This window comes from Desulfovibrio sp. JY (genome assembly GCA_021730285.1).
In the GTDB taxonomy this organism is placed as follows: domain Bacteria; phylum Desulfobacterota; class Desulfovibrionia; order Desulfovibrionales; family Desulfovibrionaceae; genus Solidesulfovibrio.
Map to the genome: position 1 here is coordinate 2,534,229 of CP082962.1, position 230,686 is coordinate 2,764,914.

Annotated in this window: 192 protein-coding genes (1 of these 192 running past the window's edge); 92 read left to right on the forward strand and 100 right to left on the reverse strand. The window is 65.5% G+C overall.

The window, feature by feature from the left end; all coding sequences use genetic code 11:
- Positions 1 to 528: the 5' portion of an alpha/beta hydrolase gene (locus tag K9F62_11360; protein UJX39326.1), read on the reverse strand. It extends 294 nt beyond the left edge of the window; only the first 528 of its 822 coding nucleotides appear in the window; it begins with the start codon at positions 526 to 528; its stop codon lies off the left edge, out of view.
- 165 nt (positions 529 to 693) lie between these two features.
- Here K9F62_11360 and K9F62_11365 point away from each other — a divergent pair, with 165 nt between their 5' ends.
- The 4 genes from K9F62_11365 (at position 694) to K9F62_11380 (ending at position 5,444) form a co-directional block, all read left to right on the forward strand.
- Entirely contained in the window at positions 694 to 993 is a 300-nt protein-coding gene (locus K9F62_11365) for a MerR family transcriptional regulator (GenBank protein UJX39327.1), read from the forward strand.
- Between the two features lie 388 nt (positions 994 to 1,381).
- Positions 1,382 to 3,562, forward strand: coding sequence for a glutamine synthetase III (locus K9F62_11370; protein ID UJX39328.1), 2,181 nt, complete (start codon positions 1,382 to 1,384; stop codon positions 3,560 to 3,562).
- 202 nt (positions 3,563 to 3,764) lie between these two features.
- The gene (locus tag K9F62_11375) at positions 3,765 to 4,262 is read left to right on the forward strand and encodes a DUF1269 domain-containing protein (GenBank protein ID UJX39329.1); all 498 of its coding nucleotides are present in this window, start codon (positions 3,765 to 3,767) and stop codon (positions 4,260 to 4,262) included.
- 171 nt (positions 4,263 to 4,433) lie between these two features.
- On the forward strand, positions 4,434 to 5,444 hold the full coding sequence (locus K9F62_11380; protein UJX39330.1) for an NADH:flavin oxidoreductase: 1,011 nt from the start codon (positions 4,434 to 4,436) through the stop codon (positions 5,442 to 5,444).
- A 68-nt stretch (positions 5,445 to 5,512) separates the two neighbouring features.
- Here the strand turns inward: K9F62_11380 and greA are convergent, their stop codons facing one another.
- A complete protein-coding gene (gene greA / locus K9F62_11385; protein UJX39331.1) occupies positions 5,513 to 6,001 on the reverse strand; it encodes a transcription elongation factor GreA in 489 nt (162 codons plus the stop codon).
- A gap of 248 nt (positions 6,002 to 6,249) precedes the next feature.
- On the opposite strand from greA, the gene K9F62_11390 reads away from it, so the two are divergent.
- The 6 genes from K9F62_11390 (at position 6,250) to K9F62_11415 (ending at position 11,366) form a co-directional block, all read left to right on the forward strand.
- A complete protein-coding gene (locus tag K9F62_11390; GenBank protein UJX39332.1) occupies positions 6,250 to 6,699 on the forward strand; it encodes a nucleoside 2-deoxyribosyltransferase in 450 nt (149 codons plus the stop codon).
- 156 nt (positions 6,700 to 6,855) lie between these two features.
- A complete protein-coding gene (locus K9F62_11395; GenBank protein ID UJX39333.1) occupies positions 6,856 to 7,143 on the forward strand; it encodes a hypothetical protein in 288 nt (95 codons plus the stop codon).
- 456 nt (positions 7,144 to 7,599) lie between these two features.
- Positions 7,600 to 7,830: a ferrous iron transport protein A gene (locus tag K9F62_11400; protein UJX39334.1), complete on the forward strand. Its 231-nt coding sequence runs from the start codon at positions 7,600 to 7,602 to the stop codon at positions 7,828 to 7,830.
- 1 nt (position 7,831) lies between these two features.
- The gene (gene feoB / locus K9F62_11405) at positions 7,832 to 10,021 is read left to right on the forward strand and encodes a ferrous iron transport protein B (GenBank protein UJX39335.1); all 2,190 of its coding nucleotides are present in this window, start codon (positions 7,832 to 7,834) and stop codon (positions 10,019 to 10,021) included.
- Between the two features lie 188 nt (positions 10,022 to 10,209).
- Positions 10,210 to 10,857: an NAD(P)-dependent oxidoreductase gene (locus K9F62_11410; protein ID UJX39336.1), complete on the forward strand. Its 648-nt coding sequence runs from the start codon at positions 10,210 to 10,212 to the stop codon at positions 10,855 to 10,857.
- Positions 10,858 to 10,979: 122 nt separating this feature from the next.
- Positions 10,980 to 11,366, forward strand: a complete 387-nt coding sequence (locus K9F62_11415) for an STAS/SEC14 domain-containing protein (GenBank protein ID UJX39337.1) — start codon at positions 10,980 to 10,982, stop codon at positions 11,364 to 11,366.
- 122 nt (positions 11,367 to 11,488) lie between these two features.
- Here the strand turns inward: K9F62_11415 and K9F62_11420 are convergent, their stop codons facing one another.
- Positions 11,489 to 14,707, reverse strand: a complete 3,219-nt coding sequence (locus K9F62_11420) for a DEAD/DEAH box helicase (GenBank protein UJX39338.1) — start codon at positions 14,705 to 14,707, stop codon at positions 11,489 to 11,491.
- A gap of 299 nt (positions 14,708 to 15,006) precedes the next feature.
- Here K9F62_11420 and K9F62_11425 point away from each other — a divergent pair, with 299 nt between their 5' ends.
- The 4 genes from K9F62_11425 to K9F62_11440 are packed head-to-tail and all read left to right on the forward strand — an operon-like array spanning position 15,007 to position 21,046.
- Positions 15,007 to 16,686, forward strand: coding sequence for a peptide-binding protein (locus K9F62_11425; GenBank protein ID UJX39339.1), 1,680 nt, complete (start codon positions 15,007 to 15,009; stop codon positions 16,684 to 16,686).
- Between the two features lie 36 nt (positions 16,687 to 16,722).
- On the forward strand, positions 16,723 to 18,948 hold the full coding sequence (locus tag K9F62_11430) for a bifunctional (p)ppGpp synthetase/guanosine-3',5'-bis(diphosphate) 3'-pyrophosphohydrolase (GenBank protein UJX39340.1): 2,226 nt from the start codon (positions 16,723 to 16,725) through the stop codon (positions 18,946 to 18,948).
- Positions 18,945 to 19,535, forward strand: coding sequence for a hypothetical protein (locus tag K9F62_11435; GenBank protein ID UJX39341.1), 591 nt, complete (start codon positions 18,945 to 18,947; stop codon positions 19,533 to 19,535). The genes K9F62_11430 and K9F62_11435 overlap by 4 nt, the downstream gene beginning before the upstream one ends.
- Positions 19,532 to 21,046, forward strand: a complete 1,515-nt coding sequence (locus K9F62_11440; GenBank protein ID UJX39342.1) for a glycosyltransferase family 39 protein — start codon at positions 19,532 to 19,534, stop codon at positions 21,044 to 21,046. Before K9F62_11435 ends, K9F62_11440 begins: the two co-directional genes overlap by 4 nt.
- A 121-nt stretch (positions 21,047 to 21,167) precedes the next feature.
- Here the strand turns inward: K9F62_11440 and K9F62_11445 are convergent, their stop codons facing one another.
- Positions 21,168 to 21,815 carry a hypothetical protein gene (locus K9F62_11445; GenBank protein ID UJX39343.1) on the reverse strand — a complete coding sequence of 216 codons (648 nt, stop codon included), beginning with the start codon at positions 21,813 to 21,815 and terminating at the stop codon, positions 21,168 to 21,170.
- A 310-nt stretch (positions 21,816 to 22,125) separates the two neighbouring features.
- Here K9F62_11445 and K9F62_11450 point away from each other — a divergent pair, with 310 nt between their 5' ends.
- A complete protein-coding gene (locus K9F62_11450; protein ID UJX39344.1) occupies positions 22,126 to 22,521 on the forward strand; it encodes a TraR/DksA family transcriptional regulator in 396 nt (131 codons plus the stop codon).
- Positions 22,522 to 22,783: 262 nt separating this feature from the next.
- Here the strand turns inward: K9F62_11450 and K9F62_11455 are convergent, their stop codons facing one another.
- A complete protein-coding gene (locus tag K9F62_11455; GenBank protein ID UJX39345.1) occupies positions 22,784 to 23,899 on the reverse strand; it encodes a PAS domain-containing sensor histidine kinase in 1,116 nt (371 codons plus the stop codon).
- A 241-nt stretch (positions 23,900 to 24,140) separates the two neighbouring features.
- Between K9F62_11455 and K9F62_11460 the strand changes: the two genes are divergently transcribed.
- From K9F62_11460 to K9F62_11470, 3 genes are all read left to right on the forward strand, one after another.
- Positions 24,141 to 25,094: a hypothetical protein gene (locus K9F62_11460; GenBank protein UJX39346.1), complete on the forward strand. Its 954-nt coding sequence runs from the start codon at positions 24,141 to 24,143 to the stop codon at positions 25,092 to 25,094.
- Between the two features lie 124 nt (positions 25,095 to 25,218).
- The gene (locus K9F62_11465; protein ID UJX39347.1) at positions 25,219 to 26,142 is read left to right on the forward strand and encodes a 39S ribosomal protein L45; all 924 of its coding nucleotides are present in this window, start codon (positions 25,219 to 25,221) and stop codon (positions 26,140 to 26,142) included.
- A 360-nt stretch (positions 26,143 to 26,502) separates the two neighbouring features.
- The gene (locus tag K9F62_11470; protein ID UJX39348.1) at positions 26,503 to 26,949 is read left to right on the forward strand and encodes a periplasmic heavy metal sensor; all 447 of its coding nucleotides are present in this window, start codon (positions 26,503 to 26,505) and stop codon (positions 26,947 to 26,949) included.
- Between the two features lie 154 nt (positions 26,950 to 27,103).
- Here K9F62_11470 and K9F62_11475 read toward each other — a convergent pair whose 3' ends face one another.
- The 11 genes from K9F62_11475 to K9F62_11525 form a co-directional block, all read right to left on the reverse strand.
- Positions 27,104 to 28,492 (reverse strand): MBL fold metallo-hydrolase, encoded by a 1,389-nt coding sequence (locus tag K9F62_11475; protein UJX39349.1) that lies wholly within the window; start codon positions 28,490 to 28,492, stop codon positions 27,104 to 27,106.
- Positions 28,493 to 28,692: 200 nt separating this feature from the next.
- Positions 28,693 to 29,520, reverse strand: coding sequence for an MBL fold metallo-hydrolase (locus tag K9F62_11480; GenBank protein UJX39350.1), 828 nt, complete (start codon positions 29,518 to 29,520; stop codon positions 28,693 to 28,695).
- Positions 29,521 to 29,531: 11 nt separating this feature from the next.
- Positions 29,532 to 29,891 carry a hypothetical protein gene (locus tag K9F62_11485; protein ID UJX39351.1) on the reverse strand — a complete coding sequence of 120 codons (360 nt, stop codon included), beginning with the start codon at positions 29,889 to 29,891 and terminating at the stop codon, positions 29,532 to 29,534.
- Between the two features lie 14 nt (positions 29,892 to 29,905).
- Positions 29,906 to 30,151 (reverse strand): zinc ribbon domain-containing protein, encoded by a 246-nt coding sequence (locus K9F62_11490; GenBank protein UJX39352.1) that lies wholly within the window; start codon positions 30,149 to 30,151, stop codon positions 29,906 to 29,908.
- 307 nt (positions 30,152 to 30,458) lie between these two features.
- A complete protein-coding gene (locus K9F62_11495) occupies positions 30,459 to 30,839 on the reverse strand; it encodes a NifB/NifX family molybdenum-iron cluster-binding protein (protein UJX39353.1) in 381 nt (126 codons plus the stop codon).
- 13 nt (positions 30,840 to 30,852) lie between these two features.
- Positions 30,853 to 31,740 (reverse strand): ATP-binding protein, encoded by an 888-nt coding sequence (locus tag K9F62_11500; protein ID UJX39354.1) that lies wholly within the window; start codon positions 31,738 to 31,740, stop codon positions 30,853 to 30,855.
- Complete coding sequence (locus tag K9F62_11505) at positions 31,733 to 32,623, reverse strand: ATP-binding protein (GenBank protein ID UJX39355.1); 891 nt, start codon at positions 32,621 to 32,623, stop codon at positions 31,733 to 31,735. Before K9F62_11505 ends, K9F62_11500 begins: the two co-directional genes overlap by 8 nt.
- Before the next feature lie 5 nt (positions 32,624 to 32,628).
- A complete protein-coding gene (locus tag K9F62_11510) occupies positions 32,629 to 32,961 on the reverse strand; it encodes a NifB/NifX family molybdenum-iron cluster-binding protein (GenBank protein ID UJX39356.1) in 333 nt (110 codons plus the stop codon).
- Positions 32,962 to 33,044: 83 nt separating this feature from the next.
- Positions 33,045 to 33,548, reverse strand: coding sequence for an iron-sulfur cluster assembly scaffold protein (locus K9F62_11515; GenBank protein UJX39357.1), 504 nt, complete (start codon positions 33,546 to 33,548; stop codon positions 33,045 to 33,047).
- A gap of 4 nt (positions 33,549 to 33,552) precedes the next feature.
- Entirely contained in the window at positions 33,553 to 34,407 is an 855-nt protein-coding gene (locus K9F62_11520) for an Mrp/NBP35 family ATP-binding protein (GenBank protein UJX39358.1), read from the reverse strand.
- Entirely contained in the window at positions 34,404 to 34,838 is a 435-nt protein-coding gene (locus K9F62_11525) for a hypothetical protein (protein UJX39359.1), read from the reverse strand. Before K9F62_11525 ends, K9F62_11520 begins: the two co-directional genes overlap by 4 nt.
- 479 nt (positions 34,839 to 35,317) lie before the next feature.
- Between K9F62_11525 and K9F62_11530 the strand changes: the two genes are divergently transcribed.
- Entirely contained in the window at positions 35,318 to 35,704 is a 387-nt protein-coding gene (locus K9F62_11530; GenBank protein ID UJX39360.1) for a VanZ family protein, read from the forward strand.
- Between the two features lie 4 nt (positions 35,705 to 35,708).
- Here the strand turns inward: K9F62_11530 and K9F62_11535 are convergent, their stop codons facing one another.
- From K9F62_11535 to K9F62_11565, 7 genes are all read right to left on the reverse strand, one after another.
- Positions 35,709 to 36,128: a universal stress protein gene (locus tag K9F62_11535; protein ID UJX39361.1), complete on the reverse strand. Its 420-nt coding sequence runs from the start codon at positions 36,126 to 36,128 to the stop codon at positions 35,709 to 35,711.
- A 47-nt stretch (positions 36,129 to 36,175) separates the two neighbouring features.
- Positions 36,176 to 37,255, reverse strand: coding sequence for a TOBE domain-containing protein (locus K9F62_11540; protein UJX39362.1), 1,080 nt, complete (start codon positions 37,253 to 37,255; stop codon positions 36,176 to 36,178).
- Positions 37,256 to 37,346: 91 nt separating this feature from the next.
- Positions 37,347 to 37,730: a RidA family protein gene (locus K9F62_11545; protein ID UJX39363.1), complete on the reverse strand. Its 384-nt coding sequence runs from the start codon at positions 37,728 to 37,730 to the stop codon at positions 37,347 to 37,349.
- 147 nt (positions 37,731 to 37,877) lie between these two features.
- On the reverse strand, positions 37,878 to 39,350 hold the full coding sequence (locus tag K9F62_11550) for an outer membrane homotrimeric porin (protein ID UJX39364.1): 1,473 nt from the start codon (positions 39,348 to 39,350) through the stop codon (positions 37,878 to 37,880).
- A gap of 345 nt (positions 39,351 to 39,695) precedes the next feature.
- Positions 39,696 to 41,165: an outer membrane homotrimeric porin gene (locus tag K9F62_11555; GenBank protein UJX39365.1), complete on the reverse strand. Its 1,470-nt coding sequence runs from the start codon at positions 41,163 to 41,165 to the stop codon at positions 39,696 to 39,698.
- A 321-nt stretch (positions 41,166 to 41,486) separates the two neighbouring features.
- A complete protein-coding gene (locus K9F62_11560) occupies positions 41,487 to 42,248 on the reverse strand; it encodes an acyl-CoA dehydratase activase (GenBank protein UJX39366.1) in 762 nt (253 codons plus the stop codon).
- On the reverse strand, positions 42,245 to 43,522 hold the full coding sequence (locus tag K9F62_11565; GenBank protein UJX39367.1) for a 2-hydroxyacyl-CoA dehydratase family protein: 1,278 nt from the start codon (positions 43,520 to 43,522) through the stop codon (positions 42,245 to 42,247). The genes K9F62_11560 and K9F62_11565 overlap by 4 nt, the downstream gene beginning before the upstream one ends.
- A 209-nt stretch (positions 43,523 to 43,731) precedes the next feature.
- Between K9F62_11565 and K9F62_11570 the strand changes: the two genes are divergently transcribed.
- Positions 43,732 to 44,142: a hypothetical protein gene (locus K9F62_11570; GenBank protein ID UJX39368.1), complete on the forward strand. Its 411-nt coding sequence runs from the start codon at positions 43,732 to 43,734 to the stop codon at positions 44,140 to 44,142.
- 285 nt (positions 44,143 to 44,427) lie between these two features.
- Here K9F62_11570 and K9F62_11575 read toward each other — a convergent pair whose 3' ends face one another.
- The 8 genes from K9F62_11575 to K9F62_11610 all read right to left on the reverse strand — a co-directional run bounded on the left by K9F62_11575 (position 44,428) and on the right by K9F62_11610 (position 54,957).
- A complete protein-coding gene (locus K9F62_11575) occupies positions 44,428 to 46,002 on the reverse strand; it encodes an amino acid permease (protein ID UJX39369.1) in 1,575 nt (524 codons plus the stop codon).
- Between the two features lie 436 nt (positions 46,003 to 46,438).
- On the reverse strand, positions 46,439 to 47,551 hold the full coding sequence (gene ald, locus K9F62_11580) for an alanine dehydrogenase (GenBank protein UJX39370.1): 1,113 nt from the start codon (positions 47,549 to 47,551) through the stop codon (positions 46,439 to 46,441).
- Between the two features lie 366 nt (positions 47,552 to 47,917).
- Complete coding sequence (locus tag K9F62_11585) at positions 47,918 to 49,495, reverse strand: sigma 54-interacting transcriptional regulator (protein UJX39371.1); 1,578 nt, start codon at positions 49,493 to 49,495, stop codon at positions 47,918 to 47,920.
- Positions 49,496 to 49,600: 105 nt separating this feature from the next.
- Positions 49,601 to 50,866, reverse strand: coding sequence for an ABC transporter permease (locus tag K9F62_11590; protein ID UJX39372.1), 1,266 nt, complete (start codon positions 50,864 to 50,866; stop codon positions 49,601 to 49,603).
- Positions 50,847 to 51,545 carry an ABC transporter ATP-binding protein gene (locus tag K9F62_11595; protein ID UJX39373.1) on the reverse strand — a complete coding sequence of 233 codons (699 nt, stop codon included), beginning with the start codon at positions 51,543 to 51,545 and terminating at the stop codon, positions 50,847 to 50,849. The genes K9F62_11590 and K9F62_11595 overlap by 20 nt, the downstream gene beginning before the upstream one ends.
- Positions 51,542 to 52,807, reverse strand: coding sequence for an HlyD family efflux transporter periplasmic adaptor subunit (locus K9F62_11600; GenBank protein UJX39374.1), 1,266 nt, complete (start codon positions 52,805 to 52,807; stop codon positions 51,542 to 51,544). The genes K9F62_11595 and K9F62_11600 overlap by 4 nt, the downstream gene beginning before the upstream one ends.
- Before the next feature lie 108 nt (positions 52,808 to 52,915).
- Positions 52,916 to 53,395: a hypothetical protein gene (locus tag K9F62_11605; protein ID UJX39375.1), complete on the reverse strand. Its 480-nt coding sequence runs from the start codon at positions 53,393 to 53,395 to the stop codon at positions 52,916 to 52,918.
- 194 nt (positions 53,396 to 53,589) lie between these two features.
- A complete protein-coding gene (locus K9F62_11610) occupies positions 53,590 to 54,957 on the reverse strand; it encodes a phosphomannomutase/phosphoglucomutase (protein UJX39376.1) in 1,368 nt (455 codons plus the stop codon).
- An 83-nt stretch (positions 54,958 to 55,040) separates the two neighbouring features.
- On the opposite strand from K9F62_11610, the gene hflK reads away from it, so the two are divergent.
- From hflK to secF, 3 genes are all read left to right on the forward strand, one after another.
- Positions 55,041 to 56,159 (forward strand): FtsH protease activity modulator HflK, encoded by a 1,119-nt coding sequence (gene hflK, locus K9F62_11615; protein ID UJX39377.1) that lies wholly within the window; start codon positions 55,041 to 55,043, stop codon positions 56,157 to 56,159.
- Positions 56,156 to 57,004, forward strand: a complete 849-nt coding sequence (locus tag K9F62_11620) for a protease modulator HflC (GenBank protein ID UJX39378.1) — start codon at positions 56,156 to 56,158, stop codon at positions 57,002 to 57,004. Before hflK ends, K9F62_11620 begins: the two co-directional genes overlap by 4 nt.
- 670 nt (positions 57,005 to 57,674) lie before the next feature.
- On the forward strand, positions 57,675 to 58,781 hold the full coding sequence (gene secF / locus K9F62_11625; protein UJX39379.1) for a protein translocase subunit SecF: 1,107 nt from the start codon (positions 57,675 to 57,677) through the stop codon (positions 58,779 to 58,781).
- A 93-nt stretch (positions 58,782 to 58,874) separates the two neighbouring features.
- Here secF and K9F62_11630 read toward each other — a convergent pair whose 3' ends face one another.
- The 6 genes from K9F62_11630 to K9F62_11655 form a co-directional block, all read right to left on the reverse strand.
- Entirely contained in the window at positions 58,875 to 59,201 is a 327-nt protein-coding gene (locus K9F62_11630; protein ID UJX39380.1) for a hypothetical protein, read from the reverse strand.
- A 53-nt stretch (positions 59,202 to 59,254) separates the two neighbouring features.
- Positions 59,255 to 59,497 carry a hypothetical protein gene (locus K9F62_11635; protein UJX39381.1) on the reverse strand — a complete coding sequence of 81 codons (243 nt, stop codon included), beginning with the start codon at positions 59,495 to 59,497 and terminating at the stop codon, positions 59,255 to 59,257.
- A 169-nt stretch (positions 59,498 to 59,666) separates the two neighbouring features.
- Positions 59,667 to 60,833: a response regulator gene (locus tag K9F62_11640; GenBank protein UJX39382.1), complete on the reverse strand. Its 1,167-nt coding sequence runs from the start codon at positions 60,831 to 60,833 to the stop codon at positions 59,667 to 59,669.
- Between the two features lie 249 nt (positions 60,834 to 61,082).
- Positions 61,083 to 62,066 (reverse strand): type I glyceraldehyde-3-phosphate dehydrogenase, encoded by a 984-nt coding sequence (gene gap, locus K9F62_11645; protein UJX39383.1) that lies wholly within the window; start codon positions 62,064 to 62,066, stop codon positions 61,083 to 61,085.
- Positions 62,067 to 62,204: 138 nt separating this feature from the next.
- The gene (locus K9F62_11650) at positions 62,205 to 62,684 is read right to left on the reverse strand and encodes a hypothetical protein (GenBank protein ID UJX39384.1); all 480 of its coding nucleotides are present in this window, start codon (positions 62,682 to 62,684) and stop codon (positions 62,205 to 62,207) included.
- A gap of 12 nt (positions 62,685 to 62,696) precedes the next feature.
- A complete protein-coding gene (locus K9F62_11655) occupies positions 62,697 to 63,311 on the reverse strand; it encodes a hypothetical protein (GenBank protein ID UJX39385.1) in 615 nt (204 codons plus the stop codon).
- A 163-nt stretch (positions 63,312 to 63,474) separates the two neighbouring features.
- Between K9F62_11655 and K9F62_11660 the strand changes: the two genes are divergently transcribed.
- On the forward strand, positions 63,475 to 63,945 hold the full coding sequence (locus tag K9F62_11660) for a hypothetical protein (GenBank protein ID UJX39386.1): 471 nt from the start codon (positions 63,475 to 63,477) through the stop codon (positions 63,943 to 63,945).
- 126 nt (positions 63,946 to 64,071) lie between these two features.
- Here K9F62_11660 and K9F62_11665 read toward each other — a convergent pair whose 3' ends face one another.
- Positions 64,072 to 68,526, reverse strand: coding sequence for a translocation/assembly module TamB domain-containing protein (locus K9F62_11665; protein ID UJX39387.1), 4,455 nt, complete (start codon positions 68,524 to 68,526; stop codon positions 64,072 to 64,074).
- On the reverse strand, positions 68,489 to 70,312 hold the full coding sequence (locus K9F62_11670) for an autotransporter assembly complex protein TamA (protein ID UJX39388.1): 1,824 nt from the start codon (positions 70,310 to 70,312) through the stop codon (positions 68,489 to 68,491). Before K9F62_11670 ends, K9F62_11665 begins: the two co-directional genes overlap by 38 nt.
- 270 nt (positions 70,313 to 70,582) lie before the next feature.
- Between K9F62_11670 and K9F62_11675 the strand changes: the two genes are divergently transcribed.
- Positions 70,583 to 71,686, forward strand: coding sequence for a response regulator (locus K9F62_11675; protein UJX39389.1), 1,104 nt, complete (start codon positions 70,583 to 70,585; stop codon positions 71,684 to 71,686).
- A 26-nt stretch (positions 71,687 to 71,712) separates the two neighbouring features.
- Entirely contained in the window at positions 71,713 to 72,846 is a 1,134-nt protein-coding gene (locus K9F62_11680) for a hybrid sensor histidine kinase/response regulator (protein UJX39390.1), read from the forward strand.
- Between the two features lie 121 nt (positions 72,847 to 72,967).
- On the opposite strand, the gene acs is transcribed toward K9F62_11680, so the two are convergent.
- Genes acs through K9F62_11705 form a run of 5 tightly spaced genes read right to left on the reverse strand, consistent with a single transcriptional unit; the run spans position 72,968 to position 78,711 of the window.
- Positions 72,968 to 74,878: an acetate--CoA ligase gene (gene acs / locus K9F62_11685; protein UJX39391.1), complete on the reverse strand. Its 1,911-nt coding sequence runs from the start codon at positions 74,876 to 74,878 to the stop codon at positions 72,968 to 72,970.
- Positions 74,879 to 74,912: 34 nt separating this feature from the next.
- A complete protein-coding gene (locus K9F62_11690) occupies positions 74,913 to 75,791 on the reverse strand; it encodes a LytTR family DNA-binding domain-containing protein (protein ID UJX39392.1) in 879 nt (292 codons plus the stop codon).
- Positions 75,792 to 75,800: 9 nt separating this feature from the next.
- The gene (locus K9F62_11695) at positions 75,801 to 76,448 is read right to left on the reverse strand and encodes a hypothetical protein (protein UJX39393.1); all 648 of its coding nucleotides are present in this window, start codon (positions 76,446 to 76,448) and stop codon (positions 75,801 to 75,803) included.
- The gene (tadA, locus tag K9F62_11700; GenBank protein ID UJX39394.1) at positions 76,445 to 77,629 is read right to left on the reverse strand and encodes a Flp pilus assembly complex ATPase component TadA; all 1,185 of its coding nucleotides are present in this window, start codon (positions 77,627 to 77,629) and stop codon (positions 76,445 to 76,447) included. The genes K9F62_11695 and tadA (K9F62_11700) overlap by 4 nt, the downstream gene beginning before the upstream one ends.
- A 5-nt stretch (positions 77,630 to 77,634) precedes the next feature.
- Complete coding sequence (locus K9F62_11705; protein ID UJX39395.1) at positions 77,635 to 78,711, reverse strand: type IV pilus twitching motility protein PilT; 1,077 nt, start codon at positions 78,709 to 78,711, stop codon at positions 77,635 to 77,637.
- A 336-nt stretch (positions 78,712 to 79,047) separates the two neighbouring features.
- Between K9F62_11705 and K9F62_11710 the strand changes: the two genes are divergently transcribed.
- From K9F62_11710 to K9F62_11850, 29 genes are all read left to right on the forward strand, one after another.
- A complete protein-coding gene (locus tag K9F62_11710) occupies positions 79,048 to 79,233 on the forward strand; it encodes a helix-turn-helix domain-containing protein (GenBank protein UJX39396.1) in 186 nt (61 codons plus the stop codon).
- A gap of 55 nt (positions 79,234 to 79,288) precedes the next feature.
- Positions 79,289 to 81,295 carry a hypothetical protein gene (locus tag K9F62_11715; GenBank protein ID UJX39397.1) on the forward strand — a complete coding sequence of 669 codons (2,007 nt, stop codon included), beginning with the start codon at positions 79,289 to 79,291 and terminating at the stop codon, positions 81,293 to 81,295.
- Complete coding sequence (locus K9F62_11720; GenBank protein ID UJX39398.1) at positions 81,292 to 81,825, forward strand: hypothetical protein; 534 nt, start codon at positions 81,292 to 81,294, stop codon at positions 81,823 to 81,825. The genes K9F62_11715 and K9F62_11720 overlap by 4 nt, the downstream gene beginning before the upstream one ends.
- 12 nt (positions 81,826 to 81,837) lie before the next feature.
- Positions 81,838 to 82,326: a hypothetical protein gene (locus K9F62_11725; GenBank protein ID UJX39399.1), complete on the forward strand. Its 489-nt coding sequence runs from the start codon at positions 81,838 to 81,840 to the stop codon at positions 82,324 to 82,326.
- Between the two features lie 54 nt (positions 82,327 to 82,380).
- The gene (locus tag K9F62_11730) at positions 82,381 to 84,276 is read left to right on the forward strand and encodes a secretin and TonB N-terminal domain-containing protein (protein ID UJX43192.1); all 1,896 of its coding nucleotides are present in this window, start codon (positions 82,381 to 82,383) and stop codon (positions 84,274 to 84,276) included.
- 11 nt (positions 84,277 to 84,287) lie between these two features.
- Complete coding sequence (locus K9F62_11735) at positions 84,288 to 86,318, forward strand: AAA family ATPase (protein ID UJX39400.1); 2,031 nt, start codon at positions 84,288 to 84,290, stop codon at positions 86,316 to 86,318.
- Positions 86,319 to 86,417: 99 nt separating this feature from the next.
- Positions 86,418 to 88,124 carry a Flp pilus assembly complex ATPase component TadA gene (tadA, locus tag K9F62_11740; protein UJX39401.1) on the forward strand — a complete coding sequence of 569 codons (1,707 nt, stop codon included), beginning with the start codon at positions 86,418 to 86,420 and terminating at the stop codon, positions 88,122 to 88,124.
- Positions 88,125 to 88,155: 31 nt separating this feature from the next.
- Positions 88,156 to 89,382, forward strand: a complete 1,227-nt coding sequence (locus tag K9F62_11745; GenBank protein UJX39402.1) for a type II secretion system F family protein — start codon at positions 88,156 to 88,158, stop codon at positions 89,380 to 89,382.
- An 88-nt stretch (positions 89,383 to 89,470) separates the two neighbouring features.
- Positions 89,471 to 90,793 (forward strand): sigma 54-interacting transcriptional regulator, encoded by a 1,323-nt coding sequence (locus K9F62_11750; protein ID UJX39403.1) that lies wholly within the window; start codon positions 89,471 to 89,473, stop codon positions 90,791 to 90,793.
- Between the two features lie 194 nt (positions 90,794 to 90,987).
- Positions 90,988 to 91,407 carry a type II secretion system GspH family protein gene (locus K9F62_11755; protein UJX39404.1) on the forward strand — a complete coding sequence of 140 codons (420 nt, stop codon included), beginning with the start codon at positions 90,988 to 90,990 and terminating at the stop codon, positions 91,405 to 91,407.
- Between the two features lie 134 nt (positions 91,408 to 91,541).
- Positions 91,542 to 91,925 carry a prepilin-type N-terminal cleavage/methylation domain-containing protein gene (locus K9F62_11760; GenBank protein ID UJX39405.1) on the forward strand — a complete coding sequence of 128 codons (384 nt, stop codon included), beginning with the start codon at positions 91,542 to 91,544 and terminating at the stop codon, positions 91,923 to 91,925.
- A gap of 113 nt (positions 91,926 to 92,038) precedes the next feature.
- Positions 92,039 to 94,159 carry a pilus assembly protein TadD gene (locus K9F62_11765; protein ID UJX39406.1) on the forward strand — a complete coding sequence of 707 codons (2,121 nt, stop codon included), beginning with the start codon at positions 92,039 to 92,041 and terminating at the stop codon, positions 94,157 to 94,159.
- 157 nt (positions 94,160 to 94,316) lie between these two features.
- Positions 94,317 to 94,775: a GspH/FimT family pseudopilin gene (locus K9F62_11770; GenBank protein ID UJX39407.1), complete on the forward strand. Its 459-nt coding sequence runs from the start codon at positions 94,317 to 94,319 to the stop codon at positions 94,773 to 94,775.
- The gene (locus tag K9F62_11775) at positions 94,772 to 95,239 is read left to right on the forward strand and encodes a type II secretion system GspH family protein (protein ID UJX39408.1); all 468 of its coding nucleotides are present in this window, start codon (positions 94,772 to 94,774) and stop codon (positions 95,237 to 95,239) included. Before K9F62_11770 ends, K9F62_11775 begins: the two co-directional genes overlap by 4 nt.
- A gap of 1 nt (position 95,240) precedes the next feature.
- A complete protein-coding gene (locus tag K9F62_11780; GenBank protein UJX39409.1) occupies positions 95,241 to 95,777 on the forward strand; it encodes a prepilin-type N-terminal cleavage/methylation domain-containing protein in 537 nt (178 codons plus the stop codon).
- A 184-nt stretch (positions 95,778 to 95,961) separates the two neighbouring features.
- Positions 95,962 to 97,464, forward strand: a complete 1,503-nt coding sequence (locus tag K9F62_11785; GenBank protein ID UJX39410.1) for a polymer-forming cytoskeletal protein — start codon at positions 95,962 to 95,964, stop codon at positions 97,462 to 97,464.
- A 171-nt stretch (positions 97,465 to 97,635) separates the two neighbouring features.
- A complete protein-coding gene (locus K9F62_11790; protein UJX39411.1) occupies positions 97,636 to 99,018 on the forward strand; it encodes a hypothetical protein in 1,383 nt (460 codons plus the stop codon).
- A gap of 215 nt (positions 99,019 to 99,233) precedes the next feature.
- On the forward strand, positions 99,234 to 99,794 hold the full coding sequence (locus K9F62_11795; GenBank protein ID UJX43193.1) for a lytic transglycosylase domain-containing protein: 561 nt from the start codon (positions 99,234 to 99,236) through the stop codon (positions 99,792 to 99,794).
- Positions 99,795 to 99,909: 115 nt separating this feature from the next.
- Complete coding sequence (locus K9F62_11800; protein ID UJX39412.1) at positions 99,910 to 100,254, forward strand: carboxymuconolactone decarboxylase family protein; 345 nt, start codon at positions 99,910 to 99,912, stop codon at positions 100,252 to 100,254.
- Between the two features lie 105 nt (positions 100,255 to 100,359).
- Entirely contained in the window at positions 100,360 to 100,842 is a 483-nt protein-coding gene (locus K9F62_11805; protein ID UJX39413.1) for a hypothetical protein, read from the forward strand.
- Between the two features lie 25 nt (positions 100,843 to 100,867).
- Positions 100,868 to 101,821, forward strand: coding sequence for a hypothetical protein (locus K9F62_11810; protein UJX39414.1), 954 nt, complete (start codon positions 100,868 to 100,870; stop codon positions 101,819 to 101,821).
- Between the two features lie 16 nt (positions 101,822 to 101,837).
- On the forward strand, positions 101,838 to 103,004 hold the full coding sequence (locus tag K9F62_11815; GenBank protein UJX39415.1) for a lytic murein transglycosylase: 1,167 nt from the start codon (positions 101,838 to 101,840) through the stop codon (positions 103,002 to 103,004).
- A gap of 27 nt (positions 103,005 to 103,031) precedes the next feature.
- On the forward strand, positions 103,032 to 103,859 hold the full coding sequence (locus K9F62_11820) for a polysaccharide deacetylase family protein (protein UJX39416.1): 828 nt from the start codon (positions 103,032 to 103,034) through the stop codon (positions 103,857 to 103,859).
- 252 nt (positions 103,860 to 104,111) lie between these two features.
- Positions 104,112 to 105,488: an MATE family efflux transporter gene (locus tag K9F62_11825; protein UJX39417.1), complete on the forward strand. Its 1,377-nt coding sequence runs from the start codon at positions 104,112 to 104,114 to the stop codon at positions 105,486 to 105,488.
- A gap of 230 nt (positions 105,489 to 105,718) precedes the next feature.
- Positions 105,719 to 106,408, forward strand: coding sequence for a ubiquinone/menaquinone biosynthesis methyltransferase (locus K9F62_11830; protein ID UJX39418.1), 690 nt, complete (start codon positions 105,719 to 105,721; stop codon positions 106,406 to 106,408).
- Between the two features lie 91 nt (positions 106,409 to 106,499).
- The gene (locus K9F62_11835; GenBank protein UJX39419.1) at positions 106,500 to 107,105 is read left to right on the forward strand and encodes a class I SAM-dependent methyltransferase; all 606 of its coding nucleotides are present in this window, start codon (positions 106,500 to 106,502) and stop codon (positions 107,103 to 107,105) included.
- Between the two features lie 21 nt (positions 107,106 to 107,126).
- Positions 107,127 to 108,500 carry a cytochrome ubiquinol oxidase subunit I gene (locus K9F62_11840; GenBank protein ID UJX39420.1) on the forward strand — a complete coding sequence of 458 codons (1,374 nt, stop codon included), beginning with the start codon at positions 107,127 to 107,129 and terminating at the stop codon, positions 108,498 to 108,500.
- 61 nt (positions 108,501 to 108,561) lie between these two features.
- Positions 108,562 to 109,578 (forward strand): cytochrome d ubiquinol oxidase subunit II, encoded by a 1,017-nt coding sequence (locus K9F62_11845; protein ID UJX39421.1) that lies wholly within the window; start codon positions 108,562 to 108,564, stop codon positions 109,576 to 109,578.
- Between the two features lies 1 nt (position 109,579).
- Positions 109,580 to 110,530 carry a UbiA family prenyltransferase gene (locus K9F62_11850; GenBank protein UJX39422.1) on the forward strand — a complete coding sequence of 317 codons (951 nt, stop codon included), beginning with the start codon at positions 109,580 to 109,582 and terminating at the stop codon, positions 110,528 to 110,530.
- A 166-nt stretch (positions 110,531 to 110,696) separates the two neighbouring features.
- Here the strand turns inward: K9F62_11850 and K9F62_11855 are convergent, their stop codons facing one another.
- From K9F62_11855 to K9F62_11865, 3 genes are read right to left on the reverse strand one after another with little or no spacing between them, the layout of a single operon-like run.
- Positions 110,697 to 113,798, reverse strand: a complete 3,102-nt coding sequence (locus K9F62_11855) for an efflux RND transporter permease subunit (protein ID UJX39423.1) — start codon at positions 113,796 to 113,798, stop codon at positions 110,697 to 110,699.
- Entirely contained in the window at positions 113,795 to 114,958 is a 1,164-nt protein-coding gene (locus K9F62_11860; GenBank protein ID UJX39424.1) for an efflux RND transporter periplasmic adaptor subunit, read from the reverse strand. Before K9F62_11860 ends, K9F62_11855 begins: the two co-directional genes overlap by 4 nt.
- On the reverse strand, positions 114,955 to 115,635 hold the full coding sequence (locus K9F62_11865) for a CerR family C-terminal domain-containing protein (GenBank protein UJX39425.1): 681 nt from the start codon (positions 115,633 to 115,635) through the stop codon (positions 114,955 to 114,957). Before K9F62_11865 ends, K9F62_11860 begins: the two co-directional genes overlap by 4 nt.
- A 189-nt stretch (positions 115,636 to 115,824) precedes the next feature.
- On the opposite strand from K9F62_11865, the gene K9F62_11870 reads away from it, so the two are divergent.
- Positions 115,825 to 116,130: an antibiotic biosynthesis monooxygenase gene (locus K9F62_11870; GenBank protein UJX39426.1), complete on the forward strand. Its 306-nt coding sequence runs from the start codon at positions 115,825 to 115,827 to the stop codon at positions 116,128 to 116,130.
- A 220-nt stretch (positions 116,131 to 116,350) separates the two neighbouring features.
- On the opposite strand, the gene K9F62_11875 is transcribed toward K9F62_11870, so the two are convergent.
- The 4 genes from K9F62_11875 to K9F62_11890 all read right to left on the reverse strand — a co-directional run bounded on the left by K9F62_11875 (position 116,351) and on the right by K9F62_11890 (position 121,282).
- A complete protein-coding gene (locus tag K9F62_11875; GenBank protein UJX39427.1) occupies positions 116,351 to 117,490 on the reverse strand; it encodes a HAMP domain-containing histidine kinase in 1,140 nt (379 codons plus the stop codon).
- Between the two features lie 67 nt (positions 117,491 to 117,557).
- Positions 117,558 to 117,869 carry a hypothetical protein gene (locus K9F62_11880; protein ID UJX39428.1) on the reverse strand — a complete coding sequence of 104 codons (312 nt, stop codon included), beginning with the start codon at positions 117,867 to 117,869 and terminating at the stop codon, positions 117,558 to 117,560.
- Positions 117,853 to 119,538 carry a biosynthetic-type acetolactate synthase large subunit gene (gene ilvB / locus K9F62_11885; GenBank protein UJX39429.1) on the reverse strand — a complete coding sequence of 562 codons (1,686 nt, stop codon included), beginning with the start codon at positions 119,536 to 119,538 and terminating at the stop codon, positions 117,853 to 117,855. Before ilvB ends, K9F62_11880 begins: the two co-directional genes overlap by 17 nt.
- Before the next feature lie 409 nt (positions 119,539 to 119,947).
- Complete coding sequence (locus K9F62_11890) at positions 119,948 to 121,282, reverse strand: NAD(P)/FAD-dependent oxidoreductase (protein UJX39430.1); 1,335 nt, start codon at positions 121,280 to 121,282, stop codon at positions 119,948 to 119,950.
- 121 nt (positions 121,283 to 121,403) lie between these two features.
- Here K9F62_11890 and K9F62_11895 point away from each other — a divergent pair, with 121 nt between their 5' ends.
- The 6 genes from K9F62_11895 (at position 121,404) to K9F62_11920 (ending at position 131,265) form a co-directional block, all read left to right on the forward strand.
- The gene (locus K9F62_11895; GenBank protein ID UJX39431.1) at positions 121,404 to 122,843 is read left to right on the forward strand and encodes an FAD-dependent oxidoreductase; all 1,440 of its coding nucleotides are present in this window, start codon (positions 121,404 to 121,406) and stop codon (positions 122,841 to 122,843) included.
- 73 nt (positions 122,844 to 122,916) lie between these two features.
- Positions 122,917 to 124,203: a glycosyltransferase family 4 protein gene (locus K9F62_11900; GenBank protein ID UJX39432.1), complete on the forward strand. Its 1,287-nt coding sequence runs from the start codon at positions 122,917 to 122,919 to the stop codon at positions 124,201 to 124,203.
- The gene (locus tag K9F62_11905; GenBank protein ID UJX39433.1) at positions 124,200 to 125,315 is read left to right on the forward strand and encodes a glycosyltransferase family 4 protein; all 1,116 of its coding nucleotides are present in this window, start codon (positions 124,200 to 124,202) and stop codon (positions 125,313 to 125,315) included. Before K9F62_11900 ends, K9F62_11905 begins: the two co-directional genes overlap by 4 nt.
- Before the next feature lie 130 nt (positions 125,316 to 125,445).
- Complete coding sequence (locus tag K9F62_11910; protein UJX39434.1) at positions 125,446 to 129,420, forward strand: PAS domain-containing protein; 3,975 nt, start codon at positions 125,446 to 125,448, stop codon at positions 129,418 to 129,420.
- Positions 129,421 to 129,487: 67 nt separating this feature from the next.
- The gene (locus tag K9F62_11915) at positions 129,488 to 130,111 is read left to right on the forward strand and encodes a histidine phosphatase family protein (GenBank protein ID UJX39435.1); all 624 of its coding nucleotides are present in this window, start codon (positions 129,488 to 129,490) and stop codon (positions 130,109 to 130,111) included.
- A complete protein-coding gene (locus K9F62_11920; protein UJX39436.1) occupies positions 130,108 to 131,265 on the forward strand; it encodes a glycosyltransferase in 1,158 nt (385 codons plus the stop codon). Before K9F62_11915 ends, K9F62_11920 begins: the two co-directional genes overlap by 4 nt.
- On the opposite strand, the gene K9F62_11925 is transcribed toward K9F62_11920, so the two are convergent.
- The 3 genes from K9F62_11925 to K9F62_11935 all read right to left on the reverse strand — a co-directional run bounded on the left by K9F62_11925 (position 131,210) and on the right by K9F62_11935 (position 134,589).
- A complete protein-coding gene (locus K9F62_11925; protein ID UJX39437.1) occupies positions 131,210 to 131,887 on the reverse strand; it encodes an FkbM family methyltransferase in 678 nt (225 codons plus the stop codon). The genes K9F62_11920 and K9F62_11925 overlap by 56 nt on opposite strands.
- A gap of 142 nt (positions 131,888 to 132,029) precedes the next feature.
- Positions 132,030 to 132,980, reverse strand: a complete 951-nt coding sequence (locus tag K9F62_11930) for an IS1595 family transposase (GenBank protein UJX39438.1) — start codon at positions 132,978 to 132,980, stop codon at positions 132,030 to 132,032.
- A 115-nt stretch (positions 132,981 to 133,095) separates the two neighbouring features.
- Entirely contained in the window at positions 133,096 to 134,589 is a 1,494-nt protein-coding gene (locus K9F62_11935) for a response regulator (GenBank protein ID UJX39439.1), read from the reverse strand.
- Positions 134,590 to 134,859: 270 nt separating this feature from the next.
- Between K9F62_11935 and K9F62_11940 the strand changes: the two genes are divergently transcribed.
- The 8 genes from K9F62_11940 to K9F62_11975 all read left to right on the forward strand — a co-directional run bounded on the left by K9F62_11940 (position 134,860) and on the right by K9F62_11975 (position 144,623).
- Entirely contained in the window at positions 134,860 to 136,074 is a 1,215-nt protein-coding gene (locus K9F62_11940; protein ID UJX39440.1) for an ammonium transporter, read from the forward strand.
- 20 nt (positions 136,075 to 136,094) lie between these two features.
- Positions 136,095 to 136,433: a P-II family nitrogen regulator gene (locus K9F62_11945; GenBank protein UJX39441.1), complete on the forward strand. Its 339-nt coding sequence runs from the start codon at positions 136,095 to 136,097 to the stop codon at positions 136,431 to 136,433.
- A 186-nt stretch (positions 136,434 to 136,619) separates the two neighbouring features.
- Positions 136,620 to 139,277 carry an HD domain-containing protein gene (locus tag K9F62_11950; GenBank protein ID UJX39442.1) on the forward strand — a complete coding sequence of 886 codons (2,658 nt, stop codon included), beginning with the start codon at positions 136,620 to 136,622 and terminating at the stop codon, positions 139,275 to 139,277.
- Between the two features lie 114 nt (positions 139,278 to 139,391).
- Positions 139,392 to 140,045, forward strand: coding sequence for a peroxiredoxin (locus K9F62_11955; protein UJX39443.1), 654 nt, complete (start codon positions 139,392 to 139,394; stop codon positions 140,043 to 140,045).
- Positions 140,042 to 140,311 (forward strand): hypothetical protein, encoded by a 270-nt coding sequence (locus K9F62_11960; GenBank protein ID UJX39444.1) that lies wholly within the window; start codon positions 140,042 to 140,044, stop codon positions 140,309 to 140,311. Before K9F62_11955 ends, K9F62_11960 begins: the two co-directional genes overlap by 4 nt.
- A gap of 213 nt (positions 140,312 to 140,524) precedes the next feature.
- Positions 140,525 to 141,139: a zinc/iron-chelating domain-containing protein gene (locus K9F62_11965; GenBank protein UJX43194.1), complete on the forward strand. Its 615-nt coding sequence runs from the start codon at positions 140,525 to 140,527 to the stop codon at positions 141,137 to 141,139.
- Positions 141,136 to 143,505: a PBP1A family penicillin-binding protein gene (locus K9F62_11970; GenBank protein ID UJX39445.1), complete on the forward strand. Its 2,370-nt coding sequence runs from the start codon at positions 141,136 to 141,138 to the stop codon at positions 143,503 to 143,505. Before K9F62_11965 ends, K9F62_11970 begins: the two co-directional genes overlap by 4 nt.
- A gap of 605 nt (positions 143,506 to 144,110) precedes the next feature.
- Entirely contained in the window at positions 144,111 to 144,623 is a 513-nt protein-coding gene (locus tag K9F62_11975; GenBank protein UJX39446.1) for a hypothetical protein, read from the forward strand.
- A gap of 166 nt (positions 144,624 to 144,789) precedes the next feature.
- Here the strand turns inward: K9F62_11975 and K9F62_11980 are convergent, their stop codons facing one another.
- Positions 144,790 to 147,939, reverse strand: a complete 3,150-nt coding sequence (locus tag K9F62_11980; protein UJX39447.1) for a hypothetical protein — start codon at positions 147,937 to 147,939, stop codon at positions 144,790 to 144,792.
- Positions 147,940 to 148,089: 150 nt separating this feature from the next.
- Between K9F62_11980 and K9F62_11985 the strand changes: the two genes are divergently transcribed.
- From K9F62_11985 to K9F62_11995, 3 genes are all read left to right on the forward strand, one after another.
- Positions 148,090 to 148,464, forward strand: a complete 375-nt coding sequence (locus K9F62_11985; GenBank protein ID UJX39448.1) for a hypothetical protein — start codon at positions 148,090 to 148,092, stop codon at positions 148,462 to 148,464.
- 3 nt (positions 148,465 to 148,467) lie between these two features.
- On the forward strand, positions 148,468 to 149,586 hold the full coding sequence (locus K9F62_11990) for an NADH:flavin oxidoreductase (GenBank protein UJX39449.1): 1,119 nt from the start codon (positions 148,468 to 148,470) through the stop codon (positions 149,584 to 149,586).
- Between the two features lie 137 nt (positions 149,587 to 149,723).
- Positions 149,724 to 150,806, forward strand: coding sequence for an IS110 family transposase (locus K9F62_11995; protein ID UJX39450.1), 1,083 nt, complete (start codon positions 149,724 to 149,726; stop codon positions 150,804 to 150,806).
- A gap of 421 nt (positions 150,807 to 151,227) precedes the next feature.
- On the opposite strand, the gene K9F62_12000 is transcribed toward K9F62_11995, so the two are convergent.
- Together K9F62_12000 and K9F62_12005 are read right to left on the reverse strand one after the other, a co-directional pair.
- On the reverse strand, positions 151,228 to 151,737 hold the full coding sequence (locus tag K9F62_12000; GenBank protein UJX39451.1) for a hypothetical protein: 510 nt from the start codon (positions 151,735 to 151,737) through the stop codon (positions 151,228 to 151,230).
- Between the two features lie 2 nt (positions 151,738 to 151,739).
- Positions 151,740 to 152,177, reverse strand: a complete 438-nt coding sequence (locus K9F62_12005; GenBank protein ID UJX39452.1) for a hypothetical protein — start codon at positions 152,175 to 152,177, stop codon at positions 151,740 to 151,742.
- Positions 152,178 to 152,661: 484 nt separating this feature from the next.
- Here K9F62_12005 and K9F62_12010 point away from each other — a divergent pair, with 484 nt between their 5' ends.
- On the forward strand, positions 152,662 to 154,494 hold the full coding sequence (locus K9F62_12010; protein UJX39453.1) for a radical SAM protein: 1,833 nt from the start codon (positions 152,662 to 152,664) through the stop codon (positions 154,492 to 154,494).
- 142 nt (positions 154,495 to 154,636) lie between these two features.
- Here the strand turns inward: K9F62_12010 and K9F62_12015 are convergent, their stop codons facing one another.
- The 4 genes from K9F62_12015 to K9F62_12030 form a co-directional block, all read right to left on the reverse strand.
- Positions 154,637 to 154,843, reverse strand: a complete 207-nt coding sequence (locus K9F62_12015) for a TOBE domain-containing protein (protein UJX39454.1) — start codon at positions 154,841 to 154,843, stop codon at positions 154,637 to 154,639.
- Positions 154,844 to 155,333: 490 nt separating this feature from the next.
- A complete protein-coding gene (locus K9F62_12020; GenBank protein ID UJX39455.1) occupies positions 155,334 to 156,533 on the reverse strand; it encodes an iron-containing alcohol dehydrogenase in 1,200 nt (399 codons plus the stop codon).
- Between the two features lie 326 nt (positions 156,534 to 156,859).
- Positions 156,860 to 158,077 carry a 6-phosphofructo-2-kinase/fructose-2,6-bisphosphatase gene (locus tag K9F62_12025; protein ID UJX39456.1) on the reverse strand — a complete coding sequence of 406 codons (1,218 nt, stop codon included), beginning with the start codon at positions 158,075 to 158,077 and terminating at the stop codon, positions 156,860 to 156,862.
- Positions 158,077 to 160,056, reverse strand: coding sequence for a U32 family peptidase (locus K9F62_12030; protein UJX39457.1), 1,980 nt, complete (start codon positions 160,054 to 160,056; stop codon positions 158,077 to 158,079). The genes K9F62_12025 and K9F62_12030 overlap by 1 nt, the downstream gene beginning before the upstream one ends.
- Positions 160,057 to 160,266: 210 nt before the next feature.
- On the opposite strand from K9F62_12030, the gene K9F62_12035 reads away from it, so the two are divergent.
- From K9F62_12035 to rimM, 6 genes are all read left to right on the forward strand, one after another.
- Positions 160,267 to 161,454, forward strand: a complete 1,188-nt coding sequence (locus tag K9F62_12035; GenBank protein UJX39458.1) for a pyridoxal phosphate-dependent aminotransferase — start codon at positions 160,267 to 160,269, stop codon at positions 161,452 to 161,454.
- A gap of 172 nt (positions 161,455 to 161,626) precedes the next feature.
- The gene (locus K9F62_12040; GenBank protein ID UJX39459.1) at positions 161,627 to 161,917 is read left to right on the forward strand and encodes an RNA-binding protein; all 291 of its coding nucleotides are present in this window, start codon (positions 161,627 to 161,629) and stop codon (positions 161,915 to 161,917) included.
- A 168-nt stretch (positions 161,918 to 162,085) separates the two neighbouring features.
- Positions 162,086 to 163,618 carry a signal recognition particle protein gene (gene ffh / locus K9F62_12045; protein UJX39460.1) on the forward strand — a complete coding sequence of 511 codons (1,533 nt, stop codon included), beginning with the start codon at positions 162,086 to 162,088 and terminating at the stop codon, positions 163,616 to 163,618.
- Between the two features lie 59 nt (positions 163,619 to 163,677).
- The gene (gene rpsP, locus K9F62_12050; protein UJX39461.1) at positions 163,678 to 163,917 is read left to right on the forward strand and encodes a 30S ribosomal protein S16; all 240 of its coding nucleotides are present in this window, start codon (positions 163,678 to 163,680) and stop codon (positions 163,915 to 163,917) included.
- A 148-nt stretch (positions 163,918 to 164,065) separates the two neighbouring features.
- Complete coding sequence (locus K9F62_12055; protein ID UJX39462.1) at positions 164,066 to 164,299, forward strand: KH domain-containing protein; 234 nt, start codon at positions 164,066 to 164,068, stop codon at positions 164,297 to 164,299.
- A gap of 29 nt (positions 164,300 to 164,328) precedes the next feature.
- Entirely contained in the window at positions 164,329 to 164,880 is a 552-nt protein-coding gene (gene rimM / locus K9F62_12060; protein UJX39463.1) for a ribosome maturation factor RimM, read from the forward strand.
- A 671-nt stretch (positions 164,881 to 165,551) separates the two neighbouring features.
- Here rimM and K9F62_12065 read toward each other — a convergent pair.
- The gene (locus K9F62_12065; GenBank protein ID UJX39464.1) at positions 165,552 to 166,712 is read right to left on the reverse strand and encodes an NAD(P)/FAD-dependent oxidoreductase; all 1,161 of its coding nucleotides are present in this window, start codon (positions 166,710 to 166,712) and stop codon (positions 165,552 to 165,554) included.
- A 216-nt stretch (positions 166,713 to 166,928) separates the two neighbouring features.
- A complete protein-coding gene (locus K9F62_12070; protein ID UJX39465.1) occupies positions 166,929 to 170,273 on the reverse strand; it encodes a PAS domain S-box protein in 3,345 nt (1,114 codons plus the stop codon).
- Positions 170,274 to 170,519: 246 nt separating this feature from the next.
- Here K9F62_12070 and K9F62_12075 point away from each other — a divergent pair, with 246 nt between their 5' ends.
- Positions 170,520 to 171,617 (forward strand): glycerol dehydrogenase, encoded by a 1,098-nt coding sequence (locus K9F62_12075; protein UJX39466.1) that lies wholly within the window; start codon positions 170,520 to 170,522, stop codon positions 171,615 to 171,617.
- A 6-nt stretch (positions 171,618 to 171,623) separates the two neighbouring features.
- Here the strand turns inward: K9F62_12075 and K9F62_12080 are convergent, their stop codons facing one another.
- Positions 171,624 to 172,097: a pyridoxamine 5'-phosphate oxidase family protein gene (locus tag K9F62_12080; GenBank protein ID UJX39467.1), complete on the reverse strand. Its 474-nt coding sequence runs from the start codon at positions 172,095 to 172,097 to the stop codon at positions 171,624 to 171,626.
- A 143-nt stretch (positions 172,098 to 172,240) separates the two neighbouring features.
- Positions 172,241 to 172,933, reverse strand: coding sequence for a type 1 glutamine amidotransferase (locus K9F62_12085; protein UJX39468.1), 693 nt, complete (start codon positions 172,931 to 172,933; stop codon positions 172,241 to 172,243).
- A 200-nt stretch (positions 172,934 to 173,133) separates the two neighbouring features.
- Between K9F62_12085 and K9F62_12090 the strand changes: the two genes are divergently transcribed.
- Positions 173,134 to 174,441, forward strand: coding sequence for an aminotransferase class V-fold PLP-dependent enzyme (locus K9F62_12090; GenBank protein UJX39469.1), 1,308 nt, complete (start codon positions 173,134 to 173,136; stop codon positions 174,439 to 174,441).
- 562 nt (positions 174,442 to 175,003) lie between these two features.
- A complete protein-coding gene (locus K9F62_12095) occupies positions 175,004 to 176,632 on the forward strand; it encodes an aminotransferase class V-fold PLP-dependent enzyme (protein UJX39470.1) in 1,629 nt (542 codons plus the stop codon).
- Between the two features lie 253 nt (positions 176,633 to 176,885).
- Here K9F62_12095 and K9F62_12100 read toward each other — a convergent pair whose 3' ends face one another.
- The 5 genes from K9F62_12100 to K9F62_12120 all read right to left on the reverse strand — a co-directional run bounded on the left by K9F62_12100 (position 176,886) and on the right by K9F62_12120 (position 184,433).
- Positions 176,886 to 178,340 carry an NAD-dependent succinate-semialdehyde dehydrogenase gene (locus K9F62_12100; protein UJX39471.1) on the reverse strand — a complete coding sequence of 485 codons (1,455 nt, stop codon included), beginning with the start codon at positions 178,338 to 178,340 and terminating at the stop codon, positions 176,886 to 176,888.
- An 81-nt stretch (positions 178,341 to 178,421) separates the two neighbouring features.
- Positions 178,422 to 179,201, reverse strand: a complete 780-nt coding sequence (locus tag K9F62_12105) for an N-acyl homoserine lactonase family protein (GenBank protein UJX39472.1) — start codon at positions 179,199 to 179,201, stop codon at positions 178,422 to 178,424.
- A 47-nt stretch (positions 179,202 to 179,248) separates the two neighbouring features.
- Positions 179,249 to 180,403 (reverse strand): iron-containing alcohol dehydrogenase, encoded by a 1,155-nt coding sequence (locus K9F62_12110; protein UJX39473.1) that lies wholly within the window; start codon positions 180,401 to 180,403, stop codon positions 179,249 to 179,251.
- Positions 180,404 to 180,567: 164 nt separating this feature from the next.
- Positions 180,568 to 181,998, reverse strand: a complete 1,431-nt coding sequence (locus K9F62_12115; protein ID UJX39474.1) for a hypothetical protein — start codon at positions 181,996 to 181,998, stop codon at positions 180,568 to 180,570.
- Between the two features lie 344 nt (positions 181,999 to 182,342).
- Entirely contained in the window at positions 182,343 to 184,433 is a 2,091-nt protein-coding gene (locus K9F62_12120; GenBank protein ID UJX39475.1) for a sigma 54-interacting transcriptional regulator, read from the reverse strand.
- 227 nt (positions 184,434 to 184,660) lie between these two features.
- Between K9F62_12120 and K9F62_12125 the strand changes: the two genes are divergently transcribed.
- Positions 184,661 to 185,542: an AraC family transcriptional regulator gene (locus K9F62_12125; protein UJX39476.1), complete on the forward strand. Its 882-nt coding sequence runs from the start codon at positions 184,661 to 184,663 to the stop codon at positions 185,540 to 185,542.
- Positions 185,543 to 185,903: 361 nt separating this feature from the next.
- On the opposite strand, the gene larB is transcribed toward K9F62_12125, so the two are convergent.
- The 6 genes from larB to K9F62_12155 all read right to left on the reverse strand — a co-directional run bounded on the left by larB (position 185,904) and on the right by K9F62_12155 (position 192,408).
- Positions 185,904 to 186,692 carry a nickel pincer cofactor biosynthesis protein LarB gene (gene larB, locus K9F62_12130; GenBank protein ID UJX39477.1) on the reverse strand — a complete coding sequence of 263 codons (789 nt, stop codon included), beginning with the start codon at positions 186,690 to 186,692 and terminating at the stop codon, positions 185,904 to 185,906.
- A 12-nt stretch (positions 186,693 to 186,704) separates the two neighbouring features.
- Positions 186,705 to 187,526, reverse strand: a complete 822-nt coding sequence (gene larE / locus K9F62_12135) for an ATP-dependent sacrificial sulfur transferase LarE (GenBank protein ID UJX39478.1) — start codon at positions 187,524 to 187,526, stop codon at positions 186,705 to 186,707.
- 1 nt (position 187,527) lies between these two features.
- On the reverse strand, positions 187,528 to 188,802 hold the full coding sequence (larC, locus tag K9F62_12140) for a nickel pincer cofactor biosynthesis protein LarC (GenBank protein ID UJX39479.1): 1,275 nt from the start codon (positions 188,800 to 188,802) through the stop codon (positions 187,528 to 187,530).
- A 193-nt stretch (positions 188,803 to 188,995) separates the two neighbouring features.
- Positions 188,996 to 189,775 carry an SDR family oxidoreductase gene (locus K9F62_12145; protein UJX39480.1) on the reverse strand — a complete coding sequence of 260 codons (780 nt, stop codon included), beginning with the start codon at positions 189,773 to 189,775 and terminating at the stop codon, positions 188,996 to 188,998.
- 36 nt (positions 189,776 to 189,811) lie between these two features.
- Complete coding sequence (locus tag K9F62_12150) at positions 189,812 to 191,032, reverse strand: aldo/keto reductase (GenBank protein ID UJX39481.1); 1,221 nt, start codon at positions 191,030 to 191,032, stop codon at positions 189,812 to 189,814.
- Positions 191,033 to 191,193: 161 nt separating this feature from the next.
- Entirely contained in the window at positions 191,194 to 192,408 is a 1,215-nt protein-coding gene (locus K9F62_12155; protein ID UJX39482.1) for an MFS transporter, read from the reverse strand.
- A 204-nt stretch (positions 192,409 to 192,612) separates the two neighbouring features.
- Here K9F62_12155 and K9F62_12160 point away from each other — a divergent pair, with 204 nt between their 5' ends.
- Entirely contained in the window at positions 192,613 to 193,302 is a 690-nt protein-coding gene (locus tag K9F62_12160; protein ID UJX39483.1) for a serine/threonine protein phosphatase, read from the forward strand.
- A gap of 261 nt (positions 193,303 to 193,563) precedes the next feature.
- On the opposite strand, the gene K9F62_12165 is transcribed toward K9F62_12160, so the two are convergent.
- Genes K9F62_12165 through K9F62_12215 form a run of 11 tightly spaced genes read right to left on the reverse strand, consistent with a single transcriptional unit; the run spans position 193,564 to position 207,942 of the window.
- Positions 193,564 to 193,944 carry a response regulator gene (locus tag K9F62_12165; protein UJX39484.1) on the reverse strand — a complete coding sequence of 127 codons (381 nt, stop codon included), beginning with the start codon at positions 193,942 to 193,944 and terminating at the stop codon, positions 193,564 to 193,566.
- Positions 193,925 to 195,343, reverse strand: coding sequence for a HAMP domain-containing protein (locus tag K9F62_12170; GenBank protein UJX39485.1), 1,419 nt, complete (start codon positions 195,341 to 195,343; stop codon positions 193,925 to 193,927). Before K9F62_12170 ends, K9F62_12165 begins: the two co-directional genes overlap by 20 nt.
- Entirely contained in the window at positions 195,340 to 196,389 is a 1,050-nt protein-coding gene (locus tag K9F62_12175) for a DUF202 domain-containing protein (protein UJX39486.1), read from the reverse strand. Before K9F62_12175 ends, K9F62_12170 begins: the two co-directional genes overlap by 4 nt.
- Positions 196,379 to 197,887: a hypothetical protein gene (locus K9F62_12180; GenBank protein ID UJX39487.1), complete on the reverse strand. Its 1,509-nt coding sequence runs from the start codon at positions 197,885 to 197,887 to the stop codon at positions 196,379 to 196,381. Before K9F62_12180 ends, K9F62_12175 begins: the two co-directional genes overlap by 11 nt.
- 10 nt (positions 197,888 to 197,897) lie before the next feature.
- On the reverse strand, positions 197,898 to 200,477 hold the full coding sequence (locus K9F62_12185; protein UJX43195.1) for a pyruvate, phosphate dikinase: 2,580 nt from the start codon (positions 200,475 to 200,477) through the stop codon (positions 197,898 to 197,900).
- Entirely contained in the window at positions 200,477 to 202,801 is a 2,325-nt protein-coding gene (locus tag K9F62_12190; GenBank protein UJX39488.1) for a pyruvate, phosphate dikinase, read from the reverse strand. Before K9F62_12190 ends, K9F62_12185 begins: the two co-directional genes overlap by 1 nt.
- Positions 202,791 to 203,207: a response regulator gene (locus tag K9F62_12195; protein ID UJX39489.1), complete on the reverse strand. Its 417-nt coding sequence runs from the start codon at positions 203,205 to 203,207 to the stop codon at positions 202,791 to 202,793. Before K9F62_12195 ends, K9F62_12190 begins: the two co-directional genes overlap by 11 nt.
- Positions 203,204 to 205,780, reverse strand: coding sequence for a pyruvate, water dikinase (locus tag K9F62_12200; GenBank protein UJX39490.1), 2,577 nt, complete (start codon positions 205,778 to 205,780; stop codon positions 203,204 to 203,206). Before K9F62_12200 ends, K9F62_12195 begins: the two co-directional genes overlap by 4 nt.
- A 32-nt stretch (positions 205,781 to 205,812) precedes the next feature.
- On the reverse strand, positions 205,813 to 206,565 hold the full coding sequence (locus tag K9F62_12205; protein ID UJX39491.1) for a TIGR02186 family protein: 753 nt from the start codon (positions 206,563 to 206,565) through the stop codon (positions 205,813 to 205,815).
- 1 nt (position 206,566) lies between these two features.
- Complete coding sequence (locus K9F62_12210; GenBank protein ID UJX39492.1) at positions 206,567 to 207,505, reverse strand: sulfite exporter TauE/SafE family protein; 939 nt, start codon at positions 207,503 to 207,505, stop codon at positions 206,567 to 206,569.
- Complete coding sequence (locus tag K9F62_12215) at positions 207,502 to 207,942, reverse strand: universal stress protein (protein ID UJX39493.1); 441 nt, start codon at positions 207,940 to 207,942, stop codon at positions 207,502 to 207,504. The genes K9F62_12210 and K9F62_12215 overlap by 4 nt, the downstream gene beginning before the upstream one ends.
- Before the next feature lie 329 nt (positions 207,943 to 208,271).
- Here K9F62_12215 and K9F62_12220 point away from each other — a divergent pair, with 329 nt between their 5' ends.
- Positions 208,272 to 209,714 carry a HAMP domain-containing histidine kinase gene (locus K9F62_12220; protein ID UJX39494.1) on the forward strand — a complete coding sequence of 481 codons (1,443 nt, stop codon included), beginning with the start codon at positions 208,272 to 208,274 and terminating at the stop codon, positions 209,712 to 209,714.
- The gene (locus tag K9F62_12225; GenBank protein ID UJX39495.1) at positions 209,711 to 211,054 is read left to right on the forward strand and encodes a sigma-54 dependent transcriptional regulator; all 1,344 of its coding nucleotides are present in this window, start codon (positions 209,711 to 209,713) and stop codon (positions 211,052 to 211,054) included. The genes K9F62_12220 and K9F62_12225 overlap by 4 nt, the downstream gene beginning before the upstream one ends.
- A gap of 64 nt (positions 211,055 to 211,118) precedes the next feature.
- On the opposite strand, the gene K9F62_12230 is transcribed toward K9F62_12225, so the two are convergent.
- The 7 genes from K9F62_12230 to K9F62_12260 all read right to left on the reverse strand — a co-directional run bounded on the left by K9F62_12230 (position 211,119) and on the right by K9F62_12260 (position 218,110).
- Positions 211,119 to 211,571 (reverse strand): YaiI/YqxD family protein, encoded by a 453-nt coding sequence (locus K9F62_12230; protein ID UJX39496.1) that lies wholly within the window; start codon positions 211,569 to 211,571, stop codon positions 211,119 to 211,121.
- 11 nt (positions 211,572 to 211,582) lie between these two features.
- Positions 211,583 to 213,259 (reverse strand): AarF/ABC1/UbiB kinase family protein, encoded by a 1,677-nt coding sequence (locus K9F62_12235; protein UJX43196.1) that lies wholly within the window; start codon positions 213,257 to 213,259, stop codon positions 211,583 to 211,585.
- An 8-nt stretch (positions 213,260 to 213,267) separates the two neighbouring features.
- Positions 213,268 to 214,149, reverse strand: a complete 882-nt coding sequence (gene folD / locus K9F62_12240; protein UJX39497.1) for a bifunctional methylenetetrahydrofolate dehydrogenase/methenyltetrahydrofolate cyclohydrolase FolD — start codon at positions 214,147 to 214,149, stop codon at positions 213,268 to 213,270.
- A 258-nt stretch (positions 214,150 to 214,407) separates the two neighbouring features.
- Positions 214,408 to 215,715, reverse strand: a complete 1,308-nt coding sequence (gene eno / locus K9F62_12245; protein UJX39498.1) for a phosphopyruvate hydratase — start codon at positions 215,713 to 215,715, stop codon at positions 214,408 to 214,410.
- A gap of 188 nt (positions 215,716 to 215,903) precedes the next feature.
- Positions 215,904 to 216,635: a tetratricopeptide repeat protein gene (locus K9F62_12250; GenBank protein ID UJX39499.1), complete on the reverse strand. Its 732-nt coding sequence runs from the start codon at positions 216,633 to 216,635 to the stop codon at positions 215,904 to 215,906.
- A 40-nt stretch (positions 216,636 to 216,675) separates the two neighbouring features.
- Positions 216,676 to 217,482: a type III pantothenate kinase gene (locus K9F62_12255; GenBank protein UJX39500.1), complete on the reverse strand. Its 807-nt coding sequence runs from the start codon at positions 217,480 to 217,482 to the stop codon at positions 216,676 to 216,678.
- A gap of 7 nt (positions 217,483 to 217,489) precedes the next feature.
- Positions 217,490 to 218,110, reverse strand: coding sequence for an arylesterase (locus K9F62_12260; GenBank protein UJX39501.1), 621 nt, complete (start codon positions 218,108 to 218,110; stop codon positions 217,490 to 217,492).
- 115 nt (positions 218,111 to 218,225) lie between these two features.
- Here K9F62_12260 and K9F62_12265 point away from each other — a divergent pair, with 115 nt between their 5' ends.
- The 3 genes from K9F62_12265 to rnhA are packed head-to-tail and all read left to right on the forward strand — an operon-like array spanning position 218,226 to position 219,915.
- Positions 218,226 to 218,912, forward strand: a complete 687-nt coding sequence (locus tag K9F62_12265) for an ABC transporter ATP-binding protein (GenBank protein ID UJX39502.1) — start codon at positions 218,226 to 218,228, stop codon at positions 218,910 to 218,912.
- Positions 218,913 to 219,434, forward strand: coding sequence for a TPM domain-containing protein (locus tag K9F62_12270; protein ID UJX39503.1), 522 nt, complete (start codon positions 218,913 to 218,915; stop codon positions 219,432 to 219,434). It begins immediately after the preceding gene.
- Positions 219,427 to 219,915, forward strand: a complete 489-nt coding sequence (rnhA, locus tag K9F62_12275; GenBank protein ID UJX39504.1) for a ribonuclease HI — start codon at positions 219,427 to 219,429, stop codon at positions 219,913 to 219,915. Before K9F62_12270 ends, rnhA begins: the two co-directional genes overlap by 8 nt.
- Before the next feature lie 381 nt (positions 219,916 to 220,296).
- On the opposite strand, the gene K9F62_12280 is transcribed toward rnhA, so the two are convergent.
- The 5 genes from K9F62_12280 to K9F62_12300 are packed head-to-tail and all read right to left on the reverse strand — an operon-like array spanning position 220,297 to position 227,130.
- Entirely contained in the window at positions 220,297 to 221,322 is a 1,026-nt protein-coding gene (locus K9F62_12280) for a glycosyltransferase (GenBank protein UJX39505.1), read from the reverse strand.
- Positions 221,319 to 222,110 carry a hypothetical protein gene (locus K9F62_12285; GenBank protein UJX39506.1) on the reverse strand — a complete coding sequence of 264 codons (792 nt, stop codon included), beginning with the start codon at positions 222,108 to 222,110 and terminating at the stop codon, positions 221,319 to 221,321. Before K9F62_12285 ends, K9F62_12280 begins: the two co-directional genes overlap by 4 nt.
- 19 nt (positions 222,111 to 222,129) lie before the next feature.
- On the reverse strand, positions 222,130 to 223,353 hold the full coding sequence (locus K9F62_12290) for a hypothetical protein (GenBank protein UJX39507.1): 1,224 nt from the start codon (positions 223,351 to 223,353) through the stop codon (positions 222,130 to 222,132).
- Positions 223,354 to 223,357: 4 nt separating this feature from the next.
- A complete protein-coding gene (locus K9F62_12295; protein UJX39508.1) occupies positions 223,358 to 224,434 on the reverse strand; it encodes an HD domain-containing protein in 1,077 nt (358 codons plus the stop codon).
- Positions 224,431 to 227,130, reverse strand: coding sequence for a bifunctional acetate--CoA ligase family protein/GNAT family N-acetyltransferase (locus tag K9F62_12300; GenBank protein ID UJX39509.1), 2,700 nt, complete (start codon positions 227,128 to 227,130; stop codon positions 224,431 to 224,433). Before K9F62_12300 ends, K9F62_12295 begins: the two co-directional genes overlap by 4 nt.
- Before the next feature lie 225 nt (positions 227,131 to 227,355).
- Here K9F62_12300 and K9F62_12305 point away from each other — a divergent pair, with 225 nt between their 5' ends.
- Complete coding sequence (locus K9F62_12305) at positions 227,356 to 228,162, forward strand: enoyl-CoA hydratase/isomerase family protein (protein UJX39510.1); 807 nt, start codon at positions 227,356 to 227,358, stop codon at positions 228,160 to 228,162.
- Positions 228,163 to 228,620: 458 nt separating this feature from the next.
- Here K9F62_12305 and K9F62_12310 read toward each other — a convergent pair whose 3' ends face one another.
- Complete coding sequence (locus K9F62_12310) at positions 228,621 to 229,109, reverse strand: Lrp/AsnC family transcriptional regulator (GenBank protein UJX39511.1); 489 nt, start codon at positions 229,107 to 229,109, stop codon at positions 228,621 to 228,623.
- Positions 229,110 to 229,308: 199 nt separating this feature from the next.
- Between K9F62_12310 and K9F62_12315 the strand changes: the two genes are divergently transcribed.
- Entirely contained in the window at positions 229,309 to 230,301 is a 993-nt protein-coding gene (locus K9F62_12315; GenBank protein ID UJX39512.1) for an NAD(P)-dependent glycerol-3-phosphate dehydrogenase, read from the forward strand.
- Positions 230,302 to 230,686 lie beyond the last annotated feature (385 nt).

Below are 230,686 nucleotides of genomic sequence, written 5' to 3' on the forward strand. Positions count from 1 at the left end.
GCCTTCCGAAACCTTGGCCCCGGGCCGGTTGTACCCGTAGAAGGGCAGGCTCAGATCCTTGAAGAACTGGGAGCGGTCCTTGGCCACCCCCTCCCGGATGCCGTCGAAGACGGCCATGGGCAGGCCGCCGGGATTGTCCCGGGTCTTGAGCATAAGCGGTGGGATCGCGCCGATGAGCACGATCTTGGCCACCCGGGCCGAACCGTGGCGGGCCAGATAGCGGACCACCTCGCCGCCGCCGGTGGAATGCCCCACGTGGACCGCGTCCTTGAGGTCAAGGGCCTCGGTCAGGGTGGCCAGGTCGTCGGCATAGGTGTCCAGGTCGTTGCCGTACCAGGTTTGGTCGGAGCGGCCATGGCCGCGCCGGTCGTGGGCGATGACCCGGTAGCCGTGGGAGGCCAGGAAGAACATCTGGTCCTCGAAGGCGTCGGCGGTAAGGGGCCAGCCGTGGCTGAAAACCACCGGTTGTCCCGAGCCCCAGTCATTATAATACAATGTCGCGCCGTCTTGGGTGGTAATGGTCGCCATTGTCGTATGCTCCTTCGGGTTGCGTTGCCGGCCCGGCCAGACGGACGCCCGGCCGGGCGCGGGTTAAAACCCATTTCCCCGCAGGGTAGTGCATCACGGGCGATTGTAAAGCCTGCCTGCGTCGGGGTTGACCCCACAAGGCGTCTTGGCGCATGAACACCGGATATGCCGCAACGGACCTACAAAATAGGTGAAGTCGCCGGTCTGACGGGACTCAAACCCTTTGTGCTGCGTTTTTGGGAAACCGAATTCCCGCAGCTTTCGCCCGTGCGCACCCAAAAAGGGCAGCGCCTCTACACCGACGAACACCTCGAACTCCTCCACCGCATCAAGACGCTGCTCTACGAGGAAAAGCTCACCATCGACGGCGCGCGACGCCGTCTAGCCGACGACGGTCGGGATGGCCCGATCTTGCGCCAGATCTATGACGAGTTGACGGCCATCCGGCGTCTGCTTGATTCCTGACGTCCTTTGAGGGCCTGTCCGGAAAAAAACAGGGGGGAAATCGGCTCCGGCTCCGTTTCGTGGGGATGGCCGCGTCGCGGCCGCGTGGCAGGCCGCCCCTGGCGTGGCGCATCGCGGGCATTGGCTATGGACGTACCCTGATTTTTACATTATTGAGACTTCGCCGGCGGTCGTGGAGAGAGACCGGCCGCGCGGCGAGAGACGGGAAATTTTTAATAACTGCCGGTCGTGCTGGAAGTTGTGTCCGGGTTCCGGACGGTCGGTATGGGGACGCCGCGTCGCGTGTCCGCCATGTTTGTCGCAATGCCACGCAACTGCGACATCCGGCCAGGGACGCGGATTGGGGTTCCATGGCGAGAAACCTGTTCAACACATGCAAGAGGATCCTATGAGCGGAATCAAGGCTCGGCTGGACGCAATTTCGGCCATCATCAATTACAAGCCGTCCCATGCACCGCTGAACTTCAGCGAAACCAAGCCCACCGATGTTTTCGGCAGCAACGTCTTCAGCGACAAGGTCATGCGCGAACGGCTGCCCAAGGACGTCTACAAGTCGCTGAAAAAGACCATCGAGCTGGGCCAGAAGCTCGACCCGTCCATTGCCGACGCCGTGGCCAACGCCATGAAGGACTGGGCCATCGAAAAGGGCGCCACCCATTTCACCCATGTGTTTTTTCCGCTCACCGGCCTGACCGCCGAGAAGCACGACGCCTTCCTGGTCCCCGACGGCAAGGGCGGGGCCGTGGCCGAATTTTCCGGCAAGATGCTGATCCAGGGCGAGCCCGACGCTTCCTCCTTCCCCTCCGGCGGCCTGCGCACCACCTTCGAGGCCCGCGGCTACACCGCCTGGGACGTGACCAATCCGGCCTACATCCTGGAAAATCCCAACGGCACCTTCCTGTGCATCCCCACGGCCTTCGTGTCCTGGACCGGTGAGGCCCTGGACAAGAAGACCCCGCTTTTGCGCTCCAACCAGGCGCTTAACAAGCAGGCCCAGCGCATCCTGAAGCTTTTCGGCGTCACCGCCAAGCATCCCGTGGTGTCCTTTGCCGGGCCCGAGCAGGAATACTTCCTCATCGACCGCCATTTCGTCTTCTCCCGCCCCGACCTGCTCATCGCCGGCCGCACGCTTTTCGGCGCCAAGTCGGCCAAGGGCCAGGAGTTCGAGGACCAGTACTTCGGCGTCATTCCCCGCCGCGTGCTGGCCTTCATGATGGAAGTCGAGCGTGAGCTCTACAAGCTCGGCGTTCCGGTCAAGACCCGCCACAACGAAGTGGCCCCCAGCCAGTTCGAGATCGCCCCGATCTTCGAGGCCGGCAACCTGGCCACCGACCACAACCAGATGGTCATGACCGTGCTGCGCACCGTGGCCAAGCGCTACGGCCTCATCTGCCTGCTGCACGAGAAGCCCTTCGCCGGCATCAACGGCTCGGGCAAGCATCTCAATTACTCCATCGGCAACGAGGACATGGGTAGCCTGTTCGATCCGGGCGACACCCCGCACGAGAACGCCCAGTTCCTGGTTTTCTGCGCCGCCGCCATCCGCGCCGTGCACAAGTTCGGTTCCCTGCTGCGCGCCACGGTCGCCAGCGCCTCCAACGACCATCGCCTGGGTGCCAACGAGGCTCCGCCGGCCATCATGTCCGTCTACCTCGGCGAGCAGCTCACCGACGTCTTCGAGCAGATCAAGAAGGGCAAGGTCGAGAGCTCCAAGCAGAAGGGCATCATGAACATCGGCGTCGACACCCTGCCGCCGCTGCCCATGGATCCGGGCGACCGCAACCGCACCAGCCCCTTCGCCTTCACCGGCAACCGCTTCGAATTCCGCGCCGTGGGCTCCTCCCAGTCCATCGCCGGTCCCCAGGTGGCGCTCAACGCCATGATGGCCGAGTCCCTGGACTACATCGCCACCAAGCTCGAGGCCGCCACCGGCGGGGATGCCGGCAAGCTCAACAGCGCCGTGCAGACCGTGATCCAGGAGATCATGAAGGAACACGATTCCGTGGTCTTCAACGGCGACGGCTACTCCGAGGAGTGGCATGTCGAGGCCGAGAAGCGCGGCCTGCCCAACCTCAAGACCACGCCCGACGCCCTGCCGGTGCTGACCACCCCCGAAGTGGTCAAGCTCTTCACCACCTACGGCATCTTCAGCGAGGCCGAGCTCGCCTCCCGCAAGGAGATCTACCTCGAGCAGTACGTCAAGACCATCCAGACCGAGGCCGCCCTGGTCGTGCGCATGGCCAAGACCATCATCTTCCCGGCCGCCGTGCGCTATCAGGGCGAGCTGGCCGCCACCTGCGCCAGCCTCAAGGCCATTGGCCACGACTACAAGATGACGACCCTGGAGTGCGTGACCGACAAGCTGCGCGACCTGCAGGCCAAGGTGGCCGAGTTCGAGAAGCTCCTGGAGCACAGCGCCGACGACACCCTGGCCGAGGCCAAGTACATGTGCTGCACGGTGCTGCCGGCCATGCTGGAAGTGCGCACCGTGGCCGACGCCCTGGAAACCGTGGTGGCCGACGACCTGTGGTCGCTGCCGAGCTACCAGGAAATGCTCTTTATCCGCTAGAAACGCGATTCCATGCCGGGCTTGCCCGGATTGGAAAAGGCCGCCCGCCGGGGCGGCCTTTTTCGTGACGGTCCGGTCGCGATGCGAACGCGACGGCGCGACGCCCGCCATGTGTTGCCAACCAGTCGGAAATACGGCATTCGATAATGGAATCTCCCGTGTCCTGGATCGGGCAACGCCAAACAGCCAACAAGGAGCCGATATGAGTGATTTGATTGTCGTGGGCTACGACGACATGTTCGAAGCCGAAACGGTGCGCCTCAAATTGTTGAAGATGCAGAAGGAATATCTGGTCGATCTGGAAGACGCGGTCGTGGCCGTCAAGGACCCGCAAGGCAAGATCAAGCTCAACCAGATGTACCACCTGGCCGCTTCCGGGGCCATCGGCGGCGGCTTCTGGGGAGCGTTGATCGGGCTCATCTTCATGATGCCGGTGCTCGGCGCTGTGGTCGGCGCGGCTTCGGGCGCGGCGGCCGGGGCGCTGTCCGACGTCGGCATCGACGACGACTTCATGAAAAAGCTGGCCAATACGCTCCAGCCCGGCACCTCGGTGCTGTTCGTGCTCCTCCGCAAGATGACGGCGGACAAGGTGCTCGACGAGCTCAAGGGCACGGGCGGCAAGGTGCTCCAGACCTCGCTTTCCCACGAGGACCAGGACAAGCTGCAAGCCGCGCTCAGCACCGCCCAGGCCACATCCTGACCGGAAAGGACGCAGAGACGTGAAAAGGCCCCGTCGCGCAAGCGGCGGGGCTTTCGTCGTCTATGGGTGGTATGGCGGGCGAAACCAACAAACGGAAAAGTGCCTTCTTGTTCCCGGCGCGACGCCGAGGGTAGCGTTGTCCCGGACCACTGCAAGTCCGAGGAGGCACACATGAAGACGTTGTTCGACCCCATGGCCGTCAAGGGGACGCGATTCAAAAACAGGTTGCTGCGATCGGCAACCTGGGAGCGGATGGCCGATGCCGACGGCCATGTCACGCCCCGGCTGGTGGCGCTCTATGCCGCCCTGGCCAAGGGCGGTGTCGGCGGCATCATCGCCAGCGCGACGTTTATGAGCCCACGCTCCAAGGCCCTGGACGGGCAGATGGGCCTGTACGACGCGGGCTGCCTGCCCGGGCATCGGCAGCTGACGGAAGCGGCCCATGAGGAAGGGGTGCCGATCCTCCTCCAACTGGCCTTTGCCGGTCAGGACGGCGCGCGCTGGACGCCGGCAGACGCCGACGCGGACACGCTGCGGCACCTGCCGGAACTTTTCGCCAAGGGCGCGGCACTGGCCCGTGAGGCGGGATACGACGGGGCGCAGATCCACAGTGCCCATGGCTACTTTCTCAGCCAGTTCCTGCACCCGACGGCCAATACGCGCACCGACGCCTACGGCGGCACTCCGGAAAGGCGGCGCGCCCTGCTCGAAGCGATCTACGCCGCCATGCGCCGGGAAGCCGGGGAGGATTTCCTGCTGTCGGTCAAGCTCGATTGCCGCGATATGGACCGGACGCCGGGCGTTTTCGACGCCTGCCAGGAAGTGGCCGGAACGCTCGACGAGGCCGGAATCGACCTGGTGGAAATAAGCGGCCTTGGCGGCAACAGGGGATTGTGTGACGGGCCGGAGCAGAAAGAGTCCGTCTTCCGCGAGGAAGCCGCCGCCGTGGCGGCAAGCATCCGCGCCCCGGTGATGCTGGTCGGGGCCAACCGTTCGCCGGCGACCATGACCGGGATTCTGGCGGAGACGGAAATCGCCTGCTTCGCCATGGCGCGGCCGTTTCTTTGCGAGCCCGACCTTGCCGTCCGCTGGCGCGACGGTTCCGAAGAGCCCAGCCGGTGCGTCTCGTGCGGCGGGTGCTACGACGAGGCCGGCAACCGCTGCGTATTCGCCGTTTCGTAGCGTCGTCCGTAGTGAAAAGGCCCCGTCGCTCGCGCGGCGGGGCCTTTTGTCGTTGGTGCTTGCCCCGGCTATTCTTTTTCGATGGAACCGTTGAAGACGATGGAGACGATTTCGTAGTTGATCTTGCCCCGGGGCGCGTCCACCACGATCTCATCGCCCTCGTACTTGCCGAGCAGCGCCTGGCCGACCGGCGACAGGATGGAGATGGAGCCCTTGCTCGGTTGGGCTTCGTCCGGGCCGAGCAGCGTGTATTTCTTGACGTCGCCGGTGTCCACGTCCTCGATCTCCACCGTGGCGCCGAAGATGGCCTGCTCGCCGTCCAGGGTGTCCAGGTCGATGACGTTGAAGCGCGGCATGCGCGATTCGATGAAGTTGATGCGGGCTTCGAGCATCCCCTGGCGTTCGCGGGCGGCGTCGTAACCGGCGTTTTCGCGCAGGTCGCCTTCTTCGCGCGCTTCTTTGATGGCCAGGATCACTTCCGGGCGTTCCTTCTTGAGACGCTCCAGTTCGCGTTCGAGTCGCTTGAAACCTTGGACGGTAATAGGAATGCTGTCCATTTCATACCTTGGATCGGTTGGATTGTCGGGGAAAAAAACCAAGGACAACGGCCCCATCCGGACGGACGTGGCCGTGAAAAAAAATCGTGGGGGAACTACATGTCCACGGACGGCTTTCTGGTTAGACGATCCTGCGGCGGCGGTCAAGGAGGCAGATGCCCAAGCGATGATGCGCAAGCGGTTGCCCGGCCGGCCTTCCCGGACTATGTTGCCCCGGCGGCTCGGGTGGGCCGCAAGGGAGCGAGTCTATGCGCGTTTATCTGGCCGGACCCCTTTTCAGCCTGGCCGAACGTCGGTTCATGGCCCGGTTGCGCGACCAGGCCGGCGCGTTGCCGGGTGTTGTCGCCCTGTGGCCCGGGGATTTTTTTGCGGGCGACGACTTGGCCGCCATGGGCGCGACGGCCAAGGAGCATATTTTCCGGGGCTGTCTGGCCGGCGTCGACAGTTGCGATCTGGTCGTGGCCGTGCTCGACGGGACCCAGGTCGACGACGGCACCGCCTTCGAGGCGGGCTACGCCCATGCCCGGGGCCTTCCGGTCTGGGGCTTGCGCACGGATTTCCGCGTGGCCGGGGATACGGTCCATTCCCTGGTCAACTGCATGATCGAATGCGCCTGTGCCCGGATATTCCGGGACGAAGCCGCTCTCTTGGAGGCCATGGCCGCCAAGGCCGCCCTTGCCGCCAAAACGGAGGCCTGACGCTCTGGGGAGTGGCCAGGGGCGCGCTTTGCACGGCGTGGCGGCTGACCAAATTTTCATTTGCCAACGCTGTTACGGTTGGCATAAGGTCCGTGACACTTCTTCAGGAAGCGTCGTCATGTCGCACAACCAATGAAACCGGGGATGGCGCCGGGCATGGCCGAAACATTCCAGGATCCGCTTCGTTATCTGGTTGAGTGCCTGTGCTGCCGTGTATATCTCGACGGCGGCGACAACGTGCGTCTGGCGTTTTCCAGGCGGCATGGTCTCAAAGACATGATGACGGCCCAGGGCATCGCCCGGTCCTACGCCGGGCTGCTGCGCGACCGCCTGCGCCAGCGGCGGGAGGCCGGGGAGCCGCCGGTAGAGCCCGTTATCACGGCGGCCGGGGAGTGCTCCTGGGCCGAACATGCCGCCACGGGCGCGTTCTGCCCGCTCAGCTGACGCCAGTCCCCTTTTTTTCGTGATCGCTCCAGCGCTGCCCGGGCCAACGGGCGGACCGGCGTGCGTCTCACCGTACGTCGGGCGAGCCTCGCAAGCTTTTTGCGAAGGCCGTTTTGCCTTTTGTGGCTGCCGGTTGATCGTGTCTTTCCTCGGGGCCGGACGCCTTTCGCCGGGGCCGGGGGGGATTTCACGGCGCATCGGGGGAAGACCGGACCTGTAAAATACATGTAAAATAGCAGGATATTGGCCGCATCGGCTCTGGAAATCCAGGGGCGGGCGGTACGGATGCTTTTTTTTCGAAGCGGGCTGCGATCCTTGTTGACAATGATATTGAATATCATTTACATCATCCTCGCACCACGCAAGATGCCCTGGTTGTTGCCAGGCCGGGGCGTGGGCGCGACGGGCCATTGCCCGACACCACCGCGCTTGCCGATGGAAAGGAGGGGAGAGATAATGACTGTTTCGATGCGAAAGCTTGGCGTCAATCAGAAAGGATGCGTCCGGGCGGTGACCGCCGGCGGCGAACTGGGACGGCGCATTCGGGATATGGGCCTTGTGCCCGGGGCCCGGATCATGGTCATCGGCCGGGCCCCGCTGGCCGATCCGGTCGAACTGCGCATGAAGGGGTTCACCCTGTCGCTGCGCAACAGCGAGGCCGACTATATTTCCGTGGAGGCGCTCTAGCATGGCGCAGCCCATCCGCGTGGCCGTCTCCGGCCAGCCCAACTGCGGCAAGAGCACCATGTTCAACGCCATCACCGGCGGCCAGGCCCGGGTCGGCAACTATCCCGGCATCACCGTGGACCGCCTGGAAGGAACCTACCGGGATAACGATCAGATAAGCCACCTGGTCGACCTGCCCGGCACCTATTCCCTGACCTCCTATTCCATGGAGGAGTTGGTCGCCCGAAACGTCATCGTGGACGAGCATCCCGACGTGGTCATCAACATGATGGACGCCACGGCCCTGGAGCGCAGCCTCTATCTGGCCGTGCAGCTCATGGAGATCGGCGCGCCGCTGGTGCTCGGGCTCAACATGATGGACGAGGTCAAGCGCAGCGGCGTGACCATCGACACCGAAAAGCTGTCCCAGCTGCTCGGCGTGCCGGTGGTGCCCTGCGTGGCCCGGGTCGGCCAGGGCCGCAAGGAGCTCATGCGGGCCGTGGCCGAGGTCGCGGCCAAGACCAAGGGGCAATGGACGCCGATCCGCCTCAACTACGGCCCGGACCTCGACCCCATTCTCGACCGCATGACCGCGCGCATTGCCGACGCGAAATTTCTGACCACCCGCCATGATCCGCGTTGGGTGGCCGTCAAGTACCTGGAAAGCGACGAGCAGGTCATGACCGAGGGCAAGGCCGCCGGCCCCACCCACGAGGCGCTTTTGGCCCTTTGCGCCGAGGCCGAGGAGACGACCCGCAAAAACAGCGCCACCACCCCGGACGCCATCATCGCCGACTGGCGCTACGGCTATATCAACGGCATCATCAAGCAGGGGGTCGTGCTCGGCGGCGACGAGCTGCGGCGCAACAACTCCGACGCCATCGACCGCATCGTCACGCACAAGATGCTCGGCCCGCTCATCATGCTGGCTGTGCTGTATCTGATGTTCCAGGTGACCTTCGCCATCGGGGCCTATCCCCAGGGCTGGATCGAGGCCGGTTTCGACGCCTTAAGCGGCTTGGCCACGACGTATCTGCCCGAGGGCTACCTGCAATCGCTTATCGTCAACGGCATCATCGGCGGCGTGGGCTCGGTCATCGGCTTCACCCCGCTTATCTGCATCATGTTCGCCATGCTGGTCTTCCTGGAGGACCTCGGCTACATGGCGCGCGTGGCTTACATGCTCGACCGGGTGTTGCGCATCTTCGGCCTGCACGGCATGTCGGTCATGCCGCTGATCATGTCCGGCGGCATCCCGGGCGGCTGCGCCGTGCCCGGCGTCATGTGCGCGAGGACGCTGCGCAGCCCGCGCGAGCGGCTGGCCACCATCCTGACCGCGCCTTTCATGGTCTGCGGGGCCAAGACCACGGCCTACCTCATGCTCGTGGCCGCCTTTTTCCCGGGCAACACCACCCGGGCCATGTTCTTCGTCGTGCTCGCGGCCTGGGCCTTTGTGCTGCTCGTTTCCAGGCTTTTGCGCTCGACCGTGATCAAGGGCGAGAGCACGCCGTTCGTCATGGAGATTCCGCCGTACCGCCTGCCCACGCTGAGGGGTGTGGTGCTCCATACCTGGGAGCGCGTCTGGCAGTACGTGAAAAAGGCCGGCACCGTGATCCTGGCCGTGTCCATCCTCATGTGGGCGGTCATGACCTTTCCGGAGCTGCCCGAAGGCACGGTGGCCAAGTACGACGCCCAAAAGGCGCAGATCGCCCAGACGGTCAAGGCCGAGAATCCCCAGGCAAACGAGGAAGAGCTGGCCGATCTGACCGAGGCGGCCCAGCAGTCCCTTGCCGACGAGCAAAACGAGGCCTCGCTCAAGTATTCCCTGGCCGGCCGCGTGAGCGAATCCCTCACGCCCCTGACCAACCTGGCCGGCTTCCCCTGGCAGGCCAACATCGCGCTCATCGGCGCCTTCGCGGCCAAGGAGGTCTTCGTCTCCACCATGGCCACGGCCTATTCCATGGGCGAGGTCGATCCGGAACAGGCCCAGCCGCTCAGCGAAAAGCTGGCCGCCGATCCGGCCTGGACCATGCCGGCGGTGCTCTCGGTTTTCGCCTTCATGCTGCTCTACACCCCCTGCATGGTGACGGTGGTGGTCATCGCCAGGGAATCGAATTGGAAATGGGCGACCTTCTCCGTGGTCGGCGGCCTTTGCTTCGCCTACGTGGTGGCGGTCGCCATCTACCAGATCGGCACGGCGCTCATGGCCTAGCGCCGCCTCCCCTCACCCCTGGCGCGGTGGTGTGCATCCCGCATCGCCGCGCCGCCGTTCCTTCCCGCGCGCCCGTCGGCTCCCTGCCCCGGGCGCGTCGGCGTTTGGTCGGCCGCATCTTCCCGCTTCACATCGCGGCGGCAAATGCTACCCTGTGTGCAAAGCACCATGCATCAAGGAGGCTTGCCATGCATATCGCCATCATCGGCGCCACGGGCTACGTCGGCGCCGCCATCCGCGACGAGGCCCTGTCCCGGGGCCATGACGTCACCGCCATCGTGCGCCACGTCGAAAAACTGCCGTCCCATCCGAAACTCACCCCCAAGGCCGTGGACGTCGCCGACGGCGCGGCCCTGGCCGAGGCCCTTTCCGGACAGCAGGCCGTCATCCATGCCTACGCGCCGCCGCGTGGTCTGCCGGCCGAGGCCATACTCGAGGCCCAGCGCCGGGGCACGCGGGCCATCCTCGACGCCATGCAGCGGGCCGGCGTGACGCGCATCCTGGCCGTGGGCGGGGCCGGCACCCTGATCGTGGCCGGTGGCGGGCGCAACATCGACAGGCCGGAATTCCCCGACGAATGGAAGGGCGGCGCCCGGGCCACGGCCGAGGTGTGGGAGATCCTCAAGGCCGAGCCCGGCATCACCTGGACCTTCCTTTCGCCGAGCCATCAACTTGAGCCGGGGATGCGCACCGGGAAATTCCGCCTGGGACTCGACGACATGCTCATCGGGGAAGACGGCAAAAGCCGCATCAGCGTGCCGGATTACGCCGTGGCCATGATCGACGAGCTGGAGCGGCCCGCGCATAGCGGCCGCCGGTTTACCGTCGGCTATTGAGACGTTTGGGCCTGGGCCGGGGAAGCGCGTGTATGGCTTGCCCCGGCCCCCTTTTCCAGGCTAACGCGGGAGTATTGCCGGAAGAGGCGTGCGCACAGGGCTCAACCCTGCAGCAGGAGGTCTTGGACGTGTTTCAAATTCTCGACGGCACATCCGGAGACGTTTTGGCGGTGGAAATCAGCGGCGGGTACACCAGGGACGATGTGGAACAGTTCAAGAAAGCCTTCGAGGACGCCCTTGCGGCCGGGGCCGACCGTATCAACGTGTTGTGCAAGATCGACAAGCTCAAGGTCTCGCAAAGCGAGTTTTCCGCTTTTGTGGCCGATGCCCGCTACGGCTTCGCCAACATGGACAGGATCCGGCATATCGCCGTGGTGGCGGACAGCGGCGTCATGAAACTTCTGTTCAAGCTGGACAACGCCGTGTTCGGCGACACGGAAAAGGGGCTTGTCGAAAAGTATTTCGACCTGGCCGCCCTGGACGACGCCTGGGCCTTCGTGCGCGGCTGACCGCCGCGCCTGGGCGCGGGCGCGCCATGCTTGTCATGGCGGCCCCGGGGCTTCGGGTAGCCGGACGGCCAATAAAAAAGGGGGCCGGCAGCCCCCTTTCCCTTGCGATGGCGGTTTTCCGCCTATACCTCGAACAGCGACTCCAGATCGGTCCTGGTCAGGGACTTGAACGCGTCCTGGCCGGGGATGATGGCCTCGGCCACGTCCTTTTTCTGCTCCTGGAGTTTGAGGATCTTTTCCTCCACCGTGTTCTGGCAGATCATCTTGTAGGAGAAAACCTGTCGTCGCTGACCGATGCGGTGGGTGCGGTCCGTGGCCTGGTTTTCCACGGCCGGGTTCCACCAGGGGTCGTAGTGGATGACGTAGTCGGCGCTGGTGAGGTTGAGCCCCGTGCCGCCGGCCTTGAGCGAAATGAGGAACACCTTGATGTTCTCGTCGTCGTTGAACCGGTCGACCTGATCGAAGCGGTCCTTGCTCGAACCGTCGAGGTAGGCAAAAGGAATCTGGCTGATGGTCATCCACGACCGGATAATGTGCAGCATCTGCACGAACTGCGAGAAGACGAGCACCTTGTGGCCTTCCTCGATGCAGTCCGTGATGAGGTCCTTGAAGGCGTCGAACTTGCCCGAGGGCAGGTTGGTGTTGACGCCCGGCAGGTCGAGCTTCAAAAGCCTCGGGTGGCAGCAGATCTGGCGCAGCTTGAGCAGGGCGTCGAGAATGGACATCTGCGACTTGGCAAGGCCTTTTTCGTCCACCGTGGCCAGCACCTGCTCCTTGAGCTTTTTCGCCAGGGCGGCATACAGCTCGAGCTGCTCGTCGAGCAGGTTGCAGTAGTAGACGTTTTCCACCTTGGGCGGCAGGTCCTTGGCCACCTCGGATTTGGTGCGCCGCAGGATGAACGGCCGCACCCGGCCGCGCAGGTAATCGAGGGTCTCCTCGTCGCCGTCCTTGATCGGCTTGACGATGCCGCGCTGGAAGGCGTTCTGGCCGCCGAGAAAACCCGGCATGAGGAATTCAAACAGCGACCACAGCTCGAAGAGGTTGTTCTCGATGGGCGTGCCGGACAGGCAGAGCCGGGTCTTGCCGGACAGGCGCCGCACGGAACGGGCCGTGATCGTGTTGGGGTTCTTGATGTTCTGGGCCTCGTCCAGGATGATGGTGGCAAACTCGTGCTTGAGCAGCTCGTCGAGGTCCCGGCGCAGCAGGGCATAGGTGGTGATGACCAGATCGGACTCGCCGATCTTCTTGAACATGCTTTCGCGCCGCGCGCCGTAGATGATGAGCCGCCGCAGGCTCGGCACGAACTTCTCGGCCTCGCGCTCCCAGTTGGGCAAAACCGAGGTCGGCACCACGATGAGGTTGGCCCCCGTGACCCCGCGCTCCACGTTGTGCTGAATGAACGACAGCGTCTGGATCGTCTTGCCGAGCCCCATCTCGTCGGCCAGGATGCCGCCGAAACCGTACTCCCGCAGGAAGTTGAGGTAGGACAGGCCCTGGGCCTGGTAGGGGCGCAGGCTGGCCGTGAGGCCCTTGGGCGGGCGCACCTGCACGATCTCGCGGAAGCTGTGGATTTTCTGGCGCAGGTTGTTCCAGAACGAGTCCGTGCGGGCCTCGGGCAGATCCTCGAGGATCTTGTCCAGGACCGGGGCCTCGAACTGCTTGAATTTCGTCTGGGGCGGCTTGTCCGTGTCGTAGCCAAGCGCCCGCAGCTTGTGAGCCAGCTTTTCCAGCCACGATTCGGGCAGGCTGGTGTAGGAGCCGTCTTTAAGCTGCACGTAGCGCTTGCCCTGGGTCCAGGCCTTCCAGATCTTCTCGATGGGCACGCGCTGGTCGTCGTAGGCCACCTGCAGATCCAGGTTGAACCACTTCTCGTCTTCCTTGGACTCCACCTCGGCCACGATGACCGGGGTGGACAGGCGCACCTTGTAGCGGGTCAGGTTCTTCTCGCCGTAGACCCGGTACTTCTCCACCAGCTTGGGATAGGCGTCGAGGAGGAAGACGATGGCCTCCTCGGTCTCCAGGAACCAGTTGGCATTGTTTCTGGCCTGGAAGCGCATGTCCGTCAGCATGTTGATGAGCGTCTGCTCGTGGTCGCAGTCCCGGGCGATGAGGTAGGAGCGGCCCTCGTAGAGGTAGGAGGCGGTCATGAGGTCGGGGTTGGGGCCCGACACCGTGATCTCGCCGTGCTCGGTCTGGTAGATGTTTTGGACCTGCAAGGTGAGCAGGCTGCCTTCCTCGTCCAGGAATATCTTGGGATCGTAGGTGGCCGGCACGAAAAACGGCTGCATTTTGACCAGGAATTCTTCCTGGCCGTAGAGGTCGGTCATGGGCAGGTGGGTCCAGACCCGGTCCAGGAATTCCGATACGTCGGATGTGGGAATAAACGGCGGCTGCTGCACCATGTCCGAGACGAGCTGGGGCGGCAGCCCCGTCTGCACCGGATAAAACGCGTTTTTCCAGCAGACCCAGATGGGCATCTGGCCGTAGAAATAGACCTCCTGCCCGAGGATCGAGAAGGGGGCCTTGGACGGGCTGCCGAGCAGGATGTCGAAGGACAGGCCGTCGTCGGCCAACCTCGGGGCGAGCTGCAGGCGCATGGTCTTGGACTCGATGCGCACGGGCTGCTCGGTGTCGCGCCAGTAGAGGTAGTATTCCTTGCCGATGGCCCAGAAAAACCAGGCGAGAAGTCCCGGCGGCAACTCCACCCGGTGGCCGGCGTAGTCCAGGTGGTGGTAGAGCATCTCGGCCACCACCGGCAGCTTGGGCGATAGCTCGGACCAGTCCGGGTTCTTGATGATCTGTTCCAGGGTGATCTCGGAGTGGACTTGCGAGATGCCGGACTTGTTTTGCCGGGCCCGGAAAAAGGCCACCTGGAGCCGGCCGGGCTCGGGATGGAAGCGGAAGATGAGATAGTGGCGGCCGGGTTCCGGTTCGGGTTCCGAGGAAAAATAGGTGCGGAAGGTCTGTCGCCATTCGCTGCGCGTCACGGCCGGGCTCTCGGCGTCGCCTCCCTCGGCGACGTCCAGGTTCCGGATGCACTGCAGGGCCGTGGCCCCGACGTGTCGGCACACGCCGGAGAACGAATCCGGGCAGTTGCAGAAGAAATTGATGGTGCCTTCCTTGAGGTTGACCGAGACTTCCGAGGCATATACCTGGAAATCGTCGCCCTGCACCTGTCCTTCCACGTCCCAGTAGTGGTCGTGCTTGTTGATGGAAAGCTTCTGGATGCCGTCCGCGGCCACGATGGCGTGGGAACCGTCCAGGATATATTCCGGTATCGTTTCCCGGACGAACTCCGAGAGCAGGGATTTGATTTTCGTTTCTTCGGTTCCAGGGGCCATGGGCCTACGACTCCTTAAGGTGCATGGCTTGTCCCGTCGGGCAGGGCCTTGAAAGGACGCGGCTGGGAACAGGCGGGCCCGGGACAAGGCGCGCCCTATAACAGATTCCAGACCGTTTGGGAACGAAATTGTTGCGGGGCCTACCCCTTGCCTGGGCGGTAAGTTGCCGCCACGGCAGCCATTCGGGAAAAAGGGCTTTTATTTTGAGCTGGCCCCGTATATGACATAACAGCACAAGGCCTTGCGCATCCGTTTTAATATGTCGATTTTAGCGGATGATGCAAGCGAAAAGGAGATCTATGCGGGTGGCGCGCGCCTTTTTTTTGGTTTTTCTCCTTGTGATAGCGCTTTGTTGCGGCTGTCAGGGGCCCTCCGACCAGCCAAAGGACGGCAAGACCCCGGCCAAGGCGGCGGCGACCCCGCCCGGACCGGCCGTCTCCCCGGGGAAACCGGTCGACGGCGGCCGCATCGTCATGGGCGTCATCGGGGAACCGAGCAACCTCATCCCCCCCCTGGCCTCCGATTCCGCTTCCCACGAGGTGGCCGACCTGCTCTACGTCGCGCCGCTGCGCTACGACAAGGACATCAAGCTCGAATGCTTCGCCGCCGAGCGCTATGAAGTGGATGACGACGGCAAGCTCCTCAAATTCTGGCTCAAGCCCGGCATCCGCTGGACCGACGGGGTGGAGCTCACGGCCGCGGACGTGGAATTCACCTACAGGCTCATGATCGACCCCAAGACGCCCACGGCCTATGCCGAGGACTACAAGGCGATTACGAGCTTCACGGTCACGGGCAAGTATTCCTTCGAGGTGCGCTACGCCGAGCCCTTCGCCCGTTCCCTGGTCACCTGGGCCGGGTCCATCCTGCCCAAGCACATCCTCAAGGGCCAGGACCTCATGAACACCAAGTACGCCCGGGAGCCCGTGGGCGCGGGGCCGTACAAGCTGGTTTCCTGGGAACCCGGACGCCGGCTGGTGCTTGACGCCAACCCGGACTATTTCGAGGGCCGGCCCCATATCGACCAGGTCGTCTACCGCATCATTCCGGACAGCGCGACCATGTTCCTGGAGCTCAAGGCCGGGGGCGTGGACATGATGGGGCTCACCCCCCAGCAGTACCTCTACCAGACCAAGGGGCCGCGCTGGGAAGCGGACTGGCGCAAGTTCAAGTACCTGGCCTTTGCCTACACCTATCTGGCCTACAATCTCAAAAGCCCGTTTTTCGCCGATGTCCGGGTCCGCCGGGCCATCGCCCATGCCGTGAACAAGGACGACGTCATCAAGGGCGCCGTGCTGGGCCTTGGCGTGCCCGTCATCGGTCCCTACAAGCCCGGCACCTGGGTCTACGACACGGCCATCAAGGACGATGCCTACGACCCGGGGCTGGCCAGGAAGATGCTGGCCGAGGCCGGCTGGGAGGACCGAAACGGCGACGGCGTGCTGGAAAACGCCGCCGGCCGGCCGTTTAGCTTCACCATCCTCACCAACCAGGGCAACGATCAACGGATCAAGAGCGCCACCATCATTCAAAGCGAGCTGGCGGCGGTGGGCATCAAGGTGTCCATCCGCACCGTGGAGTGGGCGTCCTTCATCAAGGAATTCGTGGACAAGGGCAACTTCGACGCCCTCATTCTCGGCTGGACCATCACCCAGGACCCGGACGTGTACGACGTGTGGCACAGCAGTCGCGCCGTGCCCGGCGGGCTCAATTTCGTGGGTTTTAAAAACGCCGAGGCCGATGCGCTCCTGGAGAAAGGCCGGCACACCGTGGATATGGCCAAACGCAAGAAGATCTACGACGCCTTCCAGGAGATCCTCCACCGCGAGCAGCCCTACCTTTTTCTGTACGCGCCTTATTCCCTGCCGATTTTGTCCTCGCGTTTTCAGGACGTGGCCGTGGCGCCGGCCGGCATCAGCTACAACTTCACCAAGTGGTGGGTGCCGCGGGACAGGCAGACCTTCCGCCTGGAAAAATAACGCCCCCAACGCCCGGATGACGAGGCCGGGCCGGCCATGATCCGCATAAACGAAATCCTGGACAAGACCGCCATCTATTTAAGCGAGGCGGAACAAGCGCTTATCACCAAAGCGTACGTGTTCTCCGCCGCGGCCCATGCCGGTCAGGTCCGCCTGTCCGGCGAACCCTATCTGTCCCATCCCCTGGAAGTGGCGGGGATCCTGGCCGACATGCGCCTGGACGCGGCCAGCATCGCGGCCGGGCTTTTGCACGACACCGTGGAGGACACCAAGGCCACGGTGGACGAGGTCGAGGAGCTTTTCGGCGACGACGTGGCCGATCTCGTCGACGGCGTGACCAAGATCAGCCTCATCCCCTTCGAGAGCAAGGAAGAGGCCCAGGCCGAGAATATCCGCAAGATGATCCTGGCCATGGCCAACGACATCCGGGTGATCCTGGTCAAGCTGGCCGACCGGATGCACAACATGCGCACCCTGGAGTTCCAGAAGCCCCATAAGCAGGCGCGCATCGCCCAGGAAACCATGGACATCTACGCCCCGCTGGCCAACCGGCTGGGCCTGCACCGCATCAAGACCGAGCTCGAGGACATAAGCTTCAAGTACCTGAAGCCCGACGTCTACAACCAGATAAAAACCGGGGTCGACCGCCACCACACCCTCGACGAGTCCTACATCGAGCGGGTCATCTCCCAGATCAAGGACCTGCTGCGGCCAAACAGCATCCGGGCCCGCATCTTCGGCCGCCGCAAGCATCTCTGGAGCGTGTTCAACAAGATGCGCGTCCAGGGGCTCACCCTCGACCAGGTCCACGACCTGGTGGCCTTTCGCGTCATCGTGGAAAATATCCGCGAATGCTACGCCGTGCTCGGCCTCGTGCACTCCATCTGGAAACCCGTGCCTGGGCGTTTCAAGGACTACATCTCCATGCCCAAGGCCAACATGTACCAGAGCCTGCACACCACGGTGGTGGGGCCTGACGGCGAGCGCATCGAGATCCAGATCCGCACGGTGGAGATGAACCGGCTGGCCGAGGAGGGCGTGGCCGCCCACTGGAAGTACAAGGAGCGCGAGAAGGGCAAGTTCAACCCGAAGGACGTGGAGCGCTTCGCCTGGCTGCGCCAGATCATGGACTGGCAGCGGGAGCTCAAGGATTCGCGCGAGTTCATGGCCAACCTGCGCTTCGACCTGTTCCAGGACGAAGTCTACGTTTTCACGCCCAAGGGCGACGTCAAGGAGCTGCCCGAGGGCGGCACGGCCGTCGACCTGGCCTTTCTCATCCATACGGCCGTGGGCGAGCACTGCGCCGGAGCCAAGGTCAACGGCAAGCTGGTGACCCTCGAGACGCCGCTCAAAAATGGCGACACGGTCGAGATCATCACCGACAAAAATCGCCATCCCAACCGGGACTGGCTCAAGTTCGTCAAGACCGCCAAGGCCAGGACCCGCATCAAGCACTTCATCCGCACCGAGGAGCGGGTGCGTTCCATCGCCCTTGGCCGCGAGATGCTGGAAAAGCAGGGCCGCAAGGACGGGGTCAACATCCAAAAGGCCATCAAGGACGGCTCCATGCTGGCCGTGGCCCGGGAGTTCTCCCTTGCCGGGGTCGAGGACGTGCTTTCGGCCGTGGGCTATTCGCGCATCACCCCAAAGAAGATCATCGGCCGGCTTGTACCCAAAAAGGAGGGCGAGGAGGCCGAGGCCCCGCACGCCAAGGCCGAAGCCCCGGCCGTTTCCCCGGCCGAGAGCGTGGCCGGGACCGGCAAGGGCAAACCCGGCGAGGGCGTGCGCATCCAGGGCGTGGACAACGTGCTCGTGCGTCTGGCCCAGTGCTGCAACCCCGTGCCCGGCGACGCCATCGTGGGCTACATTTCCCGGGGCCGGGGCGTGGTGGTCCATACCCACGACTGCCCCAACGTGCCCAACCTCGAATCCGAGCGCCTCATCCAGGTGAACTGGGAAGGCGAGAAGGAACAGCCCTACCATGCGGGGCTCTCCATCCTGGCCAAGAACAAGAAGGGCGTGCTCGGCAAGATTTCCCTGCTCCTGGCCGAGGAGGGCGTCAACATCGACTCCGGGGCCATCCATTCCAATGTGGACGGCACCACCCACCTCATTTTCCGGGTTGAGGTGCGCGATTCCAGCCACCTGTACCGGACCATCGACAAGTTGAGCCGCCTCGACGCCGTCATCGCCATCAAGCGGCAGGCGGTTACCGACGAACTTGGGGCCAGCCCCGAAGAGGAAGAAGCTCCGGGCGCATGATGGGGAGCCGCCGGCACAGACAAGGCATGGCCCGGACGGGGCGTCGGCTCCTTTTCGGGGCCGTGGCGCTTGCGGCCGTGGCGTTTCTCATCGCGAACGAACGCATGGCCGCGCCCTGGCGGGATCTGACCAGGGAGCTGGGGCCCGTGCCGCCGGCGTTCCACCTCCCCCTGGACATGCGTTCCAAGGGCGCGCAGACCGCCCTGGAAACCGGGCCGCACGGCGAAAGGATCCTGTGGGGCTACGGCCCGGAAACGCGGCTGCGCTTTGACACCCTGGCGCCCATGCGCCTTCGCCTGTGCTACGCCTTCACCTCGCCGGTGCGCGGCCAGGTCGTCACGGTGACGGTCAACGGACGCGCTCCGGCCACATATGACGCCCGGAAAGCCGGTCTCCCCGACGACGCCGGCCACCCCGTCTGCCGGGATTTCACCTCCCGGGCCGGGGACAACCGCATCACCTTCGCCTACCGGGCCTGGAACCATGGCGGCGACGATTTCGCCGGAAACGATCCCAGGTGGCTTGCCGTCACCTTCACCATGCTGCAACTGCTGCCCGTGCCCAGCGGGCCGGGGGCGTCCCGATGAGCGCCGACCGCCTGCCGCGTCTGGCGACCAAGGTCTGGATCGCCGGGCTCGTTGCCTACGTCGTCTGGCGGGCGTTTGGTCTGTCCATGACCTGCGACGAGGCCTGGACCGCCGAGCCCTTGCCCTATCCCGGGCTTTTTTCTTTCATCACCCCGGCCTTTATCGCCGGGCTCAACGTCCATCTGCTCAATTCCTGGCTGATCAACCTGTGCCTGACGGTTTTCGGCGAGCATGACTGGGCGGTGCGGCTGCCGGCCCTGGCCGGTGGCATTTGTTATCTTTGCCTGGCCTACCGCCTAAGCGCCCGTTTTTTTGCCGGCTGGGCCCTGCCGGCCGCAGTGGTGCTGCTTTCGGCCAATCCGTATATGCTCGACTTTTTCTCCATCGGCCGGGGCTACGCCCTGGGCCTGGGCCTGACTATGCTGGGCCTTTCCCGCCTGCTGGCGATCCGGGACGCGGACCGGCCGCCGTGGCATCTGGGCTTTTTCGCCCTGGCCGCCCTGGCCAACCTGTCCTTTCTCTACGCCTACCTTACCGCCCTGGCGCTGGTCGCGGTCCGGTTTCTCTGGCGGCTGCGGCAAGGCTCCCGTCCGCGCGGCCGGGAACTTGCCGCCGCCTGCCTGCCCGTCCTTACGACGCTGGCCGGTCTGGCCGCCATCTACGGCCCGGCCATGCGCCTGGCCGCGAAACACAACGAATATTGGTGGGGGAGCGACGCCGGCTTCGTCAGCGGCGGTCTGGCCAGCTTTTTTGCGGTCACGCTGTACCGCACCGGCATCGACCCGGCCCTGCCGCGCCTCCTGGCCTGGACGGCCATGGGGCTTTTGGCGGGGCTCGCGGCGGCGGCAACCGCGTCACGCGCCTGGGCCGGCCCCAGGCGGACGCTGGCTGCGGCCTTTTTCACGTTGCTGGCCTTTTGCGGCATCGTCTGGGCGGGCGTGACCCTGGAGCATGCCCTGTTCGGCACGCCGTACCTCATCGAGCGGGGATTGCTTTTTTACTGGCCGGCGCTGGTGCTGGCCATCCTTTGCGGTCTCGGCTGCCTGCCGCCCGGGAAGACGTGGCGGGCTGTCGGCGGGGGCGTCCTGGCCGTGCTGTGCCTGGCCGCGCTTGGCAATTTCGCCCGGGCCGCCAACCTCACCTACACGTTTACCTGGCGCAATGACGCCTGCTCGCGGCCCTTCATGCGGCGCATCGCGCGCGAGAACTACCCGCGCAATTTCACCCGCGAGAAGATCGGCATCGCCGTGACCCACATGGCCATCCACACCGTGGACTACTACGTGCGCCACCTGCACATGGCCTATGTGGAGACGGTGCGGGGCCTGGAATACCTGCCCGAGGCCGCCTACGGCATCATGCCGGCCGACCTCGCCGCCAGCCCGGAAGTGGCCGACCGCTTCGAGGTCATCATGACCTGCCCGGCAAGTGGCCTCGTCCTGACCCGCCGCCGGGGGGAAACCTTTCTGAAGAAAGGTTTCCCCCCGGACCCCCTTTCCAAAGACTTTTAATAGTTACAGGGCACTACCGTTACATTATCCGTAACCGTTGAACGTTTTAGGGAGGGGAGAGCGCGAGAGGGGAACCCCTTTTTCAAAAGGGGTTCCCCTCTCGCATCGCCTTTTCCTTATCCTACGAAGTATCATTGGCCAAAATATAGCCGACGAGCGCGGCGTTGAGGATGGCTCCCGGGGTGCCGCCGGTTGCGGCGGCGGCCGAAGCGGCGGCGAAGGTTGAGGCCGCTTGGGTGGAGATGGTCGGGCTGGTGATGCCCGAGGTGTCGAGGCCCGCGTTTGACAGCATGGTTTTCAGGGACTCGGTGTAGCTGGCGGCCTGGGTGTTTAAGATGTTCGCCCCGCTGGCCACGGCGGCGAGCCAGGCGGTCCCGGCGTTGGAGGCCATGGACGCGATGTTGGCCATGGCGTTGGAAATTTCGATCATGGCGTTGCTGACCGTGGCGGTCGGCAGGGTGATGCCGCTTAAGGTGTCGTACAGGCTGGTCATCGCGGCTTGTCTGCCGGCCTCCGAAGTGGTCGAGGCCATTGCCGTATTATAGCTCGTGTAGGCCTTCATGTACTGCACCTGGACGCTCGATTGGGCGTCCGTGGGCAGCAGGCTGATCATGGTATTGTTGAAATCGGCCTTGGCCGTGGCGATGCCGGCCCGGCGATTGGACGACGAGGATGCCGCGTTCTCGGCGGAGGTGAGCTTGGCGCAGGCAAGGCTGTATTGATACGCCCAATTGACGACGTCGCTTGTGCTCACGGATGTGGTGGCCATAGGTGCCTCCAGGCGGCAAGTTCGACCCGGTCCGGCGGGGACGGAATCGTGTGCCTGGGAGAGAGCAAGAAGGCTGCCAGCCTTCAAAATACGGGATAACCCGTTCGAATGGATTGAAGAATTTTGTAAGAGCCCAAGGAATATTTTGCCGCCCGGCCGAAACCTCCGGCCAAAGCTGCCGTCACCAACTCTCCACACGGCCGTCACCCACGCTCCAAATCCCTCAGGCAAACGGATAACGCTCGGTTCCCGAGGGGAGCCCCCGGGAGCTCCGGGCGTCCGCCAACCTTTCTCGCACTGGAGAAATGCCATGGGACATCTTGACGTGGATCGCTTCAAGCAGGTGCTCACCGAAATGCTCGACACCCTCATCGGCCAGTCGCGCGACTGCCTTGACGTCATGTCGCAGGAAGTGGCGGCTTTCGCCGATGTCACGGACCGGGCCACGGCCGAATCCGACCGCCACATGACCATCATCATGCGCGAGCGCGACCGTCAGCTCATCGATGAGATCCACGAAGCCCTGGAACGGGTCAAGGACGGCGAATACGGTATCTGTCAGGAGTGCGGCGAGGAGATCGGCATGGCTCGCTTGCGCGCTCAGCCCACCGCCACCCTGTGCGTGCACTGCAAGGCCATGTTCGAGGATATGGGCCGGCCCTACATGGTCCCGGCCGGAAGCGAGGCGGCCTTTCTCGAGGAATAGCCGCTGCTCGCACAATCGCCGGCCGTCCGGCTGTGCGGCGCGCCGGTCGCGTGCCGCGCTTCGAAGGACTGGCGTTTGCCGGGACGCGGCCCGGGCCGTGGCCCACGCCCGGAGTGCGTCTTTCCGGGCGGGCCGCGACTGCTGGGGAATGCCCGAAAAAAACGTCGGGCACGGAAGACGTAGCGTCCTTTTCGGGAAGGACGGGCCGCCGAAGCCCACGGTGCCGGTTCCTGAAAGCGCAGAGGCGTTCGGGAACGCGGCCTCAGGTCCGGGCCGGATCGGCCGGGACGTCCGGCAGGGTCAACTCGGCCAGACAGCCGCCGCCCGGGCGGTTGGCACAGGTCAGCGTGCCGCCGAGTTCCTCGGCGTTGCGTTTGGCGATGCAAAGCCCCATGCCGACGCCCACGGCCTTGGTGGTGAAAAATGGATCGAAGATGAAGGGGCGTATGTCCTCGGCCATCCCCGGTCCCCGGTCCTCCACGGCAAGCACCAGCCCTTGCCGGCCTTCCCGGCGCACGTGCACCGCAATCATGCCTGCCGCGTCGCCGCCGGCGGCGTTTCCCGCCTCCAGGGCGTTGGCCAAAAGCTCCGCCAGGGTCTCCACCGTCAGTTCGGCGTCGAGGCGCGCCAACCCCACGGCCGCGTCCACGGTAAAAGGCGCATTGCATCCCGTCCTGGACCGGGCCGTTTCCATGGCCCGCGTGGCCAGATCGACCGGGTCGGCCATGACCGGCACGGCCGATCGGCGTCTGGCATAGGACGACACGGCCCGTACCACGGATTCCAGCCGCCTGGCTCCGTCGAGGATTATGGCCAGCGCTTCGGCGTCGGGATCGCCTTCGGGATGGCGTCGTTGCAGCCGGCCGGCGAAACCGCCGATGATCATGAGCGGATTTCTGATCTGATGGGCCACGGCCAGGGAAAAGCGGCCGAGGCTTTCGATGCGCTCCTGCTGGACGGCGTGGATGCCGAGCAGCATGTCGCGTTCCCTGGCGTGGAGCGCGAAGATCTCGGTCATGTCGTCGATCTCGAACAGGATGCCGAAGATCTTTTCGTTTTCCAGGAGCAGCGAGCAGGACAGGCGGAAATGGCGCAGCGTGCCGTCGGGATGGCGGTAGGAGAAGGTGACGGGCGTGGGCTTGCGGCCGTGCTTGATGGGGGTGGCCAGGAAATGGGCTAGCCCGCGCGGGTTGTCCGACCGGGCGACGATGGATTTTGCCCTGGCCGGGTCGGCCAGGGATTGCGGCGTCTCGCCGAGTAGGGCGGCGGCGGCCGGGTTGGAGGCGTAGACCAGCCCCTTGCTGTTGGCGATGACCACCCCGGCCGAGAAGCCGCCGAGCAGGTCGTTAAAATAGGTGGAATGGGCGAAGGTCAGCATGGGGCGGCCTCGCTGGTGTGGCGTCCTGGCAAAAGCCGGCGCGTGTTGCGGGTGGGACGCGGCCACTATGGGGGGCGCGGGTTACGGCTCTATGACGGGTGCCGGCTGGCCCGGGGGGCACCATTTTGTCGTCTCCCGGGACGGATTTGTAGGGATCTGGTGTTTTTCCCCCTCGCTGCGAACATAATATCTTGAAATATTATAATAATTATTTGGAATGAATCTTGCTTTAGAAAAGAACATGGAAACGCTTGAAACCCGCTATGGCAACCTGCCCGTGGACGGTCCGGTGGACCGTTATCGGGACGGTTCCCTGCGCGCCGCCTATGTGGATGGCCCCGTGGCCCTGGAAACTTCGCTCGGGCGACTCACGCCCCAACACAGCATCGACGACACACGGCGCATGCAGTTGCCGCAGGTGACCTTTTTCCCCAACGGGCAAGTGCGCTCGTTGCCGCTCGAAACCCGCACCGTGGTGGCCACGCCGGTCGGCGAGCTCCCGGTGGAGCTGGTCACGTTTCATGAAAACGGCGCCGTGGCCCGGGTGTTTCCGCTCAACGGCAAGCTTTCCGGCTACTGGACCGAGGCCGACGAGGCGGGCATGGCCGAGACGTTGCGCCTGGACACCCCCGTTGGCCGCATCGCCTCCCGGTTCGTTTCCCTGGCCTTTTCCCCGGACGGGGCACTGCGCAGCCTCACCCTGTGGCCCGGAGAGGAAGTGACGGTGAAAACGCCGGTCGGCAACGCGCCGGTGCGCCTGGGTGTGAGCTTTTACCCCGGCGGCACCCTGCGCTCGGTGGAGCCGGCGCGGCCCATGGAAACCCCCACCCCGGCCGGTGTCATCTGGGCCTACGATCCCGATGCGGTGGGCATCTCCGGCGACGAGAACTCCCTGGCCTTCGAGCCGTCGGGCGCGGTCTCGCGCGTGGCCACCGTGCGTTCGCAGGTCGTGGCGCGGCTGCCGGGCGAGGCGCCCCGCGAACTGGCCCCGGCCGTGCGCGAAAGCATTTGCGGCGACGGCGACCGTGAAATAACGCCGCTGGTTCTGGAATTCACCGCCCAGAACCTCATCGCCCGCCACGGCAGCATCGGCAAGCCCTTCGCCATCCTGCCCCGGGCCGGAGCGAGCCTCGTGGCCAAGCCGTTCGTCTCGGCCTTTGCCGTTTCCTTCGCGCCGAAACACTGCGCCATGTAGACCGGTTTTCCTTGACGACCTCCCCTTGCGGCCTGATATGAAAGGATGGCGCGTCTCAACCGGGAAACGGCAGGACGCGCCATCGGACGCCACAGGCGTCCGCAACGTAGCAAGGAGGTCTCTCGTGATCAGAACAACCGGCATCTTGCTGGCTGTGCTTATTCTTGTCTTCGCATCCGTGGATTTCGCCGCGGCCAAACGGCTGGGCGGCGGCGGTTCCTTCGGCAACCGGCGGTCGTTTACCACCACCCGTCCGAACAATTCCGGCGCGCCTTCGGGCTTTTTCGGCAGCCAACAGCAGCAGTCCCGGCCCAATCCGGCGACCGCGACCAATCCCCGTGGCGGTTTCTCCCGGCCGGGTATGGGCGGCATGCTGGGCGGGCTGCTCGTGGGCGGGCTGCTCGGCTCCATGCTTTTTGGCGGCGGCCATGCCGGCGGTTACGGCGGTCCGGGACTGCTCGACCTGCTGCTCATAGGCGGCGGCCTCTTTTTATTGTTCCGGTTCCTGGCCCGTCGCCGGATGGCCGCCCAGTCCGGGCCGTCCATGGCGCGGACCTACGAGACCGAGCCCATGCGCGAGGCGGCCGGCAGCGGCTGGGCCAATCTCGGCGCGGCGTCGTCCGGGGCCCAGGCCCAGGATGGCTCCCAGGCCGCGTCCGGACCCAACGTGCCCCCGGGCTTTGACGCCGAGGATTTCCTTTCCGGCGCGAAAACGCTCTTCGGCCGGCTGCAACGCTCCTGGAGCGCCCGGGATATAAACGACATCGCCACCTTTGCCACGCCGGCCTTCATGGAGGACGTGCGTCGCCAGGCGGCCGAGGACCCGAACCCCGAACCGACCGACGTGCTGCTCGTGGACGCCAAGCTGCTGGAAGTGCGGCAGATGGGGGAAACGACCATCGCCTCGGCCTACTTCGATACCCTCATGCGCGAGGACCCCAAGGCCGGCCAGCCCGAGCAGGTGCGCGAGATCTGGCATTTCGTGCGCCGCGACAGCGTCCCCGGCGACAACTGGCGCCTCGACGCCATCCAGCAAATGGAAGGATAACAGGCATTTTTGCCTCGTCAGGTCCAGGCCCCCGCCATACGACGGGGGCTTTTTTTGTTTGGCGTTCCCGGAGCAAGGTCCGATTTCCGGTTGCGCATTCTTCAAGGCGTGCTACCGTAAGCTATCTCCATTGGCCGCTTCGTTGCCTGGAGTCGCAACGCGATGGTGATGCAAGGCCCTCGGCAAGGGGGCAGGGAGGTGGCACGGAAATGATGCCGGTCCGTTTTGCGGCGTGTGTTTCCGGATTTTCGTGATGGGGCGCTCGACGGCCCGCAACCGTGTGCTTTTTGGGGGTTGGACGCGTTTCGCCCCACAACATGTTTTTTGCTTGTGGATGCAGGCATCCCAAAGGAGAATGTTATGGTTTTACGGAAACTGTTGGCAACCACGGTCGCCCTGGCGGCGATCATCGTTTTCGGTTCCTGGGGCAGCGCCGGCGCGCAGATGGGGCCGGGCATGATGTCCGGCTACGGCTATCAGACCCTGACGCCGGAGAAACAGGCGGCCGCGCAAAAGATCTATGGCGCGTATTATTCCCAGACGAGCGCCCTGCGCCAGCAGCTCATCGCCAAGCAATATGAACTGAATGCGCTGATTTACGGCGGCAAGGCCGACGACAAGAAGGTGCAGGAGCTGACCGCGGAAGTCGGCCAATTGCGCTCGAAGCTCTACGAAGCGCAGGTCGGCCTCCAGCGCCAGCTGGCCAAGGAGGATATCCCGTTCATGGGCGGCATGCACGGCGGCGGCATGTACGGTGGCGGGATGTCCGGTGGCGGCATGATGGGCCCGGGCATGGGCATGTATTAGAGACAGGCTGCTTAAGCGACCAGGGGAAGCCCTGCCTCCCCTGGTCCCCCGCTTCTATAGTATCTAACTCTTTGTTTTCCGTGGAAAGTCTTTGGAAGGGGGGCTGGGGGAAACCTTTCGTAAGACAAGGTTTCCCCCAGCTCTTTTCTTCTTCTTACACCGTCACCACAGGCAGCCCGGCCCGGGTCCAGGCGATCATGCCGCCGGCCACCGAGCGCACGTCGTTGCAACCCTTGGCGGCCAGGGCGCTGCCGATGATGTTGGAACGGTAGCCCGAGCCGCAGATGACCACCACCGGACCGGAAAAGCACAGGTCCACCCCGCGTTCCAGGATATCGGCAAAGGGCTGGTGCGCGGCGGCGGCCACGTGGCCGGATTCCCATTCCGCGTCGGTGCGCACATCGAGCAGCGCCGGCGGATTGTCTCCCTCAAGAGCCCTGGCCAGGTCGCGCACCGACATCTGGGCCAGGGACGCCACTTCCCGGCCGCTCTGGGTCCAGGCCGGCATGCCGCCGCCCAGGTGCCCGAGGATGGCGTCGTAGCCGATGCGGAAGAGCTCCAGCCGCACGGCCGAGGCCCGCTCCCTGTCCGCCGCCACGATGAGGATCCTGGCGTCCGGGGCCACGGACATGCCCACCCAGTTGGCGAGCTGCTTGTCGAAGCCGATGTTGAGGCTGCCCGGGATGTGCGCGCCGCCGTAGGCGGCCGTGTCGCGGCAGTCGATGACCACCGTTTTCGGCGTGGCCATGAGTTCCTCGAACCGGTCCGGGGTGAGTTCCCGCTCCATGGGGCAGGCGTCACTCAGGGGCGCGCCCTTGCGGTTGGTCTTGATGATGTGGCTGAAGCTTTTCGGCCGGGCCGGCAGGTGGGACAGGATGGCGGCCTTGAAGCTGGCGAAATCCGCGTAGCCGAGCATGGTGTTGGCCCGGCGCTCGTAGCCGAGGGTGGACACGCCCTTGGCGCTCATGCCCCGGCCGCACAGCGAGCCCTGGCCGTGGGCGGGGTAGATTTCCAGGTCCGCCGGCAGCTTGGCCAGCTTCCCGTATAGGCTGTCGTAGAGGTTTTGCACCTGGGCATCGAGGATCGCCGCGCCCGGCAGGTCCGGCCGGCCGATGTCGCCGACGAAGAGCACGTCGCCGGTCAGAAGCATGCACGGCTCGGGCGAGCGCACCAGGTCGCTGACCAGCAGGGACACGGAATTGGGGGTGTGGCCGGGGGTGTAGAGCACTTCCAGGCGGGCCGCGCCGGCCTCGATCACCTGTCCCTCGGCCAGGGGCTTGTGGGGATAGGCCACGCCGGCGTCGGGGTGGATGTGAATATCGGCCCCTGTGGCGGCGCGCAGTTCCTGGCCGCCGCTTACGTGGTCGGCGTGCAGGTGGGTCTCGATGATGCCGATGATGCGCATGCCCTCGTCGCGGGCGATTTCCAGGTAGCAGTCGATGTCGCGTTTGGGGTCGACCACCACGCAGACATGGGCGGCGGGGCAGCCGAGAACGTAGGAAAAACAACCCAAACCCGGAGTCTGTATCTGCTTGAAATACATCCTTCTCCTCCTTGCGACTTTCGGTCGTGAGTGCCCTTAGCATGGCCGATTTATACGACCTGGGCAAGGCAGGCTTCACCAAAAATCCAGTGGAATACTTCCCCTATTAAAGTTTTTGGGGAGGGTGGGGGTCCGGGGGAGGGAACCCTTTTTTTCAAAAAAGGGTTCCCTCCCCCGGCGGCCTTCGCTTCCCCCAACTCCTAAGGAATTATCACCAATCCCGCGCCGGTGGGCGTGAAGTCGCCCTGAAAATGTTCGCGCAGATAGTCCAGCCCGGCCTGCCCCGTGCAGTGGCCGGCGTAGAGCCGCGTCACGCCGAATCGCTTCAGGGCGTCGACGGTCTCGGCCATGGCGGACTCGGGCGCGCCGATCAGATGCAGGCCGCCGACAACCGTTTGGAAGCGCTCGATGCCGCACGCATCCCTGGCCGCTTCCAGACTATTGGCCAGACCCGCATGGCAGCAGCCCAGAAGCGCCAGCTTGCCCCCCGGCGCGTCGATGACCAGGAAGGCGTCGTCGGGCACGAGGTCCGGCACATGGCCGGCGGTGTCGCAAAAGAGGTTGGCCGTGGCCGTGAAGTTGCCCGGCCGGCGGGGAATGTCGGTAACGCAGGTGAGCCCCGGAGCGAGGGTGCGGGTTTCCTGAACGGGAATGAATTCGGGCAGGCCGTTCGGCAGCCGGCCGTCGTCCATGCCGGCGGAGCGGTAGGTGGTGGCGTCGCGGCGGCTGTAGCGTTGTTGCCAGACGTCCGGATGGCCGTAGACCGGGCCGGTGTACCCGGCCTCGATGAGGGTCGCCAGCCCGCCGCTGTGGTCGTAGTGGCCGTGGCTCAGCGCGATGCTCCGGGCGGCGGTGGGGTCGATGCCCAGGGCGGCGGCGTTTTGCGCCACAAGCCCGGTCTGGCCGGTGTCCCACAGGAAACAGCCGGCCTCGCCCGCATCGATCCACACCGACCAGCCGTGTTCGGCCGCAAGGCGCGAATCGCTCGAGACGTTGTCCACCAGAACGCGCAGGGACCGAACAGCCATGACTGTGCTCCCTAGGCCACCGTCGCGAGCGTGGCCAGCAAGTCCTTGGCCGCCGCCGCATCCGGGCTCGGGGGAAGCCGCTTGAGAATGCCGAGCCCCTCGCCGGCTTCGTGGAAATCCGCTTCGGACAGGTCGGACACCACCGCCGTGAAAATCATGGCGTTTTGCTGCATGAGCCTCGCCACCAGCGTGAAGGGTTCCAGGTCGGGCAGGTTTTCGTCGACCACGCACAGAACGGGACGACCCGCTGCGGCGGATTCCAACGCGGTGGCCGCGTCCGGGGCAATGGTCACATGGGCGCCGCCGGCAGCCAGGGCGGCGGTAAAATCGGTGAGCACCCGGGGACGGGCGGTGACAAGCAGAATTTCCATAAACAAGGTCTCCCTTAGGCCTTGCCGCAACACGAGCCGGGGCCGGCGCAACCGGCATGGCCGGGATGCGAGCCGCAACAGCCATGATCCGAGGGACCCGGCAGGCCGGTCGTCGCCTTGCCCGTCAGCGAACTCGTGGCGGAAAGCAGTTTTTGCGCCGCGGCCCCGCACTGGGGACAAATCGGCGCATCCTCGGCCCGGGGCCGGATCACTTCGCCGCTATACCCGCAGGCCGGGCAGGTAATGTCATAAATCGGCATGTTATTCTCCTTTCCTGCGCCTCCGGCGGCCAGGAGGGACGCTGTCCCTCCTGGACCTCCCTGCCAGGGGCGCTGCCCCTGGACCCCGCCGGGAGGCCACGGGCCCCCCGGTCCCCCCTTCCCGCCGGTTGTCGCTTTTTGGGGCGGTGTGCCGCCCCCAAAAGCGACAACCGGGGAAAAGGGCGGCCATGCGGTGCTCGCGCACCAGACAAGGCCCGTTAAAGTTTTTGGGAAGGGGTCCCGGGGAAACCTTTTTTTCAAAAAAGGTTTCCCCGGGCCGCCGGAGGCATCTTTTCTCCTCTGCTCCCTACGCCATACCGCCACCGCAGGTGTGGTTGAGGGAGAACTCGGCCAGTTTGCCGGACAGGAAGGCCTGCACGGCCATGCCCACGGACGGGGCGTCGCCGCCGTGGTAGACCTTGATGCCGACCTGGTTGAATCCCATCAGCGGCCGCATGCCCATGCCGCCGGCGAGGAGCACGGTGACGCCGTTTTCGGACAGGTGATTGACCGGGGCCATGCAGCCGCCCTGGACGTGGGGGACGTTGGGCAGGGTGTCGACCTTGGTGATCTGGCCGTCGGCCACATCGATCACGGTGTAGCAGTCGCAGTGACCGAAGTGCGCGCCCACGGCGCTGTCCATGCCGCCGGGCTGGGCGGAGGGGATGGCGATACGACAGGTTTCCATAGTGTGTTCCTTCTTATTTGCCCTTGGCGCTGGTATCGGCCAGGGCGATTGTGGCGTCCCACAGGCGGCGGATGTCGTCGGCCAGGGGGCCTCCGTATTCGGGCAAAGTTTTTCTGGCCACCATGGCCCGGGTCACATCCGGGTGATGGGGCAGATGGCCGAGCAGGGCCAGCCCGTTTCGGGTGCAATAGTCCTCGATGCGGGCGGCCTCGTCGGGATTGAGGTCGGCCTTGTTGATGATGACCCCGGCCGGCAGTTTGAAGTGGGCGCACAGGTCGGCCACGCGCTTCAAGTCATGAGAGCCGGAGGGCGTGGGCTCGGTGACGAGCACGGCGAGACTCGCGCCGGACAGGGCGCTTATGACCGGGCAGGCGATGCCGGGCGCGCCGTCGCACAGGATCAGGTCGAGGCCTTCCATTTCCGCCAGCTTGCGGGCTTTTTGCTTGAGCAGCATGACCAGCCGGCCGGAATTTTCCGCGCCGGGGTCGAGCCTGGCGTGGACCAGCGGCCCGAAGCGGGTGGAGGCGACGGCGGAAAAGCCGCAGGTGCGCGGTGGAAAGGCGATGGCCTGCCGGGGGCACAGCACCACGCAAGCCTTGCAGCCTTCGCAGCGGCTTTCCTCGATGCGGCATTTCCCGTCCGGGCCGGCGATGACGGCGTCGAACCGGCAGGTTTCCTTGCAGATGCCGCAGCCGTCGCAGACGTCCTGGTCGATGACGGCCAGGTTGCCCGAGATGAACGGCTCCCGGGCCTCGTCGGACGGATCGAGCAGGATGTGCAGGTCCGGGGCGTCGACGTCCAGGTCGCAGACGACCTTCTTTTTGGCCAGGGCGGCGAAGGCCGCCGTAAACGACGTTTTGCCGGCTCCGCCCTTGCCGCTTAAGATGATGATTTCACGCATGGCGGACCTCCGGGACAAAGCTGGCCACGTCCTTTGCCAGCTTGAGCGTCAGTTCGCGGTAGGCGGGCGAGACTTCGGGCAGGAGCCTGCCCCGGGCATAGGCTTCGGCCACGGCCCGGTCGTCGGGGATACGGGCCAGGATGGGGAGGCTGGCCTCGCGGCAGATGCCCTCGAGTTCGTCGGCCGGCAGCCCGGACCGGTTGATCACCACGGCCATGGGCTTGCCGAGCGGGGAGAAGGCGTCCACCGCGAGGCGGAAGTCGTGGATGCCGAAGGGCGTTGGCTCGGTGACCAGCACGATGGCGTCGGAGCGGGACACGGCGGCGCCGGCCGGACAGCTCACCCCGGGCGGGGCGTCGCAGATGACGTCCGGCGCGGGCTCGGCCTCCCGCTCGACGAGCAGCGCTTCCAACCGGGCCAAAACGGCCCGGATGAGCGCTGGGCTCATGGCCTCGCCCACCCGCAGCCGGCCGTTTAGGAACGTGATGGCCCCGGCCGCGCCTTCCTCGATGCGGCCAAGTTCGCGGGCTCCGGCGCCGATGGCCCCAAAGGGGCATATTGCCGCGCAGGCGCCGCAGCCATGGCACATCTCGTCAAAGACCATGGGCGTGTCGCCAAGGATGGTGATGGCCGCGAACTGGCAGATTTCCCGGCACGATCCGCAGCGCGTGCACCGTTCCACGTCGATGACCGGGATTTCGATGTTGGCGATATGGGTGTCGGTGATAAGCGGGCGCAGAAACAGGTGGAGATTGGGTTCCTCCACGTCGCAGTCCACGGCCACGACCGGAGTCCCCACCGCCTCGGTCCAGATCGAGGCCAGGGCGGCGGACACGGTGGTCTTGCCGGTGCCGCCCTTGCCGCTGGCGATGCTCACGCGCATGGTGCCTAGGCCCCCGCTCCGGCGCGGTATTTTTCCACGGCCTGGCCCACGGTCAGGCCTTCCATGCCCTCGACCACGCGCACGCCGACGGCCTTGAGCGTACTGGCCGCCTTGGGGCCGACAACGCCCGTCAGGAGCACCTTGGCCCCGGCCTCGGCGATGCGCCGCGCCGTTTCGATGCCCGCGCCGTGGGCCATGGTCTGGGACGCGCCGTTGTCCAGCCATGTGCCCTGGCCGTCCGGGCCGACCAGCACGAAGCCGGCCGCGCGGCCGAAGCGCGCATCCACGGCGTCGTCCATGTTCGGGCCTTCGCTGCTGACTGCGATGATCTCACTCATGACAAGCTCCTTTCTCCGGGTTTGGCGTCGCTCCGGCCCCCTCCAAACGTTTTTGAAGGGGGCCGGTCCAGGGGGAACCTTTGTTAAAACGTTTCCCCCTGGCCGCCGGAGGCTGCCTTTCGCAATGCCTCGGCCAGCATCCCGCCCTGGATCATCCAGTGGTGCACGGCCTCGCGCACGGCGGCGGCGGCCAGGTAGGCGCAGTGGCGGTCGTCTTCGGGAAATCGGCCGACCGCGGCGACAATGGCCGCCTCGTCGATGTCCACGGCTTCGTCGAGGGAGAGCCCCTTGGCGAGCCCGGCGGCCGTTGACGCGGCGATCTGGCTCGAGGCGCAGCCGTCGGTGTCGAAATCCGTGGCCACGATGATTTCGCCCTCGATACCCAGGGCAATGACGATGGTGTCGCCGCAGGAGCCCTTGACCCGGCCGACGGCGGTGGGCTCGATCAGGCGCTCCCGGTTGGGGGCGTCGTGCCAGATCCGGAAGCCTTTTTCGCCGAAGCGTTCGACAAGCGCGGCCTGCTGCTCCTCCTCGAACACGTCAAGGACCATGGACAGCGGGTCGTTCGGATCGCGTTCCGTGGTCATGACGTTATTCCTTGGGGGCCGGGCGCGCCGGCGGATTGTCCAGGGCCTCGACGACCTTGGCGATGACCTTTTTGAAGGCCACGGCCGACGGGCTCTTGCCGGCCACGGCCAGGAAGACGTCGCCGTCGTCGCCGGAGCGGGTCACTTCCGGGTCGATGGGGATACGGCCCAAGAACGGCACGCCGGATTCGGAGGCCAGCTTTTCGCCGCCGCCGGCGCTGAAGATGTCGTGGACCGCGCCGCAGGACGGGCAGACGAAGCCGCTTAGGTTCTCCACAATGCCGATGATGGGGGTGCTCATCTGGTGGCAGAAGGTGATGGAGCGGCGCACGTCGTCCACGGCCACGTCCTGGGGCGAGGTGACGATGAGCGCCAGGGCCTTTTCCCCGAAAATCTGGAGCACGGACAGAGGTTCGTCGCCGGTGCCGGGGGGGCAGTCGACCACGAGCACGTCGCGCTCGCCCCATTCCACCTGTTCCGAAAGCTGCTGGATCACGCCGGCCTTGGCCGGACCGCGCCAGATGACGGCGTCGTCCTTGCCGGGGAGCAGGAAGCCGATGGACATGACGCCCAGGTTCCAGTGCCACTCCACGGGGAGCAGGCGGTTTTCCTGCATGCCGGGGCGGTTGCCGGTGAGTTTGAGCAGGCGGGGGATGCTCGGGCCGTGGACGTCCACGTCGAGGAGCCCCGTGCGCTTGCCTTCCATGGCCAGCCCGGCGGCCAGATTGGCCGACACCGTGGATTTGCCCACGCCGCCCTTGCCAGAGAGCACCACCACCACGGCCTTGACCTTGTCGAAGCCGGTGGGCGGTTTCTTTTTGATTTCCTCGTTCAAGTCGTGCAAACCTTGTTCGTTCATGATGATTCGCTCTCCAGACGTTGTATTTTGGTTCCCCCGCGCCGCGACGCCTCCAGGGCCTGGCGAGCGCCCGGTGCGAGCAGGGTTTCCAGACGGTTTTGACGCAGGGCATCGAGGACCACGGGCACCTCGCCCGCGATCCAGGGGGCCACGGCGATGCCGCGCCGGGAAAAATGTCTGAGGCAGCAGCACGTCGCCCCGCCACACACGAGCAAGGCCACGCCCGCCCTGGCCAAAAGTAGGGCCAGTCCGGGCAATCCCTCGTCCGGCATGGACCAGACGGCTTCCTCCACGATGCCTTTCGCCTCGAAGCGAAACAGACGCATGGTGGAAGCCGTTTCCAGGAGCGTGGCCAGGCGCTGCCCGTGGCAGGCCAGGCAGACGCGGGGGCAGCGACGGGGCGTGCTGCTGGTTGATGAAGCATCCGACATGGCGAAACCTCGCCCGAAAGTAAAGCAGGAAGCGTGCCTGAAAAATAAAGTATATTATATTAATATGTTGTATTAATAAACCGAGTCCTTGGCGCTGCGAATGGGCGCAAAACAATCCCTCGATCGATTCTGTGGGCGAAAAAATATCCCGGATGCGGGAGAACGGGCTGCTTCCGGATCGCGAAGGGCCAGGAACGTCGCGTCAGGGCCTATTTTCCGGAAAACGACCAGGGCGAATAATTCGCCCGGCAATTTCCAGAAACAGGGGGACTGGCGTTTTGGCGTGGGCGGGGCTAATGGAAAGACTATGCACGGGCAGGCCCTCAAAAAGGGGCCTCACCTGTTCCGTCTTTCCCTCTCTGGATGGTATCGCTTTGAAATTCTTGTGAGAGCATCAGGGTGTCATAAAGAGTCTTTGGAAAGGGGGCCCGGGGGAAGAACCTTTCTGCAAGAAAGGTTTTCCCCCGGTAGGAACCCGCATGATCGAAACACCGCTTTTCCGCCGGGCAATCCTGGCCGTGTGGCTCGTTTCCGTGGCGGCCACGATCTACGTGTCGCTTCTGCCGCGCCTGGAGTTGCCGATCGATTTCTGGAACGCCGACAAGCTCTACCACGCCGCGACCTATGCTTGGCTGGGGGGCCTGCCGCTGTGGGCCTTTGTCCACGGCGGGCGCGCCCGGGCGGCGGCCTACGCCATGATCGGCCTGGGGGGGGTTTTGGAGTGGGGGCAATCGTTCGTGCCGGGCCGTTCGGCCAGCCTGGGCGACGCCACGGCCAACGCCTTCGGCGTTTTCGTCGGCATCTGGCTGTCCGAGGCGCTCATGTGCCGCCTGCGCGGCTGTCGGGGGCTTCGGGACGGGGACTGACGCCTCAGCGCACCACGATGACGGTGCAGGGCGCGATCTGGACAAGCCTGGTGGACACGCTGCCGAGCAGAAGCTTTTCCACGTCATCCTTGCCCCGGCTGCCGAGGTAGATCTCGTCGGCCTTTTCCTCGCGGGCGATGCGGGCCACGGTTTCGGCCGGGCGTCCGGGCTCGGCCAGGGTGCGGATGGTCATGCCCCGCTCCCGGGCGATCTCCTCGGCGTCGGCCAGAATCTTCTTGGGCTCGCGCATGATGTGGCTGAAGGTCTTGTCGCAGTCCTCGGCCTTGCAATCGAAAAAGGACAGGGCTTCCACGGCCGTGACCGCCAGGATTTCGGCAGCCTCGCAACGGGCCGCGTCGAGCGCCCGTTCCAGGGCGCGTTGGGACAGCTCGGAGCCGTCCAGGCAAACGATGAATTTCTTCATGATCGTCCGCTCCCTTCCTTTGGTCGTGGTCCTCGTGGCGGCGGGGCTCAATCGACGTGGAGCACCACGGCGAAGGCATTGAACATGGCCCAGACCTTTTGTCCCTCGGTCAGATCGAGTTCGCGCACGCTTTTGGTGGTGACCAGGGCGCAAAGCCGCGTGCCGTCGGACAGGGTCACGATGACCTCGGCCGTAAGCTCGCCCAGGCGCACCAGCTCCACCTCGCCGAGAAAGCGGTTGGTGGCCGTGGCCCGCGGCATCTCGTCGCAGGTTTCGAGCACCACCCAGGGGGCCTTGATCTCGGCCGTGACGAACGAGCCTTCGGTCACGCCGAGGTTCTTGACGCTTTCGTTGGTGATCACCGAGGACACGGCATGGCCGCCCAGGCTCTCGACCACCACCCGGGACTGGATGTCGCCCTTTTGCACCTGGGCCACCCGGCCGAAAAAGGCGTTTCGGGCGCTGGTGCGGCGGGTTTCGCGGGTGAGCACCTGCCGCTCGACCTTGCGGCGTTGGTCTTCGGGCAGATGCAGGAAGGCGGCGGTCAGGTCGGCCGTGGAATGGCCCAGAATGCGCTGCACCACCGGCAGCGGCACGTCGTCGCGCAAAAGCTCCACGGCCCGGGACCGGCGGATGGTGCTCGGGTTGACCAGTTCCTTGGTGAAGCCGCATTCCTCGGCCCGCTCGTAAAATTTGCGCCGCACATGGCCCTGGTCCAGGTGAAAGAGGTTGCCCCGGAGCGAGGCGTAGGCCGGATCGTCGAACACGGCGGCCAGCGCGTCGCCGAGCTCGGCCGGAATCTGGACCTCGCGGCCCTCGCCGCCGTTGCCGCCGCTGAAATTGACCGACAGGGTGTCGAGGTTGACGTCGGTGCGGTCGTCCAGGGCCAGGACCTCGCCGAGGCGCGCCCCGGTGTGGCGCAGCATGAGGTAGATCAGGCGCACCCGGTTGCGGGAGACGGCCACGTCGGGCCGTCCGGACCGTTCGGTCCAGGCGGAAAACGCCTCGGACAACCGTGTCAGTTCCAGGGTGTCCAGGAACTTGACGTCATCAGGCACGGAAAAAATCCGGGCAGCCCGGAACCTTTTACCTCCGGAATCCCCTCCGGAATCTTTCCCATCGATCATGCGCGCTCCCATGTTATACCAAACCGGATATCATTTCCCGGCAAGGGCGGGAAAGTCAAGGCCGGCGGCAGCGGCGCGGACTCGCCGGGCGTCACGACCGGCTGGCCACCACTTCGATCTCCACCAGCACGTCCCTGGGCAGCCGCGCCACCTCGACGCAGGAGCGGGCCGGGTAGGGCTTGGCGAAGAGCCCGGCGTAGGCCTCGTTTATGGCCGCGAAATCGTCCATGTTCTTGATGAACAGGGTGGCTTTCACCACGTTGTCCAGGCCGAGGCCCGCGGCTTCGAGGATGGCCCGCACGTTGGCGATGGACTGGCGGGCCTGATCGGCCACGGTCCCGGCCACGATGTCGCCGGTCGCCGGGTCGATGGGGGTCTGCCCGGAGACGAAGAGCAGGTCCCCGGCCCACACCGCGGGCGAATAGGGGCCGATGGGCGCGGGCGCGCCTTCGGGGACGACGATCTGTTTGGCCATGGGGGCTCCTTGCGCGTCCGAGCGGACACGAATTTTACGACAGTGTGCAGCGCCTCCCGGGCGGCGTCAACCGGAGCGCGGGCTGTTGCCCATAAAAAAGGGGGCCCGAAGGCCCCCTCCCGCGCGTGCCGTATCCGACAGTCGCTTCTAGAACTTGTAGGTCAGGCCGAAAGCGACCTTCCAGGCGTTGTTGCCGTTGGCTTCGGACTGGCTGACCAGGCGATGGCCCCAGACGCTTTCCTGGAACTGACCGTGAGCCCAGCCGGTCTCCATGACGGCGGCCAGGTTCTCGTAGATCATGTACTTCGTGTCGAAGTTCAGCCCCATCACGGACTCGTTGTAGGTCAGGTCGTGACCCATGGTGAAATACGAGTTGTTGAGGTAGAGCTGCGCGTTGCGGATGGCGCGCGGCGAGTTGTTGCCGCGCACGTACACGAAGGTCAAACGGTTGGTCAACTTGTCGATGAACGAGATGTTGTTGAGCGATGCGCCGATGCCGTAGTTGCCCACGGGATCGGTGTACATGTTGGAACCCTTGCCGAGTTCCTGGCTGCTGTCGAACAGGAAGCTGTTGCCCGGGCCCCACTGGGAACGCATGTAAGGCATACGCTCGGAGCCGTTCATGGTGGACTTGTCCTCGCCGGTGGACCAGAAGCCGAACACCTGCGGGGTGACCACGTCGAGGCCGGTGTATTCAACGCCGGCATCGACCATCCAGCCCTGGCGCTGAGCGGCCTTGTGGTCGTTCATGGCGCCGGCGCCGTAGATCACGTCGGCATAGAACTTGACCGGATCCAGAGCGGAAACCTCAAACGCGCCACCGACCCAGAAATAGGGATTCTGGTCGTTCTTCCAATAGCCCACGGTCCCGGGCTTGGTCATGTTGGAAGAGCTGGCGGCGGACACCAGGGTGTTGGCGAAGTTGTTGCCGGATTCCGAGACGTCCGTGGTGTCCTTCCAGGAGTAGTCGGCGTTGCGGCCGGCCACGGCGACCATGCCCCACGGGGTGGCCTTGAAGCCGTCCACGGTGACGGGCAGAGCCAGGAAGTAGGCGTCGAGTTCGTCAGCCTTCTGGGTGGTCGTGGTGTCGTAGGTGCGGTTGGTGTCGATCAGACGACCGAAACCGGCCATGACCGACAGGGTCTTGTCGACGATGGGGGCGGTGACGACCAGGGCCGCCATCTTGTCGTTCCAGACCGGGCTGCCGTAGAACAGGCCGCTCTGGGGCAGGTTCACGTCCTGGAGGCCGGCCGTCACCTGCACGCCGTCACAACCGGGCAGCATGAACTGCAGGTAGGCCAGGTCGACCTGGACGGCGGTGTCCGGGTTGGCGGCGGTAAAGGTGCCGTGGCCCCAGACGTCTTCCACCTTGATGCCCAGGCGAAACTTCACGGCCTCGTTGGCGATGAAGTCGGACCGCAGGCGGAAGCGCTCCCAGATCTCGAAGGAATCCGAGGTCTTGGTGCCGGTCTTGTTCCAACCGGTATAGTTGCGGTTTTCAAAGAAGTTTCCATAGACACGCGCATCACCGGTCATTTTGACCTCGGTGGCGGCATGGGCGGCGGCGAATGTGCCGAAGACCATGGCGGCCACGAGGGCAACTGAGGCGATTCTCTTCATTTTCCTTCCTCCAATACAATTGAAGCGTTCCACGAAGGATACGCAGCCACGCGCCACAATCCCACGCTGGCGAGGGCGGGATTGCGTTGATCTCCGTCTACGCTGGCAAACTGGGAAAACAAGTTACAAAAATAAAAGCATCGGCGGGAGGTGGTGCAACAAGAGGCGCTCTGTCTGCAACAGGGAGGTCATCGCGGTATTGTATTGCCCAATCGTAATCAATTGCAAAAGAGTAACAGATGTTCCCTCGCCTGCTCCCGAAAAACCGGGAGGAACTTTTGGCGGACAACAAAAAAGGGGGGCCCGAAGGCCCCCCTTGCGCGTGTGCCGTATCCGACAGCCGCTTTAGAACTTGTAGGTCAGGCCGAAAGCGACCTTCCAGGCGTTGTTTCCGTTATCCTCGGACTGGCTGACCATACGGTGCCCCCAGACGCTCTGCTGGAAGTGGCCGTGAGCCCAACCGGTCTCCATGACAGCGGCCAAGTTCTCGTAGATCATGTACTTCGTGTCGAAGTTGAGACCCATCAAGTACTCATTGGTGGTCAGGTCGTGACCCATGGTGAAGTACGAGCTGTTGTAGAAGTAGCGGGACTCGCGGATGGCGCGCGGCGAGTTGTTGCCGTGCACGTACACGAAGGTCAGGCGGTGGGTCAGCTTCTCGATGAAGGACACGTTGTTAAGCGATGCGCCGATGCCGTAGTTGCCCACGGGGTCGGTGTACATGTTGGAACCCTTGCCGAAGTCCTGGCCGTCGTCGAACAGGAAGCTCTTGCCCGGGCCCCACTTGGAACGCATGTAGGGCATACGCTCGGAACCGTTGCGGGTGGACTTGTCTTCACCGGTGGACCAGAAGGCGAACACCTGCGGGGTGACCACGTCGAGACCGGTGTATTCGACACCGGCGTCGATCATCCAGCCTTCGCGCTTGGCGGCCTTGTGGTCGTTCATGGCGCCGGAACCGTAGATCACGTCGCCGTAGAACTTGACCGGATCCAGGGCGGAGACTTCAAACGCGCCGCCGACCCAGAAGTAGGGGTTCTGGTCGTTCTTCCAATAGCCCATGGTGCCGGGGTTGGCCATGTGCTGGGCACTGGCGGCGGACACCAGGGTGTTGGCGAAGCTGTTGCCCGAATCCACGGTGTCCGTGGTGTCCTTCCAGGAGTAGTCGGCGTTGCGGCCGGCCACGGCGACCATGCCCCACGGGGTGGCCTTGAAGCCGTCCACGGTGATGGGCAGGGCCAGGAAGTAGGCGTCGAGTTCGTCAGCCTTCTGGGTGGTCGTGGTGTCGTAGGTGCGGTTGGTGTCGATCAGGCGACCGAAACCGGCCATGACCGACAGGGTGTTCTCGATCAGAGGAGCCTTGATGACCAGAGCGGCCATGTTGTCGCTCCAGACCGGGCTGTTGTAGAACATACCGCTCTGCGGCAGGCTCACGTCCTGGAGGCCGGCGGTGACTTCAACGGCACAACCGGGCCACTTGAACTGCAGATAGGCCTGATAGACCTGGACGGCAGTGGACGGGTTGGCGGCCGTGAAGGTGCCATGGCCCCAGACGTCTTCCACCTTGATGCCCAGACGAAACTTCACGGCCTCGTTGGCGATGAAGTCGGAGCGCAGACGGAAGCGCTCCCAGATCTCGAAGGTATCCGAGGTCTTGGTGCCGGTCTTGTTCCAACCGGTATAGTTACGGTTTTGGAAAAAGTTCCCGTAGATACGCGCATCACCGGTCATTTTGACCTCGGTGGCGGCATGGGCAGCGGCGATAGCGCCGAGGACCATGACGGCCGCCAGGGCCAAGCTCGTAAGCTTTCTCATTCTTCCTTCCTCCACAACATGCGGCTTTCGTTGGATACGAAGCAACGCGCTCACTCCATTGCTCCGGTGGCTAATCCGGAGCCTGAAGTAGCCCTCTTCTACGCTCGGGGATGGAAGATGACAAGAAGTTAATTGCCGGTATGTAATTATTTATTTTCGTGATAGTTAATGTTGCTGGAAAAATATATATTACTGTTTTTATTATATAAAATACTGTCAACAAAAGGGGGCATGCGACACTTTAGTGATGACACAGGCGGGAAGGGCTTGCGCGGCTGGTTGCGGGCTTGGGAAAAAATGCACGGCCCCACGGGGCGGCGCCTAGGGACACCGGGCCTCGAGCCACAGGGCCGCGCCGAGGGCTCCGGTCATGTCCGGCGCGTCGGGGATCAGCGGCGCGGCGTCGAGGGTTTCGGCGAGGAGCCGGGCCACGCAGGGATTGCGGGCCACGCCGCCGACAAAGACCAGGGGGAGCTCGAGTCCCACCCGGGCCAGCATGGCCGTGGTGCGCGCGACGATGGCCCGGTGCAGGCCCAGGGCGATGTCGGCCGGGGGCGTGCCCCGGGCCATGAGCGTGGTGGCTTCGGTCTCGGCGAAGACCGTGCACATGGAGCCGATGACCGGAGCCTCCGGGTTGCCGGTCAGGGCCAGCCGGCCGAAGTCCTCCACCGGAACGCCGAAGACCGTGGCCGTCAGCTCCAGGAATTTGCCCGTGCCGGCGGCGCAGCGGTCGTTCATCTCGAACCGGCCGACCTTGCCCCCGGGCAGCAGCGCCACGGCCTTGGTGTCCTGGCCGCCGATGTCCAGGAGTGTGCGGGCCTGCGGGAACAGGTGGGCCGCGCCCAGGGCGTGGGCCTTGATCTCGGTGATGGTCAGGGCCTTGGGGAAAAGCTCCCGGGCCAGTTCCCGGCCGTAGCCGGTGACGGCAAGCCGGTCCGGCGCGCCGTCCGGAAACAGTTCCCGCAGCCGGGCGGCCGGGTCGTAGGTGGTGGCCAGGCGGCGGGACGCCACCGTCTCCCCGCCGCCGCGCACCACCAGTTCGATACTGCGCGAGCCGATGTCCAGGCCCGCGTACGTGTTCACGAAAGCGTCTCCACAAAGGCCTCGACCCGGGTCTTGAGCTGGCCCGCGTCCACCATGCCGTAATCCGTCTCGATGGCCAGGTAGGGCAGTCCGGCTGCGGCCATGGCCTTGCCGACCTTCAGCGCCTCGTGGGCGTAGGGCTGGCAGAATAAAAGCCCGTAGTGGATCACGCCGTCAGCCTTGAGTTCCTTGGCCAGGGCCGCGATGTGGTCCAGGCGTTCGGTGTTGGGCGTGAAGCAGGCGCAGTCGATTTTCATGTAGCGATCGGTGAGGGCGTCGAGCATGCCGTCCAGGTCCGTCGGCGTTTCGTCGGTGAAATCCCGGGTGTTGCGTTCGCCGATGCAGGACTCCTCGCCAACGATCACCGCGCCCGAGCTTTCGATCAGGTAGGGCAGCTTCCAGTTGGGCACGGCCATGGGACAGCCGGCCAGAAGGAGCCTTGGCGTGCCGGACGGCGCCACGCCCTGGCCGGCCTTGATGCGGGCTTCCATCTCGTCGCACAGCTCGTTAATTTTGGCGGTGAAGCGCACCGGGTCGTCATAGAAGCTGATCTGGTTGACGAGTAGGGCATCGCGCCCGGAGATGGGGGCCGGATCGGCGCTGCGCAGCCTGGCCAGGCGTTGGAGGGCCTGGCGCTTGGCGTTGACGACCTTGGTGGCCGCGGCCAGGGAGGCGGCGGTGATGGTGTTGCCGGTCAGTTTCTCCAGCGCGTCCTTGTAGCGCGTTAGCTCGGCCCGAAAGAGGTCGCGGTCGCAGGGGCCCTTGCACTGCGGCACTTCCATCACGTGCATGGGGACGTGTTCGCCAAAAGCCTCGTAGGCCTTTTTCTTGCCGTCGCAGGTGGTCTCCCCGACGATCAGGTCGCAGGACTCGGTATAGGGGCACAGCCTGGCCAGCTTAAAGCCGACAAAGGACTTGATGAGGTCGCAGGTATTGCGGGGCACCAGGGTTTCGGCCTTTTCGGTGCCGGCCTTGGCCCCGGCGCACAGCCCCACCTGGATGGCGTCGGCGGCCAGGGTGAGCTCCTCGGGCACGAACACGCAGAAGGTCCCCACCACTTTTTTCCCGGTCGCCTTGGTGTCCTGGATCTCCTTGATGCGCAGCCCGTGCACTTCGGACAGCACGAAATCGAGGTACTCCGCGCCCTTGAGTCGTCCCTGCTGGGACAGGTAGATGTCGCCGTAAAACTTGCCCAGCACCGCCAGCAAGGCGTCGTGGGCCGGGATGTCGAGGTCGAGACTTTCCCACAAGGCCATATGGGCCGCATCGGTCATGGCTTCCTCCAAGGGACGGATTTTGATTCTCCCTCTTTACGCGGTCAGACGCGTCGGGTGAAATCGTTAGTTCCAATGGTTCCCATATGATACTATTGTAATAAACTATTCTCGCGATGCTAAAGGAATCCGGAAAGCGGCCGAAAAGGGGGTAAGATTCGAGCATCCGGCGGGAAGCCGGACCGCAAAGCCGCCAGGGAGGGAGGCACATGGCCCAAATCGTGTATATCGACGACCATCGCCGGGCACGGGAGCCGGTACGAGGCATGGCGACGAATTTGTCGCACGGGCGGCCCCAGCTGAGCGATCGGGACTTGTGGACCAGGGATTACAGGGAATCCGACAACATCATGTATGCGATCCTCAAGATCAAGGAGATACTCGACTATCACCTGTATTATGACGACGTCTGGCCGTATCTGCTGCTTTCGTTCCTGGAAGCCGTGCACAACACCAATCAGGGGGACGACAAGGCGTTGCCGGGCACCGGCGCTTCGCTCAAGGACTACGTGCTTTCGGCCGTCACGCCGCAAAACAAGCGCGACCTGTCCATGGTGTTGCTTTTGACCGACCTGATCGAAAAGTCTCCGCACTACCGGGGCACCTCATCCACCTCGTAACCCGTTTTCATGACGCATGACGCATGACGCGGCCGGTCGCCCAGGCGGCCGGCCGGCGGTCCCCTCCGGGAGGGGGCGTCGCGTCTTCGGGGGCGTGGCCGTGCGCGCCGTATGAAAGCGCCTGTCGGCGCGGGCCGCGACATGGAAGCGGCAAGGGGGAACGCAAGCCCGGCTTGCGTTCCCCCTTGCGTTTGGTTCTGCCCGTATCCGTCGAGGCGGGGAGGGCGGCGTCCGCTGGCCGTTTGCCGGGACGTGGCGCCTTGTGTCCTGCCCCATGGCGCGGCCCTAGGCTTTTTCGATGACGATGGCCCCCGCCGCTTCGGGGTCGCGCAGTTTGCTGTGCTTCATTCCATACATGAAATAGACGAGCATGCCGATGGCCATCCAGACCACGAGCCGGATCCAGGTTTCGACCGGAAGCCCTCCGGCCAGGTACAGGCAACTGAGGCAGCCCAGAATGGGCGTCAGCGGCATGAGCGGCGTTTTGAACGGGCGGGGCAGGTCCGGTTGCCGGTAGCGCAACACCATCACGCCGGCGCACACGATGGCGAAGGCGAACAGGGTCCCGATGGAGACCAGTTCGCCAAGGATGCCGATGGAGAAGAAGCCCGCCGCCAGGGCCACGACCAGTCCCGTGACCAGGGTGGTCATGACCGGCGTCCCGTACTTGGGGTGTATTTTGGCAAAGGCGGGCGGCAGCAGGCCGTCCTTGGACATGCTGAAAAAGACCCTGGGCTGGCCGAGCAGGAAAACCAGGATCACGGACGTAAGCCCGGCCAGGGCGCCGAGTTTGACCAGGATGGACAGCCAGGGCATGCCGATGATGTCGATGGCCACGGCGATGGGATCGGACACGTTGAGCTTGGTGTAGGAGGCCACGCCCGTCAGGACCAGGGCCACGAGGATGTAAAGGATCGTGCAGATGACCAGGGAGCCGAGGATGCCGATGGGCATGTCCCGCTGCGGATTCTTGGCTTCCTGGGCGGTGGTGGAGACGGCGTCGAAGCCGATATAGGCGAAGAAGACCACGCCCGCCGCGCGCACGATGCCCGAAAGCCCGAAGTGGCCGAAGTCCCCGGTATTGGCCGGAACGAACGGCACCCAGTTGGCCGGATTGACGTAGAACGCCCCGACCACGATGACGAGCAGGACGATGAGGATCTTGAGCGCCACGATCACGGCATTGACCGTGGCCGATTCCTTGATGCCCCGGATCAGGACCGCCGTCAGCGCGAGCACGATCAGGCAGGCCGGCAGGTTGAACAGGGTGGTCGCGTGGGGCAGGGTGGTCAGGTCGATGCCCGCCACCCGGAGATCCTTGGCGTAGGCGGCGATCTGGTACCAGCCCTCGGGCGTGGGCAGATGCAGCTTTTCGAAAACGGCGCCGGAGAGGTAGACGAGCTGCGTGCCTGGCGCGTCCATGAACTGGGGCGGCAGATGGATGCCCAGGCTTTTGAGGAAACTGACCATGTAGCCCGACCAGCCCACGGCGACCGTGGCGGCGCAGACGGAATATTCGAGAATGAGGTCCCAGCCGATGAACCAGGCCAGCAATTCGCCAAGCGTCGCGTAGGCGTAGGTGTAGGCGCTGCCGGCGATGGGGATCATGGAGGCGAATTCCGCGTAGCACAGGCCCGCGAACCCGCAGGCCACGGCGGCGAGCATGAACGACAGCACCACGCCCGGTCCGGCGTAATCCGCGGCGGCCTTGCCGGTGAGGACGAAGATGCCGGCTCCGATGACCGCGCCGATGCCGATGGCGGTCAGGTTGACGGGGCCGAGAGACTTTTTGAAGCCGGTATTGGCCTTGGCCTCTGCCTGAAGATCAAGAATACTTTTTTTTCTCCACAGGTTGTCCATCGCATTTCCTTTCGGGCTTTTCATGTTACATGCCTGAAGTGGAGTTCGCATGGAGCGAGAAACTGCCGCTGTATCCTCTCCTTGGGCTGCGTCTTGCAGTCGGTTTGGCGTTGTGGTTCATGGTCCCCAGCCGGTCCCGTGCAGTCCCTCAGGGCTTTTGGATGTAAATGCCGAAATGGGACGTGCAGGGACGTGACGCGTCCACGCCCGAATTGACCCGGCGGGCGTCGTGCGTCCAAAGAAGGCCTCGTCGAAGCGGCCTTATGCGGGAAGGCCCCAGGCCTGGGGCGTTTCTCCGTGTTGCGGGCGCGCCCGGAGACGGCCGCCGGCGCATCGGGGTGTTCCCGAGTGCGGACGGCGACCGCATCCGTTGGTGAGGCGCGCGCGGATATCCCGTTGTGGTTCGAAAGCGCGGCGACGCTTTCGCGCGTGGGTCCTACAGCAGGCTTTCCACCGGGGTGTAGGGTAGGGCAAAGGCGTCGGAAACGCCCTTGAAGGTGATCTTGCCGCCCACCACGTTGGCCCCGTTCTTGATCTCCAGGCGGTCTTTCATGGCCTGTTTCCAACCCTTGGAGGCGATCTCCAGGGCGTAGGGGAGGGTGGCGTTGGTCAGCGCCATGGTGGAGGTCTTGGCCACCGCGCCGGGCATGTTGGCCACGCAGTAGTGGATCACGCCGTCCACGACGTAGATGGGGTTCCCGTGGGTGGTGGGTTTGGAGGTCTCGAAGCAGCCGCCCTGGTCGATGGCCACGTCGACGAGCACGGAGCCCTTCTTCATGGTCCCCAGCATGTCGCGGGTGACGAGCTTGGGGGCCTTGGCGCCGGGAATGAGCACCGCGCCGATGACCACGTCGGCCTGGGCGACGAGCTCGCGCAGGGTGGCGGGGCTGGACATCAGCGGGAAGCAGTTCTTCGGCATGATGTCGCTTAAGTAGCGCAGGCGGTCCAGGTCGAGGTCCAGGATGTAGACCTTGGCGCCCAGGCCGCAGGCCATCTTGGCCGCGTTGGCGCCGACTTCGCCGCCGCCGATGACCACCACCGTGGCCGGATCGACGCCGGTGACGCCGCCCAGCAGCACGCCCAGGCCGCCATGCTCCATCTCCAGGTACTTGGCGCCCTGCTGCACGGCCATGCGGCCGGCGACCTCACTCATGGGGGTGAGCAGCGGCAGCGAGCCGTCGGCCTTCTGCATGGTCTCGTAGGCGATGCCCACGCACTTGCTCTTGAGCAGCGCATGGGTCTGCTTCTCGTCGGCGGCGAGGTGCAGGTAAGTGAAAACGATCTGTCCCTCGCGGATCAGGTCGTACTCGGCGGGCATGGGCTCCTTGACGTGCATGACCATTTCGGCGCGGTCGTAAATCTCCTTGGGAGTGGCCACGATCTCGGCCCCGGCGGCGGCATAGGCGGCGTCCTCGAACCCGCTCCCCGCTCCGGCGTTTTTCTCGACCAGGACGGTGTGACCATGCTGGCACATGACCTCCACGCCGGGCGGGGTCATGCAGACGCGATTCTCTTCGGATTTGATTTCTTTGAGGATGCCGACGATCATTGTTCCATTCTCCGGATTGAGGTTGCGGGTTGCCGTCGCACGGGGTGGCGACTATTCTTAACCAAAGCAACTTTCTTGCCATTTTTGGAATTTTGTCGAGCGTGCCTCGAACGGGGCGATCTTTTTGCTGTTTTTCTTTTGTAATATAAAAATGGTAAATAATTCAAAGCGATTAAATCGCTCCACACTCAGGGGGGCGGGCGGCGTCGCGCGGTTGATGACATTTTTGGGGGCAGTGCGGCGGGAGAAAAACGGAACGATCACGGAAATATGGCACGCAATCGTGCCATTCCGCCATCAATGGAGATATAACAATAAGGAAAAATTGAAAGAAATGAAATGGAACGAAAACGTTCCAGTGTTTCGTTATGTTGCCAACCCATGCTTGCGCAGCTTGTTGAGCAGGGTGGTGTGGGAGATGCCGAGGTCCCGGGCCGCCTGGCGCAGGCTCTTGTCGCCTTTCAGAGCGCGGGCAACGAGGGTGCGCTCGTACTCGTCGACGGCGGCCCGAAGCGGCTGGGCATTACTCCGGGCCGGCGTCGCCCGCCGGGGGCCGGACAGGGAGCCGCTCGACAACTCGTGGGCCAGCAGCACGTACTGCACGCCGATGACGTCCTGGTCGCACAGGATCGCGGCGCGCTTCACCACGTTTTTGAGTTCCCGCACATTGCCCGGCCAGTGATGGGCCATGAGCTTGTCCCGGGCCGCCGCGTCGAAGGTCATCATGTCCTTGCCGAGATTGGTCAGGATCTGGAACAGGAAGTGCTCGGCCAGCACCAGGATGTCCTCGGGGCGCTCCCGCAGCGGCGGGATGTGCAGGGGCAGCACGTTTATCCTATAATAGAGATCCTCGCGGAACTGCCGTTTTTCCACGAGCTGTTCCAGGTTGCGGTTGGTGGCCGTGATGAGCCGCGCGTTGACCGTGATTTCCCGCTCGTCGCCGAGGCGGCGCAGGCGCTGGTTCTGGATCAGGCGCAGGATCTTGGCCTGGGCGCCAAGGGGCATCTCGGCAATCTCGTCGAGAAAGACGGTGCCGTCCAGGGCCACCTCGAAGAGTCCCGGCCGGCCTTCCTTTTTGGCCCCGGAAAACGCGCCGCCGACGTAGCCGAAGAGTTCGCTTTCGAGCAGCGCCTCGGGCACGGCCGCGCAGTTGATGGCCACGAACTGGCCCGTGCAGCCGCTGCCGGTATGGATGGCCTGGGCCAGCAGGTCCTTGCCCGTGCCGGATTCGCCCCGGATGGTGATGACCGCGTCCGTTGGCGCGATTTTTTCCGCCACGGCCACGACCTGGCGCAGGGCGGCGCTCGTGCCGATGATGTCGCCAAACCCGACCTGGTCGGGCTCGTAGATGGACTTGGCCAGGTTGCGCAGTTCCTGGGCGTCCCGGGCGATTTCCACCGCGCCCATGATCGCGCCGGAAGCGTCGGTGATGGGGCGGCCGGTCGCGAAATATTGCAGGCGGTTGCGACCGCGCAGGATGCTTTTCTTGATGTTGTTGTAGCGCTCGCCGTTTAAGCACCGCAGGATGGTGGCGTCGGGCAGGTGGAGGTTGCGCACGTGCCGGCCCACGGCGTCCGCGTCAGTGCAGTGGAAATACCGGCGGGCCACGCTGTTAAGGAGCGTGACGTGCCCGGCATCATCCACGGCCACGATGGACTCGTCCACGTTGTCGAGCACCGTGAGCAGGAGCTGGGCCTGCTTTTCGTGGGGTAGGGCGTCGATGAAGGTGATCTCCACGAGGTCGGTGAAGTCGGCCAGCATGGCCAGGATGTCCTCGCGGGGGCAGCCGCCGTCGCGGGGGGCGATCTCCAGGTAGATGTGGGCGAAACCGTCTTGCTGGACCACTTCCATGGCCACGATGTTGAGGCTGTGCCCGGCGATGACCGAGGAGATGTCGGCCACGATGCCGATGCGGTCCTTGAAGTTGAGGTGCAGTTTGCTCATAGGGGGGCCCGGTCGGGTGGTCCCTTTACAATATAAGGAAAAGGTTGACGGCGAAAGGGGGGGCAAGCGGGCGGGAACGGCTTTTTCGGCGATTTCGTCAGGGCCTCAGTCCCCGCCGCCGCGCAGGGCCTCGATGGGGTCCAGGCCGGCCGCCTTTCGCGCCGGGCTCAGGCCGAAGACAAGGGCGATCAGAAACGCCGCCAGCAGCGACAGGAAAAAAATCTTGGGCGACAGGCGCAGTTCCAGGAGCCCGAGCCGGGACAGCGATTCGCCAAGCGCCACCCCGAGCCCGATGCCGCAAAACGATCCGGCCAGGGTCAGGTAGAGGGCTTCGGACAAGAACTGGGCCGTGATCGCCGCCTTGGTCGCGCCCACGGCCTTGCGCAGGCCGATTTCCACCTTGCGCTCGCCGACGCTCAGAAACATCAGATTGGCCAGCACGAAGCCGCCGACGATGATGGCAACCGCCGCCGTCACCCCCAGAAAGGCCACCAGTCCGCCGGTGAAAGCGGTGAGGAATTTGAGGATTTCGTTGGCCGAGATGATGGTGAAATCGTCGTTTTCCGTGGGGCCGAGTTTGTGCAGATGGCGCAGCAGGGCGCGCAGGTTGTCCTTGGAGGCGTCGATATGCTCCGGGTCGTGGAATTTGACCCGCAGCCCGCGGAAATACTTGCGATTGAGGTTGAAGCGCTGGGTGAGCGTGGTGATGGGCATGACGATGCGGTCGTCGATGGTCACGTCGTGGCCGCCGCCGGTAAGCCCCCGGTAGGCCAGCCGGCCGACGATCTGCACGGGCAGGTTGCCGACCTGGATGGTGCGGCCGATGGGCGAGGCGTCGCCGAAAAGCTCCTTGGCCGGTTCGTCGCCGATGAGCGCCACCTTGGCCGCGTGGGCGATGTCGTCGGCCGAGAGGTCCCGGCCCTCGGCAAGGGGCCAGTTCCAGGTCTTGGCGTAGTTTTCCGTGGCTCCGACCACGATCGGGGATTCGTGGTTCCTGTTGCCGTACTTGAGGGTGATGGCCCGCACCGAGCGCATGGGCAGCACGGCGTAGGCCCCGGGCAGGGAGCGGGCGATGGTTCGGGCGTCGGTAAAGGACAGGGTGTAGACGCGCTGACCCACGGGTCTGTTCTCGATGTCCCCGCCGATGACCATGACCGCGTCCGGTCCGAAAAAATCCACGATTTCGAGGGCTTTTCGCCGTGCGCCGTCCACCGAGGCCACGATGACGGTGAGCGCCGCCACGCCCAGGGCCACGGCGGCCACCACGAAAAGGCTCCTGGCCTTATGGGCCCAAAGGGCCAGGCCGGCCATGCGCTGGATGCGCCACAGGGTGCGGGCGAGACGCCCGGCGCTACGCCACGCGGCCGTCATGGACGTGGATCTGCCGGCCGGCATAGGCGGCCGTTGACTGGTCGTGGGTGACGACGATGACGGTCTTGCCCGAGTCGCGGTTGATCGAGGCGAGAAGTTCCATGATCTCGGCGCTGGTGGCCGAATCGAGCTGGCCGGTGGGCTCGTCGGCCAGGATCAGGTCCGGGTCGTTGATGAGCGCCCGGGCCAGGGCCACGCGCTGCTGCTGGCCGCCGGAAAGCTGGGAGGGCTTGTGCCCGGCCTGATCGGCCAGGCCCACCTTGGCGAGCAGTTCCTCGGCCCGGCGGCGCAGGACCTGTCCCGGCGTCGGGCTGTAGAGGCCGGGGAGCAGTACGTTGTCCAGGGCCGTGGCGTAGGGGATGAGGTAGAAGCTTTGAAAGACGAAGCCGATGGCCTGGTTTCGCAGCTCGGAGAGCGCGTCGTCGTCCAGGGTGCCCGTGTCGCGGCCGGAAAAAAGGTAGTGGCCGGCGGTGGGACGGTCGAGGAGGCCCAGGATGTGGAGCAGGGTGGATTTGCCCGAGCCCGACGGCCCCATGATGGCGGCGAACTCGCCGGCCGCGATGGCAAGCGTCACCCCGTCGAGCACGGTGTGGGCGATGCCGGCCATGACGTAGGTCCGGGTCACGTCGGCAAGCTCGATGAGCGCGGGGCGTTCCCCCGGGGCGGCTGGGGGCGTCATCGCGCGGTCGGCCGGTTGGGTTTGGGGGCGTTTATGGCCGGCGCGGTCAGGCCCGGCAGCACGATGCGGGTGGCCACCTTCTGCCCTGGCGCGATGCCTTCGAGCACCTCGGTCACATTCAGGCCTTCGAGGCCGAGCTTGGGGTGCAGTTCCTGCACTGCGCCGTTGTCACCGACCGCGAAGACCACCTGCCGGTCGCCGAGCCACTTGAGCGCGGCGTTGGGGATGATGCAGACGTTCTTTTTCTGCTGGACCACGATCTGGCACTGGGTGGTCATTTCCGGGCGCAGCCGGATGGATTCCTTGGGGTCGAGGCGCACCAGGGCCTGGTAGTAGACGATGTTGTCGCGGATTTCCGGCTGGGGATAGATCTGGTTCACGCTGCCCTTGAAGGTGGTGGCCGGGTAGGCGTCGACGCGAAACTCCACGGGCAGGCCGGGGGTGACCTGGCCGACGTCGGTTTCGTCCACGTAGATCCACATTTCCAGGCGCTTGGGGTCGAGCACGGTGATGAGGTTGGCCACCTGCAGGCCGGCCACCACGGTTTCGCCGGCCTGGGAGGTGACGAAGGCCACCACGCCGTCGATGGGGCTGACGATGCGGGTGTAGGAAATCTTGGTCTTGATGGAATCGATGACGGCCTGGGCCTCTTCCATGGCCTTTTGGGCCTTGATGCGCTCCTTGACGAATTCGGTGCTCAGGCGGACTTGCGAGGCCTGTTTGGCCAGGACCTCGTTTTGGCCGACCAGGGCGTCGCGGCGGGCGGCCTCGAGCACGTCGCGAGCGATGAGTTCCTTGCGGAAGAGCTCATCCTGGCGCTTGAGGTTGCTGGCGGCGTAATTGCTTTTGGCCTCGGACAGGCGTTGCTCGGCCTGGGCCTCGGCGATGCGTTTGGGGTAGACGGCTTCGACCTGGGCCAGTTCGGCGCTGGCGCGTGCGAGCTTGGCCTCGGCTTCGTCGAGGCCGGCGCGCAGTTCCCGGTCATCGATGACGGCGATGAGCTGTCCTTTGTGCACCGCGTCGCCGACCTTGACGTTCATTTCCTTGATGGTGCCGGTGGCCCGGGCGCCGATTTTGACGATGGCCCCGACCTGGGCTTTTATAATGCCGGTCGCCTCGAGAACCTTGCGCACGTCGCCGATTTTGGCTTCGGCCGTGGCCAGCACGCGAGGCGGTTCGACTTTTTTGGTGTAGTGTTTCCAGGCGAAAAGCCCGGCCCCGGCGATGACGGCCAGGAGAAAGAGCCACTTGAATATGCGCATGCGGTGTATCCGGGGGGTCGATTTTGCCGTCATAGTGCCCGAAACGGGAGCAAGGGGCAAATCGGGACGACATTTCGGACGCCCGGCGGGCCGCGGACGCGCCGGGCATCAAAACGGCGAGAGCTGCTTCCAGAACGACTTCTTGTCTTTCGGCGGCCCGGGCTTGGCCCGGTTCCGCTCCACCTTGCACTCGACCATGGCGAAGAATTCAGCTTTGCCGCTGGCGCAGCCGAGGAAGATTTTCACGTGGTAGCTGTTGTTGTTATACAGGAGAAAGTACTCGAGCATGGTCTTGCCGCCCGGGGCCGGGGCGGTATTTGCCGGCTGGCCGTACTGGGACGTGAACTTGGCCACGGCGGCCGGGATGTTGCAAGTCTCGTCCAGGGGCTCGGAGGGCGAAAGGGCGAAGCTGTCCTTGAAGATGCAGCTGTTGTCCAGGATGTTCTTGCCGCCGGCATTGTTCGGCTGGGCGATGTAGGGCTTCTTGGAAAGCATGTCGCCCAGTGCCTGGTTGGGTCGAAAATCCTGGGCGGCGGCCGGCAGAACGGTCGCCAGGACGAAGAGAACGGTCAGCACGGCTTGGCGCATGGTTTCCTCCTTGCCGATGAGCCCCTGTGGCCTTTTTCCCTTTGCAGATGTTTCCCCATACACCAACGTAGTGAATGATATCCTGAAAAAAAGGTGAGACCTTACAAAAGGTAAAAGGTTTAGGAAGGGGAGAGCTCGAGAGGGGAGAACCCTTTGCAGAAGGGTTTCCCCTCTCGCACGTTCTTTTCCTCCCCCTAATCGCCAAGCTCGGCGATCCAGCCGGCCACGGGCTCCTCGATGATGCGGCGGATTTCCGCCAGCCGCTCCGGCGTTTCGGCCTCGAAGCGCAGCACCAGCACCGGCTGGGTATTGGAGGCGCGCAGGAGCCCCCAACCGTCGGGAAAGGTCAGCCGCACCCCGTCCACGTCGATGACGTCGTAGCGGCCCTTAAAAAAGTCACGCGCCTTTTCCACCACCTTGAACTTGATGGCGTCCGGGCAGTCCATGCGGATTTCCGGGGTGTTGACCGTCGCCGGCCAGTCGGCAAGCATTTGCCCGAGCGGCACGTTCGAGGCGGCCACGATCTCGGCCAGCCGGGCGGCGGCGTAAATGCCGTCGTCGAAGCCGTAGTAGCGGTCGGCGAAAAACATGTGGCCGCTCATCTCGCCAGCCAGGGTGGCGTCCGTCTCCTTCATGCGCGACTTGATCAGCGAATGGCCCGTGGCGGCCATGATGGGCTCCCCGCCGTGGGCGGCGATATCTTTATAGAGCAGATGGCTGCACTTGACCTCGCCGATGACCGTGGCTCCCGGATGCGCGGCCAGCACGCCCCGGGCGTAGATGGCCAGCACCTGGTCGCCGTAAAGCAGCCTGCCCGCCTCGTCCACCACGCCGATGCGGTCGGCGTCGCCGTCGAGCCCGACGCCGAAATCGGCGCCCTCGGCCACGACCCGCGCCGCCAGATCGGCCACGTTTTCCAGGATCACCGGGTCGGGATGGTGGTTGGGGAACCGGCCGTCCGGTTCGCAGTAGAGCGGAATGACCTTGGCCCCGCACTGGCGCAGCACCTCGGCGCAGATGAGCCCGCCGGCCCCGTTGCCGCCGTCGACGACCACCGTCACCGGCCGGGCCAGCACCATCTGTTCGGCCACATGCTCGATATACGACGGCTTGATGTCGTGCTCGCAGACCATGCCCGTGCCGCTTACGAACTCGCCGGCGGCCATGATGTCGTAAATCTCCCGGATGGCGTCGGTGTGGATGGTCGTCTCGCCGGACCATATTTTGAAGCCGTTGAATTCCGGAGGGTTGTGGCTGGCCGTGACCATGATGCCGGCCTTTCGGGCCAGGGCCTTGACTCCGTAGTAGAACCCCGGGGTCGGCACCATGCCGAGACAGGTCACGTCGATGCCGCAGGCGGCGAGCCCGGCGGCCAGACGCGCCTGGTACTCGGGCGAGGTCAGGCGGCAGTCGTGGCCGAGCACGGCCCGCATCTGCCCCCGGCGCGCGAAAAAGGTCCCCGCCGCCCGGCCGAGCCGTTCCACCCAGTCCGGGTCGAAATCCACATCCACGATACCCCGGATGTCGTAGGCCCGGAAAACCCCGGGCAACACTGGCTTCATGTTTCCTCCTGGCGCGTTCGGTGAAACAGGGGCGAGGCGGGCATCCCTTGACCTTCCCCCCCATCTCTCCTATGCCGCCTTAAATGAACTGGGATTGGGACAAGCTCACGGAGCAAAAACGCCGTTACGGGTCGCAGATGCCTGACCCGGGCCGCGTCGGCGAGGATCTGGGCAAGAAATTCTCCGCCCTGCGGGAACGGCTCCCCGGCGGGCCGAAAATCGTCATCATCGTCGTGGCGCTCTTATGGATCGCCAGCGGCATCTACATCGTCGAGCCCGACGAGGCCGGCGTGGTCCAGCGGTTCGGCGCCTATGCCTATACCACCGGTCCCGGACCGCACTACCATTTACCGTTTCCCGTCGAAACCGTAAAGACCCCGAAGGTTTCGCAGGTGCGCCGGGTGGAGATCGGCTTCCGCTCCGTCTACGGCCGCCAGGGCGAATCGTTGCAGAACCGGCGCGTGCCCGAGGAGTCGCTCATGCTCACGGGCGACGAGAACATCGTGGACGTGCAATTCAGCGTGCAATACCAAGTCGGCAACCCGGTGGATTACCTCTTCAAGATCGCCCAGCCCGACGAGACGCTCAAGAGCGCGGCCGAGGCGGCCATGCGCGAGGTCATGGGCAAGGCCAAGATCGACTCCGTGCTGACCTCGGGCAAGCTCAAGGTGCAAACCGACACCAAGGATTTGCTTCAGTATATGCTCGACCTTTACGATTCCGGCATCGAGGTGACGGCCGTGCAGCTCCAGGACGTGCACCCGCCCCACGAGGTGGTCGACGCCTTCAAGGACGTGGCCAGCGCCCGCGAGGACAAGAGCCGGCTCATCAACGAGGCCGACGCCTACGCCAACGACATCCTGCCCAAGGCCCGGGGCCGGGCCGCGGCCATCCTCAACGAGGCCGCCGCCTACAGGGAGCAGACGATCCGCGAGGCCAAGGGCGGGGCGGACCGCTTCGCGGCCCTGCTTGCCGCCTACGAAAAGGCCAGGGACGTCACCCGCGAGCGCCTGTATATCGAGACCATGGAAAGCGTTTTCGCCAATCCCGGTGTGGAAAAGATCATTCTCGGCAGTGATGCGGCCGGCAAGGCCGTGCCCTACCTGCCGCTCGGGGCGCTGCCCCAGGCCGCCGCGCCGGCTTCGACCGCTCCGACGCCCAAGGCCGCGGCAGCCGCGGCGGGCAAGGGAGGCCGGCCGTGAAAAATTCCATGATCGTCACCGCCGTGGTGGCCTTTGTCGTGCTCGTGGCCGCCTTTCAGACGGTCTACGAGGTGGACCAGACCGAAACTGCCATCGTGCTCCAGCTTGGCAAGCCCACCGGCGACACCAAGGAGCCGGGACTGCACGCCAAGATACCCTTTGTGCAAAACGTGATCTTTTTCGACGCCAGGCTCCTGCAATACGACGCCAAGGCGGCCGAAGTCCTCACCCTGGACAAGAAAAATCTGGTGGTGGACAACTACGCCCGCTGGCGCATCACCGACCCGCTGCTCTTCTACCGGACGCTGCGCACCGTGGGCCGGGCCCATGCCCGCCTCGACGATATCATCTATGCCGAAGTGCGCGTGGCGCTCGGGCAGTACACCCTGCAGGACGTTGTTTCGGAAAAGCGCGCCTCGATCATGAGCGAGGTGACGAAGAAATCCACGGATCTGCTCGCCCCCTACGGCATCCAGGTGGTGGACGTGCGCATCAAGCGCACCGACCTGCCGCCGGAAAACGCCCAGGCCATCTATGGCCGCATGAAGGCCGAGCGCGAACGGCAGGCCAAGCTCTACCGCTCCGAAGGCTACGAGGAGATGGAAAAGATCAAGTCCGCCGCGGCCAAGGACCGTACCGTGATTTTGGCCGAAGCCGAGCGGCAGGCCCAGGTGCTGCGCGGCGCGGGCGATGCCGAGTCGACGTCGGTCTGGGCCGCGGCCGTGGGCAAGGACCCGGATTTCTTTTCCTTCAGCCGCAGCCTGGAAGCCTACCGCAATGGGCTTTCCAAGGACACGCGCCTGATCCTGACGCCGCAAAGTCCTTTTCTCAAGTATTGGCGCTGATGTCGCGCCCTCGAAAAATACCACGGTATTTTCAGAAAAAATAAGTATTCAAGCAGGTTGTCGAAAACAGAAGATACGCATCCCGAGGACACGAACGCGAGGCGGGCCGTCACGGCCCGCCATGCTCCATGTTTCCGTTGCATGACGCCGGTTGCATTCTCTGCGGAGTATGCTACCGGAGAGCAAATTGCCTGTATCGTTTACGCCATGCGGACACCGCGCCAGCCTTGTAACCGGGAGGGGTTGCCGGGCAAAACAGCGAACAAGGAGTCCCTGGATGTCTGATGTCTTGCGTCTTGTGCTATTTGCAGTGCTTTTTGCGGTTTTGTGCGTTCAAGCCCATGAGTTGAGTTCTCCCGGAAGCCGCTCGCTGGTCAGAAGCCTTTTCGCCGATTCCACGGCGAAGACCTCGGCTGCGCGCCATCCCGAGCCGCTTCGATCCCGCGCCTTGGAGTTCCGGGGGCTCACCCCCGTGCCCATGGCTTCCGGCGAGTAGACCTCGCCACGCGCCTGCGGGCTCTTGGGGCCGCCCGACGTCCATCGGGCAGGCTTGACAAGGCGCGCGCATTTGGCGGAAGGTGCGACGCCTGTGCGCCCGAGATGGCGCGGGCGTCATGCCGCCGTGCGTCCAAATTGCCCGGCATTCCCGCAACACCCGAAGGGGGAGACGATGGTTCTGGAGCTGATCCGGCCCGGCACGAAAATCAATTTTCTCAAGTACCGCAAGCTGGCCTATCTGATCTCGGCCGCCGTGATCGTGGCCGGTTTCGTGTCCCTGGCCGTCAAGGGCGGACCGCGCTATGGCGTCGATTTCGCCGGCGGCCTGTCCATTCAGGTCCGCTTCGCCAAGGCCATGGACGTGGCCGAGCTGACCAAGGCCGCGGACGCGGCGGGGCTTTCCAACGTGGCCGTGCAGCGCTTCGGTCAGGCCGACGCCAACGAGTACCTCATTCGGGCCTCGGACCAGGACGTCAACCAGGAAAACGTGCGAACCGCCGTGGAAACGGCTCTGGGCAAGGCTTTTCCGGACGCGGGACTCGATGTCCAGCGCCTGGAGATGGTCGGCCCCAAGGTCGGCGCGGACCTGCGCGGCAAAGCCCTGGAAGCCATCTTTTATTCGGTGCTGCTGATCGCCATCTATATTTCCGGCCGGTTCGAGCATCGTTGGATGGCGGCGGGCATCATGGCGGCGGGACTTGCCGGCGGCATTTACGTGCTCAAGCTTTTCGGCGCGTCCACGGTGTGGCTCATCATCGCGGCCATGATCATCACCATGGCCCTGTGCTACGTGCTACGGCTCAAATACGCCCTGGGGGCGGTGGTGGCCGATTTGCACGATGTCCTGATCACCATCGGCGTCTTTTCGCTCCTGGACAAGGAGTTCGATCTGACCATCGTGGCCGCGCTTTTGACCATCCTCGGTTATTCGCTCAACGACACCATCATCGTCTACGACCGCATCCGGGAGAAGAACCGCACCGTGGGCAAGACCATGCCCTTCGAGCAGGTCATCAACCTCAGCATCAACGAGACGCTCTCGCGCACCATCCTGACCGCCGGCACCACGCTCCTCACGGTGGCCTGTCTGTATTTCTTCGGCGGCGCGGTCATCCACGACTTCGCCCTGGCCATGCTCATCGGCATTCTGGCCGGCACCTATTCCTCGATCTTCGTGGCCAGCCCGCTCCTGATGGATGTGGGCTCGGGACTGAAGCCGCGCACCGGCGCGCCGGCCCTGGCCGTTCCCGAGAACACGACCGAGACGGCCGGGGCCTGATCCCCACCGCCCGCAGCCGTCATTGCCTGAAAAGACAAAAGGGCCGCTTCCCCGGGAAGCGGCCCTTTTTGATGTCGTCTTGGGCGGCGGGAATCACTTCGCCGGCTTGGCGGCGCCTTGTGCGGCCTGATAGCTCGCCAGCTCCTGCTCGGTGCGGTTATAGTTCGTCAGTGCCTCTTCCTTGGCCTGCCGGTAGCGTTCGGCGTCTTGGGCGTTGCCGTCGCGTTTCGCCTCTTCCTCGGCCTCGGCGTAGCGGAGGTAGGCGTATTTGCTGTGCTTGAGCTTTTCAGCCAACAAGACTCTCTGGTCGGTGTCCTGCCAGTGATTGAGGCGCGCCGAACAACCGGCGGACAGCGAGGCCGCAAGGACCAGAAGCAGACAGGCGACAAGGTGGAAACGGAAACAACGGGTTGTATGCATAACGGTACGTGGGGGTTATCGGCCCTTGGCGTCCGCAACCGGGACGACTGGCGTTAGAGCCGGATGTTGACGATGCCTCCCTGGGCCACTTCGACGACCCCGCCGAGCGGCACCTGCACGGAACCGCCCAGGGGAATCTCGACGGTTCCCGTTGGAGGTGTGATCGAGACGGCCCCGGCCGGGGATATGCTGACGGCACCCGGGGGCCCGGCCTCGAAATGGCCGGGCGGCAACGCCTCGAAACGGCCGGGGGGATTGGCTTCGGTCTGACCGGCCGGTGTGATGGCGTCAGACATGGTCTTCCTCCCGAGGCGACGATTGCGCCTCTTGGGAGAATATGCCCGAATTCCGGCCGACAGGCAATGGCAGGGCCGCGACCCACGCCGCGAGCGCGCGGGAAGCGGTTGCCCGGCCTGGAAATGCGGCCGCATGAAATCGCGGTAATCTTTTCGGCGCGCGCGGGGATCAGGCGGCCCGGGCCTGACGCTTGGATCGCACCAGGCTGTCGGCGGCCTTGCCGGCCAGATAGAGCACGCCGCGCAGCAAAAGCGGGTAGCTGGAAACGTCGGGGGCTTCGATTTGCGGCAGCAGGGGAGAGGTGTCGCCGCCATGGCCGCCGGACAGGCGCTTGCGGATGGCCTGGGCCTCCTCGTTGCGGCTGTTTATGGCCAGGCTTTTGCCGATGGCCCGTTCGGCCAGATCGGGGCGGCGCAGGAAATGGTAGGCCTTGGACAGGCCGAGATAGGCGTCGGCGTTTTTTGGGGCCAGGTCCAGGGCATGGCGGAAAAGCGCCACCGCGGCGGTGTAGTGGCGCTCGCGCAGCAGTTCGTTGCCGAGAGCCAGAAACGGGTTGAACCCGACGTCGTCGTTTTTGAGCGCATCGATGAACTGGTCGCGCAGTTCGATAAACCGCCTGGTCCTGGCGCAGGCCGAGGCCGCCTGCTTCATGTACTGGCGAAAGCGCCTGGCGCTGCCCTTGGCCTGCCAGACGCGGGCCAGGCCCAGGTAGGCCTCGACGAAAAGTTCGTTTATGGCGAGCGCCCTGTGGAAGGCCATGATGGCCCGCTCGTAGTCGCGTCCGGCCAGGGCCAGCATGCCCTGCTCGAAATATTTCGGGGCGGCGTCCGGGGCTTCGGCCACGGCGGCAAACCCCTTTGCGGCGCGTTCCGTCTCGCCGGCGGCCTCCTTGCGGGCTGCCCGGGCCAGGGCGGCCTTTTCCGAAGCGGTGAACCGGGCCATGTGGGCGGCCATGAGCAGGTGCTTGTCGAAGGTGTCCTGGGAATAGGGGCGCAGGCAGATGCCGGCCACGCCGAGCCTGACCGCCGCCAGCACCTCGTCCCGCCGGCCGTCGAGCATGGTCAGGATGACCGGCAGCCCGGCCAGGGCCGCGTCGGCGCGCAGCGCGGCCACGAAGTCGCGGCCGTCCATGTCGGCCAGGGCGGCGTCGCAGATGACCAGATCGAACTCGCCCCGACGCAAGAGCGCCAATCCCTCGAGGCCGGTGGTCACGTGGCGCGCGGCCGGGATGCGGGCGCGCTTGAGGAATTCGCGGTCGATCCTGGCATGGCCTTCGTTGTCGGTCACGATGAGCGCGGTCTTAAATATCGTCAGGGGCGGATGGGGAACGGTCATGGCCAACGTCCTTTGTGCTGCCGGTTGTCGCCGTTTGCACAAACCGTATCGGCCGGTCTGGAAGATGCTTTAGGTAAAGATTATGGAAAGAAAGTGCGAGAGGGGAACCCTTTTTGAAAAAGGGTTCCCCTCTCGCGCTCTCCCTTCCCAAAAACTTTTTAACGATAACAGACCGTCACCATGAAAGTCTTTGGAAAGGGGGTCCGGGGGGAAACTTTTCTTCAGAAAAGTTTCCCCCCGGTTCTTTCTCTAAAGGCTTGCCACCTTTTTGATCAGGCGCACGAGCTGGTTGGTGAAGCCGGCCTCGTTGTCGTACCAGGCCAGGATTTTGGCCATGGTGCCGTCGAGGACCTGGCTGGCCTTGGCGTCGACCACGCCGCCGTGGGTGTCGCCGGTGAAGTCGATGGACACCAGCGGCTCGTCGGTAAAGCCCAGGTTCTCGCCGGAGGCGGCCTCGAGCACCTTGAGCAGCCCGGCGGTGTCGGTGGGCTTTTCCAGCTCGCAGGAAAAATCCACCAGGGAGACGTTGGGCGTGGGCACGCGGATGGACATGCCGTCCAGGCGTCCGGCCAGGGCCGGGATGACCTTGGTCACGGCCCGGGCCGCGCCGGTGGTGGTCGGGATCATGGACAGGCCGCAGGCCCGGCCGCGCCGCCAGTCCTTGTGGGAGCCGTCCAGGATGCGCTGGCTCATGGTGTAGGCGTGGATGGTGGTCATGAGGCCGTGCTTGATGCCGAAGGCGTCGTTTACGGCCTTGGCGATGGGGGCCAGACAGTTGGTGGTGCAGGAGGCGTTGGAGATGATGCGGTGCTCGGGCCGCAAGTCCTGGTCGTTGACGCCCATGACGACGGTGATGTCCTCGTCTTTTCCGGGGGCGCTGATGATGACCTTCCTGGCGCCGACGGCCATGTGCTTTTCGCAGGATTCCCGGTCCACGAACTTGCCGGTCGTCTCGACCACGTAGTTGCAGCCGCAATCCCCCCAGCGCCATTCGCCGCCGCCGTGGCGGGTGATGGTGACGGGCTTGTCGTTTATGATCAGGCCGTCTTCGCTCGGGACGACGGTGCCGGCGAAGCGGCCGTGCACGGAGTCGTATTTGAGCAGATGGGCAAGCTGGGCGTTGTCGGCCCGGGCGTTGATGGCCTTGATGGTGATGTCGGGATCGCCGGCAACAAGCCGCGTCAGGTATCGTCCGATCCGGCCGAATCCGTTGATGCCGATCGTAACCGCCATATCCGTGTCCTCCTGGGATGGTTCGTGAGGTATCGGTGGGAAGCGCGTGGGCACGGCCCGCAGGCGCGGAAAATTATAGGCCGGGTCACGGTTTTGTGTCAATGAAACGTCGTTCTTTCCCGATGGTTAGACGTCTTGTCAAGACGGGGCGGACGACCGCGGCCAGGAGGCGGCCTGGGCCAGCCTGGCCGAAACGGCCAGGGCGGTCAGGGTGATGTCGCACCAGGCCAGGGCGGAACGCGGCGAAACCGTGTAGAATCGCCAGGCCATCTCGGCCGTGGAGGCGTCGACGGTGGGAAAGGAGCCCAGAAACGGCCAGAAAAGAACCGGAGCCCGCACCACGTCGCACACGAGGTGCAGGCTCCAGAAGAGGGCCACGATAAGGGGCCAGGAAGCGGGCAAGCGCGCCCGGCGGCAGATCACGGCGAAAAGCCCGAGAAAAAGCGCTCCGCCGATCAGGCTGTGGGCGATGCCGTGTCCCGGCAGGCCGAAAAAGAGCTTGAGCGGCTTGTCGATCCAGTCCGGCCCGAAGGCGGCGATGACGCACAGCGCAAGCGGTGCGCGGCGAAGGGCGAACTGGTTGCCGAGCGAGCCCAGGGCGGCGTGACCGAAAACCATGGCTACGCCTCGTTATTGGGGCAAAAGCCAGTTCTGGTCGATGGTGAACAGGGGAAAAGCCGGCTGGGGTTCCGGCTCGCCCCGGACCATGGAGTCGTAGCAGGCCTTTTCGTCGGCCATGGCCCGGTTATCCGAGAGCCGGATGACGTTGCCCTTGGGGCCGTCATCGGTGGCGGCGCCGAAATGTTCGAGCAACACGTCGACGCCCTTGGTTTTGTTGGAGCCGAAGACCCAGCGATAGCCTTTGTATTTGCTGCCCTTTTTCGAAGGCAGCGGCGTGGGCACGCCGTAGCGGGTCGTCATGCCCTTGGTCAGCTTGTCAAAGGTGGCCAGGGAGCCGTCGGCGTAGAGCAGGCGCACCCGCATGACGCGGTTGGTGGTGGCGCAGCCGCCGAGGATCACGTAGCCGGCGCTAAAGCCCTTGGTCGGCTTGAGGTTGGCCCGGATCAGCCAGGGCCGGTTCCAGATGGGGGCCATGCGGGAGATGTCGAGGCGGTCGCGCAGGCTTTCGGCGTCCGCGCCGAGGGTGATGCCGGCGAGCTTTGTGGGGGCCTTCTGGGCGCAGGCGGGCGCGGCCAGGGCCAGGATCAGGGCCAGGGCGAGCAGGGCCGAAAGGCTTCGGGTCATGTGAGGCTCCTTTGGCGGTGTTGGCGGATTGCGGCCTTCACAATGCCCGGGGTTGCGCGATTGTCAAGGGCGCGGACTTGCCGGGCGTTGCGCCATGGCGTAGAAACGGCGCTATCTGTCCGGGCGCGTCGCCCGCTTGTTCCATTTTAAGGAGATTGTCGACATGACCAGAAAGGCCCTGCTTTTGGCGTTGTTTTTCGTTCTTGTGGCGTTTCGCGTTCCGGCGCTTGCGGCTTCCTCGGTGTCCCAGGCGGGGAGCGGAACCTTCGCCCATGCCTGGACCAGCTATAATGACCAGGAGAAGCGATCCTTCATGTTCGGTCTGGCCACGGCGGTGCGAATCATGTGCACCGACGTGAGCAGCATCAACAAGGGCGCCAAACCCCAGGAGATCGAGCAGCATTTCCGCAGCTGCTTCAATTCCTATGTCGGCGTGGACCCCGCCAGCGTCATCAGCGCCATGAACACCCTGTACGCCGATCCCAAAAACGCCATGATCCCCATCGATGGGGCCTACAAGATCTCGCTTATGCAGTTGCGCGGCGACAAGGTGGACGAAATCATCGTCCAGTCCCGCAAGTACGGCGAGCGCATCAAGCAGGAACTCGACCAGCAGCGCAAGGCCGGTAAATAAGAGCCAAAACGGCGCGAGAGGGAAGCCCGCTCACAGGCAGGGTTCCCTCTCGCGCTGTCCTCGTCCTCGAATTTCAGTCTTTCCGGACGTCCCCGCACTGCACGGAGACGTTCCCGCGTCTGTCGCTCAGTAATCCCACTTCCAGTTGACGCCCACGCCCTGCTTGTTGTCCGCGCCGACCCGGCTGTCCACGGTGATGTTGGGGGTGACCTGCACCTCCACGGACACGGCTCCGGTCTGCGCGCCCATGCCTTGTTCCACGCCCACGGTCACGCCCTTGGTGATTTCCTTGCCAGCCTTGAGCACGGTGGAGGCCATGCCGGTGCCCTTGCCCGAGACCAGGGACAGCTGGTCGAGACCGAGGATGCGCCGGGTGCGGGCCAGGACGCTGGTCGGCGTGCCGCCGGCGTAGAGCGAGGCGGCGGCCTGGGCCAGCTGGGCCGCCTGGATCGGGGACAGCGTCCGGGCGGACTGTCCGAACAGAATGCGCGAGAGGATCTCGTCGTGGGACAGTGTCGGGGTCGAAACCAGCTTGATGGACGGGTTGGTCGCGTCGCCGGTGATGGAGACCCCGGCCGTGACGTCCCCGGAGGTGTTTTCGGCCAGGATGTCGAGAATGGGGGCCGGGGGGCTGCCGCCGGTGAAGGTGACGTCGCCCTTGGTGATCTCCAGGTTGCTGCCGAAAAGCTCCACCCGGCCCTTGGCCACGTAATACTTGCCGACCACGACCGGCGCGGCGGCCGTGCCCGTGACCTTGACCTTGCCTTCCCAGCGTGATTCCAGCCCCAGTCCACGCACGTAGACCGCTTGGCCGAGGGCGGCCGTGATGTCCAGGTCGATGCGGCGGGCGGCGGCCGGCGGCGCGTGATGTTTGGCCTTTTTCTTCGGGGCGTTGGGGTCGTTGACGTAGGTGACGGGGATGACCACCACGTCCGGGGGAAGCGAGGTCGGCAGGTTGATGTCCGCCGGGCCGATTTCGATATTTCCGCTCGCCCGCATGCGGGACAGGGTGCCGGCGACGGCCAGGCTCCCGTTTGCCGTGACCCGGGCCAGATCGAGCCCGGCCACGCGCAGGTGGTTGAGCTTCAGGTTCAGGTCCACGGGGCCGTTTTGCGGGTCCGCGATGCCGACTCTGCCGGTCAGGGTGAAATTGCCGCCGTGGCCGTCCTGGCCGGAGGCCTGCTCGATGGCGATGGTCCCGCCCGAGGCGTTGGCCCGGAAGGTCAGATTGTGCAGCACCAGCCCCGCGTCGGCGTTTTCGAGCTTTTTCGCGGCCAGGGCTATCGAGCCCGTGACCGACGGCGCGGCCAGCGTGCCGCCGATGGCCATGTCGGCGGTCAGGCGGCCGACGATGCGGGTGTTGGCCTGGGCGAGAAGTCCCGCCATCTGCGACAGGTCGCTGTCGGCGGTGATGCGCCCCGAAAGCGCGCCGTGGGGCGGCACGTCAAAGGCGAAGGGCGAAAGGGCGAAGCGCACGGGCAGGCCGGCCACCACGGTGACGGCCTCTTTCTTGCCGGTCGGGCCGACGGTGGCGCGCGCCTCGGCCTTGCCGCCGGAAACGGACGCATTGGCGGTCACGGCGAGCGTCGGCAGCCCGGAGCCCTTTTCCGAGGCCATGGACAGGTCGTTGACCGTGACCTCGGCCGTGAGTTCCGGCTTTGCGGCGGAGCCGGCCAGGGAAATAGCCACCTGTCCCGTGCCGCCAAGTCCGGCCACGCCAAAGGAGGCCAGCATGGGCAGGGAAAGGTGGGTGATGGAAGCCTTGCCGGAAACGGACCGGGGCGACAGGCTGGCGGAGGCCTCGATTTTCGCCTTGTCGAAGGCCAGGGCCAAGGCGTCGAGGCGCGTGCTTGCGCCGTCGAGGGTCACCGTGGCCGGGGCGGTCAGGCGGAATTTTTTCGTGTCCAGGCTCCCGCCGAGGCTGGTCACGGTGATGCGGCGGCCCTTGCCCGCGGGCGCAAGGCCGATGGTGGTGGCCAGGGTAAGCGGCTTGCCGCCCGGGATGGTCCCCTTGGCGTCGAGGTTGGCGGAAAACGTCCGGCCGTCGCCATGGCCGGCCAGGGACAGCGTGGCCAGATCGAGTCCGCCGGCGGCCAGCCCCTTGGCGGCGATGTCGGCCTTGCCCCGGGGATTGCCGCTGACATCGTCGAGGTTGGCGGCCACGGTCAGGTTGGCGACGGCAAGGCCGGGCAGGCGCAGCCCGGCGGCGGTAAGGTCGCATACGACGCCTTGTCCGTTCTTGCCGGCTGTGGCCGTGGCGGCAAGCGTCAGGCTGCCGGCGAGTTGCTGTCCGGCGAAACGGCCGAGCCCGGCGAGGCTGCCCGCCTTGCCGGAGAGCTTGCCGCTGACGCGCCCGGTTGCCGTGTCGATGACGGCATCCCCGGAAAAGGCGGCGTCCGGGGCGGCCAGGCGCAGCTTGGAAACGGTCAGGCGCGTGTCGCGCAGGGCGTAGTCGGCCTCGAAACGGGCCGATTCGCCCTCGCGCCGGGCGGAAAGCGACACCGTGCCGGTCGGCGCGGCGGCCAGATCGTTGCCCGTGGCCGCAAGTTCCAGTCCGGCCAGGGCCAGATCGCCGAAAACGAGGCGTTCGCCCTTGGCCGAAACGGTCAGGCGCGGGGCGGCGGCGGTGCCGGCGGCGGTCAGGTCGAGGGTCAGGGCGCCGCCGCTTTTTTCGCCCAACGCCCGTTCGAGCACGGCCAAATCGGGGGCCTTAAGCGCGGCCTTGGCCGCGAGTCCCCCGGTTGCGGCGTCATAGTCGCCCGAAGCGGCGAGCGTGACCGCCTTGCCATTGAGCGTCAGGGATTCGATGCGCGCGCCGGAAGCCGCGAAACCGGCCTTGGCGGCGATGGTGGGCGAGGCGCCGAGCAGGGCGGCCAGGGCCTTGGCGGCATCGTCCGCGCCTTCGCGCGGGGCAAGCCCCGTCAGGTCCAGTTTCAGGGCGGCCTGCCCCTTGCCGGCGGCGTCGGCCGCGATGTCGGCCGCCAGCGCCAGTTTGCCGGTCAGGCGCAAGCCGGCCAGTCCGGCCGCGCCGGCGATGTCGGCCACGGAAATGGCGAGTTTTCCGGTGACCTTGTCCGCGGCGTAGCGCACGTCGCTTGCGCGCACCGCGCCGCCCGCGCCTTCCAGGGCGATGCCGCGGGCGGTGACGGCCCCGTCGGCGGCAAGGTCGGCCGTCGCGGTGAGGCGCAAGGCGTCGCCCAGCAGCGTAGTGCCCTCGGGCCCGGCCAGCCCGTCCAGGTTGCCGGTCACGGTGAGCCCCGCCCCGGGGAAGGGCCCGTCCAGGTCGCCGGCCGGATCGGCCGTGGCGTTGATCGTGGCCGCCTTGAGGGATGTCGGGCCGGCCGTGAAGCCGCTTAAGGTCAGGCGCGCGGTGAGCTTCGGCCGGTTGAGCGGCCCGCTGGCGTCGATGGTGACCGCCGCGTTGCCGGCCAGGGAGGGATCGAGGGCGCTCGCGTCCGGCAGGAGGACCGTGGCCGTTCCCGTCATCTTTTTGCCGGTCGCGTCCAGGCCGGCCTTGGCCGTGAGGCTGCCGGCGGCCACATGGGCGGTCAGTGCGTCGAGAAACAGATCGTCGCTGACGATGCCGACGCGGCCGGCGAGGGAGAGGTCCGGATGGTCGCCGACCAGTTTGGCGGCGGCCTCGGGAAGGAGTCCCGACGGCGGCGCGGCGATCAGGCGCACGGAAAAGGCGGCCAGGGCGTCCTTTCGCAGGGGCACGCCGAGGCCCAGGTCGGCGGTCAGAAATTCCTTGCCGCCAAGCGCGGCCGTCAGCGTGCCCTTCCAGGCGTCGAGCGGGCCGTCGCCGGTCAGGTTCACGGCCAGCCCTCCGCCATCCGGACCGGCCAGGGCGGCGGCGAGCAGCCCGCCGGGCGCGTCGGCCAGGGACGCCTTGGCCGCCAGCTTCCAGTCGGCGTAGTTGAGCGAACCGGCCAGCTTGACCGAAAGCGGCTTGTCCCCGTCCAGGCGCGTGGCCGCAAGCGCCAGCCCGACGGCCCCGGCCCCGGATTCGGCCAGCCGGCCGTCGATGCGGATGACGGCGTCCTGGCCGGCCAGCTCCTTGTCCAGGATGAGCCGGCCCACGGCGAGTCTGTCCACGAGGATGGGCGGCAGCCGGGGAAAGCGCGGCGGCCACTCCATGGCCGGCGCCTGGGGCGCTGGCGGCAGGTCCGGGGCGCGGCGCACCCGCACGGTGCCGGCCGCGATCTCGTTTATGACCACCCGGCCGCGCAGTAACGCCAGCGGCGACCAGGACAGGCGCGCGTCGGCCACCACAAGCCAGGTGCCTTTCTTGTCGGCCAGGGCGAACCGCCCCACGTTCAAGGAGAAGGGCAGCGTGCCCGAGACGTTTTCGATGCGGGCGTCGAGTCCCGATCCGGCGCGTATGCCCTGCTCGGCCACCCGGGCGGCAAGGTTGAGCCCGAGCGGGGTCAGAAGCAGCCCCCAGGCGAGAAGCAGCAGGGTGCAACAAGCGGCCAGACCAAGTCCCAGCCAGCGCCAGAAGCGGCGGCGGGGCCGGGGATAGCGCGGCGGGGCGGCGTTTCCTTTAGAAGGATTGTCCGATGCTGAAGTAGAATTGGGCAATGTCGTCGATATCCTTGCGCGGGGTCACCGGTGTGGCCACATCCAGGCGCACGGGGCCGACCGGGGTGTACACGCGAATCCCCAGCCCCGCCCCGAGCAGGATCGGCTGGTTGTAGGGGGCCAGGGCGTTTTTGAAGGCGGAACCGCCGTCGAGGAAGGGAACCACCCCGATCAGCTCGGTGACGCGCCAGCGAAGTTCCGCCGAAAAGGTGAAAAGCGATCCGCCGCCCACGGGGGTATTGCCCCGCAGCGGTCCCACGGTCTGGTAGGGATAGCCCCGGATGGAGCCGGAGCCGCCGGCGTAAAAGCGCAGGTCCGGGGAGACGTCGTTGCGCTCGGCCCCGATGTTGGCGCCGCCGATGACCCGGGTGGCCAGGACCAGTCCCGGTTTTTCGAGCAGTTTGAAATAGCTGGCCACGGAAAATTCCGGGCGGACGAAGTTCGGGCCGTGGTCGATGGTGCCCCAGTAGGGGGAACAGGCCAGGCTTGCCAGGACGCCCTGCTGCGGGTCGAGCAGGTCCTTGCGCGTGTCGTAGGTGGCCTCGGTCGGCAGGAAGATGAAACCGTAGCGAGTGCCGTCCTCCCAGGGGTGCGATTCGTCCTTCTCGATGTAGGAGGCGCGGTAGCCGAGTCCCGCCCCGGCGGTGAGGGTGTCGGTGAAATGGCGGCGCACCATGGCCGTGGTCTGGGCGGTTTGGCCCTTGTAGGCCTTCTTGTTTTCGTCGGCCACCTTGCCCTTGGCCGTAAACAGGTTCTTGGGGGCCAGGAAGTCGGGCTTTTCAAAAGTGATTTCGCCGAGTTGCTCGATGGCCGAGCCGGTGGCCGCCACGGAGAGCTTTTCGCCGCCGCCGAAGAGGTTGCGGTTTTCCCAGCTGAGGTTCGCTCCGGGGCCTTCGTCGGTTTTGTAATTGACGCCGCCTTTGACGGTGCGATGCTTGCGTTCGATCACCTTGACCTGGATGGGGGCCTGGCCCGAGGCGTCGAGCGCCTCCGCCGGCTCCACCTGGACCATGGCGAACAGGTCGAGGCCGACGAGTTTTTTGCGATAGCGGGCCACGAGGTCCGCGTCGTAGGGCTGGCCTTCCTTCCAGGGTATCTGGGCGGCGAGGTAGGCCGCCTTGATCGAGGTCAGTCCGGAAAAGCGCAGCGGGCCGAAGGTCGCCCGGGGCCCCGGATCGATGGTCCAGACCACGGTCACGTCATGGTTGGCGAAATTGGCCGTGACCTTGCGGTGGCCGATCTTGGCGTAGGGGCGGGCCTGCCGGTGCAGGATATCGGTGATCTTGCCCTCGGCGTCGACCACGGCCTTGGCCAGAAACGGTTCGGGCACGGGCAGGCCGATCTGCTCCGGCGTCGGCAGCGCGGCGTCCCGGCCCGGATGGTCGGGCGGCACGACAAGGGTCACCTTGGCGAGGGTGAAGCGCGGCCCGGCCTTGATGGCGTAGGTCAGGACCGCCGGCGAAACGGTCTGGTCGAGGCTGACGGTGATGGCGGCGGCGAAATAGCCTTCGGACTGAAAGACCTTGGCAAAGGCCGCCTTGTCCTCGCCGGCACGGCGTTCGAGGAGCAGGGCCGAATCGGGCGGGCTCTGGATCAGGCTTTCCGCCTTGGACACCTGCTTTAAAAGCTCGATGACGCGGGGATCGGCGTCGCCGGTGTAGCGCACCACGTAGACCAGACCGCTCTGGGCCGCGCGGGGCGCGGCATACGCGGTCTGCCGGACGCCGGCGCAGACGGCCATGAAGGCGAAAACGGCCCAAAGGGCGGCGAAGGTCCTTGAATGCATGCACTGTCCGATAGGGAGTGTCTCCTTCCTGTAAGCGGCCGACAAGAATAGCCGTAACACGAGCGCAAGCGGCCAAGCAACAGGACGAACGCCGGATCGGGTCGAAAAGGCTCTTTTTTTATTGCCGCGACAACGCCCGGGGACGTTTTTCGCGACGGCCTCCCACGCAGGGCCTTTTGCGGAAGAGGCAGGGCGACTTGACCCTTCGGGAAGCGATAGCATAATAGGGAAAACGGAAAATATCGCGGCACGATCCACGTTTCGAGAACCATGACGGGCAAAGGCTGGTGCAATTTGAACAGCCCCAAGCGTATTTTGGCTATTGACGATGAACGCATCAACCTTCGGGTGATAGGCGGGCTGTTGCGCAATCTCGGCCATGAACCGGTCCTCACGGAATCGTTCACCGAGGCGCTCCAGTACCTGGACTCGAGCATCGATCTGGTGCTGCTCGACGTCATGATGCCCGAAACCGACGGCTTCACCGTGGCCAAAAAGATTCGGGAAATCCCGGAAGTGGCTGATTTGCCCATCATCATGGTCACGGCGCTCACCAGCAAGCAGGATCGGCTCAAGGCCGTGGAGGCCGGCGCCAACGACTTCATCTCCAAGCCCATCGACCTGACCGAGCTGCGGGTGCGCGTGGGTTCGCTTTTAAAGATGAAGGAGTCCCAGGACGAGGTGAAGCGCTACCAGGCCGAACTCGAGGAAATGGTGGCCGTGCGCACCTCGGCCCTCAAGATGGCCCTGGAAAACGTCAAGGAATCCCAGCGCACCATCCTCTCGGCCCACCTGGAGACCATCCACCGCCTGGCCTCCGCCGCCGAATTCAAGGACGAGGAGACCGCCGACCACATCCAGCGCATGAGCCGCTACTGCGCCTTGCTCGCCGGCAAGCTGGACCTGCCCGACGCCGAGGTCGACCTGATTTGGCAGGCCAGCCCCATGCACGACATCGGCAAGATCGGCATCCCCGACAGCATCCTTTTGAAACCGGCCAAGCTCACGCCCGAGGAGTGGGTGGTGATGCAAAAGCACACCATCTTCGGTTCGCGCATCCTGGGCGAGTCCAATTTCGAGCTCTTGCGCGTGGGCGAGATCATCGCCCTGTCCCATCACGAGAAGTGGGACGGTTCGGGCTACCCCAAGGGCCTCGTCGGCGATGACATCCCCCTTTACGGCCGCATCTGCGCCGTGGCCGACGTCTTCGACGCCCTGACCAGCAAACGGCCCTACAAGGAAGCCTTCTCCAACGAGAAATCCCTGGAGATCATGCGGGCCGGCCGGGGCAGCCATTTCGATCCGCGCGTATTGGATGTTTTTCTGGGCGATTTCGCCAGCGTCGAGAAAATTCAGCGGGAATTCGAGATGTAAGGGCCTGTTCGAGGGACCCGAAACCTATGCCCGATAGCGACAAACGGCCGTTCGTGCTCATCGTGGACGACGTGCCGGCCAATATCCGCATCCTGGCCGAATTTCTGCGCGACGGGCACGACATCCGCGTGGCCACCCGGGGGGCGGACGCCCTGGACCTGGCCAGGCGCCTTCCTCCGGACATCATCCTGCTCGACGTCGTCATGCCCGACATGGACGGCTACGAGGTCTGCCGCCGCTTGAAGGCCGATCCGGCCACGGCCGAAATCCCGATCATCTTCGTCACCGCCAAGTTCGCCCCCGAGGACGAGGCCTACGGACTCTCGCTCGGCGCCGTGGACTACATCGTCAAGCCGGCCAGCCCGGCCGTGGTGCGGGCACGGGTCAAAAACCACCTGGAACTGCGCGCGGCCAGGGAGACGCTGGCCCGACAAAACGCGGCCCTGACCGAGGCGGCCAAGTTGCGCGAGGACGTGGACCGCATCATGCGCCACGACCTCAAGGCGCCGCTGACCGGCATCATCGGCCTGCCGCCGCTTATCCTGAACGAGGGGAATCTCAGCGACACCCAGGCCATGTTCGTGCATCTGATCGAGGAAAGCGGCCTCAAGATGCTGTCCATGATCAACCAGTCCCTGGACCTGTTCAAGATGGAGCGCGGGGCGTATGTGCTGCGGGCCGAATCCATGGACGCGGCGGCGGTGGTGCGGCGTCTTTTCGCGGAGATGGCGACCTTTGCCGGGTACAAGCGCAACGTGCTGGCCCTGACCGTCGTCGGGCGGCCGGACGACGGCAAAATGCCGGTCAGGCTCACGGCCGAGCGGCTCCTTTTCTACACCATGCTGGCCAATTGCCTGAAAAACGCGCTGGAAGCCTCGCCCGAGGAGGGTGTGGTCACGGTCGACCTGCGCCCCGGCGATCCGGCCGCTATAACCGTGACCAACCAGGGCGTGGTGCCGGCGGACATGCGGGGATGCTTTTTCACGAAGTACGCCACCTCGGGCAAACGGGACGGCACCGGACTCGGAACCTACTCCGCGCGGCTCATCGCCGAAGCCCACGGCGGAACCGTGCGCATGGAAACCTCCGACGCCACCGGCACAACTACGGTCACGATATTTTTACCTCAAGGGGAATGTGCGAGAGGGGAAACCCTTTAAAAAGGGTTGTCCCCTCTCGCGCTCTCCCTTTCCTAAATTTTATAACTTGATGCATTGCTATCGATAACACACCGTCACCATTAAAAGTCTTTTGAAAGGGGGTCCGGGGGGAAACTTTTCTTCAGAAAAGTTTCCCCCCGGCTTCCTCCTCCTCCCGCAGCATGCGCCGCAGGATCTTGCCGCTTTGCGTGCGGGGCAGGGATTCGCGTAGCGCGACCGCCCGCACGATGACGATGGGGCCGAGTTCGCGGCGCACGTGGGCGCGCAGATCCGAGGCGAAGGCGTCGGCGTCGGCGTAGGCCTCCTGCCACTGGGGGGAGGGCACCACGAAGGCCTTGGCCACCTCGCCCTTGATTTTGTCCGGCAGTCCGATCACCGCCGCCTCGATGACGAAGCGGTGGGACGTGAGCGCCGCCTCCACCTCGGCCGTGCCGATGCGGTGCCCGGCGATGTTGAGCACGTCGTCGGCCCGGCCCTGGATCCAGAAATAGCCGTCCTCGTCGCGCCGGGCCACGTCGCCGGCGAAATAGACGCCTGGGATCTTGTTCCAGTAGGCGTCGGCGTAACCGGCCTCGTCGCCGGCCAGGCCGGTGAGCATGCCGGGCCAGGGTTTTTTGAGGACCAGAAAACCGCCCTGGCCGGGAGGCACGGACCGGCCGTCCTGGTCCACCACGTCGGCCGCGACGCCGGGCAGGGCCTTGCCCACGGAACCGGGCTTGAGCAGGGAAATCGGCATGGGCGAGAGCATGGCCATGCCCGTTTCGGTCTGCCACCAGGTGTCGAGGACCGGGCAGTTGGAGCGGCCGATGTGCTTGTAAAGCCACATCCAGGCGTCGGGACCGAGGGGCTCGCCCACGCTGCCGAGCAGGCGCAGCGTCGAGAGGTCGCGTTTCTTGGGATACTGCGGCCCGTAGCGCATGAGCATGCGGACAAGGGTCGGCGTGGCGTAGAAGATGGTGGCCCCGTAGCGCTCGATGATGGCCGGCAGGCGGTCGGCCTGGGGGTAGAGGGGGTGGCCTTCGTAGAGGATGACCGTGGCCCCGGTCAGGAACGGTCCGTAGACGCCGTAGGTATGGCCGGTGATCCAGCCCGGGTCGGCGGTGCAGAAGTGGATGTCGGTCGGCTTGACGTCGAAGACGGTGCGGAAGGTGTGGTGCGCGCCGACCATGTAGCCGCCGTGGCTGTGCACCACGGACTTGGGCTTGCCCGTGGCCCCGGAGGTGGGCAGCCAGAAAAGCGGTTCCCCGGCTTCCATGATTTCGGTCGCCGCCTCGGGCGATTCCTGGCGCAGCAGGTCGTGGTAATAGAGGTCCCGGGGCTCCTGCATGTCGATGTCGTCGCCGGTGCGGCGCACGACCACCACCGTCTCGGCCACGTCCGGCCTGGCGTCGGCCAGGGCCTCGTCCACCACGGCCTTGAGGTTTATCAGCTTGCCGCCACGGTAGAAGCCGTCGGCCGTGACGAGCACTTTGGCCCCGGCGTCGCTCAGGCGTTCGCGCAGAAACTTGGCCGCGTAGCCGGCGAAGACGAAGACGTGGGCGGCCCCGATCTTGGCCGTGGCCAGCATGGCGATCACGGTTTCGGGGATGGGCGGCATGTACAGGCACACCCGGTCGCCGCGCCCGACGCCAAGCGCCCGAAGCGCCCCGGCCAGCCGGTTGACCTCGCGGTAAAGCTCGAAATAGGTGAATTTGCGGCAGTCCCCGGCCTCCCCCTCCCAGATGAGCGCCAGCTTGTTCTTGGTCCAGATATGGACGTGGCGGTCCAGGGCGTTGTGCACGATATTGGTGCGGGCCCCGGGGAACCAGCGGTAGGCCGGGGCCTGGGAATCGTCGAGCACGGCGTCCCATTTGCGGTGCCATTCGAGTTCGAGGGCCGCCTGCTCCCAGTAGCCCTGGTGGTCGGATGCCGCCAGCCGGTAGGCCTCGGCCAGCTCGGCCGGCTTGACGTTGGCTTCGATGACCGTGGACGGGGCCGGCCGGAACACGCGCTCTTCCGTAAGCAGTGCGTCGAGGTTCGCGGTCGTCGGCATCGGTATCCTCCTTGGCGGCAAAACGCGTTTCCCCTTACAAGCCGAGAATCTGCTTGAGCTCGCCGATGCGGCGGCGGCCGATGGGCAGTTCGATGCGCGTCTTGCCGGCGGTGCGCAGCATGAAGTTGCCGCCGGGCATGGTGGCGATCTCCGTCACCTGGTCCAGGTTGACGAGGTATTTGCGGTGCACCCGGAAAAAGCGGTGGGGTCGCAGCCGTTCCTCGAGGTTTTTGAGGCGATACGAGGTCAGAAGCTTCTTTGTGGCGGTGTGGACGAAGGAATAGTCCTCGTAGGCCTCGATGAAAAGAATCTGGGTATAGGGCATGAGGATGGTGCGGCCGTCGAAGGTGATGGGGAGTTTTTCGATGTCCACCGGCCGTTCGGAGCCCGTGTCCCAGGCCTGGCGCAGGGCCGAGAGGAAGCGGTCCTCCTCCTCGCCCTCCAGGGCGAGCTGCACGGTCTGTTCGCCTTCGGGGTCGTCGTCCAGGGCGGCCGGAGCGGCGGCGGGCCGCCATTGGGGCGGCGGGGCCTCGCGAAAGGCCGGCTTGTAGCGGGAAAGCCGCTCCAGGGTCCGGGCGATGCGCCCGGGGGAAAAGGGCCACAGCAGATAGTCGGCCGCGCCGAGTTCGAAGGCCGCGAAGGCCCGGGATTCGTCCGTGGCGATAAAGACCAGCCCGGGCTGGCGCTTGGCAGCTGTCAGCGCCTGGGCCAGCTCGAAGCCGCCCACCTCGCCCGGCAGGTCCACGCCGCAGAAAAGAAGCCCGTAGGGAATGGCCCGCAACAACTCGGACGCTTCGTAAGCGTCCACGGCCTCGCCGAGCACCCGGATGAAATCCGCTTCCGCCAGCCCCTGGCGCAGGGCCGTGCGGACTTCGGGGTCGGGGTGCACGAGCAGGGCCGCGATACGGTCCATAAGGCGTCCTTAAGGAGCGGTAAAAAGGGAGGGCAGGGCGCTGCGGCGCTCCCAGGCGGCGGCCAGCCTGCCCGCGATGTTTTCGGTGACGCGGCGGTCGAAGACGGCGTCCGCGCCGGCGGCAAAGGCGGTGGCCGCGTCGCCCTCGGCGAAGTCGCCGACCAGGAAGAGGGCGAGGCCTTCCCGCTGCCGGCCGGTGAGCGTGGCCACGGCCGGCAGCAGCTCCCGGGCGGCCGGCCCGTCCAGGGCCACGACCACGGCCGGAAGCAGGCCGGCCACATCGGCCCGGTTCTGGTCCGGCTCGGGCGCGGCATCGAGCACATGCCAGGCGGGGGCGGCAAAGGCCGCGTCCAGGGCCTGCCGCCAGGGCCCGTCACCCAGGGCGGCGATGACCACACGCGCGCCCGGGGGGACGCGCCGGGGATCGGGCAGGGGCGTCCCGGCTGCCGCCGGTTCGGGCGGCGTGGGCGCGGAGGCCCCGGGAGCCGGCCCGGCCGGTGCGTCGAAGACCGCGCCGGAAGTGGTGCGGGTGAAGCTGCGGCGCGTGCCGCAGGCCGGACAGGTAAAGGCCGCCCGGCCGCCGACCGGCGGTTTGTCCGGGGCAAGCGTCAGCGTGTGGTTGCCGCAGGGGCAGGTGATGACGGTCGCGCCGGTCATGACGGCTTCTCCGTTTCGGGGGGCTCCGGCGGCGGCGCGTCCAGGGAAAGGCCGGTGATGGAGGAGACGGGCAGGCCGCGTCCGGCCTTGACCGCATCCAGGGCGCGGGCCAGCGCGGCCCGATCCGAGGCGCGGGCCAGCGCCGTCTCCTCGGTGATGGTCCCGGCGGCATACAGGGCCGCCGTGGAGGCGTCGAAGGTGACCATGCCGTAAGGCTCGCCCTGTTCCAGGATGTCGGCAAATCCCATCCCCTGTTCCTTGGGCGAGCGGATGCGGTCCCGGGTGCGTAGCGTCGCGGCCAGCACTTCCACGGATACGGTCCGTCCGCCGCCGACGCGCGGCAGCAGCCGTTGGGCGGCCACGTAGCGCAGGCTCGCGGCCAGGCGTTGCCGGGCCAGCGTCTGTTCGCTGGGGCCGAAAAAGGCCAGCAGCCGCTCCACCGCGCCGGCGCAGTCGGCCGTGTGCAGGGTGGTGAGGACCAGATGCCCGGTTTCGGCCGCGCCAAGGGCCGCGTCCACGGTCTCCCGGTCGCGGGCCTCGCCGACGAGGATCACGTGGGGGGCCTGGCGCAGGGCCGAGCGGATGCCATCGGCGAAATCGGGGAAATCCGTGCCCAGCTCCCGCTGGCTGACCACGCCGCGCCCCGGGGAAAAGAGGTTTTCCACCGGGTCTTCCAGGCTGACCACGTGTACCGCCCGTGTGGCCAGGATGGCGGCGGTCAGGGCGGCCAGCGTGGTGGATTTGCCCGAGCCCGTGGCCCCGACCACCAGCACCAGCCCCTCGGCGAGGGAAGTCATGCGCGAAAAGACCGGCGGCAGCCCCAGGGCGGCCAGGGCCGGCGGCGCGTCCGGCAGTCGGCGCAGCACCAGGCCCAGGCTGTCCCCGGCCCGGTAGGCGTTGACCCGGAAGCGCACGCCGGTCGGGTGGCGGTAGGCCACGTCGCAGCCGCCCCGGGCGCGCAGGTCGGCTATGAGCCGGGCGTCCGTGCCCACAAGCCCCCGCACCAGGGCTTCGGTCTGGGCCGGGGCCAGGGGGCCGGCGAGCTGCGGCAGGGCAAGCGGGGTGAACACGCCGTCGAGGAGCGCTCCGGCCGGGGAGCGGGCGGTGAACATGTAGTCCGAGGCGGCCGGGGCTTGGCCCAGGGCCGCGCCGACAACGGCGTTGAGCAGGCGGCGGGGCATGGTGGTCAGGCCTCCCGGGCCGCTGTTTTGGGGGCCATGTCGGCGAACCGCGTCTTGTTGACCGCGTTTCTCCAGGCGTCGAGGCCGTCGATGCGCCCGGCGGCCAGCAGTTCGAGCATGGCCTCGTCCAGGGTGCGCATGCCCTGCTTCCTGCCCGTCTCCATGACCGAGTAGAGCTGGAACACCTTGTTTTCCCGGATGAGGTTGCGCACGGCCGTGTTGGCCAGAAGGATTTCCTGGGCCAGCACCCGGCCCGGGGCGTCGGCGCGCCTGAACAGCACCTGGGAGATCACGGCCACCAGGGATTCGGACAGGGCCGAGCGGATTTGCGCCTGCCGGTCGCCGGGAAAGACGTCGATGATGCGGTCGATGGTCTTGGCGGCGGACACGGTGTGCAGGGTCGAGAGCACCAGATGGCCGGTCTCGGCCGCCTCCAGGGCCAGCTCGATGGTTTCCATGTCGCGCATTTCGCCGACCAGGATGATGTCCGGGTCCTCGCGCAAGGCCCCGCGCAGGGCGGCGGCGAAGCTTTTGGTGTCGCGCCCCACTTCGCGCTGGTTGACGAGGGCCGCGGCCGGGGCGTGCACGAATTCGATGGGGTCCTCGATGGTGATGATGTGGTCGCGCCGGTTCTCGGCGGCGTGGCGCACCATGGCGGCAAGCGTGGTGGATTTGCCCGAACCCGTGGGGCCGGTGACCAGCACCAGTCCCTTGGGCCGCATGGCCAGCTCGGCCAGGATGTCGGGCAGCCCCAGGTCGGCAAGCGTGGGCACGGTCTCGGGGATGGCCCGAAACGAGGCCGCCACGCCGCGCTCCTGGCGGAAGTAGTTGGCCCGGAACCGTCCGATGCCGGGCGAGGCGTAGGCGAAGTCGAGGTCGCCCGTCTCCTCGTAGGCCTTGACCAGCCGTTCGGGGGCGATCTCGTAGAGCAGGGTCTTTAATTCCTCGTTTTCGAGCACCTTGTATTTGATGCGCTCGAGCCGGCCGTTTATGCGCAGCACCGGCTGGGCGCCGCTCGAGAGGTGCAGGTCCGAAGCGCCGGTTTCCTTGAGCATCTGAAAAAACGCGTCGATTTGGGCCATGGGTCCGCCATGTTGTTGGGGTATTGCGCTGACCCACCCTAGCATCAAGCCCGGTGGTTTTGGAATCGCCGCGTGGAGGCCGGTTGTGCTGGGCACGGGTTTTGTAGGGAAGAGGGTGCCCCGGGTGGTCCGTTTTCAGGAAGTCCCGGGGAATTGACCGGTTAGGATGCAAACGGCGGAGGGAAGGTCCGCCGGGGAGATTAACGGAATGAAACGGTTGCGTGTGGGAAATAAAAAAGTGGAACGGATGGATGGCGCGTTGCGCGCGCACCCGGGTTTTTTTTTGGCCCAAGCCGACCGTAAGTATCGTTAGATAGCGATAAGGAGCGATGCGCCATGCGGGAACACGTGGGAGAGATCAAGGAAACCTACACGGTGCAGGAAGTGGCCAGGCTGCTCAAATGCAGCGACCAGACGGTGCGCAAGTTCATCAAGGGCCACACCCTGCACGGCGTCAAGGTCGGACGCGGCTGGCGCATCAGCCATGACGAAGTGTCACGGCTGACGCGCTTGCAGGGATAGGCCACAGCGCCGCTTTTGGAAAACGAACACCGGATGATCTGAACGGAACACGACGATGGCCAAGGAAAAAGCAACCACGCCGAACCAGCGGCTGCTGGAGATGATCCGCCGACCGGCCGGAAAAACGGCGGCGAGCGCCCCCCCGGAGCAAAAAACGGGGAGGGGGGCGCGTCTTTTTTCCTTCGGCAAGGCCGTTTCCGTCGGCGTGGACATCGGGCAGACGCAACTGACCTGTATCAAGGTGCGTGGCCACGATGCCGGTTTCGAGGTGCTTGGGGCCGTCGTCGTCCCCGTGCCGGAGGGTGTCGCGCCGGGCAAGGAGGGCTTTGCGGCCTTGCTGCGCCGCACGCTGTCCGAGCTGTGCGGCCCCGGCCCGGCCCCGCGCATCTGGGCGGCGGACCAGAGTTCCCGGGCCAACATCCAGTTCGTGACCATCCCCAAGGTGTCCTCCGGCCAGGTGGACAACGCGATGTTCTGGACGGCCAAAAAGGAAATGAGCTTCGACGAGGCTTCGGTGGTGTTCGATTTCGAACGCCGGGGCGAGACGACCGAAAAAGGCATGGAGCGGCTCGGCGGGCTGGCCTACACCGCGCCGCGCGAAGCCGTCGAGGCGTTGCGGGCCGATTTCGCCAAGGCCGGTTTTCCCCTGGCCGGGCTCACCCTCGAATCCTTTGCCGACCAGAACTTCTACCGCCGCCGCATCCTGCACGAGGCCGCCGGGGCCACGGCCAACCTCCATGTGGGCCAGAACTGGTCGCGCCTGGAAATTTTCAACGACGGCAACCTGATGTTCGTGCGGGTCATCAAGACTTCCATGTCGGGCATGGAACAGGCCGTGATGGAGGCCCTGGAGGCGAACCTGTCCGCCACGCCGCCGCCCGTGCCGGAACAGGGCATGGCCCTGGCCCCGGGCGCGGCCGGGGAGGCGCTGCTGGACCTGGACGACGGCGGGGATGCCGCAACGGGCCTGGTGCTCGAACTCGAGCCCGAACCCGAGGTCACGCCCCCCCCGAAAAGCGCGGACAAGCCGGACCGGCCGCGCGTGACCAAGGCGCAGGCCCGGGAGCTTTTCTGGAGCATCATCTACGGCTGCGAGGATCTGGGCACCTGCCATCCCGGCCTGGGGCTCGAGCCCGAGGACGTCATGGGCATGCTCGAACCCGTGGCCTCGCGGCTGGTGCGGCAGGTGGAAATGACGCTCAAGCACTACCGCGAGTCGTTCGGCTATGACGCGGTGTCGCACCTGACCGTGTCGGGCCTTTTGGGCGGTAGCAAGACGTTCGTGTCCTATATCGGAGAACAGACGGGACTTCGCTGCACCCCCCTCGATCTGCTGGGGGAGCGCGTGCCCAAGGTGCCGCTCCTCGACGGCTGGATGCTGCCCGGCCCGGCCTGGAGCCAGGCCCTGGGACTGGCCCTGGCCGATGTGGACGTCACGCCGAGCGTGTTTTTCACCTACCGGGAAAAGGCTTCCGCCCGGGTCTCGCGCCTGCTCGAGCAGTGGACGCTGATCGTTTTGGCCCTGGTGCTCGCGACCATGGCGTTTTTTTCCTTCGACGCCGCTTCCACCCGGCGTGCGCTCACCCGGGAACGGGACGCGGTCAACAGGGAACTGGCGTCCCTGGGCGGCGGCATGGACGTGGCCTCCCTGTCGAAGATGACGGACGATCTTCGCGCCAAGCGGGCGATGCTGCGCGCCTTTGCCGGGCGCAACCAGGCGGTCGGCGTCTGGGAGAGGGCCCTGGCCCTGGCGCCGGACGGCGTCGGCGTCGGTACGCTGACCACCGAACTCGGCGCGCCGCGGGAGCCGCGGGAGCCGAGCGGTAAAAACGGCAAGAAAGGCAAGGACGCGGCGGGAACGGGGCGTCTGGTCATCGACGGCATGATCACCGGCGATGCCCGCCTGTTCGATTCGATGCTGGCCAGCTATGTGGTGGCCCTCGAAGGGGAGCCGCTTTTCGAGAATGTCACGGTCAAAAAAAGCGAACTGGAACCCCTTGCCGACGGCGCTTCGGGACTGCGCTACGTCATCGGCCTCGAGCTTTCGGAGACCAAGCCATGAAGCTTACCGAGATCAAGCGCCGCCTGCCGCCCCGTACCGTGGGATTTCTGGTCGCGGGCGCGGTCATCGCGGCAGGGTTCATGGCGCTTTTCATCGTGCCGGATTACCACGCCGCCCGGGAACTCAGACGGGAGGTCGGGCACTTGCAGGCGTCGCTGGCCATGCGTCGCCAGTTCGCCCCGGTCACCAAGTTGCTCACCCAGGCCCGGGAGCATTTGCAGCAGGTGGGCCCGGTCGGCGGCAAGACCACGCTGCCCTTGTCCGACGTGGGCCGGCTCAACACGATTTTCGGGGACATGGCCGCACCGCTCGGGCTGCGGGTGACGCGCGTTTCCCCGGACCCTTCCTCGGTAACGCGAAAGGGCCTGCTGGCGGTTCGGTTCGGATTTCTGGGACCGGCGGAGGCCTTTCGGGAATTCATGCTGGTCCTTGGCCGGTACGGGCCCCTGGTCAAAGTGGAGTCGGTGTCCACCATGGCCGGCGCGGATGGGCGCGAATACGCCATGAAATGCTGGCTGGCGATCAAGTAGGCGGGTTGGGCAATGAGCAAACGCGAGAAAATCCTTTTGGCGGCGGTCTGCGTCACGGCCGTGATCGGGCTTTGGATCACGCTGGACCGGCCTTCGTCTCCGCCCGCCCGCAAGCCCAATCCCGGCGACGCCTCCCAGGCCGCGAACCTGTTGCGCGCCATCAAGGATTCGGATCTGAGCCCGGCCGAGAGCTCGCTGGTTGCGGCCATCGGCGAGAAATGGCCGGTAACGTCCTTTTACGACAAGCCGTTGTCCGGGCGCGCTTCCGTGCAACAAGCGGTTTTGCCCCACTACTCGGGATACGTGGAGCTTGGCAGCGGCAAATTGGCCGTCGTTGATGGCATGGAATACCAGGTCGGCGACGCCCTGGATGGCGGCGGCTACAAGGTCGTGGCCATCGCCCCGGACCATGTGGTGTTGGAGAGTCTGGCCAACGGGCAGCAGGTGACGATTCCCTACGAGGGTCAGGAAGCCCGGGGGCAGGACGCCCATGGACGCTAAGCCATGGCGTGTCGCGCCGGACAGGATGGGAGAATGCATATGCGAGGTCGCGTCATGAAGGCGGGGAAGTGGGGCAGGGCCGCGTTGGCGGCGCTTTTGACGGTGTCCCTGACCGCGCCGGGTTGCGTGAAAAAGCCGCACAAGGATGCCTTTATCGAGCATTGGGATGCCCGGGCCGCCCAGTCGGATGGCTATTCCCCGACGAGTCATCCGCGTCGGATCGAATTCAAGAAGGCGGCCCTCGCCTCCAAGAAGGACAAGGTTGCGGAGAAGCCGGCGCGGCCCTTGCCCACCCAGAAAGTGACGCTGCGCATGTACGACACGGACCTGGTGGCCGTGGTGCGGGCCATGGCCCGGGCGGCCAACCAGAACGTGGTGCTTTCCTCGTCGATTCCCGGTTCGACCGGCTCCGGCGCGGGGCCGCAGCAGGGCAAGGGGCTTCGCATCAACGTCAACGTGACCGACGCCCCCTGGGACGAGACGTTCAAAAGCATCCTGGCTTCCAACGGCCTGACCTACTCGGTGGAGGGCGACATCATCCGCGTGATGACCGTGGCCGACATGGAGCAGCAGCAAAAGCTCAAGGAAACCAGCAACAAAGTGGCGGCCGAAATGGCCAAGGCCAGGGAGCTCGAGCCCGACGTCACGGCCCGGGTCGAGATCAACTACGCCGAACTTTCCAAAATGTACGCCACGCTTTCGGCCATGTGCGGCTCTTCCGGCGCGACCATGCCCGGGCAGCAGCAGGCCAAACAACCGACGCCGGCCGGCCAGACCGCCCGCAACATCACGCCGGACCGGTCCACCAACGATACGATCAAGATGCACGGCCCGGGCGGGCGTCGGCCCGGCCAGCTCAATTGTTCGATCGTGCCGGACCAGCACAGCAATTCCATCATCATCCAGGCCCCGGAGGAAGACGCGAAAAAACTGGTGGCGCTGATCGAAGAGCTCGACAAGCCGCGTCCCCAGGTCAAGCTCAAGGCGTTTATCGTGCAGACCGACCGGACCACGGCCCAGGCCCTCGGCGTGCAGTGGGGCGGGGTGCTGAAAAACTCCAACTTCCGGATGTCCCCGGCCCAGACCGCGACGAGCTCCACCACCACGACGTCGGGCAATAACGGTTCGACCTCGGCCGCCGGCGGTTCCTCCAACGCAACCCTCAGTGGCTCCGGCAGTTCCTCCAACGCCAATAGCGGCAGCACGAGCGCCAGCAACGTGTCGACGCCGATTTTCCCCGGCGGCACGTCCGGCAACGGTTTCGGCCTCAACTATCCGGCCCTGACCAATTCCCTGACCACGGCCTCGGGCCTTGGGGCCGCCGGCGCCGGGGTCGACTTCCTGTTCGGCAAGATCGGGGAAAACGTGCTGGAGGCCCAGCTCACCGCCCTGGCCGAGGAGAACAAGTTGAAAATCCTGGCCAGCCCCACCATCACCACCATGGAGAACCAGACGGCCTTCGTGGAAAACGGCATGGACGTGCCCTACACCTCCACTTCCCAGAACGGCACCAACGTCCAGTTCGCCAACGCCACCCTGCGCCTCGAGATCCTGCCCCATGTGGTCGACGGCACCAACCTGCGCATGAAGATCACGGTCAAGGACGACCAGGTGGACACCACGCGCACCGTGGACGGCAACCCCTACATCTACAAGCGCGAGACCCAGTCGAACCTGGTGGTCGAGGACCGCGAGACCATCGTCATCTCCGGGCTGGTCCGGGACACGGTGTCCGACGGCAACTCCGGCGTGCCCTTTTTGCGGGACATCCCGGGGCTTGGCTGGGCCTTTAAGTCCAAGAACTCGAGCGTCGAGCGCGAGCAGATGCTTATTTTCATAACGCCCATCATTCTCAAGGAAAAACCCATCGCGCCGGTGCCGCCCGTGGCCGATCGCGTCGACCCCAAAGCCCTCTCGCCCGTCGCGGCGGCCGAAGTCGTCAGACCCTAAAGGAGTGTGCCATGAGCTACTATAAGGCCCTGGGCCTCGTCCGCGAGCCCTTCTCCAACTCTCCGGACCCGGATTTGCTCTACCGGGCCCCGTCCCACCTGGAATGCCTGCAGCACATGGAAATCGCCGTGCGTCTGCGGCGCGGACTCAACGTGGTGCTCGGCGAGGTGGGCACGGGCAAGACCACGCTCGGCCGGGAACTGACCCGGCTCCTCGACGGCGACGACGATATCGAGGTGCATTTCATCGACGACCCCTACCACGCCACGCCCGAGGATTTCCTGTTGTCCCTGGCCCGGCTGTTCGGCCTGGACGCGGCGTCGCTCGGGCGCGACGCGGGGCTTTTGCGCGAGGCGCTCAAGGCCGAGCTGCTGCGGCGTGGCCAGGACGGCCGGCGCATCGTGGCCCTCATCGTGGACGAGGGGCAGAAGATCACGCCGCCGTGCCTGGAGCTTTTGCGCGAACTGCTCAATTTCGAGACCAACACCCACAAGCTGTTGCAGATCGTCATCTTCGCCCAAAACGAGTTCGAGGACGTGCTGGCCGCGCGGCCCAACCTCGAGGACCGGGTCAATTTTCGCTACCGGCTCTTGCCGCTCACCAGGCCCCAGACCCGGCGCATGATCGAGACCCGTCTGGCCCTGTGTTCCCCGGAAGGGCGCGTCCCGGCCGTGTTCACGTCCCTGGCCTGCCGGCGCATCCATCGCCTGACCGGCGGCTATCCGCGCAAGATCGTGCGGCTTTGCCACCTGTCCATGCTGCTGGCTGTCGGTTTCGGCCGCCAGCGCATCGGCTGGGGGCTGGTCGGCCGGGCGGCCAGGGAGCAGCGGGGGGGCACTTCCCTGTGGTTGCGTCGGGGAGGGCTTGCCGCCGGCTGCGCCCTGGCCGGGCTCATCACCGTCGGCATGGTAAGCGGCCAGCCGCCGTTCGTGCGCCACGGCGCGGAGATCCTGACCCGGGCGGTCGCTTCCCTGTCCCCCGCCCAGGCTCCCGCCCCGGCCCTTGCGCCGAGCGGCGACCGGGCGCCGGCCATGCCGGCAGCTCCCGTAGCCGAGGCCGCTTTGGCCAAACCGGCCGTGCCGCTTTTGGCCGCGCATGGTGGCGCGGTCGTGTCGCCGGCGGCCGAAGCTCCGAGCCCGGTCGCCTCCCGGACAGTGCAAGCCGAAGCCCCGGCCGCCTCGCCAGCGGCCGGGAAAACGCCCGAGACCGTCTCGCCAACGGCTAGGGCGGTCCCGTCCACGGCCGAAACCGTCGCGCCGGAGTCCGGGGCGCGCCAGGGGCGGGACATGGCCGCGGCGTTGGATCTGGCGGCCGCCGCCTTGCCGCCGAACGCGCCGGAGAACATCATTGTGGTCGCCCCGGACGACGGCTTGCCGGCAGCATCGGCCGTGGCCGCCGCCGCGATCTCTCCCGAACTGCCGCCGGCCATGCCCGTTGCCGGCGACGCGGTTTCCGGAAAGGCGGCCGCGCCGGACAGGATCGGCGCCTGCGTCATGCGCCCGGGCTGGAGCGTGAGCAGGCTTGCGGCGCGGCTCTACGGCAACGGCGGCAGGAAGGTGCTGGCCCAACTGTCGGTCGCCAATCCGGGCAAGCATTTCAACACGATACGGGTCGGCGAAACCCTGGTCTTTCCGCCCATCGAAGCCGCCGCTCCTCCGGCGGGATCGTACCTGGTCAAGGTGGCCGGCGTCGACGGGTTGCAGAAGGGATACGCCTTTATTTCCCGCCATATAGCCACGACGGAACTCTCGCTTTTCTGCACCCGGCTGCCCGATGCGAGCCTGCGTTTCGACGTGGTGCTGCCCGTTTTGTACCCCAATCAGGCAGCGGCGGAAGCGGCCCTGGCGGGCCTTCCCCGGGAACTTGCGGCCCGGGCGGTGCTTCTGGGCGGGTATCCGGCCGGCACGACCTATTTCACGGAACTCGGCTCGGCCTCCCGACCGGCCCCCGGCGTGACCCGGGCCGTGGCCGCCGTGGTTGCCAAGGCCCCCGTCCGGCAGGTGGCCGAACGGCAGCCGTCGCCGCTTCCCGGACAACCGTAGACCTGGACGAAATGCCCAAGCCGTGACAGGGAAGGGCCGACCGCGCGTATAACGTGATCACACGGGCGTTTCCGCGCCTGCCGGACCCGGGGAAGAGGAATGGAGCCCAGAAAACGTCTGCGTCTTGGCGAGATGCTTGTCTCCGCCGGACTTGTGACCGAAGACCAGTTGCGTCAGGCCCTTGCCGCCGGCAAGCGGGCCGGGCTGCGCCTTGGGCAGCAGCTCGTGCGCGAAGGCACGGTCAAGGAATCCGACATTGTCGACCTGATCAGCCGGCAAATGGGGCTTTCCAAATATACGCCCGAACGCTTTCCGGTGGACGGCAGCCTGGCCGCCATCATTCCGGCCGAAATGGCCCTGCGCGCCCGGCTCGTGCCGCTGCAAAAGACGGGCAACCTCATCCGGGTGGCCATGCCCGACCCCCTCGACGTCAGTTCCATCGAGGACATCGAGATCTACAAGAACTGCGAGGTGGAACCCGTCATTTGCACCGAGCGGGAGCTTGGCCACCTGACCAGCGCCATCTACGGCATGGGACTCGGGCTCGAGGGCGTGCTCGACAGCATCGAGAGCATGCGCGACGACGAGAAGCCGGCCGCGCGCACGACCGAGGACGTGCAGGTCAGCTCCCTGGAGGACATGGCCGGCGAGGCCCCGGTGGTGCGCTTCGTCAATTCGCTTTTGTCCCAGGCCGTGCGCGAGGGCGCAAGCGACGTGCACATAAGCCCCGAGCGCGACCAGGTGCAGATCCGCATGCGCGTCGACGGCAAGCTCAAGGCCGTGCCCTCGCCGCCCAAGCCCATGATCCTGCCCATCGTTTCGCGCATCAAGATTCTCGGCAACCTCGACATCGCCGTCAGCCGCGTGCCCCAGGACGGCCGCTTCACCGTGGCCATCGACAAGCGGGAGATCAACATCCGCGTCTCGACCCTGCCGACCATCCATGGCGAGAATCTGGTGTTGCGTCTTTTGGACATGAGCGCCGGCGGGTTGCTTTTGACCGACCTGGGCCTTGCCCCGGACGACCTGGCCAAGCTTCGGCTGGTGGTGGAAAAGCCCTACGGCATGTTCCTGGCCACCGGGCCGACGGGTTCGGGCAAGTCCACCACGCTTTTCGCGTTGCTTCGCGAGATCAACCGGCCGGACATCAACGTCGTCACCCTGGAGGACCCGGTCGAGTATCGCCTGGACGGCGTGCGCCAGGTGCAGCTCAACCGTCGGGCCGGCATGACCTTTGCCAGCGCCCTGCGCTCCACCTTGCGCCAGGACCCGGACGTGGTGCTGGTGGGCGAGATCCGCGACGCCGAGACTGCCGCCATCGCCACCCAGGCGGCGCTCACCGGCCACAAGGTGCTCTCCACCGTGCATACCAACGACGCGGCCGGCGCGGTCATGCGGCTTATGGACATGGGCATCGAGCCGTTTCTGGTGTCCTCGGTGCTGGTCGCCTCCATTGCCCAGCGCCTGGTGCGCCGGGTCTGCCCCAACTGCGCCGAGCCCTACACGCCAAAGCCCGAGGTGCTGCGGTTTTGGAACCTGGAAGACACGCAAGGTGCGGTTTTCATGCGGGGCCGGGGCTGTTACATGTGCGGCGATACGGGATTCAAGGGGCGCGTCGGGCTTTACGAAATCCTGGTCATCGACGAGGATATCCAGGAAATGGTGGCCAAGCGCGCCACGTCGCGGGAGATCTCCCGGTTCGCCGCCGATTCGGGGCGGCTGAAACTGCTTCAGGACGACGCGCGCCTGAAAATCCTGGAAGGCAAGACCACCTTCGAAGAGGCCTCCTCGGCGGTCATGCTCTGATGCCTCCGCCCGCTAACAAGGACGCCGCGTCGTGCCGCAATATTCCTACGAAGCCATAAACGAGGCCGGCAATACCATCCGGGGCGCCATCGAGGCCGAGAGCCCCGACGGCGCCAAAAACCGCCTGTCCGCCATGGGCTACATTCCGGTGTCGGTCCAGCGCGGACTTGGCGACTCGGGCGGCGGCACGTTCAGTGTCCTGGAGGCGGCGCTGTCCCGGGTCAAGCCCCAGGAACTGATCCTTTTCACCAAGCAGTTCAAGACGATGCTCGCGGCCGGGCTGTCCATGCTCGAGATCCTCAAGGTGCTGGAGCAGCAGACGGAAAACCCCCGCCTGCGGCGCCTCTGCGGCCGTATGGCCGACGACGTCAAAAAAGGCGCATCCATTTCCGAGGCCCTGGCCGTGCACAAGGGCGTTTTTTCGCCGCTCTACGTCAGCATGGTGCGGGCCGGCGAGACGGCGGGCGCTTTGCCGGAGGTGCTCGACCGGCTCATCTACATCATTTCCCACGAGCATCAGGTCCGCTCCGATATCCGCTCGGCGCTCCAGTATCCGATGACGGTGGTGATCGCGCTCGTCGGGGCCTTTTTTTTCCTGCTGACCTTCGTGGTGCCGGTTTTCGCCAGGATCTTCGCCAACGCCCACGTCCAACTGCCGTTGCCCACGCGCATCGCCTTGCAAGCCAACCTCTTTATCACCCATTACTGGTATGCCCTGGTGGCCGGGGTGGTCGCCGTTGTGGCGGCCTTGTATTTCTGGTTCAAGACCGAAGGCGGCCAGGTGGCCCGGGATGCTTTTTTTCTGCATGTGCCGATCATCGGCAAGCTGTTCCAGAAAGCGGCCATGTCGCGCTTCGCCTCCATCTTCGCCATCCTGCAATCGAGCGGCGTGCCGGTCCTGACCACCATCGACATCCTGGTCGAAACTATTGGCAATGCGGCTATTTCCAAGGAATTCAGGCGGATTCAAGGCATGATCCGCACCGGGCAGGGGCTTTCCGCGCCGCTTTCCCGGGCCAAGTATTTCACGCCCATGGTGGTGACCATGGTGTCGGTGGGCGAGGAGTCGGGCAATCTCGACGACATGCTTTCGGCCATAAGCGAGCACTACGACGCCGAGGTGGCCTATGCGGTCAAACGCCTGTCCGATGCCCTGGGGCCGATTCTGATCGTGGGACTGGCCGGCGTGGTGGGGTTTTTCGCGCTGGCCATTTTCCTGCCCATGTGGGACATGGCCCAGGTGTCGCTGCATCATTGAGCTGCCGGCGGCGCAAGTGAAAAGCGGGGCGCTACGGGCGCGGGACAACGGCAGGGAGCGTAAAAAGGCAATATTGGACGGCAAGGGCATGCGGCGACGATTCGATCCGGGACTGGCGGTGCTGGTCCCTGTCATCCTGGGTGGCGTTGCGGCCCTTTCCGTACTGTGCGCCTCCTGGCTGCCGGTCTTTTTTCCGCACCTCGTGCCGGCGGGGAGCCCCGCTGTCATGGCGCTGGTTTCGGGCGTCTGCGTGGCCGGGGTGTCCGCGGTGTTCGTCCTTGTGGCCCTGCGCCCCATACGGCGCCTTCTTTCCACCGCGCCGCCGGTCTTGCCCCCCTCACCCGTCGCTTCGGGCCTCGTCCTGGGGGAATTCGACCGGCTGGGGTTGGTGGCCGACCAGATGGCCGAGACACTCGGCAAGCTGGACGCCCGAGCGCTTTTTCCGGACATGGTGGGGGAAAGCCGGATCATGCGCGGGGTGTTCGCCCAGATTCTCAAGGTGGCTGCGACAGACGCCACAGTGCTGCTCCTCGGGGAATCGGGTTCGGGCAAGGAGCTGGCCGCCAGGGGCATCCACGACAAAAGCCCCAGGGCGGCCGGGCCATTCGTTGCGGTCAACTGCGCCGCCATCCCGCCGGGACTTTTGGAAAGCGAGCTGTTCGGCCATGAGAAGGGCGCTTTTACCGGGGCCGTTTCCCGCCAGATCGGCAAGTTCGAGCAGGCCGGCGGCGGTACGCTTTTTCTGGACGAGATCGGCGACATGCCGCTCGAGACCCAGTCCAAGATACTGCGGGCGCTGGAAACGCGCCGCATCGAGCGGTTGGGAGGCAACCGTGGCCTGCCCGTAAACGTGCGCATCGTGGCCGCCACCCACCGCGACCTGGCCGCCATGATCCGCCAGGGCACGTTTCGCGAGGACCTTTTCCACCGGCTCAACGTCTTTCCGCTGTCCCTGCCGCCGCTTCGGGAGCGCCGGGAGGACATCCCGATCCTGGCCGAACGGTTTCTCGAGGCGCTTCGCCCCGGAGCCACGCTTTCGGTCGAGGCCTTGCAGCGGCTTTTGGCCTATGACTGGCCGGGCAATGTGCGCGAGCTCAAAAATACCATGGAACGGGCGGCCGTGCTGTGCGGCGATACGATGGCGGTTTCCCCGGTCCATCTGCCGGGTCTGGCGGCCGGGGGGCCCGATGCCGCCGCTGCCGCCGGCGCCGCCGGCGTGGGGAACGATCTGGACGGGCGGCTTACGGCCTATGAGAAGTCGCTGATCGAGGCCGCGCTGTCGCGCACGGGCGGGGTGCAGGCCCGGGCGGCGGCGCTTCTTGGCATCAAGGAACGCAGCCTCTGGCACCGGGTGAAAAAGCTCGGCATCCATCCGGGTGCGTTCAAGGATTCCGGCGGGGACGCGGATTAATCTCCAAAATTTGATGTTCTTTTCATCAAAATTTGGAGTATTATGCGGCCTGACATTTAGGGGCTTGAACTGTTTGTCGGGCAAAACGTCCGGAAACCGGTTCGTTAAGGGAATGTGGCTTTGTTGGCATGATGCATGCTTATAAAAAATAACCCGCCTTGGGCGCAAACACTGCTTATCGGAGGAGAATGGAAATGCTGCAAGTCGCCGATCGTCGCAAAAAAGGACAGCAGGGCTTTACCCTGATCGAAATCATCGCCGTTCTGGTCATCCTGGGCATCCTGGCCGTGGTGGCCGTGCCCAAGTATATTGATCTGCAGAAAGATGCCCGCAAGAGCGCCGCGCAGGGGTTGGTCGCGGCCGCGCAGTCCCAACTTTCCATGGGGTATGCGGCCCAGCTGCTCAATACAACTGCAGCCGCAAGCAGCCCTGCGGATGAATGTAAGAAAGTGGTTGTGAGCAATGGTACCTCGGGTGGAAATGTCTCGTGCACGGGCGACAGCTGGAAAGCCAATGTAACCATTAAGGCGAATGTCCCTGGCGGAGATGACGTGACCGGTTATTGGAACAGCCCTGAAGCCACAGCCACCGCCACCGAACCCAAAGCCAATTAATTGCAGTTGGGAATGTCGTTTCATTGTGCTAATGGAAGAGACGCCGCAAGCATCGTCTGTGGCGTCTCTTCTTTAAATATATGATTTCCGGGGAAAGGAATATTCAAATATGCAGAACCGGCAAGAAGTCTTGCTTGTCGGATTATACTTTTTATACCTGCTCTGGATTTACACTTATAGAATTCGTCAGTGTCCTGGTCCTTCTCAGCATTCTTGCCGTCGCCGCCGTCTCCCATTATGATTCCTTGCTAGACGAGGCGAAACGGCGCGGTGCGCAAAATCTCGTTGCCGCCGCCCAGACCCAACTCAGCCTGGAATTCGCCCGGCGGGCCGTGGCCGGCCTTGCCCTGGACGCGGATGCCCAGAATATCTGCGGGTGGGTCATTGTTGATAGTCCGGAGGTCGCCGCTTCAATAAACTGTACCGGAAACATCAGTGGCGACGTCTCCATCACCGCCAACATCGAAGAGCAAAACGTGACCGGGAACTGGAACAGTCCCCTTGCGGGCGGAACGTGACCCCGCCGATGTTGCGAAACGACCATACTCGGGCGCGCGTCGCCAGCCTTGTCGTGGTTGCGGTTTGAGCCCGCGCCGGTCCGCACGCCACAACATCCGCTTTTCCTGAGAACATGATGCAGCACGTTTCTTCCTGGGGCCGGTCCTTCAAGCCTTGGCCCGTCCTGCTCCTTTTTTGCGGTCTGGCCGTTCTGTGGGGACGCTGGCCCATCGTAGCCCTGGATTTCGACCTCTGGTACCATCTGACCGGCGGGGCCTGGATCGTCCAACACATGCGGCTGCCCGACGCGCCCTTTTTCTCCTACGCCCCGGCGGGCAAGGGCTGGGTGGACTACTACTGGCTTTTCCAGGTGCTGGTGCACGGGCTGTATCAGGTGGGCGGCTATGTCGCCTTGTCGCTGCTGCGTGCGACGTTGTATCTGGCCGCGGTTTGGGGCATTTTCACCTACTTTCGGGCCGCCCGGGAAGACGACGGCACGGGCGCGGCCGTCCTGACGCTTTGTTTCACCTGCGCCTATGCGTTGGCCTTGCAGCCACGCGAGGTGTTGTTGCGGCCCCACGCCTTCACCTACCTTTTCATCATCTTTTTGCATTACGTGCTCAATTACCGCCAGCGCCTCGCCTGGGCTTTGCCGGTCCTGACCGTTGTCTGGGCCAACCTGCACGGGGTGGAGTATCCCGTGGTCATGCTCGTTTTGGGCGCCTATCTGGGCGAATATTTCCTGGCCAAGCTCATGCGCCGCGAGAGCGCCGCCGCCCGGTACAAGTCGGTGCGCTGGCCGGCCATCCTTTCGCTCTACGCCATCTGCGTCACCCCGGCCGGGTTGTCGCTCCTGGCCAAGGCCTTCGGCGGGCCGCCGTTTCACGAACGCGTGGTCATGGAGCTGGCCGCCCAGCCGCTGGACAGGTTTCTGGCGCTCTTTTTCTATCCCGACGAGCGGCTCATGGCCGGGGTGACCAACGCCCTTGTTCTCGCTGCCGCGCTTGGCGGCGTGTGGCTGGCCGTCAACCGGCGTCTGCGGGTCAGCCGGGTGGTGCTTTTTGCCGGCGGCATCGTGCTTTTACCGATGATGCGCCGGTTCACCTACGAATACATGCTGCTCACGCTGCCGATCCTGGGCGATGTGACGGCCCTGGCCGTCGCGCGCTTCGCCCGACCGCTCAAGGCGCGCGCGGCGGCCATCGTGTCGCTGGCGGCCGTGGCGCTCACGCTTTGGACTTCGGCCGCTTTTTTGGGCTATCGGCCGCATTATCCCGTGGATACGGCCCGTCTGCCGGTTGGGGTCTGCGATTTTCTCATGCAAAAGGGGCCCGGGGGACGGATTTTCAACGTGCCCAATCCCGGCGGCTATCTCCAGTGGCGTCTTTTCCCCAAGTACAAGATTTACATGGACATGCAGACCATGCTCTTTCCCGGGCTCGACCTTTTTACGAGCGTGAACGCCTTTGGCGACGTGCAGATCATGCGCGGCGTGCTGCGGGATTATGCGCCGGGATTTTTGCTGGGCGACGTACAGGACAAGGATTTTTCCAAGCGCCTCGAGAAGATCGGGGGCCATTTCGTGCCGGTCTTTTTCGACGACATGCTGACGCTCTATGCCGACGCGGACAAGTATCCCGATCTTGTCGCCCGCTATAAGCTTACGGCGCTGTCCCCGGCGACCTGCGTCACGGCCGATTACGAGGCCATGGACGCCAAGGAGCGGAAGGCGGCCATGGCCGAGTGCCAGCGGTTGCTGGCGGTCTATCCGGAGGGGCTTACGGTCAACACGGTGGCGGCCAAGATTCTGCTGGCCGAGGGGCGCACCCATGAGGCGTCGGAGATCGCCGCGCGCCTCATGGAGCGGTTTCCGGCCCGCTACATGGGCTATGCCCTGGACGGGCTGGCCGCGTTCAAGGAAGGGCGTTACGAGGATTCGCTTTCGCGCAACAAGGAGGCGCTTTCCCGGGCCTTGCCGTCCGAGCGCGAGATGGTGGTGCGAAACCTCTACGCCACCTATGCGCGGCTCAAGGAATTCGGCAAGGCGTATGAGACGCTGCTTTCCGTGGTCAATCCCATGGCGTTCAGCACGAAGTTCACGGACCTGTACGATCTGGCCATGTCGGCCATTGCCAGCGGCAAGTCCCGGGAGGGCGGGCTGCTTTTGGCCATGGCCAAGGCCAAGGCGGGGCCGGGCGATGCGGACAAGGTCAAGGAAATCGAGTCGCTCCAGGAGATGTTGCGGCGCGGCTGAAGGGAGCCGGGACGTTGCGCCCGGTGCTTCACGAATGTCGTGCTTTGGGGTAGATTTGGCGCAAGGCTGGGATTTACGCATGGACAAGGTGGCAGCAGGCGACAGAGGCAGGCGCGTCTTCGGGCGGGGCCTTACGGCCCGGCGGGGATTTTCCCTTATGGAAGTCGTCGTCGTCCTCATTGTATTGGGCATTCTCGCCATCATTGTCGTGACCCGTCTTGAGCCGCGAAATCCCCATGCCGTGGCCGAGGCCGACGCTTTGCGCTCGGTGTTGCGGTATGCCCAGTCGCGGGCCATGTCCGACGTCTACACCTGGGGCGTTTCCTTCACCTCCTCGGGCTACACTCTGGTCACCGACAACACGTCGCAAAATCCGGTGTTGCTTGGCCAGAGCACGCCGACGCATACCTTGCCGGACGGGGTCACCTGCACCTGGGCCCTGAGCAAGGATGCGAACGTCATCCTGTTCAATTGGCGCGGCGAACCGGTCGTGGGCCATATTGCCACCCTGGACGCCACCGCCGATCCGGCTGGCGCGGCGCAGACGGTCACGCTGACGGAATCGGGCCTGCCCGTCACGGTCACGGTCACGCCATTTACGGGGTTTGTGCCATGAGCAAGCCGTCTGTTGCCGCCTCGCCGGGGTTCACCCTGCTGGAAATCATCATGACGCTCGTGCTGTTCGGGATTGTGGCGGTGATTGCCGCGTCCTATTTTTCTTCGGGCATCACGCGCACGGACATCCCGGTCAAGCAGTTGCAGACCGACGCCAGCCTGCAACTTGTGTTGGAGAACATGATCTCGAATCAGCAGAGAAATTATGCGGGCGACTTGGTTGGGTTCAATACCGCACTAGGGGCTGTCGGGACGAGTCAGTCCACGTATGGCAACGGATCGAGCTACCTCATCACGGACAAGCGGTTCGTTTGCCCGGAGGACAAGGCCTTTGTCACCAATTCCAGCGCGTATCAGTTTCTGCTGGTGACCATCAAGCCGGACGCCACTTCCGGCGTCAGCCTGAGTTATCTTTTCAGCAGCAACAGTGCGAATGTGAATTGCAATATTCCGGGAAGCAATTGATATGGACGGTGCGCGAAGAAAGAACGATTCCCGCCGGGGTGGATTCACGTTGCTGGAAATGGTGTGCGTGCTGGTCCTGCTTGGCGTCGTGGCGCTTTTGACAACGCGCATGTTCACCAATCTCGTCGATGGCTACACCATGGCGCGCAATTCGGCCGCCGCCGTTCAAAAGGCTCAGAACGCCTTGCAGCGGATGACGATCGACTTTACCTACCTGAAGGTTGCGTCTTCTTCGGGGGGGGCAAATTCCATTTCCTACAACACGTCGCTTGATAATGATGCGATTGTGATATCGCAGTCTGACAATAAGATAATGTATTCATTGAATGGGACTGGGTATATATTGACGGATGGCGTCGCCGCCGATTCGCTGCGGTTCACCTATTATCCCAACTATGCCGCAACCGCTACCCCTACGTTCGACAGCAGCGGTACCGCGTTGATCGGCATCGCCTTTACCATGGTCGGGGATGATCCCAGCCAGGGGTTCTCGCAGGCGTATTCCACCCGGGTGGCACTGAACAAAGTCAAAGAGTAGCGAGTATGCCATGATGCGACATCACCACGCTTTTGTGGGGCTCTTGGGGCCAGTTTTCCGGGCGTCGTCCGGTTCCACGCTGTTGTGGATGATCGGGGCGCTTGTCGTGCTTGGCTCTGTCGCGGCCGGTGTGGCGCTCATGAGTCCGTCGGCGTCGCGGGGAAAGTTGGAGCAGGAAGCCGGCATGCGGGCCTATTACAATGCCAATGCCGGATTGCAGTTTCTCAATTCCGTCAGTGAATCCGCTGAAAACGCACAAATCAATTTCAGTAAGTTCACAAGCCAGATGGGTGGAACTGATGTTGTGACCTATACAATGCCCGACAACGGTACATTTTCCTATCAGTTGGGGAATTTGACTACGAATGGTGTGAATGGGACATATCAGATCACGAATTTGATCGGCACGGTGCAGGATGCAAACGATAAGAGCGCTTATTCCTATGTTATATATGGGGGAGGGAAGGGGGACAGTAATACAATCAGCTATACTCTTCCTCCTTCAGAGAGCCCCCTCACTCTACCAAGAAATACAGGTATTGCAGAGACTTTAAATTTTGTAGGCGACAAAATGACTGGCAATTATATGTTTTCAGCCTATAAATTTAATGGTGGCGTCGATATTAATGGCTCTTTAGATTATATTGGGGCAGGCGATTGTCTTGATTACAATGGCGGTGATTTGGGTTTATCTGATGGTACTTCACATGTGTGTTCTAATACGTGTATTATTTTAGATGGTGGGCATCCGGTATATGGCACTGTTAATGCACAGACATATGTAAAAATAAAGAATGTTACGATGAATGGAGATGTTCATGCAGGAACTTATGTTGAAAAATCATCCGGACAAACAATGACGGGTAATATATATGCCGTTACTGATGTGACTATAAGTAATGGCACGCTGGTGGGCGATATCTATGCAGGTGGTAATGTTACTATTTCAGGAGGTACTATTGATGGGTCAATATATGCCGTTGGAAATGTTGATATTGGAAACGCAACTGTTAAAAAAGAGGTGATATCTGGTGGAAATGTATCTGGACAGCAATGGAGAAGCTGGATTAATGGAAACGTTTATTATTATGGTGTGTTCGAACCTAGGCCAGATTCTTCACGCTTGGGGGGCAGTGCAATAAAAGTAAGCACAAAACCTGCAACTCCAACCGCACCGACTGAATGTAAAAGCTATGAATTGCCGGATTATAAAGATAGGACACCGACACAATTAGACCCAACGGATGACTGGGGAATCCCGTATGTGATTAAGGGTAAAAGTGATATTAAAGATGAAAGTTGGGTATTCGCAAGTGTTAACCTTACTAAGGGTGGTTTATGTTTAGATCTGTCAGATGAAAATTCTTATATTAATATTTTTGTTAATGGAAATTTTAAATTGACTGGGATATTGTCGCTAAAGACATCTTCTGGTGGTGGCTGTGTTAGTGCCGCATCTTATTCCGATTCTGATCTTATAGCCTATGCAAAACGAATTTATCTTGAAGTTGGAGGAAATGTTACATTTAATACTGATGCTCATAAATGGGTTGGAACAATTTTTGCTCAGGGCGATATAATGGGTAAGTCAACTACGAGTGTCGTTGGAACGTTGTATTCTAAAGGCACAATTGATCTCGGTGGGGGATCCGTTGCATATGCAGTTGATTCTGATTATACTAAATAGAAAATATAAATGTACGTTTGTATTGAATTTGTATGTTTATATTAGTTTATTGATTTGATAAAAAGATTGAATCCACCTGACGATCCTGTATCAATTGCCGTTAAGCTCACGGCACCTTTTCCATCATCCATTTCGCCGTAAGCAGTCTTTTTACTACGGCGAGTGGGTGCCATGGATTGCGACGGTGGGTCTGTACCGAATGCCGAAACGATCAATCCGGTTGTTTTCCAATCCGGCTCCACCCTCCTATTCACCATCGGCGCGCTCGTGGTCCTCTCCGGCCTGGCCGCAGGCTTGGTCCTCTCCTCTCCCCATGCCGTCATATCGACACTGGCCGGCGCCAATGAAATGCGCGCCTACTACCTCGCCCTGTCTGGCCTCAACCTCTGGACCGACGGCCGCACCGGCACCTTCGCCATAGGCGGCGGCACCATTACCCTGTCCCAATCCGCACAGGACGCGGGCGGCTCCGTGACCGTGACCAGCATCGGCACCGTGGGCTCCGGCTCGACACAGGAAACCAACGTGCGCGTCACGGCTCGCCGCCAAACCGCCGCCACCATCACCTTCGCCAACGATATCGACGCTTTCCAGGCCCCCCTCCTCGGCGCGGCCACCAATGTGGCCGAGGCCATACTCGTCTTCGGCACCGATGCCTCCAAGGCATCCAATAGCCTTACCTATGCGGACTGGGTCTCGCTGTGGGCCCGTAACGCCAGCCGCTACGCCGACGGCTGGGTGCGCCTTGGCGGCGAAACCCATGATTCGAACGCGGCGGCGTGGTACACCGGCAGCAAGGCTTCCTGCGACGCGGGAAAATGCGCCTTGGGAAACGGCCTGCGCGTCTGCTTCGGCTTCACTTTCGACGATTACGACAATTCGCGCGACTCCAAGGACAAGGGCGACGGCTTCACCTTCGCCGTGGTAACGGCCGAAAACGACCCGGCCACGGCAGCCGGCGGTCCCTCTGCGGGCATGATGGGCGAATACCTGGGCTATGCCGGCCCGGGGATCAGCGGGCAGGGCATAAAAGCTCCGAAGATAGCCGTCGAAGTGGACACCTACCCCAACCGGGGCGGCGGAAACCCCGCATCGTCCAATTCCCGGCGCGACAAGTCCAACGCCAACCACGTGGCCATCGTCTATTGGGGCGCGGGCGATACGAACGCCGACGACAACGTGCACGGCGCGGGGGATGCGCCCCAAAATCCGGCCAATACCAGCCTGGGCTACCGCGAACAGGCCGCCTCGGGCGGCGGGCCGAACTGGCTCGAAGACGGGGAGGAACACGCCATGCGCGTGGAAATCCACCGCGAATCACAAGGTGGGGAGGGCGTCTACACCGTGCTTGCCTGGGTCGATCCGACAGGCGCGGGAAGCGACGACGTGACCGCCGACTACACGGCCGAATCGCCTCTCGTATCGAGCTCCGTGCGCCTGGACGCCGCCGACCACGCCAGACTCGACGCCGTACGCTTCGGCTGGACCGAGTCCACGGGCGGCGAGACCCAGACCGTGGCCATACACGACTTCGCCCTGGCCTTTCGCCACTAAGCGCAGTCTGCCGGGGGGCCACCTCCCACCTGGTTCTTCCAGGCGCACTTTTTCCCCAACAACCTTGTTTCGTTGTCGATCGTACTCCCATAAAAAGTTACGGAAGGGGAGCGCGCGAGAGGGGCTACTGCCCTTTTTAAAGGGTTTCCCCTCTCGCACGTTCCCAACCCCGAAGCGGCTTGCAAAATTTACCCCGGCCACGCACACTGATCGCCATGTTCGCGCTTCGCCGCCTCATCCCGGCCCTCGTGCTGGCCGTCCTTGTCGCCGCGCCAAAGGCCGGGGCCGACACCATCTACGAATACCGCGACGCCAAAGGGTCCATCCATCTCAGCAACAAGAAGCTCAGCGACAACTACCGGCCCTTCGACTACATGCGCCTGCCCGCCGGCACGGACGAGCGCAAGGTGGTCCCCTTCATCCGCTACTACTGTCGCCGCCACGGCCTGGACCCGCGCCTCGTGACCGCCATGGTGGAAGTGGAATCCGGCTTCGAAACCCGTGCCGTCTCCCCGAAAGGCGCGGCCGGGCTCATGCAGATCATGCCCGGCACCGGCAAGGACCTGGGCCTCGACAATGCCTTCGACGGCGCAAACAACCTGGAGGCCGGCATCCGCTACATGCGCCGGCTGCTCGACGCCTACGGCGACGTGCGCCTGGCTCTGGCCGCCTACAACGCCGGCCCCGGCCGCGTCCCCAAAGGCGGTCCCATCCCCGATATCCCCGAAACCCGGGACTACGTGGCCAAGGTCATGGCCCGGGCCGGACGGCGCTGACGCCCACGCCCTTGACCCGCGCGCCGTTTTGCGCCAGCAGGGACCAATCCGGAAGCGGAGGGGTCCGCGTTTCCGGCAACCGCCGCCCCCCGGCGGCAAGCATAAGGAGGACGGCATGTCCACTGATTGGAAGGGATTGCTTGGCGACGCCATGCAGGATCTCGGCGCGTTGGCCAAAGGCAATCCCAAAATCATGAGCGCCATACGCACCTTTGACGAGGCGGCCGCCGCCCATGGCGCCCTTGACGCCAAGACCCGCGAACTCATCGCCCTGGCCGTGGCCGCGACCACGCGCTGCGAAACCTGCATCGCCGTGCACAGCAAGGCCGCCGTGGACGCCGGAGCCAGCCGCGAGGAACTCCTCGAAACCCTGGCCGTGGCCATAGGCCTCAACGCCGGAGCGGCCTTCGTCTACTCGTCCCACATCCTGAACGCCTTCGACACCCTGTCCAAGAAGTAAGGCCCAAACGCGGCGGGGCGGTCGGCAACCCTCCCGCCGCCATGGACAAAATGGCCGGAACATGCTTTCTTCGCGCCGCACGGATCGCATCTCCCGGAGGCTATAATGGCGCGTAGGGCGTTGACGGCATTTCTGGTCCTTTCGACCTTGCTGCTTGGCGGCTGCGGCCTTTTTTCCGGGACCGGACCGGCCAAGGAGCCGGCCGCTCCGGCAGCCATGCCCCTGACCGAAGACAACGTGGCCATGGTGCGCATCGAAGTGGCCAGGGCCAAGGCCACCGCGCCCAAGCCCAACGACTCGGACGCCTACCGGCGCTACGCCCGGCAGGTCTACGTGGCCTCCTGGGCCGGCAAATGGTCCGCCGCGGCCACCACCGACGCCGCCCTGGCGGCGGCCAGGGCCGGAAGCGACCCGGCCCGGGAATACCTCACCATCATGGTCTACGACATACAGCTCACCTCCGCCATGGAAGGCGTCACCCTCTCTCCCGAGGACTGGCGCGCCGTCTACGTGGGCGCGGGCGTGATGACCGATGCGGTCTTCACGGGCTACGCTGCCTTGAGCCGCAACAACAAGGTGATGCCTTAAACAACCGGCCCCGGCCGACCGCTCCATGCAATTTCGCCTCGCCCAACTGCCCGTCCAGGCTGCAAAAGTGGCCAAGGACGCCGCCCGGATCTGCATCGACCTGTTCAAGGTCATGGTGCCGATTCTGATCGGCGTGAAAATCCTCAAGGAACTCGGGCTCATCACGCTTTTGGCCAAACCCCTGGCCCCGGTCATGGGGCTGGTCGGCCTGCCCCCGGAATGCGGCCTGACCTGGGCCACGGCCATCGCCAACAACCTCTACGCCGCCCTGGCCGTGCACGCCGCCCTGGTCCCGACCATGGAACCGCTGACCGTGGCCCAGGCCACCGTCCTCGCCACCATGATGCTCGTGGCCCACAATATTTTCGTCGAAGGGGCCATCGCCAAAAAATGCGGCGTGGGCTTTACCGGACAGGCGGTCCTGCGCCTGACGGCGGGGTTCGCCCTGGGCGCGTTGCTCCACGGCCTGTTTGCCGGACTGGACCTTTTCACGGAGCCGGCGCCGCTGCTTTTCACCCCCTCGGCCGCGGACGCGGGGCTGGGGGCCTGGGCATGGGGCGAGGTGAAAAACCTGGGCATGATCTACTGCGTCATCGCAAGCCTGGTCGGGCTCATGCGCGTGCTGGGGGCCCTTGGCGTGACGCGTCTTTTCGAAACGGCGCTCATGCCCTTTTTGCGGCTGATGGGCATCGGCCGGGCGGCGGCCACCATCACCGTCATCGGGCTGGTCATGGGGCTGGCCTACGGTTCGGGACTGATCCTGCTCGACGTGCGGCAGGGCAAGGTGGAACAGCGGGACGTGTTTTCGGCCATAAGCCTCATGAGCCTGTCCCACGCGCTTATCGAGGATACGCTTTTAATGTGCTTGATCGGCGCGAGCCTGTGGGGCACATTTGTCGGGAGGCTCGTCTTTTCCCTGGTGGCGGTGGCGGTCCTGTCCCGGATCGCGCCGGCTCTGGCCAGGGCCAGGACGGCCTGAGGACGTCGGGGGAGTGATGGACAAGGCTTGGATGGCGCGGTTGCGATTGCGGTTGCGGTGGCGCTGGTACGGATACGCCCTGTCGGTGGCGCTGGTCGCGGCCTTTCTCGGGGCGGCCCTGGCCGCATTGGCCGCTTCCACGGTGGACCCGGCCTTCGAGCCGGTGGTGCGCCGGCTCGTTGCCGACGGGTTTTCCGAATCCAAGCTGCGCCGGCTGTACTCCCGCGCCGAGATGGCTTTTTCCCAAAACGCCATGGCCGATAAGCTGACGGCCCTTTACATGCGCAAATACGGGCTGCGGATCGTCGCCGACGCCCAGAACAGGCTTTCGGCCCTGGGCTGGTATCCCGGCCCGGTGGACGGGCGGCTGGACCGCATGACCAAATGGGCCATCAAGTCCTACCAGACGGCGGTGGGGCTGCCGCCGAACCCTGCGGCCAGCGAAGCGTTGCTGGCGGAGCTGGCCAAAAATCCGGTACGCGCCCCGGAGAACATCGCCTATCCGGACTTCAGCGCCCGGGAGGTGCACGAGGTGGTGCTCACCCCGGAGCGGCTGGGCGAGGCCCGGGAGTTTTACGCCCGCAACCGTGAGGCGCTTTCCCGGGTGCGGCAGCGTTACGGCGTACCCGAGGAATACCTGGTGGCCCTGCTCGCGGTGGAGACCCGCGTCGGGCGCTATCTGGGCGACCAGGTGGCCGTGGTCAACCTGTCGAGCCTGACCGCCGCCGAGGACCTGACCCGGGTGGAGTCGGTTTTCGCCTACGAGAAACCTTCGCCCGACCGGCGGGCTTGGCTGGAGAAGAAAGCCCTGGAAAAGGGCGAGTGGGCCTACGGCGAGCTCAAGGCGCTTTTGCGCTACGCCGACGCCCAGAACATGGACCCGCTGTCCATTCCCGGTTCCATTTACGGCGCCATCGGCATCTGCCAGTTCATGCCCTCCAATGCGCTCAAATACGCCGTGGACGGCAACGGCGACGGCAAGGCCGACCTCTTTGAGGTCGCCGACGCGCTGATGAGCCTGGGCAACATCCTGCGGGCCATGGGCTGGAAGCCGGGCATGTCCGAAGAGGCCATGCGCAAGGTTTTTTACGCCTACAACCACAGCCGGGTGTATGTGAACACCATCATGGACGCGGCCGCGCGGTTGCGTGAAGACGCCGCCTCCGGTAGGCTTGCGCCGTAAAGAGTTGCGATACCCGGGAGGGTGCCCATGCGCGCCGAAAGGCTTGTCGCCGCCGGTTCGGCGGTTTTGTGCCTGCTGCTGCTTCTCGCGGCGGTCCCGGTCCGGGCCGCGACCATTCTCGTCTACCACAGTTTCGGCGGGCGTTCGTCCATGTCCATTTCCATGGCGGCGTTCGCGGCCCAGCTCGACTACCTGGAACGCACCGGCCACAAGGTCATTTCCCTGGACGAACTGGTCCGCTGCATCGACGAAAAGCGCAATCCGCCCGAGGGGGCAGTGGTCATCGCCATCGACGACGGCTGGTCCTCGGTCATGGACGCCTATGTGGAGCTGAGGCGCCGCAACCTGCCCTTCACGCTCTTTTTGCCCATGGCCTACGTGGGCAGCGCCAACAGTCCCAAAACCCTGACCCAGGCCGACATCGACGAACTCAAGACCTATCCCAAGGTCACCTTCGCCAACCATTCCTACAGCCATTCCCCGCGCCTGACCCGGGATGCGGCCTTTGCCCGCGAGGACATCCGCAAAAGCGTGGAGCGTTTCCGGCAGGTGGTCGGCCACGACACCAAATACTTCGCCTACCCCTACGGCTCGACCAACGCGGCCTATACCCAGATGCTCGATGAAGCGGGGCTCAAGTACCGCTTCGTGACCGGCTTCCAGCCGGTCAGCGCCCAGACCCCGGCTGCGGCCATCCCCCGCATCGCCGCCCATCATCTGTCCCTGCCCATGCTGGCCTCGGTGCTGCGCGACCACGAGGCCATGATGGCCCGGGTGAAGCCCGCGCCGCCGACCGACGGCCCGATGCTCTCGGCCAGGCCGCCGGCGGAAAAAATTCCGCGAAACATCGAATAGCGCCGAGGTCCGGGAAGTTCCCGGCCACGAGTGGGGTGGGCGGTTGTCGTAACAGGGCCGCCGCGCCGGCGTTTTTTTCGGCGGCACGCGCGCTCCCGGTGCCTTGTCGCCGCGCCGGTTTCCGGCCGGGGGCGTCTTTTGCGTTGACGCACCATTACAACTTTGCCATTCTGATCGGCTTCGCGGACGGTTGCGTATCCTCCGCCGTCCAAACCGGGGCGCACCATCGCGTCGCCCCACGAGGTCGTCATCATGAAACGCTGGCATGGGCCTGGCGGCTATGCCCATGTGCTGCGGGTCGGGTTGCCTCTTTTGGCCGGCATGGCCTCGCTGACCGCCATGCATCTGACCGACAGGCTCTTTCTGAGCTGGTACAGCCAGGACGCCCTGGCCGCAGTCATGCCCTCTGGATCGGCTTTTTTCCTGTGCACATCCTTTTTCCTCGGCACGGTGGGCTACGCCGGCGTGCTCATCGCCCAGAACGTGGGCGCGGGCAGGCCCAAGGCCATCGGCGCGGTGCTGTGGCAGGGCGTGTATTTCGCCCTAGCCTCCTGCCTGACCCTGGCCGCCCTGTCCTTCGCCTCGGAGATCGTCTTTGACGCCATGGGCCATGCGCCCGAGGTGCGGCGGCTGGAAGTGATCTATTTCCGGGTGCTCATGCTCGGCGCCGGGCTCATGGTGCTCGAGGCCTCCCTGGCCGCCTTTTTCAGCGGCCGGGGGCTCACCCGGGCCGTGATGCTGGTCAATTTCGGCGGCGCGCTCCTCAATATCCCGCTCAACTACGTGCTCATTTTCGGCCGCCTGGGGTGTCCGGCCCTGGGCGTGACCGGTTCGGCCCTGGCCACGGTGGCCGCCTGGGGGGCCATGGCCGCCATCTACGTCGCCCTGGTTTTCACGCGGAAAAACGACCGCCTCTTCCACGTGCGCCGCGCCTTTCGCCCGAATCCGGCGATTTTCCGCAAGCTGGTGGTTCTCGGCACGCCGGGCGGCGCCCAGTTTTTCCTCGACATGTTCGCGGTGACGGTCTTCATCGCCCTGGCCGGCCGGCTCGGCACCACCGAGCTTGCCGCCACGAGCCTTGTCCTGTCCGCCAACACCCCGGCCTTCATGCCGCTGCTCGGTCTGTCCTCGGGGCTGGCCGTGGTGGTGGGGCAATCCATGGGCGCGGGGCGGCCGGATCTGGCCCGGCGCGCCGCCGGCAGCGCCTTGCGCCTGATGGCCGTCTATATGGCGGTCATGATCGCCCTCTTTCTGGGCCTGCCGGACCAGTTGGCGGCGTTTTTCCGGCCGCGTGGGGATGATGCCGATTTTTCCCGCGTCGTTGCCTTGTGCCGGCCGCTTTTCGCTTGGGGCGCGGCCATCGGCTGCTGCGACATCGTGATCCACATGGGATTCGGCGTGCTGCGCGGCGCGGGCGATACCCGCTTTCTCATGCTGTCCGCGGCCGGCCTTTCCCTTTTCGCCCTGATCCTGCCGGCTTGGCTGGTCGTGACCTACGTCCATGTCGGCATCGTGGCCCTGTGGAGCGTGCTTTTCCTGTACGTGCTCACGCTGGCCGTGGTGCTGACCTTGCGCTACAAAAGCGGGGCATGGCAGAAGATATGCCTTGTCGCCCCGGCTGATGCGTAGCGGAGGGCGGACGGGCGGACGGCGGACGGCGGACGGCGGAAAGAGAAAGCGAGAGGGGAAACCCTTTAAAAAGGGTTGTCCCCTCTCGCGCTCTCCCTTTCCTCAATTTTATAAAGGGGCTCTCCTTCCAGGGAAAGTCATCGAGGAAAGGGGAGTTGCCGGGAAGAAACTTTCGTAGGACAAGGTTTGCCCCGGCCTGTGCTGCCGGAGAGGCATTCGCGGAGGGATTCATGCGCGACACCAAGGTGCGGCGGATGTTCGAGGACATCGCCTTTTCCTACGACTTCCAGAATTCCGCCCTGTCGATGGGCGTGGACATCTACTGGCGCAAGCGTCTGGTGGACGCCATCGAGCCCGGCTACGGCCTGGTCCTCGACGCGGCCACGGGCACGGGCGAGGTGGCGCTGGCCATCCGTCGCCGCCGGCCGGGGCTGCGCGTCCTGGGGCTCGATTTCTCCCCGGCCATGCTGGCCGTGGCCCGGGAGAAGATCCGCAGGCGCCGTGTCGCGGGCTATTCGCTCGGCGTGGCCGACTGCCGGGAACTCCCCGTGCGCGAGGACTCCGTCGCCGCCGTGACCATGGCCTTCGGCATCCGCAACATCACCGAGCGCGTGGCGGTCATGCGCGAATTTAACCGCGTGCTGGTCCCGGGCGGGCGCATGCACATCATGGAATTCGGCATGCCGCGCCATGGCCTCGGCAAGGCGCTGTATCGCTTCTATTTCGACCGCATCCTGCCGCCCTTCGGCAACTTTCTCTCGCGTACGGACTATGCCTACAGCTATCTGGTCGAGTCCGTTGACGCCTTTCCCAAGGACAGGGACTTTCTGGCCCAAATGGCCGAGGCGGGCTTTGCCGAATGTTCGGTCACGGACCTGACGTTCGGCCTGGCCCGGATTTTCACCGGGCGCAAGCCGTAGCCGTAAAAGAATTTTTTCCTTGACATCGCCCCCGGCTGTCTGGTGCAACATGGCATGATGACGCCTGTCCGGCGCTAAGGAGATGGGGAGTATGGAGGTCAACTGGCCGGAGCGGTTTTACTGTCGCAGCTTCGTGCGCAAGATCGCCCAGTGGCGCGAAGTCAATTATTTCCGGGCCACGCGGGCCATTCCCGCCGGGGCGAAAGTGCTCGAGATCGGCTGCGGCGACGGCGGCGGGGCGGGAATCTTCGCCCGCCTGTTCAAACCGGGCCTCTACCACGGCCTCGACGTGGACCCGGCCATGGTCAAGGTGGCGGCCGGCCGGCGCGTACACAGCGACCTGGGCCGCTTTGCCCTGTTCGTCCAGGGCGACGCCGAGCGCCTGCCCTACCGCGACGGGGCCTTCGACGCGGTGGTCAACTTCGGCATCATCCACCACCTGCCCGATTGGCGGCGCGGCCTGGCCGAGGTCGGCCGGGTGCTGCGGCCGGGCGGGACGTTTTACTTCGAGGAAATCTATCCGCCGCTCTACGCCAATCCGCTTTTCCGCATTATGCTGGCCCACCCTCGTGTGGACCGTTTCCATGGCCCCGAATTCCGGGCGGTCATGGACGGGCAAGGCCTGTCCCTCCAGCCGGGGTACCACGAATCGTCGCTTTACATCCTCGGCGTCGCCGTCAAAAATCCGCGCCCCTGACGGCGGGGCACTGGAGTCGCCATGGAGTTTCTGACCGATCCCGTTTTCCTGTCCCGGCTGCAATTCGCCCTGACCACCGTTTTTCACATCACCTTCCCGACGCTCACCATCGGGCTTGGCGTCTACCTTGTCGTGGTCGAGTGGCTGTGGCTGCGCACGGGCGATCTGGTCTACTTTCGCCAGTTCCGCTTCTGGTCGCGGCTTTTCGCGGTCAATTTCGCCGTGGGCGTGGTCTCGGGCATTCCCCTGGAATTCCAGTTCGGCACCAACTGGGGGCCGTTTTCCGCCACCGTGGGCAACTTCTTTGGCCAGGTGCTCGGCTTCGAGGGCACCATGGCCTTCATGCTCGAGTCCGCCTTCCTCTACATCATGCTCTTCGGCTGGAAGCGGGTGGGCCCGAAAATGCACTTCACCGCCACCATCCTGGTGGCTTTCGCCGCGTCGCTCTCCGCCTTCTGGATTCTGGTCGCCAACTCCTGGATGCAGACGCCCTCCGGCGGGCATATCGCAAACGGCATCTTCGTGGTGGACAATTATCTGGCCGCCATCTTTTCGCCCGATCTGCCCCTGGCCTTCACCCACATGTACCTGGCCTGCCTGGAAGTGAGCCTTTTCGTCATCGGCGCGGTCTCGGGCATCAACATCATGCTCGGCAGGAATGCGGCCTTTTTCCTCAAGTCGTTTAAGATCGCGGCCATTGCCGCCCTGGTCGTGGCCCCGCTCCAGGCCTTTATCGGCGACGCCAACGGCCAGGAGATCGGCCGGCTCCAGCCGGCCAAGGTCGCGGCCATCGAAGCCCACTGGAACACCAACAAGCCGGGCACCGGCGCGCCCTGGAACATGTTCGCCTGGCCGGACCCGGAACATGAGCGCAATTATTTCCAACTCGAGATTCCCTACGCGCTGAGCCTGCTCATCACCCATTCGCCGACCGGCATCGTGCCCGGGCTCAAGGACTTCCCCAAGGAAGACCGCCCGCCCATCGTGCTGCCGTTTTATTCCTTCCGGCTCATGGTCGGCATCGGCTTCATCATGGTCGGCGTCATGCTCTGGACGTTTTGGGAATGGAAGAAGGGCCGGCTCACCGTTACGGCCGCGCCGGGGCGCAAATGGCTGTATCTGGCCTGGGCGGCCATGGCCGGCGGCGCCTACGTGGCCGTGGTCATGGGCTGGATCACCCGCGAGGTGGGACGCCAGCCCTGGCTGGCCTACGGGCTGATCCGCCGGGCCGAAGGCCATTCGGACCTGACCGCCGGCGAGGTCTGGGTGTCGCTGGTCGGCTTTCTCGTCGCCTACACGATCCTTTTCTCCCTGTTCGTGTTTTTCATGGGCAAGCTGCTCAAAAAGGGTCCGAACATGGAAGAGCTGCCCCCCGCCGCCCACGCCAGAGGGTAGGGCGGGCCGGATGGACGCAACGTCGGATCAACGGCGCGAAGGGAAGAAAAAGAGGCTGCTGATGGATGGACATATGGGCATCGCCGAAGCGTGGTACTGGATAATGGCCCTGCTGTTGTGGCTCTACGTCTTCACCGACGGCTTCGACCTCGGGGTGGGCTTTTTGTGCCTGCACACGGACGACGAGGCCTGGCGGGACGCCATGACCGAAACCATCGACGGCGTGTGGCACGCCAACCAGACCTGGCTGGTGATGCTCGGCGGGGTGCTCTTCGGCGCGTTCCCGCTGGTCTACGGCACGGTGCTGGCCGCGCTCTACCTGCCGGCCGGGCTGCTGCTCTTCGCGCTCATGGCCCGGGGCATCGGGCTCGAATACCGGGCCGAGTCCGGACGCAAGCGCGGTTGGTCCGTACTTTTCGGCATCGGCAGCGTGGCCGTGGCCCTGGCCCACGGCTTTTTGCTCGGCGGCATTTTGCAGGGCATGCGCTTCGACGGGCTTCGCTACACCGGCGGCGCGTTCGACTGGTTTTCGCCCTTTACCGTCCTGGTCGCCCTGACCCTGCTTTTCCTTTACGCCATGTTCGGCGCGGCCTGGCTGGTGCTCAAGACCGATGGCGCGCTCCAGGCGAAAGCGAGGCAGTGGGGGGCGCGTTACGGTGCGGCGGCCGTGGCCATGCTGGTCATCGTCATCGGCTACGTCGCCCTGCACGGGAACATGGGCTATCTGGTCGGCCGGCCGGGCGGGCAGGGGGGCCTTTCCCCCATGTTCATCGGCTTGGCCGTCGCGGCGGTCCTTTGCGCGGCGCTGTATTTCCAGGCCCTGGGCAAGGGGCGGGACGGCCAGCCCCTGGGCTGGTGCGCCGTCATGTTGGCGTTTGTCTTCGCCGCTTTTGGCGGCAGCCTCTTCCCGGTCATCGTGCCCCCGGGCCTGACGGCCGCCCAGGCCGCCTCGCCGGCGGAGATGTTGCGCGTCATGCTGGCCGTGATCGGCGGGCTCATGCCGGTGATCCTTTTCTACAACGCCTACCAGTACCGGGTTTTTCGCGGCAAGGCCGCACCGGAAAACGAGATCGAGTAGTTTGGCCACATCCCCAGCATCGAATTCCTGCGCCCCGACCGGGCGTTTCGCCCTGACCGTCTACCTGGCCCTTTCGCGCACGCCCCATGGACTGCTCGATCTGGCCGGGCCGTTTTGCGCCGCCTTGCTTTGCCGGGGCGGCTTTCCGCCGGCATCCGTCGTGGCCCTTGGCTGCGTCACCGTCTTTGCCGGCTATACCGCCGTCTACGCCCTAAACGACATCGTGGACTACCGCTCGGACAAGCGGCAGGTGGAGGGCAGCGGCGCGGACATGCGCGCCGGCTACCTGGACGCGGCCTTTATCCGCCATCCCCTGGCCCACGGCTGCCTGTCCCTGCCGGCGGCCATCGTCTGGTTTCTTTTCTGGGTCGTGGTCGCCTTTGCCGGAGCCTTTGCGCTCAGCCCCGTCTGCGCCTGGCTGCTCGTGGCCGGCTGCCTGCTCGAAACCGCCTACTGCCTGCTTTTGACCGTCACCCACCTGCGCGCGGTCATAAACGGCGTGGTCAAGTCGCTCGGGCCGCTGGCCGCCGCCTTCGCCGTCAACCCCGACCCGCCGGTCTGGTTCCTGGTCGGGCTTTTCGCCTGGGTCTTCACCTGGGAAATCGGCGGACAGAACATCCCGGCCGACTGGCATGACGCCACCCGCGATGCCGCCACCGGCGCGCGCACCATGCCGGTGGTGCTCGGCTACCGGCGCGCCAGCCGGCTGGCCGTGGCCACGCTTGCCGCCGGCGTCGTCATTGCCGCGCCGCTTTTCGCTTTCTCGCCCCTGGCCGTTTCCACGCCCTTAAGCCTTGTCGCACTCCTCGGCGGAGCCTGGCTCGTACTGCCGCCGGCCCTGCGCCTGGCCAAAAGCCTCGACGACGCCGACGCCTCGGCGCTCTTCAACCGCGCCAGCTTCTACCCGGCCCTGTCCCTGGCCGTTTTGCTCATCCATTTAATTTTGCGTTAGGAAGAGGGTGCGAGAGGGGAAACCCTTTTGAAAAAGGGTTATCCCCTCTCGCGCTCTCCCCTTCCTCAAACTTTTAACGGTGACAGGCTGTTACCGGTAAAAGTCTTTGGAAAGGGGGCCCGGGGGGAGAACCTTTCGTAAGACAAGGTTTCCCCCCGGCGCATTTCTAAGCTGTTCTCACGACGCGGCTGCGGCGGCGCAGGTGGCGGCCCAGCCAGTTTTGGAGGGCGTCGAGGTAGATGTAGTAGACGGGGGTGAAGTAGAGTGTGAGCAGCTGCGACACGATGAGTCCGCCGACCACGCAGAGCCCCAGCGGCCGTCTGGCCGCCGCGCCCGCGCCGAAGCCCAGGGCGATGGGCAGCGTGCCCATGAGCGCCGCCATGGTGGTCATCATGATGGGCCGGAAGCGGGTCAGCGCCCCCTCGTAGATGGCCTGTCGGGCGGGCATGCCTTTGCCGCGCTGGGCTTCCAGGGCGAAGTCGATCATCATGATGGCGTTTTTCTTCACGATGCCGATCAGCATGATGATGCCGACGAAGCCGTAGATGTTGAGATCCATGCCGAAGAGCATGAGCGTGGCCAGGGCGCCGACGCCGGCCGAGGGCAGCCCCGACAGGATGGTCAGGGGGTGGATGAAGCTTTCGTAGAGGATGCCGAGCACGATGTAGATGACCAGCACGGCCATGGCGAGCAGCACGGCCATGCCGGTGAGCGAGCTCTGGAAGGCCTGGGCCTCGCCCTGGAAGCTGGTGAAGATCGAGCCCGGCAGTTCCTTGCGGGCGAGCTCTTCCACCGCCGCGACCACGCCGCCAAGCGACGCGCCGGGCCGCAGGTTGAACGAGATGGTCACCGACGGCGTCTGGCCGGAATGGTTGACCGAAAGCGGCCCCACTGACACCTCGCGCTTAACCAGCGTGTCCAGCGGCACGAGCTGGCCGTCGGCGGAGCGCACGTAGAGCAGGGACAGCGCGTCGGGATTGGCCTGATAGGCCGGGGCCAGCTCCATGATGACCTGATAGGTGTCGTTGGGGGCGTAGATGGTCGATATCTGCCGGTTGCCGTAGGACGTGGCCAGGGCGTTTTCGATCTGGTAGGCCGAGATGCCGAGCGCCGAAGCCTTGTCGCGGTCGATGTCCACGCGCAGTTCCGGATTCTTGATCTGCAGGTCCGACGTCACGTCCTGGATGTCGGCGATGCCGTGCATTTTCTGCTCGAAGGCGGCAGCCGCGGCGAAAAGCTCTTCCGTGTTCGAGGCTTGCAGGGTGAACTGGTACTGGCCCTTGGAGGACCGGCCGCCGATGCGGATGGGCGGCGGGTTTTGCAGGTAGGCCCGAAGCCCCGGCACCTGGGCGAAGGTCCGGCGGATGCGCTGCATCACGGTATCGGCGCTGTCCTTGCGCTCATCGAGGGGCCTTAGCGACAGCATCATCCGGCCGTTGTTGTTGGTGTTGTTGGGGCCGCCCGAGCCGATGACGGACATGTACTCGGAAACGTCCGGGTCCTTGGCCGCGATGGCGTTGAGCAGCTTTTGGCGCTGCATCATCACGCCGAACGACACGCCTTCCTCGGCCTCGGTGGTGACCATGAGCCGTCCCGTGTCCTCGCTCGGCAAAAAGCCTTTGGGAATGGCCCGGAAAAGCCAGACCGTCACCCCGAGCAGCACCAGCGAGACGCACATGGTCAGGGCGTGGTGCCTGAGCACCAGACGCAGGCTGACGTCGTAGAAGTTGCGCAGGCCGTCGAAGGCCCGCTCAACGGCGTTGTAGACCCTGCCGTGGCGCACCGGGGCGTGGGGCTTCAAAATCAGGTTGCACAGCATCGGGGTCAGCGAAATGGACACGAAGCCGGAGATGAGGATGGACACCATGATGGTGACCGCGAATTCGTGAAAGAGCCGGCCCACCACGCCGCCCATGAAAAAGACCGGCAGAAAGACCGCGGCCAGGGAGATGGTCATGGACACGATGGTGAAACTGATCTCCTTGGAGCCCTCCATGGCGGCGGCCAGGGGCGTCTTGCCCATCTCCAGGTGGCGCACGATGTTTTCGAGCATGACGATGGCGTCGTCCACCACGAAGCCGACGGACAGGGTCAGGGCCATAAGCGAGATGTTGTCCAGGCTGAACCCCAGCACGTACATGGCCGCAAAGGTCCCGACGACCGACATGGGCAACGCCAGGCTCGGGATGATCGTGGCCGGGATGTTGCGCAGGAAAAGGAAGATGACCATGACCACGAGGCACACGGTCAAAACCAGGGTGAATTTGACGTCGGAGACGGACTCGCGGATGGATGCCGACCGGTCGTAGAGCACGCGCAGGTTGACGGCGGCGGGCAGCTGCGCCTGGAAGTGGGGCAAAAGCGCCTTGATGGAATCCACCACTTCCACGGTGTTGGTGCCGGGCTGGCGCTGGATGGCGAGCACCAGCCCCGGCGTGCCGGAAAACCAGTTGAAGCGCCGGGTTTCCTCCACCGAATCCGTTACCTTGGCGATTTCGGACAGGCGTACGGGCGAACCGTTTTTCCAGGCCACGATCAGCGGCTTGTAGCCGGCGGCGGTGAGCAACTTGCCGCTCGAGCGCACGGTGTATTCCTTGGACGGCCCGGACACCGTGCCGACCGGCAGGTTGACGTTGCCCTTTTTCACCGCGTCCGACACCTCGTCCACGCCGATGCCCTTGGCGGCCATGGCTTCCGGGTCGAGCTGGATGCGCACGGCGTATTTCTTCGAGCCGTAGACCGAAACCTGGGCCACGCCCGGCACCATGGAGATGCGCTGGGCCATCATGTTCTCGGCGTATTCGTCCACGTCGGACAGGCGCATGACGTCGGAGGAGATGGCCAGGTAGAGGATGGGCGCGTCGGCCGGGTTGACCTTGCGGAAATAGGGCGGCGAGGGCAGGTCGTCGGGCAGGTCCTTGCCGGCCGTGGTCATGGCCGACTGCACGTCCAGGGCGGCGGCGTCGATGTTGCGGTCGAGCGCGAACTGGAGCGTGATGCGCGTGGAGCCCACCGAGTTGATGGAGGTCATGGAGTCGAGCCCGGCGATGGTGGAGAACTGTTTCTCCAGCGGGTTGGCCACGGCGGCGGCCATGGTCTCGGGGCTGGCTCCGGGCAGCGACACCCGCACCTCGATGGTGGGAAAATCGACGTTGGGCAGGTCGGACACCGGCAGCTTCAGGTAGGCCATCACGCCGAAGATGAGGATGGCGGCCATGACCAGGGTGGTCATGACCGGCCGGGTGATGAAAATGGCGGCCGGGTTCATTGCGCGGCCTCGGCCTCGGCCTTGGCCTTGGGGGCGGCAGCGGCGTCGGGCGCGGCCTTGATGGCGGCCTTGAGGCCCGGGGCCAGTCGCACCTGGCCGTCGGTGACCACCATTTCCCCGGGCGAAAGCCCTTTTTCCACCACGGTGCGGGCGTCGATGATGGGCCCGGGCGTAATCTGCCGGGCGTCCACCGTGCCGTCCTTTTTGACCACGTACACGTAGGGACCCTTGAGCCCGTCCATGACGGCCTGGGTCGGGATGACCATCACGTCGGCAAGGGTGGACAGGGTGAGCCCCACGCGCACGAACTGGCCGGGCCAGAGCCTGTGGTCGGCGTTTTCGGCGATGGCCTTGAGCCGTATGGAGCCGGTCTTGGCATCCACGGCGTTGTCGATGGAGGCGAGCTTGGCCGTTACCGGGCGGGAATCGTCCTCGCCGGCCGGGGCGGCGGTGACGGTGAGCGCGCCCTGGCGGTTTTTGGCCTGGATGGCGGGGAGGTAGCGTTCGGGCAGGGAGAAGGCGATGAAGATGGGGCTTATTTGGTTGATGACGCACATGACGCGGTCGTCATTGGCCTTGAGCACGTTGCCGGCGGTGAGCATCACCGCGCCGACCCGGCCGGCGATGGGGGCGCGGATGTCGGCGTACTCGAGATCCAGGCGGGCCCGGTCCAGGCTGGCCTCGTCGAGGCGGATGGTGCCTTCCAGGGTCTTGGCCTGGGAAAAGGTCTGGTCGTACTGCTCCTGGGCCACCACGTCCTTGGATCTGAGCGTGGCGTAGCGCGTCAGGTCCGCCTCGGCCTTGACGAGCAAGGCCTTGTCGCGGGCCAGCTTGGCCTGCCCCTCGCGGATGGCCAGCTCGAAGGGGCGCGGGTCCAGGCGGAACAGCGGATCGCCCTTGGCCACCTCGGCCCCGTCCTTGACCAGCTGGGCGGTGATGGCCCCGTCGACCCGGGGTTTGACCGAAACCGTGGCCATGGGTTCGACGTTGCCCACGGCCTTGACCACGAGGGGCAGGGTGGCAACGACGGCGGGGACAGCCACCACCGGCACCGGCCGGGCGTCGCGTCCGGCTTTTTTCTCGCCGGAGCCCCCGCAGGACCAGACACAGCAGACGGAAAACACCAGCATCATGGCGCGCGAAACAAACATGCGGCTCACAAGGCGTCTCCACAAAGCGGTTCAAGGGTGGGCTGGGGGAAGTGCATGGCGTCCGGGAAGCCCATGGCGGCCAGGGAAAACCGGGTGATGTGCAGGGCCAGGGCGTCGACGCCGTCCTGGCTCGGATCGCAATCGGGATAGAGTCTTTCCAGGATGGGCTGGTCAAGCACGAAATGACGGCACTGGCCGACGATGCTCTGGGCAAAGCGGGCCACGGTCAGGGGGGTGGAATCCCCGCCGAGCAGCGCGGCCACGATGTCGCGCAGCACGGCATTGGCCGGGGCCAGACAGCGTTCGACCACCGTAGTCAGGTTGGGCGAGGGCTCGGCCATCTCCCGGGCCATCAGCCGCATGAGCCAGCTGTGGCGGCCCTTGTCCTCGAGGCGCAGGAGAAGTGCCCGGATGTAGGCGTAAAGCCGCACTTCCGGAGGGGCTTCGCCGACGAGCCCCAGGTCCGGCGGATAGCGCCGGCCGGCCTCGCGATGGGCGTGTTCGAGCACAGCCTGGTACAGGCGGTCCTTGCTGCCGAAATGATAGTGGATGGCGGCCAGATTGGCCTTGGCCAATTTGGTTATCTCGCGGACGGTGGCGGCTTGATACCCCTTGCAGGAGAAGATTTCGCCAGCAGCATCGAGGAGCCGCATCCTGGTTTCGTCTTCACGACCGTTGCCAGTCATCCGTCCGCCTTGCGTGAGCCTGCATTGCCCTGGGATGTACGGCGGAAAAGCCGGGCCGGTCAATACTTTCCCGGAACGACGCGACCGGGTTACGGCTTTGCCATCTTCGGCCGGTCCCGGCGTTGACCTGGACGCCGAAAAGACCTAGCCGGTAGACACCTTGCGGTAAATCGAAAAGGAGGATCACCAATGGCGGAAGGCGTCGTCAACGTCGTGGCCAAGTTCGTGGCCAAACCCGGCCTCGAAGCAAAGCTCAAAGCGGAACTCACCGGGCTTATCGCCCCGACCCAGAAAGATCCGGGCTATATCGCCTACGACCTCTACGAGTCCACGTCCCGCCCCGGCGAGTTCGTGCTGGTCGAGGCCTGGGAGAGCCGGGAACTCCTGGCCAGCCATCTGAAGACTCCCCACCTGACCGGCTTCGCGGCCAAGGCCCCCGAGCTTATGGTCGCGCCCATGAGCGTCAAGCTCTTCGCCGAGCTCCCCGGTTTTTAGGGAAAGGAATGAGACACCGGGGGAGGGAACCCCTTTTTGAAAAAAGGGGTTCCCTCCCCCGGACCCCCACCCTCCCGAAAAACTTTCAAGGGGCTGTAGGCGGTTCGATCCATGCGATCGCCGTATTTAAAGCTAATGGAAGTTTTTGAAGAGGGTCCAGGGGGAAACTTTTTTCAAAAAGTTTCCCCCTGGCCGCCGGAGGCATCCCCCCCATTCCCCTTCAGATCTCAAGCGGCAGACGCACGAAAAAGGTGGTGCCGGCGGTGGCGTCGCTGGCGAAGCCGACCTCGCCGCCGAGGTATTTTTCCGCGAAAAGCTTCATGCCGTAGGTGCCCAGCCCCCGGCCGGCTCCCTTGGTGGAAAAGGCGCGTCGGAAAATCTGCGCTCGGGCCTCCTCGGGCACGACACCGGGGTTGTGCACCCAGAAGCGCACATGCCCGTCGTCCAAGTCGCAGCCGACCGTGATGGTGTCGCCGGGGCCGGACGCCTCCAGGGCGTTTTTCTGCATATTGACCAGGATACGGGTGAGGAGTCTGCGGTCCGTGGCGAAAAAGGCGTCGGCGCTTTCCTTGGCCACGACGAGGGTCTTGCCCCGGGCCGAGCTTTCCCGCCGCATGAAGGCGACGATGTCGCCAAGCAGGGTCCGCGTCCCGAGCTTGCTTACCGTGATTTCATAGTCCCCATGCTCGGCCTGGGTGAATTCCCGCTGGGACACGATGAGGTCGTTTATGCGCTCGGTGGCGAAAAGCAGCAGATCCAGCTCGGCGTTGCGGGCACCTTCCTCCTCTTCGCGCATGATCTCGCAGATGCCCTGCATGCCGGAGACGATGTTCAGGATGTCGTGGTAGAAAATACGCTCGATGAGCGACAAGCGTTTTTCGGCCCGTGTATCGGTCAGGATGATGGCGTGGAACACTTCCCCTTCGTAGGGCAGTCCCCAGGCCCAGAGCCGGAAGTCCAGGGCCTCCAGGCGCTTGCCCCCATGCCGGGCCAGGGAGCATTCGCCCTGGACCTCCGTGGCCCCGGCCAGCAGCTTGGCCATCGACCGGGCCACGCCGCAGCCCCGGCAGGTTTCGCTCGTGCCGCAGCCGCCGATTTCGATGTTCGCGCCCAGGCAGGAGAGGGCTTCGCCCAGGCGCTGGCCCAGGACGTTCTTGTCGGGACAATCCAGGGAGGCCAGCTCCCGGAACTTCTCGTTGGAATAGATGATCTGGCGGGTGGCGTTGCACACGGCCACCCCCAGCGGCAGGCGATTGAGTACGCCGGCCGCCGGGCTCGAGGCGAAGAGCTGGGCCTGGCGGCCTATTTCGGCAACGGGCGTGCGCTGGGCCGGTAAAAACGGTACAACTCCGGCGTTCACAAAACTACCTCCGGGCGGATAATCCGCTCGAACCGCATACCGTATGGTGCGCCGCCCCCGCAAGCCCTCAGGCCATGGCCGCGTCCTCCGCCAGCGCGGACAGGATCGGCGCGCCGGGATCGCCCAGGCGGGCCGCGCAAATCTCCGGCAATCCGGCCAGTTCCGCCAGCAGACGGGACAGGCGGCCATCGTCGGTCACGGCTACCACCAGCCGCGTCGTTCCGTCGGGCCGGGGCAGGCAGGCCAGCGCCAGCAGAGGATAGGCCCGTCTGGCCAGACAGGCGGCCACATGGCGCAGGGCGGCCATGGGGTCGTGGGCGGCCAGCTCCAGCACGGCGCGGCCGTTTTCCGGGCTTTTCGCGTCAATTGGCGACGGCATGGCTTTCCTCCAGAATCATTTCGCTGTTGGCGGCGCCGGGCGGCACCATGGGATAGACGTGGGCGTCGGGATCGACCGGGACGCGGATGAGCGCCGGCCCCGGGGCGGCCAGGGCGGCGGCCAACGCGCCGCGACCGTCCCGGCAGTGCTCCATGTCCAGGCTCGCCATGCCGAATCCGGCGGCCAGGGCCGGGAAATTCGGCCGGGCGGCAAAGGTCGAGGCCGTGTAGCGCCCGCCCACGAAAAAGGCCTGCTGCTGGCGCACGAGCCCGAGCACGCCGTTGTCCATGAGCAGGATTTTGACCGGCAGCCCCAGCTCCACCAGCGTGGCCATCTCCTGGATGTTCATGAGCAGCCCGCCGTCGCCGGTGACGCAGACAACCGGCGTGCCCGGTTCGGCCAGGGCCGCGCCGATGGCCGACGGCAGCCCGAAGCCCATGGTGCCGAGTCCGCCCGAGGTGAGAAACCGTCCCGGCCGCGAACACGGCCAGACCTGGGCCGCGCGCATCTGGTTCTGGCCCACGTCGGTGGTCACGATGGCCTCGGGGCCAAGGATGTCGGCCACCGCCGCCAGCACGCCGTAGGGGCTTTTGGGATCGCCAAGGGCCGGCAGGGAGAAGGGATGCAGCTCGCGCAGCACCGCCCGGTGCGCCGACCAGCGCGGCCGCGTCCGGACCGGCACCAGGGGCAACAGCGCGTCGAGCACCCTGGCCGCGTCCCCGGCCAGGGCCACATGGGCGCGCCGGTTCTTGTGGTGCTCGGCCGGGTCGATGTCGATGTGCACCACGGCCGCGTCCGGGCAGAACCGCTTGGCGTCGCCCGTGGCCCGGTCGTCGAAACGCGCGCCAATGGCCACAAGCAGGTCGCAGTCGGTAAGCAGGTGATTGGAGGCCGGCCGGCCGTGCATGCCGATCATGCCGGCGTTTCGCGGATGCCCGCCCGGGAGCAGCCCAAGGGCCATCAGCGTGGTCACCACCGGCGCGTCCAGCGCCTCGGCCAGCGCGGTCACGGCCTCGCCCGCGCCGCACCGGGCCGCGCCGCCGCCGCAGTAGAGCACCGGCCGTTCGCTCGCCGCCATGAGCGCCGCCGCCTTGGCCAGATCGGCCGTGTGCGGCATGGCCTGGACATCGGCCTGACCGGGCTCGGGCCAGGCGTCGAAGCGGACCAGCTCGGTCTGCACGTCCCGGGGCACGTCGATCACCACCGGGCCGGGCCGGCCCGAGGCGGCGATGCGGAAGGCGTCGGCCATGAGCCGGGGCAGATCGGCCGCCCGGCGCACCAGCATGTTGTGCTTGGCGATGGGAATGGTCAGGCCGTACACGTCCACTTCCTGAAAGGCGTCCGTGCCGATAAGCCCGCGCGAAACCTGGCCCGTGAGGCACACCAGCGGCACGGAATCGGCCTTGGCGTCGGCAATGGCGGTCAGCACGTTCATCGCGCCCGGCCCCGACGTGGCCAGACACACCTGGGTCGTGCCCGAAACCCGGGCCATGCCCTGGGCAATGAACCCCGCGCCCTGTTCGTGGCGCGCCAGCACGATACGCACCGGCGTTTCGGCAATGGCGTCGAACATCGGCAGATTGGCCCCACCCGGGATGCCCGACACCACGGTGATGCCATGCCGCACGAGACTTTCCGCAATGATGCGTGCTCCGGTCATCTCAATCATCACTGGCCTCCGATTGGACCCCACGACGCGCGGCGGAAAACGCAAAAAGCCCCCGCCGGCGCGCCGGCGGGGGCTGGATAAGCTTCGAATTGCTGTAAAAGAATCCCCGCTAAGGCGCCGCTATAACGACGCCTACTACGACCGCGCTGGTCCAGAAGGACTCGGGTAGCATGTAGGAATTCATCGTAGTCATGGCAGGGGTTGCTCCATCAGTTTGGTTATCCCTACCCCAGCTCCCCACGGCCCGTCAAGGCCCGTCTCCATCTTCCACTCTCCGCTCTTCCGCCGCCTGCCAGGCCCTTCGTCCAACCAGAGCCGGGAAGGGGGGACCGGGGGGCATCAAGCCCCCCGGCGGAGTGCAGAGGCGGAGCCTCTGCCGGGGCCTGGGGCAGCGCCCCAGCTTCCCCCGCTACACCATGTAGCGCAGATAATAGCCGCAGGTGGGATAGGCCCAGATGGCGTCGGCCAGGGCCTTGGCCGGCAGGTTGCTGCGCATGGCCAGGGCGATGGCGTTGATGATTTCCTCGGCGTCGTGGCCGAGGATGTGCGCGCCGAGGATCTGGCCGGTGTCCGGGGCGGTGAGGACTTTGGAGTAGCCGACGGTTTCGCCCAGGCGTTTCCAGGGAAAGGCGTCGGCCAGGTCGTATTCCTTTTTCTCGTAGGGGATGTCGCGGGCCCGGCACTGGGCTTCGGTCAGGCCGGCCATGCCCAGCGGCGGCTGGGTGAAGAGCACGCTCGGGGTGCCGCGGCGGTCGATGGGCAGGGTATTGCCGGTGAGCATGTTGTGCCCGGCGGTATTGCTTTCGAGGTCGGCGGTGGGGGTGAGCGCGTAGGGCGCGTCCAGGCAGTCGCCGGCGGCGTAGATGTCGGGGTTGGCGGTCTGGAGGTACGGGCTGACGGTGATGCCGCGTTTGTTGTGGGTGACGCCGGCGGCTTCGAGGTCGAGGTCGTCGATGGCGGCGGGGCGGCCGGCGGCGTTGACCGCCATGTCGCAGGTAAGGCTGGCGCCCGGAATTTCGATGTGCAGGCCTTCGGGACTTTGGGTGATGGAGGAGACCGGGGCGTTTAAGCGCGCGTCGATGCCCAGGGCGCGGGTCGCGTCCACGAGGCGGCTGACGGCGTCCTGGTCGAAGTTGCGCAGGAAGGCGTCGCCGTGGGTGAGGATGGCGACTTCTTTCGCACCGCATATTTTGGCGATGTGGGCTAGTTCGAAGGCGATGAAGCCGCCGCCGATAAAGACCAGGCGTTCGGGCAGGGCGTCGCAGTCGAGGAACGTGTCGCTGGTGTCGAGCCGTTCGTTGCCGGGGAAGTCGAAGCGCCGGGGCCGCGCGCCCACGGCGATGAGAATTTTTTTGCCCGTGTATTCCGTTGCGTCCACTGCTATGGTGTTCTTGCCGGTAAAGACGCCGCGTCCCCGGATGATGTCGATGCCGGCCTTGGCGTAGGACGCTTCGATCCTGGCGTCGACGGGGCTGACGAAGCCGCGTTTGAAGGCCATGAGCGCCTTCCAGTCGACGGCGGGCTCGCCGGAAAGCCCCTTGCCGGCCAGGTGGCGGGCGGCGGTGACGGCCTCCACGGCGGCCATGAGCACCTTTTTGGGGTTGCAGCCGGTATGCGGGCAGACCCCGCCGAGCGGTCCGGCTTCGATGGCGGCCACGGACCAGCCGGCTTCCCGGCAGCGACGCGCCGCCGGGTGGCAGGCCGGTCCCGCGCCGAGGACGAGCAGGTCGTATGTTCGCGTCATGATGGCTTCCTTTGCCGGGCTCATCGCCCCGGCCTTTGGCTTTTGGTAGGGGCAGGCTAGCATGGATCGGGCGGCGAAGACAGGGGCGCGCGCGAAAAGCGGCGGCCGGGCGGAGGCAGGCATGGCAGCGCGATACGACTATGATCTGGTGGTCCTTGGCGGCGGCGCGGCGGGGCTGACGGTCGCTGCCGGGGCGGCCCGGCTCGGGGTCAAGGTGCTTTTGGTCGAGCGCGAGGGTCGGCTTGGCGGCGATTGCCTGCATTTCGGCTGCGTGCCGAGCAAGACGCTCATCGCCACGGCCAGGGCCCGGCGGATGATGGCCCGGGCCGGGGAATTCGGCCTGCCCGATGTCGCCTTGCCGTCGGTGGATTTCGCCCGGGTGCGCCGGCGCATCGAGGCCGTGATCGCGGCCATCCAGCAGCACGATTCGCCGGAGCGTTTTCGCGGCCTCGGGGCCGAGGTCCGCTTCGGGGAGGCCGCGTTTGCCGACGACCATGTCCTTATGCTCGACGGCAGGCGCATAAGCGCCGCCCGGATCCTCGTCGCCACCGGATCGCGGGCCGCCGTGCCGGATATCCCGGGACTGGCGGAAGCCGGATTTCTCACCAACCGGGAGATTTTTTCGCTGGAGCGCCTGCCGGAGCATCTGGTGATCCTCGGCGGCGGGCCGATCGCCGTGGAGATGGGCCAGGCGTTTTCGCGCCTGGGGAGCAGGGTCACTCTGGTGCAGCGAAGCGCCCGGATACTCACCCGGGAGGACGCGGACCTGGCGGCGGTGGTCCAGGCCCGCCTGGCCGCCGAGGGCCTGGATCTGCGCCTTTCCGCCAAAGTCGTGTCCGTGGCTCCGGGCGCGCCGAAGACCGTGACCCTCGAGCGGGACGGGCGGCGCGAGGCCGTCCCGGCCACGGACATCCTCGTGGCCATGGGCCGCGCCCCGAACCTCGAGGGACTTGGGCTTGACGCGGCCGGGGTTGTCCATACAAAAAAAGGCCTTGTGCTCGACGCCCGGTTGCGCTCCAGCCGGCCGCATATTTTCGGGGCCGGCGACGTCACGGGGGAATACCTTTTCACCCATGCCGCCGGCTACGAGGGCGGGGTGGTGGTGGCGAACGCCGTGTTCCGGCTGCCCAAAAAGGCCGACTACCGGCTGTTGCCGCGCTGCGTGTACGCCGAGCCGGAGCTGGCCGTGGTCGGCGCCACCGAGGACGGGGCGCGAAAGGCCGGCCTTGCGGTCACGACGATCGTCGAGCCCTTTTCCGGCAACGACCGGGCCAGGGCCGAGGGCGAAACGGACGGGCTGGTCAAGATCGTGCTCGGGGGGAAGGGGCGGCCCATCGGCGTCGGCATCGTCGGACCGGACGCCGGGGAACTTTGCAGCGAATGGGTGGCGGCGCTGGCCGGAAAAGTGGGGCTCGGCACGCTTTCCGGCGCGGTCCATCCCTATCCGACCCTGGCCGAGACGAGCAAACGGGCGGCCGGGCGCGGGCTCGAGGCCAGACTTTTTTCGCCCGTCGTGCGGCGGCTGTTGCGCCTTTTTTTCGGGTATCGGGGAAAACGGTAACCATTTTGGACGATTGTCGGACATAATGAGTTGGCGGCGGGCGATGGACGCCTGATCGCGGGGGAGTGGTGCGATGACGGGGGGGAGCGAGGCGGTGCGGCTTATCATGGTGCTCAAGGGCTATCCGCGCCTGTCCGAGACGTTTATTTCCAACGAGATACTGCTGCTCGAGGCCCAGGGCTTCAAGGTGCGCATCGTCTCCATGCGCGATCCGCGCGAGGCCGCGCGCCATGCCTCGATCTACCGCATCAAGGCCGATGTGGTGTATCTACCGGAATACATCCGGCCGGCGCTCGGGGAGCTCCTCTACGAGAATTTCCGGGCCGCCCTGGCCGCGCCGCGCGGCTACCTGCGCGCCCTTGGCCTCATGGTCCGGCATCTGGTCCGCACGCGCCGCTCGGCCACGGTCAAGCACCTGCTCCAGGCCGGGTTTCTCTGCCGCCGGGCGCTGACGCCGGGCGAACCCGCCCATCTGCACGCCCATTTCGCCCATTCGCCCACCTCGGTCGCGGTTTATGCCGGGCTCATAAGCGGCCTGCCGGTCAGCTTCACCGGCCACGCCAAGGACGTCTGGACCCAGGAGCCGGGCAAGCTGGCCGAAAAAATCGGCCGGGCCGCCTTCGTGGTCACCTGCACCAGGGCCAACGCCGCCTACCTGCGCCGGCTCTCGCCAAACGGCACGCCGATCTACGACGTCTACCACGGCATCGACCTGTCCCTTTTTGACGGCGCGGGCGAGCGCCCCGAACCGGCTCCGCCGTACCGCATCCTGACCGTGGCTAGGCTTACGGCCAAGAAAGGCCTGGACACGGTCCTCGACGCCCTGGGCCGTCTGGCCGGGGAGGGAATGGATTTCATCTACGACCTGGTCGGGGAGGGCGAGGACCGGGAAGCCCTGCAAGCGCGGGCGCGGGCCCTTGGCATCGCGGATCGGGTGCATTTTTGCGGGGCGATGTCCCACGAGGCGGTGCTGGCGCTCTACCGCAAGGCCGACGTCTTTGCCCTGGGCTGCCGCGTGCTTGAAAACGGCGACCGCGACGGCGTGCCCAACGTCATTGTCGAGGCCATGGCCATGGGATTGCCGGTTGCGGCCACCAACGTTTCGGCCCTGCCGGAGCTGGCGAAAGACGGCGAGACGGCGCTGGCCTGTCCGCCCGACGACCCGGCGGCCCTGGCGGCCAATATCCGACGCCTGCTCACCGACGCGGCGCTGCGCGCCCGCCTGACCTGCGCGGCCAGGGCTGCCGTGGCCCGCGATTTCGACAACGCGGCCAACATCGAACGGCTGGCGGCCATCTTTGCCCGTCATGCCGGGGGCAGGGTCCCGTCGGTCGGGGCCGCACCGGACGGGGCCGCGTGAACGTCGCCCTGTACGCCCCCTTCAAGCCCCTGGATCATCCCGATCCCTCGGGCGACCGGACCATCGGCCGCGAACTGACCGCCGCCCTGGAAGCGGGCGGCGTCACGGTGGTGACCCCGAGCCGCTTTCGCACCCGCTGCTTTTCCACGCGACCGCTGTTGTGGCTCGGAACCCTGGCCGCGCGCCGCGCCGCCCTGGAGGCGGCAAGCCTCGCCCGGGTCAAGGCCTGGCTCACCTTCCACACCTACTACAAGTCGCCGGACGTCATCGGTCCCTACGTTGCCCGGGAACTCGGCATTCCCTACGTCGTCTTCCAGGGCGTCTATTCCACCAAGACCCGGCGTCGGCTTGGGACGCGCCTTGGCTACGAGCTCAATCGCCGGGCCCTTCTGGCCGCCCGGCTGGTGGTCACCAACCGCCGGCTCGATTACATCAACCTGGCCCGGCTGCTGCCTAAAAACAGGCTGGCCTATGTGCGCCCCGGCATCCATCCCGACGCCTTCGCCTTCGACGCCGAGGCCCGGCGGGAACTGCGCAAGGATTGGGACGTGGGCGACGCCCCGGTCATCGTCACCGCGGCCATGTTTCGCAACGACGTGAAGACCGAAAGCCTGACCTATCTGTTTTTGCGCCTGGGCGAACTGGCCCGGGAGGGGACGCCTTTTTTCCTGGTCGTGGCCGGCGACGGGGTCATGCGGGACATGCTGATGGCCCTGGCCCGGCGCGAGCTGCCCGACCGCCATTTGTTTCTGGGCTGCGTCGACCGGGAGGACATGGGGGCGCTTTTCGGCGCAGGGGACATCTTCGCCTTTCCCGGCATTCGGGAGTCCCTCGGCATGGTCTATCTCGAGGCCCAGGCCGCCGGGCTGCCGGTGGTGGCCCTGGCCGACGGCGGCGTGCCCGAGGTGGTGGCGAACGGCCGCACGGGATTGCTTACGCCCCCCGGCGACGACGCGGCCTACTGCCGGGCGCTGCGTGATCTGCTCACGGACCGGCAGCGCCGCCGGGAGATGGGCGAGGCGGCCGAGGCCTACGTGCGCGAGAAGCATGACCGCGACCGCAATTACGGGGTGATGGCCCGGGTGCTGCGCCGGCTGGCCGGGGAGGGCTGAAATTGGTACTGGCCGAAATGCTATGGTTTAGGGTATTATACATACCTCGTATTTCTTATATGTTTTTCCCTTGTTTCCGCATACGCCTTGCGGCCTTCGCGGTGGCCCGCCGGCAAGGCCGGAGCCTGTCATGGCCAATCTCTGTGAAACGCCGCTGCGTGACCTCCCTCCCGCAACGCCCGTAACGCTCGGCCTCTGGACCACGGCCGGTCAGGCCGCCCGGAGGCTGCTCGACGTCGGAGCCGGCGAAGCGCTGATTCTCGACAGCGGCCGGCCGCTCGGCGTGGTCACCACGCGCGGTCTGTCCCGGGTGCTCAACCAGTCCCCGGACACGGCCGCCCATCTGGCTGTGCGCGACCTCATGGACCCCGTTGCCGTCTCTTCGGATGCCGAGTTTCTGCCGGCCGCCCTGCGCCATTTGCTGGCCGCGCCGTCGCGTCGGCTGGCGGTGGTGGACGCCAAGGGGCGGGCTGTCGGCATTTTGGCTCCGTTCCACGTGGCCCGGCTGTGCGGGGGCCTCGACACGCTTGCCGGCCGCACCGTGGCCAGCGCCATGGCCCGGGCGGTGGTGACGGCGGCCCTCGGTGAGACGTTGCCGGCCGTTTTGGCCCGCATGCGCCGCACCGGCGTCGGCGGCGTGGTGGTGGTCGAGGCGGACAGGCCGCGCGGCGTTTTTACGGCCCGCGACGCCGCGGCGCTTCTGGCCGACGGGCGCGATATCGGCCGCTGCCGCGTGGAGGCGGTCATGCGCACCCCTGTTGTGGCCATCTCGCCGCAACTGCCGCTTGCCGAGGCCGTTTCGGGCATGGATGGGGCCGGTGCGGGCCGGCTGGCCGTCACCGACGCCGCCGGGTATCTGCTCGGCCTTTTGACCTGGACCGACGTGGCCCAGATCGTCTCCGAACTCCTGTCCGAGGCCGAGGGCGCGGCGCTTCGCGAACGGGCGGAGCTGTACCGGGACCTCTACAATAATGCCGCCCAGGGACTTTTCCGCCTGGATACGGCCGGCCGTCCCCTGGCCGCCAATACGACCCTGGCCCGGCTCTTCGGCTGCCGCGACGTGGCCGATTTCCTGCGACAGGCCCGCACCGACGAGCACCTCGTGCGTCTGGACATCCCCCAGCGCCGGGAGCTGCTCGTGCGCGCCCTGGGGCAGGCCGATCCCGTCTTTTTCGAAACGCATTTCTACCATCATGACGGCAGCATGGCGCGCATCAAATGCTATGTGCGGGCCTTGCGCGACAGCCTCGGCAGTCCGGTGTGCCTGGAAGGGGCCTGCGCCGATTTTTCCGCCTTGCCGCCGGCGGAAAACGCGGCCGGCGAAAACGGCTACCGCTCCATCGTCGAGCACATCACCGAACTGATCTGCCGCATCGACGCCGCCGGACGGCTGCTCTTCGTCAACACGGCCTTTGCCCGCTACTGGGGCAAGACGGCCGAGGCCTGCGTGGCCGAGAATTTTCGCTCGCCCATGCCGCAGGAGGATGCGGACATGGTGGCCGGGCGTCTGGCCGCCCTTTCCCCCGACCGGCCGACCACCGGCTTCGAGCACCGGGTGCTGCGTCCGGACGGCCGCATGCGCTGGCAGCGCTGGACCTACCGGGCCATGTTCGACGAGGCGGGAGCGCTCCTCGAATACCAGGCCGTGGGGCGCGACGTCACGGCGCGCAAGCTGGCCGAGGAGCGACTACGCGCCGAGCACGCCAGGGCCCGCAATATGCTCGAGGCCCTGCCCCTGGCGGTATTCTTCAAGGATGTCGACCGGCGCTTCACGGGGTGCAACCAGGCTTTCGAGACCCAAAGCGGCATTGCGCGCGAGCGCCTTGTCGGCGGCACCCTCGACGATTTTCTCGGCGAGGCGGATGCCCGCCCGTATCATGCGATCGACCGGGAACTGCTGGCCAAGGGAGGGCGGCAGGTCTACGAGGCCGTGCTGCCGACGCCGGCCGGCGCGCGCCACATGATCGTCCACAAGGGGCTTCTCCACGATGCCGGAGGCACGGTTGCCGGCATCATCGGCGCGTCCATCGACATCACCGAGCGCAAACTGGCCGAGCGGGCGGCCGTTCAAGTCCGCGACGCCCTGGAGGCCGAGGCGCTGCGCCTGCGCCAGCGCATGGCCGGTGCAATCGAGGCCCGGGAAGAGGCCGAGTCCCGGTTGCGGCGGGAACGGCGTTTTCTGGATACGGTGCTCTCCGGCATCCAGGACGGCATCTGCCTGCTCACGCTCGACCTGACCGTCATCTCGTCCAACAAGGCCATGCGGACGCTCTACGCCGAACAGGGGGAAATGGTCGGGCGCAAGTGCTTCGACCTGTTTCACGGCCGGGGCATGCCCTGCAACGATTGTCCCTCCTTGCGGGCCCTGGCCACGCGCAAACTGGCCATAAGCCTCGTGCCCAAGATCGAGTCGGGCAGCGCTTCGGGCTGGGTGGAGCTTTTTTGTTACCCGCTCTTCGATGACGACGGCGTGGTGTCGGGGGTTGTCGAGATCGTGCGCGACGTCACCGCCGGCAAGCGGCTGGAGGCGGAACTGGCCGACGCGCTGGAGCGGGCCGAGGGGGCCAGCCAGGCCAAGGGCGCGTTTCTGGCCAACATGAGCCACGAGATCCGCACGCCGCTCAATGCCGTGCTCGGCTATGTCCAGCTCATGCTGGCCGACCGTCTGGACCCCAGGCAGCGCGAACGCCTGAACGTGGTCGAGGAATCCGCCGGCACCCTGCTTTCCATCATCAACGACATCCTCGACTATTCCAAGATCGAGGCCGGCCGCATGGAGCTCAAAGCCGCGCCCTTCGATCTGGTGCGCGGCCTGGAGGGCGTGTTCAAGGAGCAGGAGGTCCTGGCCAAGGCCAAGGGGCTCGACCTTGCCCTCGACATCGCGGAAAACGTGCCCGGGGCCGTACGCGGCGACGGGTTGCGGCTGCGCCAGGTGCTGCGCAATCTGGTCAACAACGCCGTCAAGTACACCGACAAGGGGGGCGTACGGCTTGGCGTCGCCATTGCCGACGCGCCGTGCTCCGCTTCCGGCGGGGAGGGCGGCCGGCTGTGGCTGCGCTTCACCGTGGCCGACACCGGAATTGGCATTCCCTACGAGCAGCAGGAAACGATCTTCGACAGCTTCACCCAGATCGACGGCGGCCTGACCAAGCGGCAGGCCGGCACCGGGCTGGGGCTGGCCATCTGCCGCCGGCTGGCCGGGCTCATGGGCGGGACGATATCGCTCGAAAGCACCCCCGGCCAGGGCAGCACGTTCCGGCTGGAATGTCCCTTCGATGCGGCCGGCGCCGAATCGGTGCCCGTCGCGGACGCGCGTCCCGGTTCCCGGCCCGACGACTTGCCGCCGCTTTCCATCCTTTTGGTCGAGGACAACCGGGTCAACCGGGTGTTCGCCTCGGACCTCCTGGAAAATAGGGGCCATACCGTCTCCATGGCCGAAAACGGCCAGGCCGCCCTGGACTATCTGGCCGGGCATCCGGTCGACGTGGTGCTCATGGACATCCAGATGCCGGTCATGGACGGGCTCACCGCCACCCGGGCCATCCGGGCCGGACGTCCGCCCATTGATCCGAATCTGCCGGTCATCGGGTTGTCGGCCTATGCCATGGATCAGGAACGGGAGCGTTTCCTGGCGGCCGGTCTCGACGACTACATCATCAAGCCCATTGACGTGGAAGCCTTTTTCGCGGTCGTGCGCGGCGTGCTGGTCCGTCGCGGCCGCCTGCCGTCCGGGGCGCGCCGGGATGCGGCCTGTGAAAAACGACTCCTCGATACGCAAGGGCTGTTGCGCCAATACCACAACAAGACGGGGCTGTTGACGCGGGTGGGGCGGGCGTTCGTGGCTTCGGTGCCGGAGCAGCTTGCGGCCATGGACGCGGCCCAACGCGCCGGGGACATGGCGGTGTGCGAGCGGGTGGCCCACACGCTCAAGGGCAATGCGGCCATGTTCGGGGCGGCGGCCATGCGCGCTCTGGCCGCCGAGGCGGAACTTGTCGCCGCCGCCGGCGATGCCGACAAGTTCGCCTCCCTGGCGCCGGGCCTGGTCGAAGCCTGCCAGGCGGTGGTGACCGGGCTGGACGATTTTCTGCGGGGGCTCCCGCGATAGACCCGGGTGCGTTTTGGCGGAGTTTGAGGCATACCGGCCGCAAGGCCTCACGGAGGGACCGTTTTCCATGGCACGTACCGTCTTTTATCTTTTGCGCCACGCCGAGACGCTGTGGAACCGGGACAAGCGCATCCAGGGACAATGGGACAGCGAATTGCACCCGGAAGGGCATGCCGCCGCCGAAGCCCTGGCGTCGCGCCTCACCGGCCTCGGCCTGTCCCGTATCCTGGTCAGCGATCTGGGTCGGGCCAAATCCACGGCCGGCATTTTCAACCTGCACCTGCGCCTGCCGGTGAGTGTGGAACGCAGGCTGCGCGAACAGCATTTCGGCGAGTGGATGGGCAAATACTGGCGCGACATCCCCGAGGCCGATATCCGCGCGGCCGAGGCGGCGGGCTGGGATTTCCGCCCGCCCGGCGGCGAGTCGCGAAGCGACGTGCGCCAGCGCGCCGAGCACGCCCTGATCGACGCCGCCCGGGCCAATGCCGGGCGCGCGGTCCTGGTCGTCACCCACCAGGGCGTCATCAAGGCCATACTCTACCATCTCCTCGGTCGTCTCTTCGTCCCGGGCGAACCACCGGCTTTCGACCTGTCCCTGTTGCAGCGGGTGGTGTGCCAGGACGGCGTGCTGTCCATCGATGCCCTGGACGTCGTCCTCCCCGAGGAGGCTCCCGCGCCGGACGCTGCGTGAAAATCGCCTTCTATTGCCAGCATGTGCTTGGCATGGGCCATCTCATGCGCACCCTGGAAATCGTCGCCGCCCTGGCCGGGCATAAGCGACTGCTCATTCTCGGCGGCCCCGACGCCCCGGTCGGCCTGCCCGGTGACGTGACGCTCGTCCGGCTGCCGGCGCTGTCCATGGACGCGGCCTTTTCCGCGCTGTCCCTGGAGGGGGAAGCCCTGGAAGCGGCCAAGAAAACCCGGGCCGCCATGTTGCGCGAGGCCCTGGCCGCCTTTGCCCCGGAAGTCTTTTTCGTCGAACTCTATCCTTTTGGCCGCAAGGCCTTCGAATTCGAGCTCGTGCCCGCCCTGGCCGCCATCCGTGCCGGCGCGTACGGCCCCTGCCGGGTCGTTTGCGGCGTGCGCGACATTTTGGTCGAGAAAAAGGACCAGGCCGGCTACGAGGCCCGGGTCCTGGACCGGTTGGAGCGCTTTTTCGATGCGGTGTGCGTCCATGGCGACCCGGCGCTTTTTCCGCTGTCGGCCACGTTTTCCCGGGCCGTGGATATCCCCGTGCCCGTGGCCTACACCGGCTACGTGGCTCCCGCGCCGCAGGTGGCTGTCGACGGGACCGCCGTGCGCCGGGCGTTTGGCGTGGAAAAGGGGCGGGAGCTTCTGGTCGCAAGCGCCGGGGGCGGCAAGGTCGGCTCCGAGCTTCTGGCCGCGACCCTGGCCGCCTGCCGCACGCGGCCGCGTCTCACGGCGCTGGCGGTCCGGGTCTTTACCGGTCCGTATTGCCCGCACGACGCCTATCTGGCGCTTATGGACGCGGCGGCGGAGCTGCCGGACGCCAGGGTGGCGCGCTTTACCGACAATTTTGCCGGGCTCCTGGGGAGCGCCGATCTTTCGGTGAGTCTGGCCGGGTACAACACGGTCATGGCGCTTCTGGCCGCCGGCGCCTGGGGGCTGGTCTACCCCTTCGACCAGAACCGCGAGCAGCGCCTTCGGGCCGGCCGCCTGGAGGAAATGGGGCTTTTGGGCCTGGTAGGGCCGGAGGACCTCGCCCCGGTCCGTCTGGCCGAGCGGATCGTCGCCGCCCTGGACGCGCCCCGGCCGCCTCGGGCCGCCGTCAATCTGGACGGGGCGCGGCGCACGGCCGCCTTGCTGACGACGCCCGCCGTTTGACGAAAAACGCATCCCCGGAGACGATCCGCCCCTCCGGGCCCCGCGCGAAATCGTAGAGCCCATCGCAGACGAACCCGTACTCCGCCAGGAACGCCTCGAGTTCGGGCAAAAGCGCCTGCCCGTCGTAAAGCGGCACAAGCGCCGTCTCGGCCACCACCACCGACACGCCTGCCAAAAGCCCGCTCGCCCCGCGAAGCGTCGGCAATTCGTAGCCCTGCAAATCCAGCTTGATGACGTCGGCCGTCGCGGTCACGGCGTCGAGCCGCAGCACCGGCACGTCCACCGTTTCCGTCACCGTGAGCGTCTGATCGGCATATTTGTCGCGGATGCCCGTGGGCGGCAAAAGCGAGGACAGAGTGGGGCGGTTCATGATCGAAAGGGTGAGCGTATCCGCCGCCTCACCGAGAGCCACGGCCCGGACAGTCACCCGGGCGTCGCCGGCGAAACGCTTGGCCAGCTTGCGCGCCAGACGCGGCTGGGGCTCCACGGCCAACACCTGCGCCCGGGGCAGCGCCGTTAGCAGCCGCGCCACGACATTGCCCTTGTTGGCCCCGCCGTCGACGATGACGGGCGCTCCCGGCAACGCCATCTCCAAAAGACGATCGATCCAGCTCTCCCGCATGAATGGGCATTCCTTTGGGAAAGACAGTGCGAGAGGGGAAACCCTTTAAAAAGGGTTCTCCCCTCTCGCGCTCTCCCTTTCCTAAATTTTATAAAGGGGGTTTGCTGTAACTATGGCCTGTCACCGTTAAAAGTTTTCCTGGTTACGCACAATCCTCAGCCAGTTTGAGCAGTCTGTAAGGCATGGGCGGCGTCCGCAAGGAGACCCAGGCCAACCGCGTGAGCATTGTCGCCAAGTCATAACGGCGATTGAATCGATATCCGAACGAGGCCAGATAGCGCGACACATGTTTGCCTCTCACGGCACGATATGTTCCCAATAATGCTGACTTCACATTGCCAAGCATGGTGTTGACCCACTTAAATACTGAGTCCTGCACAGCCTTGCGGCCACTGTCTTGAACGGGTTCGTGCCGACAGCCCGCAGCCTGGACCTCGGAAAAACATGGCAACCGGTCCGTCACCACCAATGTCCCGGAACGCAAGATTTTCTGAGATGCCCGCTGCACCTCATTACGCCGAAAACCTTTGACTCGGCACAGCTTCATCTTGTGTGGTTGTCCACTTTTTGTCGTTTCAACTGCCGCAATAAACGGAATTTTTCCTGGGGCACCACGTCCACGTTTCCCACCACGTCGTTTACCGCCAAGGTAAGCATCGTCCATCTCTACGCGGCCGGTGAGACGTTGCTGGTGTTCACGTTCGAGCATGACCTGCATCAGCTTGTGAGACATTTTCCAGGCCGTCGTTTGCGTGACACCAAGTCTGCGGGCTAATTCGACACTGGAGATGCCGCCCTTGCTTTGAGTGAGGTGATAAATGGCGCGGAACCACTTCTTGAGGGGAACTTTGGTGGAAGCGAAGATTGTGCCAGCGGTCACCGAAGTCTGCGTACGGCAATGTGAGCACTGAAAGAGCCGTCGCCTGCCAACAATAAGCAGCGAGTACTTATCCCTGCCGCAAATTGGACAAACGAATCCTTCGGGCCAACGCCATTGCACGAGGTGTGCCCAGCATTTCTCCTCGGTGCCGAATTGCGCCTCAAACGCATCTTCGCTCATACCCTTCTGGAATTGCACAATGTTTCTTGCCATATCCAGCGCCTCCAACCCCCAGAAAATACACAAAACAATGACCGCTGACAATTAGCTGATGATTGTGTGTAAGCAGGAAAGTTTTTGGAGAGGGGGTCCGGGGGAGAACCTTTTTTCAAAAAGGTTCTCCCCCGGTCTCTTCCTCCTCCTCATCATCCAGGTCCGGCGCCTGGTCGTAGGGCGCGCCGAGGGGCAGTTGCACGGTGAAGGCCGCCTCGCCGCCAAGCTGGAAAAAGGTGAGCGAGCCGCCCATATTCTTGACGATGCGGTAGGCCAGCGGCAGCCCGAGGCGTTCGGCGCCCTCCTCGAAGGGCAGGAAGAGCAGTTCCGGATCGGCCACCGGCATGGTCGTGGCGAAGGTCACGTCGAGGTGGATGAACCGGGCGTGGCGCGAGGTGGCGAGCGACACCCGGCCGCCCTGGGGCAGTCGATTGGACGCGTAGCGCACGAGGCTTGTGACCACCTGGGTGAGCAGTTCCGGGTCGAGCTGGAGATCGGGCAGCCCGGCGGCCAGTTTCGTCTCTGTGGTGACGCTCCGGGCGGAAAATTCCGGAGCCAGGAATTCCACCACGGCGGACACGATGGCCCCGAGCGAACACAGCCGGGGGCGCAGATCGACGGGGTGCAGGTAGGTGCTGATGCGGTCCAGGATGTCCTCGAGGCGTCTGGCTTCGGCCAGGATGATGCCCGCCTCGCGGTTGTCCGGCATCCGGGCTTGCAGGCGATGGGCGAAGCCGGCGATGGAAAAAAGCGGGTTGCGGATCTCGTGGGCCACTTCCGCCGAGATCGCGCCCAGGGTCTTGAGCTTTTCCTCCTGGACCACGAAGCGTTCCAGCTCCACCCGGTCGGTGATGTCCACCACGATGCCTTCGATCATGGTCGCGGCGTCGTCGTGGTTGGGCCGGGTCGAGGGCATGGCTCGCAGCAGCGCGTGGACCGTGGCGCCGTTTTTGTGGATGAACCGGCATTCCTCGGTGCGGGCGCGGCCCCGGGCCGGGAAATCCCGGGTGAGGCTTTCGACCACGCGTTCCCGGTCGCCCGGGTGCAGGCGCGTCACGAACCAATCCCGTTCGGTCAGGGCTTCGCCCCGGGAAAAACCGAGCAACGTGCGGCAAAATTTGTTAATGAAAGCTACACGCAGGTCCGCTTCCAGGACGAAGACCAAAAGCGGCAGGTTTTGCACCAGGTTGAAATAGCGGGTCTCGGCCAGGCGCACGGCCTGGGACAGATGCTGCCGCTCGAGCACGGCTTCCAGGGCATGGGCGAGCAGGTCGAAGCTGACGATGGGTTTTTGCAGATAGTCCGTCGCGCCCAGGCGAAAGGCCTGGATCACGCCCTGGATTTCGTCCTGGCCGGAGATGACGATGACCGGCGGAGGCTCGCCGCCCTCCCGGGCCAGGGCTTTGAGCACCTCGAACCCGTCCAGGCCGGGCAGGCGCAGGTCGAGCAGCACGGCGTCGGGTTTCTGGGCGCGGATGGCGGCAAGCCCGGCCCGGCCGTCGCCGGCGGTGGCGACGGCGTAGCCAGAGGTCGTCAGCCAAAGGCTTATGGCTTGGCGGACGTCGGCGTCATCCTCGACAAGCAGGATTCTGGCGTTTGTGTCGGCCATGGCGGTCTCCGCAGACTACTGCTTATGATGCCGAGCATAGATCATTTGGCTGCGTCTTGCCAGGGCCGCGTGGCTCTTCGGGCGGTCGGAACAAGGTTTTTTTGGAGTTGCAAAAATGTCAACTTCACACTAGTGGGAATGGCGCCGCGCCGCCTGCGGAGCGCGTCGGACCCTTGTGGAGAGAGGTCCGGCCTTGTTTGTCCCGGGGCGGATGGAGACACGGCATCGGCTGGGGCTTGGTACACAAAAACGTTACGAGAGGGGGAACCCATGAACGCGGCGGACACCGCTTTCGTGCTCATTTCGGCGGCCCTGGTCATGCTCATGACCCCGGGGTTGGCACTTTTTTACGGTGGCATGGTCCGGGGCAAGAACATCCTCGGTACGCTCATGCACTCCAACATCCTGCTTGGCACCGTCACCATCATCTGGGCCATTGTCGGCTACAGCCTGGCCTTCGGCGGCGATATCGGCGGGCTGATCGGCAATCTCGACTACGTGTTCCTGCGCGGGGTCGGGACCGCCGCCAAGCCGGGCGTGGACAATATCCCGCACCTGGCCTTCATGATCTTCCAGTGCATGTTCGCGGTGATCACGCCGGCGCTGATTACCGGCGCGTTCGCCGAGCGCATCAAGTTTTCCGGTTTTCTCGTCTTCACCAGCCTGTGGATGATCGTGGTCTATTCGCCCATGGCCCACTGGGTCTGGGGCGGCGGCTGGATGGCCAAGATGGGGGCCCTCGATTTCGCCGGCGGCGCGGTGGTCCACATGAGTTCCGGCGCCTCCGCCCTGGCCGCGGCCCTGTACCTGGGCCCCCGGCGCGGCTACGGCAAGCAGGCGTTCATTCCCCACAACCTGCCGCTGACCATCCTTGGCGCGGGGCTTTTGTGGTTCGGCTGGTTCGGCTTCAACGCCGGCAGCGCCCTGGCCGCCAACGGCTTGGCCGCCTCGGCCTTCGTCACCACGCATCTTGCCGCCGCGGCCGCGGCCGTGAGCTGGATCGTGGTGGAGTGGCTCCATCGCGGCAAGCCGACCACGCTTGGCATGGCTTCCGGCGCGGTGGCGGGCCTTGTCGCCATCACTCCGGCGGCGGGCTTCGTCGAGCCCATGCCGGCCATCCTCATGGGCCTTGTCGCCGGCGCGCTGTGCTACGGCGGCGTGCTGCTCAAAAGCCGGCTCAAGTACGACGACGCCCTGGATGTCGTGGGCATCCATGGCCTGGGCGGCACCTTCGGCGCGCTGGCCACCGGCCTTTTCGCCACCACGGCCGTCAACGACGCCGGGGCCAACGGCCTTTTCTACGGCAACCCCGGCCAGTTGTGGATCCAGTTCGTCTCGGTGGTCGCCACCTGGGCCTACTGCTTCGTCATGTCGCTGATCCTGTTTAAGGTCGTGGACTTGATGGTTGGTATTCGGGTAAGCCTGGACGACGAGACCAAGGGCCTCGACGTCAGCCAGCACAGTGAAGTCGGCTACCAGCTCTAACGCGGGGGAGTACACGCGCCATGAAAAAAATCGAAGTCATCACGCGGCCTTACAAGATCGATGAGATCAAGGAAAAGCTCACCGGCATCGGCATCAAGGGCATGACCATCTCCGAGGTCAAGGGCTTCGGTCGCCAGCGCGGCCATACCGAGGTCTACCGTGGGGCCGAGTACCAGGTGGATTTCGTGCCCAAGATCAAGATGGAGGTGGTGGTGGAGGATGCCATGGCCGTCGAGGTGATCGCCACCATCAAGGCCGCCGCCCAGACCGGCGAGGTCGGCGACGGCAAGATCTTCGTTTCCAGCATCGACGAGGTGATCCGTATCCGCACCGGCGAGACCGGCAACGCGGCTATCTGATGCGATGAAGAGAAGACAGTGCGAGAGGGGAAACCCTTTGAAAAGGGTTGTCCCCTCTCGCGCTCTCCCTTTCCTAAACTTTTCGCCGAATTGGGGAAATGACGGTTAATTTCGCTGTGTTATGAGAGAGATGAAGATGTGGCCAAGGCTTCCCCTCCTTGGCGCCTGACGCCCCCGGAACCATCCATGCCCCTACAGGAAAAACCGCCGAGCGCGGCCCTGCTCGTCGAAGGCAAGGCCCTTCTGGACACGGCCTTGGCCGACGGTCAGGTGGACGTGTCCTACGTCGCGGCCCTGGCCGACGTCTTTGACCGCTATTTCCGCGAACGTCTGGCCGAGTACGAGGCGTCGGCAGCCGGCCGGCCGGCCTTTGCCCTGGTGGCCGTGGGCGGCTACGGCCGGCGGGAACTGTGCCCGGCCTCGGACATCGACGTGCTGGTGGTCTTCGGCGGCGAATGCCCCCCCGACGCGCCCGAACTGGCGCGGTTTCTTTTTTTCCCGCTGTGGGACCTGGGCGTGGACCTGGGCCATGGCGTGCGCACCATGGCCCAGTGCCTGGAACTGGCCCGCACGGACCAGCAAGTGCTGGCCTCGCTGCTCGACGCCCGGTTCATTGCCGGCGACGTCGGCGTGCACGAGGGCCTGGCCGCCCGGTTGGCCGCCGACGTGTTTCCGGACCGGGCCGCCGATTTCGCCCTGTGGCTCGATGCGGACAACAACGCACGCAAGGCGTCCTACGGCGACGCCGGGGCCATGCTCGAACCCAACCTCAAAAACGGCCTGGGCGGACTGCGCGCCGTCCATCAGGTGCGCTGGCTTCTGGCCCTTGACGCCGGGCGCGAACGCGATGCCGGGCTCCTGGCCCCGGAACTGGCCGCCCTGTCCGAGGATTTTCATTTCGTCCTGACCGCCCGGATGCATCTGCATCGCCTGTGCGGCCGCAAAAACGACAAGCTGTATTTCGAGTTCCAGGAGCGCGTGGCCGAGGCCATGGGCTTTGGGCCGCGCGGCGACCGGGCCGGGGTGGAGCGGTTTTTGGCAAAGCTTTTGCGCCGCATGGCCGACATCAAGGCCTTGCGCCTTTCCGCCTGGCCGCTTCTGGCCGGCTCTCTCGGGGCGCTCGATCTCGGCGCGCCGGCCAAGGCGCTGGGGGGCGGCGTGGAGCTCGCCCCGGAGGGCCTGCGCTTTGCGCCGGGACTCTCCGACGAGGCGGCCATGGAGGGGCTTTTCAACCTGCTACTGGCCTGTGCCCGGACCGGCCGTGCGCCGTCCCACGAGACGCTGCGCCGGATGCGGGCCATGGCCGAAGCCTACGCCCGCCTGGCCGGGGTGTCCCCGCTTTCCGGGCGGCGGCTCTACGAGGGCCTTGGCGCGGTCATGCAGGCCGACGCCACCGGCGCGGCCATGGACGCGGTCATGGGCACCGGGCTTTTGCGGGCCGCGCTGCCGGAATTCGCCCGGGTCGAGGACATCGTCGCCTTCGACATCTACCACGTGCACCCCGTGGGCCGGCACACCCTGGAGGCGGTACGGCTTCTGGCCGGCATCCGGGCCGGGGAGCCGTCGCGCTACAAGGCGCTTCTGGCCGGCCTGCCCCGGCCGGAACTGGTCTTCTGGGGGCTTTTGCTCCACGACGTGGGCAAGGGCCTGGGCGGGGGCCATGCGGAAAAAGGGGCGCAGCTGGCCGAGGCCATGCTGGCCCGACTCGCCGCGCCGCTGGAGGTGCGCCATGCCGTGGCCGGACTCGTGCGCGAGCATCTGCTGTTGCCGGAAACGGCCACCGGGCGCGACCTGGCCGACCGGGACGTGGTGGCCGGGGTGGCGGCCCGGGTGGCCACGGTGGAAACCCTCGACATGCTGACGCTCATTGCCCGCTGCGACGGCCAGGCCACCGGGCCGCAGGCCTGGACCGGCTGGAAGGAATCGCTCATTTTCGAGCTCTACGACAAGGTCCGCGCCGCCATCGAGCAGGGGCGGCTTTTCGACGCCGGCGACGCCAAAATCATGCTGGCGACGCGGGAACGCGTGCGCGAGCTGGCCGGCGAGTGCATGGAGCCCGAGGCCCTGGAACGGGCGCTTTTGGCCATGCCGCCGCGCTACCTGGTGGTGGAATCGGCCGAGACCATCCTGTCCCACCTGGCTTTGCTCAGGGAACTGGACGCGGCCGAGGCCGAAGACAGGCGCATGCGCCCGAGCGCCCGATCGGCCCGCCGGGGCCGGGACGTGGCCGTTTTGCGCCACGAGGCCTTGCCCGAGGCCGACGGCTTTCGCCTGACCGTGGCGGCACGGGGCGTGCGCGCCCTTTTCGCCACCGTGTGCGGGGCGCTGGCCCTCTATGACCTGTCCATCCGCGACGCCGACGTGTTCGCCTGGGAGGGCGGGGTGACGATATTGTCGCTGCGCACCGCCAATCCGCCGGACCTGCTCTATGCCGACGAGGTCTTCGCCCGGGTCGCCCGGGCCGTGCATTATGCCCTTTCGGGCAAGCTCTTTCTCGCCTACCGGCTGGCCAAAAAACGGGAATCGTTTCTCTACCCGCCGGTCGCCAACCGTCCGCGAACCCCGCCCGAGGTGGTGCTCGACGACCGGGCCTCGGACCTCTACAGCGTGTTGGAGGTGACCTGCGACGACCGGGTGGGGCTTTTATACGACATCGCCCGCACGCTCTACGAGCTGCGCCTGGAGATGCATCTGGCCAAGGTGGTGACCCCCGCCGGCCGGGTGCGCGACGTGTTTTACGTGCGCGGTCCCGACGGCCGAAGGGTGGAGGACCCGGAGCAGGCGGCGGAGATCAAAGCGGCGCTGTTGCATCGGCTGGCCGACGATTTGTACGGCCTCGACTGAGGCCACAGGCCCCGCGCACGGCGCTCCGGCGCTTGACGCCGGCCTTGTATGCGGCGATACCTTGGGCATCTACGCCGTGTCGCGGCAGCTGTCCGCGACCGTCAAGGAGCCCGCATGAGCGACAGTGAAGCCCTGTCCTTTCCTCCGCGCCTCGGGGAGCCCGCCCCGGATTTCGAGATCGAAACCACCCAGGGCATCCTGCGTCTGGAAGACTTCCGGGGAAGCTGGCTGGTGCTTTTCTCCCATCCGGCGGACTTCACCCCGGTGTGCGCCACGGAGATCATCGCCTTCGCCGGCGTGCACGAGACGTTGCGCGCCAGCGGCTGCGAACTGCTCGGGCTGTCCGTGGATTCCATCTTTTCCCATATCGCCTGGGTGCGCTCCCTGGAATCGCGGTTTTCGGTCACCGTCGATTTCCCTCTGGGCGCGGACACCACCGGCGTGGTGGCGCGGCGCTACGGCATGCACATGCCCGCCGAATCACCGAACGAGCCCTCGCGTGTGACCTTCGTCATCGACGACCGCCAGATCGTGCGGGCTCAGCTTGCCTACCCCATGACCACCGGCCGCAATGTGGACGAGATCGTGCGGCTGGTCGCGGCCCTGCAGACGACCGACGCCCATGGCGTCGCCACCCCGGCCGGCTGGAAGCCGGGCGAGGCGGTGCTCGCCCCGCCACCGCGCACCAAGGCCATGGCCGAGGAGCGGGTGAAGGCGGCTGGGCCGGGCTGCCCGGATTGGTATTTTTGCAAAAAGGAGACGGCATGACGTCCGAGGACAATCTACACGAACGTATAGACGCCGATGAGAGCGTCGCCGCCATCAAACCCGACGGAGGACTGACCCAGACGGCCAAGGATATCCTGCGCGTCTGCGATCCGCCGGCGACCGAGGAGGATATCAGCCGGGCCTTGGTGCGCCATTTTTCCCAGGTCGAACCCATGGTGCGCGATCTGGTCAACCTGGGATTGCTCGTGGATGTCGAGGGCCGGCTGGCCCTGACCGACCTTGCCCGGGAAAAGCTGCCGCGTTAGGGCCGCGCCCTTAAACGCCGCAGTTTGAGAAGGGTAGGAAAGCGCGCGCGCGAGCGGGGCGAACCCTTTTTATAGGGGTTCCCCTGCCGCCTCTTTGTCCGAAACGGAAGGCGTCCGCTGTACCGGCTCGGCCTTTACGGTCGCGTTTGGCGGTATTATGGTGTCCAGTATCGATGCGCCGGTCGTCTGCCGTCCGGCGACGGCCAAGCGCCTCTGGAGGTTACCGTGAACGCCTTTTCCCGGCCCGGGGAGATCCCCGCGCCGCCCAATCCGGAAAACTGCCGCCAATGCGCCGCGGCCGGTCCCACCTGCTGTTCGCTCACGCCCGGACATGAGGACCTGTGCTTCCCCATTTCCGAGATGGAGCGCCACCGCATTGCCGAGCATGTGGGCCTTTCGCTCGGCGCGTTCACGCCGGAAGCCAATTCCGGGGCGTTTCTCTCCTGCATGCGCCGGCTTTTTCCCCGTGAGGGCAAGCTGGTCGAAAGCCTTTTCCCGGAATGGGGACGGCACCTGCGCCTGTCGGTCACGCCCGAGGGGCACTGCGTGTTTTTGCGGGACGACGGATGCCGCTTGCCAAGGGAGGCCCGGCCGTATTATTGCCGCCTCTTCCCATTCTGGATGACCGACGGACGGGTCACGGCCTTTGCCGCCGCCGGTTGCCTCGTCCACCGCCAGGGCCGCACCGTCGCCGGGATGCTTGCGCTTCTTGTGGCGACCGAGGGGCAAGTCCGCGATCTCCACGGCCGACTGCGGCTGGCCTGGGGGCTTCCTCCACAGGAAGGCATGCCCGCGGTCACTCCCGCCCCAGCGAGATTTGGTACGTGAAAAAACTCCTCATATTGCTTGTTCTGTTGTTGTTCGTTGGCGTCGTTTCCGGTGCCGCCGGCTTGATCGGCCTGTATTACTGGGCATCGAGCGATCTGCCGAGCTTTCGCAAAATCACCGACTACCGCCCGCCGCTGGTGACGACCATCTACACCCGCAACAACAAGGTGCTCGGCTACCTCTATTCCGAAAAGCGCTTTCTGGTGACGCTTTCGGAGATGCCCGACTTTTTGCCCAAGGCCTTTCTGGCCGCCGAGGACGCCACCTTTTATCAGCACGAGGGCGTGGACCTTTCGGCCATCGTCCGGGCCATGATCAAGAACCTCCAGCGCGGCGGCATCCGGCAGGGCGGCTCCACCATCACCCAGCAGGTCATCAAGCGGCTGCTTCTCTCTTCGGAAAAAAGCTACAAGCGCAAGATCAAGGAAGCCATCCTGGCCTACCGCCTGGAAAAGTACCTGACCAAGGACGAGATCCTCACCATCTACCTCAACCAGATCTACCTCGGCTCCCGGGCTTACGGCGTGGAGGCGGCGGCGCGGACCTACTTCGGCGTCCACGTCGGCGACCTGACCCTGGCCCAGGCAGCGCTTCTGGCCGGCCTGCCCCAGGCGCCTTCGCGCTACAGCCCGTTTCGGGATTTCCAGGCGGCCAAGAACCGCCAGAAATACGTGCTCGGCCGCATGCTGGCCCAGGGCTGGATCACCCAGGCCCAGCACGACCAGGCCGTGGCCGAGCCGCTGGTGTTCAAAAGCATGCCCGACCCGTCCTGGGAGGTGGCCCCGTTCTACCTCGAGGAGGTGCGCCGGGAGCTCATCGACCGTTTCGGCGAGGATCAGGTCTACAACGGCGGCCTGCACGTGCACACGGCCGTGGACCTCAAGCACCAGGAGGCGGCCGAGCGGGCCCTGCGCGAGGGGCTGGTCGCCTCGGAGAAACGCCGGGGCTACAAGCCGACCCTGGAGAAGCTCGACAAGGACAAGTACGCGGATTTTCTGGCCCACAGCAACGTGCCGTCAGCGCTTTTGACCCCGGGTCGCTGGCTCAAGGCCCTGGTCACCGAGTCCGGCGCCCAGGGGCTGACCGTGCGTTTCGGCGACAAGTACGGTTTCATCCCGGCCGGCGAGATCGGCTGGGCCAAGGGCCGGGTGGAGGTCGGCGACCTCATCTGGGCCTCGGTGCTGGCCGAGCCGGAAAAGCCCGGTGCCCGCAAGGAAGAGGCCGAGGCCCCGGCTCCCAAGGGCAAAAAGGGCAAGGCCGCCGAAGCGAGGAAATCCGCCCCGGCCCCGTCCGCCCGGCCCATGTGGAAGCTGGCCATGCAGCTCGAGCCGCGCATCGAGGGGGCCATCGTGTCCATGGACCCGCGCACGGGCGAGGTGCTGGCCTGCGTCGGCGGTTTCTCCTTCGAAAAAAGCCAGTTCAACCGGGCCACCCAGTCGTTTCGCCAGCCCGGATCGTCGTTTAAGCCCATCGTCTATTCCGTGGCCATGGACAACGGCATGACCCCGGCCACCGTGGTCATGGACGCGCCTTTTTCCTATCGCGATCCCTGGAGCGGCCAGGTCTGGTCGCCGGGCAACTATGAGGGCAGCTATTCCGGGCCCATGACGCTGCGGGCCGCGCTGTCCAAGTCGAAGAACCTCGTCACGGTGCGGGTGGCCCAGCAGGTGGGCATGAAGAAGATCATCGCCCGGGCCCAGGAACTGGGGCTGCGCGGTGAATTCGTGCCGTACCTGCCGGTGAGCCTGGGGGCTGTCGCCGTCAACCTGCTGGACATGATCCACGCCTATTCGGCCTTTGCCCGCGACGGTTCGACCATCACCCCGCGCTTCGTCCTGGACGTCAAAAGCCCCTGGGGCGAGGAACTCTACGTCAACAAGCCCGAGATCAAGCAGGTGCTCACGCCCCAGACCGCCTATATCATGGACTGCATGCTCAAAGAGGTGGTGCGGGCCGGCACGGCCACGCGGATCAAGGTCCTGGGGCGGCCCCTCGCCGGCAAGACCGGCACCACCAACGACTTCCAGGACGCCTGGTTCATGGGCTTCTCGCCCTATCTGCTGACCGGCTGCTACGTCGGCTTCGACCAGCCCAAGCCCATGGGCAAGGGCGAGACCGGCGGACGGGCGGCGCTGCCCATCTGGCTGGCCTACCGCGAGGCCGTGGAAAACGATTATCCGGTCGAGGACTTCTCCCGGCCCCCGGGCATCGTCATGGCCAACGTGGACGGGGTGCCCATGGCCTTCAAGGAAGGCACCGAACGCGGCTCCATGGCCATCATGGACGAGGAGCAGGAAAAAGCCTTTTTCACCGACCCCAACGCGCCGCTCGGCAAGGGCGAGGACCTGCTCAAGCAGATGTTCTGATCGCGTGCGCCCGCGGCCGGTTCCCCTGGCCCGGGCGCGCGCGTTTTCCCACAGCCCATCCCTCCTATCGCCTTCTGGCGCGGGGGCAGGGCGTCCGCTTTTTCTTGGCCGCCGCGGTGGCCGTCTTTTCCCGAACAGAGGGTATCCCGCCGTCGCCCGGGCCGTTTTGGCTGCCGGGCGACGGTTTTTTGTCGTCGTCCCGGGCGCGGGACAGGGTTTGGTCCCGGACGTCTTTTGGGGATGTGGGTCCGGATTTTTTCGGGGGGCGGGGAGGCGGAGGTCGCGGAGTGATTATGGAAGCAGTGGTGGAAGATTAGGGGGAAATGTGTCTTTTATATGACGCCTCATGGATAAAATTATATCTGTGAAATGGATGGAATAACAGAGGCGTTGCTCAATAATACGCGGAGAGATGGAGTGCTTTATGGGAGGATTCGCTTTTGTATCGCAGAAGTCTTTCGGGGCGTTTTCGGGGATCGTTTTGATCTGACGCAATGTTAATAAAAAGGTTACGTCGAAATATTTTATTTTTTTCTCTAAACTCATTTGTCCTTCGGCCGATAAGACCCGCAGGCAAGGTTGCACCAAACCAAAGGAGAAACGCCATGTCTTCTGATCCTATCAGCCTTAGTTACGGCAGTGGCACCAATACGAGCCTGGGCACGCTGACCAGCTCCAGCAAATCCTCGACCGTGAACGCGGCTTCGGGCTCGAACGATAACTCCTCCGGGAGCCAGGGCATTCAGGGTGACGGCAAAAATTTTTCCAACGGCGCGGAAATGATGCAGAAACTCAACGATCTGCAAAGTTCCGATCCGGACAAGTTCAAGGAAGTGGCGCAGAAGATTTCGGACAGTCTGTCCGATGCGGCCAAGAATTCCACGGATTCCAAGGCCGCCGGCATGTACAGCGATATGGCCGGCAAGTTCGCCCAGGCCGCCAAATCGGGCAATATGTCTTCGCTGGGCCCCTCCGAGCCGCCGAGCAACGCTTCCGGCGCCCAGGGCCAGGCGGCCATGAAGTACGCCGCCCAGCAAAACGGCGGCAGTAATCCCATGGATAACGTCGACCACATCATTTCCGGCGCGCTTTCCGGCGTGGGCTCTTCCGAAGCCTAGCCATCGCACACCGTGGTCTCCCGCCGCCGGAACGTGTCGGGCACGCGGCGGCGGGAGGCGGGAATGACGCCCCGCCCGTTTCCGAAAGCCCGAGAGCCGACTTTCGAATGTAACAGTTCGGAAGAATTTATTTTTTTAAATACGCGCGTATTTTTCAGGGATGCGGCTACCGGTCGCGCGACGACGCGTCGTGGCCGAATAGCGTGTTTTCCAGACTTTGCGTCTCGGCCGGCGGCAGGCGCATGGCGAGACGCTGGATATCCTCCAGGTAGCGCCGGGCGTTGCTTAAATAGAAGGCCAGGGCCGGCGCGAACGTCTTTCCCACCAGGCCGTCGATAAAAAGGCGGCTGATCTCCTTTTCCCGCAACAGCACGTACTGCGACAGCAGAAACACCCGGCGCTCCCGCAGCGACATGGCGCGCAAAGCCCGGGCCATGACCGTACGGGCGTGGGGCTGGTACATCCATAGATACATAAAATCCAAAGCGTTTGCGATAAAAATGGCTTGCAGGCCGCCCGGGCGCGCGTCCAGGTCGGACAGAAACCGTTTGGGCGACTCGAGCAGGCTCGCCGCATCGGCGTCGGGATGGAGCAGCTCGAGCCGCGTCTGCGCCTCCCGGAGCTGGCGGAATTTTTCCCGGTAGTCGCGGGCGCGCAGGCGCAGGTAGTGGCCCCGGTCGGCCAGCCCTTCGATGACGGCGGCCACGCAGTCCGAGGCGAACTTGGACACGATGGCCGCGAAAGGGTCCAGGAGCGCCTCGGGCGAGGCCGCGCCGGCCTGCCGCAAGGTCCAGGCCAGGACGAAATTGATGCCCACGGCCAGCGGGATGGAGAGCACCGACCGGAACAGGTTGCCCAGGGCCGCCGTTCGGGGAAGTCCCCGGAACAGGTTGTGGCTGGCCAGGTACAGCCCGTTGGCCACGGCCATGATGGTGAAAAGGGCGGTCGGGTTGGTGGTGGTGGTGATGTCGAACCCGTGGCCGAGGATGACCGAGCGCACCAGGACGTCGAGCAGGGGTACGGAAAAACCGGTGAAAAAAAGCGAGTCCGCGATGCGGTCGATGCTGACGTAGTCTTCCCAGCGCAGAAGCGGGCTTCGCCGCAGCCCGCCGCAGCCGAAAGCCGTCTGGATCAGGTTGCGCAGTCCCGTTATGCCGAACCAGATGAACGGGCCGCCATAGGCCAGGACCCACCACGAATGCGTGCTGGCGAAAGACACGGCGGCCACGGCGAAGCCGATGCCGATTTTCACGGCGTTTTTGAGCGCACCGTTGGCGTAGCGCCCCCGGAACCGCATGGGCCGGGCATCGGCGGCCGCCTGCAGAAAGCGTTCGGCGGCGCTTGGCTGCATGCCGCCCAGGGTATGGATGTTGGCGGTTTTTCCGGTCGCCTTGAAGGCGCGGCCCACCATCCACGACAGTCGCCAGCGGTAGCCGCCAAGGCGCAGGGCCGGCCATTCGCCAAGACGGCGCCGCGCCCGGGTGACGGGTCCCGGCGGGCAGTCGTCGGGCAGGGCGGAAAGGCGCGGCGAGACGGCCAGTCCCACGGGGATGACCCGGCGCAGGCTCTCGTCCGGCTTCCTGGCCCGGGCGGCCAGGTGGCGTCGGGTGCGGTGGGGCAGGGTGTCGGCCACCGCCAGCCCCATGCCGTGGCAACGGATGGAATGGCCCGAGGAATCCGAACCCATGCGCACGCCAAGGGGGGCGCGACGGTAGGCGGCCGTGATTTTCCCCACGTCCGGGCGCAGTTCCCGCAGCCGCGCGGCCGTTGCCGCATCTCCGGCCGCCTCGGCCCGGTCGGCCGCCCGGGTGATGCGCTCCTTGAGCCCCACGGCATCACCGGCGTTGAGGATGGCCAAAAGCTCCAGCGTATCGGTCGCGTCGCGTTTTTCCGTTTCGAACAGCCGGAGGTTTAGGACCTCGATATGCGTGATCGCGCCCTGGCAGGCGAACAGCAGGCGCAGCACATCGGAAAGGGCCATGCCCGCCGCCACCAGCGTCAGGCGGTGCGCGCCGCACAGTTTGGCGAGCGTGTCGCAAAGTTCCCGTGGCGACACGCGCAGGCGCTTGGGCAGGGTTTCGCCGGGCGCGGCCTCCTCGGGCGGCGTGAGCTCCGGGTTGGCCCCGGGCGAGAGCCAGCCGTCCAGCAGCGCCTCCACGTCCAGGGCCTCCAGGGTGGCCAGGTAGTCCTTGAGCGTCGTGTCGCCCGGGGCCGCCCGGGCTGGCAAGGCCTTGCCCCGCGCGGCCAGAAGCGGTTCCAGCCGGTCGTGGATGAACCGGGCCAGATGCAGGGGACTGGGCTGGCCGTGCCCCACGGCTTCGAGAAAGGCGTCCGGGGACAGGGGCGGCAGGTCGAGCCCGAAGCGGGTGTTTATGGCCGGTCGGTGGCGGGTGTTGAAGGCGTCGAGCAGCGCCAGGGCGTGGCGCTTGAAGCGCAGGGAGACTTCCCGCCCCTGGCGCATGAAGGCCTCGATCTCGGGATCGCGCAGAAACGCGGCGCTCTCTTCGGGACGGGACAAGGCCTCCGGGGTCCACAGGAATTTGACCGGCCTGCCGTCGTGACGGGCCAGCAGTTCGATGCCGATGGCCACCTCCATTCCCATGACGGCGGCGGCGGCCAGCAGTTCGGCGGCGGTGTCCGGATGCACGTGGTGGTAGTGGACCACGGTGAGCCGGCGGATGCCCTTGATCCAGGCGTCGAGGATCAGGTGGGTGGGGGATTTGCGCCCTTTGGTCGCGGCGTCGTGGACATGGTCGTCGAAGGAAACCTGGTTCCATTCTTCCGGCATCTCGAGCAGGTGGTTCTCGGCGAGCAGGCGGCGCACCACCCGGGGATTGCCCGGCACGGCGGCGCGGAAGTCGTGGGCCAGCTCCAGCTGCCGCCGCCGGTCGTCGCCCGCCCGCACGAGCTGCTTCATGATTTCCACCAGCACCCGGGCCGTGTTCTTCTCCAGACCGGTGCCGGCGATGGCCGTGGCCTCGTCGCGCAGGCAGGCCAGCGCCCGCAACCGGTCGTCGGCCAGTCCGGCCTCCAGCGAGCCGATCAGGCGGATGATGGCGTAGGCTAGGCGCAGGGTGCGCGGGGCAGCCATTTCCTTGATGCCGTGGGGGTGCAGGTACGGTGCGAGCAATCCCCGCAGTCCCGGGGAATCCCGCCGGGACCAGACGTCGGCGACGAGTCCCAGCAGTTCGTAATCCCCCTGGTCGAAACACAGCCGGGCCGGGCCGGACAGCGCCGGGGCGGACGGAAGCCGGGTGCTCGGGCTGGCCGGATCGAGCCTGGGCAAGGAATCGCCTGGGAAATCGCTGCGTTGCATAACCACCTTTTTTCCTTGAACAACTCCTAGCGTCTGGCCGGGGCGGCCGTCAAGGGGCCTTGATCGGGGGCGCCGCTTGGCCTGGCAGGCCGGTTTTGTTATGCACGGGATTGGCAGTATGATACCGTCTGTCGCAACACGGGAGGAAAAATGGGAAAACCCAAGGTTCCCCAGGCGGCCCTGGACATGGCCCGGCAAGCGGCCGTGGCGATCCGCCGCCTGGAAGCCGAGGCCGGCAGGGCCCTTCATGAGGCGGGCGACACCGCCGGTCACCGGAAGCTTCTGACCGACAAATGCCTGACCCTCGAAGGCCTGCCCGGGGAGGTTGCCGATAGCCTGTCCGCCTCCGACGCGGATGGCGCGGCCGCCTTTGCTGCGGGGCTCGAGGATTTCGCCCGACGGGCCGGCATGGCCCTGTCCCTCGAGAGCATCTTCTTCATGGGCGCGCTGCTTTATCCCGAGGACTACCAGGACGGCGACCCCAATGATCTGGAACGGTTCCTGGATCGCTTCGAGGCGGCGTAAACCATGGGCGTTTTCGATCCCATCGTGATCAACGGCATGCGGGTCAAGAACCGTTTCGTGCGTTCGGCCACGGCCGAGGGCATGGCCGCTCCCGACGGCACGGTCACGGACAGGCTCGAGGCGGCGCTCAAAACCCTGGCCATCGGCGGGGTGGGGCTCGTCATCTCGGGCCATGCCTACGTGGAGAAGCGGGGACAGGCCGGCATCGGCCAGCTTGGCGTCCACAGGCCGGAGATGGAAGCGGGGGTGGCCAGGCTGGCCAGGGCCGTCCATGCCCATGGCGGCCGGTTCGTGGTCCAGCTTGCCCACGCCGGCTGCCGGGCCGATCCGACCCTGTCCGGCGAGCCGGTGGTCGGGCCTTCGCCGCCCGCGACCCAGGACGCGCCGCCGTGCATGGCCATGAGCGCCGAGGATCTGGCCCGGTTCGAGGCCGCCTTTGGCGCGGCCGCCGCCCTGTGCCGTGACGCCGGGGCCGACGGTGTGCAGATCCACGCCGCCCACGGCTACGGCGTAAGCCAGTTTCTCTCCCCGCGCACCAACCGTCGCCTGGGGGCCTACGGCGGCGCTCTGGCCAACCGGGCCAGGCTTCTGCTCGAAACCATAGGCGCCATCCGGGGCCGGATCGGCAACGGTTATCCGGTCCTGGTCAAGATCAACAGCGAGGATTTCATCGAGGGCGGCATGACGGCCGAGGAAGGCCGGCAGGTCGTTTCCTGGCTCGAGGCCGCCGGCGCGGACGCGGTGGAACTTTCCGGCGGCACGCTGGATTCGGGCAAACTGGCGCCCGTGCGACCGGGGAAGCTCGCCATTCCCGACGGCGAGGCCTATTACCGGGAACAGGCCGCCGCGCTCAAAGCCCAGGGGATCGGCATCCCGCTTATTCTGGTCGGCGGCATACGCAGCCTGGAAACCGCCGAGGGGATTGTCGCCTCGGGCACGGCCGACATGGTCGCCCTGTCCCGGCCGCTGATCCGCGAGCCGGGCCTTATCGCGCGCTGGGAGTCCGGCGATGCCGCCCCTTCCGCCTGCGTCAGCGACAACGCCTGCTTCGTGCCCCTGCGCCGGGGCGAAGGCGTCTCCTGCCTGACCGAGATCCGGGAGAAGCGACGCAGGGCGTCGTAATGAGACTGGGGGGAACCTTTCTGTAGAAAGGTTCCCCCCAGACCCCCTTCCCAAATACCATGTTGGCCTCGACCCTCAAACTGGCTGATAGTGCCAGTAAATGTGCTCGTAGACACAAACGAGGCGAGGAGACCAACATGGCAGGACAAGCGTTATCCCAACTTCAAGCGTTTGTGGAGGCTTCACAAGGTCGATCTTTTTTTGTCGGATTGGATGTCCATAAAAATAGTTATTTTGTTGCGTTACGTCGGTTTGATGGAGTCGTCCACACCTTGGTGATGTCGGCGAGCCCGCAGGCTCTGATCGACAAATTGGCCGCGGTGGGCGTCACCGTGGCCATGGCGGCCAGTGAATCCGGGCCGACCGGATTCACCCTGTCCAGAGCGCTCACAAAGGCAGGGATTCCCAATCTCGTGGCGGCTCCCAGTCGGATTCCCCGCCCCGTGGTCTGGGGCGCAAAAACAGACCGGCTCGATTGCGTCAAACTGGCCGATTACGCCGCCAAGGGGATGCTGCGTCCCATCGCCGTGCCGACCGAGGAGCAAGAAGCCCAGAGGAGCCTGGAGCGCCGACGACACGATCTGGCCGACGACCTGCGTCGTGTGAAACTTCGCATCCATTCCCATCTGCTTTTTTTGGGCCTTACCGAACCACCCAATCTGAAATACTGGAGCAAGGTCGCTGTAGCATCCCTGCTTAAACTGCCCATGCATCAGGCTGCCCGGTATACGCTGGAAAGTTTTGTGCGGGAGATGCATGCCATCACCAGCGAATTGTCCCTCGTTGAACAGCAACTTGAGACAATTTGCCGCCAGGGAGAGCATGACAAAGTCATCAAGTGCCTGCGCACCGTGCCCGGTGTGGGGCCGCTCATCGCCGCGACCTTCCGTCTGGAGTTGTTTCAGCCGGAACGTTTCAGCCGGGCCGAAGAGGTGACAAGCTATCTGGGACTTGCGCCCATGGTGCGCCAGAGCGGCGAGAGCAAGGGCCGGGCCAGGTTACGGCCCGTGGGGCAGACCAAACTGCGAAGTCTTTTAGTGGAGGCGGCCTGGAAATGGCGCGCACACGATCCGAAGGCTCAGGCCTGGTATCACAAGTTGCTGGGGAAAAGCGGCCTGGCCCAAAAGGCCATCACAGCCTTAGCTCGAAAACTGGCCATCATTTTGTGGCGGCTGAGCCTGGAGAAACGAGCGTACCGATTTGAGGCGGTTATGGCGTGAAACGGCGGCGGGCGAGGATCACGCCGGCTCTGGGAAGCCCCGTGCTCCTCGCCCGCCAAGAGGGTATTGCAGCGCCAACAAGGACCTGTGGCAACGAGTAGGGAAGACTGAAAGCCTAACAGCCAACAATTTTTCGGATTGGTCGCGGAAAAGTCTGGCCGCATGGCGGCGTTTCTCAAATGGCGAAAATCCGAAAACTACCGAATCGGTACTTGGCGCTTCGGGCGCGAATAGGAAACGGGCGGTTAGACTGCGTCAGCCGGCTTGACTTTGGGCCACATAGGGAAGACTTTTAACGGTGAGGGGATGTTGCCCGCCAACAAGTCGTAAAAGTTAAAAAATTTAGGAAGGGGAGAGCGCGAGAGGGGAGAACCCTTTGCAAAAGGGTTTCCCCTCTCGCACTTTTTCTTCTTGCCTCTTCCTATTCTTCGTTCTTGTTCTGGATGAAGGCGATGGTTTTTTCGGGCAGGGCTTTTTGGCCGCCGGCGGCCGAGAGTTCCGTCAGGTCTTCGGTAATGGTGAGCATGAGGTTGGTGAAGCGCGTCTGCATCTGGAAGCGCTCCCGGGCGTCGGGGCTGTGCCAGGCCTGCTTGAGGAGTTCCGCCGCGTGGTGGTGGATCATCAGCGCAATGGGCTTGGGCATGCTGCCGTAGTATTCCAGCATATTGGCCTTCATCTCGTCGATGCTCTCCAGGAATTCGGCGAACTGCTCGGTTTGCCGCTCCTCCTCCATGCGCGTCCGGCGACACTCTTCCTTGAAGCGGATTTCCATGAGCTCCAGGCGTTTTTTGAGTTCCGCCGCGGCCACGAGCTTTTCTTCCTTGAGCCGGTCGAGCTCGGGCTGGTTTTTCTTGTGCCACTCGGCCGCCTCGCTCCGGACGGAGTAGCAAAGCCGGGTGATGGCCTTGGCGATGTTCTCGGGTATCGACATGGTTACCTCGTTTGTTCGAAGAAAAGTTCCATCACCGGCGGCGTGTCCGAGGCGCCCGCACTGGCGAAAAAGTGATTGAGCGCCGCGAGCCGGTCGAAGTCGACATCCGTGATCGCCTTTTCGATGAAAACCGACGTGCGCTGGTGCATGTAGGGCGTCATTTTGCGTTTGTTGGCCTCGAGCTGTTCGCGCACGATGACCGCCATTTCGCGGATGTTGCGGCGCTGATGGCGAAGCGCCAGCTTGGTCCGCGCTTTTTGGCCCTTGGCCGCGATATTCTCCCGGATGCGACGGTGTTTTTCCAGTCGCCGCTCCAGCCGGGTTTTGCGGCCGAGCAGATAACGGTAGGCCAGAAAGGTTAAAAGGAGCGCCGGGCCGTACAGGGCGACCACGGAAAAAGAGACATAGATCAACGACGTCTGGGCGGGATTAGGCGGCATGGCGGAAAATAAGGGCGTCCGGGAATCGGCCCGGGCTTTTGTGGGCCGCGTGCCGGTCGGAAGGAAAAAGGCGTTGTCGCGTACTCGTGGCTGCACTCATGCGGCTGTGTGCCCGTATCGCCGGCCGGTGGCAGTGGCGCTCCCCGGCGGCCCAAGCGGGCGTCCATTTGCCCTGCTAGGCCAAAGCCCGGCCGGCGTCAAGCCGGCGCTCCCGCCCCCATTCGCGCCGGACAGGCCTCGCGCCAACCGGCCGGGACCACGGGGTTTTACCGGGTGCCCAAATCCGCATCACCCGGGAGGACGCCGGGCCGAAAACGGGCGGCAGCCGGGTTTTCAGAACTTTCGTGACTCTTCTTTGTTGGGAAAAACATTCTATCCTCCTGTGATGTCGATGGAAATGGCGGCAGTGTCAAATTGCCCGGGCCGCCGCCTCCGGCCTATACTTCTGGCTTTCGCAGAAACGCCCAAGCTAGGAGCCTGACCCATGCGCTGTCCCATTTGCGAACGCGGTTGTATCCTCGAACCCGGGAAAACGGGCCTTTGCGGCCGCTATACGCTGGAGGACGGCGGCGTCGGGGAGTGCTATCCGGACCGTTATCTGATCGCCAGCCCCATTTCCGTGGAGACCATCCCCTTGCTCCATTTCCATCCGGGCGCGCCGTTTTTCCAGATCAGCACCGTGGGCTGCAACTTCGATTGCCCCGGTTGCATCGCCACGGTCACGGCCCGGGAGATGCGGCCGGACAGCCCGGCCCTGCGCCATATCCCGCCCGAGGCCGTGGTGGACATGGCCGTGGAGCAGGGCTGCCGTGGGATCGCCTTTTTGATGAACGACCCGCTGGCGTCCTATTTCACCTTTCTGGAGGTGGCCAGGGAGGCCAAGGCGCGGGGGCTTCTGGTCGGCTGCGCCAGCAACGCCTATTTCACCGAGGCGTCCCTGGAACCGTTTCTCGGGCTTCTCGACTGCATCAACATCGGCGTCAAGGGCATCAGCGCCGCGCGGTCCAGGCTGTGTGGCGGGGCGGACCCGGAGGTGGTGCTGCGTAACATCCGGGCGCTCGTCGCGGCGGGCGTGCACGTGGAGGTCGCCTGCATGGACCGTCTGGACAACCGGGACGACACCCGGCTTCTGGCCGCGACCCTGGCGGATATTTCCCCCGACATGGTGCTCCAGATGATGCGCTTCGTGCCCATCGAGGACGCCGATCCGGCGCTTGAGCCGGCCATTGCCGACACCGAGGCCTTTGCCCGGGAACTGCGCCGGACACTGCCCTTCACCTACGTCTTCAACACGCCCGGCACACGCGGCCTGGACACGGTGTGCCCGTCGTGCGGCGCGCCGGTCGTTTCGCGCGATTTCTACGGCCCCATGGGGGCGCGGCTGGTCGAACTCGCCCCGGGCGTGTCGCCCGATTCCCTGCACTGCGCCGCCTGCGGGGCCGATGCGGCCCTGCGGGGGCCGGCGGAACCGCCGGTCATGCGCGAGGGGGCCTTTCAGGGCGGCTATCCGTTCACCCGGGCGCTCGAGATCGTGGAGTCCATGTGCCTGGCCATGGGCGTGGACGACCAGGCCGAGGTGGTCGCCGTATGGGAGCATCTGCTGGCGGGGCGCATGCTGCACCAGCTCCACAAGGACATCCAGACCATCGACGGCTACATGCGGCTGATCCGCGAGTTCGGCGGCGTGCTCGGCCGCGACCGGGCGGCCGGGCGACTGGTGGATTTCCTGGCGGGGATGATCGCGCCGGTATGCGAAGGTGTGGCCAAGGCCGACAGGCGTCCCCGGACCTTTTACGCCATGGGCAAGCCGCTGTTCGGCCTCAAGGGCGACCGGTTCGAAAATCATCTGGTGGGCGTGGCCGGCGGGGAAAGCCTCAACACCACCCTGGACCTCGATGGCCGGCCCGGCCGCTCCATCACGGCGGAAACACTACGACAGCTCGATCCCGAAGTGATCTTCATCTCGTCTTTTATCTCGAACAACATTGGCGATTTTTGCCGGGAGTGCCGGGAGCTTGGGCTCGGCGACGTGGCGGCCGTGCGCGAGGGACGCGTTTATACCGCGCCGGTGCCGTCGAGCGACTTCGGCGCGCCCAAGTGGGTGCTGGGGCTGCGGTTTATCGCCAGCAAGCTGCACCCGGAGTGTTTCCAGTTCGACAGCGAGGCGGACGCGGCGGCCTACCATGGCCATGTTTTCGGCCGCAACTTCCCGCTCGCGAGCATCAATCGGTCCTTTGCCAAGCCGAGCCGCGATTGGAAATTTGTGAAGGCGGGGCCGGGGAGCAGAGAAGAAAATGCGAGAGGGGAAACCCTTTAGAAAAGGGCAGTATCCCCTCTCGCGCTCTCCCTTTCCTCAACGTTTAGCCGGCACGGGTGCCACGCACGGGCATTTTTGGAGGAACGAGCCGGGGGCAAGGCTTTGGCGGGCCAAACCTTGCCCCCGCAGGCGGAAGCGGCGGTTAGTCGGTGACGACCATGATGCTGGTGGCCTTGATCATGGCCTTGACCGGGGCGCCGGCCTTGAGGCCCATGTTTTCGGCGGATTCCTTGGTGATGACGGAGACGATTTCCACGCCGCCGGCGTCGATGACGACTTCGGCGTTGACCATGCCGATGTTGACGGACTTCACGGTGCCGGGAATAAGATTGCGGGCGCTGACTTTCATGGGTTTTCTCCTGGTTGAAGGATGCTTGCAGAGTTTGCGAATCCTTCATAGCACAAAGATGAATTGTTTCCAGTCAGAGAAAGATTTTTTTCAAAGAAATTTTTCAGTCACACGGGGCGTTAAATTTTCATGTGAGTGTAACGTTGCAGTCATATCGCATGCAAAGTCGATGGGAAAAGGTTTTCTTATTTGCGGTATCCCCCCGAGGATTGCGTATTTGCTGTGGAACAACGTCCCGGAAACATGGGACGAGTTGGCTCACCTTACGCCGATTTTCGACCTTGGGCCTGTTTCGTACAAAAAGCGACCCCGGGAAATCGCGTTGAGCGGAACCGTTTCCTAGCCCGTCTTCTCTGATATTCTCCATGAATAAAATGTGTTAGCTCCCCCATGTTAGAAAGTTTAGGAAGGGGAGAGCGCGAGAGGGGAGAACCCTTTTCAAAGGGTTTCCCCTCTCGCATTCTCTTCCCCTCCCCTTCCCACTTCCCTCCTAAATCGAATTGCGGAAGATACGGGCGATCACGTCCTCGGTGACCGGGATGGGGGCCAGGGGCAGCAGCATTTTGGACAGGGACGAGCCCATGGTGGTTTTGACCAGGGCCGGGATGTCGGCCTCGGTGTAGTAGCCGGCCATGCTGGTGGACTGGCCCACGCCGTGGCACCAGTCGCGCAGCTTGGCCACCACGAAGTCGGTTTCGGAGGGCTTGCCGACGAGGCCCGGGATGATGGGCGAGAAGAGTTCCGCCACCACCTCGGGCACGGCCGGGTAGATTTCCTGGACCATGGCCGGCATGAGGATGCCGAGGCCGTCGCCGTGGGTGACGCCGGCGTTGAGCGTGCTCATGGCGTGCTCCATGGAGTGGGTGATGTGCAGCAGGCCCAGGTCGAAGCTGATGCCGGCGATGGCCGAGGCGTACATGAGCCAGTAGCGGGCGGTCAGGTTGCCGGGCTCCACGATGGCCGTGGGCAGATAGGTGGCCACGTGGCGGATGGCGTCGCGGGCCAGGCCGATGGAGTAGGGCGTGGTGGTGATGGTGGTGGCCGCTTCCAGGGCGTGGTTGATCGCGTCGATGGAGGTGGAGATGGTCTGCTTTTGCGGCATGGTGGCGGTGAGCGCCGGGTCCTCGATGGTGAAGGTGGCGTAGATGTGGGGCGAATTGATGGCCGGCTTGTCCTCGCCGTCGGACTGGGCCACGGCGAAGGCGTCGCATTCCGAGCCCGTGCCGTGGGAGGTGTTGATGAGCACCAGCGGCGCGGCGTCTTCGATGGGCGTTCCTTTTTCATAGAAATCCACGGCTTTTTTGCCGGGATGCTTCATGAGCACGGCGGCCGTCTTGGCCGTGTCCATGGCGCTGCCGCCGCCGATGGCCAGGATGGCCCCGGCTCCGAAGTCCGTGCCCATGGCCGCGGCTTCCTCGCAGTTGGCGTAGGTGGGGTTGGGGCGGACCTTGTCGTAGTGTTTCCAGGCGACGTGGGCGTCCAGGGCCGGCTTGACGCTTTTCCAGGCGCCGCTGGCCGTGTAGGCGATGGAATCGGTGACGACGAGGACCTTGTCGATGCCTTTGGCTTTGAGGGCGGCGAGGATGTCGCCGACCTTGGCCACGGCGCCCACGCCGAAATAGGTGGTGGGCCGGGTGGGTTGGAGCACGAAAACCTTGCGGATATCGATTTTCTTTTCCCAGTCTGCCATGTGAGCCCTCCTGGTGTAGCGTTGTTACACAGTACGGCTTCGCGCCAGACCCCATGCGATAAACCACGGCGCGACGCCGCAAGGCCTTGTCGCATCGTTATTGCGACAATAGTAAGTTTGGGAAAATGTACCACGTATGATCGGGAATGCAAGGGACGAAATGCCACCTCGTGCGTCTTCCGAGGGGAAGTCGCAGAGGGGAGGCGTTGTTTTCGGAAAGAAAACGGTCCGGTTGCGGGCCGGATGTTCCTGGATGCCAAATGGCGGCAGGGGGGACGGCGAGAGGAGAGGCCCCTTTTTAGCGGGGGTTCCCCTCTCGCTTCGCGCTAGAATTTTCTGAGTTCGAACAGCTTTTTGGTCTGGGTCGAAACGATGTGGAAGTACTTGTCCTGGGGGATGAAGATGTAGGGAACGTCCTCGGCCCGGCGGAACAGGAAATCCGAGAGGATCATGCGGTTGACGGCCTGGTGGCCGATAATCATGATGTACTCGGAATTGCCGCTTAGGTAGAGGGCCTTTTTCACGCCCCGGTAGACCCGGCCGGCCATGGTGGCATAGCCCTCGCCGTGGGGATACACGAAGTTGTATTTGTTGCGGGTCCGGGCCGCGAACAGATCCGGCCGGGTGCGTTCGATCTCGGCGTAGCTCATGCCGTCGCACTCGCCCACGTCGATCTCGTCGAATTCCGGGAAGGCGTGGTGGGTGGTCTGGCCCTTGCGCGTCTCCAGGAGCGGCTCGGCCATTTCCAGGGTGCGGGTCAGCGTGCTGGTGAAAATGTACGGGAGCGGCGTGCCGATGAAATGGCGCGAGAGCCCCCAGGCCTGCTTGCGCCCCTTGTCGGTCAGGCTCGAATTGCCGCCCACCATGTCGCGCACATTGTATTCGCTTTCGGCGTGGCGCACGAGAAACAGGTTCTTGATCCAGTCGGACATGAGCAGGTCGCGGATGCGGCCGTAGTAGGGCAGGCCGGCCGAGATGCGCTCGGACAGGATGCGGTTATTCAGCGTATCCAGCCGCACCAGATCGGGGGCCTCGTCCGGCGGTTCGTAGATGTGGCGGTAGTAGCCGATGCGGGTCACGAAGCTTTTCTTGGCTTCGGCCTCGGACAGGCCGGCGAATTCCGGGAGCCTGGCCTTGCGGGCGATGGACAGGGCCAGAAGCTCCGGGTCGTCGTTGATGCACTCGATGAATAAAATGGGATGGTTGGGCAGATGGGCCCGCAACGTCTCCCGCCGTTTGCGGGAGACGTTGGTGGCGTCGAGGATGGCGATGTCGCCTTCGGTGGACAGGTAGGCCTTGGCCTCGGCGAAATTGACCGCCGCGATGCGCTCCCGCAGCCCGGCCGCATGGGTGTTGGCCGGGTTGTAGAAATCGGGATTGGACGTGTTGCCCGGGATCATGCGCCGGCGCACGTCGCCGTTGTTGAAAATTCCGACCTTGATGTCGTCTTTTTCCAGGTTCTCCTTGATCTTGGCGCCCACAGTGGACTTGCCCATGGCCGGCAGCCCCACCATGGCGATGTAGAGCTTGCTCGGCCTGGCCATTAGAGCAACCCTACTTCCCAGTTGAAATGGCTGGTGCGTTCGCGCCGCTCCACATCCCTGGGCATGGGCTCGCGCAGGTCCACGAACACGCTGTAGCCGGCCCTGACCAGCTCCTCGCGGTGCTTGTGCAGGTCGACCTCCCAGTTGGCGTAGAGCCAATAGGTGCGGTCGTACTTGACGGCCCAAAAGCCTTCTTCCTTGGGACTGATCACCGGCAGGCAGGTCTTGATCTCGCCGGAAAGCACCCGGGAAAGTCCGAGCGGCCAGGCCCCCTTGTGCACGATGCCGAGCGGCAAGGGCGAGAGCTTCGGCAGGGCGAGCATGTCCTCGCCGGAAAGTTCCGGCGAAACGAAGGCCCCGGCGAATCCGGCACGCCCCAGTTCGCCGATGGCGATGGGGTTGGCGATGTTGCAAAACGGGCCGGCCCACAGCTCCAGTCCCTTGGCCCCGGTCGGGAAAAGCCCGGTCTGCCACGGCGCGCCGAGCACGAACCGCTTGCCGCCGCGCGAACAGATGGCCGCAACCAGGCTGACGAATTCGCTTTCCTCATCCGGCCACACAACAGGCGGCAGCCACCACCACACCGAGGCGGCCCGGCCGAGCGGCAGGTTGTGCGCCCGCTTGGTGGAAACCCAGACGCCAAACGGCCCCTTTTCCTTGCGCATGTCGGGATGCCGCCACACGCTTATGGAAAGCGGTTCGCCCCGGGCCGGCTTTCTGGGCTTCGGCATGGCGGGGGAGAATTCCACGGCTTTGGCCTCGCGCTCGGGCAGGCGTTCAAGCTCGGCCTGCAAGGGGCGCAGCTTGTCCATGAGCGCGGGTTCGCGGCGGTCGATGAGGTAGGCCGGCATGCCGGATTCGGGGCGCGGGGCGTCGCTTATGGTCAGGGTGAGCCGGCCGCCCTTGGGCACGGGCCGCGTCACCTTGATGATGCGGTGGCCGGGTTCGTCCTCGGTGCCGAGGCGCACCAGGTCGCCGGTCATGAGCGTCACCCGGGCCGACAGGTTCCATTGCCCGGGCTTCATGCCCCGGGTGAGCTTGCCGGCGGGCAGGCCCGAGCCGGTGCGCTCCTTGGCGTCGATGGGGTTCTTGGGGCGCTGGGGCAGGAAATTGTAGTTGGTGGTGGCCCGGCCGAGGGACTGTTCCAGAAATTCCAGGGCCATCTTCTTGGCCGAGGCGTCGTCGGCGAAGTCGCGCAACAGCTTGTAGGCCGCGACCGTATGGTAGACGTAGTGGGGGCCCTTTTTGCGGCCCTCGATCTTCCAAGACGTCACTTCCGGGATGGTCAAAAGCGCCTTGGTCAGGACGTCGAGGCTTAAGTCCTGGCAGGAGAAATAACGGCCCTTCTGGCCCCGGTGGGTGTAGATGCGGCGGCAGGGCTGGACGCAACGGCCGCGAAGCCCGGATTTGCCGCCGAGGAAGCTGCTCCAGTAGCAGCGGCCCGAGACGTTGTAGCACAGCGCGCCGTGGATGAAGACTTCCAGGCTAAGGCCCTGGGGCGCGGCCTCGGCCATCTCGCGGATCTCGTCCACGGAGAGTTCCCGGGGCAGGACCACGCGGGAAAAGGAGTAGCCGGGCAGGGCGCCAAGGCCGGTCGCGCTCGAGACGTTGGCCAGGGTGGACAGGTGCAGTTCGCCCTTGTAGCCGGCCTGCCGGGCGACCGCTGCCACGCCCAGGTCCTGGACGATGAGCGCTTCCGGGCCGACGTCGGCGACGAGGCGTTTGACCAGCCGGCCGGCCTTGTCCGCCTCGTCGGGCTTGAGCAGGGTGTTTATGGCCACGTAGGTGCGCACGCCGCGGCCCCGGGCCAGCTCGGCCAGGCCGGCCAGCTCGGAGATGGAAAAATTGCGGGCCAGCATGCGGGCGGAGAAGTGCTTGAGCCCGCAGTAGATAGCGTCGGCTCCGGCGGCCACGGCCGCCAGATACGAATAGGGATCCCCCGCAGGGGCCAGGATTTCAGGCTTTTTCGCCTCGGTCATAGGGATACTCGTTTGCAGGAATTATGGGCGGGAGATGCCGCGAGGGGAACACCTTAGGACAAAGTCGAACGGGAGGGAATACTTTTTCCGCATCCCGGGCCGCCGGCCGGTCCCTGGGGCGGTTTTCGGCGCCAGATTCGTTACCATATTGCAACAGTTGGGATTTGGTGCAATGGTGACTGCCACGTTTTTTTACCGGAGGGGCGGAGCATGCAACTGGTGACCGAACAGATAGAGCGGTATTTGTCGGGCGGTGCCTGGATTCGCAAGATTTTCGAGCAGGGCCTGGAGCTCAAGAAGCGGTACGGCGAAGAGGCCGTCTGCGATTTTTCCCTGGGCAACCCCGACCTGCCGCCGCCGCCCGTCATCGGCCAGTGTCTGGCCGAATTGTCCGGCCAGATGGATAAGCCCTTTGCCCTGGGTTACATGCCCAACCCCGGCTATCCCGAGGTGCGGGCCGCCCTGGCCGAGCATCTGCGCAAGGAACAGGACGGCGCGCCCATAACCGCCGGCGACGTGATCCTCACCTGCGGCGCGGCCGGCGGCATCAACGTTTTTTTCAGGACCGTGCTGACGCCCGGCGACGTGGTCCTTTGCCCCTCGCCGTATTTCGTGGAATACGACTTCTACGCCGCCAACCACGGCGCAACCCTGACCACCGTGCCGACCAAACCCGACACCTTCGAGCTGGACATCCCGGCCATGGAGGCGGCCATCACCCCCCGCACCCAGGTGGTCATGATCAACTCCCCCAACAACCCCACCGGCCAGATCTATTCCAAGGAAACGCTGATCGAGCTTTCGGCCATGCTCACCCGCCAGAACGCGGGCCGCGACCGGCCGATCTATCTGCTGGCCGACGAGCCGTACCGCTTTCTGGCCTACGACGGCGCGACCGTGCCGTCGGTGCTGCCGCTCTATCCGTATTCCCTGGTCATCGGCTCCTTTTCCAAAAACATGTCCCTGCCGGGCGAGCGGGTCGGGTTCGTCGTGGTCTCGCCGGACATGCCGGGCCGGGAAAAGCTCGTGGCCGGCATGGTCTTCGCCAACCGCATCATGGGCTTCGTCAACGCCCCGGCCGTGGGCCAGGCGCTTTTGCTGCGCGCCCTTGGCCAGGAAGTGGACCGCGGCATCTACGAACGCCGGCGCAAGGCCATGGCCGGGGTGCTGACCCGGTCGGGGTATTCGTTTTTCATGCCGCGCGGGGCGTTTTATTTCTTTCCCAAATCGCCCATCCCGGACGAAGTGGCCTTCGTGGAACGCCTCGCGGCCGAGCGGGTGCTGGCCGTGCCGGGGCGCGGATTCGGGCTGCCGGGCCACTTCCGGCTGGCCTTTTGCGTGGACGAGGCGGTCATCAACCGGGCCGAGGCGGGCTTCGCCAAAGCCATGGCCGGATAACGGGCGGGCTTTTTTTACAAGATATCTGTTGACAGCCCCGGTGGGGCGGCATAGTTGATTGCATCTCAACGTTGGCTAAGTCTTTGTAACCGTCTCCGAGGATCTTTGCGTTTGCCGAGCTCCCGTCGACCTTTGAAGAGTTAGCCCGAAAAAAAGTTTGGAGCTTTAGCGAATGTCCAAGAAACTCTACGTCGGCAACCTTCCTTTTTCCACCAATGAAGACGAAATCCGCACTCTCTTCGCCAGCTATGGCGATGTGGAGTCGGTCAACCTGATCGTTGACCGCGAGACCGGCCGCCTGCGCGGCTTCGGCTTCGTGGAAATGACCCCTGAAGGTGCCGATGCCGCCATGGAAGCCCTTGACGGCAAGCCTTTCGGCGGCCGCGACCTGCGCGTCAACGAGGCGCAGGAGCGTCAGCCCCGTACCGGCGGTTCCGGCGGTCCCCGTCGCAACAGCTGGTAGTCGCCGTCAAGCCGGCGTCCGCGTCGGCTACGGAAGCAGCCAAGGCCCCGTCCGCGTGCGGACGGGGCCTTTTTCGTATACTCCCCGTCCACGGGGCTCTCGCTTGACGGCCGGATCAAAGGCGGTTAAGTAGTCCAACTTTGCCCTTTACCGAGGTGCGCCAGGACCATGTTCGACAGCCTAACCGACAGACTCGACGACGTCTTCCGCAAGATCAGGGGACACGCCCGCCTGACCGAGGAGAACGTCCAGACCGCCTTGCGCGAGGTGCGTCTGGCCCTGCTTGAGGCCGACGTCAACTTCAAGGTCGTCAAGGACTTCATCGAGCGCGTGCGCGAGCGGGCCATGGGCCAGGACGTCCTCAAGAGCCTGACCCCGGGCCAGCAGGTCGTCAAGATCGTCCACGACGAAATGGTCGAACTGCTCGGCGGCCAGGCTCAGGAACTCGACCTCAAGGCCTCCCCGGCCGTCATCATGGTCGTGGGCCTGCAAGGCTCGGGCAAAACCACCACCTGCGCCAAGCTGGCCCTGAAGCTGCGGCGCGAACTCAAGCGCAAGCCCTATCTGGTGCCGGCCGACGTCTACCGCCCGGCGGCCATCGACCAGCTCCACAAGCTGGCGTCCCAGCTCGATATCGACGCTTTTCCGTCCACCACGGACCAGAGCCCGGTGGATATCTGCACGGCCGCCCTGGAAGAGGCCAAGCGCACCGGCCACGACGTGGTGCTGCTCGACACCGCCGGCCGCCTGCACGTCGACGAAGCCCTCATGGAGGAGCTCTCGGCCATCAAGGCCAGGACCAACCCCGGCGAAATCCTGTTCGTGGCCGACGCCATGACCGGCCAGGACGCCGTCACCGTCGCCTCCTCGTTTAATGACCGCCTGGGCGTCACCGGCGTGGTGCTCACCAAGATGGACGGCGACGCCCGGGGCGGCGCGGCCCTGTCCGTGCGCCAGGTCACGGGCAAGGCCATCAAGCTCGTGGGCACGGGCGAGAAGGTCGCCGACCTGGAAGTCTTCCATCCCGACCGGGTCGCCTCGCGCATCCTCGGCATGGGCGATATCCTGACGCTCATCGAGAAGGCCCAGACCGACGTGGACGCCGAGGAAGCGGCGGCCATGGAGAAGAAACTGCGCAAGGCGCAGTTCACCCTGGAAGATTTCCGCACCCAGATGCGCCGGGTCAAAAAACTCGGCTCCATCGAAGGCCTGCTCAAGCTCATTCCCGGCATGTCCCAGATCCGCAAGCAGCTCGGCGAAGTCCAGATGCCGGAAAAGGAGATGGCCCGGGTCGAGGCCATCATCAGTTCCATGACCAAGGCCGAGCGGGCCACCCCCAAGCTTATAAACGTCAGCCGCAAGGAACGCATCGCCAGGGGTTCGGGCACCACGGTCCTGGAAGTCAGCCAGCTTCTGAAAAATTTCAGCCAGATGCAAAAGATGATGCAGCGCATGATGGGCGGCAAGGGCATGCCGAGCATGCCCAAGATGCCCCCTGGCATGAAGATGCCCGGCGGTATGCCGGGGGGGATGCCGGGTATGCCCCCGGGAATGCCCGGTGGAATGCCTGGCGGTATGCCGGGCGGCATGCCGGGAGTCCCCGGCGGCGGCGATCCCGAAGCCATCCGCGCCGCCCGGGCCGCGGCCAAGGCCGCCGTCAAGAAGAAGAAGGAACAACGGAAAAAACGGAAAAAACGCTAGCCGGACGGCGGGCGGTTATTCCACAACAGCTATCATCCCGAAGGACAGGAGAATACGTTATGGCCATGAAACTGCGTCTGACCCGCATGGGTTCCAAGAAGCGCCCGTTTTACCGCATTGTCGCCATGGACTCCAAGACCCGCCGCGACGGCCGCGCCCTGGAGTATCTGGGCTACTACAACCCCATGGTTGACCCGGCGGAAATAAAAGTGGATAGTGAAAAAGTGCGGTCCTGGCTTGAGCGCGGAGCCAAGCCCTCGGATACCGTGCGCGCCCTGCTGCAGAAGGCTGACGTCTAGGCTCCTCCGGCACACGACGCTTTGAAGAAGAGGTCCGGGCCGGAAATCCCAGACGCCGCCGCTTCACCCCCGGGTACGGCCCGGGGGGTATACGGAAACGGAGGCGGGAGTCCTTCGCTTGCTCTTACGGTTACCTCAGGAGGTGCGTATGTTGAAGGACTTGATTGAGTATGTGGCCAAATCCCTGGTGGACAACCCGGATCAGGTGCAGGTGTCGGAGATAGAGGGCGAACAGACCTCGGTCATCGAACTCAAGGTGGCCAAGGAAGACCTCGGCAAGGTTATCGGCAAACAGGGCCGGACCGCCCGTGCCATGCGCACTATCCTCGGCGCGGCCTCGACCAAGGCTCGCAAACGTTCCGTGCTGGAGATCCTCGAATAGGACGTCCCGCACCTATCGAAACGACCGCCATGGGCCCGGAAAAATACATTATCGTGGGTGACGTGGCGCGCCCACACGGCATCCGAGGGGAGTTGTGCATCGACAGCCATGCCGACTCCCCTTCCTATTTCGGCCGGGGTGCCGTGGTGCGCCTGTGTCCGGCCGGGGCCCCGGGGCGCGGCCGCGACTACACCGTGCGCGCCGCCCGCGTCCATAAGGAACGGGTGCTCGTCAGCTTCGAGGGCGTTCCCGACCGCAATGCCGCCGAGGCCCTGCGGGGCTTGGCCATTTGCGTGCCGGCCTCGCGCCTTGCCCCGCCCGAACCCGACGAGGTCTTTCTCCACCAACTCCTCGGCCTGCGCGTGCGTCTGGCCCAATCAGCCCCCACCAGTCCCGACTTCGGCGTCATCGAAGACGTCCGCGACTCCGGCGGGGCCGAGCTCTGGGTCATCCGCGACGCCGCCGGCCATGAAATCCTCTTTCCCGCCGCCGACGAACTGGTGCCCGACATCGACCTCGAGGCCGGTTTCGTGGTCATCGATCCGCCGCCCGGTCTGCTGGAACTCTACCAGACCGACTAACACCGCGTTCGTTTGTCCGAGTATCGCCGGAGCGGCGATGCGGTTTCTCACGGCAAAGCCGACATAGTATCGGTTTTGTCTGGGGAGGTTGCCGTGTTGTCGTTGCACTGTTGCCGTTGTTTTGCTGTTGCTGTGGTCGCCGTTGTTGGTCGGGGCGGCTGAGGGCAGTGCGGCAGCCGTTGTAGGTCGGGCCGGCCGGGGGCAGGGCGGCCGCGCGCGGCGCATATTTGAAGAATACGCCTTCGCGTCCGTCCTGCCCCCAGCCGGCCCTGGTCGCGCGTCCCATCCCCGGGAGCGATGCGTACCGGACGTACGGAGCTTACAGCCGTTGGAAAGCAGGGGGTGTAGGTATTCGCAGGCTTTCCGGCGAGCGCCTCTGCGTACGACGCCATAGCTGAAAGCAACCTTTGCTGCTGCATGTGTAGGCCCACCGCCGGCCGCCCGATGCGGACTCCTATTCGAGTGAGGGCGCGTTCCTCCATACGCCGCTCTTCCCTCTCGGATCTAAAAGGGCTCTTCATTTCCTCTGGAAATGAAGAGCCCTTTTTCATGCTGCATCCGGTGAACCCTGAAGCCCATGCACCCCTTTGAAAGTTTTTGATGGGGGGTCCGGGGGGAAACTTTTTTCAAAAAGTTTCCCCCCGGCCGCCGGAGGCATCCTCACGCATCCCTCACACAACACCTCCTGCAGCAAAGCCCGAGGCCCAGGCCCAGTGCAGGTTGAAGCCGCCGAGGCGGCCGGTGACGTCGAGCAGTTCTCCGATGACGTAGAGGCCGGGGACGTCGCCGGCGGCCAGGGTTTTGGAGGAGATGCTGTCCACGGCGACGCCGCCGAGGGTCACTTCGGCCTTGGCGTAACCTTCGGCCCGGGCCGGGGTGAAGGGGAAGGCGGAAAGCGCCGTGGCGAGTTTGCGGCGGGCCTTGGGCGAAAGCCCGGCAGCGGGGCCTTGCGCGCCCAGGTGCTGGCACAGGGCGGTGGCCAGGCGCTTGGGCAGGCAGCCGGCCAAAGCGTTCTTGATTTCCTGGCGGCCGGCATCGGCCAGGATCGCCTCGGGGTCGCGACCGGGCAGCCAGTCGATGGTGAGCGTGTCGCCCTCGCGCCAGAAAAGCGAGGCGTCGAGCACGGCCGGGCCGGAGACGCCCTTGTGGGTGAAAAGCAGTTCTCCGGTCACGTCGCAGGGACCGGCAAGGTGCACGGGCAGGGACACGCCGGCCAGTTCGCGGCAAAGCGGGGTCATGTCCGCTCCGGCCAGAAGCGGGGTGAGGCCCGGGCGCAGTTCAGTGACCGGCAGGCCGAAGCCCCGGGCCAGGGCGTAGCCGCAATCCGTGGCCCCGAGTCCCGGCCAGGACCGCCCGCCCAGAGCCAGCACCAGGGAGGCGGCGCGCACGGGGCCGGCGCTGGTGTCGATAATGAAGGCGTCGCCGTCCTTGCGGGCCTCGAGCACCTTCGTGCCGAGCTGGATGCGGGCACCCGCACGAAGGGCCTCGGTCGAAAGAAACCGGGTCAGGGAGAGCGCGCCGTCGCGGCAGAAGACCTTGCCGCCGGGCTCCTCCACCGTGGCCACGCCGCCGGCATGAATCCAGTCCAGGAAATCGGCGGGGGAAAAGCGGGCCAGGGCGGATTTGACGAAATGCGGGTTGGCGCAGCGATAATCCGCGGCCCGGATGTCGGTGTTGGTGCAGTTGGCCCGGCCGCCGCCGGCGGCCAGCACCTTGCGGGCGGCCTTGGGGCCATGGTCGATGACGAGGGTGTCGCGCCCCCTGCCGGCACAGGCAATGGCGCAGCAAAGGCCGGAGGCCCCGGCTCCCAGAATGACGACGTCGGTGTGCATAGTTATAACATGATCCGGGGGGAAACCTTTCTGAAGAAAGGTTCTCCCCCCGGACCCCCTTTCCAAAGACTTTTAGTAATACTGAAGTGTTAGATGTAACCTGTTGGCCAAGTCGTAAATTTGAGGAAGGGGAGGGTGCGAGAGGGGAGAACCCTTTTTTAAAAGGGTTTCCCCTCTCGCACCCTCTTCTCCATTCTCCTCTCTGTTCTTTCTTCCCTACTTCCTGACCACGGTCATCCAGGTCTCGAGGGTATCGAGCAGCCGCGCCTTGGCGATGGGCTTGGTCTGGAAGTCGTCGCAGCCGGCGGCCAGCCCTTGCTGGCGATGTTGCTCGAAGGCGTGGGCGGTCAGGGCGATAACCGGGGTGCGGGAACGTCCCAGTTCCATTTCCATGCGGCGCAGGGCCTTTGTCGTTTCCAATCCGTCCATCTCGGGCATTTCCATGTCCATGAGCACGATGTCGCAGGGCGTTTCGCGCAGGGCCTCGAGCCCGGCCTGACCGCTGGGGGCCCAGGTCAGGTCGAAGCGGCTGTCTTCGAGCATGAGCCGGATGACTTCGGCGTTGCCGGGGCTGTCCTCGATGAGCAGGACCGATGCCCGCCAGCCGGAGGAAAGGGCGGGCTGGGCCTTGGGCGGGGCGTCGTCCGGGATCGGCACGGCCATGGGGCGCAGCGGAAGGCGCACGGTGAAGGTCGACCCCCGGCCGACCGCGGTTTCCACCTGAATGCTGCCGCCCATCAGGTCCACGAGTTTCTTGCTGATGGCGAGTCCCAGGCCGACTCCGCCGTAGAGGCGACTGGTGGAGGCGTCGGCCTGGGTGAAACGGTCGAAGATGACGGGCAGCTTGTCCTCGGGGATGCCGATGCCGGTGTCTCGCACGTCTAGGCGCAGCCAGGAACCGCCGGCGGGGTCGTTCTCCCGGCCGATGTGCAGGACGATGCTGCCCTGGTGGGTGAATTTGACGGCGTTGCCGAGCAGGTTGACCAGCACCTGTCGGATGCGGTCCGGGCTCAGGGATACGCGCGGGGGCAGCCCCTCGGCGACCACAAGGCGCAAGGTGATGTTTTTCGCGGCGGCGTCCGGGCGCATCATGTCCACGATACGCCCGGCGAGCTCTTCGATGTCGCAGGGTTTTTCCTCAAGGATAAGGCCGCCGGAATCGATCTGGGACAGGTCGAGGATGTCGTTTAAAAGGCCCAGCAGGCTTTCCCCGGCGCTCTCGATGGCCAGGATGGCCTGGGCCTGCTTCGGCGGCAGATCGGCGGCGGAAAGCGCCTGGGCCATGCCCAGAATGGTGTTCATGGGCGTGCGGATTTCATGGCTCATGGTGGAGAGGAATTCCGTCTTGGCCCGGTTGGCGGCCTCGGCGGCCTCCTTGGACCGGCGCAGGGACTGCTCCATGGCCTTGCGCTCGGTGATGTCCACCAGCACGGACAGGACGCAGCTTTCGCCGTACGCCTGGATGGGCACGGCGGAATAGAGCACCACCACGGTGGAGCCGTTTTGATGGAGCAGTTCGAGTTCCTTGCCGACGATGAAGCCTTTGGCGGTAAGCTCGTCCACCATCTCCCGGCGGCCCTCGGAGCGTGACCACAGCCCGAGGCCCGGGCTTTCGCGGCCGATCACGTCCGCCTTTTCGTAGCCGAACATGTGCGCACAGTTCTCATTGATGTCCATAATGCGGCCGGTGCCTTGGGTATTCACGCAAAGCCCGACCGGGGACAGTCGGAAAATCTTGGCCAGTTGGTCCTGACTTTCACGCAGGGCCGTCTCGTCCTTTTTGCGGCGGGTGATGTCGGTATGGGAGCCGGCCATGCGCACGACCCGACCGCTGCTGTCCTTGAAATTCGCGCCCCGGCCGACGATCCACCGATAGGAGCCGTCGGCGTGGCGCAGCCGGTACTCCACGACGAAGCTGTCCGTCTCGCCGTCGGCGCAGCGCCTGTTTTCCCGCATGACGGCCTCGACATCGTCGGGATGGATGCGCTTGCTCCATTCGCTGACGGTCGGGGGCACCGCATTCGGGGACAGCCCGAGTATTTCCAGATAGCGGGGCGAAAAATAGACCGCATCCGTGAGCAGGTCCCAGTCCCAGATCCCGTCGTTGGAGGCGCGCACCACCAGGGCGTAGCGGGCTTCGCTGGCGGCCAGGGCGTCTTCGGCCTGCTTGCGCTTCGTGATTTCGTTGCCGACGCAAAGAAATTCGGCGGGATTCCCCCTGGGGTCGCGCAGGGCGATCACGGACCAGGCGATCCAGATGGAGCGGCCATGTTCCCCGATATGTCGCCTGTCCAGAGACCGCGCGCCATCCGGAGTCTCGACCAGGGCGGACAGGACCGCCTCCCACGATTCGGGGGCGTCGTCGTCCGACGCGTTCCCCAAAACGTCGATGCCGCGCCCGAGCATGCGCGCCAGGGGAATGCCGAAGGCCCGTTGCCCCCAAGCGTTACAGAACACCACCCGGCCGAGGAGGTCGAGGCGCACGATGAGGCAGGTCGCGTTTTCGACCAGTTCGCGGTAGCGGCGTTCACTCTGGCCGACCGCCTCGAGCAGTTCCTCGAGCCTGGTCGTCTGGTGGCGGACGGTTCGCCGTAGCAGGGCGTTTATGGACAGCAAGACAAGCGCCGCCGCGGCCAGGGTCGCCACGGCCCACAGGGCGTAGCGTAGGCTGGACGAGGGGAACAGGGGCGTACCGCGCCATCTCTTGTCGATATCCGTGAGGCTTTTTGCCGGAATGCTGTCGAAGCCCGCTTCGACAAAGCGCAAAAGCGCCGCGTTTCCCTTGCGCACGGCGCGGTGCAACTCGCCGGTATAGAGGGTGAAGGCCAGCTTGAACTCGCCATCGATCCCCTGCTTGGAGAGGTGGTACATCGCCGGTGGCGCGTCCATGCAAAAGACCTTGACCTTGCCGTCCTTGGCGGCCTGGATCACGTCCTCGTAGGTGTCGTAGTACAAAAGCGGTCCGATGCCGTGCTGCAGCAATTTGTCGGCGCTGGCGTCGCCGCGTTTGACCGCCACCGGAAAGCCGCGCAGGGAGGAAAGGTCGGTTATGCCGGCCAGGTCCTTGTGCACGAAGACCGGTACGTCGATGGACGCGTAGGGCTTGGAGAAGAGGTAGTCCTTTTTGCGGGCCTCGTTTTCGAAAAGCAGGTCGATGACGTCGGCCTCACCCTGGCGCATGGCGTCCTGGGCCGCGTCCCAGGTCATGGGCACGAGGGTGACCGGCACGCCGGTGTGCTTTTCCCAGAGCTTCCAGTATTCGACCAGGATGCCGCGCACCTCGCCCGCAGGGGAGGTGATGACGTAAGGCGGGTAATCCTTGTCCACCACCACGGTGAGTTTTTTCGGGCGTTCCGGTTCGGCCGTGGGCGATTCCGCCAGGGGCGTCGGGACATCGGCCGGTGCGAGGGCGGGGAAAAGGGCAGCCGACAGCACGGCTGTGACCAAAAGCAGGAAGAAGGCGCGGACGGCCTGTGTCAGGGGCTGGCCGGCGGCTGCGGCCGGCGGAAAGGCATGGGAGGGGCGGCGGGGGGCTGTCGCTTTCGGTATTGGAAATCGCATTGCCGCTCTGTTGTTGAGGTCGCGCCGTCTTGCGGAAGCCCATGCCCGCAACTGCTTTCCTGTTACGCGAAAGCCCTGCGGGCGGCAATGCGACCTTTTGGGCGCCCGCACCGGGCCGGGTCGGGGAGAAGCGGTGCTTCGCGGCGTCGCGAACCGGCTGCTTTTTTAGCCTTTCGCATGATTTTGTTTGCCAGGGAAAGGGGATAAGGCGAATATGGGGGGCGAGCCAAAAAGGGAGGACGCGGCATGATCAGCACCACGCTTTTTCCGGGACGGTATGTGCAGGGGCGCGGGGCGTTGTCCCGGCTGGGCGTCGAGCTGGCGCGGCTGGGCAAACGCCACTTCTGCCTGTGTTCCCCGCATGCGCTCGTGCAACTGCTGCCGCCCCTGCTGCCGGAGCTTAATCGGGCCGGGGAGGTGCACGCCGAGCGTTTCGGCCGGGAGTGCACGGACAGGGAGGTCGAACGCCTCGTCGCGGCGGTGACGGCCTTTGGCGCACAGACCGTGACGGCCTTTGGCGGGGGCAAGACCCTGGATACGGCCAAGGCCGTGGCCGTGCGCGCGAATCTCCCCGTGGCCGTAGTGCCGACCATCGCCTCCACGGACGCGCCGTGCAGTTCGGTATGCATCATCTACACCCCGGACGGGGTGTTCGAACGCGTGGACGTCTTGCCGCGAAATCCCGACCTGGTGCTGGTGGACACGGCCGTTGTGGCCAAGGCTCCGCCCCGCTTTTTGGTCGCCGGCATGGGGGACGCGTTGGCCACCTGGTTCGAGGCCGATTCCTGCCGCCTGAGCCGCGGCCCCAACATCGCCGGCGATCCGGGGTCCATGACGGCGAACGCCCTGGCCCGGCTGTGCTACGAAACGATTCGGGACTACGGCCTTTCGGCGCGTACCGCCTGCGAGGCCGGCGTGGTCACGCCCGCCCTGGAGCGGGTGGTGGAAGCCAATACGCTGTTAAGCGGCCTGGGATTCGAAAGCGGCGGCCTTGGCGCGGCCCACTCCATCCACAACGGCCTGACCGCGTTGGCCGGCGTCAGGGGCTGCTATCACGGGGAGAAGGTGGCCTTCGGCGTGCTGGCCTCGCTCTTTTTGCGGGAGTGGCCCATGGACCTTGTGGACGAGGTCTACGGCCTGTGCGCCCGGCTTGGTCTGCCGACGACCCTGGCCGACCTGGGACTCGCCGACGCCACCGACGCCGACCTGTTCCGGGTGGCCGAAAAGACCTGCGCGGCCGGCGAATCCATCTTCAACGAGCCCGTGGAGATCCTGCCCGAGGCGGTCTTTGCCGCGCTCAAGGCCGGCGACGCCGAGGGACGACGTCGGAAAGGGGCGGCATAGCGCCGCCTAGCTCCATTCCTTCATCGGCGGGTTGGACTTGCCGGTCATGGATTCGATGTCGATGCGCACCACGGCCGTTTTGGTCACCACCTCGGGCCGGAACCCCTCTTCCGGGCCGGCGAAGTGGTGCATGATGACGCGCAGTCCCTCGAGTTTTTCCGCTTCGTCCTCGATGATGACGGCCGTGCCGAAGCCGATGACCGACTTGTAGTAGGCGGTGTAATCGCAGGGGCGTTCACCGGTGACGATTTCCACGGCGCTGTCGATCTCGAAGCAGACCTTGGGATTTTGGCGCAGGATGTCCATCTTCTTGCCCTTAAGCGAGGAATGGAAATAGATGCTTCCCGGGGTATAGCCGATGTTGACGGGCACGACATAGGGCCACGCGCCGTCGTAGAGCCCGAGCCGGCACACCTTGGCCCGCATGAGCAGTTCTTCCAGTACGCCCCTGTCCGTGAGTTCCCGCTCTTTTTTGCGCATCGCCATCTCCCGGCAGCGTTCGATTCGTTTGTTTGGTTGGGGCCGGCCCTGGCCCCTTTGAACGTTTTTGAAGGGGGTCCGGGGGAAACTTTTTTCAAAAAGTTTCCCCCGGCCGCCGGAGGCTCTTCCTCCTCTCCTCCCCACTAAACGATCATGGCCTCGCAGACCTTGTGCATGAGCTCCTTGATGTCCTTGAAGGCTTCGCGGCCGGCGTGCATCTGCTTGGGGTGGTGGATGGTGGGGCCGGGGGTGGCCACATCGGCGGCGCAGTACTTGATGAGTTTTTGCATGTTCACCGGCTGGGTCTCCAGGTGGAACTGCAAGCCGACGACGTTTTGTTTATAGACGAAGGCCTGGTTGGCGCAGGCGGCCGAGGAGGCGGCGTGGACCGCTCCCGGCGGGATGGAGAAGGTGTCGCCGTGCCAATGGAAGGCATAAAACGACTGGGGGAATCCGGCGAAGACCGGTTCGGCCAGACCTTCCGGCGTCATTTCCACCTTGAACCAGCCGATTTCCGGCACCGGATTTTGGGTGACCGTGCCGCCGAGCACGACGGAGACGAGCTGGGCTCCCAGGCAGATGCCGAGCACCTTTTTGCCGGCGGCGATGGCCGCTTCGATGGCTTTTTTCTCCCCGGCCAGCCAGGGATATTCTTTCTCGTCGTAGACGCTCATGGGCCCGCCCATGACGATGAGTATGTCGTAGTCCGAGGCCGGAGGCGGGGTCTCGTCGGCGTAAAAGCTTGTGGCGGTCAGGGGATGGCCTTTCTCGGCGGCAAAGGATGCGATGGAGCCCACATCCTCGAAGGGGACATGGTAAAAGGCGTGCAGGCGCATGGGTACCTCCCGAAGTGACGATGGAAGCCGGCGCGACGAAAGCGCCGATGCCGGTTGTCGGTTCCCCCCCGGGTTCTTGTCAAGGCCGGGGGACCGCAAACGCCGGCCGGGGCCTTCCACGGGGCGCGGGATTGGCATATAGGGGCACCATGCCCGACGCCCCGCGCGGGCGGGGCATCAACACAAACGCGAGGAACTCCATGACCAACCCCACGTGGCATGCCCAGACGCTGGCCCTGCATGCCGGCCATGCTCCGGACGAGGATACGCTTTCCCGGGCCGTGCCCATCTACCAGACCACAAGCTTTTTGTTCCGCGACGCCGCCCACGCGGCCAACCTGTTCGCGCTCAAGGAAGCCGGCTACATCTACACGCGGCTTGGCAACCCCACCACCGACGTGCTGGAAAAACGCCTGGCCGCCCTGCACGGCGCTCCGGCCTGCCTGTGCACCGCCTCGGGCATGTCCGCCATCTTCTACGCCGTGGCCGCCATCACCAAGGCCGGACAGAACATCGTTTCGGGCAGCAACCTCTACGGCGGCACCCACACGCTTTTCGAGCATACGCTGAAGCGCTTCGGCATCGAGGTGCGGTTCGTGGACTCTTCCGACCCGGCCAATTTCGCCCGGGCCATCGATGCCGACACGCGCCTCGTCTACACCGAATCCATCGGCAACCCGCGCTGCAACGTGGACGACCTGCCCGCCATCGCCAAGGTGGCCCACGACGCCGGCATCCCCTTTATCCTGGACAACACCGTGGCCGCGCCGCCCATCCTCAACCCCTTCGAGGTGGGGGCGGACATCGCCGTCTATTCCCTGACGAAAATCATCGGCGGCCACGGCACCTGCATCGGCGGGGCCATTGTCGAAAGCGGCGGCTTCGACTGGGCGGCGGGCGGAAAATTCCCGGAGATCACCGCGCCCGATCCCACCTACCACGGGGCCAATTTCTGGGAGATGCTGTGCGAACTCGAAGGCACGCCGTGCTCGGCCTTTTGCACCAAGTTGCGCACCGGGCTCATGCGCGACATCGGCGCGACCCCGGCTCCCATGAACAGCTTCCTTATCATCCAGGGCCTGGAAACGCTGCCGCTTCGGGCCCGGGCGCACTGCGCCAATGCCCAGCGCGTGGCGGAATTCCTGGAAGCCCATCCCAAGGTGGCCTGGGTCAATTACGCCGGCCTGCCAAGCCACAAGGACCACGCCCGGGCCAAGAAGTTCTTTCCCCTGGGGCCGGGTGCGGTGTTCGGTTTCGGACTCACGGGCGGCATCGAGGCCGGGCGCACGTTCATCGAATCGGTGAAGCTGTGCTCGCACCTGGCCAACATTCTCGACGCCAAGACCCTCGTCATCCATCCGGCCAGCACCACCCATTCCCAGCTCACCCCAGACGAGCTGGCGGCGGCCGGCGTGCCCCCGGACATGGTGCGCATCTCGGTCGGCATCGAAGACGTGCGCGACATCATCGCCGACCTGGATCAGGCCCTGGCCCAGGTCTCGGCGTAGGAGCGGGGAGAGGAAGAGAAGGCGGCCGGGGGAGGGAACCCCTTTTTTCAAAAAGGGGTTCCCTCCCCCGGACCCCCACCCTCCCGAAAAACTTTAAAGGGGGGACGTCGGGACGTTTTCTCCACTGGTGTTGCGATCAAATTGAGATTGTTTTCTATAAGGAATAGTGAGGAAATTTAGGAAGGGGAGAGCGCGAGAGGGGGCAACCCTTTTTAAAGGGTTCCCCCTCTCGCACGCTTTGTCTCGCTGAACGCGCCGTGGGTGACTGCGGCGCGTTTCCATTTTGTCGCACCAGGATGGCGTGGGGACGCATTTTCTCCTCGGTGGCGTTCCTCAAGCGTTCTTCTTTGAGAAATATATTTTACAATTTTGCAGTTTTTATGTTTCATACTCCATTGTGGAGATTTGAATGGGGCGGTGGATTGCAGCTTGCCCTCCATGGTGAGGCGCGCTATGCCGTAATTATCGCATCACATACGGTGATCGCTTCGGGTCTCATGTTTTACAGGCCTCATCCTCCCTGCATTGTAACTCGCTTCCAACCTCAAGGAGATGCCAGCCCATGAGCCAATTCAGCCGCCGCAAATTTATCGGAATCGCCCTGGGCGCCAGTAGCGTCGCCATGCTGCCCGGCGTGGCCTTCACCACCGCCCAGGCCGAAGCCAAAAAGACGCCCAAGCCCAAGGCCGAAACCGGGTCGGCCATGGACAGGATCAAAGCCGCCATCGCGCATTGGGAAAAAGACGGCCGGCCGTTTGCCGCCGATGCCCTGGCCGCGGACAACGACGCCCAGTGGGACAAGCTGGTGCGCCACTATTTCGACCGGGACGCCTTCACCAGCATCTCGGTCAACGCCGCCAACCTGTGCCCGTCCATGAAGCCGGTGTCTTCCATGGTGGAGCTGGTCCAGAGCCTGCTTGCCGCGGACATCTCCTTTCCCATGCGCGGCGAGTTGGCCGACGCGAGCCTCGTCAACGGCCTTGGCGCGGTGAAGGACTGGTTCGGCTTGGGCCAGATCAAGAGCCCGGCCGATTTTCTGCTGGCCCTGACCGCCAACTCCACCGAGGGCAACAACTTCATCAATAACGGCCTTGTGACCTCGGGCTTTTTCGATCCCCAAAAGGACAATGTCGTCGCCTGGGACGTCAACCATCCCACCAACTACGACGCCTGGTTCTACCGCAAGGCCACCCAGGGCTGGGGCAAGGATTCCGTGCGCGTGTTGCAGACCAAGATGTTCGCCAACACCGTCACCGACGCCGAGCGCGCCGCCGGCATCATTCCCTCCGATCCGGCCTCGGAAAAGGAAATCCTGGAAGCGCTACGCCGCATGGTGGACAAGAACACCAAGATCGTGACGCTGTCCTGGCAGTCCAACGAATGCGGCATGCTGCTGCCCATGAAGCGCATCGTGGACGAACTGCGCACGATCAACAAGGACATCTACATCCACGCCGACAGCGCCCAGACCTTCGGCGTGCTGGACTTGAACCTGGACAAGGTGGGTGTGGACAGCATCGCGGGGAGCTTTCACAAATGGCCCTGCGGCCCCAAGATGGTCGGTATCCTCTACATGAACAACCGTACCGGCGCGGCCGAAAAATTCACGCCGAGCATCTGGGGTTACGACGAGCACATCAATACCCCGGCCGACTATGGCTTCCCGGCCGAGTCCGGCAAGATCGACCCCAATGCCAAGCGGTTTTCCTACCTGGGCCAGCAAAACGACGCCACGCTGGTCTCCACCTGGATGGCGGCGCTGTTCCATACCGGCCATTTCCACCCCGGCGTGACCCCGGCCAAAATCGAGGCCCGCGTCCACGCCTTGGGCGACAAGGTCAAACAGGCGCTCTTCAAGCACCTGCCCAAGGTGTTCCCGGACTTCACCGCCAAAACGGCCTACAAGTGGATCACCACGCCGACCACCAACGACGCGCTGCGCAGCTCCGTGTTCCTCTTCAAGACGCCCGAAGGCATCGGGGCCGGCGACGTCATGAAGCACGTCTACGAAAAGCACGGCTTCGCCATCGCCAACCTCAAGGTGAAAGGCCACGACCTCGTGCGCGTCTCGCCCACCTTCTGCAACCTGTCGTCCGACCCGGAAGCCGTGGTCGCGGCCGTTGTCGACGTCATCAAGGCCATGCAGTCCAAGAAACTCGCCAGCAACGTCCACAATCGGTCGTATGCGTAGGAGGCGAGGATAGAGAGGAGGCAACCGGGGGAGGGAACCCTTTTTTGAAAAAAAGGGTTCCCTCCCCCGGACCCCCACCCTCCCCAAAAACTTTAAAGGGGGGGTCTTTTCTCTGCTGGCGTTGCGATCAAGTCGAGATTGGTTTTTATAAGGAATAGTGAGGAAATTTAGGAAGGGGAGAGCGCGAGAGGGGGCAACCCTTTTTAAAGGGTTCCCCCTCTCGCATTCTCTTCCCCTTTCTCAATCTTCCTACTTATCCAATATACGAGCAGACGTATTTGATCTCGAGGTACTCGTCGATGCCGTATTTGGAGCCTTCACGGCCGATGCCCGACTGTTTCATGCCGCCGAAGGGGGCGACTTCGTTGGACACGAGTCCGGTATTGTGGCCGACGAGGCCGTATTCCAGCGCCTCGGCCACCCGCCAGACGCGGCTGGCGTTTTCCGTATAGAAGTAGGCGGCCAGGCCGTATTCGGTAGCGTTGGCCGCGGCGATCACTTCTTCCTCGGTCTCGAAGCGGAAGATCGGGGCCAGCGGGCCGAAGGTTTCCTCGCGGGCCACGCGCATTTCGCTTGTCACGCCCGACAGGATGGTCGGTTCGAAGAACAGGCCGCCCAGGGCATGGCGCTTGCCGCCGAGCACCACCTTGGCGCCTTTGCCCAGTGCATCGGCGATGTGGCTCTCCACTTTTTCCACAGCCTTGGCATCGATCATGGGGCCGATGAGGACCCCGGGCTGGGTGCCCGGTCCCACGGGCATGGCGGCCACGGCTTCGGCAAGGCGTTTGGCAAAGGCGTCGTGGATGCCGGACTGGACATAGAGGCGGTTGGCGCACACGCAGGTCTGGCCGGCGTTGCGGTATTTGGAGGCGATGGCCCCGGCCACGGCCTGTTCCAGGTCGGCGTCGTCGAAGACGATGAAGGGCGCGTTGCCGCCGAGTTCCAGGGAGAGGCGCTTGATGGTCGGCGCGCACTGGGCCATGAGCTTGCGCCCGACCTCGGTCGAGCCGGTAAACGACAGTTTGCGCACGATAGGGCTGTCGGTCAGCACCTTGCCGATGAGGCTCGATTTGCCGGTGACGACCTGGAGCACGCCGGCCGGCACCCCGGCCTGCTCGGCCAGGACGCCGAGCGCCAGGGCGGTGAAAGGCGTCTTGGCGGCCGGGCGCACGATCATGGCGCAACCTGCGGCCAGCGCCGGTCCGGCCTTACGGGTGATCATGGCGGCCGGGAAGTTCCAGGGCGTGATGGCGGCGGTGACGCCGACGGGCTGCTTGAGCACGAGCAGGCGCTTGTCGGCGGTCGGCGCGGGAATCACGTCGCCGTATACGCGGCGGGCTTCCTCGGAGAACCATTTGATGAAAGACGCCGCGTACATGATCTCGCCCTTGGCCTCGGCCAGGGGCTTGCCCTGCTCGGTGGTCAGGATGGTGGCCAGATCGTCGGCGGCCTCCAGGATCAGGGCGTGCCATTTTTCCAGCACCGCCGCGCGCTTGGGCGCGGCCAGGGCGGCCCAGGGCCTCCAGGCCGCGTCGGCGGCGGCGATGACGCCTTCGATTTCCGCGGCCGACAATTGCGGCGCCTTGCCGACCACGCTGCCATCGGCCGGGTTGGTGACGGTGTCGGTCTCGCCGCCTGCCGCCGCCACCCACTGGCCGTTCACCAGACAGGCTTCCTTGAACAGTTCCGGGTTTTTCAGATTCACCATGCCGCTCCCTTGGCCCGCGACCGTGCGGACCGGTTTTTCATGGTTGGCGGTGGGGGATCTTTGCCGGCCCCCCGCGTCGGATCAATCGTAGTAGGCCGGGGCCTGCTTGACGGATTTCCAGGCTTCGGGATCGTGGCCGGTCATGATGGTCACGCCGTGGGCGTCCTGGAGCAGGCGCATGCGTTCGACGCTGCGCACGGTGTCGCCGGCGTTCCACATGAGTCCCGGCAGGGTGCCGTTTTGCAGGTTGTCGGTGGTGTAGCAGGAGTCGGCGGCCAGGAAGGTGGGGCCGCTTTTTTCGAGATTGACGAGAATGGACTGGTGGCCGGGGGTGTGGCCGGGGGTGAAGTGGATGGTGATGGCCTTGTCGCCGAACAGGTCGAACCCCTCGTCGCGCCAGCCTTCGAGGATCACCCAGGGCACGTCCTTGTCGAAGTCCTTCCGGATGTAGGCGGCCTTCATGTAGGGGTCGGGCACGTAGGCGAAGTGGAGTTCGTCGCGCTGGACGATATATTTGGCGTTGGGGAAATGGCCCACGCCGCCGGCATGGTCGAGGTGCAGGTGGGACAGGATGACGTAGCTTACGTCTTCCGGGGCGCAGCCGACCTTTTTGATGGCGTTGGCGCACCACTGGTCTTCGGTCATGACCGGATCGTAGGCGGCCAGGATGGAGCCCCAGTGTTCTTCCTTGTGGTGGACGGTTTCGAGGGCGTTGCCCGTGTCGAAAAGCACCTTGCCCTTGGGGTGGTCGATGAGCGCGAAGGGCACGGGGACGTCGAAATCCTTGTTTATCCCTTTGTTCAGGGTGAAGTACTGCTGTTTGCTTTTGAGGATGCCCGCTTCGAACATGTACATTTTCATGGGTATTCTCCGCGTTGGCTGCAGGTGTGCGAGGTATGTCGAGCCGCCTACAGGGCCTGCCGGTAGATGACGGCGGCGTCTTCCTGGGTCATGTGGCGCGGGTTGTTGGCCAGAAGCCTTGTCACCAGCATGACGCTGGCGGCCAGCGTCGGCACGTGCTCCTCGGTGACGCCGTAGGCGGCCAGATGCTGGGGCACGGCCAGATCCTCGGCCAGCTCGGTCAGCGCCGTAACCGCGCTGGCGGCGGCCTGGCGCAGGCTCAGGCCCGCAACCGGCTGGCCCAGGAAGGAGGCGAGATCGGCGAAGCGCGCGAGGTTGCCGGTCTGGTTGAAGCGCATCACCGGCACCAGCATGATGGTGTTGGCGATGCCGTGGGGGATGTGGAACTCGGCGCCGATGGGGTAGGCAAAGGCGTGCACGGCCGTGACCCCGGCGTTGGCGAAGGCCATGCCGGCCAGCATGGCCCCGCGCAGCATGTTTTCCCGGGCGGGCAGATTGTCGCCCTTGGCGTAGGCGGCGCGGATGTTGTTGTAGATCAGGTGGATGGCTTCCTTGGCCAGCATGTCCGTCGTGGGCGTGGCGTTGATGGAGGTGTAGGCCTCCAGGGCATGGATCAGCGCGTCCATGCCGGTCGCGGCCGTGACCTTGGGGGGGAGTCCGATGGTCAGCTCGGCGTCGAGCAGGGCCACGGCTGGGAAGATGTACGGGCTCACGATGCCCTTTTTGAGCTTTTCGTGGTGGTCCGAGAGGATGACGATGGGCGTCACCTCGCTGCCGGTGCCGGCCGTGGTGGGAATGAGGATGGTCTTGAGCCCGGGGGTGGGGATCAGGTCCGTACCGAAGTACTTGCCCACCGGCCCTTCATTGGTGGCCATGACGGCCGTGATCTTGGCCATGTCCAGCGACGAGCCGCCGCCGATGCCGATGATGACGTCCGCCTTGGCCCCCCTGGCCACGGCCAGGGCGTCCTCCACGATTTCGTAGCGCGGATCGGCCTCCACCTTGTCGAAGCGGACATGGGCCAGGCCGGCCGCATCGAGCAGGCCTTCCAGGCGTTCCACGATGCCGGATGCCGCCACGCCCGGGTCGGTGATGATGCATACGGACGTTCCGCCGAGGCGGCGGACCTCGTCGCCCAGGCGGGCGATGGTTCCGGTTCCCAGGATGATGCGCGGGGTCGTGGCGAAAATCTCCTGATGCATAAGACAAGCCTCCGGGTAATACGGTGGTGGTTGAATATGGAGCGGCGACAGCTGGTCCGCCGTCGCATTCTGCCGTGTCCTGCCTCGTGTCGCGTTCTCGAAATTCGTGCATACGAATTTTGAGAATAATATGTTTAAATAATTATTTTTTAGAGAACGCCGCACTAGACGGAGGATTTCTCCCCGGCCAGGGCGTCGGCTTCGGCGTCAAGGGCGCGTTGCAGGTCCTCGGCCCAGATCGGGGCGGCGGTGGTGTCGCCGCGGAAGAAGTCCAGGGCGTAGATGATGAAGCAGACAACAAGCCCGGCCCCGAAGGCCCAGGCCGCGCCCTTGGAGATGAGGATGCCGGCCACCATGCCGCCGATGCCGAGGTCTTTTAGACTCTTGGCCTCGCGCGCGCCGATGTAGACCGACACGAAGCCCTGAATGATCATGGTCAGGGACAAGGCGGCCGGCAGGATGGGCCGCGTCATGGAGACGATGGGCAGCAGCCAGTAGCCGGTGAACGTGCCCCAGCGGAAGGCGGCCACGCCGCCGAAGATGGAGTCCATGCTCTCGCGGCCGGTCTTCCAGCGTTCGTAGGTGACCACGGTCATGGCCGCCCAGATGGGGCCGCACATGGAGACGTCGGGGCCCATGATGGACATGAAGGTGTTGCGGGCGCCGACGATCAGGTGGGCCCGGTCGGGGTTGTAGTCCACGTGTTCGTCCGGGCGCTTGGCGTCGGCGTCGCGGATGATGCCCTGGGCCTGGACGGCGTCGCCGAAGATCACGATATAGGCGGCCAACACCAGGGGGATGGACTTGAGGTACATGGAAAGCGACGGCCAGCCGAGGGTGCCCCAGGGAACCCAGTCGGTCCACAGGGTGGTGAAGGCGGGGTGGGAGAAGCCCCACTGGATTTCGAAAGGCGCTTCGCCGACCAGGGGGGCGATGATGATGGCCGCCACGATGGCCGGCAGGATGCCGAGGTTGGCCGCCAGCTTGACCACGGCGTTTTTCGTGGACCAGCCCCGAAACAGCGGGTTGTACATCATGAAAAGGGCCACCAGGGCGCAGACGCTGATGGTGATGGGCATGGTGTAGAACTTGCCGCCTTCCTTGAAGATGAGCTGGATGGCGGCGATGCCGGCGCCGAGGATGACGCCGGATTTGACGGCCCGGGGAATGAGCCCGATGACCGTGCGGGCAAGGCCGGTGACGCCGAGGAAGAGGCACCAGATGCCGAGCATCAGCTCGAAGGCGATCAGCGCGTGCATGCGCTCCGGGCCCATGGGATAGGTGAGGCAGTAGGCGATCAGAAGCGGAATGGCCGGCGTGACCCAGCCGGGGACCACCGGGTCGCCGAACAGGGAATGCCAGAGGTAGAGGAAGCCGTTTAGGATGACGATGGCCAGGGCCACTTCGAAGGGCATGCCGAGGGTATCCTGGAGCACCGGGATGATCGACAGGCACACCGCGCACATGACCAGGCCCTGCACATAGTCGGCCCATTCCCAGCGGTAATGAATGCCGGGAAGGCGCAGTTTCAGTTTCCACAGGGGAATGTAGGGCGCTTCGTTATCAGGTGTCCGTCTGACGCTTTGCACTGCCATGAAGTCCTCCAATCACTCGGTTCGACTGCATTGCCTTTGACGCCGGACGTCGTGTGCCAGGCGCGCCTATGTAGGCCCCAAAAAGCCACGCCGCCCGTTCCAAGAGATCAATATCCATGCCAACGAGATGAAAAAAGGAATAAAAACAGGAAGGGCAGCAATGCCGGAGGGATGTCGTGCCGATTGACCGAAGCTGCCTACCCGCAAGTGATGATAATAAACATCAGGTGATGCGGGCGCGCATCGACCCGAAAAGAGAACGCGCTACACGTTATGTGATTCGTGAGAAAATAAAGAGGGATACAAAAGCGATGCCGTGGCGCATCGGATGATGCTCGGGGGCATCAGGCTTCGGACAGCCCGTAGCGGCGCGCTTTGCGCACGATGGTCGACTGGTTGACCCCGAGAGCCCGCGCCGCCTTGCGCGTGGAACCATGGGTGGCCAGGGCCTGCCGGATGGCTTCCCGCTCGGCGGTTTCCAGAATGCCCCGCAGCCCGGTCTCCTCGGTCGTTTCGACTTCCCCACCGCCCCTGGCCGCGGCCAGGGCCCGGGTGGCCGCCCCGCGGGTGATCACGTCGCCCTGACACAGGACCACCAGCCGCTCCATGGTGTTTTCAAGCTGGCGCACGTTGCCCGGCCAGGAACAGGCGGCCAGATAGTCGCAGGCTTCGGGATCGATCTGGCGGCTGAGGCCGTACTTGCGGTTGAAGCTCCCCAGAAAGCGGTAGATGAAGTCGAAGATGGCCTCGCGTCGTTCCCGAAGCGGCGGCACGACCAGCGGCACGACGCTTAAGCGGTAATAAAGGTCGCTGCGGAACAACCCTTGGCGCATCAGGGTTTCCAGGTCCCGGTTGCTGGCGGCCATGATGCGCACGTTCACGGCGGTCGGGCGCACCTCGCCCAGGCGCAGCACCATCCGTTCCTGAAGCACGCGCAACAGCTTGGCCTGCAACCCCAGCGGCAGCTCGCCTATCTCGTCGAGAAAAAGCGTGCCCTGGTGGGCCAGCTCGAACACCCCCGGCTTGCCGGCCCGGCAGGCCCCGGTAAAGGCCCCGTGGACATAGCCGAAAAGTTCGGATTCGAGCAGCGCTTCCGGGATGGCCGCGCAGCTGATCTTGACAAAGGGCCTGTCCTTGCGCGGGCTGTGCTCGTGGATGATGGAGGCCACCACCTCCTTGCCCACCCCGGATTCGCCGAGGATCAGCACCGTGGAGTCCACCTGGGCCAGGCGCAGCGCCTGCTCGTAGACGTCGCGCATGCGCTTGGAGCGCACCACGATGCGCCCGCCCTGGCCGATGCTTTTGCGCAGCGAATCGAGCTCCATGCGGTAGCGGTCGTGCAGGGCGCTGATCTTTTCCAGTTCTTCCTGCAGCCGTTGCAGCTCGGTGACGTCGCGCACGTTGGTCACCACCCGCCACAGCTTGCCCTTTTCGTCCAGGATGGGGTTGCCCGTGACCACGATGGTTTTGCCGCGCTTGACCTTCTGGATAATGGTTTCGCTTCGCAGCGACTCCAGCACGAGCAGGGTGACGGACTGGTCGTAGAACCCCTCGCGCACCAGATCGCGCATGCTGCGCCCCACCACCTCGGCGGCGCGGATGCCGGTGATGCGTTCGTAGGCGCGGTTGATCTGCAAGGTGACGCCCTCGCCGTCGGTGATGAAAATACCGTCGAAGGAGGAGTCGATGATGGAGCGCAGTTCCCGGGACAGGTCGCGCAGGCTGCGCAGCTTGCCGAGCACGGCGTGGCGGTCGTTGACGTCGCGCAGCCAGACCATGCGGCAGGGCGCGGCGTTTGGGCGATAGGGGTCCGGGACCTGCCAGCGCAGGGTCACGTAGCGGGAGTCGTCGCGCATGGCCAGCGCCACCGCCGCCGGTTCCACCGGGTCGTCCTCGACATCGAAGCCCGCGCCCACAAGCGCTTGCCGCAGGCCCACGCCCCGGCGGCCGGCATCGCCAAGCACCAGTCTGGCCGCGTCGTTGGCCCAGCCGATGATCCCGTCGCGGTCGCACAGGAGCAGCGGCTCGGGAAATCGGGCCAGGGCGCGGGCCCAGGGCTCGGCCGTATTGGTCCGGTTGGTTGCGATTTCGGGCAAAAGGCTCGATGCGTCCACGCAGCCCATGATCCGGTTGAGGCTGTCGACAACGGCCAGGAACCGGTTCTCGTACCAGGCGATCTCGTTGACCGGGGTGTCGGGCTGCACGGCGCAGATGTGGCGATGGGCGTGGTGGGAAACCGGGTCGGACAGATTGGCTCCGCCGGCCAGGGCGCGGATGAGGTCGTCGCTGGTGAATATCGTTTCCGGATAGCCGGAGTCGCCAAGCACCTGCGCCCCGCCCACGCCGTTGCCGCGAAAAAGCGCGGCCGCCTCGCGCAGCGTGTCGTCCTTGCGCAGGAAATGCGCGTTGTGCTGCATGATGTCGTGGACTTTCATGACCTGCTCCCGTGTCGCCGGCGTGAGAAAATCCTCTGAACCATGGTCACTATAGGAACAGTATCCGTTCGGGGTCAACTCGGAGCGAATATCGAATGGAAATCCTTCTCAAACGATAAAACAGGCTGTATATCGCTTGATTCTTGTCTGATACTGCCAATTGTGATAGAAAATGGCAGCCGTCACAGGGGCCGCAAGCCACGCGGCCGCGACGGCGGGGAGGCCCCATGCGGGAAATCGCCGAACTCATGGGCCGGTTGGCCGTAAACGAAGGGGAAACCGCCACGGATGTCCCCGGCGTCGCCCTGCACAAGCGCACGGGAAGCATCTGCCGCACGCCGCTGCTCTACCAGCAAGGCGTTATCATCCTCGGCCAGGGCGCCAAGAAAGTGCATCTCGCTGACACCATCTACACCTACGACCCGGATCACTATCTGGTCTTGTCCGTGCCCCTGCCCGCCGAATGCGAGGCCGTGGTGCACCCCGGCGAGCCGCTCCTGTCGCTTAAGGTCGATATCGACCTGCACATGCTCACAAGCGTTATCGACCAGATGGACGAGGCCGCCCCGGGCAGCCCCGCGCGACCGTGCTGCTGCCGCCATCAGGGCCTCACCCTGGCCTTTGCCGACGCCCCCTTCAAGGAAACGGTTCGCAGACTCCTTTGCGCGCTCCTCTCTCCCCGCGAGGCCCGGGTGCTCGGCCGGGGACTGGTGCGCGAACTGCTCTTTCGCATCATGTGCGGCGAAAACGCCGCCTCCCTCTACGCCCTGGCCCACAAAAACACCGGACTCTCCCGCATCGACAAGGCGCTCAAGCAAATTCACTACAACTTCAGCCAGCCCTGTAGCGTCGAACAGCTCGCCGGCTCGGTCAACATGAGCACCTCGGCCTTTCACCGTGCCTTCAAGGACGTCACCTCGCTCTCGCCCATCCAATATCTGAAAAAAGTGCGCCTCAACAAAGCCAGAAGCCTGCTCGTCGAAGACGGCCTGCGCGCCAGCGACGCCGCCCGACAGGTCGGCTACGAAAGCGTCTCCCAGTTCAACCGCGAATTCAAACGCTACTTCGGCGCCAGCCCCCGCCAGCTGCCGGAGATCAACGGTCGGTAGAGCGGGGGGGAGTGGGATGCGCGCCTCCGGCGACCAGGAGGGGCTTTGCCCCTCCTGGACCTCCCCACCGGGAGGCCATGGGCCCCCCGGACCCCCCGTCCGGTGTGCTTGGGCTGGACGGGGGCGGGGATGGCTGGCGGGGATGCGGGGAGTGGAGAAGATGGCGGCGGCATTTGCCTGGACGGTGCATGTCGCTTCGCGACAAGCTCGTCCCAGGCAAATGCCGCCGCCACCACGCCGTCGCCCCTTCGGGGCGAACGAAGAAATTTCCCCTTGGTCTTGGAAGAACAACCGTTCCCCCTTTGCCCCCCCTTAAAAGTTTTGGGGGAGGGTGGGGGTCCGGGGGAGGGAACCCCTTTTTTCAAAAAGGGGTTCCCTCCCCCGGTTCCTTCCCCTCTTCCTCCACCATATTATTGATCTTGCACGCGGCGCAGGCGGCGCCGAAGCCATTGTCGATATTGACGACGCTGACGCCGCCGGCGCAGGAGGTCAGCATGCCGCACAGGGCGGCGAAGCCGGACAGGGCGGCTCCGTAGCCGACGGAGGTGGGCACGGCGATGATGGGTTGGGGGAGCAGTCCGCCGATGACGCTGGCCAGCGCGCCTTCCATGCCGGCCACGACGATGAGCACCCGGGCCTTGCGCAGGGTATCGAGCCGGTCGAGCAGCCGGTGTAGTCCGGCCACACCCACGTCGGCGACGATGTTGGCGTGGCTGCCGAACATTTCGCAGGTGATGCGTGCTTCTTCGGCCACGGGCAGGTCGGAGGTGCCGGCGGTGACGATGCCGATTTCGCCGCTGCGCCAGTCGATGGGGCGGCGGATCAGGGTCAGGGTGCGGCCCAGGGTGTTGTGCTGCGCCTCGGGGCAGGCGGCGAGGACGTGCCGGGCGGTTTCCTCGGGCACACGGGTGGCCAGCACGTTGGAGCGCGCGCCCATGCGGCAAAAGATTTCGGCCACCTGGTCCGGGGTCTTGCCGGCGGCGTAGACCACTTCGGGCAGGCCGTTTCGCAGCGGCCGATGCAGGTCGATGGTGGTGTGGCCGAGTTCCAGGCTAGTCAGGTCGCGCAGCCGCGCGATGCCGGCTTCAACGTCGATGTCGCCGGCCTTGACGCCGGTCAGAAGCGTTCGCAGATCGTCTTTGATATCCATGGAATATAAGCTTCAGGACGTTTTCGGGTCCTGGTTCGGTTGTGCGTTGAGGCTGCCCATGCGGTAGCCGGAAAGATCCACGGTCACGTAACGGTAGCCAAGGTGTTTGAATGTGCCGTCCACGTCGTGGGCGGCGCTTGCGGCGACGAGGGCGGCGACGTGGTCCGGGGCCACCTCGATGCGGGCCAGTTCGCCGTGGCTGCGAAGCCGTGCCTCGGGGAAGCCGATGCTTCGCAGAAACTCCTCGCCCCCTGCGATGCGCGCCAGTTCCGCTTCGGTGACGGTCACGCCGTGGGGAATGCGGGTGAGCAGGCAGGCTCCGGCCGGCCTGTCCCAGCCGGGCAGGCCCAGTTCCTGGGACAGCCGCCGGATATCGGCCTTGGCCAGCCCGGCGGCAAGCAGCGGGCTTATGATGCCGAGTTCGCAAACGGCCCGCAGGCCCGGCCGGTGATCGCCCAGGTCGTCGGCGTTGGTGCCGTCGAAAACGCTGCCCAGGCCCGACGCGGCGGCCCTGTCCACAAGGTGGCCGAAGAGCAGCCGCTTGCAGGTGTAGCAACGGTCGGGCGGATTGTCGCGTAGGGCCTCGGGAAAGGGGATGTCCAGGATTTCGTGCCCCACGCCCATGTCCCGGGCCGCCTGGCTTGCTGCCGCGACATCGTGGGGAGGGGTGTAGGGCGTGCGCAACGTCACGGCCAGGACCGCCTCCGGGGACAGCGCGTCCAGGGCCGCCCGCAGGACCAGCAGGCTGTCCACGCCCCCGGAAAAGGCCACGAGTGCCGTCCCGTAGGGTCGCATGACCGCCAGCAGCTGGTCGTAGTCGTTTCTGTCCGCCATCTTACGCGTCCTTGTCCCGGCAGCGGTCGACCACGGCGTAGACTTCGGCCAGGGGTATGCCGTGTTTTTGGGCCAGGGCGCGACAGTCCTCGAATTCCGGCTTGGACCGCAGCACCGTGCCGTCGAGCAGGGCGTTTTTGAGGCGCACCGGCCCAAGCGGCGTGGACAGCGTGGTGAAGGTCGTGGCCAGGAAGGTTTTTTCGAGCGGCAGGCTTTTGATGCCAAGGGTCGTGGTATGGCGGAAAAGCAGCTCCTTGAAGCGGTCTTCGTCTTCGGCCGCGCACAGCAGCGACAGGCAGGTGGCCGGGCGGTTTTTCTTCATGAGAATGGGCGTGAAGTGCACGTCCATGGCCCCGGCGGCCATGAGCGTCTCCATGACCGCGCCGAGGAGCTCGGCGGTCATGTCGTCGATGTTGCACTGGAGAAGCCTGGCTTCGGACACGGACCAGTCGGCGGCTACGGCCTCGGCCAGGTGCACGCGCAACAGGTTCGGCAGTTCCGTCACCCGGTGGCCGACGCCGTAGCCGGTTTTGGCCACGGTCATTTGGGGCGAGGGCGTGAACCGGTCGGCCAGGGTGGCCACGATGGCCGCGCCTGTTGGGGTGGCGGTTTCTTCCCGCACGGCTCCCCGGGTGGTGGGGATGCCGGCCGTTATTTCCACCGTGGCCGGGGCGGGTACGGGAATCAGGCCATGGGCGCAGCGGACAAATCCGCCGCCGAGTTCCACCGGCGAGGCCCAGACCGCGTCCACGCCAAGGGCGTGGAAACAGATGGCCGCGCCCACGATGTCGACGATGGAGTCCACGGCCCCGATCTCGTGGAAATGGACTTCCTCGACAGGCTTGCCGTGCACCTTGGCCTCGGCGGCGGCGATGCGGCCAAAGATGGCCAGACTGGTGCGCCTGACGTCCTCGTCCAGGCCGCTGGCCTCGATGATGGCCTCGATGGCGGCCAGATTGCGCTGGCCGTGATCGTGATGGTGCTCGTGCCCATGGTCATGGTGGTGATGTCCATGCTCGTGGTCATGATCATGGGCGTGATGTCCATGCGGGTGGTCGTGGTCCGCCGGCTGTTGCCCGGCCAGGACCACATCCACGCGGGTGCCGGTGATGCCGTTTCGGGCGTCGCGGGTCACGCGCAGGGAAAATTCCGTATCGAGCCCGAGCTTGGACAGCTCGGCGCGCAGGAAATCGGGATCGACGCCCAGGTCGATCATGGCGGCCAGGTTCATGTCGCCGCTGATGCCGGCCTGGCAGTCGTAGTAGAGGATACGCATGGTGGTATTCCTGGTGTTACTGAAAAACAATTCGTATGCTTGTGTAGTGTTCACTTTCAAAAGATGAATATTTCCATGTAACGCCCGGAAAGGCAAAAAGTTTAGGAAGGGGAGAGCGCGAGAGGGGAGAACCCTTTTCTTAAAGGGTTTCCCCTCTCGCATTTCCTCCTCTCCTCTCCTCTTCCCTTACTCCCTATGGATACATCGCGCCGGTGGGGCGGATCATGATTTCGTTGACGTGGACGTGCTGGGGCAGGGTCAAAAGCCAGCGGATGCCTTCGGCGAGGTCTTCGGGTTCGAGCAGCTTGCCCATCTTTTCGGCGAACTTGGCGAAGTCGTCGCTATAGCCGGCCACCTTCTGGAAGCCGGAAAGGACCACGCCCGGCATGACGGTGGTGACGCGCACGCCGGCGGAGCAGATCTCCCGGCGCAGCGCCTCGGCCATGCCCGAGACGGCGAACTTGCTTGAACCGTAAAAGCCGCTGACGGGCGAGATGTTGCGCCCGACCACGGAGCTGACCACCACGATGTCGCCCGTGCCGCGCTCCTTGAGATAGGTCCCGGCCCGGCGCATGAGATGGGCCGCGCCAAGGACGTTGATCTTGTAGAGCGCTTCCCACTGGGACTCGTCGCTGGTGAGCAGGCTGCCGGCCAGTCCCCGGCCGGCGTTGACCACCACGATGTCGTATTTGCCGCCGCTTTCGTCCCAGGCCAGGGCGGCCGCGAGCAGCTTTTCGATGCCCTCCACGGAACCGGCGTCCCCGGCTACGGCAAGCGCCTTGCCGCCGGCCTTGGCGATCTCGGCGGCCAGGGCATCGAGTTCCTCGCGGCGCCTGGCCGCCAGCACCACGCTTGCTCCCTCGCCGGCCAGGGCCAGAGCCGTCGCCCGGCCGATGCCGGAGCTGGCCCCGGTCACGATGGCGGTTTTGCCGGCAAGCAGCATGGGACGCTTCATCGGGCTTTCGTATGGCATGAGGCAACCTCCTTCGGACGGTTGTTCCGAATAGCGCTAAACGTTGGTCAGCCCCTCGTGGGCACGCACCTTGAAGAGTTTGAGCGCCATGGCCTTGCGCTCTTCGACGCGGTCGTCCTCCATCTCGGCGGCCACCTTTTCCAGGGTCTCCGGGATGGGCAGGTGCTGGGGACATTTTTCCTTGCACTCGCCGCAGGCCACGCACTGGGAGGCGAATCCCGGGTCGCTTGCGCCGATGACGCCGCTGACGCTGACCACATACTGGAACTTCGAGCCTTCGACATCCCCGAACATGTGCAGCTTGTTGTAGGCGTCGAGGCACTTGGGAATCTGCACCCCGGCCGGGCAGGGCATGCAGTAGCCGCAGCCCGTGCAGCCGATCTGCATCAGTTCCTTGTACGTGGCCCCGGCCCGGTCGATCATCTCCAGTTCGGCGACGCTCAAGGCCCCGGCCGTGGCCGTGTCGGCGATGGCCAGGTTTTGCGCGACCTGCTCCTCGTCGTTCATGCCGGAGAGCACCACCGTCACCTCGGGATGGTTCCATACCCAGCGCAGCGCCCATTCCACGGGCGGCCGTTTGGTTGCCGCCTCGTCCCAGATGGCGGCCACGGCCGGCGGGGCGGGCTGGGCCAGGCTGCCGCCGCGAAGCGGTTCCATGATGACGACCCCCAGGCCCTTCCCCGACGCGTACTGGAGGCCTTCGGTGCCGGCCTGGAACTGCTGGTCCAGGTAGTTATATTGGATCTGGCAGAAATCCCAGTCATAGGCGTCCACGATGCGCTTGAAATCCGGCAGCCAGCCGTGAAACGAGAAGCCGGCGTTTTTGATGCGTCCGTCGGCCTTGGCCGCGTCCAGGAATTCCCGCACGCCCTTGGCCGCCACGCTGTCCCACAGGTCGCCGTCCAGGGCATGGACGAGGTAGTAGTCGATGTGGTCCGTTTGGAGGCGGGTAAGCTGGGCGTCCAGGTAATGGTCCATGTCCTCGCGCTTTTCGATCATCCACGACGGCAGCTTGGTGGCGAGTTTGACTTTTGCGCGGTAGCCGCCTTGCAAGGCGCGACCCACGAAGGGCTCGCTCGCCCCGCCGTGGTACGGCCAGGCCGTGTCCACGTAGTTGACGCCGGCGTCGATGGCGTTTCGGACCTGGCCGATGGCCCGGGCCTCGTCGATTTTGCCATCGACCATGGGCAGGCGCATGCAGCCGAAGCCAAGGATGGACAGCTTGTCCCCGTTTTTGGGCATTTTCCTGTACAGCATGCTTTTTTCTCCTTTCACCGCCTGCGGCAACGCGGGACATCGCGTCCCGGCCGATGGCGGCAGCATGGAATCAATACTCGAGCCGGCAGCGTGAAAGAACGCCTATTTCTACTCTTTTTTTGCCTGATTCTTTCATGCTCGCCAGAAACGTCATGGGATCATCAGGCTTTTCCGGACCGGCGGCCGCCAAAAGCCTCGATGCCGAGAGCGGCCAGGGCGCAGCCCGCGCAAAGAAGCGACAGGCCCCGCCAGCCGAAGCGGGCAAAAGCATGGGCCCCGACGGCCGAACCCAGCGCGCCCATGGCGAACATCACGGTCATAAACACCGTGTTGAGCCGGCTTCTGGCCGTGGCGTCCAGGGCGTAGACCCGGGACTGGTTGGAAATCATGGCCGCCTGCACGCCGATGTCCATGAGCACGATGCCGCCGAGCAGCGCGGCCCAGGAGGCGGGAAAAAAGGCGAAAAGGAGAAATGAGGCCGCAACCGCCCCGGCCCCGCCGATGATGATTTTCCCCTGACCGCCGCCCAATTTGTCCGAAACCCAGCCGGCCAGGGGTGCGGCCAGGATGCCGGCCATGCCGAGGAGCCCCAGCAGTCCGGCCACGGCGCTGCCCTGGAGAAAGGGCGGCTGCTCCAGATACAGGGCCACGTCGGCCCAGAAGGCGATAAACGCGGCGAAGATCAGCCCCTGGGTCAACCCGGCCCGGCGCAGCACGGCATGGGCGCGGAAGAGTCCGAGCAGCGACAACAGCGTTTTCCGGTAGCTCAGGGGCGAGGTCGGCTCAGACCGGGGCAGGCGTATGGCCAGAAGCGCGGCCATGCCCAGGCAGGCGAAGGCGGCCAGGGCGAACATGGCCCGCCAGCTCACGTATTCCGATACCACGCCGCTTATGGTCCGGGCGAGCAGAATGCCCGAGAGCAGGCCGGCCATGACCACGCCCACCACCCGGCCGCGCTGGCGCTCCGGGGCCAGATGGGCGGCCATGGGCACCACCTGCTGGGCGACTGTCGAAAGGACTCCCAGGCACAGGCTGGCCGCGATCAGGACGGCCAGGCTCGGCGCTGCCGCCGCCCAGGCCAGGGACGCGGCCAGCCCCAGCGTGGTGATGACGATGAGCCGTCGTCGCTCGAAACAGTCGCCAAGCGAGGCCAGAAAGAGCAGCCCGACGGCATAGCCCACCTGGGTCAGCACGGCCACGGAGGCCACCTGCTCGGGACCCACGCCGAATTCCCGGGCCAGGATGCCGAGCATGGGCTGGTTGTAGTAGATGTTGGCCACGAACAGCCCGGCCGCCGCAGCCATGAGCAGCACCGTATTTCTGCCCAGCTCCGGGGCCAAAGCGTGGCCGGCGTTTTTTCCCACAGTCTTGGTCATTGTCCCTCCTATCGGCCAAACCGGTCGACCATTGCACTATAAGCATCGGATGTGGGGGGAAACATGTCCATTTCTGTAAAGAAGTTGCCCAATCCTGCCGCTGTCGGCATCCACTCGGGGCGAAGGGGGGCATTTGCCGTCCGGGTCGCAAGTGCTTACAGGTCGCGTGGGCGCGAAACCGTCGCGCCGGGAGGACCCCCACGCATGGGTGAAGGAAACGACATGCCGCCGGCCGATGACGCGCGGCTTATCGCCGTGGGCGATATCCACGGCCAGGCCGACGCGCTGCGCCGGCTTCTCGACGACCTGCCGTACCGGCCGGGTACGGATCGTCTTATTTTTCTAGGCGATTACATCAACCGGGGACCGGACACCCGGGGCGTGCTGGATCTGCTGACCGATATCGCCCGGCAGGACCCCGGCGCGATTTTTTGCCTGGGCAACCACGAGGAAACCCTGCTGCGCTACGCCGACGAGGGCGAACCCGAGGACCTGCGGCTCCTTCGCGGACTCGGCATCGAAACCACCCTGCGCTGCTACGGCGATCCGCCGGCGGCGTCGCTTGTCGGCCTTTCCTTCCTGCCGCCCGAACACCAGGCGTTTCTGCGCGCGCTCGTGCCCTACGCGCGCATCGGCGACACGCTCTTCGTCCACGCCGGGCTGCCCGGCGGGCTGCCGCCCGAGGAATGCCCCACCGACTGCATGCTCTCGGTGCGGGGCGCGTTTCTGACCGGCCCCCTGCCGCGCGGCCTGACCGTGGTCTTCGGCCATACCACCGCCCGCACCCCCCTCGTCGCACCGGGCAAGATCGGCCTGGACACCGGCGCCGCCTGGGGCCGCGCACTCACCGCCTGCATCCTGCCCGACATGGAACTCCGCCACGTGTTTATTTGAGTGTGCCTCCGGCGGCCAGGAGGGGCGTTGCCCCTCCTGGACCACCCCACCGAGGGGCCATGGGCCCCCCGGACCCCCCTTCCTCCGAGGTTCGTTTTCCCCGACGGCAAGCCGTCGGGGAAAACGAACCTCGGGAAAAAGGGAGGGACGAGAGGAACCTCGCTGCAGCATGCGAAGCCCGTGAAGAGTTTTTTGGGAGGGTGGGGGGCCGGGGGAGGGGACCTTTTTTTGCAAAAAAAGGTCCCCTCCCCCGGTTCCTCCCTAGGCCAACGGACGGCCCAGGGCGCGTTGGATGGATTCGATGAGGTCTTTGATCTTGAAGGGCTTGGGGAAGAAGTCGTGGACCTGTCCCCGGAAGGCTTCGATGGCGGTATCGAGGTGGGCGAAGGCGGTGATCATGATGACCTGGATGTCGGGGTAGAGGCTTTTGACGGTCTTGAGCAGTTCCATGCCGTCCATGCCTTTCATTTTGAAGTCCGTGACGACCAGGTCGAAGGGCGTTTCCTCGAGCCTGGCCAGGGCGGGGGCGGCGGACAGGAACGTCTCCACCACGCAGCCGTGCTTGGTCAGGTGGATGCGCAGCATGTCGCCGACCACTTTCTCGTCGTCGATAACCATGATTCTAGGCGGTTGTGCTTGCATGGGATTCCTCCGTGGGGATCAGGGCCGGCAGGTCGATGAAGCAGGTGGTGCCGGCGCCGACCGTGCTTTCCACCCGCAGCCGTCCCTGATGGTTTTTGACGATGCCGTAGCTGACCGAGAGCCCGAGCCCGGTACCTTCGGTACCTTTGGTGCTGAAGAACGGATCGAAGATATGGGGCAGGATGTCGGGTGGGATGCCCTTGCCGGTATCGGACACCACGATGCGGGCCGTGCCGTCGTCGGCGCGCGTGGCGATGCGCAGGCTGCCGCCCGGGCTCATGGACTGGATGGCGTTGGTGATGCAGTTGATGAGCACCTGGTGCATTTGCGACACGTCGGCCTTGACCATGGGCGCGTCCGGGGCGAGGTCGAGGCGCAGGTCGATGTTGGAGACGTGGAGCATGTTGCGCACGAGCGGCAGCGTGCCCTGCACGAGGTCGTTGAGGCATATCTGGCGCATGCTGGCCGTCTTGGGCTTGGAGAAGTCGAGCAGGTTGGTGACGATGCCGTGGATGCGGCCGCATTCCTCCTGGATCTGGCGCATCATGTCCTTGCGGTCGGCCGGGGACAGGTCCTCGTCCATGGTCTCGAAGGTCTCGGCCATCATGGAGATGTTGTTGACAGGGTTGGTGATCTCGTGGGCCACGCCGGCGGTCAGGGTGCCGAGGGAGGCGAGTTTTTTCGATTGCAGGATCTCGGCCTCGCGGGAGCTCAGGCGCTGCGACATGCTGTTGACGGCCCGGATGACCGAGGCGAGCTCGTCCTTGCTGTGGGGCTCTTCGATGCTTTCGAACTTGCCTTCGGCGATGGCCCCGGCCAGCCGCTCGACCTTGGCCAGGGAGAGCAGCACCTTGCGGAAAAGGAGCGGCGCGGCCAGCACGGCGGTGCAGACCACGGCGGCCAGGGACACGGTCATGGTGCGCCGGGACAGGGCGATGATCTCGCTCACCTGCTCCCGTTCGCGGCTGACCAGGGCTGTGGAGAATTCCCGCAGGGCCCGGCCGGCCTCGCGCATGGACTGCTCCGATTCCGGGCCGGCGTTGCCGCTGGCGGCGGCCGTGTCCACGGCGGCAGCGTAGGCGTCCAGGCGGCGGCGCAGGGCCAGGTAATTGGCCTCGCCGGCCCCGCGCACGATGCGGTCGCGCGATCTGGCCAGGGTGTCGCGGGTCTCCTCGATCTTGCTCGCGATCTCCCGAAGCGCGCCCTTGTCCTTGAAGAGAAACAGGTTTTTTTCCGAAAGCCGCATCTCCAGGAAATCGGCGTTGAGGTCGTCCTGGACTTCCACGAAGCGCAGCTTGTCCACCACCCGGTTCATGTCGTTTTGGGCCAGCAGGGCCAAGACGAGGATGAGCGCGAGGCTGACGCAACTGCCGACGATCAGCTTGGTCTTGATCTTCATGCCGCGTCCCCTTCCGGGTCCATGCACCGGGGCGTGCGCACCGGCTCCTTGCGCACGGGCCAATACCAGAGCAGGCCATCGACGATCATGGCCACGCCGGCGACGACGAGCAGCCAGTCCACGATGGACAGGGCGCTGGTCCCGAAATAGCGCAAAAGTCCGAGCCCGAGGCCCAGGATGGCCACGCCGGTGCGGATGAAGGCCAGGCCGGTGCGGGCCCGGGCGGCGATGGTGCGGTAGCAGGCGCAGACCGTACGCTGGGCGGCCAGGACGTTGCGCTCCCGGGCCAGATGGATGCGTTCCGGCGCGCCGGAGGCGATTTCGAGGATGGTGGCGTGGTTTTCGAGCATGTCGCCGAGGCGCGCCAGCATGGTGTGCTTGGACACCGGACGCGGCCTGCCGGGCTCCTCGATAAAGTGGTATTCCTCCAGGAACTGGAGCGCGGCGGCCGAGACCTCGACCAGGGTCTGGATGCCGGGCAGGCGGTGCCGCGACAGGCGCAGGCCCAGGTAGGCCCGTACGGCAAAGGCGGCCAGGGTCAGGCCGACGGCCAGCCCGGCGGCGTCGAGGGCCGTCTGCCAGGGCGTTTTGGCCGAGCGCAAAAGCGTGTTGCCAAGGGCCGTGAGCCCGAGGCCGAAGCGCATGACGTTAAGCCAGGTGCGGCCCGTGGCCATGTCCGTGCGCCAGCAGGCCAGGCGCGTGCGCCAGTGGGCCATGGTGTTGCGCCAGTAGGCCAGATTGGTGCGCACGACGCCGACCGGCGCGCCGGTCACGGACGGGGCGAAATCGGCGGCCAGCCGGCGCAGGTCGAGCGGCGCGGCCGGCACGAAGCGCAGGGCGTATTCGGGAAAGGCGCCGGCGGCCTCCGCGCGCAGGGCGGCGTTGTCCGGGAGGAGAGCGGCCACGACCACGGTTTGGCCGTCGCAAAGGGCGACCGGCAGCCAGTCGGCCCTGGCGAAGGTTTCGGCCGGGACCCGGGCCAGAAGTTCCGCCGGAATGCGCAGGCGTTCGTCGAAAACGAGGGGGGTGGCGGCATCAGGCGGCATTGTCCCCTCCCAACCCGGCGCTGGCCCGGCCCCAGGTCTCTTCGGGCATGGTGTAGTCCGGTACGGCCAGTTCGAAGTCCGCCGTGCACACGTCCGTGGCTTGCCTGGCCCGTCTGGCCGCGAGGTAGGCGCGCAGGCCGTCGGTAAGCAGCACGATGCCGCCGGCAATCAGTACGAGGTTGAACACGGTCCAGCCGGTCGAACCCGTGCCGAACCAGGCGAGCAGGCCCAGGCCGACGGCCACGGCGTTGTTGCCGGTGCGAATAAGCGACAGACCGGTGCGGCCCCGGGCCATCTGGGTGCGCAGCCTTGCCAGGACGTTTCGTTCCTCGGCCAGGGTGGTGCGCTCAAGCGCCAGTCCGGTGGTTCCGAGCACGCCCGGCGCGGCGTCCGGCCAGGAGGGCGGGGGCGTGTCCGGGCCCGGGGGCGGGGCGGCCTCGGGCGACGCCATGGTGCGGGGGCTCGGGCAGGCTTCGGCACGGCAGACGGCGGCCTGGCACATGCGCCCGGCCCGTCTGGCCGGCAGATACCAGGACAGCCCTTCCAGGGCCATGACCGTGCCCACGGCGATAAGGCCGAAGCTGGCCACGTCCCAGGAACCGTGGTGAAACTGGCGGATCATGGCGATGCCGACGCCGGAGACGCCGATGCCGGTGCGCCCGAGGGCCAGACCGGTGCGGGAGCAGGCCATGACCGAACGCAGTTCGGCGAGCGTCGTGCGCTCCAGGGCCAGGCTCGTGCGATCCATGGCTAAAAAACGGCGTCGGGCCGTGGGGGACAAAAGCGCCCAGGCGGTCCGCAGCGCCCTGGCCCCGGGCACGGCCGGCAGCCAGCGGAAGCACGGCCAGAGCGGATCGGCGGCGACGGCCAGAACGCCGGTGTTGCCAAGGGCCGGATCGGGCAGGGGCACGGGATCGGGCTGGCCGCGATGGGAGGCGCGCCGGGCCGGCAGGTACCAGATGATGCCGTCGATAATGAAGAAAATGCCGGCGCAAAGGACGATGGCCTCAAGCGGCAAAGTGTAGCCCAGGCCGAGGACCCGCAGCAGCACCAGGACCACGGTCAAAAAGGCGATGCCCGTGCGGAACATGGCCAGCCCGGTGCGGCCCCGGGCCAGGGTGGTGCGAAAGCCGGCCAGAAACGAGCGGCGCGCCGCCAGATAGGTGCGCACCTTGGCCAGGTCCGTTCGGGACGCCTCGGGCGGAAAGCCGGGGCACACGTCCAGGGTGTTGTTGACGATGTGGCGCACGATGGCGGGGTCGACCGCGATCAGGCGCACCTCGGCCACGCCAAGCGCCGCCTTGACGGTGGCCTCCAGGGCGTCGCTTACGCTGGCGGCCCAGATGACGGCCGTGTCGCCGTCGCTTGCGACCGGGGCCCACATTCCTTCCCGCATGGCGGCAAGCGCCCCCCGGCCGCGAAAAGCCTTGGGAACGGCGAAATCCTCGTCCAGACCGGCCGGATCAAAGGTCTCCGGCGTGAAAATCCTGTCGGTCATGGCTCCTCTCTTATGATGCTTCCTGCGCCGGGGCGTCGGCGGGTATGGCGGTTTCCCCGGCCTGGGCCCAAAAGGCGTCGGCCGCCCGGGCCGGGGCGTCATCGTCGGTCATGGCCGCGTCGAGGAGGCGCATGAAGGACAGCAGGCGGCCGAGCAACACGAGTCCCTTGGCGGCGTCGTCGCCGGAGACGTCGGTGAGGCTGGCGGTGACGAGGTCGCCGCGCCTGTCCACGTAAAACCCGGCCGCAGCCAGAATGTCGGCCAGGCAGGTGGCCCGGCGTTCGCGAAGCGGCGTGGCCGCGCCGCCGCCCTTGACGCGCAGCCGCACGTAATTGCCGCGCGTCCTCGGGCCGCACACGGCGTCGATCATGGCGAAATGAAATTCCACCCGGGCGTTGACGTTGACGTAGTCCCGCGCGGCCAGGGCGTAGTTGGGCTCGCCCACGGGCCTTTTGCCGCGCGCGTCGGTGATCCCCCGGCCCATGACCCCGCTAACGTCCCGGCCGTTCGGTCCGGAGGGCGGCGTGGCGTAGGGCGTCGCCCCGGCGTTGAGCCCCTGCCACAAGGCGGCCAGCGGCTGGCTCGTCAGGTCGCCGGCGGTGATGAACCGGCCGGTTGCGTCTTCGCGCACGCCGCCGCCGAGGTCGATGACCATGACCTCGAAGGGCGCGTTGCCGCGCAGGATGCGCACATGGCTGAAGGCTTCGTCGAGGAGCTCGTCCCCGGCCTCGAACAGGGCCAGGATGGCGGCCTCGTGGGCGAAGCGGATGATGTCGTGCAGGCTTTGGCATTCCACGGCCGCGAAGGTGGGGCCGTAGGCGTTGGTGAGGTTTAAGGGCACGGTCAGTTCGCGCACCCTGGCCCGGCCGGGCGTCAGGGCCACGCGCGGGGCCTTGGCCGTTTCCGGGCGCGGCGCGGCCAGGAGTTCCGACAGGTCGCCGATGACGGCGGGCATGGCCGAGACCGACCCGGCCGCGGCGTCCAACACCGCCGGCACGCCGTCCGGAATGGCGGTGATCGCCCCGGTGGCCCGGGTGAGCATGGGCCGGCCCAGTTCCCGGGCCACGGTGGAAAGATGATCGGTGGGGTTGCCCCCGGCCGCGACCACGCCCTGCCAGGACGGGAGCAGCCGGGCCGCCTCGGGCGTGGCCGCCGCCAGCACCGCGATGACCGGGCCGGCAATGGGCGTGTCGAGGTTCTCCGGGCCGCGTACATGCCGGGTGCGGCCCAGGCACCGGCCGGGACAGGCGGCCATGCCGCCATGGAAATATTCGCCGCCGGCGATGTCGGGCGTCGCGCCGCCGGCCTGCCCGGTCAGGCGCACCGGCCGGGACTGGAGCACGCGCAGCTCTCCCGAGGCGGTCACGGCCCATTCCATGTCCTGGGGCGCTCCGGCCAACGCCTCGGAGGCCAGACCCAGCCGGCACAACCGGGCGAGGGTCTCGGGGGAGACGACCGGACGTTCCCGCTCGTCTTCCGGCACGGCCTCGCGGCGCACGCCGCCGGCCGGATCGGGCACGGCCCGGATGGTCTTTGTCGCCGGCCGGGCGAGCACGTCGGCGAGGTCGTCGCGGGAGACGCGGAAAATATCGGTCGGGGCCTCGCCGTCCACGGCCAGGATGCCGAGCCCCGGCACGGCCGAGACCAGCAGGCGCCCGGAGGCGGGGCGCACCGGGTCCAGGGTGAAGAGCACCCCGGCGCCCACGGCCGGCACCATCTCCTGGACGAGCACGGCCATGTCGCAGGCGGCGGCGGGAAGCCCGGCTTGCAGGCGGTAGGCTACGGCCCGCTGGCCGAAGACCCCGGCCATGACCTCGAGAAAGCCGTTCTCCAGGGTATCCGGGGTGAGGTTTAAAACGGTGACGTACTGGCCGGCGAAGGAGTGCTCCAGCATGTCCTCGGTGAGCGCGCTGCTGCGGGCGGCCAGCCTGGCGGAGCCGTTTGCCGCGAGCCGTTCCCCGGCTTGGCGCAGGTCTTCGCGCAACCAATCGGGAAGCGTCGCGTCCATGACGGCCTGGCGCGCCCTTTCGCAGGCGTCGGCCAGTCCCGGGCCTTCGGAACCGGCGGCGTGGAACATTTTGCGGATGCGCCCGTCAAGGCCGGCTTCGCGCAGGAAATCCCGGCAGGCCCTGGCCGTGACCGCGAAGCCGTCCGGCACGGGAAAGCCGTTTTGCTTAAGCAGCGACAGGCTCGCCGCCTTGCCGCCCACGCGCTTGGGGGCAAGGTTGCGGCCGAGCGGCTGGCACGACGGCTGGCGGGCCGTTTCCTCCATGGTCTCGAGCGCAACGCGAAGGGCCTCTTCCAGGCGCAACTGCCGGGCGTAGAGGAGTTGATGCCCGCCGTCGGTCAGGCGGCTGACCCCGTCGACCAGTTCGAAGGTCACGGCCTGCAAGTCTTCCACAAGGCCCGTCAGTTCGGCCGTGGCGGCCCCGGTTTCCAGGGCCGCCTCGACCTTGGCCAACCTATCGAGGGCCCGTTCGTTGTTGGCGAGCAGGATGCGGAAGGTATGGTAGCGCACCTTGAGCGCGTCCAGGGCGGCCCGCCGCCTGGCTTCGCGTCGGTCCTTGAGCGCTCCCCAGGGGGTCCACATCACGCCCCCCTCCCGGCGGCTTCGAAATCGGCTTCCAGCGCGTCCACGTCGCCCGGGCCGGAAAGCCCCACGTCGCGCTGGCGGGTAAAGGCGGTCAGCCGGCCAAGCAGGGTCAGCGCCGCTTCCGCGACCTCGGCCTCGACCATCTTGAGCCGCGCCACCACCAGATCGCCCTCGGCCGAAGCCTTGAAATCGAACCGGGACAGCAGGCGCAGCAAAAAGGCCGCCCGGGCCGCCCGGGCCGTGGCGTGGGCCATGCCGCCCACGAACCGGAAGTAGACGGAATTCTTGTCCGGGTTGTCGCCGCAGTAGGCGTCCACCACGCTGAAATGGTAGCCCAGGCGCAGGCTGATGTTGCAATAGGAGCGGGCGGCGATGGCCAGGTTGCCGCCCCCCTTGCCGGCCATGCCCGTCATGGCGGCCATGGTGCGGTCCATGCCGCCGAGGATCTCGCGCAGCCCCACCCGGGCCGGGGACTGGTCCCACATGCCCGGGGCGACGACGCCGGCCAGGAAGGCGCGAAGCGGCCGGCTGCGCACGGCGTCGATGCCCTCGCCGTCCTCGGCTCCGGAGGCGAGCCCGCCGCCGATGTCGAGCACGCGCAGGAAAAGGGGCACCGGCAAGGGCAGCGGCTTGGCCAACGACTGCGACACCCCGGCGAGGCGCATCTCGGCCAGGGCGGTGACGGCTTTCTCGTGGGAAAAATGGATGAGGTCGTGAAAGGTGCGGCAGCCTTCTTCCGTGAAGTTCGGCGCGTCGGGATCGGTCAGGTTGAGCCCGGCGATGCGGCGCAGAAGCCGCCGCAGGGTCAGGTATTCGGGATCGTCAGGGCTCAGCCCCGCGTCCTGGGCGACGCGTCCGGTGCTGGCTCCCTTGCGCACCTCGCCCATCTCGGCGTCCACGGTGACGACCAGGCCCTCGGGCAGGGCGGCCAGCGCCCCGGGCAGGCCGAAAAGGGCCGGCGTGCGAAATTCGCGGGCCACGGCGGCCAGATGGCCGGCCGCGTCGCCCACCTCGGCCACCATGGCCCCGGCCCGGCGCAGCACCGGGGCCAGGACCGGCGAGGCCGACCGGGTCACGGCCACGGCCCCGAAGGGAAAATCCGCCGGATCGGTGCGGTCGGTGACGTGGATGACCGCGCCGCTGCCGCGTCCCAGGCAGGCGGCCTCGCCGCCGTAAAGGAGCAGCTCGCCTTCGGGACGTGCGGCTTCGCCACAGGACTGGCAGGCGCGCATGGCCACCCGGGTGAAATGAAACGCGCCCCCGGTATCCCGGAAAAAATCGAGGACAAGCGGCCCGCCGAGGAGCCGTTCGGCGGCGAGAGCCAGGCCGGCCAGGGCGGCGGCCGCGTCGAACGGGAGCAGGGCCGTGCCGCGCAGGTGGCCGTTTGGGGCCGGGGACAGGGGCTTTTCGCCGTCGGGCAGGGGCCTGTCCAGGTCCTTTGGGGCAAGGCGCGAGCGGCGCACGGCAAAAGGATGGGCCCGCTCCAGGTAAAAGACATCCGGCGCGTCCGGGTGCTCGGGCGAGGCGACCTCGATGACCAGGAACTCCCCGCCGTCCGGGGCGGTGTCCAGGGTGCGGACAAGGCCGGTCATGACGGCCGGCGTTTCGGCCAGGATCAGGGCCGTGGGCTGCTCCTGCGGCGCGTGCTGCCGTGCCTTTTGCATTTCCCGTGTCAGGGCCGGGATGACGGCTTCGGGGGTGGCCGCGCCGCGCCAGAACCCGAGGCCTTCGCCGGAGGCGGCTTCGACGCGGACCATGACGTCCGCCGGGGCGTCCTTGTCGCCAAAAGCGGCCAGGGCCTGGGTGAGCGCCCGACCCGCCGCGTCGGTCGGACCGGCGTCGTCGAAGGCGGCGGTGGTCAGGGCCACGCCTTGCGGCACGGGCAGGCCCAGGTGGCCGGAAAGTTCGCCCAGGGCCGCCGGGCCGAAGCCGACCTTGGGCCGGTCCTCCAGGCGCAGGCCGGCGAGGTCGCGCACCGTGTCCTCGTCGCCCGCCGGCGGACGCCCGGCCAGGATGTCCTCCACGGCGGCGTTTATGGCCATGTAGCGGTCGTAAAGGGCCACGTGGGCGTTCCCGGTCATGGCGTTCAGGGCATACACGGTCTGGTGGGTCAGTTCCGCCACTTCCCGGGCGGCCTTGTCCAGAAAGCTGCGGTCGAAGATGTATTCGCCGCCGAGCATGCGTTCCATTTCCGCCATCTTGGCCAGGGCGGCGGTGTTGGATTCCAGCAGCGACCGGAACTTGGAGAAAAGCGAGCGCGCGGTGCGGCTCGGGTCCGCCCCGGCCGGTCCGACGGACGGGGGGGCGAATTCAGCCGGCATGACGCGCGCCCGGCAGGGTGGTCTCGAGCCGCCTGACCACGTCCAGGATGTCGGCCAGTTTGAACGGCTTGGCCACGAAATCGAAGGCCCCCTTGTGGAAGGACTCCTTGGCCGTCTCCAGGGTGGCGAAGCCGGTGATGACGATGCAGCCGACGGTTGGCGAGACGGCCTTGACCTTTTCCAGAAAGCCCATGCCGTCGAGGCCGTCCATCTTGAGGTCCGTGATGACGATGTCGGCCGGGGCCTCGGCGAACCGGGCCAGGGCGGCCTCGCTTTCGGTGAAGGTCTCCACGTCGTAGCCGGCCTTCTGGAAGGCGGGTCTCAAGCGTTTGACCACGATGGGCTCGTCGTCGAGGATGAGGATGCGGCGTTTCTTGGCGGTTGCGGCGTCGTTGGCGTCGATCATTTGATATCCTCCATCACCGGTTTGATGGCGGCCAGGAATTCCTCGGCAAAGCAGTGCGCGTCGCCCTCGCGGCTCATGCGCACGTCGAGCTGGCGCGTAAATCCGACCAGGCCGCCGAGCAGGCGCAGTTTGGCCCGCATGGCTTCCTTGTCAAGGGACTTGATGCGGCCGACCACCAGGTCGCCGTGCAGTTCCACCCGGAAATCCGAGCGTTCGAGGATCTTGCCGATGCAGCCCGCGCGCCGGGCCCGCCGGCGGAAATCCGTTACCCCGCCGAGAAAGCGGAAGTACAGGCTGTTGTCGGCCGGCACCTCGCCGACGTAGGCGTCGACGAGCACGAAGTGGTAGCCCAGGTGCAGATTCAGGTTCATGTACTCCCGGGACACCACGGCCAGATTGCGCCCGAGCTTGGCCGTGGCCCCGTCCCGGGGGCCGTAGGTGCGCGTGAGGCTCGCCATGAAGCTGCCCATGTCCACGGACACGGGTTCGGTGCTCCACATGCCGGAGTCGTCGAGTCCCCGCAACAGTTCCGAAAGCGGCAGGGAGGCCAGGGCGGCGGGTTCGATCTCGCCCATGCCGCCGCGGGCCTCACCGTCGAGGTCGATGATGAAGAGGTTTAAGGGCAGGGAGGTCTTGAGCCGGGCGGCCGCGGCGTCGAGCAGGCCCTGGCCGGATTCGCTCAGTTCGATCAGCTCGGCCACGGATTTTTCGTGAATGAACCGCGTGATGTCATGGTAGGTGCGGCAGGAGGCCGGGGCGAAGTCCCGCGAATGGGGATCGACCAGGGCCAGGGGCGTGATCTTCTTGAGCAGCCGGCGCAGCAGCCGGTATTCGTAGGAGTCCTCGTAGACGTCCTCCTCGGTCAGCTCGAAAAAGCGCAGTTCCTTGATGAGCCCCCGGTAGACCACGTTCTGGGTGGCGTCCACGGTGATCTCGTCGCCGGTTTTGAGCAGTTCCGTGGCCACGCCGCAGCCGACGATGGTGGGCACGCGGAATTCCCGGGCCACGGTGGCCATGTGCCCGGCCGGGGAACCGATGTCGGTCAGGATGCCCTGGGCCCGGGACATGATGCGCGAATAGCGCGGCGAGGTGTGGCGCGAGACGAGGATGGCCCCGAAGGGGAAGTCGTCGAGATCCTCCTCGTTCTGGACCACCTGCACCTTGCCCATGGCCACGCCGCGCTGGACCACGTCGCCGCGTCCGGAAAAGACGGCCTCGGCCTGGCTGGTGGCCGCGTCGATGGCCCCGGTGCGCTTTTCCGGCCGGCCGGAAAAGACCAGGGCCCGGCTTTGCAGGATGTAGAGCCGGCCGGCGGCGTCGAAAGTCCATTCCACGTCCTGGGGCCGCTTGAAATATTTTTCCAGGGTCAGCGCCGCTTCGCCAAGCAGGCTCAGGTCCGCTTCGCTCAAGCAGGAAACCCCGGCCAGTTCCTCGGGCACGGGCACGAAATCCGCGCCGCCGCCGGGAGTGAGCACCATCTGCCGGGTCTTTTGGGCAATATCCCGGGAGGTGGCGGCAAAGGGGGAATGGCGCTGGAGCAGGAAGGTGTCGGTCTCGATCTCGCCGCCGACCACGGGCGCGCACTGGCCCCAGGCGGCGCTGACGAAAACGCCTTCCTCTTTTTCGGTCATGGGCGCGTAGGTGTAGAGCGCGCCGCTGACGCGGGAGTCGATCATGACCTGGCAGCCCACGGCCATGACCGCCTCGTGTTCCTTGAATCCCCGGCGGCGGCGGTACAGCCAGGCTTCCGGGGAATAGAGGCTGGCCACGACTTTCTTGAAGGCGGTGTGGATCTCCGTCGGAGCCACGCCGATGACGCTCTCGTACTGGCCGGCGAAGGTGGTCTCGCCGTCCTCGTCCCAGGCGCTGCTGCGAAGGGCCAGTGCCTCGGGCGCGCGGCCGAGCCGTTCGGTGAGTTCGTCCAGGGATGCGGCCAGACTGCGGGCCAGGCCACGGGGAATGCTGGCCGCGAGGATATGGGCGGTGACGGCCCAGGACACGCCCCGGATGTTTTTTTCCTCGTCGAGGTCCAGAAGCTTGGCCTGCTCGCGGATGAATTCCGGCAGATTGTTTTTGGCCATGAAATCGGCGAACGCGCCGGTGGTGACGACAAAGCCGTCGGGCACGGGCAGGGCGAGCCTGTTTTTGAGCTCCCCGAGCATGGCGAACTTGCCGCCCACGGCCTCGCCCATGTCCGCGCGAAGCGCCGACAGGGGCAGGGTGGGGGGGGTGTCCGGGAAGCGGTGCCGGCCGGCGAGCTCGTCCTGCATTTCCTGGCGGATGCGCTCGAAGGCGGCGAAAAGTTCGACGTTTTTGCCCTGGTCGAGGATGGACAGGTCGGAGACGAGCTTGAAGACCTGGTCGGAGAGTTCCTCGCAGGCGGATTCGATGTAGCGGCGGTCGAAGACGTATTCGCCGCCGAGCTTGTCGGCCATGTCGGCCATGAGCGTGAGAATGCGGTTGTTGCGCTCGAGGACGCTCTTGAACTTCTTGAAGAGCACCACGAAGGGAACCGGGGCCTTGCCCCGCCGCCAGAAGCATACCGCGTCGCGGATACCGCTTAACACGCCCATGACCGTTTTGCCTTTCTAGTCGCAGGGCCCGGCTAGTGCGCCCCGCTTTTGGAACCGCTGCACAGCTGGCCGATGATGAAGCCGCCGAGGATGGCGATGATCGAGGCCAGGACGCCGAAAAGCAGCCCATGGTTGAAGGCCATGTTGGCCATGAACGCCGGAATGCCCACGAACGAGGCTGCCACGTCCACCTCGCCGAGCGCCGTCTCGGTCCCGCCGGCGACGGCAAAGGCCTCCACGGCATAGGCGCCGGGGGAAAGCCGGGAAGGCACGTGGAGCACGGCGGTAAACGGCCGCATGCCGTCGGCCTCCGGGCCGAAGGTGACCGTGCCGGCATGGTCCTTATATAGCTTTTCGGCCCGCTGGTAATGCAGGAATTCCTTGATGAGCCCGGCCTTGTCCGGGGACTTGGCCTCCGCGGTGATGCGCTCGGCCAGCCCGGGAATGCCCAGATGGTCCAGGCTTGCTTCCGGCAGGCCGTCCGAGGCGGCGATGAGAAACACCTTGGGCGCGCCGGTGAAGGTCACCTTGTCGAGGTTCATCCACAAGACGCCAAGCGCCTTGCCCTTCTGCTTCATGTGGAAGGTGTCGGGTTCGCCGGACAGGCGCACGGCCACTTGGGCGCCGGCCGGGGCCTTGCCCGTGACCGTCAGGTCGATGCCGTCATAGAGCGCGCCGATGCGGATAGCCGGGGGCGTGACCGCAAGCGCCGGGTCCTCGGCGGCGAAGGCCGAAGCCGGGGCCAGAAGACAACACAAGGTCAGGAGGAGAAGTACGCGCCGCATGCTAGTGTCCTCCAATGGCCGCCAGCAGCACATTGGGGCGGGCCAGCAGTTCGTAGAGCATCTTGAACATGACGATCAGCACGATGCCGGCCAGGTAGACCTTCAGCTGGTCGCCCTGCAGCTTGCGGCCGATGCGGGCGCCGATCTGGGCCCCCAGGGCCGAGCCGATCAGCAGGATGAGCGCCAGGACGAAGTCCACGGTGTGGTTGGTCCAGGCCTGCATGATGGTGACGTTAAGGCAGGTGAAAAGCACCTGAAAGAGGCTCGTGCCCACGACCACGTGCATGGGCATGCGCAGCATGTAGACCATGACCGGAACCATGATGAAGCCGCCGCCGACGCCCATGATGGCGGAGAGCACGCCGACCAGGCTGCCCAAAAACAGGGGCATGATCAGCGACATGCGCACGCCCGAGCGGGGGAATTCCATCTGGAAGGGCAGGCTGGCCATCATCCTGGCGTAGCCGGAGGGCTTTTTGGGCGCGGCCGGCTTTTGCGACGGATTCTTGGCCTTGCGCATGGAGGTGATGGACTCGATGAACATGTAGGAGCCCACGCTGCCGAGCATGAGCACGTAGGTGATGCTGATGAGAAAGTCGGCGTTGCCCATGGCCCGCAGGACCTTGATCAGCTGGACGCCCAGCGTGCCGCCGACGACGCCGCCGATCAGCAGCAGCAGGCCCATCTTGACGTCGACGTTGCCGAGCCGCAGGTGGATGAGCGTGCCCGAGGTGGAGGCGCCCACGATCTGGTTGGAGTCCGAAGCCGCGGCCACGGTGGGCGGAATGCCCATCATCATCAGAAGCGGCGTCATCAGGAAGCCCCCTCCGACGCCGAAGATGCCCGAGAGAAGTCCCACACCCCCACCCAGGCCGAGTACGGCCAGGATGTTCACCGAGTTTCCGGCGATGGGCAGGTACATGGTCATGGGAATGCTCATGTCGCCTTTCCTTTTGGCTGCGTTGCCGTTTCGTCCTTGCGCGGACTGACAAGCTCCACCCGGCACGAAACCCGGTGCAGGATCTGGCGCAGGGACTGTGTTTCCCGCTCCGATTGCCGCCCCTCGGCGTCGGTTGTTTCCGCCACCAGCAGCGTGACCTTGCGGTCCTTGGCGAATCGGATCACCTCATCCTCGAAGATCCCCTCGGCCACGAACCACTCGATGGCGACGCCCTCGGACCGGGCCCGTTCGACGAGCAGGCGCAGCTGCCGCCGCGCCTCCACTTCGGCCAGCGGCGGGGTCGCCTGTCCCTCGGGCGGGGCCGTGACGAAGAGCACGGACACCTTGGCCGGAATGCGCCGGGCCAGGGCAACGGCCCGTCCCAGCGCTCCGAAGGCCCCATGCCGGGGCGTCATGCAAACGAGTATGTGTTCCATGGCGTTTCTCGCCCTCCCTGCAGCAACCTGCGGGCCAACTTTGCTGAAAAAGGACAACATGGCGGGAATGCGGGCATTTCCTCTACGCGGCCGGCAGCGGTCGCCACGGTCGTGTTTCAGATTGGAAGAAACGGCGGACGGCGGGCCGGACTTTGTTCCGAAGTGGAACATGCGGCCCCAGGCGACCGGGACGGGTTCAATGAAATGAGCAGGTTATGTTTGGAATGGGGATTGCTAACCCTGCCCTGGCCGGTCCGTCGGGGTTGGCGGCTTTGCGGGGCGGTCGAAAAAGGGTAGCTTGTCGCTTCCCGGCAACAAGGATTGAGGCCATGCTGCGCACCATCCGTTCCAAAATGATCTTCACTTTCGCGGTGAGTCTGTTCTCCGTGCTGGTTTTGGCCGTCTTTCACCTGGGCAGCCTGTCGGCGCTTCGGGAGCGCTATCTGGTCAGCGAACGGGTCGAGGACCTGCAGAACGACATTCTGGAAGTCCGGCGCTTCGAAAAAAATTTCCTGTTATATCACGATATTTCCAGCTTGCGCGAGGGCCTCGACTACCTCGACGAGGTGGACCGTCTGGCCGGCGGCCTCACCGGCGGCATGGCCCACGAACTGGGTGAAAAGGCCTATCGTGAATTTTTAAACGACCTGGAAGCCTACCGCACGGCCCTGTCCCGGCTGTCGGAGCAGGGCAAGCCCACGCCCGAGGAAACCGAGGCCGTGCGCAACAAGGGCAAGGCCCTCACCGACTTCGCCACCAGGCTCCTTTCGGCCAAGCGGGCCCGCATCCATGAGACCATCCGCCAGTCCCTGGCTTTGCCCTTCGCCTTTGTCGGCGTGTTTCTGGCCGTGACCATCGCCGTGGTGGCGCTCGTTTCCACCCGGGTGCTGCGGCCGCTGGCTCTGTTGCGCGAGACCACGCGCCGGGTGGGCGACGGCGATTTCCGGCCGGTGGCCTTGCGTTCCGATCTGTCCGACGAGATTTCCGGGCTCATGGGGGCGTTTAACCGCATGGCCCACCAGATCGAGGTCAATCAGGAGGATTTGCTCCAGGCCCGCAAGATGGCGGCGCTCGGCACCTTTACCGCCGGCGTGGCCCACGAGCTCAACAACCCGCTCAACAACATCGCGCTGACCGCCGACGCCCTGCGCGAGGATTATGCAGACACCCTCGACGCCGACGGCCGGGAGCTTGTGGACGACATCACGGGGCAGGCCGACCGGGCGGCGGACATCGTGCGCAACCTGCTCGATTTTTCCCGCACCGAGCGACCGCCCTTGGTGCCGCTTTCCCCGGCCGAAGTGGTGCGCTCGAGCCTCAATCTGGTTAAAAACCAGATACAGGCTGCGGGCGTGCGCCTGGAAACGGAGTATGCCCCGGAGCTGCCCCCCATCCGGGGGGATTTGCGCAGCCTCCAGCAGGTGCTGGTCAACATCGTGCAAAACGCCGCCCAGGCCACGCCTCCCGGCGGCGTCGTGCGCGTGGAAACCTGCCTCGGCCGGGACGCCGGCCATATCCGCATCAGCGTGGCCGATACCGGCCCCGGCATCCCCCCGAGCGTGCGGGAGCACATCTTCGAACCGTTTTTCACCACCAAGGGCGTGGGCAAGGGCACGGGCCTGGGGCTGGCCGTGGCCTATTCCCTGGTCAAGCGCCATGGCGGCCGCATCGAGGTCGAGTCCCCGGAGGACGGCGGCGCGGTCTTTACCGTGCGCCTGCCCGTCGCGCCGCCCGCCACGCCCGAAGACGCCCCGGAGCAAGGGACCTCATGAAGCATCGCATCGCCGTGGTGGATGACGAGACCATCGTGTGCAACCGCCTCAGCCGCGCCCTGGCCAAGGACGGCGACGCGGTGGAGGCCTTCACCGAGGGCCGGTCGTTTCTGGCCCGTCAGGCCGAGGACCCGTTCGACCTGGTCTTTCTGGATTTGCGCCTGCCGGACGAGGACGGCATTTCGCTTTTGCCCCGCATCAAGGCGGCCTCGCGCGACACCGAAGTGATCCTCGTGACCGGGTTCGGCTCCATCGAGACGGCGGTGGAGGCGGTCAAGGAGGGGGCGTTCCACTACGTCCAAAAGCCGGTGAAGCTGGCCGAAGTGCGAAGCCTCGCCGGCGCGGCCCTGGAGCGCATCGACCTGCGCCGGGAAAACGCCCGGCTGCGCGAGGCACTGCGCGACGGTTCCGAGGGCAAGGCCATGATCGGCACCTCGCCGGCCATCCGCAAGGTCTTCGCCATGATCGACAAGGTGGCCCCCATCGACTGCAACGTCCTGCTGCTTGGGGCCAGCGGCACGGGCAAGGAGCTGGTGGCACGGGCGCTGCACAGCCAGAGCAAGCGCAGCGACCGCCCGTTCGTGTCGTTTAACTGCGGCGGGTTTACCGACGAACTCATCAGCAGCGAGCTGTTCGGCTACGAGAAGGGGGCCTTTACCGGCGCGACGGCAACCCGCATCGGGCTCTTCGAATCCGCGGCCGGGGGCACGGTCTTTCTCGACGAGATCGGCGAGATGCCCCTTTCCATGCAGGTCAAGCTCCTGCGCGTCATCCAGGAGCGCAAGCTCCTGCGCGTCGGCGGCACCAAGCCCATCGACCTCGACGTGCGCCTCATTGCCGCCACCAACAAGGACCTCAAGCACGAGGCCGCGGTCGGCGCGTTTCGCGAGGACCTGTTTTTTCGCTTAAACGTCGTGACCATCCACCTGCCGCGCCTGGACGAGCGCCGCGACGACATCGCCCCCCTGACCACCCACTTCCTGGAAAAATACAGCCTGGCCTTCCACAAGGCCGTCACCCGGGTCGAGCCCGAGGCCATGCGCATCCTTTGTGCCTACAGCTACCCGGGCAATGTCCGGGAGCTGGAAAACATCGTGGAGCGCGGCGTGGCCCTGGCCGAGGGCGAGACGCTGCGGGTCCAGGACCTGCCCTCGGACCTGCGCCAGCTCTCCTTCGACTCCATCGAGGGCGAGGGGCTCATGTCGCTTGAAGAGATGGAGCGGCGCTACATCATGCGGGTGCTTGAGCGCACGGGCTACAACAAGGGGCTTTCGGCCCAGATTCTGGACGTGCCCCGCACCACGCTGTGGCGCAAGCTCAAGCAGTACGGCCTGGACTAGGGCCGGTTCGCGGCCGACGGCGCGCGCTGCTCGGGGCCTGTCGCGGGGCGGGGAGGCGGGGCGCTCAGTCCCTGGCGTGGGCGGTCAGGAAGATGTCGAGCTGGTTGGCGAATGCCGCCTTGTCGCGGTTGCCGAGCGGCGGGGGGCCCCCGGTGACCACGCCGCTGCTGCGCAAATCATACAGCAGATTCCGCATAGCCAGACGGCCCTGGATGTTGTCCTTGCCGTAGAGCTCCCCTCTGGGGCTCAGGGCGTGGGCGTCTTTTTCGATGACCAGGGCGGCCAGCGGGATATCCGCCGTGATCACCAGATCGCCGGGCGCGACCCGGGCGACGATGGCCGCGTCCACCACGTCGAAGCCCTGGCCCACCCGGATGGCGCTGATGCGGGGCGAGGCCGGCACGGCCAGGGACTTGTTGGCGATAAGAGTCAGCCCGAGGTCCAGGCGTATGGCCGCGCGGAACAGGATTTCCTTGATGGGGGTCGGCAAGGCGTCGGCATCGACATAGATGTGCATGGAAATGTTCCTCAGGAATCCCGGCCCAGGGCCCCGGAGCGCTTGATGGCCCGCAAAAGCCGCAGTCCGAGCCCCAAGGACCAGAAGCCGCCCAGGGCGCCGAAAAGCGACACGCCGAAGAGGATGGGCGGCACCCGGTTGGCGAGAAGCAGACACGAGCCCAGAAAGAGCGCCGCGCAGAGCATGCCGTAGACGAGGCGGTTTATGGGCGCGTCCAGGCCCTTGTGGGAAAGCTGCACGTCGAGGCGGCCTTCCCGGCCCCGGCGCAGGATTTCCAAAACGTCGCGGGGAAAGGCGTCGAAAAGTGCGCTCCAGTCCCGGGAGCTGCGCCTAAGCCGCCCGAAAAGTTCGCCCGGCGAAAAGCGGCGCATGAGGATTTTCGAGGCATAGGGCGTGATGACCTCGATCAGGGAAAAGCCGGGATTGAGCGTGGCTGCCGCGCCCTCGAGCACGATGAAGACCTTGATGAGCATGGCCACGCTCGGCGGCAGCAAAATGCCGTGGCGGCGCACGAGCCCCATGACGTCGCCAAGGGCTCCGGACAGATCGAATTCCCCCACGGACTGGCCGGCGTAGTCGGCCACGAACTCCTCGATGTCGGCCCGAAGCGCCTCGCGGTCGAGCCCCGGCGGCACCCGGCCAAGGCGAGTGACCTGTTCGGTCATGGCCTCGGCGTCGCCGGTCGCCACGGCCACCAGCACCTCCTCCAGCGCCCGGCGGGTGCGCTCGTCGATGCGCCCCACCATGCCGCAGTCGAGCAGCCCCAGCCGGTCTTCGCCAAGGATCAGGATGTTGCCCGGATGCGGGTCGGCATGAAAGAAATTGTCGCGGAAGATCATCTCGAAAAAGATGTCCGCCGCGTTTCGGGCCAGGGTTGCCCGGCGGGCGTTTTCCTCGGGTGTCTTCGGCCCGGCCGCCATCTCGGCCACGGTGCGGCCTGAAAGCTCCTCCATGGTCAGCACCCGGCGGGCGCTGCGTTCCGGAAAGGAGCGGGGAAAGGCCACCCGGGCGTCGCCGGCGAAATTGGCCGCGAAATGGCGGAGATTTTTCTCCTCGCGGGTAAAATCCAGTTCGCGAAGGATGGTGCGGCGTATTTCCGTCGCCACGGCCAGGGGCTGGTACAGGCGCAGGTGCACGATGCCCCGTTCGGCCAGCTCGGCCAGGCCCATGGCGATGTCCAGGTCGGCCCGCACGTCGTCCTCGATGCCGGCGTGCTGCACCTTGACCACCACGGCCGTGCCGTCGGGCAGCGTCGCCCGGTGCACCTGGCCGATGGAAGCCGAGGCGATGGGCGTTTCCTGGAAGTCGGCGAAAAGATCCGCGATGGGCGCGCCGAGTTCGGCCTCGATGGTGCGGCGCACGCTCTCCGGCGCGTCGGGCGCGGTGTCGTCGCGCAGTTTGGCCAGCTCACTGGCCAGGTCCGGGCCGACCAGATCGGCCCGGGTGCTCAGTATCTGGCCCAGCTTGATGGCCGTGGGCCCCAGTTCGCCGAGCGCCAGGCGCAGCCGCTCGTCGCGGCGCATGGCGGCCAGGCTTCTCCCGGCCGGTCCCGTCAAATGGTCCTTGAAAAAGGACGGGTCGATGACCGCCAGGAACTCGGCCAAGCCGTACTTGGCCAAAACGCCGGCGATTTCCTTGAACCGCCGGGCGTTTCGGGCCAGATGCGGAATGCTGGCCAGGGAGAACACGGCCACGCCTACTCCACCGGGCAAAGCGGCTTTTCCCGCCGCCAGCGAAACGCCTCCACGGTGTTGGACATGAGCGTGGCGATGGTCATGGGGCCCACGCCGCCGGGCACCGGGGTGATGGCCGAAACGACGTCCTTGACCCCGTCGAAATCCACGTCGCCGGACAGCTTGCCGTCGGGCAGGCGGTTCATGCCCACGTCCACGATCACCGCGCCGGGCTTGACCATGTCCCGGGTGATGAGCCTGGCCTTGCCGATGGCCGGCACGATGAGATCGGCCTGCCGGCAGACCGCGCCGAGGTCCGGGGTGCGCGAATGGCACACCGTGACCGTGGCGTTGCCGAAGGGGGAATGGGCGGACAGCAGCATGGCCATGGGCTTGCCCACGATGTTGCTGCGCCCGACCACCACGGCGTTTTTGCCGGCCGGGGACAGGCCGTAGTATTCGAGCAGCTTGATGACGCCGTAGGGCGTGCAGGGCTTGAGTCCCGGCAGGCCGATGGAGAGCCGGCCGACGTTTTCCGGGTGGAAGCCGTCCACGTCCTTTTTGGGGTCGACCAGGGACAGGCAGCGGCCCACGTCCAGGCCCCGGGGCAGGGGAAGCTGGAGCAGGATGCCGTCGATGTCGTCGCTGCCGCTCAGTTCCGTGATGAGCTTTTCCAGGGCGCACTGGCCGGTCGCGCCGTCGAGGCGCCAGATGCGCGACACGATGCCCACTTCCTCGCAGGCTTTTTCCTTGTAGCGGACGTAGATCTGGGACGCGGGGTCCTCGCCGACCAGGATCACGGCCAGATGGGGCGCCCGGCCGTATTCCCGGACAATGGCGTCCACGTCGTCCTTGACCTTCTGGCGCAACTCGGCCGCGACTTTTTTCCCGTCGATAAGCAGCATGGTGGGTCCTCCTTCGGAAGGCAGGAACCGGGGAGGAACCCCCTTTTGCAAAAGGGGGTTCCTCCCCGGACCCCTCCTCCCCGAAAACTCTTAGCTGGAGAGCCGGGCCTCCGTCCACCCGAATTGACGCGGCCTGGTCGTTGTCCGGCGAGGCCATGCCTCGCCGGACAACGCCCAGGCCGCGCGAATGAGGGGTCCGGGGAGGCCATGCCTCCCCGGCGGGGTCGAGGGGCAGCGCCCCTCGCTCTTCGTTTTGTCTTACTCCGCGTCGTCCTCGACGACATCGTACCACTGGCCGGCCATGACCGGGCCGTAGAAGATGGCCATGTCCTCGAGCTCCTCTTCGATGCGCAGGAGCTGGTTGTACTTGGACAGCCGGTCGGAGCGCGACAGCGATCCGGACTTGATCTGGCCGGCGTTGACGGCCACGGCCAGGTCCGCGATGAAGCTGTCCTCGGTCTCGCCCGAGCGGTGGGACACGACCGTGGTGTAGGCGGCCTGCTTGGCCATCTCGATGGTGTCCAGGGTCTCGGTCACGGTGCCGATCTGGTTGAGCTTGATGAGGATGGAGTTGGCCACGCCCTGGTCGATGCCCTCGGCCAGGATGTCGGGGTTGGTGACGAAGATGTCGTCGCCGACCAGCTGGATGCGTTCGCCAAGCTCCATGGTGAGCTTCTTCCAGCCGTCCCAGTCGCCTTCGGCCAGGCCGTCCTCGATGGAGATGATGGGGTAGCGGTCGACGAAGCCCGAGAGGTAGGCGATCATTTCGTCGGCGCTCATGGTGCGCTTTTCACCGCCAAGGACGTATTTGCCGTTCTTGAAGAACTCGGAAGCGGCGGCGTCGATGGCCAGCGAGATCTCGTCGCCCGGCCGGTAGCCGGCTTCCTCGATGGCCTTGATGATGTACTTGAAGGCCTCGTCGTGGTCCTTGAGATTGGGGGCGAAGCCGCCTTCGTCGCCCACGGCGGTCATGAGCCCGTCGGCGGCCAGGATGCTCTTCAGGGTGTGGAAGGTCTCGGCCCCCATGCGCAGGGCGTCGGCGAAGGTGCGCGCGCCGAGCGGCACGATCATGAATTCCTGGATGTCCAGGTTGTTGGGGGCGTGCATGCCGCCGTTGATGATGTTCATCATCGGCACGGGCAGCACCTTGGAGTTGACGCCGCCGATGTACTGGTACAGCGGCAGGCCGAGGAAGGAGGACGCGGCGCGGGCGGTGGCCAGGGACACGCCGAGGATGGCGTTGGCGCCCAGGCGCGACTTGTTCTCCGTGCCGTCGGTGTCGATCATCAGGTTGTCGATAGCCACCTGTTGCAGGGCGTCCATGCCGATGACGGCCTCGGCCAGTTCGCCCTGGACGTTCTCCACGGCCTTGGCGACGCCCTTTCCGCCGTAGCGGGAAGCGTCCTGGTCGCGCAGCTCCAGGGCCTCACGCGAGCCGGTGGAGGCTCCGGAGGGAACGGCGGCCCGGCCGGAGGCGCCGGATTCCAGAGTGACTTCCACTTCGACGGTGGGATTGCCGCGGGAATCGAGGATTTCCCTGGCCCAGACGGCGGCAATAGTGCTCATGAGCGTCTCCTTGTTGGTATGTTGGTGCGTTTGGTGCGATGGAAAAGCGGGCCGGGCGGCCCGGCACGTCAGTATGTAACGCAATTCGCGGCGATTTATAACCCCCGCCGTCAAAGGGGGTTGCGGCCGGAAAGCAAGTCTTGGCGGGCCTTGGGGCGGCAGGCGGCGAGAGCGTCGCCGCAGCGACGTCAAATTGTGATGTCCGGAAAATCGCGGAGATCGGCGCGTCCTTCCCGCCGTTCGATATAGCGCAGGAATTTTTTCGCCTCGCTAAACTCCGCGTCGAGGCCCACGGCCTGGGTCAGGATATCGCGGCAGGCGGCCAGATCGCCCTTTTCGAAAAGCACCCGGGCCAGGTTGAACATGAGCCGTTCGTCGCCCGGCGCCAGTTCCAGGGCCTTGCGGTAGTAGGCGATGGCGGTGTCGTAGTTTTTTTGTTTGCGCAGGCGGATGCCGAAGGCGTTGATGGCGGCTTTCTGGCCATGGCCCTCCGGGTCGCTGGCGCCGGCCTGTCGCAACACGGACAAGGCGGTGGCGTCGTCGTCGGGCGCGCCCGCGGCGGCCAGGGCCACGAGGATGACCGTGAACAGGGCGCGTTCGGCGTCGGGCAGGGCGTTTTGGTCCACCGTCGCGCCGGCGTCGCGCAAAAGGCGCGAGAGCACCAAAGCGGCCGGGGCCAGCCGTTCCTTGAACACGAGCGGGGCCGGCAGGAAGTGGGCCAGGAATTCCTCCGAGGTGACGGTTTTTTGCAAGGGCATGGGCAGGGTCTTGTCGTCCAGGGGAAAGATGAGGATGCGGGCCGTGTCCAGGCGCATGGCCAGCCAGTCGATGCGCTGGGTGAAGTCGCGGGTGGCGGCTCCGGCCTTGCCCATCCGTTCGAGCTTTTGCGACTGATAGCAACCGAGAATTTCCGGCAGCATGAATCGGTCCCCCGGAGCCGGCGGCATGGATGCCCGGCGGCTATGGCAGGCGTTTGTCGCGCCGGGCGCGGCCCTGGTCCCGGCCGAGCCAGAGTTGGCGCAATCCCTCGAGCAACAGTTCCGGCCGCACGTCGCGGATGGCCGGGCAGATGGGGGCAAGCTTCTCGGCGAAGCCGCCGGTGGCGATGACGTGGGTCTCGCCGCCCAGATGGGCCATCAGGCGGGCGGTGATGCCCGATACCATATCGGCAAAGCCGAACACAAATCCCTGGTTGATGCAATCCGTGGTGGAACGTCCGATGGAGAGCGCGCCGTCGCCCGGGTCGAGGGCCACGTGGGGCAGCTTGGCCGTCTTGCTGACTAGGCCGGACAGCGAGGTGCGCATGCCGGGGCAGATGAGCCCGCCGAGAAAGGCGTCGTCCCGCACGCAGTCGAAGTTGGTGGCCGTGCCGAAATCGACCACGATGACCGAGGGCGTGGAAACGGCCAGCCGGCCGGCATAGGCCGTGACGAGGCGGTCCGCGCCGACTTCGTGGGGCCGGCCGTAGAGATTTTTGAGCGGCACCGGGATGTCGACGGACACGAAATGCAGCCGGGAGCCGATGTAGCGCGAGACGGCCTGGGAAAGGACGGGGTTCAGGGGCGGCACCACGCTCGAGGCGATGGCGGTTTCCACGTCGGCCGGCCGCACGCCGTGGATGGACAGGGCCGTGACCAGGGAGAGTCCCAGGCTGTCCGGGGTGGCCGAATGGTTGGTCGGCAGGGCGAACGACGGCCCCAGCCCCGAACGCTCGGCCAGACCGAACTTGATGTTGGTGTTGCCAACGTCGATGAGCAGGGCGGGCATGGCGCGCTTACCGGGTCGCGGCGGCCTGGGCTGCCTTGGCGGCCGGGGCGGCGGTTACGTGTTTGAGGAACGTTTCGACGTCGGGCAGGATGCGTCCCACGATGACGTCCACGCCCTTGGCGGTCGGGTGTAGGCCGTCAGGCAGGGTCAGGCCGTAATGGCCGGTGACGCCGTCGAGGAAAAAGGGATAGAGCACGGCGTGGTATTTTTGGGCCAGCGCCGGATAAATGGCGTCAAAGGCGGCGGCGTAGTCCGCGCCGTAGTTTTTGGCCGAGCGCATGCCGCATAACAGCACCGGAATGCCGGCCTTGGCGAGCCTGGCCATGATGGTGTCCAGGTTCGCCTTGGCCGCCTCGGGGTCCTGGCCGCGCAGCATGTCGTTGGCCCCGAGCTCGAGGATGACGCCGTCGGGGGCGGTCTTCATGACGCCTTCCAGGCGGGACAGGCCGCCGATGGTCGTGTCGCCCGAGACACCGAAATTGTCGATGACCACATGGTAGCCCCTGGCCGCAAGCGCCGCCTGGAGCTTGGCCGGAAAGGCGTCGTCGGCGGGCAGGCCGTAGCCGGCGGTCAGGCTGTCGCCAAGGGCGGCCAGACGGATTTCGGCGGCCGGGGCGGGGAACGTCATAAGCCCTCCGAAAAGCAGGAAGACCAGCAGCGCCAAGGCCGCCACGGCTCTGAATTGTCTTTTCCGGGCAAGTTGGTATCGTACCAGTTCGGCAACAAGGGAAGGAGCATTTTGCATGGGTGGTCCGGCTGATAACATGATTGCGCTGTCGGATGTGCGCCTGACGTTACAAAGCCGGGCCGGCCGGGTCAACATCCTGCGCGGCGTGGATCTGGCCGCCGCTCCGGGCGAGCGGCTGGCCGTCATGGGGCCTTCGGGCGCGGGCAAAACCTCGCTTCTGATGCTCCTGGCCGGGCTGGAGCGGGCCACGTCGGGCTCGGTGCGCGTTGCCGGCCACGATCTTTCGGCCATGGACGAGGACGCCCTGGCCGCCTTTCGCCGGGAAAACGTGGGCATTGTCTTTCAAGGTTTTCATCTGGTGCCGGCCATGACCGCCCTGGAAAACGCGGCCCTGTCCCTGGAATTCGCCGGCCGTCGCGACGCCTTCGACCGGGCCCGGGAGGCTCTGGCGGACGTGGGCCTGTCCGACAGGCTGGACCATTTCCCGGCCGAGCTTTCCGGCGGCGAACAGCAGCGGGTGGCCCTGGCCCGGGCCCTGGCTCCCCGGCCGCGCCTGCTCCTCGCCGACGAACCCACGGGCAACCTCGACAGCGAGACCGGACTTCGGGTGATGGACCTGCTTTTCTCCCTGGCCGCCGGCACGACCCTGGTGCTGGTCACCCACGACCCGGGTCTGGCCGGACGCTGCGGCCGGGTGGCCAGGCTGCGCGACGGTCGCATGGAAGACGGAGTGGCGGCGTAAGTGAAGCGCCTCTTTTTCGCCCCGCGCGGCCACAGCCCCCTGGAGCGACTGGCCCGGGCGCTGCTCCTCGCCGGGGTGTTCGCCCTGGCCATGGTGGCCTACCGGAAACATTTCGACCACGTGATCGAACAGGCCGAAGCCCAGGGCACCATTGCCGACCCCGGCCATGTCCTGGCCAATGCCGACCGGGCCCTGGCCCTTGGCGCGGCCCAGGACCTTCGGCGGCGCTACGGCCTGGATTTGCGCCTGCGCCTGGGTGGAAAGCCCACCCCCCCGTCCCCGGACGATCCCCAAACCGTGTGGTTTTACCTGGCCCCCGATTGCCGGGGAAGCCGCGTGGTCGCTCCGGCCCTGGTGGCTTCCGCCCTGCCGGAAAACCTGTTGAACGATCTGGGCAGCGGGCATATGGACGCGGCCTGCCGGGAAGGACGCCCCCGCGAGGGCGTGCTCGGCGCGCTCGGAGTCTTTATCGACGCCCTCGGCCACGCGGCGGGCCGAGGCAAAGGAGTACAGCATGAATGAAGAAGCGAAAACGCCGCGCCAGGCGGTGACCATTCACACCGACGGAGCCTGTCTGGGCAATCCCGGCCCCGGCGGCTACAGCGCCATCTGGGAGATCGACGGGGAACGCGTCGAAATCTGCGGCGGGCGCAAGCTCACCACCAACAACCGCATGGAACTTCTCGCCGCCATCGAGGCGCTGGAAGCCCTGGAAAGCCCGACCGACGTGACGCTCATCACCGACTCGCGCTACGTCCACGACGCCATCGAAAAACGCTGGCTGGCCGGCTGGCAAAAACGCGGCTGGGTCAACGCCGAAAAAAAGCCGGTCAAAAACCAGGACCTCTGGCGACGCCTCATCCCGCTGCTCAAAATCCACAATATCAAATTCCACTGGGTGCGCGGCCATACCGGCAACCCGGACAACGAACGCTGCGACGTGCTGGCCAAACAAGCCGCCAATTCCAGAGACCTGCCCGTTGATGAAGGGTATCCGGGATAGAGGGGAGAAGAACCGGGGGAGGGAACCCCTTTTTGAAAAAAGGGGTTCCCTCCCCCGGACCCCCACCCTCCCGAAAAACTTTCATAGGGTGGTGAGTCGAGACTTTCTGCAAGGCTTCGGAAAGTAAAATTCCTTCTTTTTTCGCCCCGAAGGGGCGACGGCGTGGTGGAGGCGGGATTTGCCCGGGACGAGCTTGTCGCGAAGCGACATGCACCGTGCCGGCAAATGCCGCCTCCATCTTCACTCCTCCGGCCTCCCGCCAGCCAATCCCGCTCCCGCCCGACTAGAGCCGGGAAGGGGGGACCGGGGGGCCCTCGGCCTCCCGGCGAAGGGGTGCAGGGGAGGCGGAGCCTCCCCGCGTTTCCCGTCCCTATCCGCGCCCTATCCGCGTTCCCGTCCGCGCCCGGGGCCTGCGCCCCTGGCCGCGTCCAGATAGACCCTCGCCGCCGGCGTGCCGGAAAGGGCTTCGGCCCAGTGCAGGTAGAGCGGGCGCAGGTAGCGGCCGTGCACAAGGTCCACCGTGGCGCGGCGCTCGGCGACAAGGGCGTCCAGGGACTGGGAGGCGAACCAGTCGGCAAAGGCCCGGGCGCGGTGCACGGCGCGGTGGCCGGCGTCGATCTTGGCCAGGCCCGAGGCGGCCACGCGGCGGCAGCGCGCCGGATCGGCCAGAAGCCGGTCGACGAGGGCGCACAAGCCTTCGAAATCCTCCTGGTCGTAGAGAAAAAAGTCCTTCCCGTCGGTGAAAAGCCTGTCCTGGCCGTGGCCGATGCGCGGCGTCACCAGCGCGCAGCCGCAGCCGAGCGCCTCGAACAGGCGGTAGTTCATGTCGCCGCCTTCGGCGATATTGAGCACCAGCCTGGCTGTGGGGAAAATCGCCCGGAAATCGCCCGTGCGCGAGGCAAATCCCGGGAAGCGTTGCCGCAATCGGGCCAGCAGGGCGCTTCGAAACGGGGTGAGCGCCGGGTCGTCCTTGCCCACGAACACCATGTCCAGGGTCTTGGCCGCCTCGCGGGGGACGTCGGCCGGCGCGGCGAAGGGCGGGGACCACAACAGCCGCGAGGCGTCGAGACGGGGGGCGGCGAAACGTGGCAGATGGTCGCCGAGGCTCACGCAGCACAGGTCGAAGGCCTGGGCGTAGAGCGGATACCAGGAGTGGATGTGGGAATCGATGCAGTGAAAGACCGTGGGGCAGGGATAGGACTCGAGGCCCAGCAGAAAGGGCGCGCTGCTCTTGTCGCCGTAGACCAGGGCGTCGGGCGCGAAGCCGAAAAACGCGGTCAGGTCGTCCCAGGTGAAAAAGCGTTCCCCGGCCACGGGCCGGGCCTGGACCTCCCATCCCTGGGGCGCGAGATACGGGCCCAGGGAGGCGGCGAAGAGCCCGTTGGCCAGCCAGGCCAGCCGTTTCACGGCAGCGCCTCGCTGGCCGCGCGCCAGGGAAAGGCGGCCGCGTAGCGGCGCAGGCTTTCCGGGTCCATGGCCAGCACGCGCTCGTATTCCCGGCAGTTGGCGGCATAATGCGGATTGCGCTCCGGGTGGCTGTCGCGCTGTCGGGGATGGCGCAGGTGGTAGATGTGCCCCGGGACCGTCTCCAGGCGGTAGCCGAGACCCTGCATGCGCCGGAGCACTTCCCGGTCCTCATGGCCCCAGGATTTGAAATATTCGTTGTAGCCGCCGGCGGAAAGCAGGCTTTGCCGGCGAAAAACCACCACTCCGCCCGTGGCGTCGGGGTAGAGCACCCGCAGTTCCCCGCGTCCCGGGAAATCCCTGGGCTCGCCCATGAGCCGGGGGATCTCGGGCTCCGGCACGTCCAGGCACACGCCGCTGTAGGGCAGGGCGATGTCGCAGCCTGGCCGCACCAGGGCGCAGGCGCGCCGGATGTTGGCTGGGTGGCACAGGATGTCGGCGTCATAGACCACGGCCAGGTCGGTGTCGCAGGCGGCGAGCAGGCGATTGAGGAGCCGGGTCTTGTAGAAAAAGGGGCTGTCGTCCGGGAGGAAATCGTAGCGGATATGGGGCAGGTGCTCGGCGATGTGGTCCTTGAACACGGGCGCGGGGCCGGCTTCGAGAACATGGACGCCGGCGTCGAAGGAGGTCCGCAGGAAGCGCAGCACGATCTTGAGATTGCGCACGCGCTCCAGGCTGTCGCAGGTGACGGCGAGCAGAAAGGTCGCCTGGCGCAGGTCGTAGCGGTCCATGGGCTCCTTGCCCCGCCTTTCAGGCGGCGGGCTCCCCGATGCCGAGCACGGGCAGGCCGGCCCGGCGGAAATTGGCGCTCCAGGGAAGCGGGCTGACCGATTTCGGAAAGACGATCGGCGTCTCCCGGCCGGCGCGCGCCCTGGCCGCCTCGATGGCCTGGGCCAGGACGTCCGCCGCCCGTTTCGGGTCGGTCGGGTCGATGTTGCGGATGCGCGGATGTTCCCGGGACAGGTCCTTGGCCGGGGGATAGGCGTTGGTAAGGACTTCCAGGCCGAAGCAGGCCATTTCCAGCGGCGGATAGGACGGATGGGGCGAGGCCATAAGCGCCATGCCGACATGGCTTTGGAGCAGGGCGGCGGCGTAGTCGGCCATGGACAGGGTGCCGAGGCTATGCAGCACCGTGCCGTGGCCGAAATCCACGTCCTCGTGGGGCGTGCCGGCGCTTAAAAAGGTGACGTTGCGGCCCTGGGTCGGGCCATAGGTTGCGGCATAGGCGGCGATGACGGCCATCAGCGCCGGAAAGCAGTTGCGGTGGTGTCCGGGGCGGCCGTAGACGAGCACGTTTATGCGTTCGCCCTGCCGGGCGGGAACGTTGCCGCCAAGGCTCCCGAGCACGGTGCCGAGCAGCGCGTCCAGGGAGGGTTTGACCACGATGGGGTTTGGGAAGGCATAGTTTCTGGCGGCGAAAAACCGGTACAGTTCCCGGGAATGGAAGATGGCCTGGCAGGCCTCGCCATGGCGGTAGGTCCCTTCGGCGGCCAGGTGCTTGAGCCCCATGGGATAAAAGCCCGGCTCCCAGTCCAGGATGAAATAGTAGAAGGGAATGGGGGGCAGACCGGCGGCGGCGAAAAGCGCGGCCGCCCGCTCCCAGACGAGCACCGTGCGCCAGTTGGGGCAAAGGAGCACGTCGGCCGGGTGAAAGACGATTTCCGCGCCGTCGTGCAGGGAAACGGTCTCGACGATTTCCCCGGGTCGGCGCAGCAAGGCCGCGCCGCAGTCGATGCGCCCGGAAGCTTCCGGCAGGGGCGTGAGGACAAGGCAGCGCACGGCCGCGTAATGGGGGGCCAGATGGGCGGCCAGGGCCAGAGCCGAGGCCATGCCGCCGAACAGGTGTTCCCGGTGCAGATGGGGCAGGCAGATATTCAGGCGCGGCGGCCCGGGCTCGCGGCGCACGGCGAAGCGGGCGCGCGGGGGAAGCAGGTCGTCGAAGGCGTCGGGATCGTAGGGGACGGATGCTGACATGGAGCTATCCGGCGTTGGCGGGCGGCTTGGGGGCCGCCTCCGGCTCCGGGGAGGGCGCATCCTCCTTGACGGCCTGTCCGCCGTTCTTGAGTATTTCCGCATCGGCCAGGATCATGATCAGGCGCTTGAACATGGCCTTGTCCAGGGTATCCTTGCGGGCCTCCATCTTGCGCAGGGCCTCGAAGGGCGGATAGGCCGGCCGCCAGACGCAGGCCCGGGTCAGGGCGTCGTAGGTGTTGCAGACGCAAAGCGCCTTGACGTAGGCCGGGATGCCGGCGCCGGGCAGCCCGGCGGGAAAGCCCCGGCCGTCCTCCTGCTCGTGGTGGAATAAAATGCAGTGCATGGTCTCGGGCGGCAGCGGCAGGCCCATGCAAAATCCGACCCCGAGCGCCGGATGGGAGCGGAACTGGGTTTCCTCCTCGGGCGTCCAGGAGTCCGGCCGACGCTCGACGAGTCCGGGGGGCAGGCCGAGCTTGCCCACGTCGTGCAACAGCGCCCCGACCCCGACCTTGACGAGCAATGCCTCGTTAAAGCCCTTGCGGTCCATGAGCATAAGCGAGGTGAGCACCATGACGGCCAGGCCGTGCTGGTATTCCTGGTAGCCCTTGGAAACCAGCCGGGCCACGTTTTGCACCGCGCCCGGATCCTGTAAAAAGCCCACGGTCTGGCGCACGAGCTTGCCGATCTGTTCGAACCGGGCGCGGCTTATGGAATGGGGTAGCTTTTCCTCGAGCACGCATTTGGCCAGGGAAACGGCGCTTTCGTGCCAAACCTCGGCTCGCTCGGACAGGGGAATGGATTCGTCGAGGAGCAGTTCGCCGAGGCTTTCGCGCAGGTAATTCTCGTAATGGCGCAGCTCACCCTGGTGGATGTAGACTGTCGGCGTGCCCGTGGACCGCAGCCGGCCCAGTTGTTCCTTGCTGAAGGCGGCCCCGCGCGAGGCGTAGAGCACGAGCCCGGACCCCTTGCGCACGTAGACGGAGAACCGGCCGTTGCCCCAGGGGCGCAGGGAGAGGGTCTTTACCGGAAAATACGACTTGAGTTCCGGGGACGGGAGGGCGTCTTCGGGGGCGGTGTTCATGCGGGAGCCGCCTCCCCGGGGCCGGGATCGTTTAAGGGCAGCCGCATTTCCGCCACTTCCTCGTCGTAGTTGCGCACCACCGAAAAGCCGAGCTTGTCGGCCAGGCCCTGCATGCCGCCGTTTTCCATGAGCGCCTGCCCGGTCAGCTCCCGCGTGCCGCGTTCCTTGCAGTAGCGGATGATTTTTTCCATGAGCAGCCGCCCGAGTCCCTGGCCTTTGAGGTCCGAGCGCACGATGACCGCGAATTCGGCCGAGGAATTGTCCGGCCTTGTCGAGGCCCGCACCACGCCCAGGGTCTCGGGCGCGTCGTCGTCGCCCGGAGCGGTGGCGATAAAGGCCATCTCCCGCTCGTAGTCGATCTGGGTCAGCCGGGCCATCTCGGTATGGGTGAGCTCACGCACCACGCCGAAAAACCGGAAGCGCAGGTCCTCGGGCGAGAGGTGCTTGAAAAAGGCGAAATGGGCCGGCTCGTCCTCGGGCCGGATGGGGCGCAGCATGACGTGGCGGCCGGATTTGAGGGTCACGCACTCCTCGAGTTCCCGGGGGTAGGGCCGGATGGCCAGGCGGTGCGGATTGGGCTGCGCCTCCGGGGTGAGCCGGATGGCCGCGCCGATGACCTGCACGCCTTCGGGCGTGGCCAGGATGGGGTTCAAGTCGATGGCCGCGATGCGCTCCAGGTCGGCCACGCATTGGGAAATCTGGTTGAGCGTCAGACAGATGGCGTCGATGTTCGCGCCGGGCTGGCCGGCCGCGCCCTTGAGCGTCGCCGCGACGCGGGTGCGGAAGATGAGGTCGCGGGCCAGGGACATGTTGAGCGGGGTGAGGGCCACGGCCTTGTCCCGCGTCACCCTGGCGGCGATGCCCCCCTGGCCGAAGATGACGTACGGTCCGAAGACCGGGTCCACCCGGGCCTGGATGGTCACCTCGTGGGCGCCGGTCCGTTTGCCCATCTCCTGGATCACGTAGCCCTCGATGTGGGCCTCGGGCACATGGGCCAGGGCGCGCGACCGGACCGCCTCGGCCGCTTCGAGCACGGCCTCCCCGCCGGAAATGTCCAGGGCGATGCCGCCTACGTCGAAGGGCTGGGGAATGTCCGGGGAGACGATCTTGACCGCCACGGGATAGCCCAGGGCCTCGGCGGCGGCCACGGCGTCGTCGGCGTCTTCGGTGAACTGGGAGGCCACGGCCGTCACGCCATAGTAGCCGAGCACTTCCTTGGCCTCGGGATCGGTCAGCGTGAGGCGCCCCTCGGCAAAGGCGCGTTCCACCACGGCCCTGGCCGCGTCCGGGTCCGGGGCGAATTCGCTCGGCAGGCTCGCCGGCATCTCCATGAGCAGTTCCTGGTTGCGGCGGTAGCGCAGCAGATGCACGAAGGCGGAGACGGCCTGGTCCGGCGTCTCGTAGGTGGGCACGCCGGCGTCGTTTAAGGTCTTCAGCGCCCCGCCCGAAGCCGGGTCGTAGCCCATCCAGCAGGCCAGCACCGTGCGGTTGGTCTTGGCCAGCACATCGGCCATGGCCGAGGCGGCGTCGTCGGCCGAGATGCCGGGAAAGGGCACGTGGATGACGAGCACGGCGCTTATGTGCGGCGAGCGCAAAAGCGCCCGCAAGGCTTCGGCGTAATCGGCCGGGGCGGCGTCGAAGCTCATGTCCACCACGCCGTGGCGCAGCCAGTTGGGGCCGAGCAGGGCGGAAAGCGACTCGCTGGCCTCGGCGTCGAAATTGGCGAGTCCCCCGCCGCCTTCGAGCAGGGCGTCGGCGGCCATGATGCCGATGGAGCCGCCGTTGGTCAGGATGGCGAGCGTGTCCCCGCGCAGGGGGCGCGAGCGGGCCAGTGTCTGGGCGGCGTCGAACAGCGCGTCGATTTCGCCCACGCGCAGCATGCCGGCCCGGCGAAAAGCCTCGTCGTAGACCTCGTCGCGGCCCTCGGACGGATCCGGCGGGTAGATGCTCCAGAGCTTGCGCCCGGGTTTTATCACCAGCACCGGCTTGTTGCGCGCCGCCGCCCGGGAGGCGCTCATGAACGACCGCGCGTCGGTGACGGACTCGATATAGAGCAGGATCGAGCGCGTATGCGGGTCCTGGGCCATGTAGTCAAGGATGTCGGCGTACTTGAGGTCCACCCGGTCGCCAAGCGACAAAATATGGGAAAAGCCGATGCCCTTGGTGCCGGCCCAGTCGAGGACGGCGGAAAAAAGCGAGGCGGACTGGGAAATAAAGGCGATGCGGCCGGGGATGGCTTCGGAAGTGGCCAGGGAACAGTTGAGCCCGAGCCCCGGCACGACCAGCCCGAGCCCCGACGGCCCCAGGATGCGCAGGCCCGACGGCGCGGCGGCCTCGAGCATGCGGGCGCTTAAGGCGCGCTTGGCCTCGCGCGGCAACTTGGCCCAGCCCGGAGGCAGCACCACGGCCGCGCCCACGCCCCGGCGGCCGAGGTCGCGCAGGTATTCCGGCACGGACTCCGGATCGGTGGCGATGACGGCGAGGTCCGGAGTCAGGGGCAGCGTGTCCACCGACTTGTAGCAAAGCACCCCGGAGATGGCGTCATGGGCGGGATTGACCGGCATGACCGGCCCCAGGAACTTGCCGCCAAGCAGGTTTTTCATGATCACCGCGCCCACGTGGCCGGGATCGGCGGAGGCGCCAATGACGGCCACGGAATTGGGCCGGAACAGGGCGTCAAGGCTTCGGGCGCTCAAACAAAGCTCCGCGGCAGAGGTTAGGGAGGGTTCGGGCAAGGATAGAAGGCTCGCCCGGCCAAGGCAAGGGGTTTTGGCGTTTTCGGGCTGCCGGCGTGGGGGAGGCGCGGTCGTGTTGACAGGTCGTGGCGGCGATGGCAGGTTCCAATAAAGCCGGCGGTTTGACGCCGGGAACCGGCGGCCGGACGCCACGGCTTCCCGCCGCGCGCCAGCAAGGAGGTTTCCATGGAAGTCGCCACCAGCTTGGTTACCGACAACGAGTTTTTTTCTTCCGAACGCCGGGACAACATGCTGATCGTGCGGGCCAAGCCCCACTTCGTCACGCACGCCCGGGACCTCAAAAAAATCGACACCTTTTTCGATCACCTGGAGATCATCGCCCATACCGACCAGGTGAGTGTGGTCATTTTCGTCGGCCCCCACCAGCCGAGCGGCGCCGGCGACACCTTGAAGTTTTTCGACGACTTCCTGACCTCGCGGCGGGAGGATTTCCTCATCCAGCGCCTGTTCAATCTCGTCAACAACTATACCGTGACCATGGCCGGCCTCAACAAGGTCACCATCCACGCCGACAGGGGCCATGTTTCGTTTTTCCACTTAAACGGCGCGCTGTCGTGCGACTACCGTATCGTGGGCGAAGGCACGTTGTTCGAGAACGCCTTTGCCGAGCTCGGCACGGTTCCCAAGGGCGGCGGCGGCTATTTTCTGTCGCGCCTGCTCGGCGGCGGCAAGGCGGGCGAAGTGCTCCAATGGCCGCGTTTTTCCGCCGAAGAGGCGCTCGACCTCGGCATCGTGGACAAGATCGTGCCCGCCGACCGCATCGAGGAAGAAGCGATCAAGGTCGCCCACAATTACCGGGAGCCGCAGGTTTCCACCATGCTGGCCATCCGCAAGCTGCTCAAAAGCGACCTGGGCGATTTGCGCCGGTCCCTGGAACTCGAGGATCTGTTGATTCTCAACCGCGTGAATTCGCCGGAATTCAAGAAGGCCATGGCCGAACGACGGGCCGCCCGGGAGGCCGCCGGAGCGTGAAATGGGGATGCCTCCGGCGGCCAGGGGGAAACTTTTTGAAAAAAGTTTCCCCCTGGACCCCCTTCAAAAACTTTCAAAGGGGATCGAGGGGCGCGTAGCTTCACCCCATGCGGGGGTGGAGGCTTTTCCGAATTCGAAAAGAAGGCAGACTTTTTTCAAGAAGGGCGGGAACGCATTGTTCCGGTGCGCGGAAGCGTTCGATGCGGCCGAAAGTCTTTACCGACAGGCCGTAACGGTATTGCATTGCGCGTTGGGAGGATTTCCATCCGAGCCTGAGGCGCGATCGGGAAACAGGATACTTCCAGGAAGGGACGCGTGACCTGGGTCGGCGGGGGCGGGTGGAGCGGACGCGAAGGCGTATTCTTCAAATATGCGCCGCACGCGGCCGACCTGCCCGCCCCCGCCGACCAGCAGAGAAGTTCTAAGGGTATTTCCGCATACCTGGCAGCCTCGCCGGGCTAGAAATAGCGCATACTGACTTTCTTGAGTTCCTTGAGGCTGAAAAGCATGGCGTAGTCGTCGAGGCCCGTCTCGCGGCAAAGCGCCTCGACCACGGCCTGGCAATCGTCCTGGTTGCGGCCGTGGATCATGGTGTAAAGATTGTACGGCCAGTCCAGGCAGTTGATCCGGTGGTAGCAGTGGCTGATTTCCGGACGCTTGGACATGATGGCGCCCATGCGGTCCACGTCTTCCTCGGACACGTACCAGGCCACCATGACGTTGGCCCCGAACCCGGCTTTCTGGTGCTTGAGCGTGGCCCCGAACCGCCGGATCTCCCCGGACGCGGTCATGCGGGAGAGCAGGGCGATGACATGGGCTTCGTCCGTGCCCGCGGCCGCGGCAATGTCGGCATAGGGCGTGGCCGAGTCGGGCAGGCTGCCCTGCACCCGTTTGAGAATTTCCCTGTCGGTGTCCGTCAGTTCGGTTTTCGCCGCTTTCGTGGTCATGGCCGCTCCCGCTTGCGTCGTTGGAAAGCCTTTGTCTCTACCGGCTTTGTATGCTAGAGGCAACTCCACGCGGCGTCGCGCCTGGGGGCATATTTCGGACCTTGGGCGGACGATCGGCGATTATGAAACGGGGGGGGCCGGCCAGGGGCGCGCGCGACAGGCGCGACGCCCGGGGGCGTACCCGTCGGAGGCGCATTTCATGAAGATAGCGGTGTTGGGCGGCGGCAGCTGGGGCACCACCCTGGCCGACCTGCTGGCGAAAAAGGGCCACGATGCCCGGCTTTGGGTGCGCGAACAGGCGGTCATGAGCGAGATCCGCACCACCCGGGAGAATTCCTGGTATCTGCCCGGCCGCAAACTGGCCGACAACCTCGAGGTCAGCACCGACGCGGCGGCCGTATCCGACGGGGTCAAGCACTTCGTTTTCGCCGTCCCCTGCCAGTTCATCCGCAATGCCTACCAGCGCTATCTCAAGTACCTGCCCAAGGGCGCAGTGATCATCTGCGCGAGCAAGGGCATCGAGCTCGACAGCCTCATGACCATGTCCCAGGTGTGCGAGGACGCCCTGGCGGCGGTCAAGCCCCGTTTCGCCATGCTTTCGGGGCCGTCTTTCGCCTACGAGGTCATCCGCGAAATGCCGACGGCCGTGACGCTTGCCTGCAAGGACAAAAAGGCGGCCAAAGAGGTGCAGGAGGCGCTGTCCACGTCCTATTTCCGGGTCTACACCTCCACGGACGTGCGCGGGGTGGAACTTGGCGGGGCGATCAAGAACATCATCGCCATCGCCGCCGGCGTGGCCGACGGGCTGGGGTTCGGCGGCAATGCCCGGGCGGCGCTCATCACGCGGGGGCTTAGCGAAATGAGCCGGCTCGGCAAGGCCATGGGCGGCGAGCGGCAGACCTTCATGGGGCTTTCGGGCATGGGCGATCTGGTGCTCACCTGCACCGGCGACCTGTCCCGCAACCGGCAGGTCGGCCTGCGCCTGGCCAAGGGCCAAAAACTCCTCGACATCCTGGCCGAGATGAAGATGGTGGCCGAGGGCGTCAAGACCACCGAGGCGGTCCATGCCCTGTGCGGCAAGCTCGGCATCGACATGCCGCTGAGCGAGCAGGTCTATGCCATCTTATATAAAGACAAGGACCCGTCCGAGGCCGTCTACGAGCTGATGACCCGTTCGCTCAAGGACGAATAGGTTTAAGTCTTTTCCGATTGGGTTGATTGGGTTGGTCGCTCGATTGGCCGATGACTTGATTTGATTGGTTGGGTGGTCGGCGGGGGCGGGCAGGGCAGCCGCGTGCGGCGCATATTTGAAGAATACGCCTTCGCGTCCGACCTGCCCGCCCCCGTCGGCCCTGGTCACGCGTCCCATCTCCGGCAGCCGTCCTCTTGCCCCGGCCACGTGTCCCCATCACTGGAAGCCGTTCTATTCCCCGGCCGCGCGTCCCCATCGCTAGGACGCCATCCTGTTGTCCCGGCCGCGCGTCCCATCTCCGGAAGCCGTCCAGTCGCCTCGGCCGCGCGTCAGGACCGAATGGCGAATGTCCCTGCACGCAAGACATCGGCTGCGGTTTGTCGGC

Coding starts and splice junctions, on each gene's coding strand:
- K9F62_11915 (UJX39435.1), top strand. CDS start 129,488: ATGGCACGTACCGTCTTTTATCTTTTGCGCCACGCCGAGACGCTGTGG.
- K9F62_12120 (UJX39475.1), bottom strand. CDS start 184,433: ATGAAAGTCCACGACATCATGCAGCACAACGCGCATTTCCTGCGCAAG.
- larE (UJX39478.1), bottom strand. CDS start 187,526: ATGGCGGACAGAAACGACTACGACCAGCTGCTGGCGGTCATGCGACCC.
- K9F62_11865 (UJX39425.1), bottom strand. CDS start 115,635: ATGACTGGCAACGGTCGTGAAGACGAAACCAGGATGCGGCTCCTCGAT.
- K9F62_11460 (UJX39346.1), top strand. CDS start 24,141: ATGGAAACGCTTGAAACCCGCTATGGCAACCTGCCCGTGGACGGTCCG.
- K9F62_12290 (UJX39507.1), bottom strand. CDS start 223,353: ATGTCAGCATCCGTCCCCTACGATCCCGACGCCTTCGACGACCTGCTT.
- K9F62_11660 (UJX39386.1), top strand. CDS start 63,475: ATGACCAGAAAGGCCCTGCTTTTGGCGTTGTTTTTCGTTCTTGTGGCG.
- K9F62_11485 (UJX39351.1), bottom strand. CDS start 29,891: ATGGAAATTCTGCTTGTCACCGCCCGTCCCCGGGTGCTCACCGATTTT.
- K9F62_12255 (UJX39500.1), bottom strand. CDS start 217,482: ATGCCCGCCCTGCTCATCGACGTTGGCAACACCAACATCAAGTTCGGT.
- folD (UJX39497.1), bottom strand. CDS start 214,149: ATGCTGCTTATCGACGGGAAAAAAGTCGCGGCCGAGTTGCGCCAGAAG.
- K9F62_12115 (UJX39474.1), bottom strand. CDS start 181,998: ATGGCAGTGCAAAGCGTCAGACGGACACCTGATAACGAAGCGCCCTAC.
- K9F62_11710 (UJX39396.1), top strand. CDS start 79,048: ATGCGGGAACACGTGGGAGAGATCAAGGAAACCTACACGGTGCAGGAA.
- K9F62_12055 (UJX39462.1), top strand. CDS start 164,066: ATGTTGAAGGACTTGATTGAGTATGTGGCCAAATCCCTGGTGGACAAC.
- K9F62_11480 (UJX39350.1), bottom strand. CDS start 29,520: ATGGCTGTTCGGTCCCTGCGCGTTCTGGTGGACAACGTCTCGAGCGAT.
- K9F62_11570 (UJX39368.1), top strand. CDS start 43,732: ATGGCCCAAATCGTGTATATCGACGACCATCGCCGGGCACGGGAGCCG.
- K9F62_12085 (UJX39468.1), bottom strand. CDS start 172,933: ATGCGCCTGCACGCCTTTTACCATGTCCCCTTCGAGGATGTGGGCTCC.
- K9F62_11565 (UJX39367.1), bottom strand. CDS start 43,522: ATGACCGATGCGGCCCATATGGCCTTGTGGGAAAGTCTCGACCTCGAC.
- K9F62_12010 (UJX39453.1), top strand. CDS start 152,662: ATGCGCTGTCCCATTTGCGAACGCGGTTGTATCCTCGAACCCGGGAAA.
- acs (UJX39391.1), bottom strand. CDS start 74,878: ATGCCGACGACCGCGAACCTCGACGCACTGCTTACGGAAGAGCGCGTG.
- K9F62_12030 (UJX39457.1), bottom strand. CDS start 160,056: ATGACCGAGGCGAAAAAGCCTGAAATCCTGGCCCCTGCGGGGGATCCC.
- K9F62_12310 (UJX39511.1), bottom strand. CDS start 229,109: ATGACCACGAAAGCGGCGAAAACCGAACTGACGGACACCGACAGGGAA.
- K9F62_12015 (UJX39454.1), bottom strand. CDS start 154,843: ATGAAAGTCAGCGCCCGCAATCTTATTCCCGGCACCGTGAAGTCCGTC.
- K9F62_11945 (UJX39441.1), top strand. CDS start 136,095: ATGAAAAAAATCGAAGTCATCACGCGGCCTTACAAGATCGATGAGATC.
- K9F62_12125 (UJX39476.1), top strand. CDS start 184,661: ATGCGGGAAATCGCCGAACTCATGGGCCGGTTGGCCGTAAACGAAGGG.
- rnhA (UJX39504.1), top strand. CDS start 219,427: ATGAATGAAGAAGCGAAAACGCCGCGCCAGGCGGTGACCATTCACACC.
- K9F62_12065 (UJX39464.1), bottom strand. CDS start 166,712: ATGCACACCGACGTCGTCATTCTGGGAGCCGGGGCCTCCGGCCTTTGC.
- K9F62_11725 (UJX39399.1), top strand. CDS start 81,838: ATGAGCAAACGCGAGAAAATCCTTTTGGCGGCGGTCTGCGTCACGGCC.
- K9F62_11650 (UJX39384.1), bottom strand. CDS start 62,684: ATGGTTTTCGGTCACGCCGCCCTGGGCTCGCTCGGCAACCAGTTCGCC.
- K9F62_11830 (UJX39418.1), top strand. CDS start 105,719: ATGCGCGACACCAAGGTGCGGCGGATGTTCGAGGACATCGCCTTTTCC.
- feoB (UJX39335.1), top strand. CDS start 7,832: ATGGCGCAGCCCATCCGCGTGGCCGTCTCCGGCCAGCCCAACTGCGGC.
- K9F62_11835 (UJX39419.1), top strand. CDS start 106,500: ATGGAGGTCAACTGGCCGGAGCGGTTTTACTGTCGCAGCTTCGTGCGC.
- gap (UJX39383.1), bottom strand. CDS start 62,066: ATGGCGGTTACGATCGGCATCAACGGATTCGGCCGGATCGGACGATAC.
- K9F62_11605 (UJX39375.1), bottom strand. CDS start 53,395: ATGCGCCAAGCCGTGCTGACCGTTCTCTTCGTCCTGGCGACCGTTCTG.
- K9F62_11960 (UJX39444.1), top strand. CDS start 140,042: ATGACGTCCGAGGACAATCTACACGAACGTATAGACGCCGATGAGAGC.
- greA (UJX39331.1), bottom strand. CDS start 6,001: ATGGACAGCATTCCTATTACCGTCCAAGGTTTCAAGCGACTCGAACGC.
- larB (UJX39477.1), bottom strand. CDS start 186,692: ATGGATATCAAAGACGATCTGCGAACGCTTCTGACCGGCGTCAAGGCC.
- K9F62_11925 (UJX39437.1), bottom strand. CDS start 131,887: ATGCGGGAGAGCTGGATCGATCGTCTTTTGGAGATGGCGTTGCCGGGA.
- rpsP (UJX39461.1), top strand. CDS start 163,678: ATGGCCATGAAACTGCGTCTGACCCGCATGGGTTCCAAGAAGCGCCCG.
- K9F62_11585 (UJX39371.1), bottom strand. CDS start 49,495: ATGAGCAAACTGCACCTCAACTTCAAGGACCGCATCGGCATCGTGGCC.
- K9F62_11930 (UJX39438.1), bottom strand. CDS start 132,980: ATGGCAAGAAACATTGTGCAATTCCAGAAGGGTATGAGCGAAGATGCG.
- K9F62_12195 (UJX39489.1), bottom strand. CDS start 203,207: ATGATCGACGCCAACGACGCCGCAACCGCCAAGAAACGCCGCATCCTC.
- K9F62_12230 (UJX39496.1), bottom strand. CDS start 211,571: ATGCACATCTATGTCGATGCCGACGCCTTGCCGACCCCCATCAAGGAA.
- K9F62_11950 (UJX39442.1), top strand. CDS start 136,620: ATGCCCCTACAGGAAAAACCGCCGAGCGCGGCCCTGCTCGTCGAAGGC.
- K9F62_11910 (UJX39434.1), top strand. CDS start 125,446: ATGGCCAATCTCTGTGAAACGCCGCTGCGTGACCTCCCTCCCGCAACG.
- K9F62_11985 (UJX39448.1), top strand. CDS start 148,090: ATGGGAAAACCCAAGGTTCCCCAGGCGGCCCTGGACATGGCCCGGCAA.
- K9F62_11770 (UJX39407.1), top strand. CDS start 94,317: ATGGAAGTCGTCGTCGTCCTCATTGTATTGGGCATTCTCGCCATCATT.
- eno (UJX39498.1), bottom strand. CDS start 215,715: ATGAGCACTATTGCCGCCGTCTGGGCCAGGGAAATCCTCGATTCCCGC.
- K9F62_11455 (UJX39345.1), bottom strand. CDS start 23,899: ATGCTGACCTTCGCCCATTCCACCTATTTTAACGACCTGCTCGGCGGC.
- K9F62_11380 (UJX39330.1), top strand. CDS start 4,434: ATGAAGACGTTGTTCGACCCCATGGCCGTCAAGGGGACGCGATTCAAA.
- K9F62_11575 (UJX39369.1), bottom strand. CDS start 46,002: ATGGACAACCTGTGGAGAAAAAAAAGTATTCTTGATCTTCAGGCAGAG.
- K9F62_12150 (UJX39481.1), bottom strand. CDS start 191,032: ATGCTGTACAGGAAAATGCCCAAAAACGGGGACAAGCTGTCCATCCTT.
- K9F62_11795 (UJX43193.1), top strand. CDS start 99,234: ATGTTCGCGCTTCGCCGCCTCATCCCGGCCCTCGTGCTGGCCGTCCTT.
- hflK (UJX39377.1), top strand. CDS start 55,041: ATGAACTGGGATTGGGACAAGCTCACGGAGCAAAAACGCCGTTACGGG.
- K9F62_11805 (UJX39413.1), top strand. CDS start 100,360: ATGGCGCGTAGGGCGTTGACGGCATTTCTGGTCCTTTCGACCTTGCTG.
- K9F62_11545 (UJX39363.1), bottom strand. CDS start 37,730: ATGGCCAAACAGATCGTCGTCCCCGAAGGCGCGCCCGCGCCCATCGGC.
- K9F62_11590 (UJX39372.1), bottom strand. CDS start 50,866: ATGACGGCCGCGTGGCGTAGCGCCGGGCGTCTCGCCCGCACCCTGTGG.
- K9F62_11785 (UJX39410.1), top strand. CDS start 95,962: ATGCGGGCCTATTACAATGCCAATGCCGGATTGCAGTTTCTCAATTCC.
- K9F62_11525 (UJX39359.1), bottom strand. CDS start 34,838: ATGTCGGATGCTTCATCAACCAGCAGCACGCCCCGTCGCTGCCCCCGC.
- K9F62_11395 (UJX39333.1), top strand. CDS start 6,856: ATGGCCGAAACATTCCAGGATCCGCTTCGTTATCTGGTTGAGTGCCTG.
- K9F62_11450 (UJX39344.1), top strand. CDS start 22,126: ATGGGACATCTTGACGTGGATCGCTTCAAGCAGGTGCTCACCGAAATG.
- K9F62_11635 (UJX39381.1), bottom strand. CDS start 59,497: ATGTCTGACGCCATCACACCGGCCGGTCAGACCGAAGCCAATCCCCCC.
- K9F62_11895 (UJX39431.1), top strand. CDS start 121,404: ATGGCAGCGCGATACGACTATGATCTGGTGGTCCTTGGCGGCGGCGCG.
- K9F62_12090 (UJX39469.1), top strand. CDS start 173,134: ATGACCAACCCCACGTGGCATGCCCAGACGCTGGCCCTGCATGCCGGC.
- K9F62_12100 (UJX39471.1), bottom strand. CDS start 178,340: ATGGTGAATCTGAAAAACCCGGAACTGTTCAAGGAAGCCTGTCTGGTG.
- K9F62_12220 (UJX39494.1), top strand. CDS start 208,272: ATGCTGCGCACCATCCGTTCCAAAATGATCTTCACTTTCGCGGTGAGT.
- larC (UJX39479.1), bottom strand. CDS start 188,802: ATGCGTATCCTCTACTACGACTGCCAGGCCGGCATCAGCGGCGACATG.
- K9F62_11690 (UJX39392.1), bottom strand. CDS start 75,791: ATGGACCGTATCGCGGCCCTGCTCGTGCACCCCGACCCCGAAGTCCGC.
- K9F62_11750 (UJX39403.1), top strand. CDS start 89,471: ATGCGGCGACGATTCGATCCGGGACTGGCGGTGCTGGTCCCTGTCATC.
- K9F62_11420 (UJX39338.1), bottom strand. CDS start 14,707: ATGGCCCCTGGAACCGAAGAAACGAAAATCAAATCCCTGCTCTCGGAG.
- K9F62_12105 (UJX39472.1), bottom strand. CDS start 179,201: ATGAAAATGTACATGTTCGAAGCGGGCATCCTCAAAAGCAAACAGCAG.
- K9F62_12070 (UJX39465.1), bottom strand. CDS start 170,273: ATGCGATTTCCAATACCGAAAGCGACAGCCCCCCGCCGCCCCTCCCAT.
- K9F62_12285 (UJX39506.1), bottom strand. CDS start 222,110: ATGGACCGCTACGACCTGCGCCAGGCGACCTTTCTGCTCGCCGTCACC.
- K9F62_11630 (UJX39380.1), bottom strand. CDS start 59,201: ATGCATACAACCCGTTGTTTCCGTTTCCACCTTGTCGCCTGTCTGCTT.
- K9F62_11505 (UJX39355.1), bottom strand. CDS start 32,623: ATGCGCGTGAGCATCGCCAGCGGCAAGGGCGGCACCGGCAAGACCACC.
- ald (UJX39370.1), bottom strand. CDS start 47,551: ATGATCGTCGGCATCCTCAAAGAAATCAAATCCGAAGAGAATCGCGTC.
- K9F62_11680 (UJX39390.1), top strand. CDS start 71,713: ATGCCCGATAGCGACAAACGGCCGTTCGTGCTCATCGTGGACGACGTG.
- K9F62_11555 (UJX39365.1), bottom strand. CDS start 41,165: ATGAGAAAGCTTACGAGCTTGGCCCTGGCGGCCGTCATGGTCCTCGGC.
- K9F62_11435 (UJX39341.1), top strand. CDS start 18,945: ATGATGGGGAGCCGCCGGCACAGACAAGGCATGGCCCGGACGGGGCGT.
- K9F62_11550 (UJX39364.1), bottom strand. CDS start 39,350: ATGAAGAGAATCGCCTCAGTTGCCCTCGTGGCCGCCATGGTCTTCGGC.
- K9F62_12000 (UJX39451.1), bottom strand. CDS start 151,737: ATGTCGATACCCGAGAACATCGCCAAGGCCATCACCCGGCTTTGCTAC.
- K9F62_11715 (UJX39397.1), top strand. CDS start 79,289: ATGGCCAAGGAAAAAGCAACCACGCCGAACCAGCGGCTGCTGGAGATG.
- K9F62_12145 (UJX39480.1), bottom strand. CDS start 189,775: ATGCCATACGAAAGCCCGATGAAGCGTCCCATGCTGCTTGCCGGCAAA.
- K9F62_11935 (UJX39439.1), bottom strand. CDS start 134,589: ATGGCCGACACAAACGCCAGAATCCTGCTTGTCGAGGATGACGCCGAC.
- K9F62_12205 (UJX39491.1), bottom strand. CDS start 206,565: ATGCGGCGCGTACTTCTCCTCCTGACCTTGTGTTGTCTTCTGGCCCCG.
- K9F62_12020 (UJX39455.1), bottom strand. CDS start 156,533: ATGGCAGACTGGGAAAAGAAAATCGATATCCGCAAGGTTTTCGTGCTC.
- K9F62_11870 (UJX39426.1), top strand. CDS start 115,825: ATGGCGGAAGGCGTCGTCAACGTCGTGGCCAAGTTCGTGGCCAAACCC.
- K9F62_12025 (UJX39456.1), bottom strand. CDS start 158,077: ATGGCCAGGCCGAGCAAGCTCTACATCGCCATGGTGGGGCTGCCGGCC.
- K9F62_11425 (UJX39339.1), top strand. CDS start 15,007: ATGCGGGTGGCGCGCGCCTTTTTTTTGGTTTTTCTCCTTGTGATAGCG.
- K9F62_11730 (UJX43192.1), top strand. CDS start 82,381: ATGAAGGCGGGGAAGTGGGGCAGGGCCGCGTTGGCGGCGCTTTTGACG.
- K9F62_11735 (UJX39400.1), top strand. CDS start 84,288: ATGAGCTACTATAAGGCCCTGGGCCTCGTCCGCGAGCCCTTCTCCAAC.
- K9F62_12210 (UJX39492.1), bottom strand. CDS start 207,505: ATGAGCATTCCCATGACCATGTACCTGCCCATCGCCGGAAACTCGGTG.
- K9F62_12200 (UJX39490.1), bottom strand. CDS start 205,780: ATGGGCGTGTTAAGCGGTATCCGCGACGCGGTATGCTTCTGGCGGCGG.
- K9F62_12165 (UJX39484.1), bottom strand. CDS start 193,944: ATGCAAGCACAACCGCCTAGAATCATGGTTATCGACGACGAGAAAGTG.
- K9F62_11595 (UJX39373.1), bottom strand. CDS start 51,545: ATGACGCCCCCAGCCGCCCCGGGGGAACGCCCCGCGCTCATCGAGCTT.
- K9F62_12155 (UJX39482.1), bottom strand. CDS start 192,408: ATGACCAAGACTGTGGGAAAAAACGCCGGCCACGCTTTGGCCCCGGAG.
- K9F62_11995 (UJX39450.1), top strand. CDS start 149,724: ATGGCAGGACAAGCGTTATCCCAACTTCAAGCGTTTGTGGAGGCTTCA.
- K9F62_11515 (UJX39357.1), bottom strand. CDS start 33,548: ATGACCACGGAACGCGATCCGAACGACCCGCTGTCCATGGTCCTTGAC.
- K9F62_12095 (UJX39470.1), top strand. CDS start 175,004: ATGAGCCAATTCAGCCGCCGCAAATTTATCGGAATCGCCCTGGGCGCC.
- K9F62_11500 (UJX39354.1), bottom strand. CDS start 31,740: ATGCGTGAAATCATCATCTTAAGCGGCAAGGGCGGAGCCGGCAAAACG.
- tadA (UJX39394.1), bottom strand. CDS start 77,629: ATGCCCCGCCGCCTGCTCAACGCCGTTGTCGGCGCGGCCCTGGGCCAA.
- K9F62_11370 (UJX39328.1), top strand. CDS start 1,382: ATGAGCGGAATCAAGGCTCGGCTGGACGCAATTTCGGCCATCATCAAT.
- K9F62_11695 (UJX39393.1), bottom strand. CDS start 76,448: ATGACCGGCGCGACCGTCATCACCTGCCCCTGCGGCAACCACACGCTG.
- K9F62_11825 (UJX39417.1), top strand. CDS start 104,112: ATGAAACGCTGGCATGGGCCTGGCGGCTATGCCCATGTGCTGCGGGTC.
- K9F62_12180 (UJX39487.1), bottom strand. CDS start 197,887: ATGACCGACAGGATTTTCACGCCGGAGACCTTTGATCCGGCCGGTCTG.
- K9F62_12080 (UJX39467.1), bottom strand. CDS start 172,097: ATGCGCAAAAAAGAGCGGGAACTCACGGACAGGGGCGTACTGGAAGAA.
- K9F62_11890 (UJX39430.1), bottom strand. CDS start 121,282: ATGACGCGAACATACGACCTGCTCGTCCTCGGCGCGGGACCGGCCTGC.
- K9F62_11810 (UJX39414.1), top strand. CDS start 100,868: ATGCAATTTCGCCTCGCCCAACTGCCCGTCCAGGCTGCAAAAGTGGCC.
- K9F62_11855 (UJX39423.1), bottom strand. CDS start 113,798: ATGAACCCGGCCGCCATTTTCATCACCCGGCCGGTCATGACCACCCTG.
- K9F62_11900 (UJX39432.1), top strand. CDS start 122,917: ATGACGGGGGGGAGCGAGGCGGTGCGGCTTATCATGGTGCTCAAGGGC.
- K9F62_11755 (UJX39404.1), top strand. CDS start 90,988: ATGCTGCAAGTCGCCGATCGTCGCAAAAAAGGACAGCAGGGCTTTACC.
- K9F62_11955 (UJX39443.1), top strand. CDS start 139,392: ATGAGCGACAGTGAAGCCCTGTCCTTTCCTCCGCGCCTCGGGGAGCCC.
- K9F62_11470 (UJX39348.1), top strand. CDS start 26,503: ATGGTTTTACGGAAACTGTTGGCAACCACGGTCGCCCTGGCGGCGATC.
- K9F62_12265 (UJX39502.1), top strand. CDS start 218,226: ATGGGTGGTCCGGCTGATAACATGATTGCGCTGTCGGATGTGCGCCTG.
- K9F62_11400 (UJX39334.1), top strand. CDS start 7,600: ATGACTGTTTCGATGCGAAAGCTTGGCGTCAATCAGAAAGGATGCGTC.
- K9F62_11765 (UJX39406.1), top strand. CDS start 92,039: ATGATGCAGCACGTTTCTTCCTGGGGCCGGTCCTTCAAGCCTTGGCCC.
- K9F62_11610 (UJX39376.1), bottom strand. CDS start 54,957: ATGAAGCCAGTGTTGCCCGGGGTTTTCCGGGCCTACGACATCCGGGGT.
- K9F62_11975 (UJX39446.1), top strand. CDS start 144,111: ATGTCTTCTGATCCTATCAGCCTTAGTTACGGCAGTGGCACCAATACG.
- K9F62_11410 (UJX39336.1), top strand. CDS start 10,210: ATGCATATCGCCATCATCGGCGCCACGGGCTACGTCGGCGCCGCCATC.
- rimM (UJX39463.1), top strand. CDS start 164,329: ATGGGCCCGGAAAAATACATTATCGTGGGTGACGTGGCGCGCCCACAC.
- K9F62_11535 (UJX39361.1), bottom strand. CDS start 36,128: ATGAAGAAATTCATCGTTTGCCTGGACGGCTCCGAGCTGTCCCAACGC.
- K9F62_12110 (UJX39473.1), bottom strand. CDS start 180,403: ATGCATCAGGAGATTTTCGCCACGACCCCGCGCATCATCCTGGGAACC.
- K9F62_11840 (UJX39420.1), top strand. CDS start 107,127: ATGGAGTTTCTGACCGATCCCGTTTTCCTGTCCCGGCTGCAATTCGCC.
- K9F62_11675 (UJX39389.1), top strand. CDS start 70,583: ATGACGGGCAAAGGCTGGTGCAATTTGAACAGCCCCAAGCGTATTTTG.
- K9F62_12035 (UJX39458.1), top strand. CDS start 160,267: ATGCAACTGGTGACCGAACAGATAGAGCGGTATTTGTCGGGCGGTGCC.
- K9F62_12215 (UJX39493.1), bottom strand. CDS start 207,942: ATGGAACACATACTCGTTTGCATGACGCCCCGGCATGGGGCCTTCGGA.
- K9F62_11445 (UJX39343.1), bottom strand. CDS start 21,815: ATGGCCACCACATCCGTGAGCACAAGCGACGTCGTCAATTGGGCGTAT.
- K9F62_11430 (UJX39340.1), top strand. CDS start 16,723: ATGATCCGCATAAACGAAATCCTGGACAAGACCGCCATCTATTTAAGC.
- K9F62_12260 (UJX39501.1), bottom strand. CDS start 218,110: ATGACGTTCCCCGCCCCGGCCGCCGAAATCCGTCTGGCCGCCCTTGGC.
- K9F62_11510 (UJX39356.1), bottom strand. CDS start 32,961: ATGAGTGAGATCATCGCAGTCAGCAGCGAAGGCCCGAACATGGACGAC.
- K9F62_12160 (UJX39483.1), top strand. CDS start 192,613: ATGGGTGAAGGAAACGACATGCCGCCGGCCGATGACGCGCGGCTTATC.
- K9F62_11705 (UJX39395.1), bottom strand. CDS start 78,711: ATGGCCCAAATCGACGCGTTTTTTCAGATGCTCAAGGAAACCGGCGCT.
- tadA (UJX39401.1), top strand. CDS start 86,418: ATGGAGCCCAGAAAACGTCTGCGTCTTGGCGAGATGCTTGTCTCCGCC.
- K9F62_11800 (UJX39412.1), top strand. CDS start 99,910: ATGTCCACTGATTGGAAGGGATTGCTTGGCGACGCCATGCAGGATCTC.
- K9F62_11440 (UJX39342.1), top strand. CDS start 19,532: ATGAGCGCCGACCGCCTGCCGCGTCTGGCGACCAAGGTCTGGATCGCC.
- K9F62_12305 (UJX39510.1), top strand. CDS start 227,356: ATGGAAGTCGCCACCAGCTTGGTTACCGACAACGAGTTTTTTTCTTCC.
- K9F62_11540 (UJX39362.1), bottom strand. CDS start 37,255: ATGATCGATGGGAAAGATTCCGGAGGGGATTCCGGAGGTAAAAGGTTC.
- K9F62_11640 (UJX39382.1), bottom strand. CDS start 60,833: ATGACCGTTCCCCATCCGCCCCTGACGATATTTAAGACCGCGCTCATC.
- K9F62_11790 (UJX39411.1), top strand. CDS start 97,636: ATGGATTGCGACGGTGGGTCTGTACCGAATGCCGAAACGATCAATCCG.
- K9F62_11490 (UJX39352.1), bottom strand. CDS start 30,151: ATGCCGATTTATGACATTACCTGCCCGGCCTGCGGGTATAGCGGCGAA.
- K9F62_11940 (UJX39440.1), top strand. CDS start 134,860: ATGAACGCGGCGGACACCGCTTTCGTGCTCATTTCGGCGGCCCTGGTC.
- K9F62_11530 (UJX39360.1), top strand. CDS start 35,318: ATGATCGAAACACCGCTTTTCCGCCGGGCAATCCTGGCCGTGTGGCTC.
- ilvB (UJX39429.1), bottom strand. CDS start 119,538: ATGATTGAGATGACCGGAGCACGCATCATTGCGGAAAGTCTCGTGCGG.
- secF (UJX39379.1), top strand. CDS start 57,675: ATGGTTCTGGAGCTGATCCGGCCCGGCACGAAAATCAATTTTCTCAAG.
- K9F62_11990 (UJX39449.1), top strand. CDS start 148,468: ATGGGCGTTTTCGATCCCATCGTGATCAACGGCATGCGGGTCAAGAAC.
- K9F62_11845 (UJX39421.1), top strand. CDS start 108,562: ATGGATGGACATATGGGCATCGCCGAAGCGTGGTACTGGATAATGGCC.
- K9F62_11670 (UJX39388.1), bottom strand. CDS start 70,312: ATGCATTCAAGGACCTTCGCCGCCCTTTGGGCCGTTTTCGCCTTCATG.
- K9F62_11780 (UJX39409.1), top strand. CDS start 95,241: ATGGACGGTGCGCGAAGAAAGAACGATTCCCGCCGGGGTGGATTCACG.
- K9F62_11475 (UJX39349.1), bottom strand. CDS start 28,492: ATGTATTTCAAGCAGATACAGACTCCGGGTTTGGGTTGTTTTTCCTAC.
- K9F62_11815 (UJX39415.1), top strand. CDS start 101,838: ATGGACAAGGCTTGGATGGCGCGGTTGCGATTGCGGTTGCGGTGGCGC.
- K9F62_11880 (UJX39428.1), bottom strand. CDS start 117,869: ATGCCGTCGCCAATTGACGCGAAAAGCCCGGAAAACGGCCGCGCCGTG.
- K9F62_12250 (UJX39499.1), bottom strand. CDS start 216,635: ATGCTGCCGGAAATTCTCGGTTGCTATCAGTCGCAAAAGCTCGAACGG.
- K9F62_12315 (UJX39512.1), top strand. CDS start 229,309: ATGAAGATAGCGGTGTTGGGCGGCGGCAGCTGGGGCACCACCCTGGCC.
- K9F62_12005 (UJX39452.1), bottom strand. CDS start 152,177: ATGCCGCCTAATCCCGCCCAGACGTCGTTGATCTATGTCTCTTTTTCC.
- K9F62_11375 (UJX39329.1), top strand. CDS start 3,765: ATGAGTGATTTGATTGTCGTGGGCTACGACGACATGTTCGAAGCCGAA.
- K9F62_12295 (UJX39508.1), bottom strand. CDS start 224,434: ATGAACACCGCCCCCGAAGACGCCCTCCCGTCCCCGGAACTCAAGTCG.
- K9F62_11775 (UJX39408.1), top strand. CDS start 94,772: ATGAGCAAGCCGTCTGTTGCCGCCTCGCCGGGGTTCACCCTGCTGGAA.
- K9F62_12040 (UJX39459.1), top strand. CDS start 161,627: ATGTCCAAGAAACTCTACGTCGGCAACCTTCCTTTTTCCACCAATGAA.
- K9F62_11980 (UJX39447.1), bottom strand. CDS start 147,939: ATGCAACGCAGCGATTTCCCAGGCGATTCCTTGCCCAGGCTCGATCCG.
- K9F62_12170 (UJX39485.1), bottom strand. CDS start 195,343: ATGAAGATCAAGACCAAGCTGATCGTCGGCAGTTGCGTCAGCCTCGCG.
- K9F62_11655 (UJX39385.1), bottom strand. CDS start 63,311: ATGACCCGAAGCCTTTCGGCCCTGCTCGCCCTGGCCCTGATCCTGGCC.
- K9F62_11820 (UJX39416.1), top strand. CDS start 103,032: ATGCGCGCCGAAAGGCTTGTCGCCGCCGGTTCGGCGGTTTTGTGCCTG.
- K9F62_12185 (UJX43195.1), bottom strand. CDS start 200,477: ATGTGGACCCCCTGGGGAGCGCTCAAGGACCGACGCGAAGCCAGGCGG.
- ffh (UJX39460.1), top strand. CDS start 162,086: ATGTTCGACAGCCTAACCGACAGACTCGACGACGTCTTCCGCAAGATC.
- K9F62_11390 (UJX39332.1), top strand. CDS start 6,250: ATGCGCGTTTATCTGGCCGGACCCCTTTTCAGCCTGGCCGAACGTCGG.
- K9F62_11520 (UJX39358.1), bottom strand. CDS start 34,407: ATGAACGAACAAGGTTTGCACGACTTGAACGAGGAAATCAAAAAGAAA.
- K9F62_11720 (UJX39398.1), top strand. CDS start 81,292: ATGAAGCTTACCGAGATCAAGCGCCGCCTGCCGCCCCGTACCGTGGGA.
- K9F62_12175 (UJX39486.1), bottom strand. CDS start 196,389: ATGCCGCCTGATGCCGCCACCCCCCTCGTTTTCGACGAACGCCTGCGC.
- K9F62_11365 (UJX39327.1), top strand. CDS start 694: ATGCCGCAACGGACCTACAAAATAGGTGAAGTCGCCGGTCTGACGGGA.
- K9F62_12190 (UJX39488.1), bottom strand. CDS start 202,801: ATGCCGGCTGAATTCGCCCCCCCGTCCGTCGGACCGGCCGGGGCGGAC.
- K9F62_12075 (UJX39466.1), top strand. CDS start 170,520: ATGATCAGCACCACGCTTTTTCCGGGACGGTATGTGCAGGGGCGCGGG.
- K9F62_12225 (UJX39495.1), top strand. CDS start 209,711: ATGAAGCATCGCATCGCCGTGGTGGATGACGAGACCATCGTGTGCAAC.
- K9F62_11495 (UJX39353.1), bottom strand. CDS start 30,839: ATGGAAACCTGTCGTATCGCCATCCCCTCCGCCCAGCCCGGCGGCATG.
- K9F62_11600 (UJX39374.1), bottom strand. CDS start 52,807: ATGCGCATATTCAAGTGGCTCTTTCTCCTGGCCGTCATCGCCGGGGCC.